Annotated in this window: 205 protein-coding genes (2 of these 205 running past the window's edge); 112 read left to right on the top strand and 93 right to left on the bottom strand. The window is 70.9% G+C overall.

Annotated features, from left to right (window positions below; translation table 11 throughout):
* The 4 genes in view from ABTW72_RS01720 to ABTW72_RS01705 are tightly spaced (at most 59 nt apart) and all read left to right on the top strand, a layout consistent with a single transcriptional unit that may run on beyond the window.
* A protein-coding gene (locus ABTW72_RS01720) for an SDR family oxidoreductase (protein WP_350852884.1) crosses the window boundary here: on the top strand, nt 1–783 show its 3' portion. 144 nt of this gene lie to the left of the window's left edge; 783 of the gene's 927 nt are visible here — the last part of the coding sequence; the start codon falls outside the window, past its left edge; it ends in the stop codon at nt 781–783.
* Nucleotides 784–835: 52 nt separating this feature from the next.
* On the top strand, nt 836–1717 hold the full coding sequence (locus ABTW72_RS01715) for an amidohydrolase family protein (protein ID WP_350852881.1): 882 nt from the start codon (nt 836–838) through the stop codon (nt 1715–1717).
* A 16-nt stretch (nt 1718–1733) separates the two neighbouring features.
* Entirely contained in the window at nt 1734–2186 is a 453-nt protein-coding gene (locus ABTW72_RS01710) for a MaoC family dehydratase (protein WP_350852879.1), read from the top strand.
* Nucleotides 2187–2245: 59 nt separating this feature from the next.
* Nucleotides 2246–3772, top strand: coding sequence for an acyl-CoA synthetase (locus ABTW72_RS01705; protein ID WP_350852876.1), 1527 nt, complete (start codon nt 2246–2248; stop codon nt 3770–3772).
* Here ABTW72_RS01705 and ABTW72_RS01700 read toward each other — a convergent pair.
* The 7 genes from ABTW72_RS01700 to ABTW72_RS01670 form a co-directional block, all read right to left on the bottom strand.
* A complete protein-coding gene (locus ABTW72_RS01700) occupies nt 3696–4583 on the bottom strand; it encodes a PaaX family transcriptional regulator (RefSeq protein ID WP_350852873.1) in 888 nt (295 codons plus the stop codon). The genes ABTW72_RS01705 and ABTW72_RS01700 overlap by 77 nt on opposite strands.
* Before the next feature lie 39 nt (nt 4584–4622).
* Nucleotides 4623–5435, bottom strand: a complete 813-nt coding sequence (locus ABTW72_RS01695) for an ABC transporter ATP-binding protein (protein ID WP_350852870.1) — start codon at nt 5433–5435, stop codon at nt 4623–4625.
* Nucleotides 5428–6252, bottom strand: coding sequence for an ABC transporter permease (locus tag ABTW72_RS01690; RefSeq protein ID WP_350852867.1), 825 nt, complete (start codon nt 6250–6252; stop codon nt 5428–5430). The genes ABTW72_RS01695 and ABTW72_RS01690 overlap by 8 nt, the downstream gene beginning before the upstream one ends.
* The gene (locus tag ABTW72_RS01685; protein WP_350852864.1) at nt 6249–7049 is read right to left on the bottom strand and encodes an ABC transporter permease; all 801 of its coding nucleotides are present in this window, start codon (nt 7047–7049) and stop codon (nt 6249–6251) included. The genes ABTW72_RS01690 and ABTW72_RS01685 overlap by 4 nt, the downstream gene beginning before the upstream one ends.
* Nucleotides 7050–7119: 70 nt before the next feature.
* A complete protein-coding gene (locus ABTW72_RS01680; protein ID WP_350852861.1) occupies nt 7120–8094 on the bottom strand; it encodes an ABC transporter substrate-binding protein in 975 nt (324 codons plus the stop codon).
* A 207-nt stretch (nt 8095–8301) separates the two neighbouring features.
* On the bottom strand, nt 8302–9483 hold the full coding sequence (pobA, locus tag ABTW72_RS01675) for a 4-hydroxybenzoate 3-monooxygenase (protein ID WP_350852858.1): 1182 nt from the start codon (nt 9481–9483) through the stop codon (nt 8302–8304).
* A gap of 18 nt (nt 9484–9501) precedes the next feature.
* The gene (locus ABTW72_RS01670; RefSeq protein ID WP_350852855.1) at nt 9502–10962 is read right to left on the bottom strand and encodes a benzaldehyde dehydrogenase; all 1461 of its coding nucleotides are present in this window, start codon (nt 10960–10962) and stop codon (nt 9502–9504) included.
* Between the two features lie 288 nt (nt 10963–11250).
* Between ABTW72_RS01670 and ABTW72_RS01665 the strand changes: the two genes are divergently transcribed.
* From ABTW72_RS01665 to ABTW72_RS01630, 8 genes are read left to right on the top strand one after another with little or no spacing between them, the layout of a single operon-like run.
* Nucleotides 11251–12069, top strand: a complete 819-nt coding sequence (locus ABTW72_RS01665) for a CoA transferase subunit A (protein ID WP_350852853.1) — start codon at nt 11251–11253, stop codon at nt 12067–12069.
* Nucleotides 12066–12854: a CoA-transferase subunit beta gene (locus tag ABTW72_RS01660; protein ID WP_502892134.1), complete on the top strand. Its 789-nt coding sequence runs from the start codon at nt 12066–12068 to the stop codon at nt 12852–12854. Before ABTW72_RS01665 ends, ABTW72_RS01660 begins: the two co-directional genes overlap by 4 nt.
* The gene (gene pcaH, locus ABTW72_RS01655) at nt 12851–13600 is read left to right on the top strand and encodes a protocatechuate 3,4-dioxygenase subunit beta (protein WP_350852850.1); all 750 of its coding nucleotides are present in this window, start codon (nt 12851–12853) and stop codon (nt 13598–13600) included. The genes ABTW72_RS01660 and pcaH overlap by 4 nt, the downstream gene beginning before the upstream one ends.
* Entirely contained in the window at nt 13593–14165 is a 573-nt protein-coding gene (gene pcaG / locus ABTW72_RS01650) for a protocatechuate 3,4-dioxygenase subunit alpha (RefSeq protein ID WP_350852847.1), read from the top strand. The genes pcaH and pcaG overlap by 8 nt, the downstream gene beginning before the upstream one ends.
* Entirely contained in the window at nt 14140–15480 is a 1341-nt protein-coding gene (pcaB, locus tag ABTW72_RS01645; RefSeq protein WP_350852845.1) for a 3-carboxy-cis,cis-muconate cycloisomerase, read from the top strand. The genes pcaG and pcaB overlap by 26 nt, the downstream gene beginning before the upstream one ends.
* Nucleotides 15477–16256, top strand: coding sequence for a 3-oxoadipate enol-lactonase (gene pcaD / locus ABTW72_RS01640; protein ID WP_350852842.1), 780 nt, complete (start codon nt 15477–15479; stop codon nt 16254–16256). Before pcaB ends, pcaD begins: the two co-directional genes overlap by 4 nt.
* Nucleotides 16253–16633, top strand: coding sequence for a 4-carboxymuconolactone decarboxylase (gene pcaC / locus ABTW72_RS01635; RefSeq protein ID WP_350852839.1), 381 nt, complete (start codon nt 16253–16255; stop codon nt 16631–16633). Before pcaD ends, pcaC begins: the two co-directional genes overlap by 4 nt.
* Entirely contained in the window at nt 16630–17457 is an 828-nt protein-coding gene (locus tag ABTW72_RS01630) for an IclR family transcriptional regulator (protein ID WP_350852836.1), read from the top strand. The genes pcaC and ABTW72_RS01630 overlap by 4 nt, the downstream gene beginning before the upstream one ends.
* Here ABTW72_RS01630 and ABTW72_RS01625 read toward each other — a convergent pair.
* From ABTW72_RS01625 to ABTW72_RS01615, 3 genes are all read right to left on the bottom strand, one after another.
* Nucleotides 17444–18088 carry a DUF2306 domain-containing protein gene (locus tag ABTW72_RS01625; protein ID WP_350852833.1) on the bottom strand — a complete coding sequence of 215 codons (645 nt, stop codon included), beginning with the start codon at nt 18086–18088 and terminating at the stop codon, nt 17444–17446. The two genes, ABTW72_RS01630 and ABTW72_RS01625, sit on opposite strands and share 14 nt — an antisense overlap.
* A gap of 98 nt (nt 18089–18186) precedes the next feature.
* Nucleotides 18187–18849 carry a response regulator gene (locus tag ABTW72_RS01620; RefSeq protein WP_350852830.1) on the bottom strand — a complete coding sequence of 221 codons (663 nt, stop codon included), beginning with the start codon at nt 18847–18849 and terminating at the stop codon, nt 18187–18189.
* A complete protein-coding gene (locus tag ABTW72_RS01615; protein WP_350852827.1) occupies nt 18846–19985 on the bottom strand; it encodes a sensor histidine kinase in 1140 nt (379 codons plus the stop codon). Before ABTW72_RS01615 ends, ABTW72_RS01620 begins: the two co-directional genes overlap by 4 nt.
* A gap of 159 nt (nt 19986–20144) precedes the next feature.
* Between ABTW72_RS01615 and ABTW72_RS01610 the strand changes: the two genes are divergently transcribed.
* On the top strand, nt 20145–21410 hold the full coding sequence (locus ABTW72_RS01610) for a prolyl oligopeptidase family serine peptidase (protein WP_350852824.1): 1266 nt from the start codon (nt 20145–20147) through the stop codon (nt 21408–21410).
* 70 nt (nt 21411–21480) lie between these two features.
* Here ABTW72_RS01610 and xynC read toward each other — a convergent pair whose 3' ends face one another.
* The 5 genes from xynC to ABTW72_RS01585 form a co-directional block, all read right to left on the bottom strand.
* Nucleotides 21481–23220, bottom strand: a complete 1740-nt coding sequence (gene xynC, locus ABTW72_RS01605) for a glucuronoarabinoxylan endo-1,4-beta-xylanase XynC (protein WP_350852821.1) — start codon at nt 23218–23220, stop codon at nt 21481–21483.
* A gap of 177 nt (nt 23221–23397) precedes the next feature.
* Nucleotides 23398–23922: a hypothetical protein gene (locus ABTW72_RS01600; RefSeq protein WP_350852818.1), complete on the bottom strand. Its 525-nt coding sequence runs from the start codon at nt 23920–23922 to the stop codon at nt 23398–23400.
* A gap of 9 nt (nt 23923–23931) precedes the next feature.
* Nucleotides 23932–24441: a hypothetical protein gene (locus tag ABTW72_RS01595; RefSeq protein ID WP_350852816.1), complete on the bottom strand. Its 510-nt coding sequence runs from the start codon at nt 24439–24441 to the stop codon at nt 23932–23934.
* 55 nt (nt 24442–24496) lie between these two features.
* Nucleotides 24497–26155: an RICIN domain-containing protein gene (locus tag ABTW72_RS01590; protein WP_502892133.1), complete on the bottom strand. Its 1659-nt coding sequence runs from the start codon at nt 26153–26155 to the stop codon at nt 24497–24499.
* A gap of 62 nt (nt 26156–26217) precedes the next feature.
* On the bottom strand, nt 26218–27732 hold the full coding sequence (locus ABTW72_RS01585; protein WP_350852813.1) for a family 43 glycosylhydrolase: 1515 nt from the start codon (nt 27730–27732) through the stop codon (nt 26218–26220).
* A gap of 259 nt (nt 27733–27991) precedes the next feature.
* On the opposite strand from ABTW72_RS01585, the gene ABTW72_RS01580 reads away from it, so the two are divergent.
* Complete coding sequence (locus tag ABTW72_RS01580; protein ID WP_350852810.1) at nt 27992–28426, top strand: glutaredoxin domain-containing protein; 435 nt, start codon at nt 27992–27994, stop codon at nt 28424–28426.
* Between the two features lie 13 nt (nt 28427–28439).
* Here ABTW72_RS01580 and ABTW72_RS01575 read toward each other — a convergent pair whose 3' ends face one another.
* Nucleotides 28440–29627 (bottom strand): metal-dependent hydrolase family protein, encoded by a 1188-nt coding sequence (locus tag ABTW72_RS01575; RefSeq protein WP_350852807.1) that lies wholly within the window; start codon nt 29625–29627, stop codon nt 28440–28442.
* A gap of 302 nt (nt 29628–29929) precedes the next feature.
* On the opposite strand from ABTW72_RS01575, the gene ABTW72_RS01570 reads away from it, so the two are divergent.
* From ABTW72_RS01570 to ABTW72_RS01560, 3 genes are all read left to right on the top strand, one after another.
* The gene (locus tag ABTW72_RS01570) at nt 29930–30349 is read left to right on the top strand and encodes a VOC family protein (protein ID WP_112583511.1); all 420 of its coding nucleotides are present in this window, start codon (nt 29930–29932) and stop codon (nt 30347–30349) included.
* 139 nt (nt 30350–30488) lie between these two features.
* Entirely contained in the window at nt 30489–31337 is an 849-nt protein-coding gene (locus ABTW72_RS01565; protein WP_350852804.1) for a DUF1963 domain-containing protein, read from the top strand.
* Nucleotides 31338–31443: 106 nt separating this feature from the next.
* Nucleotides 31444–32397, top strand: coding sequence for a cyclase family protein (locus ABTW72_RS01560; protein WP_350852801.1), 954 nt, complete (start codon nt 31444–31446; stop codon nt 32395–32397).
* Between the two features lie 56 nt (nt 32398–32453).
* Here the strand turns inward: ABTW72_RS01560 and ABTW72_RS01555 are convergent, their stop codons facing one another.
* From ABTW72_RS01555 to ABTW72_RS01545, 3 genes are read right to left on the bottom strand one after another with little or no spacing between them, the layout of a single operon-like run.
* A complete protein-coding gene (locus ABTW72_RS01555) occupies nt 32454–33401 on the bottom strand; it encodes a hypothetical protein (protein ID WP_350852798.1) in 948 nt (315 codons plus the stop codon).
* A gap of 47 nt (nt 33402–33448) precedes the next feature.
* On the bottom strand, nt 33449–33988 hold the full coding sequence (locus ABTW72_RS01550; RefSeq protein WP_350852795.1) for a hypothetical protein: 540 nt from the start codon (nt 33986–33988) through the stop codon (nt 33449–33451).
* Entirely contained in the window at nt 33985–34512 is a 528-nt protein-coding gene (locus tag ABTW72_RS01545; protein ID WP_350852792.1) for a hypothetical protein, read from the bottom strand. Before ABTW72_RS01545 ends, ABTW72_RS01550 begins: the two co-directional genes overlap by 4 nt.
* 248 nt (nt 34513–34760) lie before the next feature.
* On the opposite strand from ABTW72_RS01545, the gene ABTW72_RS01540 reads away from it, so the two are divergent.
* Entirely contained in the window at nt 34761–37241 is a 2481-nt protein-coding gene (locus ABTW72_RS01540; RefSeq protein ID WP_350852789.1) for a M14 family zinc carboxypeptidase, read from the top strand.
* An 80-nt stretch (nt 37242–37321) separates the two neighbouring features.
* Here ABTW72_RS01540 and ABTW72_RS01535 read toward each other — a convergent pair whose 3' ends face one another.
* The 4 genes from ABTW72_RS01535 to ABTW72_RS01520 form a co-directional block, all read right to left on the bottom strand.
* A complete protein-coding gene (locus tag ABTW72_RS01535; protein ID WP_350852786.1) occupies nt 37322–37480 on the bottom strand; it encodes a hypothetical protein in 159 nt (52 codons plus the stop codon).
* A gap of 44 nt (nt 37481–37524) precedes the next feature.
* Nucleotides 37525–39678: a ThuA domain-containing protein gene (locus ABTW72_RS01530; protein ID WP_350852783.1), complete on the bottom strand. Its 2154-nt coding sequence runs from the start codon at nt 39676–39678 to the stop codon at nt 37525–37527.
* 81 nt (nt 39679–39759) lie between these two features.
* Complete coding sequence (locus ABTW72_RS01525) at nt 39760–39972, bottom strand: hypothetical protein (RefSeq protein ID WP_350852780.1); 213 nt, start codon at nt 39970–39972, stop codon at nt 39760–39762.
* Nucleotides 39973–40137: 165 nt separating this feature from the next.
* Entirely contained in the window at nt 40138–40488 is a 351-nt protein-coding gene (locus ABTW72_RS01520) for a VOC family protein (protein WP_350852777.1), read from the bottom strand.
* A 78-nt stretch (nt 40489–40566) separates the two neighbouring features.
* On the opposite strand from ABTW72_RS01520, the gene ABTW72_RS01515 reads away from it, so the two are divergent.
* Nucleotides 40567–41124 carry a hypothetical protein gene (locus ABTW72_RS01515; RefSeq protein WP_350852774.1) on the top strand — a complete coding sequence of 186 codons (558 nt, stop codon included), beginning with the start codon at nt 40567–40569 and terminating at the stop codon, nt 41122–41124.
* Between the two features lie 29 nt (nt 41125–41153).
* Here the strand turns inward: ABTW72_RS01515 and ABTW72_RS01510 are convergent, their stop codons facing one another.
* The 5 genes from ABTW72_RS01510 to ABTW72_RS01490 all read right to left on the bottom strand — a co-directional run bounded on the left by ABTW72_RS01510 (nt 41154) and on the right by ABTW72_RS01490 (nt 44525).
* Nucleotides 41154–41357: a hypothetical protein gene (locus ABTW72_RS01510; RefSeq protein WP_350852772.1), complete on the bottom strand. Its 204-nt coding sequence runs from the start codon at nt 41355–41357 to the stop codon at nt 41154–41156.
* A 51-nt stretch (nt 41358–41408) separates the two neighbouring features.
* Nucleotides 41409–42398, bottom strand: a complete 990-nt coding sequence (locus tag ABTW72_RS01505) for a BtrH N-terminal domain-containing protein (protein ID WP_350852769.1) — start codon at nt 42396–42398, stop codon at nt 41409–41411.
* Between the two features lie 121 nt (nt 42399–42519).
* Nucleotides 42520–43734 carry an RNA polymerase sigma factor gene (locus tag ABTW72_RS01500; RefSeq protein ID WP_350852766.1) on the bottom strand — a complete coding sequence of 405 codons (1215 nt, stop codon included), beginning with the start codon at nt 43732–43734 and terminating at the stop codon, nt 42520–42522.
* Nucleotides 43734–44120 carry a YciI family protein gene (locus tag ABTW72_RS01495; protein WP_350852763.1) on the bottom strand — a complete coding sequence of 129 codons (387 nt, stop codon included), beginning with the start codon at nt 44118–44120 and terminating at the stop codon, nt 43734–43736. The genes ABTW72_RS01500 and ABTW72_RS01495 overlap by 1 nt, the downstream gene beginning before the upstream one ends.
* A gap of 117 nt (nt 44121–44237) precedes the next feature.
* Nucleotides 44238–44525 carry a hypothetical protein gene (locus ABTW72_RS01490; RefSeq protein WP_350852760.1) on the bottom strand — a complete coding sequence of 96 codons (288 nt, stop codon included), beginning with the start codon at nt 44523–44525 and terminating at the stop codon, nt 44238–44240.
* A gap of 464 nt (nt 44526–44989) precedes the next feature.
* On the opposite strand from ABTW72_RS01490, the gene ABTW72_RS01485 reads away from it, so the two are divergent.
* From ABTW72_RS01485 to ABTW72_RS01455, 7 genes are all read left to right on the top strand, one after another.
* Complete coding sequence (locus tag ABTW72_RS01485) at nt 44990–46204, top strand: cellulose-binding domain-containing protein (protein ID WP_350852757.1); 1215 nt, start codon at nt 44990–44992, stop codon at nt 46202–46204.
* 211 nt (nt 46205–46415) lie between these two features.
* Nucleotides 46416–47420, top strand: a complete 1005-nt coding sequence (locus tag ABTW72_RS01480) for an ABC transporter substrate-binding protein (protein ID WP_350852754.1) — start codon at nt 46416–46418, stop codon at nt 47418–47420.
* Entirely contained in the window at nt 47417–48205 is a 789-nt protein-coding gene (locus tag ABTW72_RS01475) for a class I SAM-dependent methyltransferase (protein ID WP_350852751.1), read from the top strand. Before ABTW72_RS01480 ends, ABTW72_RS01475 begins: the two co-directional genes overlap by 4 nt.
* Nucleotides 48202–49305: a FecCD family ABC transporter permease gene (locus ABTW72_RS01470; protein ID WP_350852749.1), complete on the top strand. Its 1104-nt coding sequence runs from the start codon at nt 48202–48204 to the stop codon at nt 49303–49305. The genes ABTW72_RS01475 and ABTW72_RS01470 overlap by 4 nt, the downstream gene beginning before the upstream one ends.
* Nucleotides 49302–50156: an ABC transporter ATP-binding protein gene (locus tag ABTW72_RS01465; RefSeq protein ID WP_350852746.1), complete on the top strand. Its 855-nt coding sequence runs from the start codon at nt 49302–49304 to the stop codon at nt 50154–50156. The genes ABTW72_RS01470 and ABTW72_RS01465 overlap by 4 nt, the downstream gene beginning before the upstream one ends.
* 172 nt (nt 50157–50328) lie before the next feature.
* On the top strand, nt 50329–50970 hold the full coding sequence (locus ABTW72_RS01460) for a GNAT family N-acetyltransferase (RefSeq protein WP_350852743.1): 642 nt from the start codon (nt 50329–50331) through the stop codon (nt 50968–50970).
* Nucleotides 50971–51102: 132 nt separating this feature from the next.
* Complete coding sequence (locus ABTW72_RS01455; RefSeq protein WP_167362386.1) at nt 51103–51249, top strand: hypothetical protein; 147 nt, start codon at nt 51103–51105, stop codon at nt 51247–51249.
* Nucleotides 51250–51337: 88 nt separating this feature from the next.
* Here ABTW72_RS01455 and ABTW72_RS01450 read toward each other — a convergent pair whose 3' ends face one another.
* Nucleotides 51338–51883 (bottom strand): CGNR zinc finger domain-containing protein, encoded by a 546-nt coding sequence (locus ABTW72_RS01450; protein ID WP_350852740.1) that lies wholly within the window; start codon nt 51881–51883, stop codon nt 51338–51340.
* A 45-nt stretch (nt 51884–51928) separates the two neighbouring features.
* Here ABTW72_RS01450 and ABTW72_RS01445 point away from each other — a divergent pair, with 45 nt between their 5' ends.
* Both ABTW72_RS01445 and ABTW72_RS01440 read left to right on the top strand, forming a co-directional pair.
* Nucleotides 51929–53176 (top strand): MFS transporter, encoded by a 1248-nt coding sequence (locus ABTW72_RS01445; protein WP_350852737.1) that lies wholly within the window; start codon nt 51929–51931, stop codon nt 53174–53176.
* 67 nt (nt 53177–53243) lie between these two features.
* Nucleotides 53244–55277: a hypothetical protein gene (locus ABTW72_RS01440; RefSeq protein ID WP_350852734.1), complete on the top strand. Its 2034-nt coding sequence runs from the start codon at nt 53244–53246 to the stop codon at nt 55275–55277.
* Between the two features lie 70 nt (nt 55278–55347).
* Here the strand turns inward: ABTW72_RS01440 and ABTW72_RS01435 are convergent, their stop codons facing one another.
* Nucleotides 55348–55764: a hypothetical protein gene (locus ABTW72_RS01435; protein ID WP_350852731.1), complete on the bottom strand. Its 417-nt coding sequence runs from the start codon at nt 55762–55764 to the stop codon at nt 55348–55350.
* A gap of 137 nt (nt 55765–55901) precedes the next feature.
* On the opposite strand from ABTW72_RS01435, the gene ABTW72_RS01430 reads away from it, so the two are divergent.
* From ABTW72_RS01430 to ABTW72_RS01415, 4 genes are all read left to right on the top strand, one after another.
* Nucleotides 55902–56930 carry an NBR1-Ig-like domain-containing protein gene (locus ABTW72_RS01430; protein ID WP_350852728.1) on the top strand — a complete coding sequence of 343 codons (1029 nt, stop codon included), beginning with the start codon at nt 55902–55904 and terminating at the stop codon, nt 56928–56930.
* A gap of 209 nt (nt 56931–57139) precedes the next feature.
* Entirely contained in the window at nt 57140–58003 is an 864-nt protein-coding gene (locus ABTW72_RS01425) for a peptidoglycan-binding domain-containing protein (protein ID WP_350852725.1), read from the top strand.
* A gap of 32 nt (nt 58004–58035) precedes the next feature.
* The gene (locus ABTW72_RS01420; protein WP_350852722.1) at nt 58036–58920 is read left to right on the top strand and encodes a peptidase inhibitor family I36 protein; all 885 of its coding nucleotides are present in this window, start codon (nt 58036–58038) and stop codon (nt 58918–58920) included.
* Between the two features lie 6 nt (nt 58921–58926).
* Nucleotides 58927–59850, top strand: coding sequence for a peptidase inhibitor family I36 protein (locus tag ABTW72_RS01415; protein ID WP_350852719.1), 924 nt, complete (start codon nt 58927–58929; stop codon nt 59848–59850).
* Nucleotides 59851–59918: 68 nt separating this feature from the next.
* Here the strand turns inward: ABTW72_RS01415 and ABTW72_RS01410 are convergent, their stop codons facing one another.
* From ABTW72_RS01410 to ABTW72_RS01400, 3 genes are read right to left on the bottom strand one after another with little or no spacing between them, the layout of a single operon-like run.
* Nucleotides 59919–62792 (bottom strand): FAD-binding and (Fe-S)-binding domain-containing protein, encoded by a 2874-nt coding sequence (locus tag ABTW72_RS01410; RefSeq protein ID WP_350852716.1) that lies wholly within the window; start codon nt 62790–62792, stop codon nt 59919–59921.
* Between the two features lie 25 nt (nt 62793–62817).
* The gene (locus tag ABTW72_RS01405) at nt 62818–64002 is read right to left on the bottom strand and encodes an anhydro-N-acetylmuramic acid kinase (protein ID WP_350852713.1); all 1185 of its coding nucleotides are present in this window, start codon (nt 64000–64002) and stop codon (nt 62818–62820) included.
* A gap of 11 nt (nt 64003–64013) precedes the next feature.
* The gene (locus ABTW72_RS01400; RefSeq protein ID WP_350852710.1) at nt 64014–65579 is read right to left on the bottom strand and encodes a sodium:solute symporter; all 1566 of its coding nucleotides are present in this window, start codon (nt 65577–65579) and stop codon (nt 64014–64016) included.
* Nucleotides 65580–65774: 195 nt separating this feature from the next.
* Between ABTW72_RS01400 and murQ the strand changes: the two genes are divergently transcribed.
* Complete coding sequence (gene murQ / locus ABTW72_RS01395; RefSeq protein ID WP_350852707.1) at nt 65775–66668, top strand: N-acetylmuramic acid 6-phosphate etherase; 894 nt, start codon at nt 65775–65777, stop codon at nt 66666–66668.
* 228 nt (nt 66669–66896) lie between these two features.
* Here murQ and ABTW72_RS01390 read toward each other — a convergent pair whose 3' ends face one another.
* The 4 genes from ABTW72_RS01390 to ABTW72_RS01375 form a co-directional block, all read right to left on the bottom strand.
* Nucleotides 66897–67181, bottom strand: coding sequence for a hypothetical protein (locus tag ABTW72_RS01390; protein WP_350852705.1), 285 nt, complete (start codon nt 67179–67181; stop codon nt 66897–66899).
* A 13-nt stretch (nt 67182–67194) separates the two neighbouring features.
* Complete coding sequence (locus ABTW72_RS01385; protein ID WP_350852702.1) at nt 67195–67965, bottom strand: hypothetical protein; 771 nt, start codon at nt 67963–67965, stop codon at nt 67195–67197.
* A gap of 200 nt (nt 67966–68165) precedes the next feature.
* A complete protein-coding gene (locus tag ABTW72_RS01380; protein ID WP_350852700.1) occupies nt 68166–69404 on the bottom strand; it encodes an MFS transporter in 1239 nt (412 codons plus the stop codon).
* Nucleotides 69405–69479: 75 nt separating this feature from the next.
* Nucleotides 69480–70145: a DNA alkylation repair protein gene (locus tag ABTW72_RS01375; RefSeq protein ID WP_350852697.1), complete on the bottom strand. Its 666-nt coding sequence runs from the start codon at nt 70143–70145 to the stop codon at nt 69480–69482.
* Nucleotides 70146–70255: 110 nt separating this feature from the next.
* Between ABTW72_RS01375 and ABTW72_RS01370 the strand changes: the two genes are divergently transcribed.
* Nucleotides 70256–70972, top strand: coding sequence for an alpha/beta fold hydrolase (locus ABTW72_RS01370; protein WP_350852694.1), 717 nt, complete (start codon nt 70256–70258; stop codon nt 70970–70972).
* A 61-nt stretch (nt 70973–71033) separates the two neighbouring features.
* Here the strand turns inward: ABTW72_RS01370 and ABTW72_RS01365 are convergent, their stop codons facing one another.
* Nucleotides 71034–72314, bottom strand: a complete 1281-nt coding sequence (locus tag ABTW72_RS01365; RefSeq protein ID WP_350852691.1) for an alpha/beta hydrolase-fold protein — start codon at nt 72312–72314, stop codon at nt 71034–71036.
* 346 nt (nt 72315–72660) lie between these two features.
* Here ABTW72_RS01365 and ABTW72_RS01360 point away from each other — a divergent pair, with 346 nt between their 5' ends.
* Nucleotides 72661–73053: a YybH family protein gene (locus ABTW72_RS01360; protein ID WP_350852688.1), complete on the top strand. Its 393-nt coding sequence runs from the start codon at nt 72661–72663 to the stop codon at nt 73051–73053.
* Between the two features lie 120 nt (nt 73054–73173).
* Here ABTW72_RS01360 and ABTW72_RS01355 read toward each other — a convergent pair whose 3' ends face one another.
* Together ABTW72_RS01355 and ABTW72_RS01350 are read right to left on the bottom strand one after the other, a co-directional pair.
* Nucleotides 73174–74739, bottom strand: a complete 1566-nt coding sequence (locus ABTW72_RS01355) for an alpha/beta hydrolase (protein ID WP_350852685.1) — start codon at nt 74737–74739, stop codon at nt 73174–73176.
* 69 nt (nt 74740–74808) lie between these two features.
* Nucleotides 74809–77637, bottom strand: coding sequence for an AfsR/SARP family transcriptional regulator (locus ABTW72_RS01350; protein WP_350852682.1), 2829 nt, complete (start codon nt 77635–77637; stop codon nt 74809–74811).
* Nucleotides 77638–77830: 193 nt separating this feature from the next.
* Between ABTW72_RS01350 and wrbA the strand changes: the two genes are divergently transcribed.
* A complete protein-coding gene (wrbA, locus tag ABTW72_RS01345; RefSeq protein ID WP_350852679.1) occupies nt 77831–78430 on the top strand; it encodes an NAD(P)H:quinone oxidoreductase in 600 nt (199 codons plus the stop codon).
* Between the two features lie 95 nt (nt 78431–78525).
* Here the strand turns inward: wrbA and ABTW72_RS01340 are convergent, their stop codons facing one another.
* Nucleotides 78526–79122: a class I SAM-dependent methyltransferase gene (locus ABTW72_RS01340; RefSeq protein WP_350852676.1), complete on the bottom strand. Its 597-nt coding sequence runs from the start codon at nt 79120–79122 to the stop codon at nt 78526–78528.
* Between the two features lie 53 nt (nt 79123–79175).
* Here ABTW72_RS01340 and ABTW72_RS01335 point away from each other — a divergent pair, with 53 nt between their 5' ends.
* From ABTW72_RS01335 to ABTW72_RS01320, 4 genes are all read left to right on the top strand, one after another.
* A complete protein-coding gene (locus ABTW72_RS01335) occupies nt 79176–79955 on the top strand; it encodes a hypothetical protein (protein ID WP_350852674.1) in 780 nt (259 codons plus the stop codon).
* A 76-nt stretch (nt 79956–80031) separates the two neighbouring features.
* A complete protein-coding gene (locus ABTW72_RS01330; RefSeq protein ID WP_350852671.1) occupies nt 80032–80868 on the top strand; it encodes an alpha/beta fold hydrolase in 837 nt (278 codons plus the stop codon).
* Nucleotides 80861–81451 carry a TetR/AcrR family transcriptional regulator gene (locus ABTW72_RS01325; RefSeq protein ID WP_350852670.1) on the top strand — a complete coding sequence of 197 codons (591 nt, stop codon included), beginning with the start codon at nt 80861–80863 and terminating at the stop codon, nt 81449–81451. Before ABTW72_RS01330 ends, ABTW72_RS01325 begins: the two co-directional genes overlap by 8 nt.
* Before the next feature lie 115 nt (nt 81452–81566).
* A complete protein-coding gene (locus tag ABTW72_RS01320; RefSeq protein WP_350852667.1) occupies nt 81567–81881 on the top strand; it encodes a chorismate mutase in 315 nt (104 codons plus the stop codon).
* A gap of 19 nt (nt 81882–81900) precedes the next feature.
* Here ABTW72_RS01320 and ABTW72_RS01315 read toward each other — a convergent pair whose 3' ends face one another.
* On the bottom strand, nt 81901–82743 hold the full coding sequence (locus tag ABTW72_RS01315) for an IclR family transcriptional regulator (protein ID WP_350852664.1): 843 nt from the start codon (nt 82741–82743) through the stop codon (nt 81901–81903).
* A 111-nt stretch (nt 82744–82854) separates the two neighbouring features.
* On the opposite strand from ABTW72_RS01315, the gene ABTW72_RS01310 reads away from it, so the two are divergent.
* The 7 genes from ABTW72_RS01310 (at nt 82855) to ABTW72_RS01280 (ending at nt 91765) form a co-directional block, all read left to right on the top strand.
* A complete protein-coding gene (locus ABTW72_RS01310) occupies nt 82855–84102 on the top strand; it encodes an ABC transporter substrate-binding protein (RefSeq protein WP_350852661.1) in 1248 nt (415 codons plus the stop codon).
* 76 nt (nt 84103–84178) lie between these two features.
* Complete coding sequence (locus ABTW72_RS01305) at nt 84179–85132, top strand: carbohydrate ABC transporter permease (RefSeq protein ID WP_350852658.1); 954 nt, start codon at nt 84179–84181, stop codon at nt 85130–85132.
* Nucleotides 85129–85959 carry a carbohydrate ABC transporter permease gene (locus ABTW72_RS01300; RefSeq protein WP_091399805.1) on the top strand — a complete coding sequence of 277 codons (831 nt, stop codon included), beginning with the start codon at nt 85129–85131 and terminating at the stop codon, nt 85957–85959. Before ABTW72_RS01305 ends, ABTW72_RS01300 begins: the two co-directional genes overlap by 4 nt.
* A gap of 8 nt (nt 85960–85967) precedes the next feature.
* Entirely contained in the window at nt 85968–87149 is a 1182-nt protein-coding gene (locus ABTW72_RS01295) for a mandelate racemase/muconate lactonizing enzyme family protein (protein WP_350852655.1), read from the top strand.
* Nucleotides 87146–88354, top strand: coding sequence for a fumarylacetoacetate hydrolase family protein (locus tag ABTW72_RS01290; protein WP_350852652.1), 1209 nt, complete (start codon nt 87146–87148; stop codon nt 88352–88354). The genes ABTW72_RS01295 and ABTW72_RS01290 overlap by 4 nt, the downstream gene beginning before the upstream one ends.
* Nucleotides 88351–89868, top strand: coding sequence for an aldehyde dehydrogenase family protein (locus ABTW72_RS01285; RefSeq protein WP_350852649.1), 1518 nt, complete (start codon nt 88351–88353; stop codon nt 89866–89868). The genes ABTW72_RS01290 and ABTW72_RS01285 overlap by 4 nt, the downstream gene beginning before the upstream one ends.
* 349 nt (nt 89869–90217) lie before the next feature.
* Nucleotides 90218–91765: an alpha/beta hydrolase-fold protein gene (locus tag ABTW72_RS01280; RefSeq protein WP_350852646.1), complete on the top strand. Its 1548-nt coding sequence runs from the start codon at nt 90218–90220 to the stop codon at nt 91763–91765.
* Nucleotides 91766–91873: 108 nt separating this feature from the next.
* Here ABTW72_RS01280 and arfA read toward each other — a convergent pair whose 3' ends face one another.
* Complete coding sequence (gene arfA, locus ABTW72_RS01275) at nt 91874–93397, bottom strand: arabinosylfuranosidase ArfA (protein WP_350852643.1); 1524 nt, start codon at nt 93395–93397, stop codon at nt 91874–91876.
* A 377-nt stretch (nt 93398–93774) separates the two neighbouring features.
* Here arfA and ABTW72_RS01270 point away from each other — a divergent pair, with 377 nt between their 5' ends.
* From ABTW72_RS01270 to ABTW72_RS01235, 8 genes are all read left to right on the top strand, one after another.
* Nucleotides 93775–96147, top strand: coding sequence for a glycoside hydrolase family 3 N-terminal domain-containing protein (locus ABTW72_RS01270; protein ID WP_350852640.1), 2373 nt, complete (start codon nt 93775–93777; stop codon nt 96145–96147).
* Between the two features lie 289 nt (nt 96148–96436).
* The gene (locus ABTW72_RS01265; protein ID WP_350852637.1) at nt 96437–97459 is read left to right on the top strand and encodes a LacI family DNA-binding transcriptional regulator; all 1023 of its coding nucleotides are present in this window, start codon (nt 96437–96439) and stop codon (nt 97457–97459) included.
* A gap of 169 nt (nt 97460–97628) precedes the next feature.
* On the top strand, nt 97629–99812 hold the full coding sequence (locus ABTW72_RS01260; RefSeq protein WP_350852634.1) for an alpha/beta hydrolase-fold protein: 2184 nt from the start codon (nt 97629–97631) through the stop codon (nt 99810–99812).
* Between the two features lie 104 nt (nt 99813–99916).
* Nucleotides 99917–101257, top strand: coding sequence for an ABC transporter substrate-binding protein (locus ABTW72_RS01255; protein ID WP_350852632.1), 1341 nt, complete (start codon nt 99917–99919; stop codon nt 101255–101257).
* A 72-nt stretch (nt 101258–101329) separates the two neighbouring features.
* A complete protein-coding gene (locus tag ABTW72_RS01250) occupies nt 101330–102271 on the top strand; it encodes a carbohydrate ABC transporter permease (RefSeq protein ID WP_350852629.1) in 942 nt (313 codons plus the stop codon).
* Nucleotides 102272–103156 (top strand): carbohydrate ABC transporter permease, encoded by an 885-nt coding sequence (locus ABTW72_RS01245; RefSeq protein ID WP_350852627.1) that lies wholly within the window; start codon nt 102272–102274, stop codon nt 103154–103156.
* An 87-nt stretch (nt 103157–103243) separates the two neighbouring features.
* The gene (locus ABTW72_RS01240) at nt 103244–104971 is read left to right on the top strand and encodes an IlvD/Edd family dehydratase (RefSeq protein ID WP_350852624.1); all 1728 of its coding nucleotides are present in this window, start codon (nt 103244–103246) and stop codon (nt 104969–104971) included.
* Between the two features lie 112 nt (nt 104972–105083).
* A complete protein-coding gene (locus ABTW72_RS01235) occupies nt 105084–106070 on the top strand; it encodes a LacI family DNA-binding transcriptional regulator (protein ID WP_350852621.1) in 987 nt (328 codons plus the stop codon).
* An 85-nt stretch (nt 106071–106155) separates the two neighbouring features.
* Here ABTW72_RS01235 and ABTW72_RS01230 read toward each other — a convergent pair whose 3' ends face one another.
* Together ABTW72_RS01230 and ABTW72_RS01225 are read right to left on the bottom strand one after the other, a co-directional pair.
* On the bottom strand, nt 106156–107091 hold the full coding sequence (locus ABTW72_RS01230; protein WP_350852618.1) for a hypothetical protein: 936 nt from the start codon (nt 107089–107091) through the stop codon (nt 106156–106158).
* 114 nt (nt 107092–107205) lie between these two features.
* Nucleotides 107206–107721 (bottom strand): DivIVA domain-containing protein, encoded by a 516-nt coding sequence (locus tag ABTW72_RS01225; RefSeq protein WP_350852615.1) that lies wholly within the window; start codon nt 107719–107721, stop codon nt 107206–107208.
* A gap of 208 nt (nt 107722–107929) precedes the next feature.
* Here ABTW72_RS01225 and ABTW72_RS01220 point away from each other — a divergent pair, with 208 nt between their 5' ends.
* Complete coding sequence (locus ABTW72_RS01220) at nt 107930–108757, top strand: SAM-dependent methyltransferase (RefSeq protein WP_350852612.1); 828 nt, start codon at nt 107930–107932, stop codon at nt 108755–108757.
* Between the two features lie 82 nt (nt 108758–108839).
* Here ABTW72_RS01220 and ABTW72_RS01215 read toward each other — a convergent pair whose 3' ends face one another.
* Nucleotides 108840–109355, bottom strand: coding sequence for a MarR family winged helix-turn-helix transcriptional regulator (locus tag ABTW72_RS01215; RefSeq protein ID WP_350852609.1), 516 nt, complete (start codon nt 109353–109355; stop codon nt 108840–108842).
* A gap of 144 nt (nt 109356–109499) precedes the next feature.
* On the opposite strand from ABTW72_RS01215, the gene ABTW72_RS01210 reads away from it, so the two are divergent.
* Nucleotides 109500–111779, top strand: coding sequence for an LLM class flavin-dependent oxidoreductase (locus ABTW72_RS01210; protein ID WP_350852606.1), 2280 nt, complete (start codon nt 109500–109502; stop codon nt 111777–111779).
* Here the strand turns inward: ABTW72_RS01210 and ABTW72_RS01205 are convergent.
* A complete protein-coding gene (locus tag ABTW72_RS01205) occupies nt 111776–112486 on the bottom strand; it encodes a DNA alkylation repair protein (RefSeq protein WP_350852603.1) in 711 nt (236 codons plus the stop codon). The two genes, ABTW72_RS01210 and ABTW72_RS01205, sit on opposite strands and share 4 nt — an antisense overlap.
* Before the next feature lie 373 nt (nt 112487–112859).
* On the opposite strand from ABTW72_RS01205, the gene ABTW72_RS01200 reads away from it, so the two are divergent.
* Nucleotides 112860–113573: an ANTAR domain-containing protein gene (locus ABTW72_RS01200; protein ID WP_350852600.1), complete on the top strand. Its 714-nt coding sequence runs from the start codon at nt 112860–112862 to the stop codon at nt 113571–113573.
* 83 nt (nt 113574–113656) lie between these two features.
* Here ABTW72_RS01200 and ABTW72_RS01195 read toward each other — a convergent pair whose 3' ends face one another.
* Both ABTW72_RS01195 and ABTW72_RS01190 read right to left on the bottom strand, forming a co-directional pair.
* Entirely contained in the window at nt 113657–114259 is a 603-nt protein-coding gene (locus tag ABTW72_RS01195; protein WP_350852597.1) for a hemerythrin domain-containing protein, read from the bottom strand.
* Nucleotides 114252–115466, bottom strand: a complete 1215-nt coding sequence (locus ABTW72_RS01190; RefSeq protein WP_350852594.1) for a hypothetical protein — start codon at nt 115464–115466, stop codon at nt 114252–114254. The genes ABTW72_RS01195 and ABTW72_RS01190 overlap by 8 nt, the downstream gene beginning before the upstream one ends.
* A gap of 412 nt (nt 115467–115878) precedes the next feature.
* On the opposite strand from ABTW72_RS01190, the gene ABTW72_RS01185 reads away from it, so the two are divergent.
* On the top strand, nt 115879–116412 hold the full coding sequence (locus ABTW72_RS01185) for a hypothetical protein (protein ID WP_350852591.1): 534 nt from the start codon (nt 115879–115881) through the stop codon (nt 116410–116412).
* 65 nt (nt 116413–116477) lie between these two features.
* Entirely contained in the window at nt 116478–117362 is an 885-nt protein-coding gene (locus ABTW72_RS01180; protein ID WP_350852588.1) for a pyridoxal-phosphate dependent enzyme, read from the top strand.
* Nucleotides 117363–117366: 4 nt separating this feature from the next.
* On the opposite strand, the gene ABTW72_RS01175 is transcribed toward ABTW72_RS01180, so the two are convergent.
* Nucleotides 117367–118008, bottom strand: coding sequence for an HD domain-containing protein (locus ABTW72_RS01175; protein WP_350852585.1), 642 nt, complete (start codon nt 118006–118008; stop codon nt 117367–117369).
* Nucleotides 118009–118159: 151 nt separating this feature from the next.
* Here ABTW72_RS01175 and ABTW72_RS01170 point away from each other — a divergent pair, with 151 nt between their 5' ends.
* Nucleotides 118160–119152, top strand: coding sequence for a GlxA family transcriptional regulator (locus ABTW72_RS01170; RefSeq protein WP_350852582.1), 993 nt, complete (start codon nt 118160–118162; stop codon nt 119150–119152).
* 61 nt (nt 119153–119213) lie between these two features.
* Here ABTW72_RS01170 and ABTW72_RS01165 read toward each other — a convergent pair whose 3' ends face one another.
* Nucleotides 119214–120059: an NAD(P)H-binding protein gene (locus ABTW72_RS01165; RefSeq protein ID WP_350852579.1), complete on the bottom strand. Its 846-nt coding sequence runs from the start codon at nt 120057–120059 to the stop codon at nt 119214–119216.
* An 85-nt stretch (nt 120060–120144) separates the two neighbouring features.
* Here ABTW72_RS01165 and ABTW72_RS01160 point away from each other — a divergent pair, with 85 nt between their 5' ends.
* From ABTW72_RS01160 to ABTW72_RS01115, 10 genes are all read left to right on the top strand, one after another.
* A complete protein-coding gene (locus ABTW72_RS01160) occupies nt 120145–120624 on the top strand; it encodes a MarR family winged helix-turn-helix transcriptional regulator (RefSeq protein ID WP_350852576.1) in 480 nt (159 codons plus the stop codon).
* A 99-nt stretch (nt 120625–120723) separates the two neighbouring features.
* Nucleotides 120724–121914: an MFS transporter gene (locus tag ABTW72_RS01155; RefSeq protein WP_350852573.1), complete on the top strand. Its 1191-nt coding sequence runs from the start codon at nt 120724–120726 to the stop codon at nt 121912–121914.
* 63 nt (nt 121915–121977) lie between these two features.
* A complete protein-coding gene (locus ABTW72_RS01150) occupies nt 121978–122607 on the top strand; it encodes a VOC family protein (RefSeq protein ID WP_350852570.1) in 630 nt (209 codons plus the stop codon).
* 307 nt (nt 122608–122914) lie between these two features.
* Entirely contained in the window at nt 122915–123739 is an 825-nt protein-coding gene (locus ABTW72_RS01145; RefSeq protein ID WP_350852567.1) for an AfsR/SARP family transcriptional regulator, read from the top strand.
* A gap of 33 nt (nt 123740–123772) precedes the next feature.
* Nucleotides 123773–127090: a type 2 lanthipeptide synthetase LanM family protein gene (locus tag ABTW72_RS01140; protein WP_350852565.1), complete on the top strand. Its 3318-nt coding sequence runs from the start codon at nt 123773–123775 to the stop codon at nt 127088–127090.
* Between the two features lie 72 nt (nt 127091–127162).
* Nucleotides 127163–127414, top strand: a complete 252-nt coding sequence (locus ABTW72_RS01135) for a mersacidin/lichenicidin family type 2 lantibiotic (protein ID WP_112603060.1) — start codon at nt 127163–127165, stop codon at nt 127412–127414.
* Between the two features lie 89 nt (nt 127415–127503).
* Entirely contained in the window at nt 127504–127782 is a 279-nt protein-coding gene (locus ABTW72_RS01130; RefSeq protein WP_091399738.1) for a mersacidin/lichenicidin family type 2 lantibiotic, read from the top strand.
* 93 nt (nt 127783–127875) lie between these two features.
* On the top strand, nt 127876–131208 hold the full coding sequence (locus ABTW72_RS01125; protein WP_350852561.1) for a type 2 lanthipeptide synthetase LanM family protein: 3333 nt from the start codon (nt 127876–127878) through the stop codon (nt 131206–131208).
* On the top strand, nt 131201–131695 hold the full coding sequence (locus ABTW72_RS01120) for a hypothetical protein (protein ID WP_350852558.1): 495 nt from the start codon (nt 131201–131203) through the stop codon (nt 131693–131695). Before ABTW72_RS01125 ends, ABTW72_RS01120 begins: the two co-directional genes overlap by 8 nt.
* Entirely contained in the window at nt 131692–133866 is a 2175-nt protein-coding gene (locus ABTW72_RS01115) for a peptidase domain-containing ABC transporter (protein WP_350852555.1), read from the top strand. The genes ABTW72_RS01120 and ABTW72_RS01115 overlap by 4 nt, the downstream gene beginning before the upstream one ends.
* Nucleotides 133867–133918: 52 nt before the next feature.
* On the opposite strand, the gene ABTW72_RS01110 is transcribed toward ABTW72_RS01115, so the two are convergent.
* Nucleotides 133919–136741 (bottom strand): AfsR/SARP family transcriptional regulator, encoded by a 2823-nt coding sequence (locus ABTW72_RS01110; RefSeq protein WP_350853924.1) that lies wholly within the window; start codon nt 136739–136741, stop codon nt 133919–133921.
* A gap of 162 nt (nt 136742–136903) precedes the next feature.
* Complete coding sequence (locus ABTW72_RS01105) at nt 136904–137512, bottom strand: TetR/AcrR family transcriptional regulator (RefSeq protein WP_350852552.1); 609 nt, start codon at nt 137510–137512, stop codon at nt 136904–136906.
* A 115-nt stretch (nt 137513–137627) separates the two neighbouring features.
* On the opposite strand from ABTW72_RS01105, the gene ABTW72_RS01100 reads away from it, so the two are divergent.
* On the top strand, nt 137628–138638 hold the full coding sequence (locus ABTW72_RS01100) for an aldo/keto reductase (protein WP_350852549.1): 1011 nt from the start codon (nt 137628–137630) through the stop codon (nt 138636–138638).
* 15 nt (nt 138639–138653) lie between these two features.
* Here ABTW72_RS01100 and ABTW72_RS01095 read toward each other — a convergent pair whose 3' ends face one another.
* Nucleotides 138654–139481, bottom strand: coding sequence for a GNAT family N-acetyltransferase (locus ABTW72_RS01095; protein WP_350852546.1), 828 nt, complete (start codon nt 139479–139481; stop codon nt 138654–138656).
* Between the two features lie 7 nt (nt 139482–139488).
* Nucleotides 139489–141066, bottom strand: a complete 1578-nt coding sequence (locus ABTW72_RS01090; protein WP_350852543.1) for a LuxR C-terminal-related transcriptional regulator — start codon at nt 141064–141066, stop codon at nt 139489–139491.
* Nucleotides 141067–141264: 198 nt separating this feature from the next.
* Between ABTW72_RS01090 and ABTW72_RS01085 the strand changes: the two genes are divergently transcribed.
* Nucleotides 141265–141525 (top strand): hypothetical protein, encoded by a 261-nt coding sequence (locus ABTW72_RS01085; protein WP_350852540.1) that lies wholly within the window; start codon nt 141265–141267, stop codon nt 141523–141525.
* A gap of 13 nt (nt 141526–141538) precedes the next feature.
* The gene (locus ABTW72_RS01080; protein ID WP_350852537.1) at nt 141539–142672 is read left to right on the top strand and encodes a cupin domain-containing protein; all 1134 of its coding nucleotides are present in this window, start codon (nt 141539–141541) and stop codon (nt 142670–142672) included.
* Between the two features lie 52 nt (nt 142673–142724).
* On the opposite strand, the gene ABTW72_RS01075 is transcribed toward ABTW72_RS01080, so the two are convergent.
* From ABTW72_RS01075 to ABTW72_RS01050, 6 genes are all read right to left on the bottom strand, one after another.
* Complete coding sequence (locus ABTW72_RS01075; protein ID WP_350852534.1) at nt 142725–144200, bottom strand: PepSY-associated TM helix domain-containing protein; 1476 nt, start codon at nt 144198–144200, stop codon at nt 142725–142727.
* A 139-nt stretch (nt 144201–144339) separates the two neighbouring features.
* Nucleotides 144340–146463, bottom strand: coding sequence for a bifunctional copper resistance protein CopD/cytochrome c oxidase assembly protein (locus ABTW72_RS01070; protein WP_350852531.1), 2124 nt, complete (start codon nt 146461–146463; stop codon nt 144340–144342).
* A 57-nt stretch (nt 146464–146520) separates the two neighbouring features.
* The gene (locus ABTW72_RS01065) at nt 146521–147102 is read right to left on the bottom strand and encodes a copper resistance CopC family protein (RefSeq protein WP_350852529.1); all 582 of its coding nucleotides are present in this window, start codon (nt 147100–147102) and stop codon (nt 146521–146523) included.
* Entirely contained in the window at nt 147099–148313 is a 1215-nt protein-coding gene (locus tag ABTW72_RS01060; RefSeq protein WP_350852526.1) for a Dyp-type peroxidase, read from the bottom strand. Before ABTW72_RS01060 ends, ABTW72_RS01065 begins: the two co-directional genes overlap by 4 nt.
* A gap of 23 nt (nt 148314–148336) precedes the next feature.
* Nucleotides 148337–148945: a copper chaperone PCu(A)C gene (locus ABTW72_RS01055; RefSeq protein ID WP_350852523.1), complete on the bottom strand. Its 609-nt coding sequence runs from the start codon at nt 148943–148945 to the stop codon at nt 148337–148339.
* A gap of 65 nt (nt 148946–149010) precedes the next feature.
* Nucleotides 149011–151107, bottom strand: coding sequence for a DUF8832 domain-containing protein (locus ABTW72_RS01050; RefSeq protein WP_350852520.1), 2097 nt, complete (start codon nt 151105–151107; stop codon nt 149011–149013).
* A 221-nt stretch (nt 151108–151328) separates the two neighbouring features.
* On the opposite strand from ABTW72_RS01050, the gene ABTW72_RS01045 reads away from it, so the two are divergent.
* Entirely contained in the window at nt 151329–152315 is a 987-nt protein-coding gene (locus tag ABTW72_RS01045) for a zinc-dependent alcohol dehydrogenase family protein (protein ID WP_350852517.1), read from the top strand.
* Nucleotides 152316–152542: 227 nt separating this feature from the next.
* On the opposite strand, the gene ABTW72_RS01040 is transcribed toward ABTW72_RS01045, so the two are convergent.
* The 5 genes from ABTW72_RS01040 to ABTW72_RS01020 are packed head-to-tail and all read right to left on the bottom strand — an operon-like array spanning nt 152543 to nt 157676.
* On the bottom strand, nt 152543–153223 hold the full coding sequence (locus ABTW72_RS01040) for an ABC transporter ATP-binding protein (RefSeq protein WP_350852515.1): 681 nt from the start codon (nt 153221–153223) through the stop codon (nt 152543–152545).
* Nucleotides 153220–154224 (bottom strand): ABC transporter ATP-binding protein, encoded by a 1005-nt coding sequence (locus tag ABTW72_RS01035; protein ID WP_350852512.1) that lies wholly within the window; start codon nt 154222–154224, stop codon nt 153220–153222. Before ABTW72_RS01035 ends, ABTW72_RS01040 begins: the two co-directional genes overlap by 4 nt.
* Entirely contained in the window at nt 154221–155105 is an 885-nt protein-coding gene (locus ABTW72_RS01030; protein WP_350852509.1) for an ABC transporter permease, read from the bottom strand. Before ABTW72_RS01030 ends, ABTW72_RS01035 begins: the two co-directional genes overlap by 4 nt.
* Entirely contained in the window at nt 155098–156090 is a 993-nt protein-coding gene (locus tag ABTW72_RS01025) for an ABC transporter permease (RefSeq protein WP_350852506.1), read from the bottom strand. Before ABTW72_RS01025 ends, ABTW72_RS01030 begins: the two co-directional genes overlap by 8 nt.
* Complete coding sequence (locus ABTW72_RS01020) at nt 156087–157676, bottom strand: ABC transporter substrate-binding protein (protein WP_350853921.1); 1590 nt, start codon at nt 157674–157676, stop codon at nt 156087–156089. Before ABTW72_RS01020 ends, ABTW72_RS01025 begins: the two co-directional genes overlap by 4 nt.
* 187 nt (nt 157677–157863) lie before the next feature.
* Here ABTW72_RS01020 and ABTW72_RS01015 point away from each other — a divergent pair, with 187 nt between their 5' ends.
* Nucleotides 157864–158370: a signal peptidase II gene (locus ABTW72_RS01015; RefSeq protein ID WP_350852503.1), complete on the top strand. Its 507-nt coding sequence runs from the start codon at nt 157864–157866 to the stop codon at nt 158368–158370.
* Here the strand turns inward: ABTW72_RS01015 and ABTW72_RS01010 are convergent.
* The 4 genes from ABTW72_RS01010 to ABTW72_RS00995 are packed head-to-tail and all read right to left on the bottom strand — an operon-like array spanning nt 158359 to nt 161858.
* On the bottom strand, nt 158359–158961 hold the full coding sequence (locus ABTW72_RS01010; RefSeq protein WP_350852500.1) for a LutC/YkgG family protein: 603 nt from the start codon (nt 158959–158961) through the stop codon (nt 158359–158361). The two genes, ABTW72_RS01015 and ABTW72_RS01010, sit on opposite strands and share 12 nt — an antisense overlap.
* Nucleotides 158958–160403, bottom strand: a complete 1446-nt coding sequence (locus ABTW72_RS01005; protein WP_350852497.1) for a LutB/LldF family L-lactate oxidation iron-sulfur protein — start codon at nt 160401–160403, stop codon at nt 158958–158960. Before ABTW72_RS01005 ends, ABTW72_RS01010 begins: the two co-directional genes overlap by 4 nt.
* Entirely contained in the window at nt 160400–161110 is a 711-nt protein-coding gene (locus tag ABTW72_RS01000) for a (Fe-S)-binding protein (protein WP_091399682.1), read from the bottom strand. The genes ABTW72_RS01005 and ABTW72_RS01000 overlap by 4 nt, the downstream gene beginning before the upstream one ends.
* Nucleotides 161111–161138: 28 nt before the next feature.
* Nucleotides 161139–161858: a GntR family transcriptional regulator gene (locus tag ABTW72_RS00995; protein ID WP_350852494.1), complete on the bottom strand. Its 720-nt coding sequence runs from the start codon at nt 161856–161858 to the stop codon at nt 161139–161141.
* A 124-nt stretch (nt 161859–161982) separates the two neighbouring features.
* Between ABTW72_RS00995 and ABTW72_RS00990 the strand changes: the two genes are divergently transcribed.
* From ABTW72_RS00990 to ABTW72_RS00935, 12 genes are all read left to right on the top strand, one after another.
* Nucleotides 161983–163032, top strand: a complete 1050-nt coding sequence (locus ABTW72_RS00990) for a sugar ABC transporter substrate-binding protein (protein WP_181541253.1) — start codon at nt 161983–161985, stop codon at nt 163030–163032.
* Complete coding sequence (locus tag ABTW72_RS00985; protein ID WP_112589106.1) at nt 163032–164120, top strand: mandelate racemase/muconate lactonizing enzyme family protein; 1089 nt, start codon at nt 163032–163034, stop codon at nt 164118–164120. Before ABTW72_RS00990 ends, ABTW72_RS00985 begins: the two co-directional genes overlap by 1 nt.
* Complete coding sequence (locus ABTW72_RS00980; RefSeq protein WP_350852490.1) at nt 164117–165190, top strand: ABC transporter permease; 1074 nt, start codon at nt 164117–164119, stop codon at nt 165188–165190. The genes ABTW72_RS00985 and ABTW72_RS00980 overlap by 4 nt, the downstream gene beginning before the upstream one ends.
* A 5-nt stretch (nt 165191–165195) precedes the next feature.
* Nucleotides 165196–166137 carry an ABC transporter permease gene (locus tag ABTW72_RS00975; protein ID WP_350852487.1) on the top strand — a complete coding sequence of 314 codons (942 nt, stop codon included), beginning with the start codon at nt 165196–165198 and terminating at the stop codon, nt 166135–166137.
* Complete coding sequence (locus ABTW72_RS00970) at nt 166134–167666, top strand: sugar ABC transporter ATP-binding protein (RefSeq protein ID WP_350852484.1); 1533 nt, start codon at nt 166134–166136, stop codon at nt 167664–167666. The genes ABTW72_RS00975 and ABTW72_RS00970 overlap by 4 nt, the downstream gene beginning before the upstream one ends.
* Nucleotides 167663–168640 (top strand): aldo/keto reductase, encoded by a 978-nt coding sequence (locus tag ABTW72_RS00965; RefSeq protein WP_350852481.1) that lies wholly within the window; start codon nt 167663–167665, stop codon nt 168638–168640. Before ABTW72_RS00970 ends, ABTW72_RS00965 begins: the two co-directional genes overlap by 4 nt.
* Nucleotides 168637–169479 carry an amidohydrolase family protein gene (locus ABTW72_RS00960; protein ID WP_350852478.1) on the top strand — a complete coding sequence of 281 codons (843 nt, stop codon included), beginning with the start codon at nt 168637–168639 and terminating at the stop codon, nt 169477–169479. Before ABTW72_RS00965 ends, ABTW72_RS00960 begins: the two co-directional genes overlap by 4 nt.
* A gap of 5 nt (nt 169480–169484) precedes the next feature.
* Entirely contained in the window at nt 169485–170315 is an 831-nt protein-coding gene (locus tag ABTW72_RS00955; RefSeq protein ID WP_502892148.1) for a fumarylacetoacetate hydrolase family protein, read from the top strand.
* Nucleotides 170315–171619, top strand: a complete 1305-nt coding sequence (locus ABTW72_RS00950) for an enolase C-terminal domain-like protein (RefSeq protein ID WP_350852472.1) — start codon at nt 170315–170317, stop codon at nt 171617–171619. Before ABTW72_RS00955 ends, ABTW72_RS00950 begins: the two co-directional genes overlap by 1 nt.
* A 45-nt stretch (nt 171620–171664) precedes the next feature.
* Nucleotides 171665–172453: an SDR family NAD(P)-dependent oxidoreductase gene (locus ABTW72_RS00945; RefSeq protein WP_350852469.1), complete on the top strand. Its 789-nt coding sequence runs from the start codon at nt 171665–171667 to the stop codon at nt 172451–172453.
* A 12-nt stretch (nt 172454–172465) separates the two neighbouring features.
* Nucleotides 172466–173377 carry a hypothetical protein gene (locus ABTW72_RS00940; protein WP_350852466.1) on the top strand — a complete coding sequence of 304 codons (912 nt, stop codon included), beginning with the start codon at nt 172466–172468 and terminating at the stop codon, nt 173375–173377.
* A 147-nt stretch (nt 173378–173524) separates the two neighbouring features.
* The gene (locus tag ABTW72_RS00935) at nt 173525–174886 is read left to right on the top strand and encodes a carbohydrate-binding domain-containing protein (protein WP_350852463.1); all 1362 of its coding nucleotides are present in this window, start codon (nt 173525–173527) and stop codon (nt 174884–174886) included.
* 241 nt (nt 174887–175127) lie between these two features.
* On the opposite strand, the gene ABTW72_RS00930 is transcribed toward ABTW72_RS00935, so the two are convergent.
* A complete protein-coding gene (locus ABTW72_RS00930; RefSeq protein ID WP_350852460.1) occupies nt 175128–175397 on the bottom strand; it encodes a DUF6959 family protein in 270 nt (89 codons plus the stop codon).
* A 108-nt stretch (nt 175398–175505) separates the two neighbouring features.
* On the opposite strand from ABTW72_RS00930, the gene ABTW72_RS00925 reads away from it, so the two are divergent.
* Nucleotides 175506–176507 carry an RNA polymerase subunit sigma-70 gene (locus ABTW72_RS00925; protein WP_502892147.1) on the top strand — a complete coding sequence of 334 codons (1002 nt, stop codon included), beginning with the start codon at nt 175506–175508 and terminating at the stop codon, nt 176505–176507.
* Between the two features lie 4 nt (nt 176508–176511).
* The gene (locus ABTW72_RS00920) at nt 176512–177252 is read left to right on the top strand and encodes a DUF6069 family protein (protein WP_350852454.1); all 741 of its coding nucleotides are present in this window, start codon (nt 176512–176514) and stop codon (nt 177250–177252) included.
* Between the two features lie 56 nt (nt 177253–177308).
* Here the strand turns inward: ABTW72_RS00920 and ABTW72_RS00915 are convergent, their stop codons facing one another.
* Entirely contained in the window at nt 177309–178079 is a 771-nt protein-coding gene (locus ABTW72_RS00915) for a FadR/GntR family transcriptional regulator (protein WP_350852451.1), read from the bottom strand.
* A 183-nt stretch (nt 178080–178262) separates the two neighbouring features.
* Here ABTW72_RS00915 and ABTW72_RS00910 point away from each other — a divergent pair, with 183 nt between their 5' ends.
* From ABTW72_RS00910 to ABTW72_RS00865, 10 genes are all read left to right on the top strand, one after another.
* Entirely contained in the window at nt 178263–179501 is a 1239-nt protein-coding gene (locus ABTW72_RS00910) for an ABC transporter substrate-binding protein (protein ID WP_350852448.1), read from the top strand.
* Between the two features lie 75 nt (nt 179502–179576).
* Nucleotides 179577–180530, top strand: a complete 954-nt coding sequence (locus ABTW72_RS00905) for a carbohydrate ABC transporter permease (protein ID WP_350852445.1) — start codon at nt 179577–179579, stop codon at nt 180528–180530.
* Complete coding sequence (locus tag ABTW72_RS00900; RefSeq protein WP_112588853.1) at nt 180527–181342, top strand: carbohydrate ABC transporter permease; 816 nt, start codon at nt 180527–180529, stop codon at nt 181340–181342. The genes ABTW72_RS00905 and ABTW72_RS00900 overlap by 4 nt, the downstream gene beginning before the upstream one ends.
* 7 nt (nt 181343–181349) lie before the next feature.
* Entirely contained in the window at nt 181350–182498 is a 1149-nt protein-coding gene (gene dgoD / locus ABTW72_RS00895; RefSeq protein WP_350852442.1) for a galactonate dehydratase, read from the top strand.
* Nucleotides 182499–182529: 31 nt separating this feature from the next.
* A complete protein-coding gene (gene manD, locus ABTW72_RS00890; protein WP_350852439.1) occupies nt 182530–183759 on the top strand; it encodes a D-mannonate dehydratase ManD in 1230 nt (409 codons plus the stop codon).
* A complete protein-coding gene (locus ABTW72_RS00885) occupies nt 183749–184339 on the top strand; it encodes a gluconokinase (RefSeq protein ID WP_350852436.1) in 591 nt (196 codons plus the stop codon). The genes manD and ABTW72_RS00885 overlap by 11 nt, the downstream gene beginning before the upstream one ends.
* Before the next feature lie 56 nt (nt 184340–184395).
* Nucleotides 184396–186102, top strand: coding sequence for an ABC transporter transmembrane domain-containing protein (locus tag ABTW72_RS00880; protein ID WP_350852433.1), 1707 nt, complete (start codon nt 184396–184398; stop codon nt 186100–186102).
* The gene (locus tag ABTW72_RS00875) at nt 186099–187925 is read left to right on the top strand and encodes an ABC transporter ATP-binding protein (RefSeq protein ID WP_350852430.1); all 1827 of its coding nucleotides are present in this window, start codon (nt 186099–186101) and stop codon (nt 187923–187925) included. The genes ABTW72_RS00880 and ABTW72_RS00875 overlap by 4 nt, the downstream gene beginning before the upstream one ends.
* 170 nt (nt 187926–188095) lie before the next feature.
* Entirely contained in the window at nt 188096–188674 is a 579-nt protein-coding gene (locus ABTW72_RS00870; protein ID WP_350852427.1) for a sigma-70 family RNA polymerase sigma factor, read from the top strand.
* 17 nt (nt 188675–188691) lie between these two features.
* Nucleotides 188692–189750 (top strand): threonine aldolase family protein, encoded by a 1059-nt coding sequence (locus ABTW72_RS00865; protein WP_350852424.1) that lies wholly within the window; start codon nt 188692–188694, stop codon nt 189748–189750.
* Nucleotides 189751–189803: 53 nt separating this feature from the next.
* Here ABTW72_RS00865 and ABTW72_RS00860 read toward each other — a convergent pair whose 3' ends face one another.
* A complete protein-coding gene (locus ABTW72_RS00860; protein WP_350852421.1) occupies nt 189804–190247 on the bottom strand; it encodes a hypothetical protein in 444 nt (147 codons plus the stop codon).
* On the opposite strand from ABTW72_RS00860, the gene ABTW72_RS00855 reads away from it, so the two are divergent.
* Complete coding sequence (locus tag ABTW72_RS00855; RefSeq protein ID WP_350852419.1) at nt 190219–190662, top strand: hypothetical protein; 444 nt, start codon at nt 190219–190221, stop codon at nt 190660–190662. The two genes, ABTW72_RS00860 and ABTW72_RS00855, sit on opposite strands and share 29 nt — an antisense overlap.
* Here ABTW72_RS00855 and ABTW72_RS00850 read toward each other — a convergent pair.
* Nucleotides 190652–191167, bottom strand: a complete 516-nt coding sequence (locus tag ABTW72_RS00850) for an RNA polymerase sigma factor (protein ID WP_350852417.1) — start codon at nt 191165–191167, stop codon at nt 190652–190654. The genes ABTW72_RS00855 and ABTW72_RS00850 overlap by 11 nt on opposite strands.
* Before the next feature lie 353 nt (nt 191168–191520).
* On the opposite strand from ABTW72_RS00850, the gene ABTW72_RS00845 reads away from it, so the two are divergent.
* Nucleotides 191521–191916, top strand: coding sequence for a hypothetical protein (locus ABTW72_RS00845; protein WP_350852414.1), 396 nt, complete (start codon nt 191521–191523; stop codon nt 191914–191916).
* A 33-nt stretch (nt 191917–191949) separates the two neighbouring features.
* Here the strand turns inward: ABTW72_RS00845 and ABTW72_RS00840 are convergent, their stop codons facing one another.
* A complete protein-coding gene (locus ABTW72_RS00840) occupies nt 191950–197412 on the bottom strand; it encodes an ATP-binding protein (RefSeq protein ID WP_350852411.1) in 5463 nt (1820 codons plus the stop codon).
* Nucleotides 197413–197758: 346 nt separating this feature from the next.
* Here ABTW72_RS00840 and ABTW72_RS00835 point away from each other — a divergent pair, with 346 nt between their 5' ends.
* A complete protein-coding gene (locus tag ABTW72_RS00835) occupies nt 197759–199015 on the top strand; it encodes a phosphodiester glycosidase family protein (protein WP_350852408.1) in 1257 nt (418 codons plus the stop codon).
* A gap of 124 nt (nt 199016–199139) precedes the next feature.
* On the top strand, nt 199140–200237 hold the full coding sequence (locus tag ABTW72_RS00830) for a winged helix DNA-binding domain-containing protein (protein ID WP_350852405.1): 1098 nt from the start codon (nt 199140–199142) through the stop codon (nt 200235–200237).
* Between the two features lie 37 nt (nt 200238–200274).
* Here the strand turns inward: ABTW72_RS00830 and ABTW72_RS00825 are convergent, their stop codons facing one another.
* Nucleotides 200275–201348 (bottom strand): hypothetical protein, encoded by a 1074-nt coding sequence (locus ABTW72_RS00825; protein ID WP_350852402.1) that lies wholly within the window; start codon nt 201346–201348, stop codon nt 200275–200277.
* A gap of 316 nt (nt 201349–201664) precedes the next feature.
* Here ABTW72_RS00825 and ABTW72_RS00820 point away from each other — a divergent pair, with 316 nt between their 5' ends.
* Entirely contained in the window at nt 201665–202393 is a 729-nt protein-coding gene (locus ABTW72_RS00820; protein ID WP_350852399.1) for a cellulose binding domain-containing protein, read from the top strand.
* Between the two features lie 55 nt (nt 202394–202448).
* Here ABTW72_RS00820 and ABTW72_RS00815 read toward each other — a convergent pair whose 3' ends face one another.
* Complete coding sequence (locus ABTW72_RS00815) at nt 202449–203246, bottom strand: SAM-dependent methyltransferase (protein ID WP_112620651.1); 798 nt, start codon at nt 203244–203246, stop codon at nt 202449–202451.
* A 70-nt stretch (nt 203247–203316) separates the two neighbouring features.
* On the opposite strand from ABTW72_RS00815, the gene ABTW72_RS00810 reads away from it, so the two are divergent.
* A complete protein-coding gene (locus tag ABTW72_RS00810; RefSeq protein WP_350852396.1) occupies nt 203317–203442 on the top strand; it encodes a hypothetical protein in 126 nt (41 codons plus the stop codon).
* Nucleotides 203443–203583: 141 nt separating this feature from the next.
* Here ABTW72_RS00810 and ABTW72_RS00805 read toward each other — a convergent pair whose 3' ends face one another.
* Nucleotides 203584–204198 carry a DoxX family protein gene (locus ABTW72_RS00805; protein ID WP_350852393.1) on the bottom strand — a complete coding sequence of 205 codons (615 nt, stop codon included), beginning with the start codon at nt 204196–204198 and terminating at the stop codon, nt 203584–203586.
* A gap of 367 nt (nt 204199–204565) precedes the next feature.
* Nucleotides 204566–205684, bottom strand: coding sequence for a sulfite oxidase (locus ABTW72_RS00800; protein WP_350852390.1), 1119 nt, complete (start codon nt 205682–205684; stop codon nt 204566–204568).
* A 207-nt stretch (nt 205685–205891) separates the two neighbouring features.
* Here ABTW72_RS00800 and ABTW72_RS00795 point away from each other — a divergent pair, with 207 nt between their 5' ends.
* The gene (locus tag ABTW72_RS00795; RefSeq protein ID WP_350852387.1) at nt 205892–206257 is read left to right on the top strand and encodes a hypothetical protein; all 366 of its coding nucleotides are present in this window, start codon (nt 205892–205894) and stop codon (nt 206255–206257) included.
* Between the two features lie 54 nt (nt 206258–206311).
* On the opposite strand, the gene ABTW72_RS00790 is transcribed toward ABTW72_RS00795, so the two are convergent.
* The 3 genes from ABTW72_RS00790 to ABTW72_RS00780 are packed head-to-tail and all read right to left on the bottom strand — an operon-like array spanning nt 206312 to nt 210263.
* A complete protein-coding gene (locus ABTW72_RS00790) occupies nt 206312–206968 on the bottom strand; it encodes a response regulator (RefSeq protein ID WP_350852385.1) in 657 nt (218 codons plus the stop codon).
* The gene (locus ABTW72_RS00785) at nt 206965–208260 is read right to left on the bottom strand and encodes a sensor histidine kinase (RefSeq protein ID WP_350852382.1); all 1296 of its coding nucleotides are present in this window, start codon (nt 208258–208260) and stop codon (nt 206965–206967) included. The genes ABTW72_RS00790 and ABTW72_RS00785 overlap by 4 nt, the downstream gene beginning before the upstream one ends.
* Before the next feature lie 41 nt (nt 208261–208301).
* Nucleotides 208302–210263: a serine hydrolase domain-containing protein gene (locus ABTW72_RS00780; protein ID WP_350852380.1), complete on the bottom strand. Its 1962-nt coding sequence runs from the start codon at nt 210261–210263 to the stop codon at nt 208302–208304.
* A gap of 394 nt (nt 210264–210657) precedes the next feature.
* Here ABTW72_RS00780 and ABTW72_RS00775 point away from each other — a divergent pair, with 394 nt between their 5' ends.
* Complete coding sequence (locus tag ABTW72_RS00775; protein ID WP_350852377.1) at nt 210658–212739, top strand: PQQ-dependent sugar dehydrogenase; 2082 nt, start codon at nt 210658–210660, stop codon at nt 212737–212739.
* A gap of 136 nt (nt 212740–212875) precedes the next feature.
* Here the strand turns inward: ABTW72_RS00775 and helR are convergent, their stop codons facing one another.
* The 4 genes from helR to ABTW72_RS00755 all read right to left on the bottom strand — a co-directional run bounded on the left by helR (nt 212876) and on the right by ABTW72_RS00755 (nt 216536).
* Nucleotides 212876–215011, bottom strand: a complete 2136-nt coding sequence (helR, locus tag ABTW72_RS00770) for an RNA polymerase recycling motor ATPase HelR (RefSeq protein WP_350852375.1) — start codon at nt 215009–215011, stop codon at nt 212876–212878.
* Nucleotides 215012–215165: 154 nt separating this feature from the next.
* Nucleotides 215166–215546, bottom strand: coding sequence for a YccF domain-containing protein (locus ABTW72_RS00765; protein ID WP_181541254.1), 381 nt, complete (start codon nt 215544–215546; stop codon nt 215166–215168).
* Nucleotides 215547–215595: 49 nt separating this feature from the next.
* The gene (locus ABTW72_RS00760; protein WP_350852372.1) at nt 215596–216210 is read right to left on the bottom strand and encodes an STAS domain-containing protein; all 615 of its coding nucleotides are present in this window, start codon (nt 216208–216210) and stop codon (nt 215596–215598) included.
* Nucleotides 216207–216536, bottom strand: coding sequence for an STAS domain-containing protein (locus ABTW72_RS00755; RefSeq protein ID WP_350852369.1), 330 nt, complete (start codon nt 216534–216536; stop codon nt 216207–216209). Before ABTW72_RS00755 ends, ABTW72_RS00760 begins: the two co-directional genes overlap by 4 nt.
* A 152-nt stretch (nt 216537–216688) precedes the next feature.
* On the opposite strand from ABTW72_RS00755, the gene ABTW72_RS00750 reads away from it, so the two are divergent.
* The 4 genes from ABTW72_RS00750 (at nt 216689) to ABTW72_RS00735 (ending at nt 220066) form a co-directional block, all read left to right on the top strand.
* Nucleotides 216689–217378, top strand: a complete 690-nt coding sequence (locus tag ABTW72_RS00750; RefSeq protein ID WP_350852366.1) for a response regulator transcription factor — start codon at nt 216689–216691, stop codon at nt 217376–217378.
* Nucleotides 217375–218730 (top strand): sensor histidine kinase, encoded by a 1356-nt coding sequence (locus ABTW72_RS00745; protein ID WP_350852363.1) that lies wholly within the window; start codon nt 217375–217377, stop codon nt 218728–218730. The genes ABTW72_RS00750 and ABTW72_RS00745 overlap by 4 nt, the downstream gene beginning before the upstream one ends.
* Nucleotides 218727–219290 carry a GerMN domain-containing protein gene (locus ABTW72_RS00740; protein ID WP_350852360.1) on the top strand — a complete coding sequence of 188 codons (564 nt, stop codon included), beginning with the start codon at nt 218727–218729 and terminating at the stop codon, nt 219288–219290. The genes ABTW72_RS00745 and ABTW72_RS00740 overlap by 4 nt, the downstream gene beginning before the upstream one ends.
* 179 nt (nt 219291–219469) lie before the next feature.
* A complete protein-coding gene (locus ABTW72_RS00735) occupies nt 219470–220066 on the top strand; it encodes a hypothetical protein (RefSeq protein WP_350852357.1) in 597 nt (198 codons plus the stop codon).
* A gap of 50 nt (nt 220067–220116) precedes the next feature.
* Here ABTW72_RS00735 and ABTW72_RS00730 read toward each other — a convergent pair whose 3' ends face one another.
* The 7 genes from ABTW72_RS00730 to ABTW72_RS00700 form a co-directional block, all read right to left on the bottom strand.
* Nucleotides 220117–222033, bottom strand: coding sequence for a glycerophosphodiester phosphodiesterase (locus ABTW72_RS00730; RefSeq protein WP_350852354.1), 1917 nt, complete (start codon nt 222031–222033; stop codon nt 220117–220119).
* A 101-nt stretch (nt 222034–222134) separates the two neighbouring features.
* Nucleotides 222135–222872 (bottom strand): cellulose binding domain-containing protein, encoded by a 738-nt coding sequence (locus tag ABTW72_RS00725; RefSeq protein ID WP_350852351.1) that lies wholly within the window; start codon nt 222870–222872, stop codon nt 222135–222137.
* A gap of 74 nt (nt 222873–222946) precedes the next feature.
* Nucleotides 222947–223327, bottom strand: coding sequence for a DUF742 domain-containing protein (locus tag ABTW72_RS00720; RefSeq protein WP_091399588.1), 381 nt, complete (start codon nt 223325–223327; stop codon nt 222947–222949).
* On the bottom strand, nt 223305–223754 hold the full coding sequence (locus tag ABTW72_RS00715) for a roadblock/LC7 domain-containing protein (RefSeq protein WP_350852348.1): 450 nt from the start codon (nt 223752–223754) through the stop codon (nt 223305–223307). Before ABTW72_RS00715 ends, ABTW72_RS00720 begins: the two co-directional genes overlap by 23 nt.
* Nucleotides 223751–225703: a sensor histidine kinase gene (locus tag ABTW72_RS00710; protein ID WP_350852345.1), complete on the bottom strand. Its 1953-nt coding sequence runs from the start codon at nt 225701–225703 to the stop codon at nt 223751–223753. The genes ABTW72_RS00715 and ABTW72_RS00710 overlap by 4 nt, the downstream gene beginning before the upstream one ends.
* Nucleotides 225700–228261, bottom strand: a complete 2562-nt coding sequence (locus ABTW72_RS00705; protein WP_350852342.1) for a helix-turn-helix transcriptional regulator — start codon at nt 228259–228261, stop codon at nt 225700–225702. The genes ABTW72_RS00710 and ABTW72_RS00705 overlap by 4 nt, the downstream gene beginning before the upstream one ends.
* A 5-nt stretch (nt 228262–228266) precedes the next feature.
* Nucleotides 228267–229319 carry the 3' portion of an Hsp70 family protein gene (locus ABTW72_RS00700; RefSeq protein WP_350852339.1) on the bottom strand. 207 nt of this gene lie beyond the right edge of the window, so only the last 1053 of its 1260 coding nucleotides appear in the window; its start codon lies off the right edge, out of view — the gene reads right to left on this strand; its stop codon occupies nt 228267–228269.

The raw sequence follows: 229319 nt of genomic DNA, 5'->3' as shown, positions 1-229319 counted from the left end.
ATCGAGACGTCCGGCGGTCGGGCCGTCGCGGTGGTCGCACCGGTCGGCCCGACCGAGACCGCGAAGGAGCTCGTCAGCGCGGCGGTCGAGCACTTCCGACGGCTGGACATCCTCGTCACCAACGCCGGCGTGCTGCGCGACACGGTGCTGTGGAAGATGAGCGACGACGACTTCGACACCGTCATCAACGTGCACCTGCGTGGCACGTTCACCACAGTGCGCGAGGCGGTGCAGCAGATGCGGCAGGCCGGCGAGGGCGGGCGGATCATCTGCGTCGGGTCACCCACCGGGCAGCGGGGCAACTTCGGCCAGACCAACTACGCGGCGGCCAAGGCGGGCATTGTCGGCATGGTCCGGACCTGGGCGTTGGAGCTGAAGCGGGCCGGCATCACCGCCAACACCGTCGTGCCGGTCGCCGCGACCGCGATGACCGCCACCGTTCCCTACTTCGCGGCGGCGGTGCGGGCCGAGGTGAACGGCGAGCCGATACCCGCGTTCTTCCGACACGAGCTGGGATTCGGCACGGCGGACGACGTGGCCGGGCTGGTCGCGTTCCTCGGCTCCGACGCGGCGGCCTCGGTGACCGGGCAGGTGATCGGTGTCGGCGGGGACCGCCTGCAGATCTGGACCCACCCAGAGGCGGCGTTGACCGCGCACCGCGAGGGCGGCTGGACGTACGACGCGCTGGTGGAGGCCTGGCCGACGACGTTCGCCGGTGCCGCGCAGAGTGTCGGCGAACGGTTCCCGAAACTCCCCGAGGAGTTCGAGCCCGCTCCGTCCTGACCGGCCCGAGCAGACCTGCCCGCACCGACCCCGCCGGACGAAGGTTGGCCCCATGTACCAGCCCGCGATCGACCTCGACGACGTCACGGCGATCGACGTGCACGTGCACATCGAGGTCGACGACCACGGTCACACCTCACTGCCCGAACCGCTCGTGGCAGCGGCGTCGGCGTACTTCAAGACGGACGGCCCCCGACCCGCGGTCGAGGCGGTGGCGCGGTACTACCGCGAGCGGCACATGGCGGCGGTCGTCTTCACAGTGGACGCGCGTACTCAACTGAGGCACCAGCCACTGTCGAGCGTCGAGATCGCCCGCGCGGCGGCCGAGCACGCCGACGTGCTCATTCCGTTCGGGTCGGTCGATCCGCGCACCGGGGGAGCGGCCCTCGAACTCGCCGACCAGTTGATCCGGGAGGAGGGCGTTCGCGGCTTCAAGTTCCACCCCACGGTGCAGGGCTTCGACCCCAGCCACGACGAGTACGCGCCGCTGTGGGGCCTGCTGGAGCGGGCCGGCGTCCCGGCGCTCTTCCACACCGGGCAGACCGGCATCGGTGCGGGTACGCCGGGCGGCTACGGCCTTCGCCTCGGCCGGTCCAACCCGATCCTGCTCGACCCGATCGCGGCCGACTTCCCCGACCTCCAGATCATCATGGCCCACCCGTCGGTGCCCTGGCAGGACGAGGCGTTGTCGGTGGCCACGCACAAGCACAACACCTGGATCGACCTGTCGGGCTGGAGCCCGAAGTACTTCCCGGCCGAGCTGGTGCGCTACGCGAACTCGCTGCTGAAGCGACGGGTGCTCTTCGGCACCGACTACCCGATGCTCACCCCGGACCGGTGGCTTCGCGACGTGCAGGCGACCGACCTCAAGCCGGACGTGCTCCCGGGCATCCTGAAGGACAACGCGGCCCGACTGCTGGGCCTCGCCCGGTGACGACGAGAGGAATCGCATGACGACGACCATCACCTACGACCGGCTCGGCGACCTCGCCGGCACCGATCTCGGCCACACCGGGTACCGAACTGTCACCCAGGACCAGGTGGACCTGTTCGCGGACGCCACGGACGACCACCAGTGGATCCACGTCGACCCGGAACGGGCGAAGACCGGCCCGTTCGGCGCGCCGATCGCGCACGGCTTCCTCACCCTCTCCCTGGCGGTTCCGTTCTGGACCGAACTGCTCGAAGTCAAGGGCGTGACCACGAAGGTGAACTACGGCCTCGACAAGGTGCGCTTCCCCGCGCCGGTCGTGGTCGGGGCGCGGGTGCGCATGCGGGCCACCGTCGTCGAGGTCGTCGAGGTGCACGGCGGCTACCAGATCGCTGTCGACCAGACGATCGAGATCGAGGGCGGGACCAAGCCGGCGGTCGTCGCGCGAGGGCTGTACCGCTTCTACGCCTGAGCCCGGGGGCATCCGTCGAGCCGGGCGAGCACACCACCTCCACCCCCGGGAGAATGATGATGCAGCAGCACGGAATCGGCGCCTGGGTGGCCAAGCGCCGGCTCAAGTCCCCGGACCAGGTCGCGATCATCCACGGCGACCGGCCGCCCATGACGTACCGGCAGTTCGCCGACGCCGCGGACCGGATCTCGGCGGTGCTGCGGGAGCGGGGCGTCGGCAAGGGTGACTGCGTCGCCTACCTGGGCGAGAACAGCCCCGAACTCCTCCAGGTGATGTTCGGGGCGGCGCAGGTCGGGGCCGTCTTCGTGCCGGTCAACACCCGGCTCGCCGCACCCGAGATCGCGTACGTCCTCGCCGACTGTGGTGCGCGGGTGCTGTTCCACGACCCGGACTTCGCGGTGCTGGTGGCCTCCGCCGCGTCGACCGCCCGGACCCCGCACGTCATCGTCAACGGTGCGGGCACCGCGCACCGGCCCGGGCTGGCCCAGCTGGCACGGACCGCCGTCACCCCGTTCACCGACCATGCCGACACCGCCCACGAGGACCCGGCGGCGATCGTCTACACCTCGGGCACGACCGGCCGGGCCAAGGGCGCCGTGCTGACCCACGGCAACCTCACCTGGGTGGCGCTCAACTGTGTGGTCGACTACGACGTCGTCTCCACCGACGTCGCGCTCATGATCTCGCCGCTGTTCCACGTCGCCTCGCTGGGGATGGGCGCCCTGCCCGTCATCCTCAAGGGCGCCACGATGGTCATCGAGCAGGGCTTCGAGCCGGGTCGCGCGCTCGCGCAGATCGAGCGGCACGGGGTCACCATGCTCAGCGGCGTGCCGACCACCTACCAGCTGATGGCCGACCATCCCGCCTGGGCGTCGACCGACCTGTCCACGCTGACGAAGCTCACCTGCGGAGGTTCGGCGGTGCCGGCCCGCATCCTCAACGCGTACGAGGCCCGGGGCCTGTCGTTCTCGCAGGGTTACGGCATGACCGAGGCCGCGCCCGGCGTCACCGCGTTGCCGCCGACGATGACCCGCGTCAAGCAGGGCAGTGTCGGTGTTTCGCACTTCTTCACCGATGTGCGGATCACCGATGCGGCCGGTGCCGTGGTGCCCATCGGTACCGTCGGTGAGATCGAGGTGGCCGGGCCCAACGTCTTCCCCGGCTACCACGGCCTCCCGGAGGCGACCGCCGAGGCGTTCACGGCCGACGGGTGGTTCCGCTCCGGCGACCTCGGCCACCTGGACGCCGACGGCTACCTCTACATCTCCGGCCGACTCAAGGACATGATCATATCGGGGGGCGAGAACATCTACCCGCTCGAACTCGAGCAGCTGCTCACCGAGGTCGACGGGGTGACCTCGGCGGCGGTCATCGGCGTACCGGACGAGCGTTGGGGGGAGGTGCCGTGGGCGATCGTGACCGTACGGGAGGGGGCGTCCGTGGACACCGCCACCGTCCGCGCGTGCCTGGACGGCAGGATCGCGCGCTACAAGCTCCCGAAGAACGTGGTCATCGTGGATGAGCTGCCACGGACGGCGTCGGGGAAGGTGCGGAAGGCCGATCTGAGGAGCCGATTCGGCGCCTAGCCGCGGGCCGGGCCGCGATGAGTTCGGCGAACTCCGTGGCGGACGCCTCGGCCAGCTTCTCGTGCGTCCGACGGTAGGTCTCCACCGATCTCGCGGCGGGCCACTCGGCGTCCATGAACTCGGCCGGCAGCCTCGGGTCGGCCCGCAGCAGCGCGAGCCAGTCCGCCACGAGCATCGTCCGTACGGTGAGGGCGCTCGGTGCCATCGTCGTCGCGGAAGGGTCGTCCCACACGTCGATGAAGGCCAGGTGCGCGCGCCGGATCGCCTCGACGTCCCACGCCGCGCGTACGCTCTCGCCGATCGGGAACCCGGCGAGCTCGCGGGCGTGGAAGGCGACCACCGTGTTGGGCGCGAGGTCCTGCCGCAGCGGCTCCAACGACCCGGCGAGGTCGACCTCGCCGGGCGCGAGCCAGAGCCCGTCCCGGATCGGCGCGAAGCCCTCCCAGGTGAGGGTTGAGCGCAGCCGGTGCCGCAGCATCCGCTGGCCCTCCGGGATCGAGAAGGTGACCAGGGTCCACCCGTTGCCCTGTGGGTCGAACGGCCGTGGTCCGCGAACGCGGTACGTCGCCTCGCGCAACACCGCGACGCCGTGCTCGGTCAGCGAGAACAGCGTCTCCCGGCCGCTCCTGCTGCGGGCGAGGATGCCGCTGTGCACGAGACGGTCGAGGGTCGCGCGGGTGGCCGGCGCGGCGACGTCGGCACCCTCCAGGACGTTGATCAGGACGCTCGCCCGGATGGGACCCGTGGCGCCGTCGACGACGTGCTCGCCGAAGAAGGCGAGCAACAACTGCTTCGGCTGACGACTACCCACAGCCCTTCCCTTCGGCGCACTCGTTGGCCTGGCCGCCGATCACCGCGCGGATCGCGGGGCCACAGCCTGCCCGCGCTTGGCCCGCTGGATCTGGTCGTAGACGTGCGTCCGCAATACCGTGAAACGGGGCAGAGCGCGGGTCGTGATCTGATCGCGCTCCGGCGGCAGGTCGATCGCGAGGTCCTCCTGGACCCAGGTCGGCGACGTGGACAATACTAGAACCCGCTGACCGAGATACACCGACTCGTCGATGTCGTGGGTGACGAAGACAACCGAGATGGTGCGGCTGGCATGCAGCTCGCGGACCAGGTCCTCCAGGTCGGCCCGGGTCTGCGCGTCCACGGCCGCGAACGGTTCGTCCATGATCAGGACGTCGGGCTGGTAGGCGATCGCCCGCGCGATCGCCACGCGCTGTTGCATCCCCCCGGAGAGCTGCCACGGGTGGCTTCGCTCGGCGTGCGCGAGGCCCACCGCCCCAAGAGCGTCGACGACCAGCCTGTTCCGGGCGGCGCGGGTGAGCTTCTTGTGCCGCAGTGGAAGCTCGACGTTTCCGCGCACCGTCAGCCAGGGGTAGAGGCTGCGACCGTACTCCTGGAACACGACGGCCATGGCCGGGCTGGGCCCGGTCACCGGCGAACCGTCCATCTCGACCACGCCGCTGGTGGGCCGCAGCAGGCCGGCTAGGCACTTCAGCAGGGTGGTCTTGCCGCAACCGGACGGCCCGACGATGCAGACGAGCTCACCGGCGTCCATCGTGAAGCTGATGTCCCCGATCGCTTCGACACTGCCTGTCGTGGTCTCGTAGACCTTGCGCAGGTGCTCCACCCGCAGCAGGGTGCGTCGATCAGGCACGGTGGACCTCCCTGATTCCGTGGTACCAGCGCAGGACGCGCCGTTCGACGAGACCGAAAACTACGGCGAGGAAGACGCCGACGAGACCGAGAAGGAGGATGCCGCTCCACATCTCGGCGATCAGGTAGTTGCGCTGGAAGTAGGCGATCCGGTAGCCGAGGCCGGAGGAGGAGGCGAACATCTCGGAGATGACCATCAGGATCAGCGCGACCGAGAGGGCCTGCCGAACGCCGGCCATGATCCGTGGGCTGGCGGCCGGGAGTACGAGGAACCAGAGCCGCTGCCACCAGGAGACCTGGAACGACTCCGCGGTCTCCTTCATGATGCTGTCCGTCCCCCGGACACCCTCGATCGTGTTCAACAGGATCGGCCAGACCGCGCCGGAGATGATCACGACCACCTTCGTGGTGTCCGTGATTCCGAGCAGGAGCATCACCACCGGAATCAGCACCGGTGGCGGGATGGCCCGGAGGAACTCCAGCAGTGGTTCGAGGAGTTCCCGCAACCAGTGAGTCAGGCCGATGACGGTGCCGGCGGCGATGCCGAGCACTATCGACGTGGCGACACCGAGGCCCAGGCGGGCGAGGCTCGGCAGCACGTCCTCGACGAACGCCGGACCGACCCAGGTCTCCCGGAAGGCCTCGGCGATCGTCAACGGGTCGGGAAAGAACCGGCTCGTCGCCCTCGTCGCCACCAGCCCCCAGACCACCAGCAGCAGCGTCGGCAGCGCCAGCGGGTAGAGGAGGCTCGCCGCGATCCGGGATCCGACCGTCCGGCTGCGTGCTGTGGTGGCGATCCGTCCGGTGTACGCGGTCACAGCGGCTCCTCTCCTCGTACGGACTGGTGCCAGGACAGCACCCGACGCTCGATGAATCGGAAGACGATGTTCACCGTGAGCCCGAGCAGGCCGGTGACCACGACCAGGGCGTACAGGCCGGCGGCGTCTCCGGCGGACCGGGACAGCTCGATCATGCGCCCGAGGCCGGGGTTGCCGATCACCATCTCCGCGGTGATGGCGAGGATGAGAGCGACCGCCGCAGCGAGCCGCAGGCCCGTCATGAGGTACGGCAGGGTGGTCGGCAGGACGAGGTGCGACAGCTGCTCCCGCCGGGTCAGACCGAAACTGCGGGCGGTGTCGCGGGCCACCGCGTCGACGTCGGCGACGCCGTAGATCACCTGCACGAACACCTGCCAGAACGACGCGTAGATGATGATGACGAGGGCGGCCTGCCGCTGGATGCCGAACATCAGCACGGCGAGCGGGATGAGGGCGACCGACGGGATCGGCCGTAGGAACTCGACCATCGTGTGGGTCGCGCGCCGCAGGAAGGGCACCAACCCGACGACCGTGCCGAGGACGACGGCGGCGACCGTCGCCACCGTCAGGCCGATCGCCCAGGACGTCATGGTGCTGCCCAGCCGCCGCCAGAACGCGAGGTCGACGAGTTGCTCGAACAGCCGCCCCAGCACGTCCGTCACGTACGGCAGATACAGCGGGTTGATCAGGCCCAGCGTCGGGATCAGCTGCCAGACGACGAGGAAGCCGGTCAGGCCGACGACGCCCAGCATCGCTTTGCGTAAGGCACGCAGGCGTCGGGTGGGAAACACGCGCATGTCACTCCCGTCGTCAGGCGGGCGGCGAGACCTCCCCGGTCCGGGGGCCACGGAGGGCGGGATCGCACGGCTACTGCTGCTGGATGAGGCGGTCGAAGTTGGGTTGCTTGTCGAGAACCTTGTACCTCTGCGCGAGCTCGGCGAGTGTCTGCAGGCTCGACCGGTCGACCTCCCAACCGAAGGCCGGCAGCCGCACCGACTCGGCCACCGGCGGGGGCAGCTCCAGGTTGTCCTTGATGGCCTGCCGGAGCGCCGCCTCGTTGGCGGGGTCCGTGGCCCACTCCAACGTCTTCTTCATCGCCGCCGTGAAGTCCTCGACCAGCTTCGCGTCCTTCTCCGTGCGTTCCTTCGTGGTGATGGTGGTGAGCGTGGTCAGGCCGGGCACCACCGCCTGGTAGGGCGCGACGATGAAGGTGTCGCCGCGGGTCTTCAGTTGGGTGACGAAGGGCTCGGGCACCCAGGCGGCGTCGATGTTGCCGGATTCGAGTTGGGCCGGGGCGTCCGGGAAGGCGACCTCGACGAACTTGATCGTCGACGGGTCACCGCCGTCCTTCTCGACCGCCGCCATGATCGTCACGTCGCCGGCGGCGCCCAGGCTGTTGACCGAGACCCGCTTGCCCGCGAGGTCGGCCGGCCGTCTGATGCCGGACTTCGCCGAGGCCACCACGGCGTTGATGTCGTCGCCGTCGGCGTACGAGGAGGCGTAGTTGCCGATGATGACGACACCGAGATCTCGCAGGTCGGCCCGGAACGGGCCGAAGGGCTGGCCGATGGCGAAGTCGATGTCGCCGTTGAGGAGCGCGGGAATGGCCTGCGCGCCGCCCTGGGCCGGCAGCACCTCGACCTGGAGCCCCCGTTCGGCGAAGAGGCCCGCCTTGACGCCGCCCCACAGCGCGGCGGTCTCGGTGATGGGCAGCGCCGCGACCCGGACCTTGCGCAGGTCACCCGAGGTCTGTTCGGACGGGTTGGACGCGTCGGAGTCGGTACATCCGGTGAGGGCGACCGCGATGGCGGCGATCAGCCCGAGAGCCATGACCTTCTTCATTGACGAGGCCCTTCCTGGGCGGGGGTGGTGAGTGCGTCGGAAGTCGGCGGATGCCTCGGATTTGCAGGTGAACTACCGCTGCGTGGGGGCGCACGCCGCTGTGTTGGCCATGGTCAGTCACCCCGGCATCGAAAGTCAATAATTTCTGACGCCCGTCAGGAATAAGTTGAACGACGCTCTTCTGTGGTGACGTCGGCACGCTCGCGCTCAGACCTCGGGTAGGCCCACGTAGTTCTCGGACAGGCTCGTGGCGTACGCCTCGGAGCTGGCGACGTACCTCAGCGTCGCGGTCTGCAACTTCGTCTCGTACGGGTCGTCGCGCTCCAGCCGGTGCAGCATGGAGGTCATCCACCAGGAAAAGTGCTGGGCCCGCCAGACCCGGCGCAACGCCGTGGCCGAATAGGACTCCAGCAGATCGGTGCGACCCCCGTCGTACCAGGCGGCGAAGGCGTCCCCGAGCAGCGCGACGTCGGCGAGGGCGAGGTTCATGCCCTTCGCGCCGGTTGGTGGGACGATGTGCACGGCGTCCCCGGCCAGGAACAGCCGCTCCCACTGCATCGGTTCGACCACGAAGCTGCGCATTCCGGTGATGGACTTCTCCAGGATCGGTCCCTCGTTGAGCGACCATTCCGGCACCGTCTCCAACCGTGCCCGCAGCTCCGTCCAGATCCGCTCGTCCGGCCATGCGGCGATGTCCTCGTCCGGAGCGACCTGTAGATACAGCCGAGAGATCTCGGGGGAGCGCATGCTGTAGAGAGCGAAGCCCCGTTCGTGGTTGGCGTAGATGAGTTCGTCCACCGCCGGTGGTGCGGCGGCGAGGACGCCCAACCAGGCAAAGGGGTACGCCCGCTCGTAGGTGGTCAGCACCCCCGCGGGCACCGCGCTGCGGCTCACTCCGTGGAACCCGTCGCAGCCAGCCACGAAATCGCAGCGCAGCTCCTCGTCTCGCCCGTCGCGTCGGAAGTGGACGATCGGCGAGTCGGAGTCGAGACCGTCCAGGCGTACCGCGTCGGCCTCGAAGAGGATCGAGCCACCGGCGGCGAGCCGAGCGGCGATCAGGTCCTTGACCACCTCCTGCTGCCCGTAGACGGTGATCGCCCGCCCGGTCAGGTCTGTCATCGGCACCCGGTGCGACTCCCCGGCGAAGCGCAGCTCGATGCCTTCGTGGCGCAGCCCTTCCCGTTGCAGCCGCTCACCGACGCCGCTGCGGCGCAGCAGGTCGACCGAGCCCTGTTCGAGGACCCCGGCCCGGAGCCGATGCTCGACATGGTCGCGGCTGCGGCTCTCCAGCACCACCGACTCGATTCCGCTCAGGTGCAGCAGGTGCGACAGCATGAGCCCCGCCGGCCCGGCGCCGACGATGCCGACCTGGGTACGCATTCCCGGCATGCTCCTCTCCTCCCGGTGTCAGAACGGGTACCGCGTGATTGCGCCCTGCACGGTGAGCCACTGGGTCTCGGTGAACGCCTCGACGTTCGCCGCGGGCCCACCGAACCGTGAGCCGGTGCCGGACGCTCCCACCCCGCCGAACGGCGCCACCGCCTCGTCGCTCACCGTCTGATCGTTGATGTGCACGATCCCGCTGGGGATCCGGTCGGCGAGGGCCATCGCCCGCATCGCGTCGCGGCTCAGGATCCCCAGCGACAGGCCGTACTCGGTTTGCCGGGCCAACTCCACGGCCTCGTCCTGATCGGCGAAGGTGATCACCGGCGCGACCGGGCCGAAGACCTCCTGGGCGTACGCCGGGGTCGCGGGGGTGACGTCGGTGAGCACCGTCGGCCGGTAGAACAGCCCCTCGTACGTGCCTCCGGCGGCCAGTCTGGCACCCGCGTCGACGCTCGCGGTGACCAGCGAATGGATCTTGTCGCGCTGGCGCTCGTCGATGATCGGCCCGAGCGCCACCTGCTCCTTCGCCGGGTCGCCGACCGGCAGGTGGTTCGCCTTCTCCGCGAGCTGCTCGACGTAGCTGTCGGACAGACTCTCGTGCACCAGGTGCCGGCCGGTGGTCATGCAGATCTGGCCCTGGTGCAGGAACGACCCCCAGGCGCCGGCGGACACCGCGAGGTCCAGATCGGCGTCGTCGAGCACGATCAGCGCCGAGTTGCCACCGAGTTCGAGGTGCGCGCGTTTGAGGTGGCGTGCCGCCGCCTCGCCGACCCTGCGGCCGGCGGCGGTCGACCCGGTGAAGCTGATCACCCGTACGTTCGGGTCGGCCACCAGCGCCTCGCCGACCTCGACCCCGCCGGGGAGCACGTGCAGCAACCCTTCGGGCAGGCCGGCCTCTTCGAAGACCCGGGCGATCGAGACGCCACCGCAGACCGCCGTGCGCGGGTCGGGCTTGAGCACCACGGCGTTGCCCAGCGCCAGGGCCGGGGCCACGGAACGGGTGGCCAGGATGAGCGGGAAGTTGAACGGCGCGATGACCCCGACGACGCCGACGGGCAACCGGCGAGCCAGGCTGAGCCGCGGTTGCGCGCTCGGGATGATCTCGCCGAGCGGGTGCGAGGCCAGCGCCGCCGCCTCGTAGCACTCCTGCGCCGCGGTGTCGGTCTCGACGCCGGCCTTGGGCGGGATGGACCCGGACTCCCGCACCATCCAGTCGCCAATCTCGGCGGCGTGCCGCTCGAACAGTTGCCCGGCCCGGCGCAGCACCCCGGCCCGCTCGGCGTAACCGGTGGCGGCCCAGGCGCGCTGGGCGGCGGCGGCGCGGGCGCAGGCGCGCGTCACGTCCTCGGCGTTCGCCACGCCGACCCGGCCGATCTCCTCCCCGGTGGCGGGGGATCGCACGGCCGCCGTGCCGCCGGCCGGTTCCACCCAACCGTCGCTGTGCAGGGTGCCCTGCCAGGTCGTGACGTCCAGCAGTGTCATGGCGGTCCTCCTCGGAGCGCGGGGGTGGTCCCAGGGTGACCGGGCCGACCTGTGCTCGCGGAAAGCCCGGAGGTGTTCGCTTACCGAACGGCCGTTCTCTGTATGAACGTTGGCACGTGGCCCGGCTCGCGTCAACGCATCGTCCGACGTGACTGGCAAACACTGTGGACGGCTCTCACCGGGTTGGGCCAACCCGTCGTTGACGGATGTCATGCTCCGTCGTACGTTCGAGATGAGTACGGCAGTCCGCATAGCGAACGGCTGGTTCTTGCAGGAGGCAGGGAGGCCATGGCGAAGCTCGTCTCACTTGCCGACGGCGTGGCGCACCTGGTCCGCGACGGTGACGTGGTGGCCCTGGAAGGGTTCACGCACCTCATTCCGTTCGCCGCCGGTCACGAGATCATCCGCCAGGGCCGGCAGGAGCTGACCCTCGTGCGGATGACACCCGACGTCATCTACGACCAGCTCATCGGCGCGGGATGCGCCCGACGCCTGATCTTCTCCTGGGGCGGCAACCCGGGCGTCGGGTCGCTGCACCGCTTCCGGGACGCCGTGCAGCACGCCTGGCCACGTCCACTCGAACTGGAGGAGCACAGTCACGCGGGCATGGCGAACCGGTACGTCGCCGGGGCGTCCGGGCTGCCGTTCGCCGTCCTGCGCGGCTACACCGGCACCGACCTGCCCAGGCACACCACCAACATCCGGCCCATCACCTGCCCGTTCACCGGCGAGACGCTGACCGCCGTACCCGCCCTGCGTCCGGACGTGACGGTGGTGCACGCCCAGCGCGCCGACCGCAACGGCAACGTGCAGATGTGGGGCATCACCGGGGTGCAGAAAGAAGCGGTGCTCGCCGCCCACCGCTCACTGGTCACCGTCGAGGAGATCGTGGACGAGTTGGAACCCGTACCCGGGCAGGTCGTCCTGCCCGGCTGGGCGGTCACCGCGGTGGCCGAGGTGCCCGGCGGCGCGCACCCCTCCTATGCCCACGGCTACTCGGTGCGGGACAACGACTTCTACCGGGACTGGGACGCCGTCAGCCGGCACCGCGAGACCTTCCGCGCCTGGCTTGACGAGCACGTGCACAAGGCTGGGGCGGCGGCGTGACCGACGAGACCACGATGACCGGCTGGACCGCCGACGAGATGATGACAGTTGCCGCCGCGCGGCAACTGCGTGACGGCACCGCCTGCTTCGTCGGGATCGGGTTGCCCAGCACGGCGGCGAATCTCGCCCGGGCGACCCACGCCCCGAACCTGGTGCTCATCTACGAATCCGGGTGCCTCGGTGCGAAGCCGGACCGGCTTCCGCTCTCCATCGGAGACGGGGTCCTCGCCGACACGGCTGACGCGGTGGTGTCGGTGCCCGAGGTGTTCAACTACTGGCTCCAACCCGGCCGGATCGACGCGGGCTTCCTCGGCGCCGCGCAGCTCGACCGGTACGGCAACATCAACACCACGGTTGTCGGCGGCGATTACGACGCCCCGACGGTCCGGCTGCCCGGCGCCGGTGGTGCCCCGGAGATCGCCGCCTCCTGCGGTGAGGTCGTGGTGATCGTCCGGCAGGACCTGCGGACGTTCACCGAACGGGTCGACTTCGTCACCTCGGTCGGCTACGGGAGGGGGCCGGGCGACCGGGAGCGACTCGGCCTGCGCGGCGGAGGTCCGCGAGTCGTGATCACCGATCTTGGCGTCCTCGAACCCGACCCGGTCACCTGCGAACTCACGCTGACCCGCCTACACCCCGGAGTGACGTCGGAGCGGGCGCGGGCCGCCACCGGCTGGGACCTCGCCGTCGCGGAGGGGCTGACCACGGGCGAGCCACCGACGGCAGGGGAACTCGCGGTGCTGCGGGCGCTGGAGGCGACGAAGTCCGACAGGAGACGACAATGACCACTCGGGACACCCAGGCAAACAGTCGGCTGGTGTTACCCCGCTACCGGCGCGACGACGTCGCCGCCCACCCGCCCCTGCTCAGCCCCGGCTACAAGTCGACAGTGGCGCGGGCGCCGAAACACCCGCTGATCCACCTGCCGCAGCGGCTGACCGAGGTCACCGGGCCGTTGCTGGGAGAGGGGCGGCTCGGTGCGCTCGACCACGACCTGACCCGCCAGCACGACGGTGAGCCGCAGGGGCAGCGGATCATCGTGCACGGGCGGGTCCGTGACGGTGACGGCCGACCGGTACCCCGCACGTTGGTCGAGATCTGGCAGGCCAACGCCGCCGGGCGGTACCGCGACGCACGGGACACGTGGCCGGCGCCGCTCGACCCCCACTTCGAAGGGGTGGGCCGGGCGCTCACCGACGACCAGGGGCGGTACCGGTTCATCACGGTGCAGCCCGGCGCCTACCCCTGGCGCAACCACGACAACGCCTGGCGACCGGCGCACATCCACTTCTCCCTCTTCGGCCGCGCCTTCACCCAGCGGCTGGTCACGCAGATGTACTTCCCGGGCGACCCGCTCTTCTTCCAGGACCCGATCTTCAACTCGGTCCGCGACCCGAAGGCCCGGGAAAGGATGATCGCCCGGTACGACCACGCCACGACGGCACCGGAGTGGGCACTGGCGTACGAGTTCGACATCGTGCTGCGCGGCCGGGAGAGCACCCCCTTCGAGGACGAGGACGACGATGAGTGAGCAGTTGGGCGTCATGCCCGCGCAGACCGTCGGGCCGTACCTGCACATCGGTCTGCGCTGGCCCGACGGCCCGTACGTCGTCCCCGAGGGCACGCCGGGCGGGTTCTGGATCAGGGGTCGGATCGTCGACGGCACCGGGACACCGGTGGTCGACGCGATGGTGGAGAGCTGGCAGGCCGACCCGGACGGCCGGTTCGACCATCCGGACGACCCTCGGGGCGCCCGGCCGCCCGCGCTCGCTGGCTTTCGCGGTTTCGGGCGGAGCGAGACCGACGGTCAGGGGTGGTACGGGCTGTTGACCGTCAAGCCGGGTTCGCTGCCCGAGCCGGACGGCGGCACCGAAGCCCCCCACCTGACCGTGTCGGTCTTCGGGCGCGGGCTGCTGCACCGCCTCGTCACCCGGCTCTACTTCCCCGACGAGCCGGCGGCGAACGCCGCCGACCCCGTGCTGTGCAGCGTCGACGCCGACCGCCGTGGCACCCTGCTGGCGAGTCCCGCCCCGGACGGGTTCCGGTTCGACATCCACCTGCAGGGAGACCATGAGACCGTCTTCTTCGCCGTCTGACGGCCTGCTCGGCGGCCTCTCCGGCGCGCCGGACGTCGACGCGGAACTCAGCGACCCATCCCTGCTCCAGGCGATGCTCGACGTGGAGGCCGCGCTCGCCCGGGCCGCGGCGGACGCCGGGATCCTGCCCCCACCGGCGGCCGAGGCGATCGTCGAGCAGTGCCGCGCCGAGCGGTACGACCCGGGGGCGCTCGGCCGGGCGGCCGACGCCACCGGCAACCCGGTCGTTCCGCTGGTGGCTGAGCTGACCGCCGCCGTGCCGGAGGACGCCCGAGCCTGGGTGCACTTCGGAGCGACCAGCCAGGATGTCCTGGACACCGCGTTGGTCCTGGTGGCCGTGCGGGCGCTCGGGCCGCTGCTGGGTCACGTCGACGCCGCGGTGGACGCCGCCGCCCAGCTGGCGGACGTCCACCGGGGCACCGTGATGGTCGCCCGGACCCTCGGGCAGCAGGCGGCACCCACCACGTTCGGGCTCAGGGCCGCCGGCTGGTTGACCGGTCTGGTCGGGGCCCGGGAACGACTGAGTCAGGCTCGCGCCGCACAGCCAGCGCAACTCGGTGGCGCGGTCGGCACCCTGGCCGCGTTCGGTCCGGACGGCACCGAGGTCGCCGAGCGGTTCGCCGCGCACCTGGGCCTCCCGTCGAGCCCGCTGCCCTGGCACACCCGCCGTCAGCCCTGGCTCGATCTGGCCACCGCCCTCGGTGGGTTGCTCGTGGCCGCCGGTAAGGTCGCGCTCGACGTCGGGCTGCTCGCCCAGAACGAGATAGGTGAGGTCGCCGAGGGCGGCACCGGACGAGGCGGTTCCTCGGCCATGCCGCACAAGCGCAACCCGGTGGACTCGATCCTCGTCACCGCTGCGGCGCGACGCGGCCCGGGTCTCGTCGCCACCCTGTTCGCCACGGCGGTGCAGGAGCACGAGCGGGCCGCAGGCGCCTGGCATGCCGAGTGGGAACCCCTGCTCGACCTGCTGCACGTGGCCGGTGGCGCCGCCGCCCGGTGCGCCCGGATGCTGCACGGGCTACACGTCCGTCCGGAGCGGATGCGGGAGAACCTCGATGCGGCCGGCGGCCTCCTGCTCGCCGAGGCCGTCGCCGCGCGGCTGGCGCCCGCTGTCGGTCGAGGCGTCGCACAAGACCTCGTGACCCGCGCCGCCGCCGGGCCCTCGTTCCACGCCGCGCTGCTCGCCGACCCCGAGGTACGCGCCCACCTGTCCGACGCGGATATTGCCGACGCGCTCGACCCGTACCGCTGGCTCGGCTCGGCCGGCCGGTTCGTCGACAGCGCCTTGGCCGCCGCTCGGGGGGTGGGCGAATGACGTCCCGGTTGCATCTCACCGTCGACGGCCCGCCCGCCGCGCCGGTGCTGCTGCTCGGCAGCTCCCTCGGCACCGCCGCCGCCATGTGGGAACCCCAGGTCCCGGCGCTCGCCCAACGGTTCCGGGTCATTCGGTACGACCACCTGGGCCACGGCCGCTCGGCGGTGCCGTCCGGGCCGTACACGCTGGACCTGCTGGGCCGGGAGCTGTTGCGGACGCTGGACGACCTCGACGTGCCGCGGGTCCACTACGCGGGGCTGTCCCTCGGGGGCATGGTGGGCATGTGGCTCGCCACGTACGCTCCCGACCGGGTGCGGCGGCTGGCGCTGCTCTGCACGTCGGCGTCGCTCGGCCCACCGGAGCAGTGGCGGGAACGAGCCGCGACGGTACGGGCCGACGGAATGCCGGCGATCGCCGACGCGGTGGTGGCCCGCTGGTTCACCCCGCCCTTCGCCGCGGCCCGGCCGGAGGTGCTCGCCACCCACCGCGCCATGCTGACCGCTACCTCGCCGGACGGATACGCCGCCTGCTGCGAGGCGATAGCCGCGATGGACCTCCGGCCCGACCTCGGCCGGGTCGCCGCGCCGACGCTGGTCATCGCGGGAGCTGACGACCCGGCCACCCCGGTGGAGCACGCCCGCGAGATCGTCGGGTGCATCCCGCGCGCCCGGCTGGCCGTGGTCGACGCGGCGGCGCACCTGGCGAACGTCGAGCAACCCGAGCAGGTGTGCCGACTTCTGTTGGAACACTTCGACGAGGGAAGCGGTGACGAATGAACGACGGCGAGCGGCACGAGGCGGGCATGGCGGTACGTCGACAGGTGCTGGGTGACGCGCACGTCGACCGCGCGGTCGCCGGCACCGACGAATTCACCGCCGACTTCCAGGACTTCATCACCCGCTACGCCTGGGGCGAGGTGTGGAGCAGACCGGGCCTCGACCGGCGTACCCGTAGTTGCATCACCCTCGCCGTGCTCGCCACCCTGCACCACGACGAGGAGCTGGCGATGCATGTCCGAGCCGCGCTGCGCAACGGGCTCAGCCCGGAGGAGGTGGCGGAGGTCCTGCTCCAGGTCGGCGTCTACGCTGGTGTACCGGCGGCGAACCGGGCGTTCAAGGTGGCCCGGGAGACCCTGCGGCAGGAGGCCGGGTGAGCGTAAGCGAGGAGGCGGCGAGGTCGCCGGAGTTCGTTCAGTCGCTGGAGCGCGGCCTCGCGGTGATCCGGGCGTTCGACGGCGAACATCCGCAGCTCACGCTCAGTGACGTGGCCAGACGGACCGGGCTGACCCGGGCCGCGGCGCGCCGGTTCCTGCTCACCCTGGTCGAGCTGGGCTATGTGCACACCGACGGCCGGCTCTTCTCACTGCGGGCCCGGATCCTCGAACTCGGCTACGCCTACCTGTCCAGCCTGAGCCTGCCCGAGGTCGCGCAGCGGCACATGGAGGCGCTCGTCGCGCGGGTGCACGAGTCCTGTTCGGTGTCGGTGCTCGACGGCGACGAGGTGGTCTACGTCGCCCGCGTGCCCACCAAGCGGATCATGACGGTGGGGATCAGCGTCGGCACCCGGTTCCCCGCGTACGCCACCTCCATGGGCCGGGTGCTGCTCGCCGCGCAACCAGCGGACTGGCTGGACGACTACCTGGCCACGGCGCAGCTGCGGCCGCTGACCCGGCGCACCGTCACCGACCCGGCTAAGCTGCGCGCCGTCCTGACAAAGATCGCCGCCCAGGGGTACGCCATCGTGGACCAGGAGTTGGAGGAAGGGCTGCGCTCCGTGGCCGCGCCGATCCACGGCGAGAACGGGTCGGTGATCGCTGCGGTGAACGTCTCCGCACACGCCACCCGGGGGTCCTTCGAGATGATCCGTCGGGAGCTGCTCCCGCCGCTGCTGGCCGCCGCGAAGCGGATCGAGGAGGACATCAGGGGCGGCCTGAGCCGGTCACCGACGGCCGACGGGCTCGGGCTCAGCTCAGCTTGAGGGCCGCCGCGGTGACGACCGGAGCCGGACGCCGTAGGTACCACTCGGCCACCGCAAGGTTGATCAGCCAGCCGGCGACCACCAGGCCGGCCCGGAGGTTGCCGTCGGGCTGTTCACCGGTCGCGATGAGGTACGGCGCGTGGGTGAACGCCTGGGTGCCGGCGCCGAGGCCGATCGCGTACCCGCGCGCCATCCACCTGCGGTGCAGGACGATGTCCCGGCGTAGCACGGCGGCGAGGCCGAGCAGGATCGCGCCGGCCATGGCCGAGCCGAAGACGAGTCGCATGCCGGCGAGCACGTCGTTGTCATGGGCCGGCAGGTCGTACGCGACGGCCATCCACAGGCCGGTGAAGGCGACCGTCAGCCCGCAGGGGACGAGCACGCGGCCGGCACGGCGGTGCCAGGAGTGCCGGCGCAGACGGGGCACGAACTGAAGCGCGCCGAGGATCGTGTAGACCACCGCGCCGACGATGTGCAGTACCACCGGCAGCGGATCGGCGACGAAGCGGGCGTTGGCCGGGGTGACCTCCGGTCCGCCGCCCAGCTCGGTGAGGCGTTCCGCGCCGGCGAGCATCGGTATCAGGCCCAGCAGGATCAACGCGGCCGGTAGCCGCCACTCGCGTATCGTCATGCCACCGATGGTGGTCGCCGCACCCGCCCCCGCTCATCGGCACAAGGGCCGCGATCGGGTCGGCCCATGGTCGGACGCCGTCGTCGTACTTCCGCCGGTCACCAGTGCCGTCGGCGGCGGTTGGTCTCGTACGCCCACATCGCCAACTCGACCCGGTTACGCACCCCCAGCTTGGTCATCAGGCTGGTGACGTGCGACTTGACAGTGCTCAACGTGATGTAGAGCTCGTCGGCGATCTCCTGGTTGGTGCGTCCCCGCGCGACGGCGACCAGGACCTGCTCCTCCCGGTCGGTGAGCGCCTCGACGGGCTGCGTGCGCGGTGCGGCCGGATCCGCGTCGGCGAACGCCTTCAGCAGCCGCGTGGTGACGCTCGGCGCGATCAGCGCGTCCCCGTTGGCGGCGGCGTGCACGGCCTGGCTGAGCAGGTCAGGGCCGGCCTCCTTGAGCAGGAAGCCGCGGGCGCCGGCCCGCAGCGCCGCGTACACGTACTCGTCGAGGTCGAAGGTCGTGATGACGACCACCGCGAGCGGCTCCGGGACCATCGGCCCGGCGAGCGCCCGGGTGGCCTCGATGCCGTCCATGCCCGGCATCCGGATGTCGAACAGACACACGTCGGGGCGGAGCCGCCGGGCGAGTTCGACCGCCCGGCGGCCGTCGCCGGCACCACCGACGACCTCGATGCCGGGCTGCGTGTTCAGGATGATGGTGAGGCCGGTACGGACGATCTCCTGGTCGTCCGCCACGAGCACGCGAACCGTCACGCGCCGACCCCCTCGCGCGGAAGCACGGCCGTGACGGTCCATCCGCGGTCGGGGTCGGGGCCGGCCTCGCAGGTGCCGCCGAGCAGGTCGGCGCGCTCCTTCATTCCGACCAGGCCGAAACCGGGCGGGCCGCTCGGACGGGCGGCGCCGGCCTCGCCGTCGTCGCTGACCCGCAGGCACACGGACGTGTCGTCGGCCGCGACGCTGACCTCGATGCGGGTGGCGTGGCGGGCGTGGCGACGGGCGTTGGTGACCGACTCCTGGGCCAGGCGGTAGAGCGCGGAGCCCACAGTGGGCGGAAGATCGCCGAGGTCGCCGCGGAGCTCCACGTCCACCGTGGGCCCGGTGCGGAACTGGCCGGCGAGCCGCCCGATGTCGGCGACCTGCGGGTTGGGCGCCAGGTCGGCGGGCTCGTTGCGGCGCAGGACGCGGACCATCGCGCGCATCTCGGCCAGCGCACGGGACGCCTCGGCCTCGATGGTGTGCAGCGCCTCGACGGCGGCACCCGGCTGGCCTGCCGACGCGGCGATGCCGGCCTGGGCGCGGATCGCCATCGCCGACACGTGGTGGGCCACCGTGTCGTGCAGGTCGCGGGCGAGGCGTTCACGCTCCAACAGCTTCACCCGATCGAGCTCGCGCAGCCGGGCGGCGGCGCGGAAGCGGATGGCGACACCCAGCGTGGCGGCGGCGAACATCACCGCGAAGCCGGCGACCAGTTCACCGCCGTCGACCGACCCGACAAGGCCGGCGGCTGTCACCTTGGCCACCACGAAGAACGAACCGAGCACGGCGTCCCGGCCGGAACCCCAGCGGAACAGCGCGTAGACCAGGAGGACCAGGAAGCTCGCCGTGAACAGCTGGCAGGGATCGCCGGGCAGCACGAACGGGGCGACCGTCGTGCAGCCGAACGCGATCGCCACCGTCGCGAGCGGCGCCGTACGCCGCCACAGGAGCGTGGGCAGCAGCGCGAGCGCGACGACGACGCAGCCCACTCGCCAGGGCAGATCAGGTCGGAAGGTGCCTTCCACCACGATCGCCGGCGCGAGGGCGGCGATCACCGCCCAGTCGCGCCACGTCCGCGACGGGGCGGGGGAGACACGCGGCTCGGTCAACACCGCGTGCAGGCGAGGGTGCATGGGAGTCATCGTACGAACGGTGGTGCGAATCCAGATCGTCCCAAAGTACGACCGGCGGCTACCGGGTGGCCGTGCCGGCACCGGTTGCCAGCGGATCTCCACGGCGTTACGTTGAGGTGCCATCGATGAGCTTCTACATCGCAAGGTACGGGGGCCCGCATGTCCACGTCTGTCACTCGCCGCACCGTCCTGGCCGGTGGGGCCGGTGCCGCCATCGGTCTGGCTCTGCCCGGCGTCGCCGCCCACGCCGGTGGGCACCATCCCACCAGCGTGAGCTTCACCCTCGACGCGAGAACGCTCGACGGCGGTGAGCAGGTCACCTCGGTCACCCTCGACACCCGCCGGCTCGGGTCGATCGACCCCGCCGGACTGACCCCCGGCACGTTCACCGTGCACGCCAAGGCCACCAGCCCGATCCCGATCGCTCCCGGCGATCAGATCTTCAGCGAGTACGACCTGGACCGCACGGTGACCACGGCCCGGCTCGACCGGCACGGCAACATCGTGCTGGAGTTGAGCCACGCCGAGGGCCAACCCGGCGGTGGGACCCTCGGCTACATCCTGAGCAGGGGCCGCAACGTCCGGCTGGACCTCGTCTACACCATCACCCAGAACACCCCGATCGTCCGGCGGCACGGCTCACCGGTCACCATCAGCCGCTTCGTGCAGGCAGGGCTGTCGAACCTCGAGGTGGACGCCTTCAGCTACCACGTCTCGGGCTCGGGTATGAAGTACCGGCTGTACTCGCCCGACCACTCGCCACGGCACGACCGACGGCCGCTGATCGTCTGGCTGCACGGCGGCGGCGAGGGCGCCTCGCTGCCGGACGGCTACTACGACAACGAGACCACGCTGCGTGCCAACCGGGGAGCGCTCGGCTTCGCCACTCCGCAGGCCCAGCGGATCTTCTCCGGCGCGTACGTCGTCGCTCCGCAGAGCACCTCCTACTGGATGGAGGACGGCCCCCGGTTCGCCCCGCTGATCCGCGAGATCGTCCAGGACCTCGTACGCCGAAAGCGTGTCGACCCGGACCGGATCTACGTGGTCGGTTGCAGCAACGGCGGCTACATGTCCCTGGAGATGACCTCGACCTACCCCGACCTGTTCGCCGCCTCGGTGCCGATCTGCGGTGTCGTCGAGCCGCTCAGCGGGGAGGGGCCGCCGCTGATCACCGATGCGGAGTTGGCGAGCATTCGGACTCCGACCTGGCTGGTCACCTCGCGCGACGACGACACCGTGCCACCCGAGACCAACACGATCCACGCCCACGACCTCATCCCGGGATCACTGATCAGCCTGTACGACCACGTCGTCTGGAACGGCTACCAGTTCCCCGGTCACTGGTCCTGGATATACGTGGCCCGCAACGACCCGAGCCGCAACGGCACCCACATCTGGCAGTGGATGGCCCGCCGCCGTCGGTGATCTGCCGGCCGGCGAGGCGGAAGTTCGGCTCCGGGCCGGCCCCTGCGGGTCGACCCGGAGCCGGGGACATTCAGCCGATCCGGGTCAGGCGCCAATTGTTCCTGGTGCTGCCGTTGTCGGCGTACTGGACGGCCTGGGTGCCCCAGGTGCTGGACCCGTTGAGGATGGCGAGCACCTTGCCGCTGTTGGCGTTACGGATCCGGTAGGAACCGTCGCTGTTGGCCACCAGAGTCCAGCGATGGTCCGCGGTGCCGTTGTCGCTCCACTGCATGACGCGGGCGTTGTCGGCGGTCGACATGTTCTCGACGCCGAGGACCTTGCCGCTGTTGACGTTGCGGAACCGGAACGCGTTGCCGTCGGTGATCCGTACCCAGTTGTGGTCGGCGGTGCCGCTGTCACCCCACACCACGGCCAGACCCCCGTCGGCGGTGGACATGTTCTGTACGCCGAGAACCAGGCCGGTGTCGACGTTGACCAACTTGTAGGTGTCCCCGGGGCTGGTGGCACTCACGCTGGTCACGAAGGTCATCACGCTTCGGGCGGGAAGCGTGACGGTGAGCGAGCCGTTCGACATGCTGAGCGCGCCCTGGGGCGCGACGGTCCTGCTCCCGTCGGTCAGCCAGTTCGAGACACTGCCGGACGCGGTGGCGTTGGACAGGGTGAACTGCTGGCTCACCGACGAGGTGTTCTTGTTGATGGCGACGATGACGACGGTGTCGCCACCCCGGTACGCCGAGACGTAGACGTTCGACGCGGGGTTCGCCGTCGCGTCGATCCGGACGTACCCGGGGCGGACGAACCTGGCGAAGTGCGCCATCATGGCACCGCGCTTGCTGATCTGGCCGTCCTCCCGCATGGGACCGTAACTGCGCCGGAGATACCACCAGACGTACGCCTGGAACTCGGCATCCACCATGGCGCGGTGGACGTGTTCCCCCACGTCGAGCGCCTCGGGCCAGGCGTCACCCGAATTGGTGTTGCTGTTGGGGTAGTAGACCTCGGTCATCCAGAGTTCCTTGCCCGCGCCCTTCTGCTTGAAGAGGGGGTAGGGGAAGTTCGCGTACGACGTGCCGTAGAGGTGCGCACCGATGATGTCCACGTTGGCGAGCGCCGCGGAGTCGTTGAGGATCGGGTCCGACACGGACTTCACGTACTGGAAGGACTCCGGCGCGATGACCCTGGTGCTGATCGACCCGGCGTTCTCCCGCAGGAACCGGAGCATCTCCGCGGACGTCCACCACGTCCACTCGGCCGCGTAGTCCGGCTCGTTCTGCACCGATATGCCGTACAGGTTCACCCCGTTGTTGCGCATGTGGGTGGTGAAGTCGTTCAGGTGCGTGGCGTAGGCGCCGTACGAGCTGTATCGGAGCCGCCTCGCGTTGGTCTGGTTGCCGCGAGTGAAGGTCTCGATCATGCTGGCCGGCGGGTTCCAGGGCGATGCGAAGACGGTGGCTCCGAGCGCGACAGCGCGCTGCGCCGTCGCCAGATCGCGGCTCCAGTCTGCTTGGTTCTCGTTGACGGGGATCCTCAGCAGGGAGAACCCCAGCCGACCCTCGCCGGTGCCGAACGCCGTGTCCCGCTGGGCGGCTGTCAGGTCGCCGATCCAGGCCGCGTGGGCCATGGCGCCGAAGCCGCGGATCGTCTGCCGTGTTGCCGAGGGGTTGATGCTCGCCGGTGCGGCAACAGCTTCGGTGGCCCCCACGGCCGTCGCGACCGCTGCTACCGGTACGGCCCCCATCGTCGTCAGGACGGTGCGCCGGGTCAGCAGTTTCCGGTCGCCGGTCGCCGGCTCATTCTGATCTTGCGTCATTGTCGTGTCCTCCTGGGTGGTGGCGCGCGCCTCTCTCGGTCCCGTTGGCCCGGTCGGCACCGGTCTGCTGCGCTGTCACGGGGTTGCCCGTGCTTCCGACGACCTCTCCGGCTCTGATTGATCGCCATAACTGTTAACGCTAACAGACTTGTTCCGCCTCTGGCATTGGCTGGCGAATCACCGCTTGCGGCGTAGCTCCCGCAACACGCCGTGCCGGCGCACCGCCCAGGCGAGGCGCCGGACGCTCGGGTGCCGCACGAACAGCACCGCCGCCCGGCGGATCAGACCGAACCGGTCGTCGCTCAGCTGGTTCTCGATCGCCTGCCAGATCAGTTCGCGCACCTTGGCGCTGGCCAGCACCGCCCGCACCTCGCGCCGCACCACAGGATCCTCGGCCGCCGACGCGATGGCGGCAGCCTGACCCGGCCGGTCCGCCAGCGGCTCCACCGCGGCCGCGACGAGCGGCCTGCGAACCTCGTCGCGCTCCAGCAGCAGCAACACCGCTTCCCGAATCTCGACCGTGTCCAGGGCGGACCGCAGCAGGCTCAGCAGGCTGCGCTCCACCTCGTGGTCATGGTCCGGAACGGACAGCGTCGCCAGCAGCCCCGCAATCTCCTCGAGATCGACGACGTGTCTCACCCCGGAACGGAACTCCGGCAGCTCCCACGCGACCTGCAGAGCCTTGACGAGATTGCGGTTCATGCGCCATCGCTACCCGCAAGCGCCAGCCGACGAAACCCCGACCTGGCGCCGGACGACCTGGATACCGGCGGTCGTGGTGGTCACCAGCGCCGCAGCTGCGGCGACCAGTAGAAGAACGGTCTCCGCCAGGACACTGTGCATGTATTCGCCTCCGTTCGCGGTGGCCGACAGGTACTGCACGGCTGCGATCAGGTTGAGGGGTGCGGCGATGAGCGCGCTGACCCACCACCTCGTCCTTGGCGCTGTGGGTGCGCCCGCTGGTCGCGCGCGCCGGGCCTGGATGACCCAGTTGGCGACGCTGGCCCAGGCGGTGAGCAGCGCAAGGAGCAGCAGACAGAATGTCGCTGTGGACAACTCACGGAGCGGCACGACGCCGTCGAAGATCTCCACTATGGCGGATCCGTCGTGGGTCACCACGCCGACGCGGCGCTCGTATGCCCCAAGAGCGACGAGGGTGTGGGTGACGTCAACGACCGTGAGTGCGACCAGGGCGGCCACGACGGTGCGGGAGTGCGGCATCTGGCGACGATAGCCCTCGGGCCTGGCTTTCTTGAATCGCTCTGCCGATCGCCTCTCAGCACCACGTCAGGGTCGAGTTGATCCGCGTGACGTTGCTGATCGTGTTGTTCGCTCCGCCGCAGGGGCTCTGGGTGATGTTGGTGCCGCTGACGGTCAGATTCTGGAACCGGATGCCGGAGGAGATCGGGAACTCGCTCCGGGCCGCGATCCGCACCTCGCCGCCGCCCGTCACCGTCCCGGACACCCCGGCGATGACGACGTTGTAGCAGTTCTCCACCAGAATCGAGTTGTTGCCCGTGTTCGAGATCGTCACCCGGTCGATGACCGCGCCACCGGACTCGGAGACGCAGAAGATTCCCCGACCACCGCCGGACGCGAGCACGGTTCCGACCCGGATGTTGGTCGGGTACGAGTTGCCCACCCGGCCGTTGCGGTTGGCCATCCGGAACGCGGCGTACCCGGTTCCGGCCCCGGCGCCCTGGGCGTCGACGGTGCCCACCGTGGCGTTGATCGTGTCATTGAGCAGCAGGCCGGAGTCCCGGGTGTTCCGGGCCGTGACAGTGCCGATCGTCAGACCGTCCACGCCGTACGTCTCCACCCCGTGCGAACCGGTCCCCGACACGTACACGTTGTCGATGCGGACGTTACGCACCTTGACCGCTCGATCTCCACCGTGGTTGTCGATGCGTACGCCCAGACCGGCGGAGAGCCGCATGTCGATCTGCCCGAGAGTCAGGTTGTTCACGTTGCGCATGAAGACCCCGTACAACGGCGAGCCGGTAAGCGTGAGGTTCTGCACCTCGACGTCAGTGGTTCCCCGCGAGTACACCGGCGCCTGGTCACCCGAACCCGACCCGGTCACGTTGATCGTGCCGCACACGGCCAGGGTCGTGTACGACGGCAGCGACAACCGCGAGCCCGCGCTCATCGAGCCCGAGCCACGAACCACCACCCGCTGCTTCGACGTACGACCCGCAGAGAGCGAGTTGACCGCCGCCTGCATCGCCGACAGCATGTCCGCGCCCGAGTAGACCGTCGACGAGCCGTTGCGGGCCGTCCAGGTGCTCCCGCTCAGTACGGCCTCGGCGTTGCTCGACCCGCTGCCACAGCCCGTGGTCGGTGGCGTGCTGCCGCCGCCCACCGCGACCAGCTGCCACTGCTGGTTCGGGCCGTTGAGGTCGGCGTACTGGCTGATCCGGCCGCCGTCGGCCGTGGACCGCTCCCAGACCTCAAGTGCCTTGGCCGAGTGGCGGTTGATCAGCCGGACGTAGCCGCCGTCGGAGTCGAGGACCTGGAACTGCTGGTTGGTGCCGTTGACATCGGACCACTGGCGGTACTCGGCGCCGTCAGCGGTGTTCCACTCCCACAGGTCGACGACCTTGCCGCTGTGCCGGGCCTTGAGGCGGTAGTAGCCGCTGCCGGAGGAGACGAACTGGAACTGTTGCCATGCCCCGTCGTTACGGGACCACTGCTGGATCACCGCGCCGTCTGCGGTCGAGGTGTCCCGGACGTCGAGGACCTTGCCGCTGTTGCGGTTGACCAGGACGTAGTAGGCGTTGGTGTCGATGCTCGCCGCCGCTGCCGGCGGTGCGCCGACCAGAGCGGAACCGGCCGCGCCTACCAGCGTGGTGATCATGGCGAACACCAGGCCCGTACGCCGGCCGCGACGGATCGACCCGCCGCCGGGCGGTCTTCTGGTGATGGTGAAGGGCATCGCTCCTCCTGGCTTGAATGGGCTCCGGGCGGACCTGGACGGGTATCGGCGACCGCGGGCACCTACTCGAGGTGGAAGGTGGCCGAGGCGCGCTCGGCGCTCGAACCGACCGCCTCGATGTAGAGCAGTCCGTCGCGATGGCGCACGTGGCGGCCCGGGAAGTTCTGCGACTCCAGGGAGATCCCGGCGCTGTCGGCGAGGCCGGCTTGACGACGGAAGCTCGCATCGCCGCCGAACAGCGCCGAGCCGTCGTTCTTCTCCACGTACAGGGCGTAGCCCCGGTGGCGTAGGTAGTAACCGGGGAAGTTGGTCGACTCCAGCGACACCGATCCGCCGCCGGCGAGGCCGGTGACGATGCGGAACTGGGAGTCGGCCAGGTTGGTCACGTTCGGCTCGATCCGGGCCCGGTAGTCGTAGTGCCGGATGAAGCTGTTGGCCTGGTCATGGGACCGCAGCCGCACCGGCGTGGCCCCGTCGGGCACCGGGATGCCGAAGTTCGGGGTGCCGTCGGCGTTCCAGTACACCTTCTGTAGCCGGGTGCGTCGGTTCGGGTCGTTGAGCGGATCGCCGGTGATGTCGCGGTAGTTCCGATCGTGGTAGACGAGGATGTCGCTCTGCCCGTCCTCGGAGACGGTGAACGAGTTGTGGCCGGGGCCGTACTGGCTGGTGGCCGCGTTGCTGGCGAACACCGGGCTGGGGCTCTTGCTCCAGGAGGCGGCGTCGAGCAGGTTCGCGCCGGCGGAGGCACTCAGCATCCCGAGGCAGTAGTTGGCGTCCGTGGCGCTGGCCGAGTAGGTCAGGAAGATCCGGCCGTTCCGTTGGATCACCGCCGGTCCCTCGGCAACCCGGTAACCGCGGGTCTCCCAGTCGTACGTCGGCACGACGAGTCGGGTCACGGTGCCGGTGATCTGCCACGGGTTGGCACCCATCCGGGCGAGGTAGACGTTGGAGTTGTTTCCGATCGACGGCTCCTGCTGTGCCCAGGTCAGATAGCGCACCCCGTTGGCGACGAAGGTCGAGGCGTCCAGGCTGAAGGTGTCCCAGGGTGTGGTGATCCGGCCACGTTCCGTCCACGAACCGGCCAGCGGATTCGCGTTGGCGTTCTCCAACACGTACATCCGGATCCGCCACACGTCGTCGGTCCGGCCCGCGGCGAAGTAGACGTACCACCGGTTGTTGATGAAGTGGATCTCCGGCGCCCAGATGTGGGCGCCCATCTCTCCGCTGGTGTGGCGGCTCCAGATCGTCGTCTCCGCCGCAGTTGCCAACCCTTGCAGGGTGGTCGCCCGGCGCAGCACGATCCGGTCGTACTGCGGCACCGTCGCGGTCAGGTAGTAGTAGCCGTCGGTGTGCCGGAAGATGTGCGGGTCGGCCCGCTGGTTCACCAACGGGTTGGTGTAGTTGACGGCCGGCGCGGCGTGCGCCGGCGCGGCCACGGGCAGGCCGGCCGACACGGCCAGCACCACCAGCACCGCGGCCAGTGCCGACCGCAGACGTCGAGGGACGCCGCGGCGGGCAGGCCCCCGGCGGACGGCCCGAGAGGTGTTCGGGTCGGTTCGAGGGAATGGCGGCGGCATGTGTCCTCCGTGGGATTGGGGACGGTCATTGACCAGCACCTGTAGCGCCGCGGCGATGCCGTGGCCGGTCCGGTCGACGCCAGGCGGCGACGTCGGGCAGGGCCGGGGGAGAGGCGTGAAGGGCTGGGAATGTGACGGTGGCGTTGCTACCAGGTGGCGGAGTTCATGTTGGCGTTAACATCGATACATGTCAAGGCGTGCGGGTCGCCGACCTGGCCGGAACAGCGGCCGTCGCGTACCGGGCGGTAGGGTCCTCGGCGTGCTGCGACGGTGGGCTCTGGCGATCCTGATGGCGACGTGCGGCGTGCTGGTGGCGGTGACACAACTGGCCGCCGGTCTGCCCGTCGTCGGCGGCGTCGAGTTGTTGGTCTTCCTGGCGTTGGCGCTGCTGCTGTCGCCGTGGGCCTTTCCCCGCTCGGTGGGCGTCGCCAAGGCGCAACGGGCCAGCGCGGTCGACGGCCGGCCGATCGTGTACTGGCGTCCCGGCTGTCACTACTGCCTGCGGCTCCGGTTCTCCCTCGGCAGGCTCGCCCGGCGGGCGCACTGGGTGGACATCTGGCGCGACCCGGCCGCTGCCGCCGCCGTCCGGGCGGTAGCCGACGGCAACGAGACCGTGCCCACCGTCGTGCTCGGCGATCAGGCTGTCGTGAACCCCGACCGGGCCTGGGTCCGCGAGCAGCTCCGCTCGTCCTGAATCCGCGACACCCTTATCTCACGAGGTCACCGGCGAGGTACACCGCGAGCGGGCCGCGCAGCACCGTGATGTCGCTCGTCGGGTCGCCGTCCACGATCAACAGGTCGGCCTCGAACCCGGGGCGGACCCGGCCCTTGCGTCGCCCCAGGCCACACACCTCGGCGCCGACCGAGGTGGCCGCGGCGAGGGCGACGGTGGCGGGAATGCCGCAGGCCACGTACTCGACGAGCGTCTCGGGCAGGATCCCGTGCGGCTTCGCGGGGCCGAGGCCCGCGTCCGAACCGGCCACCAGGCGGACCCCGGCCCGGTGCAGGGTGGCAACGCCGTCGCGCAGCGCGGCCTCGCTGAGCCCGGCCCGCGCCGCCATCTCCACCACCTCCGGTGGCGTGACCACGGCCGGGTCGGTGCCGAGCGTGGCACAGACCGCCACCCCGGACGCGGCCAGTCGGTCCGCGAGTTCAACGGGAACACGGGCGCCGGCCGCTGTGACGCAGGTGCAGTGCTCGATGCCGTCCACACCGACGCGCAGCGCCTGCTCGACCGCGCTGAGCGCGTGTGCGTGCGCGGTCACCGGCAGGCCCAGATCATGGGCCTGCGTCAGTGCGGCGGTCAGCTCCTCGTCGGTGAACTGCGGTCTCGTGGTGTCGGTGCCCGGGGTGAACACCCCGCCGCTGGCCATGACCTTCACCAGATCGGCGCCGGCCGCCGCCCGCAGGCGTACGGCCTCGCGGACCCCGTCGACACCGCTCGTCTCACCCCCCAACGACCAGCAGTGCCCGCCGACGCTGGTGAGCGGTGCGCCCGATCCCACCACCGTCGGAAGGTCGTCCCGCACCCGCCGATCCCGCCACCGCAGCACCGCGTCACGCCGGTCGCCCAGGTCCCGGACCGTCGTGACGCCAGCCGCCAGGTGCGTACGTAGCGACGCCTCGACGACCGCGTCGAGGTCCGACTCGGGACGATCCGCGAGCCGGCCGAGCGCGTCGGGTCCGGCGTCGGCGCACAGGTGCACGTGCGCGTCGACCAGGCCGGGCAGTAGCGTGCCGTTCGGCTCGTCGCGCACCGACCAGCCTTCCGGCGTCTCGGCGCTACCCCGGTGCACCTCGGCGATGCGCCCCTCGTCGAGCAGGACCAGCACCCCGCCGTCCACGAGCCGTTCGCCGTCGAACATCCGGGCCACCCGGACAGCATGCCTCGTCATCGTCACCCCAACCCGCCCCGCTCGGCCACACCCGCCAGCCACCGGCGCCCGCGGCCTTCGCACCGCTGTCGGCCACCGGTCCTGACCTGACCATCGCAGCACCGCACTGTGCGCAGCCTCCCTCGCCAGAGCGATATCTGTCCCCCTGCCGGGGTTGGCTGCCTGCCGACGCATCCTGCGGGTCGGTGCCTGGAGGTGAGTCGGGACAACACCCGTCGCGGTGGCGTTTTCGACAACCTTCCCGGGGGATACCGACGCCGCCCGACTTCTTGCGCGAACGGGGTGACGACAGGAGGACGGTCATGGCGCTGGCCAACCCGGCACCCGACTACTTCGAGCCCGAGGACGGCATGTTCCTCGCAACACTGCTGATCGTGCGCGATCTGGCGAGGTCCCGGGAGTACTACGAGCGGGTGTTCGGGGCGACCTGCGTCCACGAGAGCAGCCCGTTGATCATGAAGTTCTTCAACAGCTACATCATCATCAACGTCGAGGGCGGTCCGACGGACGACAAGCCGACGGTGCAGGCCAAGGCGCCGGCCGACTCCAACACCCTGAGCTGCGCGATGAACGTCCGGGTCCGGGACATTCGGAAACTCTACGAGGAGTGGAAGTCCCGGGGTGCGGACTTCCTCACCGAGCCGAAGGACCACGGAACGGAGATCCGCTGCTACCTGCGCGACCCGGACGGCTACCTGGTCGAGGTGGGTCAGGGTCTCTGACCGTCGGGACGGCCGGGCGACGGCGGTGATGCCGACAGGGCGGGCCCATCCGGTCGCCGGACGTCCCTCTCGTCGTACCTCGATGGCATCATGCTTCACCGTGGATCATCAGGGGCGGTTTCACCGTGCAGCGCTTGAGTTGGGGATTCCGGACGACGAGATCGGCAGGTTCACCACACATCTCCGGCTGTCGATCCGGTTGGGTGGGGGTTCCGGCGACTCCCCGGTCGGGCAGTTCGGTGGGTTGCCCCGACTGCCGGTGGGCATGGACTGGCCGACCGCCGGACCCAGTCCGTTGCCGTTCGTCTTCTCCGTGGACTGTGCGGCGCTGCCGAGAGTCGACGGCTTCGGCCTGCCGGCAGACGGCTCGCTGCTCTTCTTCCTGAACCACCAGGAGGACCACCTGGCCGGTGGCACCGGGGACCGGAGATACGCCCGAGTCGTGTACGTCCCGGCCGACGCCGCTACCGAGGTGGCGGAAGAACCCGGCAACCCCACGTTCGTCGGCGAGCAGTACGACCTGCACGCCAGACTCCGCCCGGAACTGCCCCCGTGGATCGCGACCGACGACGAGGACGATGACGACGACGGGGACGACGTGTCGCCCTTCCAGCAGCAGTTGGCCCGTGACCTGGAGGTTGACCTGCCACACCTGGACGAACTCCGTGCGCTGGCCGACGACCTCTGGCCGCCCGATGAAGGACTCGCCAGCGCCGAAATCGGTGGGTATGCCGACGACGAGGTGATCAGGAGTATCGCGGAGCAGACCCTCGCCGGGCGGGAGAAGGCCGGTGAGATCGTCGTCCCGGTGGCGCAGTGGTACACCCAACTGAAGAAGGAGCAGCACCGGTTGACGAGCGAGTGGGTGTCGCTCGCGCGGTTCTCTCCGGCCGACGAGTTCTACTACGGCAGTTTCGTCATCCGCCACGACGACCTGGCCGCCGGTCGGCTGGACCTGGCGCTCTCCGTGACCGAGTTCAGCGAGTAGAACACCGGCGCCGCTGCGCTGCCTGCGGTCCTCCGTCGATCAAGCGGCGGGCTACCCTGACCTGCGGTGACTCAAGACCCCCGTGACCAGAGGAGTCGATGCCGAGATGACGGCAGGACGAGCCATGCCGACTCAGGACGAGGTGCTCGGGTACTTCGACACGCTGTCCAACTGGGGGCGATGGGGCCACGACGACGAGCGCGGAACGCTGAACCACATCACCGACGACGTGCGGCTCGCGGCGGCGCGGGCCGTGCGACACGGCAGGAGCGTGTCCTGCGCGTGGGAGGTTTCCGCACCGGCAGACATGGAGCGGTCGACGACGACGTGCCCGTGCACCGCCGACATGCCGGGTGCGGAGAACATGCCACCCGCTTTCCACGCCGACCGGCGCTGGGGCTTCTCGTCCGAGCGGCTCGGCATCTCGTACCACGGCAACACTCTCACCCACCTCGACTCGCCGTGCCACATCTACTGGGACGGCACGATGTACAACGGGCGGTCGCACTCGTTGGTCGACGCCGCGACGGGCTCGGCGTGGGCGGCCGTCACGGCGGCCGCGAACGGGATCCTCACGCGTGGTGTCCTGCTGGACGTTGCGGCGGCCCGCGGCGTGCCGTGGCTGGAGCCGGGGGAGGGCGTGTATCCCGACGATCTCGAGGAGGCCGAGCGTCGCCAGGGGGTGCGGGTGCGACCCGGCGACGCGGTACTCCTGCGGACCGGCTACGGCCGTTTCCGGCACGAGAACGGTGCGGCCAGCGGCTTCACGCAGGCCGGTTGGCACGCGTCCTGCCTGCCGTGGCTGCACGAACGGGGGGTGGCGCTGATCGGCGCCGACACCCCACAGGACGTTCAGCCGTCGGGGTACGACGACGTGTTGATGCCGGTCCACGCCGTGAGCCTCGTCGCGATGGGTCTGTGGATGCTCGACAACTGCGACCTGGAGGCCTGCGCGACGACGGCTGCCGAGCTTGGCCAGTGGGACTTTCACCTGGCGGTCGCACCGGTCCGCTTCGCCGGCACGTCCGGCAGCCCGATCAACCCGATCGTCACGTTCTGACCACGGGTGCTGCGTCTGTCGGCGCATCGGCATCGCCGGACCCAGCCGCTGTGGGCTCAGCTCAGCTCCAGGACGGGCCGGGTCAGGATCTCTTCGGCGTACCCGTCGTCAGAGGCGAGCCACTGGCCGAATTCCTTGTCCCGGTAGGCGGTCGCGAGGGCGAGCCACCCCAGGAAGAAACCGCTGCCTCCGCAGGTGGTGCTGCCGCCGTCGCCGCCGCACACGATGGTGCGCTCCGTGGTCGCCTCGTGCTTGTACGGATCCTGCCCGATCGCCAACCCCCACAGGTTGGTCTCGTGGTGCATCCCGGTCTTGTAGTCGTACGGGTAACCGTCGGCGGGGCAGTCATCGCCCCAGCAGAACAGAGTCGTCGCCCCCGCGCCGCATGCCCACTCCCACTCATCCGCAGTCGTCGTCCGCAGGCCGGCGCTCGCGAGCTGGGCCATCGCCTCGTCATGGGACACGTCCGTGGCCGCTCGGGCCTTCGCCACCTGCCCGGTCTGGTCGAACTCGACGGTCAGCCCACCGGCAGACCGGAACGTGCTCACCCCGTCGAGCTGATCTCCCGCCGACGCGAGGAGTTTGAGCACCCGGGGGTCGTCCGGCGCCAGCGAGACCTGGCAGGGGTCGAACGCTTCAACAGCGACCAGCATCGCTGGCAACTCCACGGTGCGCACCGGCGAGGTCATCGCGTCGACGTACTCGGCCAACGACGGAAGGCCGTACTCCTCAGCGCTGTCGGCGTAGCTGGCCAGCTGGTCCGAGGTGGGCCGGAAACAGACCGCGTCGTGGCCGAGCGTCGGTCGGCCACCGGGCACCAGAGCGAACCGCATCCCGTTCCGCTCGAAGAGCGCCACCCGGTGCGACCGCCCCGCGTACACCGTGTCCTGGAGGCCGACCGGCACGGTCAGACCGTGCCGGTCGGCGATCTCCTCGGCGAGCCGGTGGGCGGCACCATCGGAGAGGTCGTTCCACTGCGCACAAGTGAGATCGGCGTACGTCACCGCGCAAGGATAGGACCGGACGTTCTGCTCCCGCAGGCGCGAAAACGTCACGAGCCGAACGCGTAGCCGCCGGGTCGGACCGGGTAGCGGGAAAGGTGGTACGGGGCGGTGTCGATGCAGTACCGCTTGGCGGGTCTCGTCGGATCGCCGCCGGCCTGGAGCGTCTCGATCTGGTCGGCTCGACCCGGACCACCTTCAATGATCTTGACAACGAAGACGTGATTGACCATCGGGCTTCCGCCGTCCGGGACGACAGCGGTTACCAGTGCGGTGTCGCCCACCACGCTGACGCATGTCACCTCGGCCTGACCCTCGCTCACCACGTGCCCGTCGGGTAGCGCGTGCCGGAAGCGGAACACGCCGTGGCCTGTCCCGTGGTGGTCGACCCAACCCAGGACGCCGAACCGGATCTGATGACCGAGTGTCCCGGGCTCGTCGTAGACGAAACCGCCGACGCCGGCGATCCACGCACCCGGCGTGGCGGGTACCTCCGGTGGGTCCTGGTCGTCGGCCTGCGCCGACACCGGGGCACCGACGGCCGCCACGGCCCCGACGAGCATGGCGACAAGTAACGTGCGGATTTTCATGGCTTCTCCAGTCTTCGAACGATGGCTGCGCGCCGGCGGTAGTCGGCGGCCACGGCGATGACGAGCGGGCCCCACGCGAGCATTGGGGCGTAGTAACGGAACACGTCCCAGCCAGGGGGCGGGTGCACCGGTTCGTCGCCGCCGATGCCGACCCAGCCGCTCTGCACAAGGTGGAATCTCTGGTTCAGGAGGACGTACACGCAGATGACGACGAGCGACCAGCCGCCGATCAGCGCGACGCGCACGACCGGACGGGCCGGGATCCGACGGCCGCCGATGCGGGGCACCCGGTGCGGGACCCGCTGTCCCCACCGGTGCACCAGCCCGAGTGTCGACAGCGCCAGTCCCATCGACAGGGCGGACAGGAAGACCATGTACCACTGGGTGACGGCGTCGTCGGTGAACACCAGCGACAGTCGCCAGGCCGCGGACGGCAGGACGCAGAGCGGGACGGCGTAGGCGGCCCAGACCGCCCACGGCGGCGGGTCGGCTGTCGAGACGCGGGCAGAGTCAGCGTGGTTCATGGACGCTCCGAAGTCATGGACCTACGATCGCCGGCCGCGGATCAGCTCTCCTCCCCGACGGATGGGGAAGCGCTCCCTCTGCCGGGGGACCTGCCGTCCGGGTACTGACGCGGGCGGTGCGGGGCCGGCGACGGTCGCCTCAAGGAATGCTCAAATTCGATCGACGTCAGCCACTGGGGCCGCGAACGCACATACGCTCACCGGACCGGTCCGCCGGCAATCACCCGTCGTAGGCAGAAGGAGGGGGAATGCGGCGATCACAACGGCGCATCGCGCTACTCGCGCTGTCCACCCTGGTGGGTAGCATCCTCGTGACGACCGGCCCTGCGGGCGCGGATCCCACGGGGCAGTCAGCCGCCACCAGCCGATCCCAGCCTGAGGATCGTGAGTCGGTACGCCTCGTCCACATCAGGCTGACCGGTGCCGACATGCTGGACAAGGTGGCCGCGGCCGGCTTCGACCTCGAACACGGCCTCCGGCGCGTGCCGAACGGCATCGAGGGCGAAGCGGTGGTGACCGCCGAGCAGGTCACCGAACTCACGGCGATGGGCGTCGAGCTGCTTGGCGACGACGCGGGCTTCGCGTGGAGCAACGAGGCCGACGGTGGCCTTGGTCTCGGCGCGGCCAGCGCCCGGGCGGCCCAGCCGGCGAACCACGACGCGACGGTACGCGTGGTCCGCGCCGACTGGTTCACCACAAAGGGTCAGGGTTTCCTCTACGTCGAGGCGCGGACCACCGAGGGGCAGCAGGCGGACCCCATCGTCGGGATGCAGCTGGAGAACGACTCGGGGAAGGGCACGCCGTTCGGCTTCGCCCGGACGATGAGCCGGTTCGTCGACTCCGGGCAGTACATGTTCCACCGGAACCTCTTCAAGCTCGACGTACGCCCCAACAAGATCAAGCTGACGAGTTCCACCGGTGGCGTCGCGACCGGCGTCGTCTCCAACTGGCTCGAGGACGCCCCGCCGCCGCTGACGGCGAACCCGTCCTACAAGTCGGACTTCGTGGACGGCTACCGGCACCCGCAGCAGCTCTACAGCCGGGCCAAGGAAATCGCCCGTCAGTACCCGGACATCGCCGAGATCGTCTACCTGCCGAACCAGACGAACGGGTACCAACGCAAGGCACAGGCCCAGATCGGTGGTACGGGGCAGGCGGCGGTCGTCGTCACCTCGGCGGCGTGGGGTCACCAGGGCGGCAACGACATCACAGTGGACTTCGTGGACCGCCCAGACCCGGATCTCCCGCTGGCGGTGGAGGTCACCGGCAAGGCGGTTCGTGTCCTGCTCGCCACGGACTCCTCGGGCGCGCCGACGAGCACGGCCGTCGAGGTGGCCGAGGCGCTGCGGACCCGCTCAGCGGGCCTCATCGACCGGGCGCACCCGTACCGCACCAACGAGGGCACCGGCATCGTCGCTCCGACGGCCGGCCCGGTCGCGCTGACCGACTTCCTCGACCAGAAGCGCGTCGGAGCACCGGAGGGCGAGGTGCCGCGCGGCCCCGCGACGATCCCGGTCCTGCGGATCGGCAAGCACCGTGACGGTAAGAAGCCTGGTGTCCTCATCCAGGCGCAGGACCACGCCCGCGAGTGGGTGCCGGCGACGACCAGCCTGGAGTCGGCCGAACGTCTGGTGCACAACTACCGGTCCGACCGGGAGACGAAGAAGATCGTCGAGAACACCGACGTCTTCTTCATCCTGTCCAACAACCCCGACGGGGCGAACTACAGCTTCTACAACTTCGCCTCGCAGCGTAAGAACATGACGAACCACTGCCCGGACGCGAGCGCCGATCCGGCGCAGCGGAACTCCTGGGGCGTCGACCTGAACCGGAACTACCGGATCGGGTCGGGCCACGACGGCTACGCGGGAGGGTCGACCAACTGCGTCAGTGGCACCTACCAGGGGCCGGGGGAGCTGTCCGAGCCCGAGTCGAAGAACATCATCTGGCTGGTCGAGAAGTACAAGAACATCAAGTTCATGATGTCGGTGCACTCCAACGGCGGCCAGCTCTTCTGGCAGCCCGGCGCCTACATCGCGGACGGCCGGATCACCACGCCGCGTCCGCCACTGGGTGACGAGGCGTTCTACTGGCAGTCCGCCGCCCGGATCCTGTCGCAGGTCAAGGCGCACCGGGAAACTGTCGTCACGCCGGAGAACGTCGGCGGCTCGTCCGACGTCCTCTACTCCTCGGCGGGCAACGTACGCGAGGACCTGTACCACACGTACGGCATCTACGCGTTCGGCTGGGAGGTCGGAGGCTCCGTCTACAACCCGGCCACCGGCGACTGGCAGGGCGGCTCGTTCCAGCCGGAGTGGGACGGGAACCCCGAGCTCGTCAGTGGCCACGCCGAGACGATGGAGTACGCCAACGGGATCATGGAGATGTTCCGGGTCGCGGCGGACTGGGGCAGGGACAACAAGAACCCGACGTCCCAGCTGGTTCCGGGTGCGGGACGCTACTCCGGGCCTGTCGACGTGCGCTTCGAGACCAGCGAGCCGGCCACCATCTACTACACGACCGACGGCAGCCGGCCCACGCTCGAGTCGCCCCGCTACGCGGCCACCGAGTTCCGTGAGCCGGGGCAGGTGTTCCACGTGACCGAGACGACGACTTTCAACTGGTTCTCGGTCGACAGCGCCGGCAACATCGAGAAGAACTACGACCCGACGAAGAACGACAAGCGCAACAACTACCGCACCGCGACGATCAGGATCGCCAAGAGGTAGCGCCCCACGACGATCGTTGCCCCGTCGGTGCGGACCACCCGCGCCGACGGGGCAACCTCTGCACGAACGGGTCGCGTCGGTCAGCCTCGTCGGCCGGCCCACAACGGGCTGTCCACGTAGTGGTTGTCGTAGCGGTCCTGCGCGTTCGCCCAGGCCATGCACGGCGCGGACCTGTCCTGGCGGCGGGAGTTGGCCGGCAGACCGTCGCCGACGTCCGGGCCGGCGTCGAGCGCGGTCACCTCGAAGCCCCAGCCAACACCCGCGCCAGGACCGTGGAACTGCGCTAGGGCGTCGTCCGGCCCGCTGTCAGCGGCCGTGCACCTCCAACTCCCACAGCGAGTAGCCGTAGGCGGGCAGGGCCCGCCGGGTGCCCTGGACGCGCAGGTAGCGACCGGTGGCCGAGATGGCGATGTCGTCCACACCGCCGTCGCCCGTGGTCGTGGTGTGCACCGGCGACCAGCTGACGTTGTCCGGGGAGACCTGGGATCTGGTACGCCCGCGCGTACGCCGCCTCCCAGGTCAGCCGGACCCGGTCGAGGGTGCGGGACGCGCCGAGGTCCACCGAGATCCACTGCGGGTCGGCGTACGCGCTGCCCCAGCGGGTCGTCGTGTTGCCGTCCACGGCGTTGGCCGCCGCGTGCGCGCTGCCCGGCTCGACGCTGGACGCGGTGACCGGCTTGCCCCGGGAGAGCAGGGTGCCACCGGCGGCGGTGCCGTAGACGTTGAGGTCCCACAGCGAGTAACCCCACTGGGTGGCGCGTTGGGTGCCGTAGACCCGCAGGTAACGGCCGGTGCCGGTGACCGTGAGGTCGTCGACGCCGCCGTCTCCGGCGGTCGTGGTGTGCACCGGCGACCAGGTGATGTTGTCGGGCGACACCTGGACCTGGTACGCCCGCGCGTGGGCCGTCTCCCAGGCCAGCCGCACCCGGTTGATCGCGTACGCGGCCCCCAGGTCGACGGTGATCCACTGCGGGTCGGCGTACGCGCTGCCCCAGCGGGTCGTCGTGTTGCCGTCCACGGCGTTGGCCGCCGCGTGCGCGCTGCCCGGCTCGACGCTGGACGCCGTCACCGGCCGGCCCTGGGCCAGGTCGGTGGCGGGTGGCTCACTCGGACCGTCGGTCTTGATCCGCACGTTGCGGTAGTTGATGTCCATTCCGGCGCCGTCGTTCTGCAACCCGATGTAGCCGTTGGCGATGGCCCGGCTGCTGACGTAATCGTTGATCTTGGCGCCGTTGAGCCAGATCTCGACCCGCTGGCCGTGCACGCCGATCTCGTAGGTGTTCCAGGAGCCGGGTGGGTTGAGCGCCGCCGCGCGGGTGGCCTGGTTGGGTGCCTGGAAGCTGTAGACGCTGCCGGTGGTGCGCGTCGGGTCACCGTCGGTGGCGTCGATCTGGATTTCGTGACCGGCGGCGACCGGGGCCCACGGGTCGCCCTGCGGATCGGGGAAGCCGATGAAGACCCCGCCGTTGTCGTCGCCCGGCATCATCCAGTCGACCTTGAGCGAGTAGTTGGCGAAGGTGCGCACCGGGTACCAGAGCAACCCCATGCCACCGTTCGACGTGAGGGTGCCGTCGGCCACTGTGAAGCCGCCCGGCCCCGCCTGCCGCCACTGGCCGAGGCTGGCCTGGGTGCCGTCGAACAGCGGGGTGTAGCCCGGCTCCGGCCGGCAGTCGGCCGCCACCGCCCCGCCCGCCACCTGGATGCCGCCCAGCAGCATGCGGGTGAAGTTCGGGTCGGTGTAGCTCTGCTCGGTGTGGCCGAGGCCGGTGTACCAGGCGCGTCCGCCGCCATAGCTGTGGCACCAGGTGATCGGGTGGTCACCACCCATCGACCCACCGGTGTACGACGACTCGTCGAGGCTGGCCAGCACCTTGACCGTCGAGCGGGGGTTGGTCCGGTAGTTGTACCACTCGTCGGTGCGGGTCCAGGTCGACGGCAGGTGCGCGGTCGAGGCGTTGGCCCGGTCCTCGACCCGCACGGTCGCCTGCTGGATGGCCGGGTGCGAGGCGAAGTATCCGCCGACCAGCCCGCCGTACCACTGCCAGTCGTATTCCGTGTCGGCGGCGGCATGCACTCCGACGAAGCCGCCGCCGGCGGCCAGGTACGCCTCGAAGGCGCCCTGCTGGCCGGCGTTGAGCACGTCGCCGGTGGTGCTGAGGAAGACCACCGCCTGGTACTGGGCGAGGTTGGCCGTGGTGAAGGTCGCCGCGTCCTCGGTGGCGGTGACGGTGAAGCCGTTCGCCGCGCCGAGCTGCTGGATGGCGGCGATGCCGTTCGGGATGGAGGAGTGCCGGAAGCCGGCGGTCTTGGAGAAGACCAGGACCTTGCCCAACGGTGCGGCCTCGGCCGGGGACGAGGTGATTGTCGCCGCACCGGCGGCGAGGGTGAGTCCGGTGACGACGGCGGCGGCGAGCGTGCTGATGGCGCGTCTGCGCATCGGTGCTCCTTGTGGGAGGGCGGACGGACGGGGCACGGCAGATTGCGGCCGGCGGGCCCGAACGGCCCGCCGGCTCCGGCGTCAGAGGGCGATCAGGTCGAACTGCTCCCGGCCGCCGTCGCCGACCGAGGCCGCGACCAGGTTGCCCGCGTCGGCACTGGTGGCGCTGTCGTACCGGCCGATCGCCTCCAGGAGGTTGCCCAGGTAGACGTCGACGAGCGCTTTTCGTAGCGGTGGCGTCATCTTCATCGACACGATCTCCTCTGGATCGTCGTGCGGATGCAGGTCTCGCACCCGGTGTGCCCACGTCCGCCGAAACGAGGGCGATGTCGAGACGACGCGGAGCGGTGCCCCCGTGCCGGGTTGACGGCAATCGGACGAACATCGATCAACATCGTTGATGTGCAGTTAACCTCGGGCGTCTGTGAGGGTCAATCCCTCGGGACTGGCAGGATCGCCTCAGGCGTGAGCCGCCACGTTGATGATGTTGCCGTCCGGGGCGCGGACGAAGAACCTACGTACCCCCCACGGCTCGGTGGTCAGTGGATGCACGATCTCGTAGCCGAGCCGCTGCGCTTCCGCATAGGCGCCGTCCACGTCGTCCACCTGCGCGCTGATGATCGAGTCCTCGGGTGCGGTCGCGTCGCCGGAGACGAGCTGCACGGCCACGTCGGGGTCGGCCGAGGTGTAGCGGGCCACCCAGCCCAGGTTGAACGCCTCGGTGCTCAAACCGAGGAAGTCGGTGTAGAAGCCCTTAGCGGCGCTGATGTCAGCCACCGGAAGGTTGGGCAGAATGCGGATGACGCGCATGCGCACCTCCAACTCGGACGATTCGGACCTCGTGATTATCCGCCTGACACCGCGGTCGCCATGGTGGATTGTGATGGGGTGGCGGCCTCCGACGACCTGAGCGATGCCGAGAACTGGACCGGCGGGTTCTACGAGCTGATCCTGATCCTCGACCCCGCCGATGATGCCCGGCTCGATCGGGCCGTCAGTGCATTGTGGCGGGCCGCGGACGTCCGCGAGTGCCGCACCGGGGCTGGCCTCGTCGAGGTCAGCCCCGGTGCGGACGCGTTCGCGGTGGACGGGCACCTGCGCGGGACGCTCACTCTGCCGTGCGGCGAGCGGGTGGTGTGTGGCAGCTACACCACCCGGTACGAGGGCATCGACAGCCTGGAGCTGTACCTCCCGCTCGGTGCGCTCGCCCGGGTGGACGGGAGGGTCGGCGGATTCCCCTTCGATGACCGCAGCGGCGTCGAGTCGCTGAGCTGGCGCGCCGCACTCGACCGGTGGCTGGCCGACATCGCCGTCACGATGTACGCCGACGTGCCGTTCGCACGCGCCATCATCGGCTTCGAGGTCGACGAGGACGCCGACACCAGCTACACCGCTCGGCTGATACCCGGGACCAATGGCATGGAGTACCACCCGGCGACCACCTGAGCTGTGGACGCTGCCCCTCGCCGTGACCGTCAGGCTCTGACCCGCTCGGCGACCCGTACCGCGATGGCCCTGAGCTGCTCGGCGGAGAGCGGAGGCCCCGGCTGTGCGGCGACGGCCTGCTCGTCGACCCCCACCATGTTGTTGACGCTCGCGCTGAGCACCCGGTTGCCGGGCAGTTGGATCGAGTCGATCTCTGAGCTGACCGTCGCGGCGGTACGACGCGGCCTTCCCACCGGGGGTTGCACGCCGGTCCGCTGTCATTGCCGCCGAGGATCTGGAGGTGGTCAGTCGGTGCGGATGCCGGACAGGATCTGCATCGCTCGGCGTTCCCGGTCGGCGAGGTCGCCGAGGATCGCCGAGGCGCGGGTGAGTTGGTCCGGGTCACCCGTCTGTCCGGCTGCCGCGATGTGGTGGGAGACCTGGACCCACAGCGGGGCGATCTCGGCGTACATCTGGTGACCGAGGCGGAGATCGGCGTCGTCGACGATGGTGGCGCATTCGGCGAGGAAATCGCGGTACATGGCACGGAACAGCGCGCCACCGGTCCCGCCGTGTTCCATCAGCGTCGCGGCCAGCGGGAGGTCACGCGACGGGTCGCTGGAGCGGTCGAGCCATCGGGTCACCTGCCGGGCCGCCTTGGCGATGCCGCGGTGGCCCAGGTTGGCGATGGGTGGGTTGAGGAAGGCGTCGGCGTTGCCGCGGATGCTGGCCCGGATGGCGGTGCCCAGATCCGGCGGGCCGGTCGGGCTGGCGACGGTGTAGGAGAGGTGGCGGGCGGTCATCGGCCCGCGTTCGTTGCGGGCCCGCGCCAGGCTCGTCAGCGTGGTGGTCACGGCACCACCCTGCTGGGCTGTGTCGATCAGGTAGGCATGGGTGTCGTCGTAGCCGTACATGGCGACGAAGTGACCGCCGAAGTGGACCTTCGTGGTGAAGTAGTCCAGGTGGTACGAGTCCAGTTGCAGGCCGACCGGACGTCCGGCGGCCAGGGAGCCGGCGACGTTCCGCCAGGCCTTACCGGGTGAGGCGGTCTCCTGGATCTGCAACGCCAGGCCCAGCCGGCTGGCGACGGTCCGGGTGATCGTGGTCGGCTTGGTACGGCCGCCGAGGAACGGAAAGGCCATGCTCCTGGCGTCCCAGTAGACGAAGCCCAGCCCTTCGCCGAGGCCGAACAGCAGGGGCTCGGACAGGTCGAGGCCCTCGTGGCGTAGCAGGGCACCGAGCGTGGTGGTCTCACAGTGCTGACCGGCGGGGAACGCCACCTTCTCGATGATCATCCGGCTCCCTGATCTGGTGTTCGTGGGCCAGCCGGCCAGGCGGTCTGCCGGGCTGGGCCGGCGATGCCAGCGGGGGCGGCGATGAGCACCGACGATCGGATCGTACGGGCCCGAGAGAGAGTCAGCTCAGCGCGGCCGCCTTGCCGAGCAGCACCGAGCGTTCGCGCTGATTGGCGCAGAGCCGGGCGGCCAGTTCCAGCTCGGCGCGCGCCTCCGGAAGCCGGCCGAGGCGGGTCAGCAGCTCGCCGCGTACGGTCGGGACGAGGTGTGACCCGGGGAGCCGGTCCGAGGCGACAAGCTCGTCCACGATGGTCAGGGCTGGCGCCGGACCCGAGGCCATGGCGACGGCGACGGCCCGGTTGAGTTCGACCACCGGCGAGGGCGCGACCCGGCCGAGCGTCTCGTAGAGCTGCACGATACGGGCCCAGTCGGTCTCCTCGACCGAGGCTGCCGACGCGTGCGTGGCCGCGATCGCGGCCTGTAGACCGTAGGGGCCGAGGCCGCGCTGCGATGCCCTGGCCAGCGCGGCCAGCCCACGGCGGATCGCCGGGAAGTCCCACAACCGGCGGTCCTGCTCCTCAAGGAGGATCGGGGTGCCGTCCGGGTCGGTCCGGGCCGGGAAGCGCGCGGCCGTCAGCTCGCACAGGGCGAGCAGGCCGTGCACCTCCGGCTCGTCCGGCTGTAGCGCGGCAAGTGTGCGGGCCAGCCGGATCGCCTCGTACGCCAGGTCGGGCCGCAGCAGCCGGTCGCCCGACGTGGCCGTCGACCCCTCCGTGAAGATCACATAGAGGACGCTGAGCACGCCGCCCAGCCGCTCCCGGCGTTCGCCGGCCGGCGGCAGCTCGAACGGCACCCCGGCCGCCGCGATCGCCTTCTTGCCCCGGGTGATGCGGGCCTGCACGGTCGGCACCGGCACCAGGAACGCGCGGGCGATCTCCTCAGTGGACAGGCCGCCGACCACCCGCAGGGTCAGCGCCACCCGCGCCTCGCGGGAGAGCACCGGGTGACAGCTGACGAACATCAGCGCCAGCACATCGTCGTCGATCCGGTCGGGGTCGATCTCCTGATCGAGCGCGGGATCGGCCGCCAACAGGGCGTATCGCTCGTGGAGGGCGACCCGGCGGCGGATGGCGTCGATCGCCCGCCGCCGGGCCGTCGCCATCAGCCACCCGGCCGGATTGGCCGGAGAGGCACGCGGCCAGGCCACCAGCGCCTCGGCCACCGCCTCCTGGGCGGCGTCCTCGGCCAGCCCGAAGTCACCGGTGAACCGGGTCAGCGCGGCCACGATCCGCGCCGACTCGATCCGCCAGACGGCCTCGACGTCGGCCGTACCCATCAGATCTGGCCGTTGCTCTCGCCGCCCTGCGGGACCTCGTCGGCCTCGGCCACCCGCCGGACCTCGATCTTGGACCCGCGGACCGCCGGGACCCTCGTGGCCCACTCGACCGCCTCCTGTTTCGTGGCGACATCGAGCAGGAAGTAGCCCCCGAACAACTCCCTGGTCTCGCCGTACGGACCGTCGGTGACCACCGGTGCCTCGCTGCCGAAGTCGACCACGACGCCCTGGCGCGGATCGTCCAACCCTTCGGCCGCGACGAGAACGTCCGCCTTCATCATGTCCTCGATGAACTGGCGGGTGCTGGCCATCATCTCGTCGAGGTTGGCCATCATGGCCGCGTTCGTCTCATCGGTGCCCCGCATGATCAACATGTACTTCGACATCGCGTTCTCCTCATTCGACGAGGCCGTCTCCCGGCCCCAGCATCCCCACGTCGAACGAGCGGCCGACGGATCGACACGGGTCCGAACGTTCTTTCCCAGTGACCGGGGCAGTCAGGGTCAGTCGTCCTGCGGCGGCGCGGTCAGTTCGGCGTGCCGCACCGTGAAGTTGCCGCGTGTCACAGTGGCGAACGCGGCCGGCGCGAGGCACGTACCGATTCGGGCGGGGCCCCATTGGCCCGCCTCGTCCTGGTCCATGCTGGCTGACCAGGTGAAGCCGACCCGGTCGCCGTGGCGCCCGCCGTCCTGCACGCTGAAACCGACCCGCTTGCCGACGAAGTCACTGGCCATCTCGTCGGCGCGGGTGACGATGCCGGTCAGTGTCGCATGGCCCGGGCTGGTGATCATGCAGTCCACCGACGCCTCCCACCGCACGGTGATGTCTGCCGCGGACAGCCAGTGTGAGACGCGCACCGTGCCCGTCGCGTCCGCCGGGGTGCCGTGCTCCCCTCTCGGAACCGGGAGCGATGTCTCCAGAGTCGGCGAGGTGGGAGCGGAGTGATCCCCTCTGCGAGGGGAGTGGCTCCCTCGCACCTGGGACATCGGGCCTCGACTGCCGGAGAACACGCCCGGCCGGCGACTATTGATTCGATAGGCAATCGTCAATAGATTGAGAGTGGGCGCCGCCGGGGTCCGGGACCGGGCCGTCGGCGGCTGACAGGTCCACCCCCGAGCCGGGCACTTCGGTCGTACGCGCGACCGGTCGCTGTGGCGCACCGCCGCGCCGCATCCAGGGCACGTTGTCGCGCCGCGTCCGTCCAGGACGCGCTGCCGTGCCGCCTCCGCTCAGCTCGATGGCAGAAGGACCCTTCATGACGATTTTCCGTGCCCGCCCCGCCGCGACCCTGGTGGTCGTCGCCGCGCTGGCCGCCGCCGCGACCACCACCGGAGCGGCAATGCTCAGCGGCCCGGCCGCAGCCGCCCAGGGCTGCCGGGTCGACTACACGCCCAACCAGTGGCCCGGCGGATTCACCGCCACCGTCAAGGTCTCCCCGGGGGACGCGGCCGTCTCCAGTTGGACAGTCACCTGGACGTACGCCGGGGACGAGCGGGTCACCAGCGGCTGGAACGCCACGGTCAGCCAGTCCGGCTCGACGGTGACCGCCCGCAACGCGTCCTACAACGGCAGCATCCCGGCCGGCGGCTCCACCGAGTTCGGGTTGCAGGGCACGTACGGCTCCAGCGGCGGTGCACCGACCGGGTTCAGCCTGAACGGCGTGCCGTGCAACGGCGCCACCCCGCCGCCGACGACGCCTCCGCCGACCACCCCTCCGCCGACGACCCCTCCGCCCACCACCCCGCCACCGACCACGCCCCCGCCGACCACCGAGCCCCCGGCCGGGTGCGCCGGCGCGGTGCTCTGCGACGGCTTCGAGGGCCAGACCGGTTCGACGCCGTCCGGGGACTGGACCGTGGTGAGCCCGGACTGCTCCGGTGCCGGTACCGCCACCATCGACACGGCGACCACGCACAGCGGCAGCCGGTCGGTTCGGATAAACGGCGCCGCCGGGTACTGCAACCACGTCTTCATCAGGTCCACGAAGAACCTCAGCAGCGTGGGCAACGTCCGATACGGGCGGGTCTGGGTGCGGCACACCACCGCCCAACCGACCGAGCACACCACGATGATGGCGATGGCCGACGCCGCCGACGGCAACAAGGACCTGCGGCTGGGTGGCCAGAACGGCGCGTTGCAGTGGAACCGCGCCTCCGACGACGCGACCCTGCCCGAGCAGAGCCCGGCCGGGGTGGCGCAGAGCCTGCCGTTGCCCACCAACCGGTGGACCTGCGTGGAGTTCATGGTGGACGGCGCGACCGGTCAGCTGCGCACCTGGGTGGACGGGACCGCCATCCCCGGGCTGACCGCTGACGGCGCACCGACGCACGACATCGACGGCCAGTGGTACAACCGCACCTGGCGACCGCAGCTCACCGACCTGAAGCTGGGCTGGGAGAGCTACGGCGGTGGGGCCGACACCCTCTGGTACGACGATGTCGCGCTGGGGTCCAGCCGGATCGGCTGCTGACCCGTCGGGGTCGTGAGTGGGGGCCGTCAGCGGTGCCCCGCCGTGGGGATGAATGCATCGAGGGTGTGACCCGGATTCCGGGTCACACCCTCGATCGCGTCGGCGTCGACGTGAGCGGGTGCCGGCCGGAACGCGGGCCGGCGTCCGCCGTCGGCTGACGCACCGCACCCCCACCTGCCAGGCCGCAGGGGCTGTTGATATGTTCGCGCCCATGAAAACCGTTTTCATTAAGACCGGCCTGTGCCTGGTGCTGACCGTGGCCGGCTGCTCCGACGGGGGAGCCTCCGCACCGGCCGCGCAGGACCACCTGGCCAACCCGGTCCATCTGACCAACTGCGGACTGCCGGTCAGCGTCCCCGCGCCGCCCCAGCGCGCGATCGCACTGGAACAGAACGCCACCGAGATCATGCTCAGCCTGGGTCTCGCCGATCGGATGGTCGGCACCAGCTACCAGACCGACCCGGTGCTGCCCGAGCTGCGCCCGGCGTACACGAAGGTGCCGGTGCTGGCCAAGCTCTACCCCTCACGAGAGGCGGTCCGGGCGGTGAACCCGGACTTCGTCTACTCGACCTACACCTCCGCGTACGCCTCGGACGCCGCGGGCTCGCGCGCTGACCTGGCCACGCTCGGCGTGCCGGCGTACCTCTCCGAGTTCGCCTGCGAGAAGCCGGCGGACGCGACCCAGACGGTCACCTTCGACGGGATCTTCGACGAGATCCGCGACATCGCCAGCGTCTTCGGCGTCCCGGAGCGGGCCGACAAGCTGATCCACGACCAGCAGAGTCGGTTGGACGCCGCCCGAGGTGCGGCGCCAACGGCCGCGCCGAACGCCGGCCCGTCACTCCTCTGGTACTACTCCGGAACGAGCACCCCGTACGTGGCTGGGCACGGCGGGGTTCCGGACGCGATCAGCTCGCTGCTGGGCGCCCGCAACGCGTTCACCGATGCCAGCCAGAAGTGGCCGGCCGGCAACTGGGAGGAGATCGCCAAACGCAACCCGGAGGTGATCGTGTTGGCCGATCTGACCCGGGGCGGCGACGGCGACAGCGCCCAATCAAAGATCGACTTTCTGCGCCGCAACCCGGTGACCTCGAAGCTGGACGCGGTGGTCGCCGGACGGTTCGTCACAGTGCCCGGCTCGTCGATGGACCCGTCGATCCGCAGCGTCCAGGCGGCGGAACTGGTCGGCGCCAACCTGCACGGGACCGCCCGATGACCGCGCCGGCCGGCGCCGAGGTCGCCGCGTTGGACCAGTCGGCCGCCCGCCGCCTGCTCGAACTCTGGAACGACCAGCAGTCCGCCTATGTCGCCCACCGCGATCTGCGGTTCGACGCGATGGCCGACGTGCTGCGGCTGCACTGCCCGGACGACCTCACCATCCTCGATCTGGCCTGCGGTCCCGGTGCGATCAGCGACCGGATGCTGGCCCAGTTCCCCCGCGCCACCGCCGTCGCGGTCGACTACGACCCGATCCTGCTGGAAATCGCGCGGCGTGCCCTGGACCGGTACGCCGCACGGGTCGAGGTCCACGACGTCGACCTGGTGGCTGACGGCTGGGAGGAGGCGCTGACCGGACGGCGGGTCGACGCCGTGCTCACCTCGACGGCACTGCACTGGCTCGCGCCGGAGGAACTGCTGCGGGTCTACACCACAGTGGCGCTGCTGCTGCCCGCCGGTGGTGTGCTGCTCAACGCCGACCACCTCCGCTATGACGAATCGGCGCGCACCCTGCGCGACATCGCCGGTCGGCACGACACGCAGGTGCAGCAGGAGACGTTTGCTGCCGGAGCGCTCACCTACTCCGCCTGGTACGCCGAGGCAGCCCGACACCCGGAACTGGCCGGCCTGGCTGCCCAGCGGGAACGGCGGTTCGCCGACCGGCCGCCGCAGGCCCCAGCCTCACTGGCGTTCCACCTGGCTGCCCTTCGCACGGCCGGGTTCGCCGAGGTCGGCACCGTCTGGCAGTACCTGGACGACTACGTGGTGTTCGCCCGCCGATGAACCCGCGAGCCGCACGATCCCTCGTCTCGACGAGCGGCCCGCCCGGGTCGACGCGAGGGGACTCACCACCTGTTACCGGCATCTCGAAGAACGGCCGGTACGTCCTGCCGCTGGCCCTGCTCCTGCTGCTCGTCACCATCGCGGCGGCGGTCAGCGTGGGCTCGGCCGACCTGCCGGTCGACAGCGTTCTACGCGCGGTGGCCAGCCACGTGGGCCTGCCGGTCCAGCCGCTACCGGCGTTGCCGGACAGCATCGTGTGGGATCTCCGGCTGCCCCGTGTGCTGTTGGCCGCGTTGGTCGGTGCCGGTCTGGCGGTGTGCGGGGCGGTGCTCCAGGCGCTCACGCGAAATCCCCTCGCCGACCCGTTCCTGCTCGGTGTCTCGTCCGGCGCCTCCACCGGAGCGGTGGCGGTGCTGGTACTCGGCATTCGGATCGGCGCCGGCCCGGTCGACCTGACCACCGGCGCGTTCGTCGGCAGCATGGCCGCGTTCGGCGCGGTGCTGCTGCTGGCCGGCCGGCGGGCCGGCGAGCCGACCCGGATCGTTCTCGCCGGGGTGGCGGTGTCGCAGCTCTTCAGCGCGGTGACCAGCCTGATCGTGATCTCCGACGCGCACACCCAGGACACCCGTAGCGTGACGTTCTGGCTGCTCGGCTCGCTAACGGCGGCCTCCTGGGCATCGGTGACGCTGGGCGCCGTGGTGGTCGCCGTCGGCCTGTTGGTCTGTTGGGCCAGTGCGTCGGCGCTGGACGCGTTCGCGTTCGGCACCGATACCGCCCGCTCGCTCGGTTTCTCCCCCGGGCGCACCCGGCTGCTGCTGTTCACCGTCACCGCCCTGATGGCGGCCGCGCTGGTCGCGGCGAGCGGCGCCATCGGTTTCGTCGGGTTGACCGTGCCGCACGCCGTACGGTTCCTGTTCGGCTCCGGGCATCGGACGCTGCTGCCCGCCTGCGCGGTGATCGGCGCGATCTTCCTGATTTGGGCGGACACCGTGGCGCGGACCGCCTTCTCGCCACAGGAACTGCCGGTGGGCGTGCTCACCGCGCTGCTCGGGGTGCCGGTGTTCGCGCTGGTCATGCGACGCCGCACGGGTACGCCGTGATCGGGTCGGGCGCCGCCGGCGGGGGAGCGGGCGGCAGTGGTCGAGCGACCGGCGGTGATCCGTACCCGGCGAAAGCGTTGCCGGCGCGGCTGCACACGGACGGGATCGGGTGGGGCGTGGCCGGCGTACGGATCCTGGCCGGGGTGGCGCTCACCGCCGAACCGGGCGCCACGGTCGGGCTGCTCGGGCCGAACGGCTCCGGCAAGTCGAGCCTGCTGCGACTACTGGCCGGGCTGGCGCGGCCGGAGTCCGGGCGGGTGCTGCTCGACGACGTCGCGGTGGGCGCGATACCCCGGCGTGCGCTGGCTCGACGGATCGCGGTGGTCACCCAGCAGGTGGCCACCGACGTGGAGATGTCCGCACTGGAGGTGGTCCTGCTGGGCCGGACCCCGTACCGGCCTCGCCTTGCCGGGGTCGGCGCCGCGGATCTGGACCTGGCGCGGCGCGCGCTCGCCGAAGCCGGCCTGGCCGGGTTCGAGCAGCGGCGCTGGTCCAGCCTCTCCGGTGGCGAGCGGCAGCGGGTGGATCTGGCCCGCGCTCTGGTGCAGGAACCGGATCTGCTGCTGCTCGACGAGCCGACAAACCACCTGGACATCCGGCATCAGTTGGAACTGTTGCGGTTCCTCGCCGAGTCGGCCACCACCGTCGTGGTGACCCTGCACGACCTCAACCTGGCCGCGCAGTACTGCGACCGGCTGGTGCTTCTGCACAGCGGGCGGGTGGTCGCGGCGGGTACGCCCGTCGAGGTTCTCACCACCAGCCGGATCGAGCAGGTCTACCAGGTGCGCACGGACGTTGACATCGGCGCTGACGGTCGGCCCCGGATCTGGTACCGCAGCCACGCGACATAGGCGCCGACGGAGCTGACGACGCGGGGGCCGATACACCGCGGCACACAGTGCCCCACTCCACGCGGGAGGATGTCTGAGCACTGTTTGGTCCGCGCGGTGGCAAGGGGCGGCAGGCGCACTGTCGCGTCCGCCCTCGGCAGCCGTGCGGTCGGGGACCGGGGGAGAGGCGACCATGGACCGCACGTTGACCGACATCCTGGACGCGGCGGCGCACGGGCGCTTTCCGCCACCGGACGGCGGGACCACAGTGGTGCCGCAGCCAAGCCGCCGTGACGCTGGGGTCATCGCCTTCACCGGGCACTCGGTGGTGTTCACCGACGAAGACCCCCAGTGGGTACGTCGTACGCTGGCCACCCTCGACTGCGACGCCCTGGCGGCCACGATGAATCCGCGTTTCCTGGGTGCGCTGCTCGACCGCACCCGGCGCTCCATGGACACGATCGACCTGCTGACCGTGGCGAGTTGCCTTGCCGGGCCACCTCCGTTGCACCTGACTGAGCTGGCGGACGCCGATCATCCTCGCGAGGTCAGGTCCCGTCGGCGCCGTGACGACATCCGCGTCTGGGGCGCCGAGGGTGGGGTGGTCGTGCTCGGCCGAGGGGTGGCCGGCCGTTGGGAGGCGGCGATAGAGGTCGACGACGAACGTCGCCACCGAGGTCTGGGGCGGGCGTTGGCGACGGCCGCCCGACATCTGGTGCCCGACGGCCAGCCGATCTGGGCCCAGCAGGCCGCCGGCAACGCGCGCAGCGTGCGCGCGTTCCAGGCGGCGGGTTTCCGACCGGTGGGCGCCGAAGCGCTTCTTCTCCGGACGTAGGCACTCCACCAGACGACCCGCACGTGCCACTGTGGGTCGAACCGTGATCGGCAGGAGGGTTTCCGAGATCACGCCCGGGGGCATCCCGCGGATGACGTCAGCCGCCCGCTACCCCTGATCGAGGAGAGCACCATGTCGGTCCAGGCATTTCTCTACATCGTCGCCGTCATCCTGATCGTGCTCGCTGCTCTGCCGCTGCCCACGAGGGGTGTCTCGCTCGCGCTTCTGGGTGCCGCCTGCGCCCTGCTCGCCTACGCCTGGCCGGTGATCACCGACTGACCTTTCCGTGAGTCGTCGTTGATGCGGTCGGTGGTCAGCAGCCAGAGCACGATCAGGCTGCCGGCCACCGACCGCCAGTCTGTTGCTCTCACAGGATCGTTGTCCGCCGTCGCTGGCGGTACGCGGCGGCCTTGGCGCGGTCTCCACAGCCGCGCATGCCGCACCAGCGCCGCCGTGCGCCTCGCGACCGGTCGACGAACGCTCGGGTGCAGTGTTCGTCGGCGCACCAGCGGAGGGCCAGACGGTCGTCGCTGGCGTGCAACTCCAGGCAGTCGCGGGCGAGGACCGTCAGGACGGAGTTCAGGTCGCCGTTGCGGTGCACCCCGTCGACGTCAAGGCGCAGCGTGGGTAGCGACCCCGCCGCGGCTCCATTCACCAGCTCACGGTCGGTCGGGGCCGCCTCGGTGCCGTCGATCAGAGCTTGGACCAGGCGGAACATCGCCTCTCGGAGTGCCTTCACGTGCCGCAGGCCGGCCTCGTCCACATCAGGCGCTCGCTCGACGATGCCGGCCTGGACGGCCCATTCCGCGAAGTCTGTTGGCGCCCTCAGCTGCTCGACGTCCGCGTGGCCGCGCTCGGCGAGAGTGGGAAGGAAGTCCAGTACCGGCCGATCGGCGATGAACTCGAACCTCACGTCACCATATTGACCGGTGACGCGACGCGGTGCAAGAGTGAAGCGATGTCATCACCGGTCGAACAGGTGACGGAACTGGACCCCGGTACCCGCCGCGACGGCGCTCGGCTGACTCACTACCTGGTCGCGGCGCTGCTGGCCCGTACCGCTGACGAAGGCGCACGCGTCGCGCTGGTGATCTTCGCCCTGGACCGGACGGGCAGCGCCGCCGTCGGCGGGACGTTGGTCGCGACCCTGCTCCTCCCGCACGTCGTGGCCGCGCCCCTGGTCGGCGGGCTGGTCGACCGGTCGCGACGGCCAGCAGCCGTGCTCGCTGCCGCGATCGCCGTCTTCGCTGGCGCCCTCGCGGCCCTGGTCGCCCTGCTCGGTCACGCGCCGCTGTGGCAGACCTACCTCGTCCTCGCGATAGCGGGGTGCTGCGGGCCCGCGGTGACCGGCGGGCTGACCAGCCAACTGGCCGCACTGGCCGGCCCCGGGCGCGAGGCTCGTGCCTTCGCGCTGGACTCGTTGTGCTACAACGTCGCCGGCATGGTCGGGCCGGCGACGGTGGGGCTGGTGGCGGCCTCCGCCAGCCCGAGCACCGCCACCCTCGCGCTCGCGGCCGCCGGCGGGCTCGGCGCACTCGGCGTCGCGTCCCTGCGCCTGCTCCCCTCCGCCGCCGCAGCGGAGCGGACCCGAGCGGTCGACCTGCTCCAGGGTGCCCGCGCGATCGCGCGGAACCCGGCCCTGCGAACGATCACACTCGCCACCAGCGTCGGCCAACTGGGCCTCGGCGGCATGGCCGTCGTCGCCACCACCCTCGCTGCGGCTGCGCACGAACCCAGCCGAGCCGGATTGCTCCTCAGCGTCACCGCCGGTGGCGCGTTCGTGGGATCACTGCTCTGGGCATGGCGTCCGCTGCCGGCGTCCCGCGCACCCCGCGTGACGGTCTGGGCCATGGTCGCGGTCGGCATACCCCTCGCGTTGGCCGCCGCGGTGCACTCCCTGCCGCTGGCCGCCGCACTGTTCGCGCTGTCGGGGCTCTTCACCGGACCGTTCGGGGCGGCGCTGTTCCTGGCCCGGAGTCACCTGGCCACCGAGGCGATCCGTACGCAGGTCTTCACCATCGGCGCCGGATTGAAGGTGGCCGCCTCGGCGATCGGCGTCGGCCTCCTGGGCCTCGCCACCGATCTGCCGGCGAGCGCTCAACTGCTGGTGGTGGCCGCCTTCCCGGTTGTCGCGGGCATCGCGGGCGGCGTGCAGTTGCGGCCCCGCCCAGGAGCGGGTGTGGGCGGGCACATCGACGCTTGCTGAGTTTCTTTCACAAGCGTAGGAAGAACACCACCCGTCGATCCGCCGTCCAGCGTCGAAGGAGATGCGTGTGACCACCTCCAGAGGGCTCCGTCTGGCCGTGTCCGTGCTGGTGACAGCAGCCGCCGTCCTGCTCGGCACGGCGGCCCCTGCCGCACCGCCAACGGCTCCCGCCCGGACCGGGCACCCGTCCTGCGACCCGATCGACCCGACCGCCTGCCTGCTGCCGTTCCCGAACGACTACTTCACCGTGCCGGACCGGAGCAGCCCCACCGGCAAGCGGGTGCGGTTTGCGGCCGCCGCGATGCCCGCCAACGTGCAGGGAACCCCGATCGACCCGACGGAGTGGAACCGGCAGGACGGGTTCAGTCCGGGCTCACCGATCCTGGTGCGCGTACCCGGCCTCGACGCCGCGGCGAGCGGGATCGCGCCGGTCACGGACATCGGCCGCTCGCTGGCGCCGAACGCGCCGATCGTGCTGCTCAACACCCGGACCGGTGAGCGCACGCCGTACTGGGCCGAGTTGGACGCGCACGCCGCCGGCCAGCCCGACCGGCAGCTGCTGATCATCCGGCCGGCGGTGGCGCTGACCGAGGGCGCTCGCTACGTCGTCGGGTTGCGCGGTCTGCGCGACGGCGACGGGGCGTTGATTCCGGCGCCGAAGGCGTTCACGGCGTACCTGAGCGGTGCCGACCGCAAGCAGCGGGACGCGCGGGGGCCGCAACTGAGGCGGATCGTCGCCGAGCTGAGCCGGACCGGCGTCAAGCGGCACGACCTCTACCTGGCCTGGGACTTCACAGTGGCCAGCCGGCACGGGCTGACCGGGCGGATGGTGGCGGTCCGGGACGACGCGTTCGCGGACCTCGGCCGGGCCGCGCCGCCGGTCACCGTCACCCAGGTGACCGACTATTCACCGGAGCAGGATCCGCTGATCGCCCGGCAGGTCAGCGGCACCATCGGCGTACCGTCCTATCTGACCGGTGACGGTGGGCCCGGCTCCCGCCTGCACTACGGCCCGGCCAGCGGCACCGGGACACCGCCCACGCCGAACGCCCTGCCCACGCCGTCCGGCGCGACGGTGGCGGCGGACTTCGTCTGCAACATCCCGCGCAGTGCCTCGGCCGCGCGGCCGGCCCACCTCTCGCTCTACGGCCACGGACTGCTCGGCCGACCGACCGAGATCAACGCCGGCAACGTCAGGACGATGTCGAACACCCACAACTTCACCTTCTGCGCGACCAGTTGGATCGGCATGGCCGCCGCCGACGTTCCCTTCGTGGCCAACGCCTTCACCGACCTCAGTGTGTTCCCCGCGGTGGCGGACCGGTTGCAGCAGAGCTTCCTGAACTTCCTCTTCCTGGGCCGCGCGATGATCCACCCGGCTGGGTTCGCCGCTCACCCGGCGTTCCGGGACGCCACCGCCCGGCCGCTGATCAATCGCGTCGGCGGGCTGCACTACGACGGCAACAGTCAGGGCGGCATCAACGGAGGCGCGCTCACCGCCATCGCCCAGGACTGGACCCGGTCGGTGCTCGGCGTACCGGCGATGAACTACTCCACGCTGCTGCAACGCAGCGTGGACTTCGCACCGTTCCAGACCGTGCTGGACGGCTACTACCCGGACAAGGTCGACCAACAACTGGTCCTCGCGCTGCTCCAGATGTTGTGGGACCGGTCCGAGGCCAACGGGTACGCCCAGCACATGACCGACCGGCCACTACCGCGCACCCCGACGCACCAGGTGCTGATGCACGTGGCCTTCGGCGACCAGCAGGTCTCGCCGGCGGCGGCGGAGGTGCAGGCGCGCACCATCGGCGCGCGCCTGCACACCCCCGCGCTCGCCGACGGCTGGTCACTGGACGTGCGGCCGTACTGGGGCATCGCGCCGATCCGCCACTACCCGTACACCGGCTCGGCGATCGTGATCTGGAACAGCGGCACGGCCTACGCGCCACCGCCGACCAACCTCGCCCCGGCCGGCCCGGAGTACGGCGACGATCCGCACGAGTTCCCCCGCGCCCAGGCCGGAGCCCAGAAACAGAAGGCGGTCTTCCTGCTCACCGGCAAGGTCGCCGACGTTTGCGCGCGGACGCCCTGCCCATGACGCGAAGATCGGAACGAAGCGGGGCGCTGGCCGTGCCAGCGCCCCGCCGGAAAACGTCGACCCTGCCGGGTCAGCAGCGCACCTCGGTCTCCTTCTGCGCCACGTCCGAGATGCCGCCGAGGGCCCGGGTGCACACCGACAGCGTGTTGGCGCCCAGGGACCAGACCTCCGGACCACTGGAACACTGCAGGTCGCGCAGCGTGCTTCCGGTAACGATGGAGGTGCAGACCTGGTACGAGCCGTGGCTGGCCCGGTACTGCTGCCACACGTACGTGTAGGCGTAGTTCTTGCCGCACCCCTTGTACTGCTTGACCGATGCCGCGGTCTGACCGCCGACGGTGACGTACGCGGTCGCGCCGATCTGCACCGAGCCGGCGCAGCGCGGGTTGGTCTCGGCGTGCGCGGGTCCGGCGAACGCCAGGGTCGCCGGCACAGCCAGACCGGCGGCCGCGAGGACGCGTACGCCACGGCGGGAAAGGTTCTTCATCGGTGACCTCCTTCAATGCACCGGATCCGTGGAGCCCGGTGTCGTCGATGCACCACATTGATGGCGGCCGAGGCCCGTTCGGTACCCTCTGACACGCTCTGACAACGCCTGACAACGTCGTCTGACATGGGGGAGTGATGAAGGACCAGCGTGCCGCCGCTCAGTCGATTCAGGACAGACAGGCCGCCGAGGGGTTCGCCGAACAGCTCCGGGCCCTGCGGACCGCCGCCGGTGACCCGTCGTTCCGCAAGATGGCTGGGCGGTCGGGTCGGATCTCGCACACCACGCTGCACGAGGCCGCCGCCGGGACCAGGTTCCCGTCCTGGGAGACCGTGCGGGAGTTCGTCCGAGCCTGCGAGGCGGACGAGGTCCAGTGGCGGCGTCGCTGGGAGGAGGCGCAGCGTCCCGGGACGGTCCACGACATCGCGGATGGCGATGCCGCGCCGGTCAGCACCGATTCCCCGGCCGGTGCCGACATCCCGATCACCACGGGTGGAATGGAGCCCGACACCGGGACCGACGCCCCGGAGACCCACGGGCCCGTCGTGTCCGTCGTCCCCCTGCCGTCGCCGGAGGAGCGGGACGCGCTGCGGAGCACTGACTATCCGCCGACGGACGAGGACGTCGCGGGTGCACGGCGGCCCCGGCTGCCATGGCTCGCCGCGGCCGCGGTGGTCCTGGTGGTGGCGATGGTCGCCGTCCTGGGCGTCGTCGTCCGCGGCCGGTCGTCACGGGACGACTCCGGCGCGGTGGCGGCGTCGTCCGCACCGTCGGTGTCGCCGTCGGCCTCAGCGTTCTCGGATTCGCTGATCCCCGGCGACTCCAGCAAGTTCATCTCCGACGTCACCATCCCCGACGGCACCCGGGTGCGGGTGAACTCCCAGTTCGTCAAGGTGTGGGCCCTCAAGAACGTGGGGAAGGTCGCCTGGCACAACCGCTACCTCGCCCGCACCAACCCCACCGCCGATGCCGACGGCTGCCGGGTGCCGGACCGGGTGGCGATCGGTGACACACCGCCCGACGAGCAGGTGATGATCAGTGTCGAGGTCACCGCGCCGAGCCGTCCCGGGAAGTGCTGGGTCAGCTGGAAGATGGTCGACGAGAACGGGCAGGAGTACTTTCCCACCCGCCGGCCGGTGTACTTCATGGTCACCGTCACCGCCTGAGTGCGCCCCCCCGGGTCGCCCTGGCCGGTGTAAGAGCGGCGATCGCTCGATGTCAGTCCCGGTGCGACCAAAGCTGACAACAGCACATCCATCGAGGTCGGGGACGGCCTGACGGATCTGACAGGACAGCAGGGGTACCGAACAGCAGGTCGATTCTCGCACTGTGATGTCCGTTCCGAACGACTCACCAACTGCGAGGAGGATCGACAGTGCGCCGTCCCTGGTTGTCCGTCGGGCTCGCCGCGCTCTGCGTGGCCGTCGGGGTTCCGGCCCACGCGTGGGCCGCGACATCCGGCGCCACAGCGCAGCGAACCGTCACCGCGGCCGCGCAACCGGTCGTGGACATGGAGGCCACCGTCCTGGCCGCCCAGATCGACCCCCGCCGGGCCGACAACACCCTGACCCCGGGCGCGAAGAGCTCCGTACTCGCCGTCGAACAGGCGCTCCAGGCCCAGAACCTGCTGAACGCTCAGTGGGTCGACGGGTACTTCGGCACCCAGACCGTCTCGGCGTACGCGGCGTACCAACGCTCGCTCGGTTACACCGGGCTGGCCGCGAACGGGCTGCCCGGCACGACGTCGCTGACGAAGCTCGGGCAGAACCGCTACACGGTCGGCAACACGATCGGCCCGGGCGCGAAGGTCTCGCGTGACGGGTACGTCGTCAACGCCCGTACGCAGGCCATGTTGGTCGAGGCGCAGCGTCTGCTCGGCTACGCCCTGGTGCTCGACCAGGGCTCGTACAACCCGGGCGGCGACCCCACCTCGGCCGGTACGCACGACGGCGGGGGTGTGGTGGACATCGCGGTCACCGGCATGACCGCCGCCAAGCGCACCGCCGTCGCCCGGGCCCTGCGTCAGGTCGGCTTCGCGGCCTGGGTCCGTAACCCGAATCAGGGCGACTGGCCGTGGCACATCCACGCCACGGCGATCAACGACACGGACCTGTCCAGTCAGGCGCAGCACCAGGTCGGCGACTACTACCTCGGCATGAACGGCCTGGCCAACCAGGGACCGGACGACGGCCCCCGGGTCCCGATCAAGACCTGGGAGCAGTACCAGCGCGGGCAGTGACCCGCACCCCTTCACCGTTCTGAAAGGACACCATGAACATCCGTAAAAGCCTCGCCGCCGTCGGCGTCGCGCTGGCCGCGACCACCTCGATCCTCAGCGTCGCGTCGCCCGCGTCGGCGGCTGCCCGAGACGGCGTCTGCGACAGCGGCGAATTCTGCTACTACTACAACAGCGACAACGCGGGATCGATCTCGGACTTCACCGGTTCGCTCGACGACTACGGCACCGAGCAGCCCTCGTGCTACGACTTCAAGGGCGCTGGCGCTGGCAAGGGCCTGTGCATCAAGAACGAGGCCGCCTCGGTCTGGAACCGCAGCACCAAGACGGTACGCGTCTACTACAACAGCGGCTACGCCGGTTCTTACCAGGACTTCGCGGCCGGCGCGAAGGGAAACCTCAACGCCACGCTGAAGAACAACAACGCCTCGCACCAGTTCTCGCCGTCGACCCGCACGAACCTGTCGTACGCCCTGTACCAGGCCAGCGGCGGCACTGTCACGTGCGCCTTCGACGGTTACACCACCACGCCCGGCCGGCACGAGGGCATCGACATCGCCCGCAGCGTCGGCTCGGACGTGCGCGCCCTGGTCTCCGGAACGGTCACCTACGTCGCGCGGGGCGCCACCGGCAGCGGCGGCCTGTCCACGATCTCCGTCTTCAACTCCTCACTCAACAAGACGGTGATCTACCTGCACACCGCGCCGAGGTCCGGGGTGAGCGTGGGTGACGCCATCAGCAAGGGCGAGATCATCGGCGATGAGTCGTGGCACGGGGTGTCCTCCAGCTCGGGCGCGCACACCCACGTCGAGGTCCGGGCCGGCCGGCAGACCCACGCGGCCGTCAGCGTCGGCGACCCCACCCTGGACAACGCCGACCCGACCGCGTTCTGGAACTCCCAGGGCTACAACGAGAAGTAGGACGCCATGAACATCCGCAAGGGCCTCGCCATCGTCGGCGCCGTCCTCGCCATGTCCACCTCCATCCTGAGTGTCGCCTCGCCGGCAGCGGCGGCCACCCGGGACGGAACCTGCGACAGCGGCGAGTTCTGCTACTACTACAACAGCAACCAGGCGGGCTCGGTCTCCGACTTCACCGACTCACTGGACGACTACGGTACGACCCAACCGACCTGCTACGACTTCAAGGGCGCGGGCAGCGGCAAGGGCCTGTGCGTGAAGAACAACGCCGCGTCGGTGTGGAACCGCACCGGCAAGACGGTGCGGGTCTACTTCAACAGCAACTTCGCCGGTTCTTACCAGGACTTCGCGGCCGGCGCGAAGGGCAACCTCAACGCCACGCTGAAGAACAACAACGCCTCGCACGAGTTGCTGAGCGGGCCGACGGGCTGTAGCACCGACGGCACCAACAGCAAGCTCCCGAGCACCATCCTCGTCTACCGGGTCAGTCTCGGGCGCGTCGACCGGGTCGACTTCAAGACGTACGTCAAGAACGTCCTCCCGAACGAGTGGGTGACGAGCTGGCCGGCCGCCTCACTGGACGCCGGTGCGATGGCCGTCAAGAGCTACGCCTGGTACTGGGCGCTGCACTCGACCCGGAAGACGTCCGGCGGACAGTGCTACGACGTTCGGGACGACACCGGCGACCAGGTCTACCGGCCGTCGTCGGCACAGACGTCGACGTCCGCCGCGGTGGACCGCACCTGGTCGGCCCGGATGACCCGCAGCGGCAACATCCTGCGGGCGCACTACTGCGCGACGACGACCGCATGCGGTGGTTGGGTGGACGGGGACTGGCTGTCGCAGTACGGCTCGCGTGATCTGGCCAACGAGGGCAAGAACTACCAGGCGATCCTGCGCTACTACTACCGCGACATCGCGCTCTCCTGAGGTACGCACCAACCGCGCCGCCCGCCGCAACTCTGCGGCGGGCGGCGCGCTCATGGGTACGGCACCGGCTACGCCGGCGGCTCGACCGCCTCGACGAGCACCTCGAGCACGTGCCGGTACGGCTGGCCGGTGGCCCGGCTCATGCCCATCTCGCAGGTGCGGTTGCAGGAGGCGTACGCGTCGTGGTCGCGCTGATTGATCTCGGCGGCCTGCGCCGCGGTGGCGCCGGCCGTGACCTCGGGGTGCAGCAGCCCCCGGTCACCGGCGAAGGCGCAGCACCCCCAACTGTCCGGCACGGTGACGGTGTCGGCGACCGCCCCGGCCACCGCGCGCAGGTCGTCGATGCCGCCCAGGTGCACGGTGGAGCAGGTGGGGTGCAGGGCCAGCGAGCCCAGTCGCCGGGGCTGCGGCAGCGCCGGCAGGAGGTGCTCGGCGGTGAAGGTCACGCTGTCGACGAAGCGCAGCGCGCCGTACCGTGCCCGGTCCTCCTCGGCCAGCGCGGCGGTCAGCTGGGTCAGCCCGTGCGTGCACGATGACGCGTCGCACACGACGGGCAGGCGACCCTCGTCGCTGGCCGCCCAGAGCGCGGCCAGGGTCCGCTCGGCCATCTCACGGTGACCGGCGGGGTAACCCTTGGACTGCCACGGCGTTCCGCAGCACAGGCCCGCCGTGCCGGTCGGTACGACGAGCGGCACCCCCGCCAGTTCGCAGAGGCGCAGGAACGCCGCTGCCGTTCCGCCGGACGAGCCGTCCTCGGGTGCGAAGAGGCTGCCGACGCAGGCCGCGAAGAACACCGCCCGGGCGTCCGGCGCGCTGCGCGGGGTGGGGCGGGGCGCGCCGGCGCGCGGCATGTCGTCGCTCCACAGCGGCATCAGTTCGGTGGCGCCGAGCCCACGGATCACCCCGGTGGCGGCCCGGGTCACCGGCGTCGGCACGGCGTGTGCGGCGCTCAGCCCCACCCGGACGCCCGTCACGGCGGCCTTCCAGTGCCGCGCGGCAGTGCGGGCGGTGCGCTGGGCGCGAGGGCTGTGCCGCTCGGCGCGCAGCCGTTTCATCGCCGCCCCGGTGTCGATGCCGACCGGGCAGGCGGTGACGCAGAGGCTGTCCGCGGCGCAACTGTCCACCGCGGCGTACTCGTAGTCGGCGGTCAACTCCCGGCGGCGCTCCTCGTCGCCGGCGACGGTGGCGAGGGCGATCTGCCGTTGCAGCACGATGCGCTGCCGAGGCGTGGTGGTGACGTCGGCGGTGGGGCAGACCGACTCGCAGTATCCACACTCGACGCAGGCGTCCAGCTCGGGGTCGACCGTCGGGACGGCCTTGAGCTGCCGCAGGTGCACGGTCGGGTCGTCGTTGAGCAGTACCCCGGGGTTGAGCAGGCCGCTCGGGTCGCACAACCGCTTGAGCTCGCGCATCACGTCGTACAGCTCGTCGCCGTACTGCCGGCGGACGAAGGGCGCCATGGCCCGACCGGTGCCGTGCTCGGCCTTGAGTGTCCCGCCCTCGGCGAGCACCAGGTCGACCATGTCGTCGGTGAACCGGGCGTAGCGGTCGATCTCGGCCGGAGTGTCGAAGGACTGGGTCAGCATGAAGTGCAGGTTGCCGTCCCGGGCGTGTCCGAAGATCACCGCGTCCGGGTAGCCGTGCCGGTCGAACAGACGGATCAGCCCGTCGCAGGTGCCGGTCAGGCGCGGCATCGGCACCGCGACATCCTCCAGCAGGGCCGTGGTGCCGGGCGGGCGGGCCCCGGCGACGGCGGTGTAGAGGCCCTTGCGCAAGTGCCAGAGGTTGGCCCGTTCGCGCGGGTCGCGGGTCAGCTCAGTGCCGGTGACGGCCCGCAGCCGGTCGAGTACGGGCCGGGCGTCGGCCAGCGTCGCGGCCAACTGCTCCGCGCTGTCCTCGGCGAACTCCACCAGCAGCGCGGCGTGGCCGGTGACCGTCAGCCCGCGCAGGGCCGGGCTCGCACCCGGGTCGCGTTGGCTGACCCGCAGCGCGGCCGCGTCGAGCAGTTCGGCGGTGCGGGCGCCGGCGGCGAGCAGAGCCGGCAGCGCGTCGGTGGCGTCGGTGAGACCGGGCAGGATCAGCAGACCGGTGGCGGCGTGGTCGTGGATCTCGACGGTACGGAAGACTGCCTCGGCCACGAAGCCGAGCGTGCCCTCGCTGCCGATCATCAGGTGGGCGAGCATCTCGACCGGGGTGCTGTGGTCGAGCAGCGAGTTCAGCCCGTACCCCATGGTGTTCTTCATCGCGAACAGCCGCTCGATGGTGGCGCGCGAATCCGGCGTCGATCGCACCCGGTCGCGCAGGCGCAGCAGCCCGGCGTGCAGCTCGGGCTCGTCGGCCCGAAGCCGATCGTCGGCGTCGCGGGCGCCGGAGTCGACGACGGTGCCGGACGGGAGCACGAAGCGCAGCGACTCCATGGTCCGGTACGCGTTGTCGGTGGTGCCGCAGGTCATCCCGCTGGAATTGTTGGCCACCATGCCACCCACCGTGCAGGCGGCCTCGCTGGCCGGGTCCGGGCCGAGCCGGCGTCGGTAGCGGGCCAGCCGGGCGTTGGCCTGCCGGATCGTCAGGCCCGGCTGGAGCCGGATGCGGCGGCCGTCGTCGAGGACCTCGGCGTGCCGCCAGTCGGTGCGGACGTCGACCAGCACGCCCGCGCCGCCGGCCTGCCCGGCGAGGCTGGTGCCGCCGCCGCGCAGGGTCAGCGGCACACCGGCCTCGCGGGCGCCGGCCATCAGCGCCCCCACCTCGGCGGCCGAGGCGGCGCGGACCACGGCCTGCGGCTCGAACAGGTACGGCGAGGCGTCGTGCGCCGCCGCCAGCCTTCGGGGCAGCTCGGCGCTGGCCCGGCTCGGATCATCCAGGCGCGAGCGCAGCAGTTCGGCGACCGCACGGGCGCGAGCGCCGGCCGCGGTCGGTGCGGGTACTCCTACGACGGGTCTCATGGACGGGTCCTCCCGGGAGGGGTGGTCAGTCGGCCACCGGAGACGCGACGACCAGCAACCGAGTAGGGGCGGTGCTGGCCGGGGGCGGCAGCCGCAGCGGCTGCCGGCCGGGGGTGATGCTGCCAAGCACGGAGGCGTGCCGCGCGCCGGTGCCCGAGGGCAGGGTGCCCGGCAGCCCGTGCACGGTCAGGTAGCCCAGCAGCGCGAAGGCCAGCGCCTCCTTGGCGTCCGACGCGATGCCCAGGTCGTCGCTGGAGGACAGCTGGACGTCGGGCAGCTCCTCGGCGATCATGCGCATCAGCGTCGGGTTGTGTGCGCCGCCGCCGGAGACGACGAGCCGGGTGACGCCGTGGTCGCGGCAGGCGCCGGCCACCGTGACCGCCGTCAGCCGGGTGAGCGTGGCCAACACGTCCTGCGGGCCCGGTGTGGGCGCGTCGGCGAGGGCGGCGAGCAGGTAGGGCAGATGGAACAGCTCTTTCCCGGTGCTCTTCGGGCCGGGCAGCCGGTAGTACGGCTCGTCGAGCAGCCGCCGCAGCAGCTCCGGATTCACCTGCCCGGCGGCCGCCCCGCGCCCGTCCCGGTCGTACTCCTCGGTGCCCCCGCTGAAGTGACGGGCGGCGGCGTCGAGGAGCGCGTTCGCCGGCCCGGTGTCGAAGGCGAGCGGGTCCGCGTCCGGCGCGACGACGGTGATGTTGGCGATGCCGCCCAGGTTCAGCGCGGCCGGGACGCCGGGCAGGCCACCCAGCAGCAGCGCGTCGAAGAGGGCGACCAGGGGAGCGCCCTGGCCGCCCGCGGCCACGTCGCGGCTGCGCAGGTCGGCCACGACCGGAAGGCCGGTGGCCTCCGCGATCCAGGCCGGCTGACCCAGCTGGAGGGTTCCCCGAACCGTGCCAGCCTCGACCCAGTGGTGCATGGTCTGCCCGTGCGAGACGACCAGGTCGGCATCGCCGTCGCACAGCTGGGCGAGGGCCCGCACGCCGGCCTCGGCGAAGGCCTGGCCGACGCCGGTGTCCAGCACGCAGATCGCCTCGGTGGTGGTCGCCGCGGGCGGCAGGGCCGCGGCGATCTGCGTGCGCAACTCGTCGGAGTACGGGTGGCTGAGCCGGCCCAGCGGTCGCATCCGCACTGCGTCGCCGCTCAGCTCGAACTCGGCCGCGGCGGCTTCGATGCCGTCGTAGGAGGTTCCGGACATCAGGCCGATCACACGCATCACGTCCTCCTTCACGCCCGGCCGGCGGGCGCCGCCGCCGCGTCGTCGTCGACCTCGTCGGTACGTCCATGGTCGTACGGAGTCTCCGGGGCCGGGTGGAACCGGCTGGACACCGCGCCGACGACCAGGGTGATCAGGACGCCGATCGGGACCAGCCACTGCGCGGCGATGGCGGTGGCGGTGGTGGTTCCGGCCGTCGTCACATCGATCTTGACGTAGCGGACGATGTAGGTCATCACCGCAACGGTGACGAGGAAGGCGATCACCGCGTCGACCTGATTGGCCCGCTTGACGAGACGGCCGAGCAGGAAGGCACCGAGCAGCGCGCCGTAGGTGTAGCCGGCGATGGTCAGACCGGTCAGATAGACGTTTCCGGTGCTGGAGCTGAACGCGCAGGCGAAGACCGCCATCAGCACCGCCCAGACCAGGGTCATCACCCGGGCGAGCCGAAGCATCGTGTCGTCGGACGGGACCTTGCGGAAGAAGCTGTGGATGAAGTCGGCGACGGTGGAGTTCGACATCGAGTTCAGCGCCGAGGACAAAGAGCCCATCGCGGCGCCGAGGATGCCGGCCACCAGCAGACCCGAGATGCCCACCGGCAGGGCGTGCAGGATGAAGCTCGGGTAGAGGTTGTCGCTGCTCGCCAGGCCGAGTTCCTTGAAGGTCTGACCCTTGTTGTACGACCACAGCAGCGCGCCGACCAGGGAGAACGCCGCGAACTGGATCACCACGAAGATGCCCGAGGAGATCATCGCCTTCTGCCCCTCGCGCAGGGTGCGGGTGGACAGGATGCGCTGCACGATCAGCTGGTCCGAACCGTGGCTGGCCATCGCGAAGATCGCGCCACCGATGATCGCGGTCGGCAGGGCGAACGGGCTGGTGAGCACGTGAGCGAGGGCGAAGTTGGTGTCGAAGAGCTGGAACTTGCCGGCGTCCAGCGCCTGCGAGTAGCCGTCGAAGCCGACGGCGTGGCTGAGCACCGCGATGGCCAGGATCGCCCCGCCGAGGTACAGCCCCATCTGGATGGCGTCGGTCCAGATGACCGCCTTGATGCCGCCGAGGTAGGTGTAGACCACCGTGATGAGCGTCAGGACGATGATGATGGCCTGGTAGCCGACATTCAGCCCGAACTCGTCGAGAAGGAGCTTGATGGGGATCGCCGAGGCGAACAGCCGTACACCCTCGGCGAGCAGGCGGGTGAAGACGAACGTCACCGACGCCAGACCCTGGAGTTTCAGGCCAAACCGCTCACCGAGGTACTGGTAGGCGCTGACGAACCCGCCCCGCTTGTAGAGCGGGATGAGCACCGCCGCCACGACGACCCGACCGATGACGTAACCCAGGGCCAGCTCGACGTTGCCGAAGCCCTGACCGCTGTAGGCGCCGCCGGGAACACTGATCACGGTCAGGACGCTGGTCTCGGTGGCGACCACGGAGAACGAGACGGTCCACCAGGGCAGTCGACCCTCGCCCACGAAGTAGTCCTTGGCGGACTTCTGTTTACCGGACAGGCGTAGTCCGACGTAGGCGATCACCACGAGGTACAGCACGATCACAACGAGGTCGAGTTGACGCACGGCTCGCTCCCTACCAGCGGTTGTCAATAAGTGACGTTAGCCGAGAGTAACGCGAAACTTTTTGCCACCGCCCGTCCGGGCTGGTTACGCTGTGGTTTCAGCCTGCTGATACGGGGACTGTTCGCAGCTGCGCCCTCGGCCTGGCCTCTCCCCGCTGGCCGGCGACTGCACTCCAGCGAGAGGAACGAGCACCCCGTGGACCTCAGCACCCTCGGCACCGAGACCCGCAACGACAAGACCGGCGACCTCGACCGGATGTCTCCCACCGAGTTGCTTCTCGCGATGAACGACGAGGACCAGACGGTCGCCGACGCCGTCCGCCGGGCCGTGCCGGACATCGCCGCCGCCGTCGACGTCATCGTGGCGTCGCTCCGGCAGGGCGGACGGCTGATCTACCTCGGCGCCGGCACCAGCGGGCGGATCGGCATGCTCGACGCCGTCGAGATCCCACCCACCTTCGGTACGACGCCCGAGCGGGTCATCGGTCTGCTCGCCGGCGGGGCGCGAGCCTTCGGCGTCGCCGTCGAGGGCGCGGAGGACGACCCGACGCGCGCCGTCGCCGACCTCGACGCCGTCGGCCTGACCGCCCGCGACACGGTGGTCGGGCTCGCCGCCAGCGGCCGTACCCCATACGTGGTGGGTGGGTTGGATCACGCTCGCGCCATCGGCGCGGCGACCGTCTCGGTGGCCTGCAACACCGACGCGGTGACCAGCCGGCACGCCGACGTCGCCATCGAGGTGCCCACCGGCCCCGAGGTGCTCACCGGCTCCACCCGGCTCAAGGCCGGCACCGCCGAGAAGCTGGTCTGCAACATGCTCTCCACCGCCACGATGGCCCGGCTCGGCAAGGTCTACGGCAATCTGATGGTGGACATGAACGCCACAAACGAGAAGCTCGTCGACCGGGCGCGGCGGATCGTCGCCGAGGCCGCCGACACCGACCTCGACACGGCCGCGCGGGCGCTCGTGGCGGCGCACGGGCACGCCAAGACGGCCATCGTGCTGCTGCTGGCGAACTGCACCGCCGAGGAGGCCGCGGCCCGGCTGCGCGCTGCCGACGACGACGTCCGGGCGGCCGTCGCGGCCTGACCCATGCGGTCGCGGTGGGCGCAGCCGGCGGTCGGCGGTGACCGTTGGTCACCTCGGCCGGAGCGGATGCCATGTTGAGAGATATACCTCAGAGTCATAGTTATACCGCTGAGGTATATCGCTCAACAGCACATCGACATGGCGGTCCAGCCATTGCGCACGCGGCCGGCCAGTTGCCGGCGCGTGCCCGAAGCGCCCCGTCCACTGCGGACGGGGCGCTTCGTTGTGTCAGTCGAGCTGTGTGTCTGGAACCGTTCGATCCTCGTCCGCGACGCCGCCGGAGGAGTTGGCCAGCTCGATCCGGGGGGACCGATCCGGCGGGAGGTGGGCGAAGTCGGCGATGACGACGACATCCACCTCTCCGTCGATCATCGTCTGCTCGACGGTCTCCCACGAGGCCCGCATGATTCCTGCGAATCGGTAGGAGTGTCGGTGAAGGTGGCTGAGACACCTCGCGACGGCGGGCTCCGACGGCTCGATGTGGGCGGGGATCCAGATAACGGCGATTTCCATGAACCTCTCCTGATCAACGTCGTGGACGCGAGTGGGTGATCAGGAGTTGTTGGGGCGGGGGAGGACCCCGCTCGACGGGACGGCTGGTAGCGCGCATGTCGACGGCGGTGACGGTGAGCCCTGGGCGCAGCGGCGAGGTGGACGGCGATGCTGCGGCTGTCGACGTGGGTGGATCAGCGCCGCCGGTGCCGACGCCGGTCGGTGCGGACGCCAGCGCCAGCACGAACGCCGGTGGCCCCGGTGCGGGACGGGCGGGCGGGTTGGGCCGTTGTCCGGTGACGGCGGTCATCGTCGCCCGTGCCTGCTCTGCCGCCCGGCCATCGTAGGTGCCGCGAGCGCTGCTTCGGGTCACCGTCGCCGGTGCGCGCGTCGACGGTGCCGGCGATTTCCGGGTGCCAACCCGTGCTCCCGGGGAAGCCGAGGCGGAGGGTGCCCGTGTGGCCTGCGACGACGACGGGGTGCCTGACGGCCGACTTGGCCGGGCGGTGGAGGGCTTGGCCGACCGCGTCGGCAGCGGAACGGCCGACGGCAGGTGCAGCGGCTCCGTCGACGGTAGGGGCAGGGGCAGGGGGACGGCCGTGGTCGGCAGGGGTAGAGGGACGGTCGGCGGCACAGTGACCACGTCGGCCACCGAAAGCTTGATGCCCTCCGGCGAGGTGGCGACCTCCACCAGCGGGAGCCGCGACGGCGATGGGGTGTCGGCGTGGGCGGGGTCGGCACCCAGAGCCGCGCCGAGCGCCACCGCGCCGAGCGCCACCGAGGGGAGGCTGTGCCTCAGCCGCATCAGACGGAGGCCGTCGGCAGCGGGGTCGCCGGCCCTGTCCGGACGGGCTCACCGGCCCGGTGCCGCTGGCCGAGCAGTCGCCCCTCGCACCCTGCCGCTCCCTGCATGTGCGGGTTCTTGCCCCGGCAGGCCGCGGGCTACACCTTCCGTCGATGTCTCTACTGGGCGATGTGGACAGACCGGGAGCGCACCCGGCCGGGTCACACCCGAGCCTCGGCGGGTGTCGGCGTGGGGTCGAGCGGCAGGTCACGCAGCCGGCGGATCGGCGTCGACAGGTAGATGATCGGGGACAGCACGGTGAGCGCCCCGAAGATCAGCAGGGTGGTACGGGCACCGAGTGGCCCGGCCAGGATGCCGGCGAGCAGGCCGCCGACCGGGATGGCACCCCAGGAGACGAACTTGACCGTGGCGATCACCCGGGACAGCAGTTCCGGTGGGCTGGCGAGCATCCGGTAGGTGCGGGTGGTCACGCTGAGCACCACAGTGGAACTCGCGAAGATGAGGTTTCCGACGGCGAAGGCCAGGAACGCGGCGATGCCGGTGCCCAGCGGGATGATGAGCGCGCCGGCCACACCGATGAAGGCCGCGATGATCAGGCCGCGTGCGGTGCCGAACCGGTCGGTGAAGCGGGTGGTCAACGCCGCGCCGATGAGCGCGCCGAGGCCGTCGGCGGCGATCAACAGCCCGACCATGAGCGGCGATGCGTGCAGCTCACGCACCAGGTAGAAGGGGAACAGGGCGAGCATGGCGCCGTTGACGAAGTTCGTCGCTGTGGCGTCCCACATGGCCGGTCCGATGATCGGGTGCCGGAGCACGAAGTGCCAGCCCTCGCGGATCATCGTGATCATCGGCGGCCGCTCGGCCGGTCGCTGCACCCGCCGGGCCGGCAGGGTGCGCAGCAGCACGGCGGAGAGCAGGTAGCTGACGGCGTCCACGAACAGCGTCGGCACCGCACCCAGCAGCTGCACCGCGAGACCGCCCAGGGATGGCCCGCCCAGCGAGGTGGCGGCGTGCGTGCCGGAGGTGAGGCTGTTGCGGGCCTGCAACTGCGCGGCCGGCACGATCTCCGGCAGGAAGGTCTGGTTCGCCACGTCGAACAGCACGTTGGCGAAGCTCACCACCAGGGCGACCGCGATCAACTGGGCCACCGTCAGCATGTCGAACCACCAGGCGAGCGGAACCGACGCGATGGCGAGGGCCCGGACCAGATCCAGGGCGACCTGCATGCCGCGCAGCGGCATGCGCTGCACGATCACGCCCGCCGGCAGGCTGATCAGCAGGTACGCCAGATAGCCCGCCGCCGTGATCAGACCCATCTCGAAGGCCGACGCGTGGAGCACTGTCAACGCGGTCAACGGTAGGGCCAGCGCGCCGACCGCCGAGCCGAGTTGGCTGGTCGTGCCGGCGACCCACCACCGCCAGAATGCAGTAAGTCCCATAATGGAACTCACTATAGGGGCGCGTGGGAGACGACGTCGACCCCGTCGATGCGGGATCGACAGACAATTCGCTGCCTATCGCGCCCGGCGCACCATCTCGCTGATCCAGGTGGGCGCGAACGGAGACGTGCAGCCGGGGGAGGTGGGGTAGTCCTTCAGCACCTCGAGGCGTTCGCCGATGTCGATCGCCCGCGCGCGGTGCTCGGCGTGCTCGATGCCGATCTGCGCCAGGCAGTGGTTCATCGCCCACTGCAGGCGATCCGGCGCGTCCTTCATCTCGGTCTCGATCACATCGAGCAGTCCCGGGAGGTCGAGACTCTCGGGCTTCTTCGTCACACGCTCGGTGGTCAGCGCCCAGCCGGCACTCGCGACCACGGGATCCGCGTCGGCCAACCAGGTCAGCCGCAGCTCTTCGGAATGCGGGCTCTTCTTCACCACGTAGTTCACGAGCCAGTCGTGCACCTTCGGGGCGCGCGCCTCACGCACCATGACGTCCAACTCGTCCCGCTCGAACGCCCTGGGGCGGCAGATCAGGATTGCCAGCAGCCGCGCCGAGGCCCCGCCCGTCGCCCAGAGTTGGCGCGCGAGGTCGTGCTGCGTCTTCAGTCGCTTCGCCAGCGCCCGAAGCGCGCCGAGATTCACACCATGATCGTCACCGTGCCTGGCGTTCACCTCGCGTGTCTTCGGGTCCTCCAGCTGGGCCAGCTCGGCCGTCACCTCGGCCAGCGTCGTCGTAGCCATCGCAGCCTCCTGCCCATCGGGACCGTACGTTTCACACTCGCGTGACGGGTATCCAGGCGTACCAGTGCGACCGGCGGTGAACAGCTTCACGGAGTGAGGGGGCACCAATCATGCCTGATCCACAGCCCACCATCGTGCTCGTGCACGGCGCGTTCGCCGAGTCGGCGAGCTGGAACGGTGTGCTCGAGCGGCTGGGCGCCGGGTACGACTCGGTGGCCGTCGCGAACCCGCTGCGGAGCGTGGCAGGCGACGCCGCGTACGTGCGGGATGTCGTCCGCGGGATCGGCGGTCCTGTCGTCCTCGTCGGCCACTCGTACGGCGGCATGGTGATCACGCAGGCCGCTGCCGGCGACACTTCGGTGCGGGCCCTCGTGTACGTCAACGCCTTCGCGCCGGACACCGGTGAGTCGGCGATGACGTTGTCCGCGAAGTTCCCCGGCAGCACGCTAGCCGACACGCTGGTGCAGTACCCGGTGTCGACCGGCGGCAACGAGGTGGCGATCGGCCAGGACCAGTACCACGCGCAGTTCTGCGCGGACGCGACGGACGACATGGCCGCGCTGATGGCCCGGACCCAGCGGCCGATCACTGTCGACGAGGGCCTGGGTGGCAAGCTCACCGGCGACCCCGCCTGGCGATCACTGCCCAGTTGGTTCGTGTTCGGGGACGCTGACAAGAACATCCCCGCCGAGGTGCACCGGTTCATGGCCGAGCGGGCCAACCCCCGGGGGCAGCGCGAGGTCGTCGGCGGCTCGCACGCGATGGCGGTGGCCCGGCCGGGCGAGGTCGCCGAGACGATCATCGAGGCGGTCCGGGGCGTGAGCTGACGGGCCGGACGGACAGCTGACGGTGGGCCGACGACGAGGGTCGCCGGCCCACCCCCGCTGGCTAGCGAACCCGCAGCTGCTGGTGGACCGCCGCGGTGGGGGCGTGGACCGGGTCGCCCGAGTAGGCGACGTGCACCGGCACCGACACGGAGTCGACCCCCGACCACAGGTGATCCCGCGCGAAGATCGTGAACAGCTGGCCCGCCGTCATTCCGTCGTGCGCGCCGGGGACCTGGGTCGTCGCGGCGGCGTACCCCCGGGCCCGGAAGTTGTCCGCGATGGCGTTCTGGGCGTTGAGGTTGCCCTCGAAGACGCCGTTGCCGAGGAAGACGGTGAGGTCGTCGTCCCCGACCGCGTTCGCGATGGTGTCGTAGTCCTGGGTGGTGAGCGACGGATTGCCGGAGAAGTGCCCGTAGAACGCAAAGGTGGTCGGGTAGTTCCTGATGACGACGCCGCCCGTCATCCCACCGTACGAGAACCCGGCGTAGGCCCGCCCGGAGCGCTCGGTCGAGACGTTGTAGCCGCTCTCGATGAGGGGCAGGATCGTCTGGACCAGGTTGTTGGCCGCGTTGGTCTGATTGTAGGACGCGAAGCCGAGGCTGGTGCCCGTGAAGTGGTTGCCCATGGTGACGACCACCGTCGGCTCGATCTCGCCCCGGGCCGTCATGTTGTCCAGGATGTTCGGGACGTTCGCGGGGACCATGAAGTCGGTCTCGTCGCCGAAGATGCCGTGGGCGAGGTACGCGACCTTGTACGGCTCCGCGCGGTTGGCATCGTAGTTGGGCGGCAGGTAGACGCCGAGGTAGTGGCCGCTGTCGCCCAGGATCGTGGTGTACGGGACGTACTGGACGGTTCCTCGCTTCGCGCGGTCGGCCACCGGCAACTCGTAGTCCGCACGCGCCTTCAGCACCGGGTCGTTCTGCTTCTTGGCGTACGGCACGTGCACGGCATCGAGCACGTCGTTGTTCCTGACCCGGAACGAGGACTCGCCCGGCGGGCGAGGGTTCGTCGAGGCGGGGTCCCAGATGCGCTTGTTCTCCCAGCCCTGGGTCGGGTCCCAGACCCGGTACCAGTAGCTGAGACCTCCGGCGTGCAGCGGGACCGAGACCGACCAGTTCCCCTTCGGGTCCCGGGTCATGTCCCGGAGGAACTCGGTGCCGCCCGCGTGGTAGCGCCCCGGCTGCCACTCTTCCGGCTGGTAGCGCGTGGTGCCGGTGTCGACGTCGAGCAGGGTCAGATCCCCGGCGAGGCGGACCTGGGTGGCGTGCGGATTGCGGTAGACGAACGTGACCGTGTATCCGGTCGGTGACTTGCGGTCCGCCTTGACCGTCACACCCGGCACGGGCGCGGGCCTGCCGGCGGCGGCAGCCGGCGCGGGGACGACGGCCCCCGCACCGAGTGCCGTGAACACGAGAATCGAGATCGCAAGCCGGAACCTGCGTCTTCCGGTCGTTTCCCTCATGCGCGAAGACTCCTTTGTGGTGGTCGCTCGTCGCGGTCTGGTCCGGTGCTGGGAGGTGAGGGCCTGGGTGGTCGCTAAATCGAATTAGCATCGGGAGTGTGGCTGGGTATCCCTTTCGATGTCAAGGGTGCCCAGGGCCGAGGCCGGCCCGCGCCTCGAGGCGTGCGACACCCGCGGCCTGCGGGTTTTCCCAGCTGACCGCCGCTCGGATGGCAGGGTGAGGGCCATGGACAGGAAGCACGTCGAGGATTGGCTTGCCACCTACGAGCGGCTCTGGCGGACCCCGGGCACGGAAGCGCTGGTCACGCTCTTCACCGAGGACGCGAGCTATCAGCAGGGGCCGTACTGGACGCCCGTCGTCGGTCTGCCGGCCATCGCTCGGATGTGGGAGAAGCAGCGCAAGGGTCCCGACGAGGTGTTCCAGCTGACCACGGAGATCGTCGCGGTCGAGGGTGACACCGCCGTGTCGCGTCAGGAGGTCCGCTACGGCGACCCGGTCGAGCAGGAGTACCGCGATCTGTGGGTCATGCGGTTCGCCGACGACGGACGGTGCCGCTCATTCGAGGAGTGGCCGTTCTGGCCGGGGCAGCAGCCGGCCGAGCCGTCCGACGGCTCCTGACCTGAGTCGGTTGCGGTGGCGACGCCCCAGCCACCGGGGTAGGGGACCTGACCGACACGCCGTCGGATGGGTCGCACTACCTGCCGTGCGCTGGGGCGTCACCGTGACGATGTCGACCCGTCAGACCGGGGCGGCCGGGCAGCTCGCTCCGGTCGGCGGTGTGGTTCTGGTGATGAGGTACCGCTCCACCTGACGACGGGTGCACTCGGTCCGTGGGTAGCTGGCGTGGCCCGACCCCTCGTAGGTGACGAGGTGGCCCCGGCTGCCGAGCTGGCGCACCACCCGCTGCGCACCGTCGTAGGGGGTTGCCGGGTCGTACCGCCCGTTGAGCACCAGCAACGGCGCGGTCGTCCGTACGCGCAGCTGATGTTGTGGGTTGGTTGCCGTCCAGCCCAGGCAGATCGCGCCGAAGCGGACGGCCAACGGGGAGGCCCGCAGGTGCGGTGCGGCGGCACGGGACAGTTCGAGGTACCGGTTCCAGTCGGCGAACCCGTCGACCGGCAGCGACCAGTCCTGGCAGAACGCCGGTAACGCGTACTCGGTCAGGTCCTTGTCGCCGTCGACCGGCACCATCGGGGATGCGAGCGCAGCGGGCTCGCCCCGTTCCAGCGCGAGCAGCATGGTCGCGAGATCGGCCCAGGTCGCGTCGAAGAAGTTGACGAAGGTCGCGAACCCCAGCTCGAACCAGCTCAGCGGGGTGCCGGTGGCCGCGTCGACCAGCGTGCCGGCATCGGCGCGGCGCATCAGCCGGTCGTAGAGCGCCGGCACGTCACGTCCGTGCAGCGCGCAACCAGAGTTCCGCTCGCACCAGGTCGCGAACTCGTGGAACAGCGCCTCGTTACTGGCCGCCCCGCTGCGGAAGTACTCCCGGACCCCCTGGCTGTGGTCCATCACGCTGTCCATGACCAGTGCGCGGACGCGGTCGGGGAACAGCTCGGCGTAGGACTGCCCGATCAGCGTGCCGTAGGACCACTGGTAGAAGCTCAGCTGTCGCTCACCGAGTGCGGCCCGGATGGCGTCCGTGTCGCGCGCGACGCTCGCACTGTCCAGGTGGTCGAACAGTGGGCCACTGTGGGCGCGGCAGTCGTCGCGCAACTGGCGGTTGTAGGTACGGAGTCGCTCGAACTCCGCCGCGTTGGCGGGCGTCAGTGAGGGATGCTGGCCCAGCAGCTCCGATGAGCAGCGCACCGGTGCGCTACGGACCGTGCCCCGGGGGTCGAAGCCGACGACGTCGAAGCGGCGCAGCACGTCCGGTCCGAGCTGGCTGGCGGCCGTCAATGCCACGTCCACCCCGGACAGGCCGGGACCGCCGGGGTTGAAGACCAGGACACCGAGGCGGGCGGCCGGATCGGTGGCGGGTCGCCGGGCCAGGGCCAGCGGGAAGGTCTCCCCGCCCGGGCGGGCCCAGTCGACCGGCAGGCGCAGGGTGCCGCACCGCGTACCCGGATCGTCGGGCTGTTCCGGGCACGCCTCCCAGTCGATCCGACCGTTCCAACCGCCGGTCGCGTCCGCGGCGACGGGCCCGGTGCCGCCGGCCGTCGGCGTGGTGCCCGCGAGCGACGGTGGGGCGTTGAGCGAGAGGGCGACGAGGACCGCGACGACGGCCGAGAGGCTACCGAGGAGCCGCCGGCGTCGACGGGCGACCCCGCGGGGATGCCGGAAGGTGGTTCTCTTCGTGGTCAACATTCGTCCAGCCTGCCGACGCCCGGTCCACGTCGGATCCATGCCGGTCCGCAGACGCTCGGCGCAGGGCATTCACCGGTACGCCTCAAGCCGCTCGGACAGCACCGTGGCCTGCGGATGACCGACCCGGTCGAGGATCGCCAACGCCTGTCGCCACAGGTCGACCGAGGTGTCGTGGTCGCCCACCGCCTGATGGGTGTCGCCGAGGCGGACGAGTGTGTCCGCCCGTCCGCAGGGGTCCTGGACGTGGGAGTAGAGCGCCAGAGCGCGCCGGTAGCAGTCCGCAGCGGTCGGATGCTTCCCGAGGCCCTGATAGGCGAATCCGAGACTGTCCCAGGTGTGGGCCGCGCCGAGCCGGTCCTCGGCCTCCTCGTAGCGCGCCAGCGCCTGCTCGCAGAAGGTGATGGCGCGGGTGTGCTCGTTCAGCCGCGCGTGGCTCCAGCCGAGAGCGTTGAGCGCTGCCGCCTCGCCGAGCCGGTCGTCGGTGCTGCTGGCCAGCGCCAGCGCCTGGCTGGCGTGCGGCAGTGCCGCCCCGGCGTCGTCCTCGATGTCGGACAGCCAGGCGAGGTGCAGGTGTGTGCTGGCCTGCCCGGGGAGGTCGCCGGCCTGGTCGTACCGTGCCATCGCGCGCCGGAGGTGATGGTGGGCCGCACCGAACCGGCGGTGCTGGATGTGGGCCAGCGCGAGGTCCCGGTGGGCCAGCGCCTCGGCCCGTGGATCACCGCGACGGTGCGCGACCGTGACCGCGATGGCCTGCACGGCGGCCAGGTCGTGCCACTGCGAGAGCCGGCTGAGCAGGGGAGTGAGGGCCTGGGCGAGGTGCCCGGCCCGGGCGTCGAAGCTGTGCGCGACAGCGTCGTCGACGGCGGCCAGCAGCACTCGCTGTTCGATGATGAACCAGGCCAGCGCGGCCCGGTGGTCGGCGAACGCCGACGGTGACGCGTCGGTGGGCGGGGGCGGCGGATCGAGCGGCTGCCAGCCGGGGTCGACCAGCCTCGCCGCGTCCCGGGCGACACACAGGTAGTGGTCGAGCACGCGCGCGCGGACGGCGCTACGGTCGGCCGGACGGTCGAGCGCGTGCGTCAACTCCTCCCCGTAGGCGCGGAGCAGATCGTGACAGTGGAAGCGGTTGGGGGACGGCTCGGCCAGCAGGTTCGACCGGGTCAACTCGTCGAGCGCCGGCCGGATCAGGTGCGGTGGTGCCCCGGCGAGGCTGGCCGCCGCCGCAGCGCTGACGTCGGCGGCGGGGTGCAGGCTGATCTGCCGGAACAGTCGCGCCGCGTCCGCGCTGAGCAGTCGGTACGACCAGGAGAGCACGGTGCGCACGTCGGTGGCGGCATCGTCGGTGGCCAGGGCGGCGAGCCCGCCCCGGCTCGCCGCCAGGTCGTCGGCGATGGCCTGGAGCGGAAACGTGGGCCGGGCGGCGGCTCGCGCGGCCACGATGGAGAGGGCCAGGGGCAACCGCGCGGTACGTCTGATCAGCTCGTCCACCGCTGCCGGCTGGGCGGTGGCCCGCTGCGCACCCAGTCGGCGGACGAGCAGTTGGCGCGCTTCGTCGTCGTTGGGCAGATCCAGCGCGAGGGGATGGGCGCCGTCGGCGGCGACCAGGCCGGGCAGGGTGTGGCGACTCGTCACGAGCACACCGCAGCCTGTCGCCCCCGGCAGCAGCGGCCGCACCTGTTCCGCGTCGCGGGCGTTGTCGAGCAGCACGAGCAGCCGTCGGTCCGCGGTCAGGCTGCGGTACAGGGCGAACTGGGCCGCCGGCTCGGCGGGGATTTCCAGGGGTTTCACACCCAGGGCGGGCAGGAGTGAGCGTACGACGACGGCCGAGGGCGACGCCTCCTGCGTGGCGGTGCCGAATCCACCCAGGTCGACGTGGAGCTGCCCGTCGGGGAAGTGCCGCAGGTTGTCATGCGCCCAGCGCAACGCCAGCCAACTCTTTCCGACGCCGCCCGTACCGGTGATGACGACGGTGCTGGCCGAGCGGGAGTCACCGAGCAGCAGCGTGGTGAGCCGGGCCAGCTCCGCGGCCCGGCCGGTGAACACCGTCGGTGGGGCCGGCAGCTGCCGGGGGACGATTCGCGGCGCGCTTCTTTCCGGCGGCCGGGGATCGGATGTCAACAGCTCCCGCTCCGCCCGCAGGATGCGGGTGTGCAGGTGTTGGAGGTCAGGGCCGGGCTCGACTCCCACCTCCTCGGCGAGGAGGTGGCGGAGCTGCCGGTACGTCGCCAGCGCGTCGGCACGCCGGCCGGTCCGCGCCAGGGCCACCATCAGTTGCCCCCATGGGCGCTCGCGCAGCGGATCGTCGTCGACCTGGCTCCGCAGCGGTTCGATCAGCTCGTGATGCCGTCCGGCGCGCAGATGGAGGTCCGCGACCTCTTCCGCCAGGCTCGACCGCTGCTCCTGGAGCCGCGCTCGGACGGAGAGCAACACCCCCCAGCCGGGGAGGCCCGCGAACGGCTCCCCACGCCAGAGCGCCAACGCGGCCTCGAACGACTCCTGGGCGGCTGACCAGTGACCCTGCCGCAGCGCGGAGTACCCGCGCTGGGCCAGGTCGTCGAAGGCCACGCTGTCCACCGTCAGCCCGTCCAGGGCGAGGCGGTAGCCGGTGGGCCCGGCGAGGATGGCGGGGTCGGGGAAGCCGGGGGAGCGCAGCGCCCGGCGCAACGCCCAGACATAGGTCTTCACGTTGCCGGCTGCCGTCTTCGGTGGGCGCCCCTGCCACAGCTCGTCGACGAGTTGGTCGATGGACCACCCGGTGCCCGGCTGTGACATCAGCACGGCCAGGAGGCGTACCTGCATCGGCGTGCCGAGGGCAAGTCGTTCCCCGCGGGCCGAGCGCACCTCGACCGGCCCGAGCAGTTGGTACCGCGCCGCCGGTGGCGTCCCAGCGGGGTCCATCGCCTCATCGTAGGGGCCCGAAGCGTTCCGCCTCATCGGCTGGACGGCCGTGGCCCGCGCCCGTCTTCTGGTGTGCTCCGTCACGCAGGTGGGCATGGTCAGGACGTTGGGTGCCGCGGGGGTGCCTGCTACAGTCGAGATTGTTGCGGCCGCAAATTTATCAGCGGCAACTACTTTGGGAAGGATACCTCCGATGACCAAGCTCGCCGTCATCTACTACTCGTCCACCGGAACCCTCCACGCCATGGCCAAGCGCCTCGCCGAGGCCGGCGAGAAGGCGGGCGCCGAGGTGCGGCTGCGTCAGGTTCCGGAGCTCGCCCCGGCCGAGGCCATCGCCTCCAACGCCGCCTGGAGCCAGCACTTCGACGCCACGAAGAACGAGCCGAAGGCGACCGCCGACGACGTCGTCTGGGCGGACGCTGTGCTGTTCGGCACGCCCACCCGTTACGGCAACGTGGCCAGCCAGCTCAAGCAGTTCATCGACACCCTCGGCCCGCAGTGGGCGCAGGGCCTGCTCGCCGACAAGGTGTACGCCGGCTTCACCGCATCCATGACCGCGCACGGCGGCCAGGAGTCGACCCTTCTGGCGCTCTACAACACCGTCCACCACTTCGGCGGTCTGGTGGTCGCCCCGGGCTACACCGACCCGCTGAAGTTCGCCGACGGCAACCCGTACGGCGTCTCGCATGTCACCGGCGGAGGCAACGACGCCCCGCTGGGCGATGCCCAGTTCGCTGCCCTCGACCACATGGCCGAGCGGGTCGTCAAGATCGCCGGGAAGCTCAGCGCCTGAGCGCGCTGGCGCCGCAACGCACGCCCGCGTCGACGCGGGTGCCCAGCTGGGCGAGGGCCGGTCTCCCGATGGGGGGGCCGGCCCTCGGCGCGCCCTCACACCGCAACCGCGGCCATGGCGGCATGCGGCCGGTGTTGGTCGGCTCGCGACAGGCGTTCGACCTCCCGGAAACCGGCGTGGGCGAGTCGTTCGGCGAACTCGTCGAGCGGCCACCGGTAGGCGGTCACGACCTTGTGGTCGAAGGCGCCGACCTCGTCGGCGGTGAAGGTGCCCAGCACCAGACGTCCGGCCGGGGTCAGCACCCGCCGGAACTCCTTGAGTACGGCGTCGAGCTCCTGCGGCGGCAGGTGGATCAACGAGTACCAGGCCAGGATGCCGTCGATGGACTCGTCGGCGACGTCGAGGCGTTCCAGTGACCCGAGTTGGAACTCGACGTCCGGGTGGGCCGCCCGCGCGTGCGCGATGAACTCGGGGACGAGGTCGATCCCCGTCGCCTCGACGCCCAGCGCCCGAAGGTAGCCGGTGATGTGGCCAGGCCCGCACCCCAGATCGAGTACCGGGCCAGGTCGACCCGTCAGGTGTCGCTCGATGAGGGCGAGGTCGTCCGGGTGCACCCGCTCACTGGCGCCGAACATGCTGATGTAGAGCTGCGCGACGGACGTGTAGGCCTGTCGTACCGTGTCCGTTTCCATCGCGGCACTATACGGGTCACCAGACCTTGTCCAGGCGGCCTACCGTGATGGCCATGACACGTCGAGCCACACTGGCCGGCATTTCTGCGGGCCTTCTCCTGCTGGGTTGCTCGGTCGGCGCGCCGACGAAGAGCGAACCCAGACCTGAATCCGCCCCGGTGTCGGCCGCCAGCGCCGACGCCACCACGACGGCCGAGGCGATCGGCCTGCTGCGTGGCGGCACGGCGTTCGTCAATCAGACAAGTTATCGCAGCGACGTCGACATCGCCAGCCAGATCACGTCGCTGTCACACACCGACAACGTCCACAAGCGCTTGACCGCCAAGGTTGCGGCGCCGGGTGGGGCCATCGAGATCCGGATGATCGACGACGAGGTCTACATGAAGACCAGTCTGTTCCGCGGTGTCGGCGACGGATGGATGGTCCTCGACCCAGCCCGGGTGCCGTCGGACTTCGCCCTGAGCTTCGCACCGGGCAAGAACGACTCCGGCGGCTCCGGCCGCCTCATCGACGCGATCGTCACCGCGCGAGCGGACGGCCCGGAGATCTCCGGGACGATCGACGCGACCCGGATTGCCGCCGGTAACGGCATCAGCTTCCGCCCCGGTCCCGATGGTGTCTTTCCGGACGGCGCGCGCAGGCACGCGTTCCGGGCATCGCTGGACACCGAGGGTCGGCTGGTCAGCTTCCTGATGCCCGAGGCCAGCGGGCTGCCGAACGCATCCCTGCGCTACAGCGATTTCGGCACGACCGTCACTGTCGCACGGCCGCCCGGAGCGATCACCGCCCCCGACGCCCTCTATCCCCAGCTCGGCCTGGGCGGAGGAGAGTAACAACGAGCGGCGTTTGCCCTCGGCGGCTAATGCGGTTAGCCTTTAGCTAATCACGTTAGCTTCAGTGGAGGGCGTCATGACCGAATACCTGGACATTGCCGGCAACACGATCGCCTACGAGGTCACGGGGCAGGGCCCACTGGTCGTCCTGGCACACGGCATGGGCGACAGCCGGCACTCGTACCGGTTCGTCGCTCCGGCCCTGGCCGCGGCCGGATACCGGGTCGCCAACGTCGACATCCGTGGCTGCGGCGACTCCAGCCTCGGCTGGGGCGGCTACAGCCGCACCGACATCGCGGGTGATCTCGTCGCCGTCGTGCGCCACCTGGGCGGACCGGCCGTGCTCATCGGCCATTCGATCAGCGGCGGTGCCGCGACCATCGCGGCCGCCACCGCGCCCGACCTGATCACCGGCGTCATCGAGCTGGCGCCGTTCACCCGCGCGCAGTCCGTCGACCTCGGCGGGTTGGTGCGGGTCAAGCGCTTCCGGGCCGGCTACCTCCAACTGGCGCAGGTACTCATCCGGGGCAGCCTGGCGAACTGGAAGAAGTACCTGGACGTGGCCACCCCCACCAAGCCCGCCGACTGGCACAGCGAGCTGGCGCGCATTGAAGCCAAGATGAGTGAGCCCGGCCGGATGAAGGTCCTCCAGGCCATGGCCAAGACCAGTCCGGGCGACGCCGGTCGGCAACTGTCCAACGTCACCTGCCCGGTCCTGGTTATCCAGGGCAGCGCCGACCCCGACTGGGCCGACCCGCGGGCCGAGGGCGAACGCATCATCGCCGACCTGCCGCGAGGGCTCGGCGAGCTGGCTGTCATCGAGGGCGCCGGCCACTACCCGCACGCCCAGACGCCCGACGAGGTCCTCGCCCTGGCCCTGCCCTTCCTCGCCCGGACGCTGACCAGTGCCTAAGGCCCGGCTCACCCCGGCATCGGTCACCGAAGCGGCGGCCGCGCTGGTCGACGAGGTCGGCTTCGACAACCTCAGCATGGGTCTGCTCGCCGAACGGCTCGGGGTCAAGACCCCCTCGCTCTACAAGCACGTCACCAGCCAGGCCGAGCTGGCGCACCGGATCGCCGTCCTGGCCAGGACCGAGGCCGGCGATGTCATCCGTGACGCCATTCAGGGCCGGTCCGGCAGCGACGCGCTCGCCGCGGGCGCGCAGGCGATGCGGACGTACGTGCGGGAACACCCCGGCCGGTACGCGGCCGCCAACGCCACCCGCCCGACCGGCCCCGACGACCCCTTCATCCCGGCCAGCGAGCGGGTGCTCGCCTCCTGGGCGGCAATGCTGAGCGGGTACGACCTGGACCCCGGCCAGGAGATCCACGCCATGCGGACGCTGCGCAGCGTCCTGCACGGCTTCGCCACCCTGGAGGCGGCCGGTGGGTTCCAGATCGACGCGTCCGTCGACGAGAGCTTCACCTGGCTGATCAACTTCATCGATCAGGGCCTTCGCGCCGGCGCCGCCAGAGGCAGCGACGTCGCCCGCTGACACCGGGTCGCCTCGACCCGCACCGGCTGCCTCCCCGTGCGGTGCCCACCCCTGGCAGGAGTGGTTGGGCCCGGCAGGGCTCGCGATACTTCGAGTACGTGGGACGATTTCCGGCGTGGCAGAGACTGCGGCGACGTTGACCGAGATCCGCGCTCGGATCGACGAACTGGATCGGGAACTGGTCGGCCTGCTCGCCCGGCGGGAGGCGCTGGTCCGGCAGGCCGCCCCACTCAAGAGCGACGGCCAGGCGGTCCGTGCGCCGGACCGCGTGGCGCAGGTGGTGGCCCGGGTCCGCACGTTGGCCAGCGAGGCCGGCGCCGACCCGGATCTGATCGAGCGGATCTACCGGGGCATGATCCAGGCCTTCATCGACATGGAGACCGACGAGCATCACCGCATCACTGGCGGGTCGGCGCCGAGAACACGGTGATCGCCCGGGACGTGCGCGCTCAGGTGGCGGAGCGGCTCTCACCGTCCGGGTTCGCCAAGGCGGGCGGCGCGTAGCCGAGCTCGTACGAGATCTTGTTGGCGGTCTCCAGGAGCAGCGGAAGGTTGCTCTTGAGCTGGTCGAGGCTTGCGATGACCTCGATCGCCGTGATCGAGGCGGCGGCGATGACCTGCCCCCGCGAATCCCTGATCGGCGCGGCCACGCACATCACGTACGCGTCGTGCTCGCCGTTGTCCATGGCCCAGCCGCAGTCGTGGATGCGGGCAAGTTCGGCTTCCAGGGCGTCGTGGTCGGTGAAGGTGGTGTCGGTGAACTTCTCGAAGACGACGTGGGAGAGAAGACGGTCGCGCTCCTGCCGGGGAAGGTAGGCCAGGATCGTCTTGCCCACAGCGCTCGCGTAGATGGACACCGCGCGTCCCACCCGCGAGGGCAGCTTGACGGCGTCGAACGCCGGGCTGTCCACCTTGTCGATATAGATGATCTCGTCGCCGGTCAGTTGCGCCAGGTGTACGGTGTGGCCGGTCGCGCGTTGCAACGCACGCAGGTGTGCGGCCGCGGGCTGGCGGAGGTCCATCGAGCCGAGCGCGAGCTCGGACAACTCGATCAGGCCGCTGCCGAGCACGTAGGTGCCCGCGCCGGTGCGGCGGACGAAGCGCGCGGACTCCAGTGTCTGGAGGATGCGCAGGGCTGTGGACTTGTGGACGCCGAGCACGTCCGCAGCCTCCGTAAGGGACAGCGGGTGCTCCGCGGATCGACGGATGAGATCGATCGCGCGGCGGATTGATTGCGCCAAGGCTGTGTCTCCCCTCGCGCGACGGGCAGCGCCGCCGCTGTCATTGCACATTATGCAATATAGATGACGTGATGCGCAATCGCCACTTGACACCGTTGCACATGGCGCTACGATCGTTGCAATTTAATCGGTTCGATGCCAACACGTAACAGTGGAGTAACGATGGGTAATAAGCGCGCTCATTTCGGCATCGCCAGGGCGACATGTGCCCTCGGCCTGGTCGCCACCCTCCTGACCGGTTGCGGCTCGGACGGCGACTCCGGCGACGGCGTCACCAAACTGACCTTCGCCGCCTCGACCTTCGGCGACCCGGGTCGCGGGCCGCTGTTGACGAAGTGGCTCGACGAGTTCAACCAGAGCCAGACCAAGGTCCAGGTGTCCGCCGCCGCGGTGCCGTACCCGACCTTCGGCCAGACCGTGCTCACCCAGATGGGCAGCGGCAAGGGCCCCGACCTGGTCCGCTTCGACATGCCCGAGTTCGAGGCGGCCTCGGACGCCGGCCTCATCGCGCCGCTGGACAAGGTGATCGACGCCAGCAAGTACGACCTGCTCAAGCAGCCGGACCAGTTCATGGTCCACGACGGTGTCCGGCACGGCGTCATCTTCGAGGCGTCGAACTACGCGATGTTCTACAACGCGGACCTGATCCCGACGCCGCCGACCACCTACGAGCAGTTCACCTCCACCGCGAAGTCGCTGACCAAGGGTGACGTCTTCGGCCTGGCGTTCCGTCAGACGGAGGCCGAGGAGGCCGGTGTCTGGCAGGACATCTTCAACTACGTCTACGGCTTCGGCGGGGCGTGGTCCGACGGCAAGAACCTGACGATCAACTCGCCGGAGAACCTCAAGGGCCTGCAGGCGTTCAAGGACCTGTACGACGCGAACGTGATCCCGCGCGGAGCGGACGCGGCCACCTTCCGGCGGATGTTCGCCGAGGGCAAGGTCGGGATGGAACTCAACAACGGCGGCTACGTGACCGCCACCCGCGGCCAGAACGCCAAGCTGAACTTCAACGTCGCGCCCATCCCGTTCCCGGTCCGCAAGCAGGGCGCGATCCTCGCCCCGATCGTGATCAACGAGGCGAGCGAGGGCAAGGACGAGGCCGGCACCTTCATCAAGTGGGCGCTGGAGCCGCAGAACCAGGTCAAGCTGCAGGAGATCCTCGGCGCGAGCAGCGTGGCCACCGCCACGCAGCGCAGCGCGGAGGCGCTCAAGGCGACCCCGTTCCTCCCCGTCTTCGACGGTCTCACCGAGACCAGCCTGCCGCAGATCGTGCTGGGGTTCGAGGCCAAGACGCCGGACATCCGCAAGGTGGTCGTGCAGAACGTGGTCGCGGCGCTGCAGGGCAAGGCCGACCTCAAGTCGGCACTGGATCGCGCCCAGCAGCAGGCGAGCGAACTGGTCCGCTGACCGCTCGACACGGCGACGCTGCCGGCGCAACGATCCGTGCGCCGGCAGCGTCCTTCCCCCAGAAGGATCGAATCCGATGACTGTGGTCGAGCAGACCGGAGCACCGAAGACAACATCCCCAGGCCGGCCCCGGCGTCGGCCCAGCCCGCTGGGTAGCAAGTGGACGCCGTACCTCTTTCTGGCGCCCGCCGCCCTGTTCATCCTCGTCTTCCAGGCGGTACCCCTCGTCCAGGAGGTGTACCTCAGCTTCACCAGGACGAGGCTGCTCAACCCCACCCGCAGCGAGTGGGTCGGGCTCGACAACTTCAACCGGATCTTCGGCGACCCCGAATTCCACCGCACCCTGCTGATCACCTTCGTCTACGTGATCACCTGTGTGGTCGTCGCCATCGGCGCCGGACTCGCCGTCGCGCTCCTGCTCAACAAGAAGTTTCGCGGCCGGGGCGTGGCACGGGCACTGGTGACCGTCCCCTGGGCCGCTCCGGGCATCGCGGTCGCGCTCATCGCCACCTGGATGCTCAACGCGCAGTACGGCATCGTGAACCGGTTCCTCGACGCGGTCGGGCTCGGCGTCCCGGGTGGCGCCATCCTGGACAGCTCGCGCTACGCGCTCCCGGCGGTGCTCGCCACGACCATCTGGCAGCTGTTCCCGTTCACGTCGGTGGTGCTGCTCTCCGCCCTGCAGTCCGTTCCGCAGGACCTCAACGAGGCCGCGACAGTTGACGGCGCCGGACGATGGGCCACCTTCCGCGCGGTCACCTGGCAGGTCATCAAGCCGACCGTGGGCCTGCTGGCCCTGCTGATGACGATCTGGTCGCTGCGGCGGTTCGAGCTGATCTGGCTGATGACCAAGGGCGGACCGGTCGGTGCCACCGAGACGCTCGTCATCGACCTCTACTCACAGGCGTTCGACTCGAAGGAACTCGGATCGGCGGCGGCCATCGGAATGGTCGGCGTCGTCATCTCGCTCATCGTCATCATCGGCAGCCGCCTGGTCGCCCGTGCCGTGGAGAAGGGGGACGTCCGATGAGGCGCTTCCGATTCGGTGTCACCGCACGGATCGTCGCCGTGCTCGTCGTGCTGGGCGTCGCGGTGTTCCCGCTGTACTGGATGTTCGTCACGGCACTGTCCAGCAACAGCGACCTCTTCGCCGACCAGCCCCGGCTCACGCCAGACCTCGGCCAGTTCGGGGTCTTCGTGGACGCGCTGGCCGAGGGCAAGGCGGCCGGCTGGCTGCTCAACAGCCTGATCATCGCCGTCGGCACGATGGTGCTCTCCGTCGGCCTGGGCATCCCGCTCGGCTACGCGCTGTCCCGGTTCTCGTTCTGGGGCAAGGCCGTGCTGACCGTCGTGCTGCTGTTCACGCAGATGCTTCCCGAGGCGCTCATGGTCGTCCCGCTGTTCGCGCTGTTCCGCCGCTTCGAACTGCTCGACTCACTGACCGGCCTCGTCCTGGTGAACTCCGCCTTCGTCCTGCCGATCGTCGCGCTGATCCTCAAGGGCGCCATCGACGGCATCCCGAAGGAGTTGGAGGAGGCCGCCCGCGCCGACGGCGCCCGGCCCTTCACCACCCTGACCCGCATCAACGTGCCGCTCATCGCGCCGTCGATCGCGGCCACCGCGGTCATCGCCTTCTTCCACGCCTGGAACGAGTACGTGTTCGCGGTGACGTTCATCTTCAACCCCGATCTGCAGCCCGCCTCCGTCGGCATCGCGAACTTCATCGGCGAACTGGGTACACCGATCCAGACGGTGATGGCTGTCGCCTTCCTGTTCACGCTGCCCGCCGTCGCCTTCTACCTGTTGGTGCAGAAGTACGTGGTGTCCGGCATGACCGCCGGTGCGGTGAAGGGTTGAGCCGAAAAATGAAGATCGTCTCTGTCGACACACTGGTCGTCGACTTCTACCGTACGAACCTCGTCATCGTGCGGGTCCACACCGACGAGGGGATCGTCGGGCTCGGTGAGGCCACCCTGGAGGGCAAGGAACGCGCCGTCCAGGGCGCCATCGCCGAGCTGGCCGAGGCGGTGGTGGGTCTGGATCCCACCAGCATCTCCAAGATCCTCTACGAGACCGCGCGGGACTGGTACTGGCGCGGCGGGCCGGTGATCATGACGGCGTTGAGCTCGCTGGAGATGGCCCTCTGGGACATCTCGGCGCGCGAGCTCGGCGTACCGGTCTCCCGGCTTCTCGGTGGTGCGACCCGCGACCGGGTCCGCGCGTACGCGAACGGTTGGTTCTCCGGCGCCGTCACGCCGGAGGACTACGCGGCCGCCGCGCGCCGGACGGTGGAGTCGGGCTTCCGGGGCCTCAAGTGGGACCCGTTCGAGAACTACGACCTGACCATCACCACCGTGCAGTTGGACCGGGTGCTGGCTCAGATCGACGCCGTCCGTCAGGCGGTGGGCCGCGAGGTGGAGCTGTTCATCGAGGGGCACGGCCGCTTCGACGTCCGCCACGCCATCAAGGTCGCCAACGAGATCGCCCAGTTCGACCCTGTGTGGTTCGAGGAGCCCTGCCCACCGGACAACCTCGATGCGCTCGTCGACATCCGTCGCGCATCGCCGGTGCCGATCGCCGCGGGGGAGCGGTGGTACGGGCGACAGGGCTTCGCGCCGGCGCTGGCCCGCCAGGCGGTCGACTTCGTCCAGCCCGACGTGACGCACGCCGGCGGGATCGCCGAGCTGGCCTTCATCTCCACGCTCGCCGCGACCAGCTACGTGGGCTTCGCGCCGCACAACCCGAGTGGTCCACTCAGCACCGCCGCGACGCTGCAACTCGGGGCGACGTTGCCCAACTTCCGGTACCTGGAGATCATGGCGACCGACGTGCCCTGGCGTCCCGAGATCACCAACGAGCGGCTGGTGCTGACCGACGACGGCGACATCCTCATCCCGACCGGGATCGGCCTGGGCATCGAGGTGGATCTCACCGCGATCGAGCAGCATCCGTTCACACCGCACCCGCTGCGGATGTTCCAGGACGCCGTCTTCGACATCCGTCCCCGCGACGAGCGGTCCTTCTTCAACCTGGAGAGCGCCTCATGACGCTGCCACGGCCCCGGGGCTCGTCCGCGGCCGCGGACTGGGTCGGTACCGCCGCCGAAGCGTTGCCCGACGATGCCGACAGCGTCCTCATCGGCCGGATCTGGGACCCGTCCGGGGACGGCCCCTCACCGGTGACCGTCCGCGACGGCGAGGTCATCGACATCAGCCACCGGTTCCCGACCGTCCGCGACATCTGCGAGCTGCCCGATCCCGCCCTGACGGTGGCCGGTCTCGACGGGCCGAGGGTGGGCGACTTCGGGGAGATACTGGCCAACACGGGGGCCGCGACCCGGGACCGAGGCCGGCCCTGGTTGCTCGCCCCGGTCGACCTCCAGGCGCTCAAGGCCGCGGGCGTGACCTTCCCGATCTCCATGATCGAGCGGGTGATCGAGGAACGGGCGCGGGGAGACCTGGCACTGGCGGCGGACATCCGGCACCGCATGCTCGCCGACGTCGGAGTCGACCTGCACAGCCTGGAGGCGGGCTCGCCGGAGGCGGATCGGCTCAAGAGCCTGCTGGTCGCCGAGGGCATGTGGAGCCAGTACCTGGAGGTGGGCATCGGCCCGGACGCCGAGATCTTCACCAAGGGACAGATCCTCTCCGCCGTCGGCACCGCCGTTCCGGTCGGCGTGCTCGCCGCGTCGACCTGGAACAACCCGGAACCCGAGGTCACCCTCATCGTCGCGTCCAGTGGCCGGATCGTCGGCGCCACCCTCGGCAACGACGTGAACCTGCGCGACATCGAGGGCCGCTCGGCGCTCCTGCTTCCCCTGGCGAAGGACAACAACGCCTCCTGCGCCCTCGGCCCCCTGATCCGGCTCTTCGACGACCGGTTCGGCATGGATCGGGTACGCGAACTCGAGGTGCGCTTGGAGGTTCGCGGCGAGGACGGCTTCCACCTGGAGGCGGTCTCGGAGATGACCCAGATGTCGCGTGATCCCGAGGAGCTGGTCCGGCAGCTGATCGGGCCGCACCACCACTATCCCGACGGCGCCGCCCTGATGCTCGGCACCATGTTCGCGCCCATCCAGGACCGGGACCGCCCCGGTGAGGGCTTCACCCACAAGGTCGACGACGTGGTACGGATCAGCTGCCCGGCGCTCGGCACCCTGGTCAACCGGGTGCGGCACGCGGAGGAGTGCGAGCCCTGGCACTTCGGCGTCCGCGATCTCATGGGCAATCTGGTAAGGAGAGGACTGCTGTGAACGTGGTCATCACTGTCGATCCGCGCGACGGTCAGCGTCGCGCGACGGAACTCACCGAGACCGACGAGTCCCGGCTGGAGGTGATCGCCGGTCAGACGTCCCCGGCGGCGCAGTGGCTGGCCGCGCGGGGGAGGCTCGGCCGCGCGGAGTTGCTGGACGCGATCGCCGCGTCGCTGGAGTCCCGTCGGGTGGATCTCGTCGCTGCCGCCGAGGCGGAGACCGGGCTGAGCCACGCGCGACTCGACCAGGAACTCACCCGGGCGGCGCTCCAGTTCCGGATGTTCGGCGAGGTGCTGCGCGACGGAGCGTACGTCGAGGCGACCATCGACCACGCCGCCGACACACCGCTCGGCCGCGGTCCGGACCTGCGACGGATGCTGGTACCCCTCGGACCGGTCGCGGTCTTCGGGGCCAGCAACTTCCCGTTCGCCTTCTCGGTCGCCGGCGGTGACACGGCCGCCGCGCTCGCCGCCGGGTGTCCGACGATCCTGAAGGCCCACCCGTCCCACCCGCTGACCTCACACGCCTCCGCCGCCGCGATCGAGTCGGCCGTCCGCGACCTCGGTGGGCCCGAGGGTGTCGTCGCGACCGTGTACGGGGAGCAGGCCGGTCGCGCGCTGGTGCGTCACCCGGCGATCCGCGCAGCCGCCCTGACCGGCTCGGTCAACGCCGCCCGTGCCATCCAGGCGGCCATCGACGAACGACCCGACCCCATTCCCCTGTACGCCGAGCTGAGCAGCGTGAACCCGATCGTCGTCCTGCCCGACGCGGCCGCCGCCCGAGCAGACCAGATCGCCGAGGGGCTGTTCGGCTCCTTCACGAACTCGGGCGGTCAGTTGTGCACCAAGCCCGGCCTGGCGTTCGTTCCGTCGGATTCGGGTGGTGACGGCCTGGTCGACGCGCTGCGAGCGAGAGTCGACGCGTCGGGCGGCACGGTCCTGCTCAACGAGCGCATCCGGGACGCGTACGAGAACCGGTCCGCCGAGTTCGAGCGGGCCGGCGCCCGGGTGTCGGCGCGGCCCACTGTCGAACCCGGCGCGGGCTTCACAGTGGCACCGACCCTCCTGGAGGTCGGCCTCGCCGGCCTGACCGCCGAGATCGCCGACGAGTGCTTCGGCCCGCTCCTGATCGTGGTCCGCTACGACGACGCGGCCGACCTCGACGCCGCGCTGGCCACCGTCCCGCCGTCGCTGACCGGCTCGCTTCACCGCGGACCGGGCGACGACGCCGACGTCGTACGCCGACTCGTCGACGTGCTCGCCGCCCGCGCGGGTCGCATCGTCTTCGACGGCTACCCCACCGGTGTCCGGGTGTCGTGGGCCCAGCACCACGGTGGACCGTGGCCGTCGACAAACGCCGTGCACACGTCGGTGGGCGCCACGTCGATCCGACGGTTCCTCCGTCCGCTGGCGTGGCAGGACGCCCCGGCCTGGGTCCTCCCCGAGGAGTTGCGCGACGAGTACACCGCCATCTCCCGGCGAGTCGACGGGAGGTTGCAGCCGGCGGTCGAATAACCGCGTCTGCCGGTCGCTCCCGGGCGCGTTTCGGGGCACCTGCGACTGGCGCGCGAATTCCCTGACGAAATTGGTCCGACAGAGAATTCGCGCGCCAGTTGTCCTGGTGCCGCTGAAGCGCGCCCGAATTGTTTGGACGCGATTCTCCGCTCCGATTTCCGCCTTGACCGTCAATGCAATTCGTGGTTCTGTTTTCGACAGGGAACGATGTTAGCGCTCGCATGGCTGCATCGCTCGTTACTGGTATCCCTTCACCTCACCATCGAATGGTCGGTCGGCCGCTCGGTGCGGTCTGACCACACGCCGAAGAGGGAGCAGGAACATGCCCGTCGCACCTCCCCGTCCCCCGATGCCGGCACCGACACGCCGGCTGATGCTCGCGCTGCTCGCCGCCGTCACCGTGACCGCCGGAACGCTCGCCGCCCCGGCGGCCTCGGCGGCACCGCCCGCGCCGCTGGGTCCGACCGTCTCCCGCACCGACAAGCCCCCGACCGGGTACACCGTCACCTTCCGGTACCGGGCGCCCGAGGACGTCCAGCAGGTACACGTCTACGGCGACTGGTTCTACTCCCGACCGGAGAGCATCGCCTGCCAGGACTGCGGCGACGCGCGGCCGCCCGCCGAGTGGCAACCCGGCGACGTCGCGGCCACCCCGTGGCACATCCAGGCCATGCGGAAGGGCCCCGACGGGGTCTGGACCTTCACCACCCCGCTGCCGGCGGGCACCTTCCGCTACGCGTTCGCCCACGACTGCGCCAACGAACTCGCGACCGGCTGTGCCCTGCACGACGACCCGGCCAACCGGTGGCAGATCCAGCCGCAGTACCCGGGAGCGCCCGGCGCGGTACGCAGCACGATCTACGTCCCGGCCAGTAGGAAGTTCCCCACGTACGACACCGGTTACCAGGCGCCGGTCGCCAGGGTCGGCCGGCTGGAGTCCCGGCGGTACACCTCGCCGCTGTCGACCAACCCGGCGGGAGTCCACGACATCGTCGTCTACCTGCCGCACGGCTACGACCCCAACCGGGCCACGCCGTACCCGACCCTCTACCTGAGCCACGGCAGCGGCGACCACTCGACCGCCTGGACGATGCAGGGCGTGGCCCACCTCATTCTGGAGAACGCGATCAAGGACCGGGCGGCGCAGCCCATGGTGATCGTGTCCACCGACTTCAACGGCCTCCCGGGTGGCAACGAGGGCTACGTCAACGAACTGCGGAACAACATCTTCCCGTTCGTCGAGCAGAACTACCGTGTCTCGACCAGGGCGCAGGACCGCGCGTTCGCCGGCTTCTCCGCAGGTGGCAGCCGGGCCTACACGATCATGTACAACCACACCGACCTGTTCGGTTACCACGCGGCCTGGAGCGCGGGCGGCCCGGCAGCCACCCAGGCCCAGGTCGACAGCATGAAGTCGGTGGCCGGCGGCATCATGATCGGCACCGGGCTGCAGGACCGGCTGGGCAACATCGCCGAGAATTCGCAGCGCAACGCCGCCGCCCTGCGGGCCGCCGGCGTCGAGCTGGACGAGTACAACGTGCCGGGCGTGCACACCTGGCACGTGTGGCGTCCGCTGCTGAACCACTACCTGCGCACCCTGACGTTCCGGGCCACCACCACCGATCTCGACGTCACCACGTCACCGGCGGGCCTGTCGCACCACACGAAGGTCACCGCCACCGCGACGGTCGGCACGGTCAGCACCAGCACGTCGGCACCCTCCGGCACCGTCGACTTCTACGCGGGTGACACGCACCTCGGGTCGGCCCCGGTGCACCACGGTGTCGCCCGGCTGAAGAAGACCGTCCATGGTGAGCTGAACGCGCCGGTGGTCGCCCGCTACCGGGGCGACAAGCTCTTCAACGACTCCCGGAGCGATCCGGTCGACGCCCGGTAGTCCCAGGCTGGACCCCGTACTCCCAGTGGTGGGAAGCCCCGGCCGCGCGCCCCTGTCGAAGCCAGGGTATGCGCGGCCGGGGCACGTCCGGGACCGTTCGTCAGCCGATCACGGGGTCGTGTCGGTGGCGCGCAGGCGCAGCATGGTCCAGGACGCGGGCGGGAGAGTGAGTTGGACGCTGGCGTCGGCGCCGCGTGCCGTGCCGTTGGGGCGCGGCGCGGCGTGGTCCGGGCCGTCGGCCGTGTTCTTGGCGTGCAGGTCGGTGCCGCCGACGGTGACGCACTCGATGATGTCGCTGACCTGGGCACCGGCGACGTCGATGGTCACCTCGGCCGGGGTCTCGAGGGCGCGGTTGACGAGGAAGACGGTCATCTCCCCGGTGTTGTCGTCCCAGGTGGAGACCGCGTCGACCGCGTCGATCTCACCGTAGCGGTCGGTGGTCGTCGTGCTCCCCTCGCGCAGCACGTCCAACACGGTGCCCTGAGCGTGCCGGGCGGTGCGGGCGAAGGGGTGGAAGATGGTCTGCCGCCAGGCCGAGCCGCCCACCTCGGTCATGATCGGTGCGATGACGTTGACCAGTTGGGCCTGGCAGGCCGCGCTCACCCGGTCGCTGTGCCGCAGCAGGCTGATGAGCAGGCCGCCGACGACGACCGCGTCGGCCACGCTGTAGTGGTCCTCCAGCAGCGGCGGCGCGACCGGCCAGTCCTCGCCGCTCGGCGGCGTGGACGGGGCGGCGGACTGGTACCAGACGTTCCACTCGTCGAACGCGATCATGATCTTCTTGGTCGACCGGCGGATCGCTCCGACCGAGTCGGCGATGGCGGTGACGGCGTCGATGTACCTGTCCATGTCCTCGGCCGAGGCGAGGAAGCTGGCCAGGTCGTCGTCGACCGGCTGGTAGTACGCGTGCAGCGAGATCAGGTCCACGTCGTCGTACGCCTCGGTCAGCACGTCGCGCTCCCAGCTGCCGAAGGTCGGCATGCCGAGGTGGGAGGAGCCGCAGGCGACGAGTTCGAGATCGGGATCGAAGCGGCGCATGGCCTTCGCGGTCTGCGCAGCGAGCCGCCCGTACTCGGTCGCGCTGCGCTGGCCCACCTGCCACGGGCCGTCCATCTCGTTGCCCAGGCACCACAGCTTGATCCCGTACGGATCGACCGCGCCGTTGTCGCGGCGCTGGTCGGCGAGGTGGCTGCCACCGCGGTGATTGGCGTACTCGAGCAGGTCTACGGCTTCGGCGGTGCCACGGGTGCCGAGGTTGACCGCCATGATCGGATCCACGCCGGCCTTGCCGACCCACCGCATGAACTCGTCGAGCCCGAACTCGTTGGTCTCCAGGCTGTGCCAGGCGAGGTCGAGCCTGGCCGGTCGTTTGTCGACCGGGCCGACGCCGTCCTCCCAGCGGTAGGAGGAGACGAAGTTGCCGCCGGGATAGCGGACCGTGGTGACACCCAACTCGCGCACCAGGGCGAGGACGTCGCCCCGGAAGCCGTCGGCGTCGGCCGTCGGGTGCCCCGGCTCGTAGATCCCGGTGTAGACGCAGCGACCCAGGTGCTCGACGAACGAGCCGAAGAGTCGACGTGGCACCGGAGCGACGCGTCGGCGGGGGTCCAGGGTCAGGCGGGCCGTGTTCACGCCGTTCGCCGGCGTGCTGTCGAGGTGGGTGTTCAGGGCTGGCTCCCTTCGTGCGGGTCCGACGCCGGCAGCACGGCCCGGGCGCCGGGACCGAGGGGTGGTGGAGGCACTGTGAGCTCTGGACAACGTGATCGTCTTCGATTACGTTCTCGATCTATGTAAACGTTACCGATTACGTTTACGTAAGGGAACACGGCGCCTGGATCAATGTCCGGCTGGCATGGCCTCAGGGTCGTGCCGTCCCCAGCTGACCGGGCGCCCCGCTCCCGCCCGCCTCGCCGTCACCGCTTCCCGGCCGTCGTCCGCAGCGCACGTGGCCAGGCGCCGGCGGTGTGGTGACCGACGAGGCCGAAAGACCAGCTTGTCGCGGTGATTGGGTGACCACTGTCGAGCCGGAGATCGAGGCGACCTACACGGATGCGACCGCGCCCGTCGACGAACGGGTGTCGGATCTGCTGGCCCGGATGACCCGCGAGGAGAAGCTCGCGCAACTGGGCAGCACGTGGGCGTTCACAGTGCTGGAGGGCGGACGGTTCGCGGCGGAGCGGGCCCGGCCGATCCTTCGACACGGTCTGGGGCACGTGACCCGCGTCGCGGGCGCGACCAGCCTGAAGGCAGCGCAGGTGGCGCGAGCCGCCAACGCGATCCAGCGTTTCCTGGTCAACGAGACCCGGCTGGGGATCCCGGCGATCGTGCACGAGGAGGTCTGCTCGGGGGTGATGGCCCGCGAGGCGACCATCTTCCCGCAGGCGATCGGCGTCGCGAGCACCTGGGCACCGGAGCTGAACCGGCTGCTGGCGGACGCCGTTCGCGCACAGATGCGCGCCATGGGAAGCCACCAGGGGCTCTCGCCGGTGCTGGACGTGGTCCGCGACCCACGGTGGGGCCGGACCGAGGAGACCTACGGCGAGGACCCGTACCTGGTGTCCCGGATGGGGGTGGCGTTCGTCCAGGGTCTCCAGGGCGCCGACCTGACCGATGGCGTCCTCGCCACCGCCAAGCACTTCGTCGGCTACGGGGCGTCCGAGGGTGGGTTGAACTGGGCGCCGGCACACCTGCCGCCGCGTCTGCTGCGCGAGGTGTACCTGTATCCGTTCGAGGCGGCGGTCCGCGACGGCGGGCTCCAGTCGGTGATGGCCGGCTACCACGAACTCGACGGCGTCCCGTGCCATGCCAACCGCGAGCTCCTCGCCGACGTCCTGCGTGGGCAGTGGGGCTTCACGGGCAGCGTGGTCTCCGACTACTTCGCCGTCAACGACCTCCACTCGTACCACCACTTCGCGCAGGACAAGCAGCAGGCCGCGACGGTGGGCCTCGGTGCGGGCGTGGACGTCGAGCTTCCGGCGACGGACGCGTACGCGGACGCCCTCGCCCACGCCCTGGACGCCGGCGAGGTCAGCGAGGCCCGGCTCGACGAGGCCGTCGCACGGGTCCTTCGGCACAAGGTCGAACTCGGGCTCTTCGAGAACCCGTACGTCGACGAGGACGCGGCCTCGACGTCGGCGAACGTCGAGCGGCACCGGGACGTGGCGCTGGAGATCGCCCGCCGCAGCCTCGTCCTGCTCAAGAACGACGGCGTCCTGCCGCTGCTCGCGGGAGACGGAACTGTCGCTCTCATCGGCCCGAACGCCGACGACGCCCGACACCTGCTCGGTGACTACTCGTTCGCGGCCCACATCGAGGCGTTGGTCGAGGCGCGCAAGCGGCGCGGCCTGCTCGGCGAGATGATGACGATCCCGGACGATCTGGAGATCGACGAGAGCACCGGCGGTGTGCCGACGGTGCGCGACGAACTCGCGGCGCGGCTGGGTGACCGGCTGCGCTTCGCCCCGGGCTGCGACGTGCTCGACTTGTCGACCGAGAGGTTCGCCGAGGCGGTCGCGGCCGCCGCGTCGGCCGACGTCGCGGTGCTGGTCCTGGGGGACCGCTCGGGGCTGACGCCCGGGGCCACCACGGGCGAGTCGCGGGACCGGTCCAGTCTGGATCTGCCGGGCGTGCAGGAAGAGCTGGTCCGTGCCGTCGTCGCCACCGGCACACCCGTCGTGGCAGTGCTCGTCGCCGGCCGACCGGTGGGCAGCGACTTCCTGCACGAGGAGTGCGCCGCGGTGCTGATGGCCTGGTTGCCGGGGGAGGCCGGGGCGCAGGCGATCGCCGAGGTGCTCCTCGGTGAGGTCAACCCGAGCGGAAAGCTGCCGATCTCGTACCCGCGCGGTGTGGGTCAGATCCCCGTCTTCTACGGCCACAAGGTGTCCGGCGGGCGGTCACACTGGCACGGCGACTACGTGGATTCGCCGGTAGCGCCGCGATACGTCTTCGGTCACGGCCTCGGGTACACCTCGTTCGTGATCGAGGACGCCACTGTGGGAAGCGCCGAGGTCCGCGCCGGGGACAGCGTCGATGTCGAGGTCACGCTCACCAACACCGGACACCGGGCGGGGGAGCAGGTCGTGCAGCTCTACGTCCGCGACCCACAGGCCACGATCACCCGGCCCGTGCTGGAGCTCAAGGCCTTCGCCCGCGTCGAGGCCGCCGCCGGCCAGCGGGTGTCGGTGCGGTTCGCGCTCCCCACCGGCCAGCTCGGTTTCTACGACCGGAGCATGGCCTACGCGGTGGAGGCCGGGCAGATCGAGGTGTACGTCGGCTTCTCGGCTGCCGACCACACCCATGCCGGCAGCTTTGTCATCAGCGCCGACCCGGACCGGCCGGCGTCGAAGGTCTTTACCGGGACTGTCGAAGTTCGGCAGCTGTGAGCGTTCACTCCGGGTCGGGGAATGGTTCTTGACGGAGCGTGCCGTCCTGTTGTCGACGGGTGGCGCCGGCGCAGAAATCAGGCCCCACTTCGACGCCCGGCGGAGGATGCCGATTGCGTTATTCGCAACGGCGTTCGGAGGTCAACCGCGCCTTGTCGGCGTCCAGTTAGGACGTTCTGCCCAGTGGTCGGGTAAGGACGAAGAGGTCTTGTGTTCGTAATCGTTCTCAGTTACGTTGGCAACATCCTGGAAACGTAACCGATAACGATTGCAGTCCAGAGAGAGCGGCATGATTGAAGTCAATGCGCCGGTCACAATGAGTGATGTCGCCCGAGCTGCTGGCGTTTCCACCGCCACCGTCTCGCGCGTCGTCAACGGGCATTACGGCGTCAGCGCTCGCACAGTCGCTCAGGTGCGCTCCGCCATCGAGCAGCTCGGCTACGAGTCGAGCCTGGTGGCCACCAGCCTTCGGCGCAGCCGCACCAACGTTCTGGGCCTCGTGGCGCACAGCTTCCAGTCGTACACGGCGGAAGTGCTCAAGGGCGTGATGAAGGCGCTGAGCCGCTCGGGCTTCGATCTGATCATCTACGCCAACAGCGACCTCTACGGGTCGTATTCGGAGGGTTGGGAGCAGCGGCACCTGACCCGACTGTCGGGCACCCTCACCGACGGGTGCATCGTCGTCACGCCCTGGGGTGATTTCCGGACCCGGACGCCGGTCGTGGCCATCGACCCGGTGCGGGGCTCGACGGCACCCTCGGTGATTTCCGACAACCTCGCTGGCGCCACCGCCGCGGTCGAGCACCTGCTCGGCCTGGGCCATCGGCGTATCGGGTTCATCGCCGGTCGCGACAGCCTGGCCTCGGCCTGGTCGCGGGAGGAGGGCTACCGGGCCGCGCTGACCACCGCCGGGGTTCCGGTCGACCCGACGCTGATCGGCCGGGGAGATTTCAATCCCGAATCGGCGACTCCGCTGGCGCGCGTGCTGCTGCAACGACCGGACCCGCCGTCGGCGATCTTCGCGGCGAGCGACGGGATGGCCCTCAAGGTTCTGGAGGTCGCCAGGGAGCTGGGGCTCTCGGTGCCGGGGGACCTGTCCGTCGTGGGGTTCGACAACATCCCCGAGTCGGCGTTGACCCAGCCGGGTCTGACCACTGTGGACCAGTCGATGTATCAGCTCGGGTACGAAGCCGCGCGGATGCTGAAGTCACTGGTGACCGGCGAGTGGGACGAGCCGAGCCAGATCGTGCTCCCGACCAGCCTCGTCGTGCGCGACTCGACCGCACCGCCAAAGAGCGCGGCACGACCATGACCTCAGCCCGTAGGTGCACGAACCTGATTGCTCCCGACAGAGCGATCAGGTCAGGTGTGCCAGTGGCAGCAGCCTGAAGGAGGTGCACGCAGCACACGGCCAGATCCACCGTTGAGTTGAGCCGGTCAGTCGGGTCGCATCCGCTGCCGGCACATGAAAGGAGTGGAGTGTGACTACCGAACAGTATCACGGGCGCTTACGCCGTCTGGGCGTACGCCGGCGGCTCTCGGCGGCGTTCACCGCCGGGGTCATCGCCACCGCGGCGGTGCTCATCGCGCCGCAACCAGCCGCGGCGGACACGCCGTGGCTGAACGTCTCCGCGGACCGCTACGCCACGTTCGCCGTCCCGGCCGCGTACGTCCAGGAGAACCTGGGCACCGTCTCGCAGGTCGTCGTCGAGGGAAACTTCGGTCCATCGGCCAGCTGGGCGGAGTTCGGTCTGACCCGTCGGGGTGACGTGTGGTCGGGTGTTCTCGGCGCGTTGGAGCCCGGGCTGTACAACTACCAGCTCACCGCCGATGACACCAAGACCATCAAGGACCCGACGAACAGCACCACTGTCGCGTCCAACCCGCTCCTGAGCACCTTCCTCGTCGCGGGTGACTCGGCGCGGTGGCTGGTCGACGCGCCGGCCGGCACCGGCGGAAAGATCGAGACGCTGACCTACCGCAGCAGGAACGCGCAGCGCTCCGCCCTGGTCTGGACGCCACCGGGTTACGCGGCCAAGGGCCCGAAGGGATACCCGGCGCTCTTCCTGCAGTCGGGTGACGGTGTGGCCGCCACCGACTGGCTCGACCTCGGTCGGTCCAAGCAGATCCTCGACAACCTCTCGGCCGCGCGGGCCATGAGCCCGATGGTGGTGGTGATCAACAACGCCGACGCCTCGGACGACAAGCAGTTGAGGGACCTCCGCAAGGCGGTCACCGACAACTACCGGGTCCTCCGCGATCCGGCGCAGCAGGCGATCGCGGGTGTGTCCGACGGCGGCGCGCAGGCGTTGCAGGCAGCGCTCACCAAGCCGGGTCAGTTCGGCTACGTTGGTTGGTTCTCGGGCACGTCGGCTCCGGAGATCGACCGGAAGGACGCCAAGGCGATCAACCGCGGCGTCAAGCTGCTCCGCCTGTACACGGGCAACGTCACCGATCCCGCGTACAACCCCACCTACCGGCTGACGAAGGCGTTGGCCCGCGCCGACGTCCGGTTCGAGTTCGACGGGGTCAACCCGGACGGCGGCGCTACCTGGACCACCTGGCAGGAGAACCTCGTCGACTTCGTGCCGCGGTTGTTCCGGCACGTGGCCGACCACGGGCCGAGCCCCGGTCACCAGCCGCTCAAGCGGGAATTCACCCCGCCGCCGGCCGGCACCACCCCGACGCCCTTCGTCACCGAGGACGGGTTCGTCACCTTCGAGACCACCACGGACTTCACCGACGCTCAGCACGTCACGGTCTGGGCGAACGTCGCGCCGGGCGGCAGCTGGTTGCGACTGCCACTGACCCGCGACGGCGACCGCTGGCGGGCAACAGTGGGCCCGCTGAAGCCCTGGTTCTACTACTACCGGCTGATCGTGGACCGGGTCGCGGTCAAGGACACCTCCAACCCGACGAAGGTCACCACCGAACCGACGTGGAGCACCTTCTTCATCCCCGGGCCGGGTGCCCGACTGCTGTCGGACGTACCCGCCGGTCGTGGCGGGAAGGTCGAGAGCATGACCTACACCAGCACGGTGGCCGGCCAGGACCGGACCGCGCTGGTCTGGACCCCGCCGGGGTACGACCCTGGCCGCGCACAGCCGTACCCCGTCCTCTACCTCCAGCACGGCGGCGGCCAGAACTACACGGACTGGGTCGAGATGGGCCGCGCCAAGCAGATCCTCGACCATCAGTTCCTCGACGGCGACCTCACGCCGATGGTCGTCGTGATGGGCAACGGCAACTCGTCGAACTTCAACAGCGAGTTGCGGGAGAACATCGTTCCGACGGCCCGGGCCCGCTACAACATCTCCAGCGATCCGTCGCAGCAGGCCCTCGCCGGCCTGTCGATGGGCGGCGGGCAGGCGTTCGGGGTGCTGAAGGCCTACCCGGGCGAGTTCGCCTACGTCGCCGCGTTCTCGGCCGGTTTCGGCAGCGGCACCGGCGTCGACGTGGCGGCGATCAACAACGGCACCAAGATGCTGCGCCTCTACGTCGGTGACCAGACCGACTTCGTGTACCCGAGCTTCATGGCGTCGCTGACCACGTTGGACAATCTCGGTATCCGCTACGAGTTCGACGGGGTCACCCCCGGGCCGCACGGCTGGGACGTGTGGCAGAAGAACCTCATCGACCTGGCGCCCCGTCTGTTCAAGCGCTAGGAGCCTTCGCCGGCGACGCCACCGGGAGCAGGACTTCCTGCCCTCGGTGGCGCCCGCCAGCGCATGGATGCAGTGCACCGCCATCGCCGAAGGGAACCATCTCAATGAAGAGAAGACGAATACTCGCCACGGTAGCCATGCTCGCGGCGGGGACCGGCCTCGTCGCCTGTTCCTCCGACGAGGGCGGCAGCGACGCGAGCAATTGCACGAACACCATCACCAAGCAGAACGTGCCGGTGGTGACGATGTGGGGCTGGTACCCCAACACCCAGCTCGTCGTCGACAACTTCAACAAGCAGCACGACGACGTGCAGGTCTGCTGGACCAACGTCGGCCAGGGCAGCGACGAGTACGACAAGTTCCAGACCGCCATCTCGGCGGGCACCGGCGCACCTGACGTGATCATGGTCGAGGCGGACCGGATCCCGACGTTCCAGATCCAGGGCGCGCTCGTCGACATCAAGCAGTACGGCTTCGACGCGGTCAAGGCCAACTACGGCGAGGGCGCCTGGAAGGACGTGTCGGTCGGCGACAAGGTCTACGGCGTCCCGGTCGACGGCGGCCCGGTGGCGATGATCTACCGGAAGGACATCTTCGACAAGTACAAGATCACGCCACCGAAGACCTGGGCCGAGTACGAGCAGGCCGCCCAGAAGGTCAAGGACGCCGGTGGCCCGCTCTTCGGTGACCTCGGCGCGAACGTCTCGGCGCTCACCATGGCGCTACAGATCCAGAAGGGCGCCTCGCCCTTCACCTACGACCCGGCGCAGCCGAAGGCGATCGGGGTGAAGCTCAACGACCAGGCGTCCAAGGACGTGCTGGACTACTGGGGCGGCCTCGCCAAGAAGGGCCTGGTCGGTACGCAGGACCAGTTCACCCCGGAGTACATCTCCGGCGTGATCAACGGCAACTACGCGACGTACATCTCGGCGGCCTGGGCGCCCGGCTACCTCACCGGCGCCGGGGTCGGTAAGGGCCAGGACACCGGCAAGTTCGCGGTGGCGCCGCTGCCGCAGTGGGACCCGGCCAACCCGGTGCAGGTCAACTGGGGTGGGTCGGCCTTCTCGGTGACCAAGCAGGCGAAGAAGCCGGAGTTGGCCGCCAAGGTCGCCTACGGGCTCTACGCCGACAAGGAGTCGCTCACCGACGGCTGGACCAACCAGATCATCTTCCCGCTGAACCTCACGGCGCTCAAGGACCCCGCGTTCGTCGACCTGAAGGTGGCGTTCTTCAACGGCCAGCAGGCGAACAAGGAGGTCTACCTTCCGGCGGCCGAGGCCTACAAGGGCGTCGCGTACGCCCCCTTCGGTCAGTACTACCTCGACGCCATGGAGAAACAGGTCAGCGAGATCATCAAGGGCTCCGTCACCGGTTCGCAGGCTGCCGACCGGCTCCAGGAGGACGTGGCGAAGTACGCCAAGGAACAAGGCTTCACCGTTCAGTGACCGGATGGGTGGGCCGCGTCGACACCGGCCGGCCCACCCGCCCCCCTCAGCGTCCACGTCCCGGAGACCAAGATGACACTCCTGACCGAGAAGCGCGCGCCGCGTCCTCAGCCTGAGACGCGCAAGATCCGTGGCAAGGTGCACCTCCGCGAACACCTGATGGGGTGGCTCTTCGTCGGGCCGTTCGGGATCGTGTTCCTGGCGTTCCTCATCGCACCGCTGGCGTACGCGCTGTACCTCAGTCTCTTCCAGAAGAAGCTGATCGGCGGCACCAGCTTCGTTCTCTTCGACAACTACGTGAAGGCGTTCACCGACCCGAGCTTCCTGTCCGGGGCGTGGTTCGTCATCCGCTTCTCGCTCGTCTCGATCCCGCTCCAGATCGTCCTCGCGCTCGCGCTGGCCCTCATCCTGGACTCGGTGACCACCCTGTTCGCTCGCTTCTCCCGCCTCATGATCTTTCTGCCGTACGCGATCCCCACCGTGATCGGGGCCGTGATGTGGGGGTTCCTCTACAGCAGGGGCTTCGGCCCGCTCACCGACATCTTTGGGCTGTTCGGCGCCACCGCACCCGACTTCCTGAGCAGCGACCTGATCTTCTACGGGCTGCTCAACGTCGTGACCTGGCAGTGGGCCGGCTACTACATGATCATCCTGTACGCGGCGTTGCAGGGAGTCGACCCGACGCTCTACGAGGCGGCCCGGATGGACGGCGCCGGGCGGTGGCAGATCGCGACGCGGATCAAGATCCCGCTGATCGCGCCCGCCCTCATCCTCATCCTGGTCTTCTCGCTCATCGGCACCCTGCAGTTCTTCAACGAACCGCAGATCCTGCGATACCTCGCCGCGGGCACGATCGGCTCGGACTTCACCCCGAACATGTACGCGTACCAACAGGCGTTCTCGCTCGCCAACTTCAACTACGGGTCCGCGATCTCCTTCGCCCTCGGCGGGCTCGTGTTCATCTGCGTGTACGCCTTCCTGTTCTTCACCCGCAAGCGGAGGAGCTTCCTGTAGATGACCGACCACACCAGCGTCCGCGCCGGCGCCCGCCGACCGCAGCGCTTTCTCCCCCTTCAGATCCTCCTCGGCTTCCTGGTGATCTACTTCCTCGTACCGTTCTGGTGGGTCATCGTCAACAGCTCCAAGGACGCACCCGGCCTGTTCGGCGGCGGCAACACCCTCTGGTTCACCGACCAGATCGACTACCTCGGGAACCTCCGGCAGCTCTTCACCTACGACGGCGGCATCTACCTCCGGTGGATCCTCAACTCCACGCTGTACGCCATCGCCGGCGGAGTCGGCGCCACGATCCTGGCGGTCATGGCCGGCTACGGGTTCGCCAAGTACCGGTTCGCCGCCCGGCGGTTCAGCTTCGCCGTCGTCCTCGGCGCGCTGATGGTGCCCGCCACCGCTCTGGTCATCCCGACCTTCATCATGTTCTCCCGGCTCGGCCTGACGAACACGGTCTGGGCGGTGATCCTCCCGTCGCTGCTCAACCCGTTCGGCGTCTACCTGATGCACGTGTACGCGCGCGACGCGGTGCCCGACGAACTCCTGGACGCGGCGCGGGTCGACGGCGCGGGGGAGATACGGACGTTCATTCAGATCGCCCTTCCGCTGATGCGTCCCGCGGTGGTCACCGTGCTGCTCCTGTCGGCCGTGGCGTCCTGGAACAACTACTTCCTGCCGCTGGCCATGCTCTCCGACAACCGGCTCTTCCCGGTCACCGTCGGCCTCGGCCTCTGGCAGGGAATCGCGTCCGCGAACAACGCGGGAACCACCTCGCTGTGGAGCCTCATCATCCTGGGCTCCCTGGTATCCGTGATCCCACTGATCATCGCGTTCTTCAGCCTGCAACGACACTGGCGCGGCGGACTCTCCGTCGGAGGTCTGCGGTAGGCCGCGCCGACGCCACCAGCCAATTCACCACACGCGCATTGATCGCCGCGCAGGACGCGGCCGGACGGATGACAGAGAGGTGTGCTGATGTCGACGACGAATCGACCGTTGCGCAGCGGGGAGTGGTTCGGTGCGGAAGGCCGTAACGGGTTCATCCATCGGTCCTGGATGCGCAACCAGGGGTTCGCGGACGACGTCTTCGACGGCCGCCCGGTGATCGGCATCGCCACCACCTGGTCGGAGCTGACACCCTGCAACGCCCACCTGCGCGACCTCGCCGAGTCGGTGAAACGGGGCGTGTGGGAGAGCGGGGGCCTGCCGCTGGAGTTCCCGGCGATGAGCCTGGGCGAGCCGCTGATGCGACCCACGACGATGCTCTACCGCAACCTGCTGGCGATGGAGTTGGAGGAGTCGGTCCGCGCCAACCCGCTCGACGGGGTGGTCCTGCTCTCCGGCTGTGACAAGACCACCCCCGGGCTGCTGATGGGAGCGGCGAGCGTCGACCTGCCGACCCTGATGCTGACCGGCGGCCCGATGCTCAACGGCAAGTTCCGCGGCCAGGACATCGGCTCGGGCACCGTCGTCTGGCGCTTCACCGAGGAGATGCGGGCCGGTCGGATGACCGCGGCCGACTGCTCCGAGGCTGAGGTCGGCATGTCCCGCAGCCGAGGCCACTGCATGACCATGGGTACCGCCTCCACGATGGCCTGTGTGACCGAGGCGCTGGGCGTGCAGCTGCCGGGGGCGGCCGCCGTGCCGGCGGTCGACTCTCGGCGGTACGCGCTCGCGCACGCCGCCGGACGCCGGATCGTCGCCATGGTCGAACAGGACCAACGGCTGTCCTCGGTGCTCACCAGGCAGGCGTTCGAGAACGCCGTTCGGGTCAACGCCGCGATCGGTGGCTCCACCAACGCCGTCGTACACCTTCTCGCGATCGCCGGACGCCTCGGCGTCCCCCTGTCGCTGGAGGACTTCGACATCCTCACCGCCGACGTGCCCATGCTCGTCAACCTCATGCCGTCCGGGAAGTATCTGATGGAGGACTTCGCCTACGCGGGCGGCCTGCCGGTGGTGATGAAGGAACTCGCCCCGCTGCTGCACATGGATCACATCACCGTCAGCGGCCGGAGCGTGGCGGAGAACGTCGACGGCGCCCAGTGCTGGAACCGGGACGTCATCGGCACCATGGAGGAGCCGTTCCAGCCCGCCGGCTCGGGCACCGTCGTGCTGCGCGGGTCACTCGCGCCGTCCGGGGCGGTGTTGAAGGTCTCCGCCGCCTCCGCCCACCTGCTCACGCACACCGGCCCGGCGCTCGTCTTCGACCGGATCGAGGAGTACGTGGTCGCGGCCGACGACCCGGACCTCGACGTCACGCCGGACACGGTGATCGTCGTCCGCAACGCCGGACCACGGGGCTACCCCGGCTTCCCGGAGGTGGGCAACGTGCCCATGCCACGACGGTTGCTCGCCGACGGCATCACGGACATGGTGCGGATCTCCGACGCGCGCATGAGCGGCACCGGCTACGGCACCTGCATCCTGCACGTGGCGCCGGAGGCGTCCGTGGGCGGCCCTCTCGCACTGGTACGCACCGGCGATCTGGTCTCCGTCGACGTTCCGACGCGTCGCCTGGATCTCCTGGTCGACGACGCGGAACTCGCCCAGCGCCGTGCCGCCTGGCAGCCTCCGGGTCCGGTGGCCGACCGGGGATGGGTACGGCTCTACAGCGAGCACGTCCTACAGGCGGACAGCGGTGCGGACCTCGACTTTCTCGTCGGTGGCAGCGGCAGCGCGGTGCCCCGTCACTCACACTGACGGCCACGATCGGACGAGGCCCACGAGGAACTGATTTCATGGAAGAACGGACGGCCCGCCAGTGCGAGTTCACGCAAAGGCCGCTGTGACAGCGGCCGACCGGCCCCCGGTCATGGCCGACGTCGCTCGCCTGGCGGGCGTGTCACACCAGACGGTGTCCCGGGTCATCAACGGGGCTCCCAGCATCAGGCGCGAGACGCGGGAGCGGGTCCTCGAGGCCATCCGACGACTCGACTACCGTCCCAACACGGCCGCCCGGGCGCTGGTGCGCGGACGGTCCGGGATGATCGGCATCATCGGCACGGCCAGGACGCTGTTCGGTCCGACGAGCATCCATCGCAGCGTCGAGGACGCCGCCCGCGCGGCCGGCTACTTCGCCACGTCGGTGAGCCTCTCCGAGGTGACGGTACGGGCGCTCAGCGACGCCACCGAACACCTCATGCGCGTCGGCGTGGAGGGCGTCGTGATGATCGCCGGCAACGACGAGGCGCTCGAGGTGGTGCGGATGACCCGCTCGGGTGTCCCCTTCGTCGTCGTGGAGGGGGATCTGTCCAGGGCCAGCGTGACCGTCGGCGTCGACCAGGTGCTCGGCGCCCGGATGGCCACCGAGCACCTCCTCGACCTCGGGCATCGGGAGATCGTGCATGTGAGCGGCCCGCTCAACTGGGCGGAGGCCCGCGCTCGCCTCGAAGGTTGGCGTCAGGCCATGAGTGCCGCCGGCCTACGCCCGCCGGAGCCGGTCGAGGGGGACTGGCGAGCGCACAGCGGCTACGCCGCCGGCCTGCGGATCGGTGCGATGCGCGGGACCACGGCGGTGTTCGCCGCCAATGACCAGATGGCCATCGGTGTACTGCGCGCGTTGCACGAGCGTGGGCGGCGGGTGCCACACGACGTCTCCGTCGTCGGATTCGACGACGTGCCCGAGGCGCCCTACCTCATCCCGCCGTTGACGACGATCCAGCAGGATTTCGACGCGGTCGGCCGGCGGGCCATCACCGCGGTCACCCAGGCCATCGACGACACCGTGCCGCAACGTCTGCCGCTGGTCGTCCCCAAGCTCGTGGTGCGGCAGAGCACGGCGCCGCCGACCGCTACCTGAACAGCCGACGATCTGGACCGGCTGCCCGCCGACGGGCCGGGGAACGCCGGTGCGCCGGCCAGCGGACCTGGGCCCCATGGTGCCGTCACCGGCCGCAGGTGCCGCACCGCGCGCGCGTGCGCAGGTGGTAGTCGGTGGACGCGACGAGCAGACCCAGCCCGATGGCGAGGTACGCCGACATCGCCACCCACAGGAACGCGTCGGAGAACTCGCTGTGCGAGCCCGACGTCACCTGCACCATGCCCATGCCGAAGTAGGCCACGATGCCCGCGCCGAGCCCGAAGCCGGGCACCAGCAGCAGCGGACGAGGAATGGTGCGCCCGGCGAGCAGCGGAACCCACCCCGGCCACACCTCACCCCAGTGGTACACCAGCGCCAGCGGCAACAGCACTCCGGCCAGCACCAGGCCGATCTCCAACCCGAGCAGGGAGGCGCTCTGGTCGACGCTGTCGAACCCCACCACGAACTGGGCCGCGAAGCGGGTCACGAGACCGCCCACAGCGGCCCACGCGGCCCAGCGTGCCCACCGCGCGGGTGCCGAGCGCCGCGTCCCCGGCCGAACCGTCCGGCAGCAGGCTGGGCAGTCGCCCCGGGTACGCCGCTGGTAGTGCGCGGTGGCCAGGCTGAGCAGTACCGCCCCGGTGACACAACCGAGCCGGCTGACGAACGCCAGCGGGTCGAAGAACGGGCCGACGGTGAACAGCAGGAAGCCCACCAGCTCCGGCAGCAGGATCGCGGCTGCGGCGACCAGCGCTCCGGCGACCGTCCAGGCGAGCCCCGCGAGCGCCGGCCGCCACGTCGCCACCCGGTCCAGGGCAACCGCCAGCCCGCCCGCAGAGGCGCACAACGCCACCGACCACCAGCCGGTGAAGCCGAGCAGGTCCAGCCCGAGCCGCCCGAACTCCGGAGCCTCGCCGACCGTCCAGGCCAGACGCACGCCCCCGTATGCCACGGCCCAGCCGAGCACTGCGTACGTCAGACCGTGGAGGTTCCGCCCGACGATCCGTGTCGATGTCGTCATGCACCGATCCTGCCGGCGTCCCGCGGTGGGCAGGCCCCGCTGACAGGGGAAGGCGCTCCCTCGCAGGAGGGACGTACCGACGGTGCGGGTGGCGATCAGCGTGGGCGGCGCCCGCTAGCCGGACTGGGTCGGGTCGTCGGACCCGAACAGCGCCGAGGTGGACGGTGCCGAACGCGGATCACGGGCGGTGTGAGTGATGCCGGCTGCCTGTTCGTGCGCCCGGTTCACAATCGCCTCCGCCTCCCGGCGGGCGGCGCTCACCGTCTTCTCGGCGTCGAGCTTCGCGGCGCTGAGGTGGTCGTCGGCCTGCTCCTCGGCGAGTTTGAGGATCTTCTCCACCTGGGGTCCCAGGTGGGCGAACGTGGGTCTGTCCGCTTTCCGCCGCTGTCGCTCGGCGACGCCCGCCGGGCCCGTCGCCGTTCCGTCGCCGGTCATGCCGGTCGGCTTGTCGCGGTTGGCCAGGCCGTCCCCTACCAGGTCGGACTCTGCCGTACCGATCAGGGAGAGCCCGATTCCGAGCGCGGCGACCGCGACTCCGGGCCAGACCGCGTCCGCCCCGAGGGATGGGCCGAGCGCCACGCCGACGCCCAGCCCGATGAGGGCTGTCGCGGTCTTGATCGGCTTGCGCATGGGCTCCTCCTCAGGTGGTACGGGAACCGGGCCTCCCGTTCCAGCATGGCGAGCGAGTCAACCAGGCCCGGTCTTGTATGGAGTGACCGGTGTGGTGGGAATCCTCGGCCTTCTATACCGTGGCACGGTCACGGGTGGCCACTTCCTCGACCGGGCCGTCCCGCGACGACGTCGCTTACGCGTTCGACATGGGGGTTTCGTCGTGACCATGGAATCGCCGACGACCGGCCGGCCCGAGGCTGGTGAGGCTGACGTGCAGCAGAAGATCGACACGTCGGTGCCGCATTCGGCGCGGATCTGGAACTACTGGCTCGGTGGCAAGGACAACTTCGCTGTCGACCGCGAGGCCGGGGACCAGTATCGCCAGGTCTTCCCCGGCGTCGTCGACGTGGCCCGGGCATCCCGGCAGTTCCTGGTCCGCTCGATCATGTTCCTCGCCGCCGACGCGGGCATCCGCCAGTTCCTCGACGTCGGCACCGGGCTGCCGACCGCCAACAACACGCACGAGGTGGCCCAGCGGATCGCGCCGGACGCGCGGATCGTCTACGTCGACAGCGACCCACTGGTGCTGGTGCACGCTCGCGCGTTGCTGGTGGGCACGGCCGAGGGGAGGACCGCCTACATCGACGGAGACCTGCACGACCCGGCCGCGGTCATCGCCGAGGCCGGCAAGACGCTGGACTTCGCGCGGCCGATCGGTCTCATCCTCAGCGGCGTCATGGGTCACGTGCCCGACTACGAGGTGGCCCGTTCGATCACCCGGCAGCTGGTGGCGGCACTGCCGAGCGGCAGTTACCTCTCGCTGAACGACGGCACGAGCCTGATCAGCGCCGAGATGCAGCAGGCGCAGGACGACTACAACGACAGCGGCGCGACCCCGTACACCCTGCGCTCACCCGACGAGATCGCCGGTTTCTTCGACGGCCTGGAGCTGGTCGAGCCCGGCGTCGTGCCGTGCCCGCAGTGGCGGCCGGACGACGCGGTCGACACGCCGGTCGACATCGACGCCTTCGGCGGGGTGGGCCGTAAGCGCTGACGCTGTCCTGCGGCGGCGGTCGGCACCAGGGCGGGTCGTCCCTGGTGGCTACGCCGCCGCGCGGTACGGACGGTCAGCCGGATTAATCGGCTGGCGGAAGGACGCTCTGCACCGCCACGCAGGGGTCCGTGGCGGGTGCGGCGGCGTGGATCGCTTCGGCGGCTCGGGCGGCGAGGTCGCGAAAGACCTCGCGCTGCTCCTCGGGTAACCCGCCCAGCACGTGGTCCTCGGCGTGGGCGACCCGCCGCTCGGCCTCGGCGAGCGTCTGGCGTCCGCGTTCGGTGGCCACGACCCGTCGGGCCCGCCGGTCCTGGGGGTCAGGTCTGCGCTCGATGAGACCGGCGTTCGCCAGGTCGTCGATGACGTAGGTCAGCACGCTGCGGTCGATGGCCAGGCGAGCGGCCAGGGCACCCTGGGTGGGCACCTCTTCGTGCACGACGACGGCCAGGATGTGGTATCCCCGGCTGCCGTGCGGCAGGTCCTTCAGCAACTCCTCGACGCGCTCGTGCCAGCGGCGCAGCACCATGCCCAGCGACCAACCGAAGTTCGAGCCGCGCCTGCGGTCGGCTGGCAGCTCGCACGGATCGGTCACGGACATGTCCCGATGCTAGTGGCCGGTGCGTTGATCATGATCGGACATCGCGGCAGCCCAGGAATGATTGGCGGCGAAGATAGGTTGTCTGACAAACGATAGGCGTAGAACATGATAGGTTGATCAAACGATCGCGTGGATGGTGAAGTAATGTCGGACTACGGGCACGAACTCCGGTTTGGGTCGTTCCTGACGCCCAGCGTGCACGACCCGGATCAGGTGGTGGCGCTGGCCGAGCTGACCGAGGCGGCGGGGCTGGACCTGGTCACCTTCCAGGACCACCCGTACAACGCGCAGTTCCTCGACACCTGGACCCTGCTGAGTTGGGTCGCGGCCCGCACGGAACGGCTCCGGATCTCCGGAAACGTCCTCAGCCTGCCGCTGCGCCCGCCGGCCGTGCTGGCCCGGGCCGCGGCGAGCCTGGACCGGTTGTCGCACGGCCGCTTCGAACTGGGCCTCGGCGCCGGCGCGTTCTGGGACGGGATCGAGGGCATGGGGGCACGTCGGCTGACCGCGGGGCAGGGAGTCGCGGCGCTGCGGGAGGCTGTCGACGTCCTGCGCGGCGTCTGGGACGACACCGCCACCGGACCGCTGCAGCTGAACGGGGAGTACTACCCCGTACCCGGCATGCAGCGCGGCCCGAAGCCGGCACACGACATCGACATCTGGCTCGGTGCGTACCAGCCGAAGATGCTGGCCCTGACCGGCCAGAAGGCCAACGGCTGGCTGCCGACGCTGGAATACCTGCGATCTCCGGACCGGGTGACCGCCAACCGGCTCATCGACGAGGCGGCCATCGCGGCGGGCCGCGAGCCCCGGGAGATCCGACGGCTGCTCAACCTGTTCACTGTCGACGTCTCGTCGCGCAGCCGCGGCTTCCTCCAGGGGCCTGTCGAGCAGTGGGTCGACCAACTCCTTCCGTTGGTCATCGAGGAGGGGTTCAGCACCTTCCTGATCGGGCGCGACGACCCACGGCTCATTCAGACCCTCGGGCAGGAGATCGCCCCTGCGCTGCGGGAGGCCGTCGCCAAGGAGCGCGCCGGGGGTGAGGTCGGCACCGGGCCGGTCCGCACGACCGTCGCGCTGGCCGAGCGGCACCCCGGCCTCGACTACGACGCGCTGCCGCCGTCGCTGGCCGCCAGGTCCGTCGAGCCCGGTGACCAGGAGTACGAGCGGGTACGCCACACCTACAGCTGGCACGGCTCCCCGGCCCTGGTGATCCGTCCGCAGAACGCCGCCGAGGTGGTCGACGCCGTGTCGTACGCCCGGACGCAGGATGTCCCGCTGTCGGTGCGCAGCGGCGGGCACGGCATCAGCGGCCGGTCGACGAACGACGGGGGAGTCGTCATCGACCTGTCGAGGATGAACAAGGTCGAGGTGCTCGACCGGTCGACCCGTCGGGTGCGGCTGGAGCCGGGTGCCCGGTGGGGCGACGTGGCCCAGACGCTGGCCCCGTACGGCCTGGCGATGAGCTCGGGCGACTACGGCGACGTGGGCGTCGGTGGTCTCGCCACCACCGCCGGTGTCGGATACCTGGCCCGCAGGCACGGCCTGACCATCGACCACGTCGTCGCCGCCGAGATCGTCACCGCGGACGGCCGTCTGCTCCGCGTCGACGACACCCATCACCCCGACCTGTTCTGGGCCGTCCGCGGCGCCGGTGGAAACTTCGGTGTGGTCACCGCGTTGGAGCTGGAAGCGTACGAGGTCGACAAGGTCGTCTACGCCCAGCTCGTCGCGGACGCGACCGACACCGCCGGACTGCTGCGCCGGTGGGGCCACCTGGTCGAGGACGCGCCACGGGAGTTGACGAGCTTCCTCTCCCTCTTTCCCGGCCGCCGTGGCAACCCCCCGGCCGCCCAGGTCACCCTCGTCTACGCCGGTGACGACGTCGAGGCGGCGCAGTCCGCCCTGAACCCGTTCCTGGAGATCGGGCCGATCCTCGACCAGCAGGCGCAGCTCGTGCCGTACCCGGCGATCGTCGTGCCGCCGGGCAACCAGCATCGGGGGCAGGGGCTGAGGGACACCCGCAGCGGTCTGTTGCACCACGTCACGCCGCAGGCGGCCGACCTGATGGACAACATGATCCATTCCGGCGACGTGATGATCATGCAGTTGCGATCCGTCGGCGGGGCGGTCAACGACGTCGCCCGCGACTCCACCGCCTACCCGCACCGGGAGCAGAACTTCTCGGTGCTCGCCGCCACGGTCCCGGACCGCCGGCCCCAGCTCGACAAGCTGTGGGCCGAGCTGTACCCGCACCTCGACGGCCTGTATCTCAGCTTCGAGAGCGACACCGATCCGGCTCGACTGCTGGACGCCTGGCCCGAGCCCACCCTCGGTCGGCTGCGCGCCATCAAGGCCAGCTACGACCCGGACAACGTCTTCAACCGGAACTTCCCCATCCCACCGGCCGACCAGGTCGACTAGAGAGCACCGGACAGGTAGTCGCGGCGACGCTGCGGTTCGAACTTCTCGATCGCGTACCGCAGCATGACCCGTGGCATGACCCGGTAGCGGCGGGCGAGGAACTCCTCCTCCGCCGCTCTGTCCCGGTTGCCCACCTCGCGCAGCATCCAGCCCACCGCCTTCCGGACGAGGTCGTGCGGGTCGTGCAGGAGCCGGTCCCCGAGTCGGAAGGTCCACTCGAAGTCACCGGCCCTGATGAAGGCGAAGGTCGCCATGACGGCGATGCGCCGCTCCCACACGAGGCTCGACTCGGCCAACCGGTCCAGGACGCTCCGGTCCCTGTCGAGCAGCCAGGGGCCGACGATGTACGGAGCGGACGAGTCCACCAGATCCCAGTTGTTGATGCGGTCGGTGTTGGCCAGGATGGTGTCGAAGATCGGACCCCGCTCCTGCTCGTCGCCCTTGGCGAACTGCCGCACCAGGATGAACAGCGCGGTCAACCGCTCCTCGTGCGCGCCTTCGACGAGCAGCTTCGTCGTCTCGGCCAGCGAGAGGTCGCGCCAGAACCGGGCGGCCACCGTGCGCTGGTCGGGCACGGAGACACCGAGGGCGCGGTCGCCCTCGCCGTACCCACCGGGGACCATCTGGAGGAACCGGATTGACGCCTCGGCTCGACGTGGATCGGCGAGGCTGGCGAGTTCCCGACGCACGTCGACGCTGGTGGCCATGACCGTCCACGTTACCGGGGTCCGACAACGGCGACGGCTCCAGCCGTGCGACCCTGCACGACCATCCTCACCGGCCGCGTCGGCGAACCGTCGGTGCGTCGATGGCACCTCGGTGATGTCCTACCTCAGTTCAGGTGACCGGGCCGCTGACCGACGGTCGTCGTGGCCCGACACTCGCACCCACGACCCGCTGGAGCTGTTCTGCGGGGACGCGGGCCGCCAAACCCTGAGCAGGGTGTGAGCGGATGATTCAGTGGGTACGACCAAGATTGCCGACGACCGCCCCGGGGCGGAGCTGCCGGACATCTGGAGAGGTGCCGGCCGTGCCGGAATCTTCCTTCCGGCGGACGCCGATCGAGGAGGGCGTACTGCGATGACGCAGCCGACGATGGATCCCACCGACGCGTTGGCCGAGCTGGGCCGGGTCAGGCTCGACGAGGTCAGCCTCGACGACATGCTGCGCCGGATCGCCGAACTCGCCAAGGGGAGCATTCCCGGGACGAGAGAGGTGACGGTCACTCTGGTGCGGGGTCGGGTCGGCTGGACCGGGGCATTCACCGGCGAGCTGGCCCGTGAGCTGGACGAGTGGCAGTACGAGCAGCACCGGGGTCCCTGCCTGGACGCCTCCGCCAGCGGTGACACCATCTCCGTGCCGGACATGGCCAGCGAAGAACGCTGGCCGGCATGGGCGGAGAGGGCTCGCGACGCCGGGGTGAAGAGTTCCCTCTCCATCGGGCTTCCCATCCAGGGGTCGGTGGTCGGTGCGCTCAACGTCTACAGCGATTCGCCGAACGCGTTCGATCCCTCCTCGATCGCCAGCGCGGAGGGCTTCGCCGCCTACGCGGCGGTGGCACTGGCCAACGCGCACCTGTACGAGAACGCCGCCACGCTGGCCGCGCAGATGCAGGAGGCGATGCGGAATCGGGCGGTGATCGAGCAGGCCAAAGGGATCATCATGGGGAGCCGACGGTGCTCGTCGGAGGAGGCGTTCGCGCTGCTGTCGAAGATCTCCCAGGACACCAACCGGAAGGTGCGCGAGGTCGCGGAGGCCCTGGTCTCCCAGGCAGTCGGAAGATCTCAAGGGTGAGTGCGCCCTGACTGCGCTGCCGCACCCGACAAGGGCCGCCCGCACGAGGCGGGCGACCCTGTCGACAGATCGCGCGGAACGCGTCACCGCCCGGCTGATTCCGGTCCGCTCTCCGAAGGCTTGCGCACCGCGTCGCGTACCCGGTCGATGACCGCCAGCACCGGCCCGGCGGCCAGGTTGCCCTTCGCGGACTGGGCACTGGGATGTGGCCGCGTCGGCGCGGACGCCTCCGCCGCCCGGACGGCCGTGGCGAGGCTGCGAAGCCGGTCGACCGGAACGTGCTGGCGGAGCTGGGGGAACTCGTAGCGCTCCTCGTGCCGGGCATGCAGGAGTACGGCGCCGCGTAACAGGACGATGCCGGTGTCGAAACCGTCGGCGTCCACGCCACCCTTGATCAAGGTTTGCAGGGTCTCCTTCGCCTGACGCTCCTCGTCGAGCCGGTCGTCGACCATCGCGTCACCACCCCCACCGGGCAGCGTCCGGGCGAGCGGGTGGACGACCTCCTCCTCGGCGGTCTCGTGCGCGGCGAGGAGCTTGACGAGATCGTCGAAGGCGTCGCGCCGGGTGTCGCCGGTGCCGCCGATGACCAGCAGGAAGAGCTGCTCGATCTGGGCGTGCTGGGCGAGCAGGAGGTCGACCACATCCTCCTCGGGACCTGGGGTGGCCGGGGTGTCGGCGTCAGGCATGGCTGCCTCCTTCGGCGCGTAGCGTCTCGATCGGGTGCGGGCCCTCGGTCTCGATGCGGTACTCGTCGCCGAAGCGGTCCCGGTGCATGTCGATGACCTGTTCGCTCGGCGGCTGCTGGCCGTCGTGCAGTTGCTGCTGCATCCACTCGAAGCGCTCGTGGGCCTCGCGGACGTAGCCTTCGCCGAGCTTCGTCACGTCGATCTGGGTGGCCAGCAGGTGGCGCAGGTAGTCCTTGTTGGGCTCGAAGGTCAGCGGCTCGGGAAGGCCGACACTGCCGACGACCTCCTCCGGCTCCCGGCCGTCGTGCCGACGCAGCAGGTCGGCGGCCTGCTGGAGGTGGGCCAGTTCCATCTGCAGGTGCAGCTCCCAGATCGCCTTGATCCGGGGGTCGCTCTCCTGCTGGAGGAAGGAGTAGTAGAGCCAGCACTCGTTGTACTCGTGGGTGAGCAGCCGCTCCCACCAGTTCTCACCCGGGTCCAGCAGCGACTCGTAGTGGGTGACGTGCTCCTGCTCGATCATGCTGATTTCCTGGTAGAGCTGGCGCGCGATCGGTTCCATGTACTGCGGGCCGACGTTCATGTAGTAGAACATCACCTGCTGCTCGGCTGACAGGATCGTCAACGCGTGCAGCTTCGAGCGCGGGTCCACCGAGTTGCGGTCGTACGAGGTGCGGACCTCGTCGAAGGGGTGCCGGTGCTCCTGGACCGTCGGCCGGCCGGGCATGACCTCGGTGAGCCCGTCGACGATCTTCTCCGCCTTGCGTCGCTCGACCATTTCGTAGAGGTTGGCGTAGCGGTACAGGTGGTCGAAGTCCTCCAGCACACCGAACTCGTACGCCTGCTTGAGGTAGGGGTCGGGTTCGTGCCGGGCGACCCAGGCGGTGAGGTCGACGGCCACCTGCTCGTAACCGAGCGTCGTCTCCAGCACGCTGGCGACGCCGGGGAGCAGCCAGTTCACCGCGCGCTGTTGCTGGTTCTCCAGGTACCGGACGTAGGCGAGCTGCCGGCGGACCTCCTGGTCAGGGCAGTTCCGGGCGAACTGGTGCGAGAAGTTGATCGCCTCGACCTCGATGCCGTTCATCGTGATGATCCGACACCGGGTGTACGGGTCCACCGCCTCCGGGTCGATCGGATCGACGTTCAGTTCACGCCAGTTGCGGATCTGGTTCTCGAGTGGGATTCCCTTGTGGTCGAGTGGGTTGAACATGCCTCTCCTTCACGGGGGAATGGCGGCCGTGCCGCCTGGGGTAAGGCGGCGACGGAGGAGCCGAAGGGTTGACGTGTCTGCGCCACGCGGCGGGGGCGTCGCGGAGCCACGTCGCTGGAGGTGAGCAGAGCGCTGATGCCGTGCGCGCCGAGGTCGCCGTGTTGATCCGCCGGGGCGCCGTGCGACGGCTGCCGGAGTGGCGGGATCTGGTCGGTCACATGCTGCCTCCGTCCTCGACGAGGGTGGCCGATCCGCCGTGTGTGCACGGCGGGACTGACCACTGGAGGGCGCATGTCTTGACCCGATGGCCACCCTACCCACCCCGAACGGTGGCAAACCCGGCAGTCGTCCGGAAGGAGGTCCGGTGACAGTTCACGGGTGTGGGTGCCTGATCGCTGGGTAGGGCTGAATCATGCTGAAGCGAGCGGTGTGGCAGGGACTGGTGGCGGGCCTGGCCGGGGCGGCGGTGATGACGGCCGCCGAGAAGATCGAACAGCGGGTGACCGGTCGGCCCGACTCCTATGTGCCAGCCCGGGTTCTGGCCCGGCTGACCGGCCTGCCGGAGTCCTCCGGGCAGCAGCCCCGGTGGCAGAACCTGGCGATGCACTACGGCCAGGGCGCGCTGGTCGGCGTGCTGCGCAGCGTCATGGCGCAGACCGGGCTGCGCGGTGCCTGGGCTTCAACGATGTTCACGGCGGTGCGCCTGACCAACGACCAGATCCTGGAGAACGCCACCGGCGTGGGGGCGCCTCCGCCGACCTGGCCCCGCCCCGAACTCGCCATCGACGTGTTGCACAAGTCCATCTACGCGTTCGCCACCGGAGCGGTGGCCGACGCGCTCGCCGCCCGCGACGGGGCGGGTCCCGGGCAGCGGCACGCGGCGCTCCGTCCCGGTCGCCACTCGGACGTCGGTCCGCTGCCCCGGGCAGCGGTCCGTCGGGCATAGCCGCCGCGGAGCCGCCGACGGCCCGGAAAGCTGCGTACGGGGCCGCGAAGTGTTTAGCTGCACGAATGATCACACCCGTTGCCCTCGGCACGTGGCCGACGCCGTTGGAGGCCGCGCCCCGGCTCGCCGCCCGGCTGGGGCTGGCCGAGTTCTGGTTCAAGCGTGACGATCTCACCGGCCTCGGCGGGGGTGGCAACAAGATCCGCAAGCTGCGGTACGCCTGCGCCCAGGCGATCGCCGCCGGTGCCACCACGGTCATCACCTCGGGGGCGCCGCAGAGCAACCACGCCCGGCTCACCGCGACCGCGACCGCGCGACTCGGTCTCTCCTGCGTGCTGGTGCTCGCCGGCCCGCCCCCGGAGCGACGGCGAGGCAACCTGCTGCTCGACGAGCTCGCCGGCGCGGAGATCGTCTGGGCCGGAGACCGTCCGCTCACCGAGGTGGTGGCGATCGAGGCGGAGCAACGGTCGGCGTACGTCATCCCGTTCGGCGGCACCTCACCAGCGTCGGTCCAGGGTTATGTGGACTGTGCTCGGGAGCTGCGAGCCCAGTTGCCGACCGTCGACGGGGTCGAGGTCGTGACGGCGCTCGGCTCGGGCGGGACGATGGCCGGTCTGGTGCGGGAGTTGGGCCCGCAGCGGGTGATCGGCGTGGATGTCGGCGCCGTGCCGGACCCGCGGGCGACCGTCGCCGGGTTGCTCGTCGGCGAGGTCGAGCCGGACGCGCTGCGGATCGACGGCACCCAGGTGGGTGCGGGGTACCGCACGCTGACCGACGCCGCCCGGGCGGCGCTGGAGGTGACCGCGCGCACGGAGGGGGTCTTCCTGGACCCGACGTACACGGCTCGGGCGATGGCGGCGCTGCTGGCCGGCAGCTTCCCGCGCGGCGACCGGGTCGTCTTCCTGCACAGCGGCGGGCTGCCGGGACTCTTCGGCCACCCCGAGTTCTAGCAAATCACTCGGGCCAGGCGGAGTCCTCGATGACCCGGACGAAGTCGATGTGGCGATAGCCGGGCACCCGGTGCTCCAGCACGTCGCCGTTGACGGTCCCGAAGGTGGTGTCCGGCCGGTGCCGGAAACCAGCTGCGAAGGCGTCGACGATGGCCCGCTTGAAGTTCGGCCGTGGGTGTGCCGCGGTGACCGCCGCGATGTCGGCCGGCGACAACTCGTGGTAGCCGATACCGAGGACGTCCGTCTCGACACCCGCGGTGACGAGGGCGACCTCGGGCTCCAGGCGGTACGGAACCTCGGGCGTGGTGTGCAGCGCGATCCCTTCCCACACGATTCGGGCCTCGTGTTCGCCGATGCCGTTCGATCGAAGGAAGCGGCGGGCCTCGTCGGCACCGTCGAGTTCGAAGCGCTGATCGTCGCGGCGGTAGCGTTCGGTCAGTCCCAGGTCGTGGAACATGGCTCCCACGTAGAGCAGCTCGGGATCGGCCTTCAGGCCGAGCCGGCGGCCCTGTAGCGCGCCGAAGAGGAAGACCCGCCGCGAGTGATGGAACAGCAGGTCGTCGGTGGCCTGGCGGACCAGTTCGGTGGCGTCGGTGGCGAGCTGCGAGTCGGGGATCTCGATGCCGGCGATCGTTGTCCTGCTCATCACGGTCCTGTCGGTCCGGGAGCCCGGCCGGGCTCCGATGCGTCCAGCGTCACCCGTCCGAACCGCCGACCGCCCCGTCCTGTCTGCCATGCTTCCCTCAGATCAGGACATCATCGGAGGGGGCGACGCGGTGGGTAGCCGGGCGGCAGGGGTGCACCGAGTCACGGCCCTCGTCTTCGACGGGATGACGTTGCTGGACCTCGCCGGACCGTTCGAGGTGTTCGCCGAGGCCGCCAAGTTCGGCGCACGGTACGAGCTGGAGGTGCGCTCCAGCGATGGTGCCGCCGTCCGTGCCTCGACGGGTCTGCGCGTCCAGGTGGACGGCCCGGTCGGGGAGGCGACCAACGTCGGGACGGCCCTCGTGGTCGGCGGCGACGTGCTGGCAGGGCGCCCGATCAGTGCCGAGCTCACCGCCGCTGCGGCATCATTGTCGCGCCGGGCCGATCGTACCGCCGCGGTCTGTACCGGCGCGTTCGTCCTGGCCGCCGCCGGCCTGCTGGAGGGTCGGCGCGCAACGACGCACTGGCAGCACGCGCGGTTACTGTCCGCCGCCTTTCCGCAGGTAAGCGTCGAGACCGACGCGATCTTCGTGCGGGACGGAACGATCTTCACCTCCGCCGGCGTGTCCGCGGGCATCGATCTCGCGCTGGCCCTCGTGGAGCGCGACCACGGGCCGGAGATCGCCCGGTCGGTGGCCCAGTCGCTCGTCGTCTTCCTGCAAAGGCCCGGCGGCCAGTCGCAGTTCTCGCCGTCGCTTGCCCTGCCCCGGCCCCGCACTCCCGTGCTGCGGCAGGTGACCGACGCGGTGGCTGCCGACCCGGCCGACGACCACTCGGTGACCGCCCTCGCCGCCCGGGCGCATGTCAGCCCTCGTCACCTCTCCCGGATGTTCCGGCAGGAGCTCGGCAGCAGCCCCAGCAAGTACGTGGAGGGCGTGCGGGTCGACGCGGCCATCCGGTTGTTGCACACGGGGAAGTCGGTCACGGCCTGCGCTCAACAGGTCGGCATTGGCAGCCCGGAGACGTTGCGCCGGGTGTTTCTCGCCCGGGTCGGGGTGTCGCCGCGCGCCTACCAGCAGCGATTTCGGACGACGGAACGTGACGCGACGGTGATGCCGGACGACGAGGGCACGCCCGACCGGTGAAGCGCACGGCGGTGCCCTCCGGTGGGATCGCGCCGGAGGGCACCGCCGAGCTGTCGACGGTTCAGACGCTGGCGAAGTGCTCGCGGTGATCGCGAACGAACTCGGCGAAGGTCCGCGGCTGCCGGCCGACGATCCGCTCGACATGGTCGTTGGTGAAGTCACCCCACCCGGAGCCGTAGGCGACCCGGTACTCGGCGAGGACCTCGGCCGACCACTGGTCGAGGCCGGCCTGGAGCAGGCCGTCGCGTGCCTGCTCCGGGCTCTGCGGCACGTAGCGCACCGGCTCGCCGAGGGTGCGGGCGATCTCGTCGGCAGCCTGGTCCAGCGTGATGCTCTCGGGGCCGGTAGGGGTGTAGATCTTGCCCTGGTGCTGCTGTGGCGCGGCGAGGATCGCTGCCCCTGCGGCGGCGATGTCCCGGGCGTCGATCAGGCCGACCCGCGCGTCACCGAAGAGACCGTAGAGATGCTCGCCGGCCTTGGCGCCGAGCAGGTTCTGCATGAAGTGACTCGGTCGCAGGATGGTCCAGGGGACACCGGACTCCTGTAGCTCCGCGTCGGAGAGCGCGTGCAGGCGGCCGTTGCGGGTGGGCGCGTCGTGCGCGGCGCCGATCGCGGAGAGCCGGACGATGTGCCGTACGCCGGCCTGCCGGGCCGCCCACACCGCGTTCATGCTCTGGCTCGGGGCCAGTGGACCCATCGGCATCAGCAGCCAGAGCGTCGTCACGCCCTCGAACGCCGGGGTCAGTGTGGTGGGGCGGTCCAGGTCGCCGACGACGTACTCGACCCCGTCGAGCCCTGGCGTGCGCGACGCGTCCCGGACGAGGGCGCGCAGCGGCTGCTTGCCGGCCAGCTCCCGCAGCACCTCCCGCGACACGGTGCCGTTTGCCCCGGTTATCAGAATGGTCATGGTCATCCTCTCGGTCGGGCGGACCGAGGTCGGACCACGGTCGCCGCCAGCGACGATATAGTCCATAAGTTGTACCGTCCAATGATTGGACCAAATTATGAAGCGCAGCACACTGAAGGAACAGGACCCCGACCTCGGGATCCTGGCCGTGCAGCTCTCCGCGCGAATCCAGCGGGAGATCTTCCGACGCTCGGCCGAACAGGGGTTCGACGACGTCCGGCCGCGCCACGGCGCGGTCCTCGCCTACCTGGACGCCGAGGGCACCCGCCCCGGCGAGCTGGCCCGGCTGGCCGGCCGCAACAAGCAGACGCTGGGCGCGATCCTCGACGAGTTGGAACGGCTGGGCTACGTCCGGCGTACGCCCGACCCGGCCGACCGCCGGGCGAAGCTGATCGTGCCGACGGATCGGGGCCTCAGCCTCATGGCGGCCTCCGACGGCTTCGTGCACCTGATCGAGCAGAAGCTCGCCGACACACTCGGCCCCGACCGGTACCGCGACTTCAGGGACGCGCTGGCCCGTGGCGTGGCGAGCCTCCCGGCGACCGGCCAGGACACCGAGGGCTGAGCGGGCATGTGCCGGCGCCAACCGGGTACGCCGCCGTGGCCCCGGGGGCCGGCGGAACGCCCAGGCTGACCGCTTTTCACGCAGCCGAGGAGCACCGACATGCCTATCGCCGGGCGGGCCCGACTCACACCGACGGTCTCCCTGGTGCTGCTGGCGTCGATCCTGGTGTCGTTCCTGGCCGCGTCGGCGGCCCCGACCCCGCTCTACGGTCTGTACCAGGAACGCTGGCACTTCTCGCCGGTCACCACGACGGTGGTGTTCGCCGTCTACGCGCTCGCGGTGCTGGCGTCGCTGCTCACGTTCGGCAGGTTGTCCGACCACGTCGGTCGGCGGCCGGTGCTGGCCGTCGCGATCGCGGTGCAGATGCTCGCGCTGATCGTCTTCATCTTCGCCAACGGCGTCGCGGCCCTGCTGGTCGCCCGCCTCGTGCAGGGGCTGGCAGCCGGCGCCGCCACCGGCGCCGTCGGCGCCGCCATGCTCGACATCGACCGTGCTCGGGGCACGCTCGCGAACTCGATCGCCCCCGGCATCGGAACCGGAAGCGGCGCCCTGCTCTCGGCGCTGCTCATCCAGTTCCTGCCCGCGCCGACGCGACTGGTGTACGTCGTCCTGCTCGTGATCCTGCTGATCCAGGCCGTCGGGGTCGCGTTGATGCCGGAGACGGTCACCCCGATGGCCGGGGCCCGAGGCAGCCTGCGGCCGGACATCACGCTGCCCCGCTCGGTGCGCCAACCGGTCCTGGTCGTCGTCCCGGTGCTCTTCGCGGTCTGGGCGCTGGCCGGGTTCTTCGGCGCGCTCGGCCCGGCGCTGATCCGCAGCCTCATGAACACGTCGATCGTGGTCGGCGGTCTGGTCCTCTTCGTCTTCGCCGTCTTCGGGTCGATCGCCGTGCTGGTACAGCGCAACACCGCGGCGCGGACCGTGATCCTGACCGGGATCATCGCGCTCATCCTGGGCATGATCGTCACGTTGGTGGCGGTCATGGCGGAGTCCATCCCGGTCTTCTTCGTCGGCCTCGCGCTCGGGGGCGTCGGCTTCGGCAGTGGCTTCCAGGGCAGCCTCAAGACGGTCATGCCGCTGGTCGAGGCGCACCAACGCGCCAGCGTGCTGTCCGTGCTCTACGTCGTCTGCTACGTCGGCTTCGGTCTGCCCACCGTGATCGCCGGCTTCCTCGTGGTCTACGCCGGCGGTCTGCCGCGGACCGCCGACGAGTACTCCGTCGCGGTCATCCTCCTCGCTTTGGTCGCCCTGTTGGGGGTACGCAGGGCCACCAGGATGGCGCCGGGTTGATGCCGGAAAGCCGGCCCGAGCACTGACGCAAGCAGCAGCGTGATGATCAGGAAGGGAGGGGCGATGAGCCCGAAGGTGGCCCAGGGCGAGGTGAGCGCGACGTCGCGGATAGAGAACCTCGACGCCAAACTCGAGGTGATCGTCATCCCGGTGTCGGATGTCGACCGGGCGAAGGCGTTCTACGAACGGCTCGGGTGGCGGCTCGACCAGACCCCGCCCGGCATCGTCCAGTTGACGCCCCACGGCTCCGCGTGTTCCGTACAGTTCGGCCCCGGGCTGACGCCGGCGGCCCCCGGCTCGGCCATGGCGTACCTGGTCGTGTCCGACATCGAGGCGGCCCACGACGCGCTCGTCGCCGCCGGTGTCGAGGTCGGCGACGTCTTCCACGTCAGCCCGGACGGCCCGGTCGACGGGCCGGACCCGCAGCGGCGCAGCTACTTCTCGCGCGCCACGCTGCGCGACCCGGACGGCAACACCTGGCTGATGCAGGAGATCACAACCAGGCTTCCCGGACGCATCGAGGGTGGCCTCACGTCGTTCGGCTCCACGAGCGACCTGGCGAGCGCGCTTCGACGCGCCGCCGCCGCACACGGCGAGCACGAGAAGCGTACGGGCGAGCATGACGACAACTGGCCCGACTGGTACGCGGCGTACATGGTCAGCGAGCAGTCGGGGGCCAAGCCGCCCGAGTGAGCCACGCCCACGCGTAAGACCTGCTGATCGACGTGCTGCCGGTGAGTCACCTGATGACTCACCGGCAGCATTTTCGTTTCGAAGTGCGCGCCGCTACTGGCTGCGCGCTGTTCGTACGGGCGATGTACGCGAGTTGTACGCCGACCGTCCTACCATCCCCTGGACACGATGATCTTCGATCCAATCGGCACCGCCGGATTCAAAGCTGACCCGGGTGCGTGCCGTGCCTCGTCGCCTGTGTGCGGTCCCCGGCCGCCGGTAGGGAGGAGACCTCGATGACGAGTCCTGGTGCGGGCGGTGCGATGCCGTGACGCGGGTACGGTTTCTCGCCCTCGGCCCGCTGCACGCCGAGGTCGGCAGAGAGTGGCTCGACCTCGGGCCCGTCCGGCAACAGGCGGTCTTCGCGATCCTGCTGTTCAACGCGAACCGCGTGGTCACACCGGCGTCGATCCTGCAGGGAGTCTGGGGCGGCCAGGCCCCGGCGACCGGCACGAAGCTGATCCCGCCGTACATCTATCGGCTGCGACGTACGCTCCAAGCGGCGTGCGTCGGCCACGACAGCCCTGCGATCGACAGCTCCCGGATCGGCTACCGGCTGCGTCTCGGTTCGGCCCGCACCGACGTCGCGGACTTCGACGAGGCGGTTGAGAGGGCGGCTGCCGCCGAGACGGCGGGTGACCTCGCCGGGGCCGCGGCGCTACTGGCCGAGGCCGAGCAGAGCTGGGCGGGCGAGCCGTTGGCGGGCCTGACCGGTCCGTACGCGGAGAGCCGTCGGCAACACCTGCTCGAACGCCGCATCGTCTGCCTGGAACACCGGCTGGAACTGCACCTGCGGCTGGGCGACTGCCACCGGGCGATCCCCGCGCTCATCGCCCTGCAGGCGGAGTATCCCCTGCGGGAACGGCTGGCGATCATGCTGATGACCGCCCTGTACCAGACCGGCAGGCAGAGCGAGGCGATGGACGTGTTCGGCGCCTTCCGTACCCGTTTGGCGACCGAGTTGGGCGTCGAGCCGACCCCGGCGCTGCTCGCGGCGTACACCTCGATGTTGCGCGGCGACCTGGGCCCGCCATGGGTGTCGGGCCCGTTCCCCGAAGGACCCGCCCGGGCACGGGCGGCCACCACCACGTGATGCGCGGCGATGCCGCGCGGTGAGGCGGAGCAGATGGACGACGGCCTTGCCCCGGTGCAGCCGGGGGACGCCGGATGGTTTCTGAGTCACTCCCTGCGGGAGCGGCTGACCGACGCGGTGCCGACAGGCCCCGTGGACGAAGATCTCGGCCGGATCCGGCTGAAGATGTGGCTGGACGAGCCGGTCCACGCGAGGCGGCCCGACCTGATCCCGCAGAGGCTGGCCCAGCACGGGCTCGACGAGGCCGGTCTGATCCGGGTCCTCGGCGAGCAGCCCGAGACCGTTCGGGCTCGGTTCGACACGGCACCGGACTACGCCCGTCGGCTGGTCGAGGCCGCGCGGCGACGTGCGGCCGCCACTGTGGCGCCCGCCCACGGCGCGGCTGGACACGATGACAGCATTGGATTCGCGGTGCTCGTCGCGCCACTAATCGCCGCCGCACTCGAACGGTTGGGCGCGCGGGTGGCGGCGTTGGTCGACGGCCACCCGCACCTCTCCGCCGAGGCGCTGGCCACGCGGTTGGGCCCGGGGCCGGTCGACACCGTCAACATGCTGGTGGCCCGGACGATGGCGCTGGAACTCAACGTGCTGCGGATCCGGGGCGAGCTGTCCGGGAGCAGCCCGCACGAGCGCTTCCACGACTTCCTCCACCGGTTGGAGCAGCCGCAGCACGCGTTGCGCCTGCTGCGCGAATATCCGGTGCTGGCCCGGGATCTGGTGCGCGTCGTCGACAACTGGGAGGCCAGCCGGCTGGAGTTCGCCGAGCGCGTCGTCGCCGACCACGCGGAGCTGTCCGACCGGTGCGGCGGGCCGGACTCGCTCGGCGACCTCGCCGAGGTGAGCTTCGGGGCGGGAGACAACCATCGGGGCGGTCGCTCGGTGGCGGTCGTCCGCTTCGCGACCGGCGCGCGGGTGATGTACAAGCCCCGGCGCCTACAGGTCGACGGCCACTTCCAACACCTGCTGGCCTGGCTCAACGAGCGCGGCGCGCACCCCGCGCTGCGGACGTTCTGGGTCGTCGACCGCGAGGTGTACGGGTGGACCGAGTTCGTCGAGAGTGGACCCTGCGTCGACCGCGACGCCCTCGGCCGGTTCCATCGACGGCAGGGCGCGCTCCTGGCCCTGTTGCAGGCCCTCGGCGCGACGGATTTCCATCAGGAGAATGTGATCGCCTCCGGTGAGCACCCGATGCTCATCGATCTGGAGGCGATGCTGCACAACTGGCAGTGGGAGCGGCCGATCGGCGACCAGGCGGGCTACCTGCAGAGCGCCGGCGTCGGGTTGATGAGTAGGTCCGTCGTCACGGTGGGGCTGCTGCCGGCACCCGTGGTCTGGACCGAGGGCAACCAGGTCAACCAGTTCGACATGAGCGGGATGTCCGGGGCTGGTGGGCAGTTGACCGCCAGGCCGGTCACGGTCTGGGACGGGTTCGGCACCGACGAGATGCGCCTGGATCGGCGGCGGGTCCCGCTGCCCGGTTCGGGGAACCTGCCCACTCTGGGCGAGCAGCGTCTGGACGTGACGGAGTTCGCGCCCGAGATCGGCGACGGATACCGCACGCTCTACCGGATCCTGCTGCGACACCGGGACGAGTTGCTGGGGCCGTCCGGCCTGTTGGCCGCGTTCGCGCACGACGAGGTGCGGGTGGTCCTGCGCGCCACCGAGTCGTACGTCCGGCTGCTCGCCGAGGCGCAGCACCCGGACCTGCTGCGTGACGCGTTGGACCGGGACCGGTACTTCGAGAACCTGTGGGCCGGGCACGAGCACCGCGAGGACCGCGACCTCCTCATCGCCGCGGAACTGGCCCAGATGTACGCCGGCGACGTGCCGATCTTCGTGACTACACCGTCGTCGACGGACCTCACCGGTGGCGACGGCACCGTGGTGCCGGGCGCACTGCGCCAGACCGGTCTGGACGCGGTCCGCGACCGACTGGTGGGCATGTCCGAAGACCACCTGGCCCAACAGAGCTGGATCATCGAAGCCTCGCTGACCGCGCTGATCATGGGAGACCCGTCGCGGTGGCGTCCACCGAGCCGTCCGGGCGCGGTGGTCCTGCCGCCGCCGGTCGTCCCCGAGAAGGTCGTGCACTCGCCTGTCGCCCCCGCGACGGTCGCACCTGAGCGCCTCGTCGACGCGGCGCGCATCATCGGGGATCGGTTGTTGGCGACCGCGCTCACCGAGGACGACCGGATCTGCTGGCTGGGCCTGAGCCTGATCGCCGACAAGGTGTGGATGCTCGGCCCGAGCGCCATGGACCTCTACAACGGCATCAGTGGCATCGCCCTGTTCCTCGCCCGGCTGGCGGACGTCACTGGCGACACGGTCTACCGGCAGGCCGCCGACCGGGCCGCCACAATGATGCTCCGCGAGGCGCGGAGCTGGCTCGCCGGCCCGACCGCGACCGCGGGCGTCGGCGGCTTCGACCACCTGGGCGGTTCGGTGTACGCCCTGAGCCACCTCACCGCTGTCCTGGACCGCGCCGACCTGGTCGACACCGCCGTGGGCCTGGCCGCGTCGATGGTCACGCACGCCACCGAAAGCCGCGAGTACGACATCATCAACGGCAGCGCCGGCGGGCTACTGGCCCTGCTGTCGCTGCACCGGGTCACCGCCGACCCCAGCCTGCTCGACGGCGCCCGGACGCTGGCCCGGCACACGCTCAGCGGCGCACGGCCGGTCGGCGACGGGGTCGGCTGGTCCGGCACCCTCTACGCGGACACGCCGCTGGCCGGCTTCTCCCACGGCGCGTCCGGTATCGCGACCGCCCTGGCCCGATGGGACCGGTACACCGGGACGCACGAGCATCGCGACGCGGTGGACGCGGCGCTGCGCTACGAACGCACGGTGTACGACGAGGCGACCGGTAACTGGCGCGACCTACGCCCGGACACGCCGGAGGGCGACTCCATGGTCGCCTGGTGCCACGGTGCGGCCGGGGTCGCGATGGCACGCGTCGAACTCCTGGGCTACGCCACCGACGACGCGCTGCTGCGCGACGACCTGCGGCGTGCGCTGACGGCGACCCTCAAGCCGAGCAACCTGCTGCACAACCACTCGATCTGCCACGGGGACCTCGGCAACGCCGAGGCCGCATTGGCCGCCGCCCGGGCCCTCGGGGACGACGAGGCGGTCCAGCGCGTCGCCGCGATCGCGGCGACCGCCGTCGTGGACATCGAGAACCGCAACTGGCGGTGCGGCGTGCCACGGGGCGTGGAGACACCGGGGCTGATGAGCGGCCTGGCCGGCATCGGCTACGCGCTCCTGCGGTGGGCCGACCCGGCGGGTGTGCCGTCTGTGCTGCTGCTGGAGCCGCCGACCGACCATCGCGGTGCCATCGATCTGCCATAACGCGGTCCTACGGTTCCGCCGTGGAGGTCCATCCACGTATCGCGCTTCACCACCTAAAGATCGGAGTTTCACATGGACTACATCAGGGCGTGGAAGGACCCGGTCTACCGGGCGTCCCTCAGCGCCGAGGACCGGGCCAGCCTGCCGGCGAACCCGGCCGGCTTCGTCGAGCTGAACGACCAGGAGCTCGACGGCGCCGACGGCGGCACCTGGACCCCGACCCCCACGATCACCGTGGTCACCGGGGCCGCCGGCTGCTTCTCCTTCAACGGCACCTTCTGCAACGGCACCTGCGCGGCGTTCACCGCCGGCTGCTGCGGCTGACCCGATCCACCTCGGCGGGGAACCCGGACCGTCCCGCACGGATGCGTTTCCTCGCCGGCACACCCCAGATTCCCTGAGGAGAGCCCTTAATGAACATCGTGCAAGCCTGGAAGGACCCCGAGTACCGGGCGAGCCTTTCCGCCGAGCAGTTGGCCGCGCTGCCGGAACACCCGTGCGGCGTGGTCGAGCTCGGTGACGACGTCCTCGCGCACATCGCCGGCGCGCGTACCGAGGGACTGTGGACCCTCGGCTGCTGTGGCGGCTTCACCGCCCGGGAGACCCCGTGCGGTTCCTGTGGCGCGACGTGCGGCGGAACCACCTGTGGTACCTGCCAGACGCAGTCGACCTGCGGACTGTGCACCGCCTGATCCACCCGCTCCACCGGCGGTGCCCGGACACCTCAGGTGTCCGGGCACCGTCCCCCCGCGAGACCCGACCGCTGCGCGAGAGAGAGCACCCCGATGACGCAGTCGCACCTGCCCGGCCACGACCCGGTGGACGTTTCGAACCCCTGCTGGTACCTGGCGTACTCCCTGCCGGAGAGGCTCGGCGGCGCGGCGCCGACCGGCTCGGTGGACGAGGACCGGGGGCGGCTCCGGCTCGATCGGTGGAAGAACGAACCGGTCTTCGCCGGTGACACGGACCTGTTCGAGAGCTGGCTCGACGCCCTCGACCTCGACGAGCCCACCCTGACCAGAGTGCTCGGCGAGACGCCGGAGACGGTCCGCAGCAGGTTCGCCGACGTCCCGGACTACGTGCGCACGATCGAGCGCGCATGGCGCAACCACCGGCCGGGCGAGACCGTTGCCGCTGAGCACCACGGGCACGACCACGACCACGACCACCACCACGAGCCGCACCCGCACGCCGCGTTCGTCGAGCTGGTGCGTCCGCTGGTGGACGACGGCGTCCGCCGGGTACGCGACGCGGTGCACGCGGCCTGCGCCGAAACGCCGGGACCACACCTCGATGCCGACCTGCTCGCCGACCAACTCTGCGAGCCGCCCTACGGGGCGATCAACCTGCTCGTCGGCCGGGTGCTCGTGCTGGAACTCAACGTCCTGCGGTTGCAGGGGCAGTTGGAGGGGGAGACCTCGCAGCAGCGCTTCCAGGACTTCGCCCGGCGGCTGCGCGACCCGAAGTACACGCTCGACGTCCTGATGGAGTACCCGGTGCTGGCCCGGGACGCGACCATCCTCATCGACAACTGGGTGGACGCCCGGATCGAGTTCGCCCAGCGCCTCACCGCGGACGCAACCGCCCTGACCGCCCGGCTGGGCGACCCGGCGGAGCTGGGCAGCGTGACGGAGGTGTCGTTCGGCGCCGGTGACTCACACCGCGGTGGCCGCTCGGTCGGGTTCGTCCGCTTCGCCAACGGCGCCCGCGCCGTCTACAAGCCGCGCGGACTGCAGGTCGAGCTGCACTTCCAGCAGTTGCTGGACTGGCTCAACACGCGCGGCGCGCAACCGTCGCTGCGCACCATGTGGGTGCTCGACCGCGGTGACTACGGCTGGTCGGAGTTCGTCACCGCCGGGCCCTGCGCCGATCACGACGCGCTGCGCCGCTTCTACACCCGGCAGGGCAGCTACCTGGCGTTGCTGCACAGCCTCGCGGCCGTCGACTTCCACCTGGAGAACATCATCGCCGCCGGCGAGCACCCGATGCTGGTCGACCTGGAAGCCCTCTTCCACCCGCAGGGCGAGCAGACGGACCAGCAGATCGGCGTCTCGGCGGAGTCGTTCCGGACGATGCGGGAGTCGGTCCTGGAGGTCGGGCTCCTGCCCCGGCCCATCATCTACCAGGACGACGACGGCGTCGGTGGCGTCGACTTCAGCGGCCTGGCCGGCACCGCCGGGCAGCTCACGCCCACCCCGGTCGCCACCTGGGAGGAATCCGGCACCGACGAGATGCGCCTGGTCCGCAAAAGGATCGAGATGGGCGGCGGGCAGAACCTCCCCAGCCTGAGCGACGCGGCGCACCACACCCTCGACTTCAGCGCCGACATCCTGGCCGGGTTCGAGCAGACCTACCGGCTGCTGCACCGCCACCGCGACGAGCTGCTGGCACCGGACGGACCGGTGGCCGCGTTCGCGGGTGACGAGGTACGCGTGATCCTGCGCGCCACCCGCACCTACGGCAAGCTGCTGCAGGAGAGCCGCCACCCCGACCTGCTGCGCAACGCGCTGGACCGGGAGCGGTTCTTCAGCTTCCTCTGGTTGCAGGAGGAGTGGCCCGGCGCCGAGGCCCGGATCGCCACCGCCGAGCAGGCGCAGCTGAGCCGCGGCGACATCCCCTTCTTCAGCACGACGCCCGCCTCGCACGACTTCGTCGCGGGAGACGGCTCGGTGGTCGCCGGGGTGCTGCCCACCAGCGGTCTGGAGCGCTCGCGGCAGCGCATCGGCGCCCTCTCCGAAACGCACCTGGCCCAGCAGACCTGGATCCTGCGCAGCTCGCTCGCGGCGCTGACGATGGGAGTGGAGAGTCAGGGACAATGGTCGGAGTACCAGGTCACCGCCGCCACCGTTCCCGCCGACGTGGGTCGCTTCATCGCCGCCGCGTGCGCCGCAGGCGACCGGCTGCTGCTGTCGGCCGACACCGGCGAGGACTCGATCGCCTGGCTCGGGCACACCCTGGTGGCCGACAAGATCTGGCAGCTGGGCCCGGTCGGGATCGACCTCTACAGCGGGCTGTCCGGGATCGCGATGTTCCTCGGCTACCTCGGCGAGGTCAGCGGCGAGCAGCGCTTCCGCGGCGCGGCCGAGGTCGCCGTCGGCATGCTGGTACGTCAGATCGACCTGCTCGACGAGACGCCGCCGGAGAGCCTGGAGAACTTCACCGTCGGCGCCTTCAACGAGCTGGGCGGACCGCTGTACGCGTTGAGTCACCTGGGCGCCCTGTGGCAACGCGACGACCTGTTGGACGCCGCCGGACGAATCGTGCCCGTCCTGCTGCACCTCGCGCCGCAGGACGAGGCGTACGACGTGATCAGCGGCGCGGCCGGAGCGATCCTCGCGCTGCTGGCGCTGCACGCGGCGCGGCCGTCGGAGCCGGTCCTCGACGCGGCCCGCACGTTCGCCCGGATCCTGGCGGACAAGGCCGAGCCGGCCGGCGACGGGATCGGCTGGGCGGGCGCCGTGAATCCGAGTCGGCCGCTGGCGGGTTTCTCACACGGGGGGTCCGGCATCGCTGTCGCACTGGCCCGGCTGGACCGGGCCCTCGGCAACCGCGACCATCTGCCGCTGGTCGAGGGAGCGATGCGCTACGAGCGCTCGGCCTTCGACCCGGAGCACATGTGCTGGCTCGACCTGCGCGACACCACGCCGGAGCGGTATTCCATGGTCGCCTGGTGCCACGGCGGGCCCGGCATCGCGCTCGCCCGCGCCGACCTGGCCGGCTACGTCGACGACAACGAACTGCTCGATCGTGATCTCTCCGACGCCAGCACCGGCATGCTGCGGTTCGGCCTGACCGGCGAGGTCATCACGGGCACCGGCAACCACAGCATCTGCCACGGCGATCTCGGTAACGTCGAGGCCCTGCTGGCCGCTGCCCGGGTCCGCAGCGACGAGGACGCCGCCCGGCAGGCCGAGCTGGTGGCCGCCAGCATCCTGGACTACATCGACCGGGACGGCTGGCTGTGTGGGGTTCCGCTCGGTGCGGAGACTCCCGGCCTGATGAGCGGCATCGCCGGCATCGGCTACAACCTGCTGCGCCTGGCCTTGCCGGAGCGGGTTCCGTCGATCCTGCTGGTTGAGCCTCCGGTCCCGGCGGTGGGCGGTGACTCGCGTGGCTGAGCAGCAGCTCTGGCCGTACCGGCCGCAGGCGTTGGCGACCTACCGCGGTGGCGTGCACGACGGTCCCGGGCGGAGCCCGATCCGGTCCTCACGACGGCCGCTGGTCGCGCTCGCCGTGCTGCTGCTGATCGGCGTGGGCTTCGCAGCGGTCATGCGGGTGCCGCGAACGGTCGACGGCGCCGTGATCGGTGCCGACGGGCCGAACCTGGTCGCCATGTTCGCCGGGCGCCTCAATCCGGAGCCGGCGCCGGGCACGGAGGTCACCCTCGTGCAGGAGGGCGGCCGGGCGATCCTGCGGGTCGTCCGGGCCGAGGTCGTCGACGACACCGCCGATCGTCGCTGGAACATCCCGGCGGAGGTGCCCCGGCCGATCACCATCGTCTGGCTCGCCGGAGACGCGAAGGAGAGCTTCGGCCGGCTCAGTCTCGTGGTCGCCAACCCCACCCTGCTGGAGCTGGTGCCGGGCGTTGAGGGGGTCCTCCGATGACGATGAGCTGGCTGCGACCGCGCCGCCGGGTACCGATCATGCTCCAGATGAGCGCCACCGAATGCGGTGCCGCGTGCCTGGCCATGGTCTTCAGCTCCTACCGGCGGTGGACCTCTGTCGCCGAGTGTCGGGAGCAGTTGGGCATCGGCCGCGACGGGGCCACGGCGTTGCAGATGACCCAACTCGCCCGCCGGACGGGGATGCGGGCCCGAGGTGTCAGCGTCGACCTCGACGGACTGCCGCAGCTGCGGTTGCCGGCGATCGTGCACTGGAACTTCCGGCACTATCTGGTGCTGGAGCGGTGGGACCGACGCGGCGCCGTCGTCGTCGACCCGGGGATGGGCCGGCGGCGGATGAGCCGCGAGGAATTCGGCGAGGGATTCACCGGCATCGCCATCGAACTCACCCCGGGCGAGGAGTTCGAGCGACGCCCAAGCCCGGGACGGCTGGCCTCGCTGCGGTTCGCCCGCAGCATGCTGACCTTCTCCCGTCCGCTGCTCGGCCTGGTCCTGGTCGTCTCGCTGCTGCTCCAGTTGGCGGTGCTGCTGCCGGCACTGATCACCAAGTTCGCGGTCGACACGGTGATCGGGAAGGGGCAGGTCGACGCCCTGACCGTCCTCGGCCTCGGCATGCTCCTGCTGTTGGCCACCCAGGGGGTGGGCACCTACGCCCGAGGTGCCGCTCTCAACGTGTTGCACGCGCGCATGGACGACACCATGATGCGGCGCTTCTTCGACCACCTCCTCGCCCTGCCGTACTCCTACTTCCAACTGCGCAGCAGCGGCGACCTGCTGATGCGGATGTCCAGCAACACCGTCATCCGCGACCTGGTCACCAGCCAGACGATGTCGCTCGTCCTCGACGGCCTGTTCGTCGTCGTCTACATCGGCATGCTCCTGGCATTCACACCGCTCTACGCCTGGCTGGTGCTGGGCCTGGGTCTGCTGCAACTCGGCGCGATCGTGGCGACGTACCGGGCCATGCGGGAACGCACGCATCGCGACATCGCCGCGCAGGCCGAGGAGCAGAACTACGCGGTCGAGGTGCTGGCCGGCGCCGAGACGGTGAAGGCGATGGGCGCCGAGCAGCAGGTCCTCGGCCGCTGGTCCGGGCTCTTCCAGACCCGTCAGTTCGCCTCGCTGCACCGCCGTCAGCTGGAGACCGGGTTGGAGGCGACGCTCGGGGTGTTCCGGATGGGCTCGCCGCTGCTCCTGCTGTGGGTCGGAGCCCACCAGGTCGTTGCCGGCGCGATGTCGCTGGGCACCATGCTGGCGCTCAACGCCCTCGCCGCGGCCGTGCTCACCCCGTTGATGGGCCTGGTCAACACGGCCCGCCAACTACAGACGGTCGGCACCCACCTGGAGCGGATCCGGGACGTGATGGACGAGGCCGCCGAGCAGGACCGGGCCACGTCCCAGCCGCCGGGCCGTATCTCCGGGCAGGTGACGCTGACCGGGGTCGGCATGCGCTACAGCGCCAACGCCGCCTGGGCCGTACGCGGGGTCGACCTGACCATCCCGGCCGGCGCGAAGGTGGCGCTCGTCGGGCGGACCGGATCGGGCAAGACGACGCTCGCCAAGACCATCATCGGGCTGTACGTGCCCAGCGAGGGCGAGGTCCGATTCGACGGGCGCCTGCTCCAGGACCTCGACTTCCGCGAGCTGCGCCGCTGGTGTGGCATGGTCACCCAGGAGCCTGCCCTGTTCGCCGGATCCGTCCGCGACAACATCTCCCTCGGGCACCCGTCGGCGACCTACGACGAGGTCGTCCTCGCCGCCCAGCGCGCGCAGATCCACGACGAGATCATGGCGATGCCGATGGCGTACGAGACCCGACTCACCGAGGGCGGCGGAGGGCTCTCCGGCGGTCAACGACAACGGCTGGCCCTCGCCCGCGCCCTCGTGCACAATCCGCCGCTGCTGCTGCTCGACGAGGCGACCAGCCACCTGGACGTGGTCACCGAGCGTCGCGTGGACGAGGTCCTCTCGGCGCTGTCGTGCACCAGGATCGTCATCGCACACCGGTTGAGCACAGTGCTCAACGCGGACCTGATCGGTGTGATGGAGGAGGGTTCCCTGGTGGAGCAGGGCACGCACGACGAGTTGATCGCGCACGGGCGCCACTACGAGGCGCTGATCCGCGACCAGCTCCAGACGGCCCGGCCGCTGTAGCCGGGGCACCCACTGCGCCGGGTCAGCGACCCGGAGTGCCGGGCGCTCCGGGTCAGCGCGCCGGAGCGCCGGGCGCGACGCGTGCCAGCAGCTGTCGCACCACGTCGGCGGCGGGGTCGCCCAGGTCGTCGTAGATCCGGATGGCCCGCTGCCATGCCTCGGCAGCGGCCGGAGGGTCCGCCATCGCCTCGCGCGCCTCGCCGAGCCGGACGAGGGTCAGCCCTTCGTGATACCGGTTGGCCGATTCCCGGAAGCGTTGGACGGACTGCTCGTAACAGGACGCCGCCCTGGCCGGGTCACCGAGCCGGTGGTACGCGAAGCCCAGACTGTCCAACGTCGCGGCCTGCCCGACCCGATCGTCGATCGCCTCCTGCTGGGCCAGCGCCTCGGCGCAGTCGACGACGGCCTGGTGGTAGTCGCCGGTCAGGGCGTGCAGGTAACCCTTGACGTTCAGCGCGCGCGCCTCGGCGTACCGGTTGCCGATGAGCTGCGAGATTCGCAGCGCCTCGGCACTGTGCTTGAGCGCCTCGTCCAGCCGGCCGTACTGGGTGCAGTGCTCGGTGTACTGGCGCAGGATCAGCGCCAGGCTGTCCAGGTCCTCAAGCTGTTCGTACAGGTCGAGCGCCCGCTGTACGTGGTGCTCGGCCGCGTGCTGGTCGCCGAGCCGCATGAGCGCGCGGGCGAGCATCCGGTTGGCCTGCGCCTGCGCCCGGACGTCGCCGATCCGCTGCGCCGCCGCGAGTGCCGCCTGCTGGGCCGCGAGTTGCTCCTGGAACATGCCCCGAGGCGCGAGGTACGCGGCCAGGGCCCAGGCGAGCTGGCAGGCGTACCGCTCGAAGCCGGTCTCCGCGGCCTGACGCAGCACCCGCAGCAGGACGGGGTGCTCGGCGTGGAACCAGGCCGCCGCGACGACCCGGTCGGACATCGGCACGTGGAGGTTCGCCGGCATCGGTGGTTCCAGCGCGATGGGTGCCCAGGTCGGCTGGAGCAACACGGCGCCGGGGTGCGCGCTGTGCAGGTAGTGGTCGTACATCCGGCGCGCGGCGGCCTGTCGCTCCTCGGCCAGGTCGGATGCCTGGGCCAGTTCGGCCGCGTACGACCGGAGCAGGTCGTGCAGGGCGTACCGCTCGGGCAGGTGCTCGGTCAGCAGGTGCAGCCGGGTCAGCTCCTTCAGCAGCGGGGTGACGGCCGCCCGGGGGCGGCCGAGCAGCGCGGCGGCGGCGTCTCCAGTCAGGTCGGGGCCCGGGTGCAGGCCCAGCAGGCGCAGCAGGCGGGCCGCCTCGGTGCTCAGCGCCCGGTACGACCAGGAGAAGATCCGGCGGACGTCCCCGTCGGCCAGTTGCTCCAGCCGGGACTCGGAGGGGCGTAGTTGGGCCGCGACGGCGTCGATCGGGAAGGTGGGCCGGGCGGTCAGCCGGGCCGCCACGATGGACAGGGCGAGCGGGAGGCGACCGGTCGCCTCGATCACCTCGTTGGTCGCCGCCGCTTCCGCGACCACCCGGTCGTCACCCAGCCGGCTGCGGAGCAGCCTCGTCGACTCGGCGGCCGTCAGCACCTCCAGCGTCAACGGTCGGGCGCCCTCGGCCACGATGAGGCTGCTGAGCTGGTCGCGGCTGGTCACCAGGACCGCGCACTGGCCCACGCCGGGCAGCAGCGGTCGTACCTGGTCGGCGTCGCGCGAGTTGTCGAGGACGACGAGCATCCGACGCGAGGCCAGCAGGCTGCGGTACAGCCCGGCCCGGGCGTCGACGCTGCTGGGGATGCGGCCGACCGGTACGCCGAGCGCCTCGAGGAAGTCGACCAGGGCATCGGCGGGGGAGACCGCGTCCGCGTCGTCGTAACCTCGGAGGTTGACGTACAACTGGCCGTCGGGAAAGCGGTCGGCGGCCCGATGGGCCCAGTGCAGCGCGAGCGTCGTCTTGCCCACGCCGGCCATGCCGCTGATGGTGACGATGTCCACGGTGGCGGGTCGTTCGGGCCGGGCGCTGAGGGTCGCGTCGAGGAGATCGAGTTCGGCGCTGCGCCCGACGAAGTCGGGCAGGGCCAGTGGCAGTTGTTGAGGGTGGCCCGGTGCCGCGCCGGCCGACGCGTTGTCCGCGGGCCTGCTCGTCGCGGCCTGCTGGCCGAGGCGGTGGTGCAGGATGTCGTCGTGCAACCGGGTCAGCTCGGGGCCGGGGTCCATACCGGTCTCCTCGGCCAGCGCGCGCCTGGCCTGCTGAAACGCTGCCAGAGCCCCGGCGATGTCGCCGATCTGGTAAAGGCCGGTCATGAGTTGGGACCAGGCCCGTTGCCGCAGTGGGTGACGGTCGAGCAGCGCCCGTAACCGGGGGATCACCTGGGCCGCCTCGCCGAGCGCGAGCCGCGCCGAGGCGTGGTCCTCCTCGGTCAGCAGCCGCCGCTCCGTGATCCGCGCGACCCGGCCGGTGAGGAGCCGGGGCAGCGGCAGCCCGGCGAAGGCGGGCCCCCGCCACATGCCGAGCGCGAGGGCCAGCTCCGGCTGCGCCGCCGCCGGGTCGCCGGCGGCCAGAGCTGCCCGTCCGCGCGCCGCCGCCGCGTCGAACCGGTCCACGTCCCGCTCGTCCGGCTCGACGCGAAGCAGGTAGCCGCCTGGTGTGGTGAGGATCCGGCGGCGCTCGCCCGCGGCGCAGTCGAGTGCCTGGCGCAGCCCTCGCAGGTAGGTGCGCAGGTTCGCGGCGGCCGAGGCGGGGGGCTGGTCGCCCCACACCATCGTCATCAGCTCGTTGGCGGAGATCGCCTCACCCGGGCGTAGCAGCAGAGCGGCCAGCACCAGCTGCTGTTTCGTCGACCCGAGGGCGACCGGTCGGCCGTCCCGTGACACTGTCAGCGGCCCGAGCAGGTCGAAGTGGAGGGGCATCGTCACCTCAGTTTGCGGTGCCGGCCGGGCGAGAGTGACGATCGTATGAGCATCGATCAATGACGTTAGCACCGATTGAACATGATCTTCATGTTTGGTCGGGCGGTCGCCGGCGGGGCCCGGTGGCTTTGTGGCATGCACGGTGGCCTGACCGTTCGCCGGTCAGCGCAGTCCGCGGATGAGGTTGTCGACCAGGGTGCGGGCGAAGTCCTCGGTGAGCGGCAGGTCGGCGATGAGAAGCCGGTGGTAGCAGGCGCCCCAGAGCTGGTCGACGACGGATTCCGGGTCGATGTCGGCGCGCAGCTGCCCCCGGGCCATGGCCCTGGTGAGGGTCTCGACGGCGAGGGCCCGCCGGGGTCCGGAGTAGCGCTCGCGGTAGGCGGCAGCCAGTTCCGGATCGGTCTGCGCCTGCCCGATGAGCTGGCTGATGACCCGCCCGGCGGTGGTGTCCCGTACCAGGTGGACGAACGCGACGAGCTGGTTGGTCAGGTCGGCGACGATGTCGGCGGTGTCGGTGAAGGCCAGGGTGGGCGCGACGACGGTGAAGTAGCCGTCCAGGGCGAGCGCTCCCTTGGAGGGCCACCACTTGTAGATGGTCATCCGGCTGGCTCCGGCGTGGGCCGCGACCTTCTCGATGGTGAAGCCGGCCATGCCCTCGGCCAGCAGGAGTTCACCGGCGGCCGTGAGGATCTCCGCGCGTACCTGATCGGCGGGGCGGCGGCCGCGACCACGGCGCGCTGGCGTCTGGGCGTCCGGCGTGAGCTCGGCCACTGGTCCTCCCGGTATATGGACACGCTGTCTACTTGCTGGTTATATGGACACAGCGTACACAGCGGTGCCCGGACACCACGACGCACCGCGACGACGACCGAAGGAGACGAGGGACATGACGGGTCTACGACGGCGACGGTTGGGTGCCTCCGGGCCGGAGGTGTCGATCATCGGGCTCGGCGCGATGGGCATGTCGGACCTGTACGGGCCGGCCGACGAGGCGGAGAGCGTCGCGACGCTGCACGCGGCGATCGACGCCGGTGTGAACCTGATCGACACCGCGGACTTCTACGGATCGGGTCACAACGAGATGCTGATCGGCCGGGTGCTGCGGGAGCGTCGCCGGGACGAGGTGGTGCTCAGCGTGAAGTTCGGCGCACGCCGGACGCCCGAGGGTGGCTTCCAGGCGGCACCGTACGACGTGTCGGCGGCGGCGGTGAAGGACCGGCTGGCGTACTCACTGCGACGGTTGGGCACCGATTACATCGACATCTACCGGCCGTCGCGGCTGAACCCGCAGGTGCCGGTCGAGGAGACCGTGGGCGCGCTGCTGGAGATGCAGCAGGCCGGCTACATCCGGCACATCGGGCTCTCCGAAGTGGGCGCGGACAGCATCCGCAGGGCCGCGGCGGTGGCGCCGATCAGCGACGTCCAGATCGAGTACTCGCTGCTCTCCCGGGGCCCGGAGGCCACCATCCTGCCGGCGCTGCGGGAGCTGGGCATCGGGTTGACCGCCTACGGGGTGCTGTCCCGAGGTCTGCTCAGCGGCCACTGGTCCGCCGACCGTGCGCTGACCGGTACGGACTTCCGGGCCAACAGCCCACGGTTCCAGGGCGAGCACCTGGCCGCCAACCTGCGTCTGGTGGACGCGCTCGGCCGGGTCGCACAGCGGCTGGGGGCGACCACCAGTCAGGCGGCGATCGCCTGGGTGGCAGCACAGGGCGAACAGATCGTGCCGCTGGTCGGGGCGCGGCGGCGGGACCGGCTGACCGAGTCGCTGGCCGCGGTAGACCTGGTGCTCGACCAGGACGCGCTGGACGAGATCGAGCGTGCCGTGCCGGCCGGCGCCGCCTCCGGCCAGCGGTACGCGACCGCCATGATGGCGCTGCTCGACAGTGAGAAGTGACAGCGGCGGGCGGTCTCAGGAAGCTGCTCGCCAGACCCAGTTGCGGCGTTCGTAGAGCGGCACCAGCCCGGCCCGGCGCATGTTGTTCAGCGACGGGTTCTGCTGGCCGGGCGCGGGCTTGCCGGTCTCGGCGAACAGCCACCGGCATCCCGCCTCGGCCGCGGCTCGGGCGCGGGCGGCGATCAGCGCCGACTGCGCCCCGAGGCCGCGGTGACCGGTGGCCGTCGCGGCGGCGTTGAGCGACGCGGCCTCGCCGTGCAGGAACAGGTTGCCGCCCGCGACCAGTTCGCCGTCGTCCCAGGCCGCGTACGGTCGCCACGCCGGCTGGCCGACCGTCGCGGCCAGCATGTCGGTGAGCCCACCGGTCGGCATGCCGAACCCGGTGAGCAGCACGTCGGCCCAGCGCCGCGCCTCGGCGGTCGACACCGGGGCCACGCGCAGACGGGTCCGCGCCGCGGCGACGTCGCCGGGTCGGGCGGCGAGCTTGACCCAGGTGCTTCCCGGCTCAAGCCCCCGCGCGGCGGCGACCTCGTCGAAGCCCGCCGGCAGCACCGACGGAATCAGCTGGAGGACAGCCTGGTCGACGCCCTGCTCCCGGTAGAAGTCGAGGACGCGATCCAGGGTCTGCACGGTGAACGCCTCGGTGGTGCCGAAGCCGAGGGCCTTGCTCCAGTACCCGCCGGAGGGATCGTTGCGCATGGCGAGGACGACACCGCCGCCGATGCGGGTGGTCGCGATCCCGAGCTCGGTGTACGTGGGCCCGGGCGCCTGCGACTCGTAGGAGTGCATGAATTCGCACTCCACGGCTTCGGCGAGCGGGGTCAGGTCGGCTGGCGCGGTCATCGGCCGATTATCGTCTGGTCCGTTCCCAGGCCCGCACCAACTGCATCCGATTGTGAATGCCCAGCTTGTGATATATGGAGCGGAGTTGGGTGTCCACGGTGTGGAAGGAGACGAAGAGGCTCCGGGCCGCCTCCTTCTTTGTGGCGCCGCCGGCGAGCATCTCGGCCACCCGCTCCTCGGCGGGGGTGAGCGCGCCGATACCCCGGCGTGGCGGCTCGTCGATCGACTGCCGGTGGCGCGGGGCCGCGAGGTCGGCGCAGCGCCGGTCCGCTATCGCCTGGTCGCCAGGAGCGCCGATCCGGGCGTAGAGGGCAGCCGCCTCGTGTGCGGCATCGCGCGCCTCCCCGGGTCGCGCACGGGGACTGTTCGCGAGGTCGAGCAACGCGTCGGCCAGCGCCGGTCGCGCGGCGGTGGTGCGCAGCCGGTCCACCGCCGAACGGAGGGCGTCCGGGTCGCCGTCGCGCAACCCTCGGCTCTGGTCGGCCAGCGCGTGCCACAGCGGCACCGGGGTACGGGTGGAGACCAGCTCGACCAGTTCGGTGACCCGGCGGGCGGCCCGGGTGTCGTCGGCGGCCACCGCCGCGCGTACCAGTCGGGGGCCGAAGTGCGGCACGGGCAGGAGTGACCGAACCGACCGGTGCAGGTCGGCGACGACAGTGGTGAGCAGGCCGGCCGGCGCGCTGAAAGCGGGGTCGCGAACCGCCACACAGAACGCGAACGTCCACATCGTCCGGTCGGGCCACCGGTCCTCGGCGAGGCAGGTGCGGAGGATGGCGCGGGCGTCGTCGTGTTCGCCCCGGCGGTAGCGGACCTCGCCGATCACCGCGACCAACAGGGCACGCACCTCCCTACTGAGGTCCGCAGAGCCCGAGCTGAGTGTCGTGACGGCCAGTGCGGCCGCCTCGGGCAGCTCTCCCACGGCCACCATGCGCAGGCAGTCCAGCGCGGTCAGTCCGGTGGATGAAACGTCGGTCGCGTCGGGCACCTGGCGGGTCGCGGCCCACGCGTCCTGGTGCCGGCCCAGACCGAGCTGCACGAGGATCCGTTCCGCCCGGATGGACGGGGCGTCGGCGCGTGCCGCCCAGGAGTCCGGGTCGAGGGCCGCCAGCACGGCCTGGGCGCCCGGCAGATCACCGTGCGCGAGCGAACGGGCGGCCCGGCCGAGGGCGAGGTGACGAGCGGACGTCGGGTCACCCGACGCGGCGTGCGCAGTGCCCGCGTCGCGCAGCAGGGCATCGGTGTCCGGATGTCCCGTGCGGGCCGCGATCGTGGCGACCAGGGCGAGCAGGGTGCCGCGGCTGCCGGTGTCCAGTCGGAGGTTCAGCGCCTCCCGCAGACCGGCGAGGGCGACCGTCGGCTGCTCCAGTGCCACGATCTGCGCCAGGCGGCCGAGCAGGAGGGCGCGGTGGCGCTCGCCGCTGCGACTCGTGGCGATCTCCGCCGCCAGGACGTGCAGCGCCTCCATCCCGCGTCCGGCGAGTCGGAGCTGGTCCGCCGTGGCGAACAGCCGGTGCCGTCGTTGCTCGGCGTCGGTGGCGATGTCGTCGGCCGGAAGCGTTCCGGCGTTGAAGGGTGATTCGGACAATGGCGTTCTCCCCGGTTGTTACCCGGCGCGTCGAAATGCCGTCCTGCGACCGAGCCTAGCCATGGCGGCAGGTAAGGGCGACCAGATCGACGAACCGGCGGGATTGCGTCGAATGACCCCCGCCGTCCGGGATTCGACCTGCGGTAATGGCGCGATCACGTGATGCGACCGGCGACGTTCGGCGCCGATCATCGAATCATGGCCCAGTTCACCGAACTTCCCGGTCTGCCTCGGCTCCGGGTCGTACTGCTGATGTTCGTCCTCTACGCCGGCACCGGGGCGGGTGGTCACGCTCCGGCGTGGACCCGCCTGGTGCTGCTGGCGACCGCCGCGGCGATTCCGGTCGCGATCGCTGTCCAGTACGGCTGGCCCGGACTGCGTGCCCTGCTGGGGGTCTCGTCCCGGCTACGGCTGCGCGGCGGATCCGTTCCCGCGCCCAATCCGATCCAACCCGAGTGAGGAGACAGCGATCATGGCGAACAGCGATCCCGAACCGCGACGCGGTGACCAGGGCGCGCCGCCCTTCGCGGGCCGCAACGTCGAGCTCGAACGGCAGAACCCGGACCTCCTGGTTCCACCGACGACCGACAGCCGGCTGGTGCCCAACCTCAAGTTCTCGTTCTCGCAGGCGCACACCCGGGTGGAGAAGGGCGGCTGGACCCGCGAGGTCACCAGCCGAGACCTGCCGATCGCCAGTCAGTTGTCCGGTGTCCAGTTCGGTCTCGAGCCCGGCGCGTACCGGGAGATCCACTGGCACCAGCAGTCGGAGTGGGCGTACATGCTCAGCGGCAGCTGCCGGATCAGCGCCGTCGACCACGAGGGCCGCAACTTCATCGAGGACGTGAGGGCAGGCGATCTATGGTTCTTTCCGCAGGGCGTGCCGCACAACATCCAGGCGTTGGAGGACGGCGCGCAGTTCCTGCTGGTCTTCGACGACGGCGCGTTCTCGGAGAACAACACGTTCCTGCTCAGCGACTTCTTCGCACACACCCCTCGACACGTGCTGGCCAAGAACTTCGGCTGGACGCTGGAACAGATGGAGAACCTGCCCGAGCGGGAGAAGTACATCTTCCAGGGCGACGTCCCACCGCCCCTGCAACAGGACCGGGTGGTGAGCCCGACCGGTGACATCCCACGAAGCTTCAAGCACCGGATGCTCGCGCAGACCCCGCAGCGTTTCCGTGGCGGAACGGTCCGGATCACCGACTCGACCAACTTCGCCGCCTCCGTGACCACCGCCGCGGCCCTGGTGGAGGTCGAGCCGGGAGGGATGCGCGAGTTGCACTGGCATCCCACCACCGACGAGTGGCAGTACTACATCTCCGGCACCGGGCGGATGGGCGTCTTCGCCTCCCAGGCCGCGGCCCGGACGTTCGACTTCCAGGCCGGCGACGTGGGCTACGTTCCGTTCGCGTACGGCCACTACATCGAGAACACCGGCGACGAGCCACTGGTGTTCCTGGAGATGTTCCGTCATCCCCGCTTCGAGGACATCTCGGTGATGCAGTGGATGGCCAACACGCCCCACGAGGTCATCGCCGACACGATCAACGTGCAGAAGTCGATCGTCGACAGCCTGCCGAACACCAAACAGGTCGTGATCTGAGCCAGGCGACCGACCGGCCGTCGGTCGGAGGACGGCCGGCCGGTCCGGTGGATCAGCTCCTCGCGGGTGCCGGGGAGGTGGGAGCCGCAGCAGGTCGTCGGCGTCGAGACACCGCACCCACCACCACGTCGATGACGAGAAAGGCGAGCACTGGGAGCCCGAACAGGGGCAGCGCCCAGCCGATCGCCACGGTCACCGGTACGCCGATCAGCAGCGCCCAGAGCGGCAGGCCGCGTACGCCGCCGCGGGCTGGCGGGGAGCCGGCGATCGCGCGGCGGTCGACGCGGGTGGGTCGGCGTTGCCACCACATGCGGTAGCCCCAGAAGATGACGCAGAGCAGGCCGAGGGCGAGCGCGGCGAGCAGGATCTGGTTGACCAGGCCGAAGAGGATCCCCATGTGAGCCTGGATGCCGAGGCCGCTCAGTTTCGCCAGCAGGGGCCAGTCGGCGAAGTCGCTGCGGGCGGTGACCGTGTCCGAAGCCGGGTCGACGGCGATGCGGTCCTTCTTGACCGGCCAGGTGTTGTCGACCTGCGTGACGGTCCAGGCGGAGCCCGCCTCCGGCGCGGGAGTGATCTCGACCGGTCCGGAGAGGCCCGCATCGCGAGCGACAGCCAGGACCCGATCGAAGGCCGCCGACTCGACGACCCCGCCCGCTCCGGCGGCGCCGTGCTCGTGGCCCCCGCCGGTCTCGGCAGGGGCGGTGGGACCGGCGGTGAGGCTGGTGGAGATCTCCGGAGTGCGGGCGCTCAGCGCGTCGAGACCGGCGGCGAAGTTCGCGCCGGCGTAGCGGGACCAGGTCAGGCCGGTGACGGAGAGGAAGAGAAGTCCGACGGTGAGCCAGATGCCGGTGGTGGCGTGCCATCCCCGGGTACGGCGGACACCCTTACCGGTGGACAGGTCCGGCACGAGCAGGTGCCGCGCGGCGGCTCGGGCGGCGCCGCGTCGACGCCACCAGAGGATGACCCCGCCCAGCGCCATCACCCACAGCCAGCTCGCGGCCAGTTCGGAGTAGTGCTCGCCCACCGTTCCCAGGTGCAGGTGGCGGTGCAGGTCGTCCAGCCAGGTGGTGGCCGGTGTGGACCCGAACCAGGTGGTGAGCTGCCCCTGCGACTCGCCGGTGTACGGGTTGATGTAGACGGTGTGCTGGTTCTCGCCGAGCTCGGGCAGGGAGAACACCACTTTGGTGGTCCGGTCGCCGTCGCCGGGTTGCACTGTGGTGATGCTGCCGTCGGGGTGGGCGTTGCGCGCGGCCCCGATCTGCACGGCCAGCGGGAGTTGACGGTCACCCACCTGGGCGACGGTCAGCTGGTCGCCGTAGAGGATCGAGTCGAGTTGCGGGGTTGTGGTGTAGGCCAGGCCGGTCAGTGCGGCGACCACCAGGAACGGGGCGACGAGGATGCCGGCGTAGAAGTGCAGCCGCAGCAGCAGCGCGCCGAACGGCGACGTGCGCCGGGCGGGCCGGGCCGGTTGCTCAGTGGTCGTGGCGGGCTCCGGCGTCGGTGTGCCGGACAGTTCGGTGAGAGACATGGTGATCCGATCGGAAGAGTCGGGAAGCACCCGAGGCTGTTTCCCGTACTGGTCTGGTCGCCCGGTGAGGTGTCGCGTCGGCCCTGACTGGTAGTCGGGGGAGAGACGCCGGCGGTTCCCGAAGATCAGGTTTCCGCTGTCAGGGCTGGTCCGGCCGGACCGCGCGGCGCGGATCGCTGTCGGTCCGTCCGGCTGCGGCGAGGAACGCGTTGTAACGGGCGAGTTCGTCCTCCGCGCCGGTGGCGTCGGCCCGGTCTGCGGCCCGATCGAGGCGGCCCTGTTCACGCTGGTCGGCGCGGATCCACTGGCGAATCAGGACGATCATGACGACGACCGCGGGCAGCTCCCCGAACGCCCAGGCGATGCCGGCGCCGAGCTTCTGGTCGGCCAGCAGCGACGACGCCCAGCTGGGGTGCACGGCGAGGTACCAGTCGGGGGCGATGACGGTGGTCGTCTGCATGAGGACCAGGCCGAAGAAGCCGTGCGCCATCATCGACGCCAGGTGAATGATCACCAGCAGGGGATGGGGGAGGCGTCGACGGCCCGGGTCGACCCCGATGAGCACCCAGAACAGCAGATAGCCCGCGACCACGAAGTGGGTGAGCATCGCGAGGTGACCGAGGTGGGAGCGCATCAGCGCACCGAGCAGGTCGCTGAAGTACAGGCCGAACAGGCTGGCGGTGTAGATGCCCAGCGCGACGAGCGGATGGGTGAGCAGTTTCGTGAGCCGGCTGCGCACCGCGATCAGCAGCCACTCCCGGGCACCGCGTACACCCGGGTCGGTCGGTCGACGCAGGGTGCGGAGGGCGAGGGTGACCGGTGCGCCGCCGACCAGCAGGATCGGCACCAGCATCGACAGCACCATGTGCTGGGCCATGTGCGCGCTGAACAGCACGTACGCGTAGCGGGCGACACCGAGGTTGGTGCTCGCGGTGAGCAGCAGCAGCCCGCCCACCCAACTTGCCGTCCGGGCGACCGGCCAGCGGTGCCCGCCGACGCGCATCCGTCGCACCCCGGCCAGGTAACCGCCGATGCCGAGAGCGCAGAGGGTCAGGAAGAACATGTCCGGTAGCGGCTGCCCGAGCAGGTTGCCCGCAGTGGGTGCGATGGGCATCGGGAAGCCGAGCAGCTCGGTGATCGGGTCGGCGTCGGTGCCGGCCTCGGCGACCGGAGTGGGGCTGCGGGACAGCGCCACCGCCAGCCCCACGGTGGCGGCGAACACGATCAGTTCACCGGCGGCCAGTCGGCCGAACGCCCATCGCCTTCCGGCGCGCAACGCCGGCAGGGTGCGGGAGCGGTGTATCGCGCCGAGCGCGCCGAGGATAAGCAGGGCGGCGACCTTGCCGAGCACCAACCAGCCGTAGCGGGAGTGCCAGAGCTGGTCGACCGACCCGAGGCGGACGGCGGCGTTGGCCGCACCGCTGACCGTCACGGCGACGAAGCAGCCCAGGGCGAGGCGGCTGTACCGAGCGGCGGCGTCGGCCAGCAGCCGACTGCGTCGTACCACCAGCAGGGCGATGAGGGCGCCGATCCACACCGCGGCGGCGAGGATGTGCAGGGCCAGGCTGGTGACGGCGATCTGGTGGTTGCCGGCCCCGGCGGAGTGCCCGGTGAAGGCCGGGGGAAGAACCGCCACCAGGGCCAGGACCGCGGCGGTCGCGGCGAGCCCGCGGGACACCCCGAATCTGGCCAGCAGTGCCACGGCCAGGGCCAGTCCGGCCTGCACTGTGAGCGACTGGCCCTGCGAGATGGTGGTGGCGAAACTGACGACGGTCGCGGGCCCGAGCGTCGTCAGTGGTTGGCCGAGCAGGTCCGAGGCGGTCAGCGCCATCAGGGACAGCGCCGTCACCGACCAACCGAGCGCGGCGACACCGGCCCGCCGCAGCAGCAGGTAGCCGTGCGGCGAGACGCTGCGCCCGTCGCCGGGCAGCAGGAACGCGGCGGTCACCAGCATGCCGACGGTGACGGTGGCCAGACCGTCGGACAGCAGCCGGAACACGGGTAGGGCCCGGGTCGTGATCGGTCCCGCGTCGGGGAGGCCCGGAATCGCGGCCGTGAGCGCACCCCCGACCCGCAGGCCGAGCACCAACAGGGCGACCCCCGACGCGACGGCGACGACAGTGACCAACCAGCCGGATCCCGTGGAGCCCTTGTCCCGGGCGGCGGACGGGGTTGGACCGGTCGGGGTTACCGAGGCGGTGGTGACGGTGCGGGCACCGCTCGGGTCGTCGGTGGCGAACTGCTGTGGATCTGTGTCGGACACGTGTTGACCTTGCTTGGTGAGGTGATGGGGCGAGCCGACCGCACGGGGCGGGTCGGATCAGCGCCGGGCCGCCCGCCGCCACAGCAGCCCAGCCGTCGCCAGGACGAGGAGGGCCAGCACGGCAGCCGCGACGAGGACACCGGCGCTCGGCCCGCCGCTGGACTTCGCGGCAGCGGCGGACGTTGCGGGCGCTGACGCGCTGACGTTGGCAACCGGCGCGGCGCTGGACGTCGGATCGGCCACAGTGAACGGATAGGACCCCTGCACCGGGTGCCCGTCGACGGAGACGACCCGGTAGGCGACCGTGTACGTCCCGTTCGGCAGGGTGTCGGTCACCTGGATCGTGCTCTTCGCTCCGGTGACCACCGGTTCGCCGGTGGGAAGCTTCCGCTTGGCGGCGTCGGTGAGCACGATGGTGGTGAACGCCGGGTCGAGTCGTTGCATGAATTCGAGCGTGACCTCGGTCGGTGCGCTCGGCACTGTCGCGTCCCGAGCGGGCGTGGCCGTCTTGAGCGAGTTGTGCGCCCAGGCCGGGCTGCCCGGGATCAGCACCGCCACGAGGACGGCGAGCACCGCCGCGCCGAGCCGGACGGTGGTGGGGCGGGGCGACGGTACGGCCGTGACGGCTGGCGTGGTCATCCGAGCACCTGCTCGCCGATCCACCCGCCTGGTTGACATCCGGGCGGGATGGCGAAGACAGCGGACCCGATCGGCGTGGTCCACTCGTTGAGCAGGTCCCGGTCGGCCAGCCGGCGCTGGATGGGCAGGAACTGTCGGGCGATGTCGGCCTGGTACGAGGTGAAGATCAAGCCGCTGTCCGCCTGGCCCTCCGCCGTCGGCACCCCGTCGTAGTTGTAGGGCCGGCGCAGGATCTTCAACCGGTCGTCGGTGACGTGGGCGCGGGTCAGGTGAGAGAAGTCGGGGATGACGGTGAGGCCGTCGGCGTCGGTGGCGGCGAAGTCGGGTTCGTCGTGTTCGTCGGTGCCGGTGAGCGGGGCGCCGGTGTCGAGCCGTCGCCCGACGGCGAGTTCGCGGTCGGTCCGGCCGAGCAGGTCCCAGGTTTCCATGTTCATGCTGATCCGCCGGAGCACCACCGTGGTGCTGTCGCGCAGCCACGCCGGCCCGTCCGGGACCCAGAGGGCGGTGTCCATGGGCGCGCCGGGTCGGGGGTTGGCGGTGCCGTCGAGCTGACCGAACAGGTTGCGTTGGGTGTGGCCGCCCGGCTCGACACCGGGGCTGCGCCGGAAGCCCTGCTGAACCCACCGCACCGTGGCGAACGGTCGACTGTCCTTGATCAGGACCCGCTGGGCGTGGGCGACGGAGACGGCGTCGTCGGCGCAGATCTGCAGCAGCAGGTCACCACCGGACCAGGCCGGCTGAAGCCGGTCGATGCGGAACGACGGCAGGTCGCTGACCGATGCCGGCCGGCGGTCGTCGACGCCGGCCGCCCGGTAGAGGCCGGGCCCGAAGCCGAAGGTCACTGTCAACCGTGCGGGCAGCAGCCCGAGTTCGGCCTCGGTGTCGGCCAACGCAGGTCGGCCCTGGGTGAGCCGGGCGGCGTCGTCGGTGAGCAACCGCAACATCCGACCGAGCGCGGCCCGGTCGACGCCGGCCCGCAGGGTGAGCGCCACGAACGACGCGTGCGCCTGCGGTTCGGTGGCCACCCCGGCCTGTCGGGCGCCGTGGAACGGCTCGACCAGGCCGCCGACGGTCGCCACGGGCGTCGTGTCGGCGGCGGTCGCCGACGGCGGACCGGTCCTCCCCGCGCGGGTGGCGGTGATCGCGGCACCGCCGGCCAGGGCTCCGCCGGCGGCCAGTGCTCCGCCGGTGAGCAGGCCACGCCTGCTCACCGGCCGGACCTGTGGTGTCTGCGTCACGATGCCGGGCTCATGCTCATCTCCGGCGTGGCGCTCATACCGGTCGTCGGCTCGCCGTGCCCGGGGGCGTAGCTCTCCTGCGCGCCGGTGAACGGCTTGGCCATGGCGCGGAACTGCTGGGTCTTGCCGTCGGCGAAGGTCAGGGTGAAGGTCAACTCGTCGCCGGCCTGGACAGGTTTGGTCAGGTTCATCAGCATGAGGTGGTCGCCGCCGGGCTCCAGGGCGTGCGTGCTCTTGGCCTTGATCACGATGCCGCCCTGCTTCTGCCGCATGACCATCTTGCCGTCCTTCATGGCCATCTCGTGCAGCTCCATCGGCGACAGGGAGGTCGTGGCACTCGTCACCGTGACATCGGTGTCGCCGTCGTTGACCAGGGTCCCGAAGGCCGCCGTCATGCCCTTGTCGGCCGCCTTCACCCACGGGTCGCGAATGCCGAGCACACCAGCGTCCGGGTTGGCCGAGGCCGAGGCCGACGCGGGCGGGCCCGCCTGCGCTGTCGACGGAGAGTCGGACGAGCCGCAACCGGCGACGCCCACCGTCAGGATCGCGGCGGCGAGGATGGCTGCCGAGTGGCGGCGTGAAGCGTTCGGGCTGGTGGTGCGCATGTGTTCTTCCTCCGATGGTTGCTGCTGGGAGGTTGGTCGGCCGCAGCTCGGAGAAAGTTCCGGACTCACTGAACGTTGATCGTGAACTCCCCGGTGTGCACCTTGCCGGCGACCTGGAAGTCGAAGAAGGCCCGGTACCGCCCTGAACTCGGCGCGGTCAGCCAGAACTTGACGGTCCCGTCGACCAGCTCCTGCTCGGGGTGCACGTGCACGTAGCCGAGGTCACCCTCACGCACCACGACCAGGTGCCCGTACGCACCCAGGTACCGTTCCAGCTGCGCCGGTACGGTCGGGTCAGCGCTGATCTGGAAGTGCATCGGCGCCGTCACCCCCACCGTCGGGGTGCCGGTCATCGACACCGTGTACGGACCGGCCGTCGTCTGCGCCTGCGCTGGCGGCAGCGCGGTCGGGGTGTGCGCGCCGGGCACTGTGTGGTCGACGCCCAGCACGAGCGGGAGCGGCGTGCCGTTGGCAGCGGTGACGGAGAAGTCGGCGTAGACGCGGTAGCCGCCGGGTCGGGCCAGCGTCATCGGTACGCTCCAGGTGCCGTCGGGTGCCATCGTCGGGTGCAGGTGCTGGTAGCCGGTCAGGTCACGGCCCACGACGATCAGGTGCAACGGCTTGTCGTGGACGACCGCGAAGCGGGTCGCCGGCTGCCGGTCGGTGCCGACGATGCGGAATCGGTAGTCCGCGCGTACCCCGGCGGGTTGGGTTCGTTCCAACGGTTGCAGCGTGTACCCGCCGGCGCTGACGGTCGTCCCGGTGGCGAGCGTCTCGCCCGTTCCGCCGTCACCCCGGTGCGTGTGCGGTCCGGTGCCCGCCGGGTGTTGGTGTCCGTCGGCCGCGGACAGCGCCGCGCCGGAGTCGGTCGCACCGCCCGCCGGCTGCCGGGCGGTGTCGGTGGCCGGGCCCTCGTTGCCGCTGATGCGCGCCAACCCGAAACCGCCGAGCAGGGCCAGCACCAGTGCACCGACGAACAGTGCCAGGCTGGTGTTGCTCAGCCGGGACCCGGGCGTCGCCGTGGCGAGGTCCGGATCGGGCGACGCCCCGGAGTCGGCGGGTGGTTGGCTGTCCGACGTGGCGGGGGCTTTCGCGTCCTGATCGGTCGGACGTGGATCGACAGCGACGCCGGTCCGAGCGACGACGACCCCGGTGTCCTTACGCGCGGCCGGCACGGCGCTGGGTCGCCGCTTGCCGTCCGAGGTCTGCGTACCGCTGCCGGTCGCCGCGACGGTCCTGTCTGCGTCCGTCCTGCCACCGACCACTCTGCCGCCGCCAGTCTTGGCAACGGCGGGCTTGCTACCGGTGGCCTTGGCGCTGGCGATCTTGGTGCCGGCGGTCCTGGTCCCGGGACGGGTGCCGGCGCCGCGTCGACCGGATGTCGCCGGCGAGGTGCGGCCCCGGCCGGCGGTTCTGCCAGTGGGGGCCGTCCGCCGACGCCAGACGACGAACCCGGCCGCCGCGACCGCCACTGAGACCATGGCCAGGCCGACCCACGCGACCGCTCCGGGGCCGCTCTCGTCAGTCGATTCGGTCGGCGCAGCCGCTGCCGCGGACGGCGGAACCGCCGTCTCGGCCCCGACCGTCGGCACTGCTGACGCCTGCCCGGACGACCCGTGTTGCTCGGCGCTGGCCAACAGCGCCGGATCTGGCTGGGTCGACGGCGGGCTCCACCCCTTGGGCGCCGCCGTCACCGGTCCGTCGTAGCGGAACGTCAGGGTGCCGCGTACGGGGTCGCCGTCCGAGGCGACCGACAGGTAGCTCACCGAGTACTGGCCCTTGGCCGGCAGGTGCGCCACCGCCACCGTCGATGGGAACCCGGTCGTGTACTCACGTGGCTCGAACTTGCCGTTGACCAGGAAGTACTCGCGTACCGGCTTGTCGAGTGGCTTGGGCTCCCCATACGACCAGCCATTGTCGACACGGGTGCCGCCGGGGGCGGTGATGGTGAAGTACGCGTTCGCGGCGGCCTTCTCCGTGAAGAACAGCTGCACCGACGTCACCGGCTCGCGCACCGTGGCGCCTCCCGCTGGCGTGGACATGGCCAGGGTCCCGTGGGCTGCGGCGGGCTGAGCGGCCGCGAGGAGAGCGACCGCCGAGGCGAGGAGGAGCGCGAGGAGGCCCGAGACCGCCCGCCCAGGAATCTGAGGGTGACGACGCATCTGAATATCCTCACTGCGCTGAGACTTTTTACAAGAGGTGACGATCTTTTTCCTCGGATGGCAAAAGCTGGCCGGCGATGACGGCTGGTATCCGGGTGGTCGGCCGGGTCGGCCGAAAGTTCCGGCGGACACCGGTGCGGGTCAGCGAGGAAGCCGCCCGGTTGCCGATCCGGTCCGATAGCGTCCACGTGACGCCTCGATCACGGAGAGTGTGGATTGCCATGCGTGCTGCGGTGCTGCGGGAGTTCGACGTTCCGCTGACGGTCGAGGAGATCGGCGATCCCACCCCCGGGCCCGGCCAGGTGCTGGTACGGGTGGTCGCCAGCGGGGTCAACCCGCTCGACACGAAGATCCAGGCAGGTAGGGCCGCGCACGCGCGCGTCGAGCTACCCGCGGTGCTCGGCCTGGACCTTGCCGGTGTCGTCGCGGCGCTCGGCGCGGACGTGACCGGCTTCGAGCCGGGGGACGAGGTGTACGGGCTGTGCGGGGGCGTCGGCGACCTGCAGGGCTCGCTGGCCGAGTACGCCGCCGTGGACGCCCGGTTGCTGGCCCACAAGCCGAGGAGTCTCTCGATGCGGGAGGCCGCCGCGTTGCCACTGGCGGCGGTCACCTCCTGGGAGGGGCTGGTCGACCGGGCTGGGGTCCACGCCGGGCAGAAGGTGCTGGTGCACGGCGGTGCCGGCGGCGTCGGTCACGTGGGCGTGCAACTTGCCCAGGCGCGAGGCGCCGAGGCGTACGCCACCGGCGGGCCGGCGAGCATGCGGGTGATCGAGAGTCTGGGCGCCGTGCCGATCGACTACACCGCGAGCACTGTCGAGGAGTACGTCGAGAGGTACACCGGCGGTGAGGGGTTCGACATCGTCATGGACAACGTCGGCGGCGCGACGCTCGACGCGTCGTTCGCTGCGGTACGCGCCTACCACGGGCATGTCGTCAGCGCGCTGGGCTGGGGCTCACACTCGCTCGCTCCGCTGTCGTTCCGTGGCGCGACCTACTCCGGCGTGTTCACTCTGCTGCCGATGCTCACCGGGCGGGGCCGCGAACACCATGGCGTCATCCTGCGTGAGATCGCGACGCTGGCCGATGCCGGCGCGCTGCGCCCCCGACTGGACGGGCGTCGGTTCACGCTCGACACGGTCATGGACGCCCACCACCTGGTTGCCGGCGGCACCGCCGAGGGCAAGGTCGTGGTGGACGTCGCCGACTGAGCGGTGGCCTGCCCAGGTTCGGGTCACCGCGGGCCGGCGTCGCTACCGAAAGGCGGGCGGCGGTTGCGGCGAACCTCCCCGGCCGCCGGTCACGTACCGCGTTGAGCGGTATACCTCTGAGGCATAAATATTCCTCAGAGGCATACCGCTCGAAAGAGAGTGAGCCGCCCGACGGAGGCTCCCCATCCGGGTGCCGAACCCAGTGCCGAGTCTCCGACGGTATTCGGTCAGGACCGTGCCCCCGCTGTGGCGGCCAGGTCGACGATCCGGTCGCTCCAGCGGTCGAGCAGGGTCTGGTCGTGGGTGATGACCAGGACCCCGGCCTGCTGGGTCCGCTGGTAGTCGCGGATGACGGCGGCGACGTGCGCCTGGGTCGATGCGTCGAGCATCGCGGTGGCCTCGTCGCAGAGCAGGTAGTCGGGGCGGTGTACGAGGGCGCGGGCGAGGCAGGCGCGTTGCAGTTGCCCGTCGGACACCGCGTGGGGACGCCGGCTGCGCAGATCCGCTGTGAGGCCGACGAGGTCGGCAAGTTCGGCCACCCGTTCCCGGACTGCCGACTCGGGCGTGCGGGTGGCGCGCAGCGGTTCGGCGATCAGATCGGTGAGGCTCAGTCGAGGATCGGCGGCGGCGCGCGGGCTCTGGAAGAGGGCGGCGACGCGGGTCCGTAGGGCGACCGGCACGGCGTACCGGACGGCGCCGACAGCGGTGCCGTCGATGCTGACCCGACCTCGATCGGGGCGGTGCAGCAGTGCCAGGACCCGGACCAGTGTCGACTTTCCGCAGCCGGACGGCCCGCGCAGTCCGACCGTCTCTCCGCGGCCGATCCGCACTGTGACGCCGTCGAGGACGACCTGGCGGCCGTAGGAGACGCTCATCTCGTCGGCGAGCAGGTGGCGCGCGCTGGTCACGTGGTGGCTCCGGTGGGGATCGGGTGGTGGCAGGCCACGGTGCCGCCACCGGTGACCGGTGTCGGCTGTGGTCGGTCCGCGCAGGTGTCGGCGCGGCGTGGGCAGCGGGGCGCGAAGGCGCACCCGGGGGGCAGCGCGGTGAGCATCGGCGGGTTGCCCGGCACCGGCCGGAAGGCCCGGTCCGGCAGGGCGTCGAGCAGCGCCGAGGCGTACGGGTGGGCCGGCGCGGTGAAGATCTGGTGGGTGTCGCGGTGTTCCACGATACGACTGGCGTACATCACGGCGACGGTGTCGGCGACCCGGCGTGCGGCGGCCAGGTCATGCGTGATGAGCACGACGGCGGCGCCGTTGTCGCACCGGCGGCGCAGCAGGTCGAGGGTGTGGTCCACCAGCGGCCGGTCCAGCCCGGTGGTGGGCTCGTCGGCGATGAGCAGCGACGGGTCGGGCGCCAGTGCGAGCGCGGTGGCCAGACGCTGTGCCATGCCACCGGACAGCTCGTGAGGGTAGCGGTCCAGGTCCGTCGGGTCGAGCCCGACATCGACAGCGAGTTGGTCGGCGTCGGCGCGGTCGCGACCGTGCGCCCGCAGCGTCTCGGCGAGCAGTCGCCGTCCGGTGCGGACCGGGTTCAGGGCGGTGGCCGGGCTCTGCGGAACCAACCCGACCCGGCGCCCGCGCACCCGGCGGGCCAACTGGCGCTGGCCGCAGGTGACCAGGTCGACCGGGTCGGCGCCGGGGTGGTGCAGCACGGCGTGACCGGTGGTCGTGGCGTTGCCCGGCAGGAGGCCGAGCAGGGCGTGGGCCAGGACGGACTTGCCGCAGCCGGACTCGCCCACGACGGCCAGCAGTTCGCCGGGCCGCACGCTGAGGCTGAGATCGCTGACGGCGCGTACGCGCGCGTCGCGGAGCCGGAACTCGACGCCGAGGCCGTCGACGGCGAGCAGCGGCCGACTCGCGGCGGCGCGGGGCGACGCCCCGGTCGGAACGGATTCGGTGGTGGTCACAGGTGCAGCTCCGCTCTGACCCGGGGATCGAGACGGTCACGCCAGCGGGCGGCGAGGACCGCGATGGCGAGGGTGACGACGACGATGACCCCGCCCGGTGCCAGGCTGGCCCACCAGGCGCCGGTCAACAGCGACCCCTGGCCGTCGTTGATCATGTTGCCCAGCGAGGCGAGGTGCGGCGGCAGGCCGAGGCCGAGGAACGACAGGGCGGTCTCGTGCCACACCGCGTGCGGGATCATCAGGGTGGTCGCCAGGGCCAGCCGGGGCAGCACGTGCGGCAGCAGGTGCCGGGTGAGGACTCGGAGCCGGCCGGCTCCGCCGCTGATGGCGGCGTCGATGAACGGTCGGGTCCGGAGGCTCAACAACTCGGATCGGACGATGCGCGCGGTGGAGAGCCAGTGGGTGAGCCCGACGGAGGCGATCACGGCACCGAGGCTGGGACGCAGCATGGCGACGATGAAGATGCCCAGCAGCAGGTGCGGCATCGCGGCGATGGTGTCCACCATCCGCATCAGGATGCGGTCCACCCGGCCGCCGAGCGTGCCGGCGATCCCGCCCACCACGCCCCCGAGGACGGTGGCGACGACCGCGGCGACCGCGCCGACGAGCAGCGAGACCCGCAGCCCGTAGACGGCGCGGTGCGCCACGTCGCGGCCCAGGTCGTCGGTGCCGGCGAGGTGGGTCCAGGACGGCGCCAACCGGGTCTGGTCCAGCGCGACCGCGCTCTGGTCCAGCGGCCAGACCAGCGGAGCGAGCAGCGAGCCGGCAACGGCCACCAGCAGGACCAGGCCGGCCGCGACGGCACCGGTCCGGCCGGGCCGCAGCCGCAGCCGCGACCGGGCCACCCGGAGCAGCGGCGGTCGGGCAGCGACGTCAGCCATCGAGTCGTACCCTCGGGTCGGCGGCGGCGTAGGCGAGGTCGGTCGCGAGGTTCGCGGCCAGCACCACCGCGGTGGTGACCAGCGTGATCGCCGCCAGCAGCGGGAAGTCGCTGCCCAGCGCCGCGGCGACAGTGACCGCGCCGAGGCCCGGCAGCGAGAAGACCGTCTCGACCAGCACCGCCCCGCCGACCAGCTCGGGCAGGTGGGTGCCGACCAGGGTGAGGAACGGCAGCAGCGCGGTCCGCAGCGCGTGCCCGAACAGCACCGTCCGACCGGGCAACCCGCGCGCCCGCGCCGCGAGCACGTGGTCGTCGCGCATGCTCTCCGCTACCGCGTCCCGGACGAACAGCACGAACCACGGCGCCTGCGACACGGCCAGCACCCCGACCGGCAGGATCAGGTGGTGCGCCACATCGGACCAGGAGGTGCTGGTCGCGGTGACGTCGGTGAGCCCGCCCGCCGGCAACCAGCCCAGGGCCAGCGCGAACACGGCGATCGCGGCCAGGCCCAGCCAGAAGACCGGCATCGACTGCACCGCGTACGCGGCCGCCCGCAACGCGCTGTCGAACAAACCACCCCGCCGGTACGCCGCCAGCGCGCCCAGCAGCAGGCTCGCGACCAGGACCAGGACGAGGGCCGCACCGATCAGGAGCAGCGTCCAGCCGGCCCGCGCGGCGAGCACCGAGGCGACCGGCTCGTGGCGGCTGGTCGACCAACCCAGGTCGCCCTGGACCAGGTTGCCGATCCAACGCAGGTACTGCACCGGCAGGGGGTCGTCGACGCCCCAGTTCGCGCGTAGCTGGGCCAGGTTCTCCTCGCTGGCGGTGAAGGCCGCCGCGCCCGCGTACTGCTTCGCGGGGTCGACCGGCGAGGCGGCACCGAGGGCGAACATCCCGACGCTGGTCGCGGCGAGCACCGGCACGGCGACGAGGAGCCGACGCCGGACCACCGCACCGGCCCCGGCCAGTCGACCGGAGCGGGTCACGACCGCGTCCAGGTGTCAATGTTCCACCAGAGGCTGTTCGCCACCCCGTGCTCGTGCGCCTCGACCCGCGGCGCCACGCCCTGAACCGAGGACTTCAGCACGTAGGTGTGCCGCAGGTAGGTGAGGAACAGCCACGGCACGTCGGCGGCCAACTGCTTCTGGAACTGCGCGTACGCGGCCTTGCGAAGGGTGGGGTCGATCTGGTCGCGGCCCTCCTGCAGGGCCCGGTCGGTCACCTCGGAGCGGTACGAGCCGGGGTTGAAGTAGCCCTGCCCCGCGAACGTCGAGCCGAACAGCTTGTACGAGACGAAGTCCGGGTCGTACGGCGTGCCGTAGCCCATCAGCAGGGCGTCGGACTTCATCCGCGGGTCGATGGCGTCCCAGGTGAGCCCGGCCGGAGTGACAGCGATGCCGACCTTCTTCGCGTCGGCGGTGACGGCGAGGGCCAGGTCCTTGCGCAGCGTGTCGCTCGCCGGGTACATCAGCGTGAACCTGGCCGGTCGGCCGTCCTTGACACGTACCCCGTCGGGGCCGGTGGTCCAGCCGGCCGCGTCGAGCAGCGCTCCGGCCGCCGTCGGGTCGGCGGTCGGCTTGCCGATGATCGACGGGTCGGCGAACTCGGAGGTCGGCGGGATCGGCCCGAACGCCGGTTCGCCCGCGCCACCGAGGAGTCCGGTCACCATCGCGGCCCGGTCGACGGCCAGGTTGAGCGCCCGACGGACCGCCGGGTCGGCGAGGACCGCGTTGCCCGTCGGCAGCATCACGCCGCGGTAGTCGGCGGTCGGCACCCGCTGCACCCGGTACGTGGCGTCGGCGTCGAAACCGGAGGCCAGCTTCGGCGGCAGCTCGGCGGCGTCGAACTCGCCGGCGCGCATCCGCTGGGCGCGGACGTTGTCGTCGGCGACGAACGCGACCACCACCCGGTCGTTCTTCGGCCGGCCACCGAAGTAGCGCTCGTTGGCGGTGAGCACCAGGCGGTCGCCCGGCGTCCAGGAGTCGACCCGGTACGGCCCGGTCCCGATCGGCTTGCGGTTGAACCCGGCGGTGTTGATGTCCTGCCCGCTGAGCAGTTTCGCCGGCACGATGCCGAGGGTGAGCCGCTGCAGGAACGGCGCGTACGGGTGGCGCAGCCGGAACACGACAGTGGCCGCGTCGGGCGCTGTCACCGACTCCACCATGTCCAGATCGGAGCGGAGCGTCGAGTCGACAGTCGGATCCAGCACTGCCTGGTACGTGAAGACGACGTCCTGGGCGCTCAGTGCCGTGCCGTCGTGGAACTGCACGCCGTCGCGGAGCTTCGCGGTCACGGTGCGTCCATCGGGGGACAGCTCCGGCAGCGCCGTGGCCAGACCGGCGACGAGGCGGTTGTCGTCGTCCCGGCTGACGAGGCCGTCGAAGATCAGCGATGCGCCGTCGACGCCGTAGTTGAGCACCGGGTTCAACGCGTCCGGCTCGTCGGAGGTGGCGACGACCAGCGTCGCGCCGCCGGATGAGCCGTCGGGCGTTACCGGGGCCGAGCATCCGGCGAGGACGAGCATCCCCGCCGCCGCGGTCGACGCCACGAGGCGTCGGAAGGTCGGACGCATCCGGGTCACAGAGGGCTCCTGTGGTGTGGGGAGGATCGTTGGTCGGGTGGGCGCGGCGCCGCAACCGTTGATCATCACGGTCGCACAGTTGCCACTCTTTGGCAATTACCAAAGGAGTGCAGCACGTCGTTGATCAGGACGCATTCGTCGGTGGTGACGGTCACCGGTGACCGGTTAGGGTTCCGGGATGTTCCGCGCCGTCGTGTTGATCGCTGCTGTGGTGCTCGCCGCGGATCAGCTCACCAAGTACTGGGCCGAGTCCGCGCTTTCCGGCGGCCAGACCATCACCGTTCTCGGTGACCTGCTGCAACTGCGACTCGTGTACAACCCGGGAGCCGCCTTCTCGATCGGCTCCGCGTACACCTGGATCTTCGCGGTGTTCGCGGCGGCGGCCGTGGTCGCGGTGACGGTCGTGGCGTGGCGGGTCACGTCGCGCGCCTGGGCGGTGGCGTTGGGCCTGGTGCTCGGCGGCGCGACGACGCACCTGCTGGACCGCCTCTTCCGGGAGCCGGGGTTCGCTCGCGGGCACGTGGTGGACTTCATCGACTACGCCGGGTTCTTCGTCGGCAACGTCGCCGACATCGCACTGGTGGTCGGGGTGGGCATCGTCATGCTGCTCAACGTGCGCGGCATTCCGCTGCGCGCGACGGCCACCCCTGGCGAGGCCCGCGAGCAGGTGTCGTCAGACTCCTGAGCCGACCAGGACGACCTCCAGCCGGCGCGGGCCGTGCACTCCCTCGACGCGGTTGAGTTCGATGTCGCTGGTCGCGGACGGGCCGGAGATCCAGGTCAGCGGGGCGCGCGGGTCCAGTCGGGTGAGTGCCTCCGGCAGCAGACCGACGACCTGGTCGGTGCGGACGACGCAGATGTGCCGGTCGGGCACCAGGGTGAGCGCGCGTCGACCCTGCGCCGGGCCGGCGTCCAGGATGATGGTGCCGGTGTCGGCGACCACGACGGCGCAGCCGGTCAGGACCGCGTCCAGGTCGTCGAGTGCGGCCGCTGACAGCGGGGGCGCGTCGCGGTGCAGCTCTCCGGCGTAGCCGGCCAGCCAGTCGGCGGGAACGTCGATGGGGACGGCGAGCCGGTCGACCTCGCTGAGCAGCCGGGGTAGGGCGTCGATGCCACGGTGGACGACGGCCCGGTAGTCCTCCAGGCGATCGACCAGGGTTTCGATCACGTCGGAGCGCTCGTCGACCCGGCGGTACCCGCGGGGCACCTGCACCGGCGGCGGGCTGTCGGCCAGCGCCGTCCGGAGCCGCGCCAGGATTTCGTCACGTGCGCTCACTGCTTCCCCCACCATTCCCGGAAGGTCTGCGACGCGGGCAGCGGCAGGTCGCGCGACCGGGTCCACGCCGAGGCCGGCCAGGGCAGCCGCCGCAACGTGCGAGCGCCGGTGCGCCGCTCACGGTACGCCCCGAGCGGCCCCGCGCCGGCCCGGGCCAGGCGCAGGGCGGCGGCCCACCGTCGGGGGCTGCGCATCACCCAGGACAGGACGCGCATCGTGGCCCGTTCGACGGGCGGATGCGGTGCCTGCTGGCGGAGGTGGACCAGGATCTCCGGAATGTTGATCTTCACGGGACACACGTCGTAGCAGGCGCCGCAGAGGGTCGACGCATACGGCAGCGAGGCGTTGTCGGCCACGCCGGTCAGCTGCGGCGACAGGATCGCCCCGATCGGCCCCGGATACACCGAGCCGTACGCGTGCCCGCCGGCCCGTTCGTACACCGGGCAGACGTTGAGGCACGCGGAGCAGCGGATGCAGGACAGCGCCGGCCTCCCGACCGGGTCGGCGAGCACCGCGGACCGGCCATTGTCGACGAGCACGATGTGTACGTCCTGTGGGCCGTCGCCGGGGGTGACGCCGGTCCACATCGAGGTGTACGGGTTCATCCGCTCGCCGGTCGAGGATCGCGGCAGCAGTTGCAGGAAGACCTCCAGGTCGGTGAAGGTCGGCAGCAGCTTCTCGACGCCGACGACGCTGATCAGCGTCTCGGGGAGGGTGAGGCACATCCGGCCGTTGCCCTCGGACTCCACCACCACGAGCGTGCCGGTGTCGGCGACGGCGAAGTTGGCGCCGGAGACGGCGACCCGGGCCGAGAGGAAACGCCGTCGCAGGTGGGCGCGGGCCGCCTCGGCCAGCGCGGCCGGTTCGTCGCTCAGGTCGGCCGGCGCGTCGGCCATGCGACGCTGGAAGATCTCCCGGATCTGGGCCCGGTTGTAGTGGATCGCCGGCACCAGGATGTGCGAGGGGGTGTCGTCGCCGAGCTGCACGATCAGTTCCGCGAGATCGGTCTCGTACGCCGCGATCCCGGCGGCCTCCAACGCCTCGTTGAGCTCGATCTCCTGGGTCGCCATCGACTTGACCTTCACGACCTCGTCGGCCCCGGTGGCCCGGGTCAACGCGACCACGATCCGGCACGCCTCGGCCGCGTCGCGGGCCCAGTGCACTGTGGCGCCGGCAGCGGTGGCGGACGCCTCGAACTGCTCCAGCAGCTCCGGTAACCGACGTTGGACGTCCGCCTTGATCGCCGAGCCGGCGTCGCGCAGGGCCTCCCAGTCGGGTACCTCGTCGACCACCCGGGCTCGCTTGGCCCGGATGGTGCGGGTGGCCCGGTGCAGGTTGGCCCGGAGTTGCGTGTCGGCGACCGCCGGCTTGGCGGCGGTGGGAAACGGCAGCGGCGTGCGGATCCGCCCGCCCCCGGTGGCGGGTGCGACCGGTGGGTTCATGAGGTGGCTCCCGTCTCGGCGAGAATCTCGGCGTAGTGCACGGCCCGTACGCCCGACCGGTGGCGGTCGAGGCCGCCGCCGATGTGCGCCAGGCAGGAGTTGTCGGCCGCGGCGAGCACCCGTGCGCCGGTGTCGCGGACCCGGGCGCACTTGTCGGTGAGCATCGCGGTGGAGACGTCCGGGTTCTTCAGGGCGAAGGTGCCTCCGAAACCACAGCACTCCTCGGCGTCGCCCAGCTCGACCAGCTTGATCCCGCGCACCTGTCGCAGCAGGGTCAGCGGCCGGTCGCCGAGGCGCAGCATGCGCAGGCCGTGGCAGGTCGGGTGGTAGGTGACCGTCTCCGGGAACTCGGCGCCGACGTCGGTGACGCCGAGAACGTCGACGAGCAACTCGGACAGCTCGTACGTGCGGGCGGCCACCGAGGTGGCGGGCGGGTGCAGGCTCGGGTACTGGTCGCGGATCATCGCGGTGCACGACCCGGACGGCGCGACGATGGCGTCGTAGGAGTCGAAAACGTCGACGTAGTTGCGCACCATCGGCATGGCCTCGGCCCGGTAACCCGTGTTGGCGTGCATCTGCCCGCAACAGGTCTGGTCGGCGGGGAAGTCGACGGTGTGGCCGAGTCGCCGCAGGATGCGGGTGACCGCGATGCCGGTGGCCGGGAACGCGAGGTCGTTGACGCAGGTGATGAAGAGGGCGATCCGCATGGCGGCTCCTCGGAGGTGTGGGGGTGGGTCACGCCGAGTCGCGCGGTGTTCCGGGGGTGGAGAGCTGGTCGAAGGCGGGCAGGTGACGCTCCCGGGCGGCGCTGAGGTGGGCTCGCATCGCCTCGGTGGCGGCTGCCGCGTCGCCGGCGACGATGGCGGCGGCGATGCGCTGGTGCTCGGTGTTGGTGTCCGGCGCGCCGGCCACCGGGAAGTACAGCCGATGCAGGTGCAGGTGTGAGTGCAGCCGCGTGATGGTGTCCCGCAGCAGAGGGCTGCCGGAGACCTCCGCGATCAGGTCGTGGAACTTCGCGTCCAGCGCGGTGAACGCGGCGTGTCGGCGATAGCCGTCGCCGGCCTCCACGTCGATGCTCGCCGCCGCCTCGGCGCTGATCCGTTGACGGGCTTCGGCGGAGGCGTGCGTGGCGGCTCGCCCGGCGGTGGCGCCCTCCAGCAGTTGGCGGACGTCGAACAGGTCGTCGAACTCGGCACGGCTCAGCAGCGGCGTGGTGGTGTAGCCGGACAGCGGGCGTTTGCGGACCAGGCCGTCGGCCTCCAGCCGGGCGAGGGCCTCGCGGACCGGGGTGGGGGAGACGTCCAGCTCCCGGGCGAGCGCGTCGATGTTGACCCGTTCGCCGGGGGGAAGGATGTGGTCCATGACGAGGGTCTTTATCGACTCGTAGACATCCTCGGTGAGGGTGAGTCGACGGGCGGGACGGAGTCGACCCTCGCGAGGTTCCTGCTGGGCCATCTCGTCTCCTCAGCAACCCCTTGACTGTGCCGGTGTGAGCGAGTACACACTAGCAAAGCAACATCCTATAGGAAATAGGTTCCTCCGCCACCGTCTCGCCACCACCACCCCCGAGGAGACGAACATGTCGCGCAGAATGCTGTCCCGAATCGGCTCCGGCCTGACCGTCGTGGCCCTCGCCACGACCACTGTGGCCTGCACGAAGAAGAGCGATACCACCGACGCCGAGGCCGGTGGCCGGGAACCGGCGCAGGTCAAGGTCGCGCTCGTGCCCGGCGGCTCGCACCCGTACTTCCAGCCCTGGAAGGACGCCGGGGCCAAGGCCAAGACGGAGCTGGCGCTCGGCGACGTCACCTTCAACGAGACCGCGGGCTGGGACCAGACCAAGCAGAACGACGTGCTCAAGTCCCTGGCAGCGCAGGGCTACAACGCCTTCGGAGTCTTCGGCGTCTCGCCGGACAACATCAACTCCACCTTCGAGGACCTCAAGCGGCAGGGCTTCCCCGTCGGCTCGCTGGCCTCCTGCCCGGCCGGGGCCAACAAGGCCGACTTCTGCCTCTCCACGGACGTGGAGGTCGCCGCCTACAAGGGCGCCAAGGCCGCCATCGACGCGATGGGCGGTCAGGGAAACCTGGTGCACCTGACCGGGAACAAGGTCGACTCCAACACCCAGCGCCGGATCGCGGGCGTGGAGAAGGCGGTCGCCGAAACCGGTGGCAAGGTGACACTGCTCCAGAGCGTCACCGACATCGACAAGGATCTGCAGAGCGCGCAGAGGGCCGTGGCCGACCTCCTCGCCGCGAAGGGCCGCCAGATCCAGGCGATCGTGAACACCGCCTACAACCCGGCGGTCGCCTCGGCCGAGGGCGTCCGCCAGTCGAAGCTGCCCATCAAGGTCATCGCCATCGACGACGACCCGACGGTCCTCGACGGGCTGCGTGGCGGCTCGGTGGCCGCCACCGTCCTGCAGAACCCGGTCGGTCAGGCCCAGGTCGGTTCGTACGCCCTGATGAAGCTCAGCGGCGGCTGCACCATGGCCGAACCCGGAGTGACCATCGACTCGGGCTCGTTCGTGGTGACCACTGACAACCTGGACGGCTACGAGGCCGACCGCACCTCCACCACCGAGGCACTGCGGAAGAAGTTCGACGGCGACCTGCTCAAGTGCAGCTGATGTCGACCATCACCAGGGCTGAGGCGTACCTCGTCGACATTCCCGTCGAGACCGTCCGCACCGACGCGGTACAGGCGTTCCTGAAACAGGAGACGCTGTTCGTCGAAGTGCGCACGGCCGACGGCGGGCACGGCACGGGGTACGCGTACACGATCGGGACCGGCGGTACGGCGGTGCTCGCGCTGCTGCGCGACTACCTGCTGCCGCACCTGGTCGGCCGCGATGCCGCCCGGGTGGAGGCGGTCTGGCGGGACCTGCACGCCGCCACCCGCGCCACAGCGGTCGGGGCCATCACCTCGTTGGCCCTCGCCGCGATCGACACCGCGCTGTGGGACCTGCGCGCCCGCGCCGCCGGCCTGCCGCTGTGGGTGCTCGCCGGTGGCGCGAAGGACCGCATCCCGTTGTACGACACCGAGGGTGGCTGGCTGCACCTCACCGAGGACGAGCTGGTCGCCGGCGCGAAGGCGTCCCAGGCGGCCGGCTGGCCCGGCGTCAAGCTGAAGGTCGGCAAGCCCAACCCGGCCGAGGACGCCGCTCGCATCGGCGCGGTCCGGGCGGCCCTCGGCGACCACTTCGACGTGATGGTCGACGCCAACCAGTCGCTGACCGCCGCCGAGGCGATCCGCCGGGCCCGGCTGCTCGAACCGCACCAGCTCGCCTGGTTCGAGGAACCGCTGCCCGCCGACGACGTCGCCGGGCACGAGCTGTTGGCCCGCGCGACGAGCATCCCGGTCGCCGTCGGGGAGTCGATGTACTCGATCGGCCAGTTCGCCGAGTACCTCCGCCGCCAGGCCGCCGGGGTCGTCCAGGTCGACGTCGCGCGCATCGGTGGCATCACCCCGTGGCTCAAGGTGGCGCACCTGGCCGAGGCCTGCAACGTGGTGGTCTGCCCGCACTTCCTGATGGAACTGCACGTCAGCCTCTGCGCTGCCGTGCCGAACAGCCGCTACGTCGAGCACATCCCGCAACTGCGCGCGATCACCCGGACCGAGATCGCGATCGTCGACGGCCACGCGCTCGCCCCCGGCGAGCCGGGCCTCGGCATCGACTGGGACCGCGACGCGATCGAGGACAGGAGGGTGGCGTGAAGACGGAAACAGCGCCGGAGGCGCCGGCGGTGCCTCCGGCCGCGGAGTCCAGGCCGCGGACCAGGGCCCTGCCGGTCTGGGCGAACCCCCGGCTCGGCCTGCTCATCGTCATCGCCGTGCTGGTCGTCCTCTTCTCGTCGCTCACCCCCGCGTTCCTCGACCCCCGCCTCACCCTGGCACCGCTACAGGCCGACATCAGCGTGTACGTCGTGGTCGGTCTCGCCCAGCTCGCCGTGCTCTCGCTCGGGCACATGAACATGGCCGTGGGCCGGATGGCCGCGCTGTCCACCTTCGCGATGGGCCTGGCCTACGACCGGCTCGGCGTCCCACTGCTGGTCGGGCTGCTCGTGGGTCTCGCCGTCGGGGCGGGCATCGGCGCGCTCGCCGGCCTGCTCATCGCCAAGACCGGCGTGAACTCCTTCGTGGTCACCCTCGCGCTCGACTTCGGGCTGCTGGGCCTGGTCACGATCCTCTACACCTGGGCGACCGGCGGGGTGTCGTTCGCGGTGCAGCCGAATGGCCTCTCCGCGCTGCGCTTCGACACCTTCGCCGACTACTGCATGGGCGAGGTCTGCGGACCCCGGATCCCGCTGGTAGTGCCGATCGCGGTCGCCGCGGCGCTCGGTGTCGGGTTGCTGTTCCGGCACGCCCGGCTGGGCCGGGAGATCCTGATGACCGGCTCCAACACGGTCGCCGCCGAGCTGTCCGGCATCCCCACGCACCGCCGGGTCGTCGCCGCGCACGCGTTGAGCGGGCTGCTCGCCGCACTGGCCGGGTTCCTGCTCGCCGCCAACAACGGCGCCTTCTCCGCCAACATCGGTGAGTCGTTCCTGCTGCCGTCGTTCCTGGCCCCGGTGCTCGGTGGGACGCTGCTCGCCGGTGGTGCGGTCAGCGTCCTCGGCACCGCGCTCGGTGCGACCCTCACCCAGGTCATCTACAAGGGCCTCAACCTGCTCCAGTTCTCCCTGGAGGAGCTCAAGCTCTACATCGGACTCGTGCTGCTCGCGGCGCTGTCGCTGGACCGGCTACGGGCCGTGCTCGCCGAGCGAAGGGCGGTGTCACCATCATGAGGAGCGTGATCCGGACCAACGAGTTCACCCTCGCGGTGATCGCGGCGCTCGGGTTCGCGGCACTCGCTGTCGCCACCGACTTCAACCTGCTCACCGCCGGCACCCTGGACGCCTTCCTGCGCTTCCTCGCCCTGCCGATCGTCATCGGCCTGGCCCAGATGGTGGTGCTCGCCGTCGGTCAGATGAACCTCTCGGTAGGCGTGCTCACCGGCTTCTGCGCGGTGGCCTCGGGCTGGCTGATGGTCGACGCCGGGCTGCCCGCCCCGGTCGCGGTGCTCGCCGCGCTGGCCCTCGGCGCCGTCGTCGGGCTGGTCAACGGCCTGTTGGTGATCTTCACCCGGATCAACGGGTTCATCGTCACCCTCGCCACCATGACGATCCTCGAAGGGCTGCGGTACGGGGTGAACGGCACCGGCACCTACCAGGGCTACTCGCCCGGCCTGCGCGAGTTCGGGCAGGCGTCAGTGGCCGGCGTACCAGTGGTCTTCCTGCTGGCGGTCGCGATCGCCGTCGCGGTCGCCCTCTTCTTCCGGCGTACCGTGCCCGGACGGCACCTGCTCGCCTCCGGCGGCAACCCGTTCGCCGCCCGGCTGTCGGGCATCTCCAACGACCGGGCGCTGGTGCTGGCCCACACCCTGTCGGGGCTGCTGGCCGGCTTCGCCGCGGTGATCGTGGTGGCCGCCTTCGGCTCGGTGAACGCCTCGATCGGCGACGACCTGCTGCTGCCCAGCTTCGCCGCGCCGATCATCGGCGGGGTGGCCCTGGCCGGCGGCATGATCAGCGTGACCGGCACGGTGCTCGCCGCCTTCCTGGTACGGCTGGTCGACGTGAGCCAGTCGCAGTTCGACATCAACCGACGGTGGGTGGACCTCATCATCGGCGCGGTCGTCCTCGGCGCGGTGCTGCTCGGTCAGTTCCGCGACAAGCTCTCCGGAGGTCCACGATGACCGTCGTGCTGTCCGCCGAGAACCTGGTCAAGACGTTCCCCGGGGTACGCGCCCTGGACGAGGCGACGCTGACCCTGAGCGCCGGCAGGGTGCACGCGCTGCTCGGCGAGAACGGCGCTGGCAAGAGCACCCTGATCAAGATCCTGACCGGGGTGTACCGGCCGGACGGCGGGCAGTTGCGGCTGCCCGGGCCCGACGGCGAGCTGCGCGCGGTGCAGCTGGGCAACCCGCAGGACGCCCAGCGGGCCGGCATCGGTGTCGTGCACCAGGAGCGGAACCTGATCCCGGCGTTCAGCGTCGCCGAGAACATCTGCCTGCAACACCTGCCCCGCCGCGCCGGCCTGCTCGACCGCGCGGCGCTGCGTACCGAGGCCCGCCGTTGCCTCGACCTGCTCGACCTCGACCTGGACCCCGACCTGCCGGTGTCGCGGCTGTCGGTGGCCCAGCTGCAACTGGTGGAGATCGCCAAGGCGTTGTCGGCGGACTCGACAGTGCTGCTGCTCGACGAACCGACCGCGTCGCTGACCAACGACGAGGCCGACCGGCTCTACGGCATCGTGCGTCGGCTGTCCGAGCGGGGCCACGCCACAGTGCTGGTCAGCCACAAACTGGAGGAGGTCTTCGCGGTCGCCGACACGGTGACCGTGCTGCGCGACGGGCGCAGCGTCGCCAAGGCGGAACCCCTCGCCGACCACAGCCGCGAGGAGATCGTCGACCTGATGGTCGGCCGGGCGTACCAGCAGGTGCACCTCGCCGCCCGGACCGTCGCGGCGGACGTCGAACCGGCGCTGGCCCTCGACGCCGTCGCCACCACCGCCGGCCACCACGACGTCAGCCTCGCCGTCCGCCCCGGTGAGATCGTCGGCCTGTACGGGCTGGTCGGCGCGGGCCGCAGCGAGCTGGCCAAGGCGCTGCTCGGCCTCGACCGGATCACCTCCGGGGAGGTGCGGGTGCACGGACGTCCGGCCCGGATCCGGGACGTGGGCGACGCCCTGCACCGGTACCGCATCGGCTACGTCACCGAGAACCGCAAGGAGGAGGGCCTCTTCCTCGACCAGACCGTGGCCCGCAACACGGCGGTGACGGTCTGGCGTCGGCTGGCCCGGCTGGGACTGGTCCGCGACCGCTCCGAGCGGCTGCTGGTCGACGAGTACGCCGAGCGGCTGGGCATCCGACTCGCCTCGCCCGACCAGCACGCCGGTCAGCTCTCCGGTGGCAACCAGCAGAAGGTCAGCCTGGCCAAGTGGCTGGCGGCCGACTGCGACGTACTCATCATCGACGAGCCCACCGTCGGCATCGACGTGCGCACCAAGGCGGCCTTCCACGAGTTGATCGCCGGCCTGGCCGCGCGCGGAATGGCCATTCTGCTGATCTCGTCGGACCTGCCGGAGATGGTCACCCTCGCCGACCGGATCGCGGTGATGCGGGAGTTCGCCGTTGTTGGTGAACTGGACAACGACCACGACTACGACCGGATGAGTCAGTCGGTGATCCGGCTCATCCATGACGGGCAGGGGGTCGTCGCGTGAAGGCCACCGAACCAGTGACCCTGGGGCGTACCGACGTGGCGGTGACCCGGCTCGGGCTGGGGCTCGCCCCGATCGGTGGAATGTTCGACGCCGTCGGTGACGAGGTGGCCCACGCCACCGTCGAGGCGGCCTGGGATCTCGGGCTCCGATATTTCGACACCGCCCCGCTCTACGGCTGCGGTCTCTCCGAGCGGCGCGCCGGGGCGGTCCTCGCCGGCAAGCCGCGCGACGCGTTCACCCTGTCCACCAAGGTGGGTCGGCTGCTCGTCCCCGACGGTGGTGACCGGCAGGAGTTCTGGGCCGAGCCGACCGACCTCACGCCGCAGTTCGACTTCTCCGCCGCCGGGGTACGCCGCTCCCACGCGGAGAGCCTGGCCCGGTTGGGGCTGGACCGGATCGACATCGCGCACATCCACGACCCGGACGACCACCTCGCCGAGGCGGTCGCCGGGGCGTACCCGGCGTTGGCGCAGTTGCGGGAGGCCGGCGAGATCGGCGCGGTCAGCGCCGGGATGAACCAGGCCCCGGCGCTGGTCGAGCTGGCCCACGCCGGCGACTTCGACTGCTTCATGCTCGCCGGCCGGTACACGCTGCTCGACCAGTCCGGCCTCGACGAGCTGCTGCCGCTGGCTCATGCGAAGGGGATCGCGATCATCGCCGCCGGGGTCTACAACTCGGGCCTGCTGGCCGACCCGACACCGGGCGCCCCCTACGACTACGCCCCGGCCGGGAAGGCGCTGCTCGACCGGGCCACCGCGATCCGGTCCGTGTGCGAGCGGCACGGCGTACCGCTGCGGGCCGCGGCGATCCAGTTTCCGCTCGGGCACCCGGCCGTCGCCAGCGTGGTGGTCGGCGCCCGGGACCCGGAGCAGATCGCCGACAACGTGGCGATGTTCGAGTGGGACGTGCCCGGCGCCCTCTGGGCCGATCTCAAGGCCGAAGGTCTGCTGCCGAGCGAGGTGCCGACGCCGTGATCATCGACGCGCACCACCACCTGTGGACCGCCGACTACCAGTGGCTGGCCGCGCCCGGCCTGGAGTCGATCCGGCGCGACTACACCATCGCCGACCTCGTACCCCAGCTGGACGAGGCCGGAGTGACGGCGACCGTGCTGGTCGAGGCGGGCCGCTGCGACGCCGAGGAGACCGCCGAGTTTCTGGCCCACGCCGCCACCACGCCCCGGATCGCCGGCGTGGTCGGCTGGGCGTCGCTCACCGACCCGGCCCTCGCCGCCACCCTCGCCGGCTACCGCGAGCTGCCCGGCGCGACGAAGCTGGTCGGGCTCCGCGACCAGGTGCAGGGCGTCGCCGATCCCGGGCACCTGGCCCGCTCCGACGTCCGCGCCGCCCTCGCGGCGATCGGGGCCGCCGGCCTCACCTTCGACCTGGTCGTCCACGTCGGACAGCTGACCAGCTGCGCCGAGGCGGCGCGGGCCACGCCGGGCACCACCTTCGTCCTCGACCACCTGGGCAAGCCGAGGATCGCCGCCGCCGGCCTCGCCGAGTGGCGCACGGCGGTACGCGACCTGGCCAGCTGCGACAACGTCGTCGCGAAGCTCTCCGGCCTGCTCACCGAGGCCGGCCCCGGGTGGCGGGTGGCCGACATCCGGCCGTACGTCGACACCGCGCTGGAGCTCTTCGGCCCGCACCGGCTGATGGCCGGCTCGGACTGGCCCGTCTGCGACCTCGTCGCCTCGTACGCCGAGGCGTGGACGGCGATCGACGCCAGCCTGGGGGAGCTGTCGACCACCGAGCGGGCAGACGTCCTGGCCGGCACCGCAATTCGTACCTATGCACTGGAGGTTGGTTCGTGAGACTCATGCGCGTCGGGCCCGTGGGGCGGGAACGTCCCGTGCTGTACGTCGATGGGCGGCACTTCGACCTCTCGGCGCTCACCGCCGACATCGACGGCGAGTTCCTCGCCAGCGACGGCGTCCGGCGGGTCCGTGAGGCCACCGACCTGCCCGAGATCGACGTCACCGGTCAGCGGATCGGCGCACCGATCGCCCGACCGGGCGTGGTGCTCTGCGTGGGGCAGAACTACGCCGCGCACGCCGCCGAGTCGGGCGCCGCGCCACCGACCGACCCGATCATCTTCTACAAGGCGCCCAACACCGTCGTCGGCCCGTACGACGAGGTCCTGATCCCGCGCGGATCGACGAAGACCGACTGGGAGGTGGAGCTGGCGGTGGTGATCGGCCGAACGGCCCACTACCTCGCCTCACCGGCCGACGCCCTCGGGCACATCGCCGGGTACGTGCTGTCCAACGACGTCTCCGAGCGGGACTTCCAACTCGCGGTATCCGGCGGCCAGTGGTCGAAGGGCAAGTCCTGCGAGACGTTCCAACCGCTCGGCCCGTGGCTGGTCACCGCCGACGAGGTCGGCGACCCGCAGGCCCTGCGGCTGCGCTCCTGGGTCAACGGCGAGCCCCGCCAGGACTCCAGCACCAAAGACATGATCTTCGACGTGGCGTTCCTGATCTGGCACCTGTCGCAGTACACCGTCCTGGACCCGGGCGACGTCATCAACACCGGCACCCCGCAGGGGGTGGCGCTCTCCGGCCGGTTCCCGTATTTGGCCGTCGGCGACGTGATGGAGGTCGAGATCGACGGCCTCGGCCGGCAGCGCAACACGCTCCGGGACGCCTGATGGCGGTGATCACCTCGGTCGACACGTACGACGTCCGGTTCCCGACCTCGCGGGACCTCGACGGCTCCGACGCGATGAACCCCGACCCCGACTACTCGGCCGCGTACCTGGTGCTGAGCACCGACGACGGCCCGGACGGGCACGGATTCACCTTCACCATCGGGAGGGGCAACGACGTGTGCCGGGCGGCCATCGTCGCGCTGGTGCCGTACGTGGTCGGCCTCGACCCGGACACCGTGGACCTCGGTGCGTTCGCCCGCTCGCTCACCCAGGACTCGCAGCTGCGCTGGCTCGGCCCGGAGAAGGGCGTGATGCACCTGGCCACCGCAGCGGTGATCAACGCGATGTGGGACCTGGTCGCCAAGAGAGCGGGCAAGCCGGTCTGGCGTTACCTGGCCGACCTCAGCCCCGAGCAGATCGTCGACCTGGTCGACTGGCGCTACCTCACCGACGCCCTCACCCCCGACGAGGCGCTGGAGATCCTGCGCGCCGCGGAGCCGGGCCGGGCCGACCGGATCGCCCGGCTGACCGAGCGGGGCTACCCCGCGTACACCACGTCACCTGGCTGGCTCGGCTACTGCGACGACAAGGTGGTCCGGCTGGCCCGGCAGGCCGTGGCCGACGGGTTCACCCAGATCAAGCTGAAGGTGGGTGCGGACGCCGCCGACGACGTGCGCCGCCTGAAGATCGCCCGCGAGGCGGTCGGCCCACAGATCCGGATCGCGCTCGACGCCAACCAGCGCTGGGACGTCGCCGAGGCGGTCGAGCGGATGCGGGAGCTGGCGCCGTACGACCCGTGGTGGATCGAGGAGCCGACCAGCCCCGACGACGTGCTCGCCCACGCGGCGATCCGTTCCGCCCTGGCCACCAGCGCACCCGACGGCGGGCCAATCCGGGTCGCCACCGGCGAACACGTCGCGAACCGGGTCGTGTTCAAACAGCTGCTCCAGGCCGACGCCGTCGACGTCGTGCAGATCGACGCGTGCCGGGTGGGGGGCGTGAACGAGAACGTCGCCATTCTGCTGCTGGCCGTGAAGTACGGGGTGCCGGTGTGCCCGCACGCCGGCGGAGTGGGCCTGTGCGAGCTGGTGCAGCACCTGTCGATGTTCGACTTCGTGGCGGTGTCCGGTTCGATGCGCGACCGGGTCGTCGAGTACGTCGACCACTTGCACGAACACTTCCTCGACCCGGTGGTGATCAAGGACGGGCACTACGTGGCGCCCAGCGCCCCCGGGTTCTCCGCCGCGATGCGTCCGGAGAGCCTCGCCACGTACGCGTACCCCGACGGGCCGGCATGGGTCTGACGGCGGTGCGTCACCTCAGCGGACCACTCGGAAGGGGAGAGCAGTATGCGGTGTGACGGTCTCGTGGCGGTGGTGACCGGAGGTGGATCGGGGATCGGCCTTGCCTGCGTGCGGGCGTTCGCCGCCGCCGGCGCCCGGGTGGGTGTCCTGGACCTGGAACTGGCCGGGTTGCCGGAGGATCCCGGCGTACTCGGTGTCCGGGCGGACGTGGCCGACCGGTCCTCCCTCAGCGCGGCCGTCGCCTCGGTCGCGGAGGCGTTCGGCGGCATCGACATCCTGGTGAACAACGCCGGCATCTCGGCCGTGGGCACCGTCGAGGAGGACGACGACGAGCGGTGGAGCCGGGTACTCGACGTCAACGTCTCCGGCGTGGCCCGAACCAGCGCCGTCGCCCTGCCGTACCTGCGCCGGTCGTCGTCCGCGGCGATCGTCAACATCTCCTCGATCGCGGCGACCGTCGGCCTGCCCCGACGCGCCCTGTACTCGGCGTCGAAGGGTGCCGTGCACGCCCTCACCCTCGCCATGGCCGCCGACCTGGTGACGGAGGGCGTACGGGTCAACTGTGTCGCCCCCGGCACCGTCGACACGCCCTGGGTGGCCCGCCTGCTCGCCGGTGCGGCCGACCCGACGGCCGAGAAGCGGCAGCTGGCGTCCCGGCAGCCGACCGGTCGCCTGGTGACCGCGGACGAGGTGGCCGCCGCCGTCGTCTACCTCGCCTCGCCCGCGACCGGGTCGGTGACCGGTTCGTCGCTGCCGGTGGACGGCGGCATGTCCGGCCTGCGCCTGCCCGCCCCGGTCCCGCCCGCGGCCGGTACTGCCGAACCGGGCGCGTGACATGATTGCGGCATGGGGAAACAGCAGGAGGTCGGCGAGGCCGACCGTCACAGCGGGTCCGGCACCACCGACCACCGTCCGATCGGTGGCAGCGCTGACGCTCGGCTCGCCCTCGCTCAGGACCCCACAACGCCACAGATGACCCTTATCGACCTGGCGTCCGATCCGTCGGTCCTGGTCCGCAAGGCGGTCGCCGCTCGGGCCGACGCACCCGCGCAGGCCCTGCGACCGCTCACCCGCGACCATGACCGCCAGGTCCGGGAGGCCGTGGCGAGGAACCCCTCCACCTCGATCGCCAACCTCATGCGCCTGGTCAAGGACGCCGACCGGTGGGTCCGCTGGGCGGTCGCCGGCAACCCGGCTTGTGACGAGTCGATCCGCCAGGTCATGTCGCAGACCTCGGACAAGGAGCTTCGCGGCCTCCTCGCGGAGAGTCGTGAGCTGGAGCCGGAGCTGGCCGCCAAGCTGATCGACGACGTGTCACCCGAGGTACGGGAACGACTCGCCACGCACACCCACGACCCCGACGTGATCAACGCCCTGCTGGCCGATCGCACCGCACGCGTACGCAAGGGGGTTGCCCGCAACCCGCGGACCACCGCCGAGCAGCGCAGCGCGCTCGCCGCGGACCCGGTGGTCGACGTCCGTGCCGCGCTGGTGCGGGCCGTCGAGCTGGACGAGGCGGACCTGGCCCGCCTGGTCGACGACCGCGCGGTGCAGGTACGACTGGCGATGGCGACGTCCGAGTTCGTTCCGCCGCACATCCGGCAGGCGCTCGCTCGCGACGCCGACGAGATGGTCGCCAGCGCGGCACGGGACTACCGCCCCGGCGCCGGCAACGCCTCCGCCGTGCGGGCACCCCGCATCGCGCACCGGCCCTCCGCCGCCGGCGCGAATCGATCGGGTGGCGGCACCAGCCGGTAGGACGCGCCACGTTCCGGGCCGTGCGGAAACGGAACGTACAGCTCGGGTACTCAGGATGGCCTCGAAGCATTCACATGCGTCGTCCCGATCCTCTCTACGCTGCGAATGCCCAGCTCATGGGCAGATGTCGGCGAGGGAGGATCAGCAGTGCGTATCAGGAGATCCAGGTCCAGGTTCGTAGCGACGGCCGCGGCGCTGATGGTCGCCGTGGCTGGCGGAACGATCACCGGCGGTACGGCGAGCGCCGCCGAGCCCTCCCAGTTCACCGTCGTGGACGGGGCGATCCGTACGGCGACCGGCACCCCCGTGCCCGCCTCCGGCACGCACGCCTCGCTCTGGGGTAACTCCAGCTACGCCACCACCAGCATCAGCGGCTCCGGGCGGGTGCTGATCGGGGCCATCGGGGACAACTGCCAGGGCTGGCCGACCGTCCGGGTGACGGTCGACGGTGTCGCCGTCGGCCAGACCACCATCGTCAGCGCGACCAGCTACGGCACCTACCCGGTCGGCACGGCGGTCGGCGGCGGGCAGCACACCGTACGGATCCAGCTCATCAACGACTTCCGGGCCGCCCCCTGCGACCGCAACGTCCACATCGCGTACGCGCGGATGGAAACCGCGAGCGCCACCGACACGAAGTTCAGCTTCGCCGTCCTGCCGGACACCCAGCAGGAGGTGCTCAACAGCTCGGACACCCGGTTCCGCAACCGAACCAACTGGCTGGTGCAGAACCGCTCCGCGCTGGACCTGCGCTACGTGACCCACTCCGGTGACGTGGTCAACTGGGACACCCCCGACCACTCCCAGTACGCCGTCGCCCGCGACGCGATGCGTCCGATCGAGACCGCGGGCCTCCCGTACTCGCTGGCGATCGGCAACCACGACACCCAGGCGACCGGTGAGGGTGGTTCCGCCCGGGACCCCGCCCGCACCCGGGAACTCGTCCGCGACACCACCGTCTTCAACCGGTACTTCACCGCCAGCCAGTACGGCACGGTGAAGGGACAGTTCGAGTCCGGCAAGGTGGACAACTCGTACTCCACCTTCGAGGCCGGCGGCGTCCAGTGGATGGTGCTCACCCTGGAACTCTGGCCCCGGGTTGAGGCCGTGAACTGGGCCAGAAGCGTCGTCGCCGCTCACCCCCGGCACAACGTCATCGTCGTCACCCACGACTACATCGACGGCGGCGGCAACATCGAGCAGAGCGCCTCGTACGGCGCGACCAGCCCGCAGTACCTCTTCGACAACCTGATCAAGCAGTACGCCAACATCCGGTTCGTCTTCTCCGGTCACGTCGGCATCGCCGCCAACCGGATCGACACCGGAGTCAACGGCAACAAGATCTACACGTTTCTCCAGACATTCCACTCCAACACCACCAACCCGGTACGTCTGGTCGAGGTCGACACCGCCGCCAACTCGCTGCGGACGTGGATCTACGCCCCGTACAACAACCAGTCGTTCACCGAGTACGACAGGTCCTTCACCGGGCTCGGCGTGGTCCGCTGACGCTGAGGTGGTGCGCCCGTGGCACCTGCTGGTCGTATGTCACCGCCGCAGGTCGATCGGGTGGCGACATCGTCCAGTAGGACCACGCTCGCGCGTCACCGCTCCACCGAGCGGCGGATGCGCCCGCGAGCGTTATGACTCACAGGTATAAATATGCGTGTGAGTCATAACGCTGGTCGGGGTGTCCCCCTCCCCGACGACGACCGGGCGGGGTTCACGAGGTCAGTCGGTGGCCGTCGGATCAGTACGGCCGCCGGATTCCTCGCTCCGACAGCGTCACTTCGTAGAAGCTGAGCAAGCCCTCCACCTCTCGGACGGCGTGGTCCAGCTCGTCGAGCGCTTCGCGGTGGTCGGGGTCCTGGCGCAGTAGGCGGGCCGCGTCCGCCAGCTGCGTCAACAGGGCGGCGAACGTGTCGCCCTGCACGTGGATACCGGGAAATGCCCTGCCCGACAACTGCACGACGGAACAGTTCGTACCACGGGACAGCACCTGCGCCTGCTCCTCGCTCATCTGAGCATGATCCCAGCAGACTCACCACCTTGATCAGACCGAGTGATGAGTTGTCGCGTCCGCGCCCGTCATACCTAACGACAGGACATGACGAGGCGGAAGGATGACGTGATGAGTGCGGACACGCGGCTGGAGGAGCTGGGCGTGAGCGGTCTGGGCGAGGTCGACGAGCCGGCGTTCTCGGGGCTGGCGCAGCGGCACCGGCGGGAACTGCACGTGCACTGCTACCGGATGCTCGGGTCGTTCGAGGACGCCGAGGACACCGTGCAGGAGACGTTCCTGCGTGCCTGGCGGCGGCGGGAGACGTTCGAGGGGCGGTCGACGTTCCGGGCCTGGCTGTACCGGATCGCCACCAACGCCTGCCTGGACCTGCTCGCCAAGCGCCGCCCGGAGCCGGCGACCGGCGGCGAGGTGCTGTGGTTGCAGCCCTACCCGGACCGGCTGCTCGACGAGCTGCCCGCGGGCGACGCGGACGAGCCGGAGACCGTCGCCGTCGCGCGGGAGACGATCGAGCTGGCGTACCTGGTCGCGGTCCAGCATCTCGCGCCTCGTCCGCGGGCCGTGCTGATCCTGCGGGACGTGCTCGGCTGGCCGGCGAAGGACGTCGCGGAGCTGCTCGGGGACTCGGTCAACTCGGTCAACAGTGCCCTGCAGCGGGCTCGCGCCGGCATGCGGGAGCACCTGCCCGCCGAGCGCCAGGACTGGACCGGCGGCGAGGAGGACGCCGGCACGCGCGAGCTGGTGCGTCGCTTCACCGACGCCAGCGTGGCCACGAACGTCGACGTGCTCGCTGGCATGCTGCGGGACGACGTCCGCTACTCGATGCCGCCCACGCCGGGCCTGTACGTCGGTCGCGACGCTGTGGTGAACAGCTGGGTCGAGGATGGCTTCGATGGCATGACGGGCCTGCGCGCGGTCCCCACCTCGGTGAACCGCCAGCCCGCCGTCGCCTTCTACCACTGGCGCAAGCAGGAGGGCGCGTACCTGCCGTTGACGATCGACGTCCTGCGCATCACCGGCGGCAAAATCACCGAGGTCTTCATCTTCCACGACGACCAGTTCCCGCGCCTCGGGCTGCCGGAGCGCCTGCCGGCGGACGGCACGGAGTAGTCCGATGTGGACGCTCACGCTGCGCGGTGGCGCGCGTGCCGCGGTGGTCGCTGCGGAGTGGTACGACGCGTTCGGTGTCGTCACCAGTGGGCGGGTGCAACTGGAACTGCGCGACGGAGAGCCCGGGCCGGTCCTCGGACGCGATGCCGGGTTCTGGCTGCGCGGCACTGGCGTCCGCGCGCTGCGCAACCCCGGCCGTCGCACGGCGAGAGTGCGTGTCTTCACGCCCGGTGCCGCCACACGCCAGCCACCACATCCGGTACGACGACCTCCAGATGAGGGAGACGACATGAACAGCATGAAGGACACCGAGACCGTCGCCGGCCCGGCATCGAGCCCACCCAGCTACACCCACCGATTCCGCGGGCTCGCCGGCACCGGCCTGATTGCCACGCTCGTGGCGACGGTGATCACCACCCTCGCCGCCGCGTTGGCCCGGGCCGCTGGCGTCGACTTCGAGATCCCCGATGGTGGCGAGACGATTCCGTTGTCCGGGTTCGCCGTGGTGACCGGCTTCTTCTCGGTCGTGGGCGTCGTCATCGCCGTGGCTCTGCTCCGGTGGAGCGCTCGGCCCGCCGAGCGGTTCACCTGGACGGCAGTGGCGCTGACCGCGCTCTCGCTGGTCCCGGCCCTCACCTCGGGGGCGAACGCGGCCACCATCACCGCTCTTTTCGGGCTGCACCTCGTCGCCGCGGCGGTGATGATCCCCGTCCTGGCACGGAGCCTCCGTACCAGGACCGACTGACGGGTGACGACAGGAGGGCCGGCCCGACGGGCCGGCCCTCCTGGGGACTGCGGGAGCTACTCGGCTCTGCTCCGATCGGGTGGAGCGGTCTGCTCCCACAGCGACTTCATCTCGTCGAAGGCCTGCTCCATCAGCTGCACCATGGCCCGCCGGGCACGCTCCCCGTCGTGCCGCTGGATCGCCTGGGCGACGTCGGCGTGCATCTGGAGGGCCTGCTCGTGCGGGTGGTGCGGCATGAGGTGGTGCTTGTGCCGGCCGGTGAGCACCTCCGCGACCAGCTCCTGGAGCCGGACGAACATCTCGTTGCCGGAGGCGAGCAGGACGCGCCGGTGAAACTCGATGTCGAGGTGCAGGAAGCGCTCCTCGTCGCCGGCCTCGCCGGCGGCCCACATCTTCGCTGCCAGGCCGACGAGGTCACTCGCCTCGTCGTGGCCGATCCGGCCGGCGGCCAGGTAGGCCGCGTGCGGCTCGACCGCGGTGCGCAGCTCGGTGATCGAGCGGAGCTGGGCCATCCGGCCGGCCGAGGCGAGACGCCAGCGGATCACCTGCGGGTCGAAGACGTTCCACGCGCTCGCCGGTCGGATCATCACACCTACCCGTCGGCGCGCCTCGATGAATCCGATCGAGGCCAGCACCCGTAGCACCTCGCGGACGACAGAGCGGGACACGGCGTACCGGTCGACGAGCTCGTCGATGTTGAGGACCGATCCGGGTGCCAACTCGCCGCCGCAGATGGCGGTGCCGAGGTGTTCGAGGACGCGCGCGTGCAGCCCGGACTCGGCGGGGAGGACCGGAGCGGCTGCAACCTCTGGTGAGGACGGTTCCACCCAAAGATCATATCATTTACATCAACCTCTTGAGGTAATCAGCTTTTTCGGCCTAGCATCCCGATGTTAAGCGGATGTAACACCGAGGTAGCGGCTCTCTCGAGGGCGGCGACCACGACAGAAGGAGAGACAAGCGTGCGACGTCGATCGATAATCGGCACTTCTCTGGCTGTGGTCACCGCCATGAGCCTGGCCGCGTGCGGCGGCGATGACGGCGGCGAGGGCTCGAAGACCGTTCGCGTGACACTTGTCAACCACGTGTGGACGGAGAACATCAAAAAGGCCCTGCCGGAGTTCGAGAAGCAGTCCGGCCTCACTGTGGAAGTCACCCAGCTCGGCGAGGACCAGCTCTCCGACCAGTACAACGTCAAGCTGAACGCCGGGTCCACCGACCTCGACGTGATGATGTACCGGCCCCTGCAGGAGGGGAAGCTGTTCGGCAAGAACAAGTACCTCGCCGACCTGAGCGAGAGGGTCAAGTCGGACGGCGCCTTCGAGTTCGGCGACTTCCAGGCCGGGCCGGTGCAGGCGACGACCTATGAGGACAAGGTCGTCGGTCTGCCGATCATCACCGAGCAGGAGGTCCTCTACTACCGCAAGGACCTGCTGACGAAGTCCGGCTTCACCGCGCCGCCCAAGACCCTCGACGAGCTGAAGGCGCAGGCCGCGAAGATCGAGGCCGACAACCCGGGCGTCGCCGGCTTCGTCGCACGTACCGGCAAGGCCGCCGCGGTCACGCAGTTCTCCAGCTTCCTCTTCAGCTTCGGCGGCGACTTCGTGGACGCCAGTGGGAAGGCCACTGTCAACACCGAGCAGGCCAAGCAGGCGTACGCCTACTACGGCGGGCTGCTCAAGGACCACGGCCCGGAGAACATCAGCACCGACATGAGCTGGTCGGAGGCGATGGCGATCTTCACGCAGGGCAAGGCCGCCTTCTACACCGAGGCCAACTCGCTCTACAAGAACGCCACCGACCCGACCAAGTCCAAGGTCGTCGACTCGGTCGGCTTCGCCGCCTTCCCGGCCGGCCCGGCCGGATCGAAGCCGTACAACATCCCCTCCTGGGCGCTCGGCATGAACGACAGCTCGGAGAACAAGGACAACGCCTGGAAGTTCATCCAGTGGGCGGCCGGCAAGGAGCAGGCGCTGGCGCAGCAGACGGCCGGCGTACCCGGTGCCCGTACCTCGGTCTGGGCGAACCCGGCGAGCACCGCGACCCTGCCGAAGGACCTTGCCGAGGCCAACACGGTCAGCACCGCCAACGGCGTCGGGCACGACCGCCCGCTGGTGGTCAAGGTGGCTGAGGCGCGGGAGATCGTCGGCCAGCCGATCGTCGACGCGATCACCGGCAAGGACGCCGCCAGCTCGGCGGACGCGGCCAACGCGGCGTTCCAGAAGTTCCTCGACGACGAGGCGAAGTAACAGACGCGCCGGGCGGCGGGGCCGACCGGCTCCGCCGCCTCGCCGGGACCTGACCCCTCCAACCCGGAGATCTCAATGTCAGCCGTTCTCACCCCCCGTACCGGTTCGCCCGAGGCTCCCGCGGCGTCAGTGGATACGACGTCGGCCTGGTCGCGTTGGGCCAACGAACACCGCAAGTGGCTCTTCGCGGCACCCGCCATGGCGTTCGTCGCCGTGCTGATCATCTTTCCGGTGGCGTGGACCGGGTACCTGAGCCTGACCGACGCCGAGGGTTCGGTACGCGCCGAGTCCGAGTTCATCGGCTTCCAGAACTACCTCGACGTGCTCACCGACACCGACCGGTTCTGGCCGGCGGTCTGGCGTACTGTCCTCTTCACCGGCGTCGTGTTGTTCTTCGAGGTCATCCTCGGCATGGCGATCGCCCTGCTGCTGTGGCGGCCCTTCCGCGGTGAGAAGTGGGTCCGCGTCGCGATCCTCCTGCCGCTGGTGGCCACTCCGGTGGCGGTCGGCATGATGTGGCGCCTGATCTTCGACCCCAACATCGGGATGGCGAACCAACTGCTCGGCTGGATCGGCATCGGCCCCCAGCCCTGGCTGGCCGGGCAGCACTCGGCCCTGCCGACGACGATGTTCATCGACATCTGGCAGTGGACCCCGATGGTCGTGCTGATCCTGCTCGCCGGGCTCACCTCGCTGTCCGACGAGCCCCAGGAGGCGGCCCGGATCGACGGCGCCAGCAGTTGGCAGCGGTTCCGGCACGTGACCCTTCCGCTGCTGATGCCCACGGTGATCGTCGCCATCCTGCTGCGTGGCATCGACGCGTTGAAGACGTTCGACATTCTCTACGCCACCAAGGGACGCGGCGGCGGATCGTTCCACGAGGTCGAAACCCTCAACGTGTACGCGTACGGTCTCAGCTTCGACTACAACGACTACGGCGTCTCGTCGACCGTCCTCATCATCTTCTTCCTGATCATCATCGGGGTGATGTGGGCCCTCACCTATCGCAAGAAGGGGCTGGGCCGATGAAGCCGAGCAAGCCGTACCGGGTGTTCCGCAACTCGGCTCTCGTCGTCGTGGTGTTCGCGCTGATGGCGCCGCTGCTCTGGATGATCGCCGCGTCGTTCAAGACCAACGTGGACATCTACGACACCGCCAAGGCGTTCGTCTTCTCGCCCAGCCTGAAGAACTACGAGACCGTCCTCCAGCAGGCCAACTATCTCGAGTTCATCGGCAACAGCCTCTGGGTGGCGTTCGCGGCCACCACGCTCTCGCTCCTGTTGGGGGTGCCCGCCGCCTACTCGATGAGCCGCTTCAACATGAAGAAGTCGGCGCTCGTCGTGCTCATGGCCCGGGTGATCCCGGGCGTCTCGCTCCTGGTGCCCTGGTACTACGTCTTCTCGAACCTGAAGCTGGTCGGCGGGTTCAGCGTGCTGATCCTGAGCCACATGTTCGTGTCGCTCCCGCTGATCGTCTACATCATGATGGGCTACTTCGACGGCCTGCCGACCGAGTTGGAAGAGGCGGCGCTGGTCGACGGGCTGACCCACATCGGCGCGTTCCGGCGGATCACCCTGCCGCTGTCGGTGCCGGGCGTCGCGACCGCCGGCATCCTCTCGTTCATCTTCTCCTGGAACAACTTCATGTTCGCCCTGGTGCTCTCCGGCTCCGACACGAAGACGCTGCCCGTGGCGATCTTCGACTTCGTCGGCTACGCCAGCATCGACTGGGGCGGCCTGATGGCCGCCGCGACAGTGGTCACCCTGCCGATCATGCTGATCGCCCTGTTCGTGCAGAAGTACGTCGTCTCCGGCCTCACCGCCGGTGCCACGAAGGGCTGACCGGCACATGACGACGATCGCAACTGTGGAGACCTTCCTGGTCGCGCCCCGCTGGCTGTTCGTCCGGATCGAGACGGAGTCCGGCATCGTCGGCTGGGGCGAGGCGACCTGCGAGGGCCGGTCCGAGACCGTGCGCACAGCCATCGACCAGCTCAGCGAAATGCTCATCGGTCGGGACGCGCTGCGCATCGAGGACCACTGGCAGGTGCTGACCAAGGGGTCCTTCTACCGGGGCGGCCCGATCCTGGCCAGCGCGGTGTCCGGTCTGGACCAGGCGCTCTGGGACATCGCCGGTAAGCACTACGGCGCCCCCGTGCACCAGCTCCTCGGTGGGCCGGTCCGGGACCGGATCCGGGTCTACGGCTGGATCGGTGGTGACGAGCCCGCCGAGATCCGCGACCAGATCAGCGCCCGGATCGAGGCGGGCCTGACCGCGGTGAAGATGAACGCGTCCGGGCGGATGGGCGCGCTCGCCTCGGTCGCCGACCTCGACGCGGTGGTGCAGCGGGTGGCCGTCGCCCGCGAGGTCCTCGGCGACGACCGCGACGTGGCTGTCGACTTCCACGGTCGGTTCACACTCGCCAACGTCCGGCGGGTCGCGCCGCTGCTGGAGCCGTACCGGCCGTTCTTCCTGGAAGAACCGGTGGTTCCGGAGAACTCGCACCTGATCGGTGAGGTCGTCCGCTGCACCACCACCCCCATCTCGACGGGGGAGCGGCTCTACAGCCGGCAGGAGTTCCTGCCCGTGTTGCAGGCCGGCATCGCCGTGGCCCAACCGGACCTCGCGCACGCCGGCGGCATCACCGAGGTTCGCAAGATCGCCACGTTGGCCGAGCTGTACGACGTGCAGCTGGCCCCGCACTGCCCGCTCGGGCCGATCGCCCTCGCCGCCTGCCTCCAGGTCGGCTTCGCCACGCCCAACTTCCTGATCCAGGAACAGAGCATCGGCATCCACTACAACCAGGGCGCCGAGGTGCTCGACTACTGCCTCGACCAGACCCCGCTGACCTTCGTCGACGGGTACGTGCAGCGGTTGACAGCGCCCGGTCTCGGCATCGAGATCGACGAACACGCCGTGCGGACCGCTGACAAGCGCGGGCACGCCTGGCGCAGCCCGACCTGGCGGCACCCCGACGGCTCCTACGCGGAGTGGTGAGACCCCGACCGGCAAGAACGAAAGGCACCCCGTGAAGATCGTCGCAGCAGACATCATCGTGACCAGCCCCGACCGGAACTTCGTCACCCTCAAGATCACCACTGATGAGGGCATCACCGGTCTGGGCGACGCCACGCTCAACGGCCGCGAGCTCTCCGTCGCCTCGTACCTGCGCGACCACGTCGCCCCGCTGCTGATGGGACGGGACCCGCACCGGATCGAGGACACCTGGCAGTTCCTGTACCGGTCGGCGTACTGGCGGCGCGGCCCGGTCACCATGGCGGCCATCGCCGCGGTGGATGTCGCGCTGTGGGACATCAAGGCCAAGGCCGCCGGCATGCCGCTGTACCAACTGCTGGGCGGCGCGTCGCGCACCGGCATCATGGCGTACGGGCACGCGTCGGGGCGGGACATCCCCGAGCTGTTCGACTCGATCCGTCGCCACCTCGACGAGGGCTTCCGGTCGATCCGGGTGCAGACCTCGGTGCCGGGGATCAACGCGGTCTACGGCGTGGCCGCCCAACCCAGTTCCACCGGCCAGCGCTACGACTACGAGCCTGCCCAACGCACCCCGCTGCCCGCCGAGGAGGACTGGGACACCCGCGCGTACCTGCGCCACCTGCCGACGGTCTTCGAGGCGGTGCGCGGCGAGTTCGGCCCGGAGTTGCCGCTGCTGCACGACGGTCACCACCGGATGACCCCGATCCAGGCCGCCAAGCTCGGCAAGGCCCTCGAACCGTACGACCTGTTCTGGCTGGAGGACTGCACCCCGGCCGAGAACCAGGAGGCGCTGCGGCTGGTCCGCCAGCACACCACCACCCCGCTGGCCATCGGTGAGGTCTTCAACACGGTCTGGGACTACCAGACCCTGATCCGGGAGCAGTTGATCGACTACGTCCGGTCCGCTGTCACCCACACCGGCGGCATCACCGCCATGCGCAAGCTGCTCGACTTCGCCGCCCAGTACCAGATCAAGTCGGGCATCCACGGCCCCACCGACATCTCCCCGGTGGGCATGGCCGCGGCGCTGCACCTGGACCTGGCCATCCACAACTTCGGGATCCAGGAGTACATGAAGCACACCCCGCTGGCCAACGAGGTGTTCCGGCAGTCGTTCACCTTCACCGACGGCTACCTGCACCCGGGCGACCAGCCCGGGCTCGGGGTGGAGCTCGACGAGGAGGCGGCGGCGCGGTTCCCGTACGAGCCGGCGTACCTGCCGTTCAACCGGCTCAAGGACGGCACGGTTCATGACTGGTGAGCGGCGCGGCGCCCGGCCCACCCGGCATGTCGTGGTGATGGGCGTCTCCGGGGCCGGCAAGACCACTGTGGCGCGGGGGATCGGCGCGGCGACGGGGCTGACGTTCGCCGAGGCGGACGAGTTCCACTCCCCGCAGAACGTGGCGCGGATGCGCTCGGGCGTACCGCTGGACGACACCACCCGGTGGCCGTGGCTGCGGGACATCGCCGGGTGGATCGCCGATCGCGGCGCGGAGGGCCGCTCGACGGTGCTGGCCTGCTCGGCGTTGAAGCGGTCGTACCGGGACGTGCTCCGCCAGGGCCCGCTCCGGGTGGACTTCGTGCACCTGGACGGGCCGGTGGAGGTCATCCGCGCCCGATTGGCCCGGCGCGAGGGGCACTACATGCCGGCCAGTCTGCTGGAGTCGCAGCTCGCCACGCTGGAGCCGGCCGAGCCGGACGAGTCGGTGCTCGTACTCGATGTCTCGCTGCCCCCGGAAGCCCTGGTCACGGCGGCCGTCAAGGGTCTTGGTCTGCCCGCTTCTGTGCCGGTGGGGGAGCACCGGGACCGCGCATCCAACCCCACTTCGGGGGCATGTTAGGTTAGCCTGCCCTAATCATAAGTGGAGTCTGTCGCCGTGCCCTCATCGATCCGAGCATGACAGCCGCCGAGACCACCGGTGGCGTGGTGCTCCGTCGCGCGCTGCGTCGACAGCGGGCCCGGGTGGCCGCCGGCATCGCGTTGCTCTGCACCCACCAGGCCACCGAAGCCCTGGTCCCGGTGGCCATCGGCGTGGTCATCGACCGTGCGGTGGCCACCGGGGACGTCCGTGCCCTGCTGCTCTCGCTGGCCGGCCTGGCCGCCCTGTTCACAGTGCTCGCCTTCGCCTACCGGGCCGGCGCGCGACTGGCGTTCGCCGCCGTCGAACACGAGGCGCACGCCACCCGGGTCGAGATCGTCCGCAGCGCCCTCGACCCGCGCGGACGCCGATCGGGCATGCGCGACGGCGAACTGCTGTCCGTGACGGCCTCCGACGCCGAACTGTCCGCACTCGTCGTGCGGGTCGCGGGACTCACCGCCGCGGCGCTCACCGCCATCGTGGTCGCGGCCGTCGCGCTGCTCGTCGTCGACATTCCTCTCGGCCTCGGGGTGCTCATCGGCGTACCCCTGCTGGTCGTCGCCCTCCAGCGGATGGCACCGCTGCTCACCCGGCGCAGCACGTCGCAGCAGGAGGCGCTCGCCGCCACGACCGCCCTCGCCGTCGACCTCGTCAGCGGCCTGCGCGTGCTGCGCGGCATCGGCGCACAGGACCACGCCGCCCGCCGGTACGCGGGAGCCAGCCGACACGCGCTCGACGTCACCCTGCGCGCCGCCACCACCAAGGGTCTGCACCTCGGGCTCACCACCACCGTCAACGGCCTCTTCCTCGCCACGGTCGCCGGATTCGCCGGTTGGCTCGCGCTACAGGGCCGGCTCACCATCGGCGAGCTCGTCGCCGTGGTCGGGCTGGCCCAGTTCATCGCCGAGCCGGTGCAGACGCTCGGGTACTGCGTCCAGTTGTTCGCCATGGCCCGAGCCTCCGCGGGCCGGGTCGCCCGGGTCCTCGGCGCCGCGCCGGTCGTCCAGCCGGGCGACGCCGGGCCGCCCGCCCCGAGCCCGTCCCGGCTCGCCCTCGACGGGGTCTCGTACGCGGGCCTCGACGACGTCAACCTGCGCGTCCGCGCCGGTGAGATCCTGGGCGTGCTCGCCTACGACCCGAGCGAGGCCGAGGCGCTGGTCGCGCTGCTGGCCGGTCGGGTGCCCCGCGCGGACCACCGGGGGACGGTCCGCGTCGACGGCGTGCCCGCCGACGAGTTGCACATCGACGCCGCGCGCGCCGTGGTCCTGGTCGAGCAGCATGACGTGGCGCTGTTCGAGGGGACGCTGCGCGCCAACCTCAGCGCCGGCGCCTCCGTCGACGACGAGGTGCTGCGTGCCGCCGTGCGGGCTGCCGCAGCCGAGGACGTGCTCGCCGCGCACCCACACGGGTTCGACCGGCTGCTCACCGAACGCGGGGCGAACCTCTCCGGTGGGCAGCGGCAGCGGATCGGGCTGGCAAGGGCTCTCGTAGCGGACCCGCCGGTGCTGGTGCTGCACAACCCCACCACGGCGATCGACGCGGTGACCGAGGGGTCGCTCGCCACCAGGCTGGCCGAAGCGCGCGCGGCGGGCACCCGCGGCACGGTGCTGATCACCACCAGCCCGGTGCTGCTGCGGATCACCGACCGGGTCGCGGTGATCGCCCGGGGACGGGTCGTCGCCGAGGGTCCGCACGAGCGGTTGCTCGCCAGCGACGCCCGCTACCGGGAGGAAACCCTGCGATGACGTCCGAGCCGATCACCCGGCACCTGCTGCCGACGGCCACCGGCCGGCAGACCTGGGCCGCCCTCCGTACCGAGCTGGCGCTCCTGCCGGGGCTCAGCGCCGTCGCCGGCACGTTGCTGATCGCCGCCGCCGCGACCGGGCTGGTCGCCCCCTGGGTCCTCGGCCGCCTCGTCGACGACGTCATCGCCGGGACCGACACGTCTCGGGTGGTGGCCTGGGCCGGCGTGATCGCGGGCGCCGCCGTGCTCGCAGGGCTCCTCACCGCGGTCGGGGCGGCGGTCGCCGCGCGCCTCGGCGAGACCGTGCTGGCCCGGCTCCGGGAGCGGGTCCTCGACCGCGCCCTGCACCTGCCCTCGGCCACCCTGGAGCGAGCCGGGACCGGGGACCTGGTGGCCCGTGCCGGCGACGACGTGGCAGTGGTGACGAATGTGATCGCCACCAGCGGCCCCGCCTTCCTCGGCGCGCTGCTGTCCGTCGTGCTGACCGCGGCGGGGCTCTTCGCCCTCGACTGGCGGCTCGGCATCGCCGGCTTGGCCGCGGCCCCGGCGTACGCGGTGGCGCTGCGCTGGTACCTCAAGCGGTCGGTGCCGTACTACGCCCGCGAGCGGGTGGCGACGGGCGAGCGCGCGCAGGCGACGGCCGAGGCGCTGCGGGGCGCCGCCACCGTACGCGCCTACCGGATGGAGGACGCCCACGTCGCGCGGATCGCGGAGCGCTCCGGCGTCGCCCGCGACCTGTCACTGGAGATCTTCGGTCTCTACACCCGCTTCGGGCTGCGCATCAACCGCTCGGAGTTCGTGGGGCTCGCCGCCGTGCTGCTCGCCGGCTTCCTGCTGGTACGCGGTGACCTGGCCACCGTCGGCGCCGCCACCACTGCCGCCCTCTACTTCCACCGCCTCTTCAACCCCATCGGCCTGCTGCTGTTCGAGTCGGACTCGGTGTTGCAGGCCGGGGCCAGCCTGGCCCGACTCGTCGGGGTCACCACCCTGCCGGACACCGCGACCCGCGCCGGCACCGAGCCCGACCGCCGCGATCGGGGCGTACCGGCGGCGCTGGAGGTGACCGTCGGGCAGCACCGCTACGACGACGGGCCGGTGGTGCTGCGGGACATCGGCCTGCGTCTCGCCCCCGGGGAGCGCGTCGCCCTGGTCGGCGCGAGCGGCGCGGGCAAGAGCACCCTCGCCGGCATCATCGCCGGCATCATCGCGCCCACCGACGGCGCGGTGACCCTGCGCGGCGTGCCGCTGACACAGCTCGACGAGCACCGCCTCCGTCGCGAGATCGCCCTGATCAGCCAGGAGGTGCACGTCTTCGCCGGGCCACTCGCCGACGATCTGCGTCTCGCCGACCCGGACGCCACCGACGCCGAGATCGCCGACGCCCTCGACCTCGTCGGCGCCAGCGAGTGGGTGCGGACCCTGCCGGAGGGCCTCGCCACCGCGGTGGGGGAGGGTGGGCGGCAGCTCACCTCGGCTCAGGCGCAGCAGCTCGCGCTGGCCCGCCTCATCCTCGCCGATCCGGCCGTCGCGGTCCTCGACGAGGCCACCGCCGAGGCGGGCAGCGCGGGCGCGCGCGACCTCGACCGTGCCGCCGTGGCGGCCACCGAGGGCCGTACCACGCTGATCGTCGCCCACCGACTCAGCCAGGCGGCCGCCGCGGACCGCATCGTCGTCCTCGACCAGGGGCGCGTCGCCGAGCACGGCACGCACGCCGAACTGCTCAGGGCCGGGGGCGGGTACAGCCAGCTGTGGCGCTCGTGGAGCATGCCCGACCCCGCGGTCCCCAGAGAACGCCAGAGCGCGGACCAGCCCGTCCGGAGCTGAGCGGCCCCGGTTCCCGTCAGCTCGGACATCCGCGAGATCAGTCGAACGTGGGACCTCCGGGAACTTTTCCACCCTGGCCGGCGACCACCAGAGTGCGCGGCCGACCGGCGGCGTTCCGACGACGGCATCTCGGCATGAGGGAGCGCCCGTGGCACACAGGACGGTGGTCCGTGCGGAACGGCGTCGCTGACGACGACCAGGTGACCAGGTGGGCGCGGGAGGCGGGCCAGGGAGACCGGCAGGCCGCCACGGCGTTCATCAGGGCACTTCAGGACCAGGTCTGGCGGTTCCTGTCGCACCTGGCCGGCCCGGGAGAGGCCGACGACCTGACCCAGGAGACGTTCCTACGGGCAATTCGCAACCTGCCCGGCTTCGCCGGCCGCTCGTCGGCCCGTACCTGGGTGTTCACCATCGCTCGGCGCGTTGCCGTGGATCACGTCCGGACGGCGGTGGCCCGGCCGAGGATGGCGTCGGTGCCGGACTGGCAGGCGGCGGCCGAGGCCGCCGGTGCGATCATCGCCGGTGCCGACGAGGGTGTGACCCTGCACCAGTTGATCGCCGGACTGACCCCGGAGCGCCGCGAGGCGTTCGTCGCCACCCAGGTGCTCGGTCTGTCCTACGCCGAGGCGGCAGACGTCTGCCAGTGCCCCGTCGGCACGATCCGTTCCCGGGTCGCCCGGGCGCGCGAGGATCTCGTCGCCGCCTGGCAGGCCGACACCGACCCGAGCCACGGGCGACGAACCGGCTGAGGGTGGATACTGCCGCAATGACTGTGCGGCGTTCCCTGTTTCTGCACTCGGAGTTGCGCCGTCGGCCGTACGACCTGCTGCGGTCGATGCTGGCCCAGGTCGACCCGGCCACGCCGCCGAACGGACCGGACGGGCCGGTGGCCGTCCTCGAACGGCGCGTGGCATCCCTGCTCGGCGCGGACGAAGCGCTGTTCTTCCCAACCGGGACGATGGCGCAGCAGGTGGCCCTGCGCATCCACGCCGACCGGCGCGGCCGGCGGGCCTTCGCCGCCCATCCGCAGTGTCACCTGGAGGTCTGGGAGCAGCAGGGGTACGCCGTGGTGCACGGGCTGCGCTTCCAACCCGTCGGCGACCGCCACCGGTTGATGACCCTGGCCGATCTGGCCGCCGTCGCCGAACCGCTCGCTGCCGTGCTGTGGGAGCTGCCGCAACGGGACATCGGGGGGCTGCTGCCGGAGTGGGACGACCTCGTCGCGCAGACCGCGGCGATGCGCGACCGTGGTGCCGCCGTCCACCTCGACGGCGCGCGCCTGTGGGAGGCGCAGACGTACTACCAGCGGCCGTTCGCCGAGATCGCCGCGCTGTTCGACAGCGGGTACGTCTCGTTCTACAAGGGACTTCAGGGTGTCGGCGGTGCCGCACTCGCCGGAGACGCCGACCTGGTTGCCGAGGCACGGGTGTGGCGCCGGCGGCTCGGCGGCGACGTCTACGACGCGTGGCCGCTGGCGCTCACCGCGCTGCACGGCCTGGACACCGTGCTGCCCCGACTGCCGGCACACCGGGAGCACGCGCTGGCGATCGCGGCGGCCATCAACGCCGACGGGGCGGCCCGTGCCTTCCCGGACCCACCGCAGACGCCCCTCTTCCACGTCCACCTTCCCGTCGGCCCGGAGGCCGCGACGCGGGCCGCCGACGCCCTGCTCGCCGCCGACGGGGTGCAGCTGTTCGGCCGCGTACGCTCCGCGCCAGCCCCGGACCGGTGCTCGTTCGAGGTCAGCGTCGGTGAGAACGCCATGGAACTCGCCCCCGACGAGGTCGTCTCGCTCATCCACGAGCTGCTACGACACGCCACCTGACATTGATCTGGCACGGTCGGGTGGCGCCGTGGGCGCCCCCGGCCCCATGCTCCTCAACTCTGTACGTAGCGGATTCCCGTCCAGCGGTAGGTGCGCTCCACCGGCACCTCGGGATCGGCGTACTTCTTGGTCGAGGAGATGACCAGTCGTCCGCCGGCGACCTTCACATCGTTGACCACCTCGGCCACGGGCCCGACCCAACTGCCCACCAGCTGGCCGCTGCGCCCGGTGACGACCAGGACCTGACCAGAGCCGTCCTCGTCGCCGGGGCCGGCCAAACAGGACCCGTACACGACCGCCTCGTCGCGACCGTCGCCGTTCAGGTCACCGAACGTCGCGGCGCGGTCGTCATGGTACGAGGGGGCGATCCTGATGTGCGGAGCGTCGCCCGACTTGCCGCCCCTGCCATCGACGAACCGGATTCTACCCGTCAGACATTCGTCGCCCGTCGACGCCGTCATGGTGATCGTGGCGTTCGCCCAGTCGACGCCGCGCACGCTCACCGGCGTCGGAGCGCTGCCGGTCCCGCTCGGTGTGCCGTTCGGTGACGCCGACCGCGAGCGGGTCGACGGGCCGGGTGGTGTCGAGGGTGACGTCGTCGCCGGTGTGGGCGGTGTCGTCGGCATGGGGGAGACGCTCACCGACGGTGTCGGTGTGGGCCCGATGACCGGTGGGTCCCGGTCCGGATCGGGACCAGGCCCGGTGATCACTCCGATGCCCCCGGCGATGACCGACACCACCGCGGCGAAGGACAGCATCACCTTCGTCGTGGTGCGACGCCGGGCCCGGCCCACGATCACGTTGGCCGAGGGCGCGGTGAACGAAAGGTGGCCGGTCTCGGCGTACGACCGCAGCATGAAACCGGTGACGTCGTCTCGACCGGGATCCGGCTCGGCGGGTGTCACGACGTGACCGCCTCTCCGCTCGACGTTTCGCTGAAATGTTCCGCCAGTTTCGCGCGGCCGCGGCGCAGCCACGACAACACCGTGCCCTGGGGTACGCCGAGGGTGGCGGCTATCTCGGCGGTCGGCAGGTCGGCGATGTAGTGCAGCACGATCACCCGGCGCTGCCGCTCCGGCAGCGTACGCAGGGCGGCGACCAGCGCCACGTGGTCCGGCTGGACCCCTGGCACGGGTGGCACGAGGGGCTGGCGGCGTAACGCGCGGGCCGCGACGGTGAGACGGCGAAGCCGGTTGGTGGCGAGGTTCCAGGCCACCCGGCGCACCCATGCCACCGGATCGTCGTACGAGGAGATGTCGCGCCATTTCTGCCAGGCCCGCAGGAACGCCTCCTGGCTCACGTCCTCCGCCTCGGTCCGGTCACCCAGATATGCGTGGATCTGCGCGCTGACCCGGCCGTACCAGGTCTGGAAGAACCGGTCGAAGGCGGCACGCTCGTCCGGCTGGTCGCCTCGCACGGCACCTCCTACGCTCGCGGATCACCCACCACAGACACACGCCGGGCCGGCCGCCGATTGCACCTGGCCCGCGTGCAATCGGCAGGACCGCTGCGGTGTGTCCCAGGTAGAGCTTTCCCACCCACCATCCTGGAGGACTCGTGATCCGTACCGGCCTCGTCACGACCGTCACCGCACTCACGCTCAGCACACAGGCATGCGCGGCCCCCGCGGAGGACGTCCCCGCCACACCTGCCGCGAACGCGACGGCGTCACCGTCGGCGCCGTCGAGCCCGCCGGCGTCACCGTCCGGGGAGGGTGTGTCGCCGTCGGGCGGCGGCGTCTTCTCGGGTAAGCGCAAGGTAGCCATCTCGATGGAGTCGGGGCCGCCGGCATACCTTGTCGTCGGGGCCGACGGCAAGGTCGTCGGCAACGTGCGGTTGACCGAGCGCAGCGTCTTCGTCCCCGTCCCGGCCGGTGCCCGTCACCAGATCAGGACCGCCTTCGCCGACAACTCGTGCGTGGGGGTACGCCGCAACGCCGGCGGGCCGCCGACCCTCGTGGTCGCCGTCTGCGCCCCCGAGGCGGAGGGGCAGCTCTTCCGCTTCGTCCAGACCGACGAGCGGGACAGCGAGGGCCGGCGGACCTACCGGATCGAGAGCACGTCCGGACCCGTCACCTTCGACTCGCTCAACGGGCTGCACGTCCAGGATCCCGACAACACAGCTCGCGCCACCGGATTCGCGGTGATCGACCGGGGACCAGCCTGATCAGGCCGATCGCCGGTCGGCGCCACCGTGGCGTCATCCCAGGCGGGCCTCGATGGTCTCGATGATGCGCGGCCGCAGCTCGGCGGCGCGGATGACGGCGTCCACCGAGCCGACCTCGACGGCCCGGTGGATGTTGTGCACCCGGTCGAACTCGGCGGCCACCTCGCTGAGTTTCTCCGCGCGCACCGACGAGCGCAGCTCGTCGAGTTCCGCAGTCAGCGCGGCGCGTTCGGTGCCGGCCGAGGCGGCGGTGCGGGCCTCCAGGTCCCGCACCCGTGGGTCGGCCGCCGTACGGGCGTTGACGTCGGCGGAGAACACCACAGCGGCGGCGGGTGCGCCACCGAGCACGGAGGCGAACGAGCCCTCCAGCGCCAGCACCGTCATGTTCGGGTTCAGCGCCTTCGAGAACACCACGAACGCACCGCCGTGGTAGCGCGAGATCACGCAGAAGACGATGGGCCCCCGGAAGTTCACGATCGCCCGGCCGATCTCGGCGCCGTACTCCAGTTGCAGCTTGCGCATCGACTCCGGTGAGCCGTCGAAGCCGGACAGGTTCGCCAGCACGACGAGCGGCCGGTTGCCGCTGGCCGCGTTGATCGCCCGCGCGGCCTTCTTCGACGAGCGGGGGAACAGCGTGCCCGCCGTGTAGGTGTCCGGGCCGTCGGTGGGCGGGAAGCCGTGGCGGGGCACCGACCGGGACTCGATGCCGAGCAGGCAGACCGGGATGCCACCGAGGTGGACGTCCTGCACGACAGCGGTGTCCGCGTCCGCCATGCCGGCCCAGCGCTCCAGCACCGGGTGGTCCTGGTCGGAGAGGGCCCGCATCACCGTACGGATGTCGAACGGCTTCTTGCGGTCCGGGTTGGACTCGACGGAGAAGATCTCCCCGACGGTGGCGAAGGCGCTGCCCGCCACGTCGTGCGGGAAGTCGGAGATGTCGCGGTCGGCCGGGTCGGTGGTGACCGCCCGCCGGGGCGCGTCCTCGCCGGGCGCGACGTACGTGTGGTCGTAGTGCGCCATCACCACGTCCCGTGCGGCCGTCAGGTTCGGCGCCCAGTACTGCGCCTGCCCGTTCGGCCCCATCACCCGGTCGTAGCCGCCGATGCCGAAGTTGTCCTCGGCGGACACACCACCGGAGAAGTCGAGCGACTGCTTGCCGGTGAGCACCATCGCCGAGTCGGGCGTCATCACCAGGATGCCCTTGGTGTGCATGAGCATCGTCGCCTCGGCGTTCCAGTACGGCTGCGCGCCGACGTTGATGCCCGCGACCACGATGTTGATCTCACCGCCGGCCTGGGTGAACTCGACGATCCGCTTGAGCGCGGCGGCCACCCAGTCCATGTTCTCCGTACCGGAGGTCGTCGAGATCCGGGCTCCGGCGGACAGTGCCCACCACTCCAGCGGCACCTGCATCCGCTCGGCCAGGTCCAGTGCGGCGATCACGCGCCGGCACTCCGGCTCCGACAGGGCGCCCAGCGACTTCGTCGGGTCGCCGAGCAGCACCACCCGGGTGACACCCTGCGGGTGGCGCTCGGTTGGCGTGGTGACCACCCCGGCGACGATGGCGGCGCTGTTGCGCCCCTTCGGCCGGTCCACCGGCACCAACACGTGGTCGTCGTCGAGGTCGTGCTCGACGAAGTCGCCGAGCCGGCCGGTCAGCTCGTACGGGTACACGGTGTTGCGGCTGCTGGCCCGCAGCACCTTGAGTCGGTACTCGTCGAGCGGCTCGATCGGCTCGACCGGCGGCTCCCCGACGGCCAGCTCGGCGCCGCCCGCGGCGTCGAACGAGATCCGTACGGCGATCTTGGTCAGCTCGCCGGTCCGGCGGTCGCGCTGGCGCGCGATGAACAGGATCTCCTCCAGGCCGGCGCCCGCGGTCGTCGGGCGGACCCGCCCGGCGATCATCTCCATCTCCTCGCGGGTCAGCTCGCTCGGCGGCCACACGTAGACCACGATGCGGTTGGTGTTGAAGCGCGTCTTCGACGGCCGCCGCGACTGGGCGCGGCGGATCGAGTCGAGGCAGGCGGCGATGGCGTCCTCGGTCGTCGGCAGCGCGACCAGGCGGCCGTCCTGCTCGCGAAGCTCGGTCAGGTCACGCACCTGCGCGAACGCGACGAGGCGCTCGTCGGCGCGGTTCTCCCGGGCCACGCACTGGAAGAGGTAGACCTCCTCGTCCGACGACGGCAGCCGGGTCAGGTCGAACTTGTGCAGCCGCTCCAGCTGCATCCGCTGCGCGATGTACGGGTGCAGCCCACGGATCAGCCGGTCCTCGGCCAACTGCGCGCCGGACGGGCGGAAGGTGAAGTGGTGGTGCATCACCGCCCCGCCACGACCCGCGACGGTGGTGGTGACCCGACGGACCTGGGGCGGCAGCGGGTGCGCGGCGATGACCTCGGCCAGCGCGGCCGCCATCGCGTCGAAGTCCTCCGGCTGGTTCTCCCAGCCGAGGTAGATGTCGGCGTCCACGGCGTCCTCGCCGGTGGCCAGCTCGGCCAGCCCACGCAGGGCGCTGCCCAGCGCGTCGAAGCTGACCGCGGCGGAGACCACGCTGGAGTCGGCGCGCTCGGCGACCACGAACGTGCAGCCCGCGACCTCGCGGGTGAGCACGCTGGTGAGCGACCGGTTTCCGTAGTACCGCCGGGTCAGCACCTCCAGCATGACCGCGTTGTCGAGGTGGTCGCGGACGAGCCGCTGGCCGAGCAGCCGGACCAGCGGTTCGGTGCTGCGCACCATCTCGGCGATGCGCTCGGCGCGGTCCGGCGCGTCCGGGTGCGCGTCGAGGTGCCGCAGGTGCCCACGGACCTCGGCGTAGACGCGGGCGCGGTTGCGGCGCAGCAGCGGCTGGGCGAACCAGGCGAACACCACGCCGCGGGCGAGGTCCGCGACCACGGGGAATCGGACCTGCGTCGCGGCGATCAACCGCTCCAGCGCGAGGCCGGCCGGCTCGCGCAGCGTCTCGTCCGGCGGGGTCTCCCGCAGCCACGCGCGCAGCAGCGTCGCGATGACCTGCGCGTCCGCGGAGGCGCGCTGCTGGGCGAGGAAGATCCGGAAGACGGCGGCTTCGAGGGCGGGGGTGCGGTCCAGGTCGGTGACGCCGTACCGGCCGAGGGCCTTGCCGAGCCTGGTCTGGAAGGCGTCCGGCAGCCCGGCCCGCTCGACGTCGAGGCTTTGCAGGTACGTGTGAAAGTACTCCCGGGCGCTGTGCACGTGCGCCGCGCCGCCGTCCTCGCCCGTCGGCCGGTTGCGGCTCAGTTCGGCGAGATCGGCGAACACCTCGATGAGGTCGAGTTCGGCGGCCAGGGGCCGCTGACCGGCTTCGGTGGCCGCCCGCCGCGCGGTGAGGTAGTCGTCGAGCACCCGGCGGTCGTCGTGCGGGTCGACGTCGAAACCGAGGAGCAGACCCCGCAGGTCCTCCTGGCCGCGCCTGCTGCGCTCCTCCGCCGGGATGTCCGCGGCGGCGGTGGGCAGGTCCAGTTCGACGGTCTCGGTGCTCGAGTCGTCAGCGGTCTCCTCGGCGTCGTCCGCGAGCGGCTCCAGGCGCAGCAGCGGCGCACCGGCCTCCACCTGGCTGCCCACCGACACGGCGCACTCCTTGAGCCGCGCCTTGAACGGCGCCCGCAGCACCGTCTCCATCTTCATCGCTTCCAGCACCAGCACCGGCGCGCCTGCCTCGACCTCCGCGCCGACCTCCAGCGGCGTGGCGACGACCAGCGCGGGCATCGGGGAACGCAGGACGCCACCCTCGTCCCGGCTGACCCGGTGCGTCACGCCGTCCACCTCGACCAGGTGGGTCGGCCCGTACGTGCCGGTGAGCAGGCGGTAGCGGATGCCGTTGACGACGATCTGACCGGTGTGCCGGTCGAAGCGGTCGAGCTCGACGTCGGCGGTGCGTACGACGGGGCCGGTCTCGATGCCGACCCGGAACCGGTGCGCGCCGACCCGCGCCACCCGGGTGCGGTAGCCGACGCCGCGCAGCTTGAGATCCAACGGTCGGCCGCTGGCGTGCTGCACCTGCGGGCGCCCGCCGGCCGCCGTCGACAGCAGCCGCTGCCGCTCGACGCGCTCCTCCTCCTCGTACGCCTCGATGGCGGCGGCGGCCAGGGCGACAGCGGAGTGGCGGTGCGTGACGAGGCGGCCCTCGCCGCGGACGCGGTCGATCCAGCCGGTGTCCGCGCTGGCGTCGATCACCTCGGGCTGGTCGAGCAGGTCGAGCACGAAGCTCTTGTTCGTCGCCCCACCTTCGATGATCACCGTGGTGTTCGCCATCGCCCGGCGCAGCTTGCCGAGCGCCTCGTCGCGGTCCCGGCCGTACGCGATGATCTTCGCGATCATCGAGTCGAAGTCGGCCGGGATGGTGTCACCCTCGCTGACGCCGGTGTCCACCCGGATGCCGGGGCCGCTGGGCAGGTCCAGCCGGGCGATGCGGCCGGGGGACGGGGCGAAGTCGCGGTCGGGGTCCTCGGCGTTGAGCCGCGCCTCGATGGCGTGCCCGCGCTCGGCCGGCGGCGCACCTTCGAGGCGCCCGCCGGAGGCGACGTGCAGCTGCGCCTTGACCAGGTCGAACCCGGTGGTCAGCTCGGTGATCGGGTGCTCGACCTGGAGGCGGGTGTTGACCTCGAGGAACGCGAACAACCGGTCCCCGGGGTGGTAGAGGAACTCGACGGTCGCCGCGCCTCGGTAACCGACGGCCACGGCCAGCCGCTCGGCCGACGTCTTCAGCTCGGCGGCCTGCGCCGGGTCGAGCACCGGCGACGCCGACTCCTCGATGACCTTCTGGTTGCGTCGTTGCACCGAGCAGTCGCGGACGCCGAGCGCCCACGCGGTGCCCTGCCCGTCGGCGATCACCTGGACCTCGACGTGCCGCGCCCCGGTGACGAGGCGCTCCAGGAACACGATGCCGCTGCCGAACGCCCGTGCCGCCTCCTGGCTGGTGCGCTCGTACGCGTCGACCAGCTCGGCCTCGTTCCTGATCACACGGATGCCGCGCCCGCCGCCGCCGGCGGTCGCCTTCAGCATCAGCGGGTAGCCGACCTCGGCCGCCGAGGCACGTGCGGCGTCCAGGGTCTCGACGGCGCCACGGCTCCACGGCGCGACCGGCACGCCGACCTTCTCGGCGATCAGCTTCGAGCCGATCTTGTCGCCGAGTTGGCGCATGGCGTCCGCGCTCGGCCCGACGAAGGTGACGCCGATCTTCTCGCACAGCTCGGCGAACGCCGGATCCTCGGCGACGAAGCCCCAGCCGACCCACGCGGCGTCGGCTCCGGTCTCGGTCAGCGCGCGCTCCAGCACCGTCAGGTTGAGGTACGGGCGAGCGGAGGCCGGGCCGAGATCGTAGGCGATGTCCGCTTCGCGGACGAACGTGGCGTTGCGGTCGACATCGGTGTAGAGAGCCACGGTTTCGAGCTGGATGCCGGTCTCCGCGGCCAGCTCGCGGACCGCGTGGATGAGCCGCATGGCGGCTTCACCACGGTTGACGATGGCGACACGGTTGAACACCCGAAGAACCCCTTAGCTAGACCTCGACCTGCGTGCCGGGAGACGACGGCTCCCAGCAGTGATCACCTTTCCGCGTGGCGGCGGCCAGCGCTATGGCGCAACCACCGAACCCACCGTCCCTCAGTTGTAGGAAGTGCACAAAACTTTTTGGCACCCCCGGGGACGCCAACCCGATCCGGCCGCTCCGGCAGTTGATCAAGACGGTGCGGGCGGTTCACGTCCGCCGCCTCCCGCGTTCACCCCCGGGTGATCGGCTGACCAGGAAGATCATCGCCGGTCCGGTCAACCGCCGGCCCGGCTCGACCATCCCGGCCCAGGCCAGGAACGCACCAGGAAAGGAGCGGCAATGAGGGCACCGCACCTCGTACGCCCACGTCTGGCGCTGCTGCTCGCGGCGGGACTCACCGCGCTCGTCACGCCGGCCGGCGTCGCCCATGCCGCGACCGCCACGGTACCCGCGACGGGCGCCCCGACCACCATCACCTCTACCGTGCAGCTCGCCCCCGGCGTCACGTACGGCTCGTTCCAGGTGAGCACGCCCCGGGGCGTCACCGTCGGTTACCTGCTCACCGCCGACCTGAAGAAGAACAAGGTCTCCCTCGACCTGCTGCACCCCGACGCGGTGGCGCAGCGCACTGTGGTCTCGGCGATGACGAACGAGCAGGGTGCCGTCGCTGGCGTCAACGGCGACTTCTTCAACAACAGTGAGACGCACGCCGGCGTCACCCCGACCTACTCGTCGTCCGGTCCGGAGATCGCCGACGGCGAGGAGTTGAAGTTCGCGGTGCCGACCGCGCAGCGTTTCGGCCCCGGCCTGGCCCCGGGTACCTCGACCCGGGACGTGTTCGGCGTCGGCGTGAACGGCCAGGCGCGCGTCGACACCCTGAGCCTGGATGGCGAGGTGCGCAGCGCGAAGGGCACGATCGCGCTGGGCGGCCTCAACCAGTACGCGCTCCCGGTCGACGGCGTCGGCCTGTTCACCGCCGACTGGGGGACCGCCTCCCGGGTCCGGTCCACCTGCGGCACCGACACGAGCCGCAGCGACCCGTGCAGCACCCACACCTACGAGGTGACCGTACGCGACGGTGTGGTGACCGCGGTCGGTCCGACGCCCGGTGCGGGCGCGATCCCGGCCGACACCCAGGTGCTGGTCGGCCGGGAGGGCGGCGCGGACAGGCTCGACGACCTCGCCGTCGGTGACCGGGTACAGGTGCGCGAGAAGCTCGTCTCCGCCGGCAAGCCGAAGCTGACCTTCGCGGTCGGTGGCGCGCCGATCCTGCGCGGCGGCGCGCCGCTGGCCGGCCTGGACACCAAGACCGCAGCGGTACGCAGCGCGGCCGGTGTCAGCCCCGACGGTCGGACCGTGTACCTGGTCGCCCTGGCCGGCCGCGCCCCGGCCAGCGCCGGGTTCACGATCGCCGAACTGGCCGACCTGATGCGCTCGCTGGGCGCGGACGCCGCCGTGAACCTCGACGGCGGCGGGTCGAGCACCGTCGCCGTCCGCGAGCCGGGCCAGGCCGTGGCCACCGCCCGCAACAGCCCATCCGACGGTACGGAGCGTCTGGTCGCCAACGGCATCGGGATCTTCGTCGGCAGACACTGATCGGTGCACAGTTCGAATTCGCCCCGCCCGGTGCCACCGGACGGGGCGAATTCGCGTACCCGGGACGCCGGGCACCCGGATTGTCGGCCCCCGGTCGGACAATGAGGTCGACCGAAGGGACCCGATGACCGTTCTCGACACCCGAGCGCTCAACCGCGCGACGCTCGCCCGACAGTTGCTGCTCGACCGCGCCGACCTGTCGGCAATGGACGCCGTCGCCCACCTCGGTGGCCTCCAGGCCCAGGAGCCGCAGGAGCCGTTCATCGGGCTCTGGTCGCGGCTGCGCGCCTTCGACCCGGCAGCGCTCTCGACCCTGCTGACCGAGCGACACGTGGTGCGAATGCACCTCATGCGCCGCACCGTCCATCTGCTCACCGCCGACGACGCCGTGGCCTGGCGCCCCCGCCACGACGCCATGCTGCGACAGCGGGTGCTCGGGGTCTACCGCGGCGAGCTCGACGGGGTGGACCTCGACGACCTCGCCGCTGCCGCCCTCGCCCTGCTGGCCGACGGTGTGCCCCGCGCGATGTCCGAGATCGGTCGGGCACTTGGCGGACGATGGCCGGCGTCAGACCCGCGGGCCCTGGGCGAGATGGCCGTCGCGCTGCTCCCGATGACGCAACTGCCGCCCCGCGGGCTGTGGCGTGCGAAGGGCGGCGCGCGCTACGTCCTGCTCTCCACGTGGCTCGGCCGGGAGATCCCCCCGCCGACCGCGGCGGGCACCGATTCCGTCGGCCACCTGCTCGTACGCCGCTATCTGGCCGCGTTCGGCCCGGCGGCCACGGCCGATCTGCGTGCCTGGTGTGGCCTCGCCGGGCTGCCGGCGGCGGTGACCGCCCTGCGCGACGAGCTGGTCACCTTCCGGGACGAGCGCGGCCGGAAGCTGATCGACCTCGCCGACGCGCCGCGTCCGGACCCGGAGACACCCGCCCCGGTGCGGTTCCTGCCGGCCTTCGACAACGCGATCCTCGGCTACGACGACCGCAGCCGGATCATCGACGACGCGCACCGTCTCCTCTCGGTGGCCGGCGAGCGTGTGGTGCTCGTCGACGGCCGGGTCGCGGCGACCTGGAGCGTCGAGTCGGGCACGGTGACCGTCAGCCCACTGCGCGCCTTCTCCCGATCGGAGCGGGCCGCCGTGACCGAGCAGGGGCAGGCACTGGCGTCCTTCCTCTCCGACAACGAGAGCGACCGGGCACGGGTCGGTTCGTCTCCCCGGTGACGGACCGGGACGGCCCGACCCCGGGGAGACGAAGAGATCAGTCGACGGTCGGCGGAGCCGTCCTCGCCGCCTCGGCGAGCGCCGCCGCCGCACCGGCGTACGGGTTGTAGCTGTAGGTGCGGGCCAGGCTGGTCGGCACCGTGAAGTAGGCGGCCGACAGTTTCGCCGGGTCGCTGGCGATCTCGCCACGCGCGGGGGCGTCGTTGCCGTCGTCCCAGCCCCAGGGTGCGTTGGCCGAGTTGGTCGAACAGCTCCAGGTGCCGACGCCGCAGTCGCCGGACGTGTCACCGGCGAACGTGCCCAGGCTGGCGAACAGGCTCGCGTTGGATCGCTGCGCCCACAGGCCGCCGGCGGCGAAGATGTCGATCAGTTGATACCGCACGTCGCGGTCGTTGCTGCTGCTCGGCGTCTCGGCGACGGTGGACGGGTAGTAGACCAGGCCGTCGCCGTTGATGTCGTACTGCGGATGTGCCTTGAGGCCGTGGCCCTGCGCCTCCTGCGCCGTCACCGGGTGTTGGAACGTGTCGTGCGGCGACGCCTGGAACCGCAGGGTGCCGTCGATGCTCTCCCCGCCGTTGGTCCAGGTGCTGCCGGTGGGCGTGTACGAGAAGAAGTCACTGTGCGCGACCGTGACGGCCGAGCGGAGGACGCCGTAGGTGGAGCCGTCTCGCTCGATCGCGAACAGCGCGCCCTCACCGTCGTTCTCGTGTTCGGTCTCGAAGAACGGGTGGTCGGTCCAGTCGCGAGGGTGGAAGAAGAAGTACGTGATGTACCAGTGGGTGCTCGTCTCCACGACGGAGTAGTACACGTGCGCGGCGAGGGCGGTGCCTGCCTGGCCAGCCTTGTCCCAGTTGTTGCGTCCGTCCAGGTCGCCGTCGAGGTCGACCCGGGTGAGGTAGTCCGACTGGCCGCTCAGGGCGTGGCTACCGGTGGCATCGACGTCCTGGTAGTGGATGGGCGCCCAGCGGAGGGCCAGCTCGGCCCGGCTGACGGCGGCGTTGGCGGGGGTCGGCGCGGCCAGTGCGGCAGCCGCCAGCGCTGCCGCAGCGCCTGCCGCGATCAGTGCCCTCACCACCCGGGGTCGCCGGGTCGTGCTGCTTGCGTCGAGCATGGTGTGCTCCCGTGTCCGAATGAATAGACCGTGATAGATCATTCGGGCCTCGGGCGCCCTGCGGGTGTCCCTGTGGCGACGAGAAGGCGGACGGTGTTCGACGGGACTGGGATCCGGTTGTATCGATGTTCCTCGACTGCCATGCTGTGGTTCGGTCGTGCTCGGGGAGCCAGCGCGCACCAGATCTCCTCCGGTCCACGGGGCGCGCGAGGTGACCATGTCACCCGTGCCGGGCAGCCCTCGTCGGCGACCGGCACCCGAGCGCGGCACCGGCTACCACATCGGTCATCGGTGCCGGTAACCCACGGAGGTACCGATGCTTCGCATGTTCCTCGCCGTCACCACCATGGCGCTGGCCGCCTGGACCGGGACGACCAACGCTGCCGAAGCGACACCAGCGCCGACGCCGTCGGCCACGCCGACACCGACACCGACCTGTCCACCAGCGTTGCCGATCAGCGCGAGCGTGGCCGGGGCCACCACCACGAGCCTGACCATCTCGTACGTCATCTTCTTCCGCCCACCCTGCGGCTACAACCCGCCGATGACCGTCAGCCTCTTCACCAGCCGCGAGGACGCCCAACAGTGGCGGGCCGCGGTCGCCGAGGGTGTCTCCGGGCCGGAGCTCAACGGTTCGGTGACCATCGACCGGCTGACACCCGACACGGAGTACTGGTACCGGTTCACCGACGCCGAGGGCCGACGGGACCCGTACGTCATCGCCTCGGCCCGCACCGCGTCGCTGACCTCGTGCCGCGCCACGGCCACGATCGATGCCCGCTGGGGGAGCGGCTTCGTCGCGACGGTCACGGTCCGCAACACCGGGACGCTTCCGCTGGACCAGTGGCGCGTCTCCTGGCGGTGGTCCGGTGACGAGCAGGTCCACACGGCCTGGGGTGGGGTGGCCGAGACGGCCGGCTCCGACGTCACCGTTCGCAACGCCTCCTACAACGGGACGCTGGCGCTGGACGGGGCCACCACGTTCGGTCTGCTCGTGACGACCAGCGCGGTGCCCGACGGCCTGACCCTGACGTGCGCGCGGTGAACGACGTCCGCCCCGCTCCGGCGCGATGGCGGGAGCGGGGCGGACGTCGTGTCGGTCAGGGTTTGCGGGCCACCGCGCCGTAGGCGTCGATCCCGACGGCGTCGGGATCCTCCGGTCGCCACAGTGGGATCGGCACCAGGCCCGGCTCCACCATCGTCAGCCCGTCGAAGCAGCTCGCGAGGTCCTCCGGGCTGCGCAGGATGTACGGAACTCCGCCGCTCTGCGCCAGCCGCTCGGCACCCGAGACCACCGCCGGGCTGGTGTTGGTGCCGTCCCAGAGCACCAGGTGGGAGCCGGACGGCACCGCGTCCATCGTGCGCCCGACGATCGAGCGCACCACGTCCAGGTCGGGCTCGTAGCCCATCACGCCCATGTACATCACGGCGATGGGCTGGTCGAAGTCGAGCGTCTGCGCCGCCTCGGCGAGGATCTTCTCCGGGTCGTGGTAGTCGGCCGGGACGTAGGTGGTGACACCCTCCGACGTGGTGCTGGCCAGCAGTGCCCGCGCGTGCACCAGCACCATCGGGTCGTTGTCGACGTAGACGATCCGCGAGTCGGGCGCCACGCCCTGGGCGACCGCGTGCGTGTTCTGCATGGTGGGCAGGCCGGTGCCGATGTCCAGGAACTGCCGGATGCCCGCCTCGGCCGCGAGGTGACGCACGGCCCGCACCAGGAAGACGCGCGACTGCTGCGCCATCAGGACGATCTCCGGGTAGACCTCGGCGACAGCGTCGCCGGCCGCCCGGTCGGACTGGAAGTTGTCCTTGCCGCCCATCCAGTAGTTCCAGATCCGCGCCGCGTGCGGCACGTCGGGCTGAAGCTTCGCGGCGAGTTCGGGGTCCGGGCCGGCCATGCCTGGCTCCTATCGAGGGGTCGTCAGCTGGAGGTCACCACAGCGGTACGCCCGCGATCGTACTCCGGCAATGTCCACTCTCGACGCAGGGTCGGGCGACCTCGCGCCGGCTCGGCGACCATCGCCGACCCACAGCGTGGTGCTGGCCGAGCCCGAGGTGCTCCGGTTCGTCGATGTCGGCTCGCCCCTGCTGTAGCACCGAGCCCGCCACTCCGCTCTGGCCGGTGACCAGAACGAGGTGGGGCGGCGGCCCGCCGTCTGACCGCCGGGTCAGCTGCCACACGGCACCGAACGGCGTGCGCGGGTCCGTATCCCGAAGCGCGCACGCCGAACGTGTTTACCTGAGCCAGGTGTTCCGTCTTACGAGCGGGCTCGCCGCCCACCGAAGACCGAATCCCAGCGTGGTTCCGGCGCCGAGTAGGGCCAGGACGGCCAGGACCGCGGCGTAGATGAGGTGGTCGTCCATGAACGGGTTGCTGTCCGGCGGCAGGACGGCGGTCCACATCATGACGGTCAGCAGCCCGCCCGCGGCCGCGGCGATGCGCAGGGCGACGCCAAGGAGCAGGGCTACGCCGATGCCGAGCAGGGCCGCCATGAACAGCACGTCGACAGCGACGTTGCCGGCGATCGAGTGGTAGAAACCGGAGAACGGGCCGGCCGCGGCCTTACCGAGGAACCCGGCGGTAGGGCTGCCACCGTCCAGCCACGAATCGGCGGCGGCAGTGCCGCGACCGAGGCCGAACAGTTTGTCGAGGAACGCCCAGAGGAAGACCCAACCCAGGGCTAGGCGAATGCCGGCGAGCAGATACCGCGTCGCGGTGGCCGTGCGTCCGGTCACCGTGAAGGCGTTGTCCGGTACGACGGGAGGCCTCGGTTGGTGCCGTGCGGCGTGTTCCGGCCGTTCGGTCGTGATCGAGGGAGGGGAGTCGTGGCTCTGGGCGATGTTGACCATCGCACTCACATACCTTCGGGTGTTAATGACGCATGTTCCGCGGCGCGTCCAGCGCGACAACGGATGGTTCGGAGAACGGCTGCTGCCTACTCAGGGCGGTAGCCCTGTTCCTGAACGGTCTTCGAAGCCCTCTGCGGACACATCTGCCACAGCAGGATCTGTGTCTGGTGGGGAGGTCGACGGCGGCGGGCTCAACGGCCACCGGGGCCCGGGCGACGCCTCTCACCGTACGCGCATTTCGTGGGGCCCGCACGGCTGCTGAACGGCAGCCCATCGGTGGACGCCCTCGCCCGGGTTCCGCGGTCAGCTCCTACGAGCTGCTGGCGGAGGAGCGGAACGACTGATCCGGGTGGGACGGTGCTGGTGGTCAGTAGACCGTCACCGGGTGCCGGACGACACCGTCGAACAGGTAGCCGAGAGCATTGGAGCGCGCATGGTCCGGCTGGCTCACCCCGGTGACGTCGGTGGCCCGAGCCCGCAGGGTCCACCGGCCGGGCCGCGGCGGGCGCCAGCACGCCGTCCAGCGCTGCCAGACGCCGCCCTCGTCGGCGGGGTGGAGATCGGCGGGTTGCCAGGTCGCTGCGTCGTCGGTGCTGATGTCGACCGCGCGGACTGGGCCGTTGCCGGACCAGGACCGGCCGGCGATCAGCAGTTGCTCGCAGCTCGGAACGCGGACGTCCCACGGCAGCTCGAAGGCGCTCTTGACCACCGGGGTCGTCACGATCCGTCCGCCGACCGGATGGCCGGGCCCGAACATCCGGTAGAACCGGGTGTTCCACGGCGAGGAGAGGGGTGTGGCGGAGACCTCGATCGGGCCGACCCACTTGATTGAGGAGATGCCGATCCAGCCCGGCACCACCACCCGCACCGGGAAGCCGTGGTCGACCGGCAGCGTCTCCCCGTTCATCTCGTACGCCAGCAGCACGTCGTCGAGGGCCTTGGCGATCGGGATCGGGCGGCGGACCCGGCCGAGATTCTCCCCGCCGGTCACGAAGTCCGGGTCCAGGCCCTCGGGCTGCACGTCGATCGCGTCGTCGGTCAGCCCGGCGTGGCGCAGGACGGTCGACAGGCCCACGCCGCGCCAGCGCGCCACCCCCACCGCGCCGAGACCCCACGGCACCCCCGGTGTGCGGTGGGCCTGCTGGGAGGTGAAGAGGCGGCGGCCGTTGCCCGCGCACTCCAGCAGGGCCGGGGTCTCCTCGGCGGGCATCGCCCGCAGGTCGCCGTAGTCGAACTCGACCGGGTCGTCGCGGGTCGGTGAGCCCCGCAGGCCGGTGCCGAACAGGCGCAGACGCCACGTGTCCACGTCCAGCAGCGGACTGCGGGTGTGGTTGCGGACGAAGAACCGGTCGGTGGGGACCACGAAGCCCTGCCCCGCCATGGCCTCCCACCGCATCTCGGCGTTGCCTTCGCGGACGGTGAGCAGCCGTGGGGGCAGCGGCTTGGCGATCGTCGCGTCCGTGCGGGACGGGAGGGGGAGAGTCACCCGGTCCTCCCTGCGACTCGTTGTTGGCAAGTCCTATTGAATCAATAGGACTTGCGGTCTGGCCAGCCAGGCTCCGACCTCGGAGGGTCGCGAGGCCCGTTCGGGCCTGTTCGGGCCTGTTCGAGGTGGTTCCGGCAGGTGGCGCGGTCGTCCAGGCTGAGGCCGGAGCCGGGTGCTCCAGTGACAGTCAACGGCAGGGAGAGATCGATGAAGTTGCTCAGAACGCTGGCCATCTCGGGAGCCATGGTCGCGGCGCTCGTGACGGGTGCGGCGGCACCGGCGAGTGCCGACGCCGTCTCCAGCAACGCCTACGGGTCGGCCTATTTCCAGAGCTCCGGGGACTACATCACGCTCACCCACTACACCTACGACCCCTACCCGGGCTACTACGCCTCCTACGCCGAGTGGTACACCGACTACGGCCGCACCGGATTCTGCGGCGACAACACCGGTGGCCGGATCGGGTGCAACGAGGACGTGGCGGAGAAGCGGTGGATCAGCATCCGCGTCTGCACCCGCTACGGCGTCTTCAACAGCGTCACGTGCGGAAACTGGGAGACCTCCCGCACCTGACCTGCTCGGGATCCGGACGGTGACAGCCGCGCCCGCCTCACCGGAGCGTGGCTGTCACCGGTGGACCACGCCGTTCTGGTACGCCCAGACGACGGTCTGCAGCCGATCCCGTGCACCGATCTTCGCCATGGCGCGACCGAGGTGCGACTTGACAGTGCTGGTCTCGATGAAGAGCTGCTCGGCGATCTCGACGTTCGACAGGCCCTGCGCGAGCAGCTCCACGATCTCGGTCTCCCGCGCGGTCAGCTGGTGCGCCGCCGCCGCGTCCGAGCGGGGAGCGGGCGTACGCCTGGCGAACTCCGAGATCACCCGACGGGTGACGGCCTGGTCGACGAGCCCGTACCCGCTCGCCAGGCGACGGATGGCCTCGATCAGGTCCTCGGGCTCACAGTCCTTGAGGATGAACCCGCTGGCGCCGGACTCCAACGCGCCGAAGACGTACTCGTCGAGGTCGAACGTCGTCACGACCAGCACCGCCGGTGGCGTCCCGGTCGCCTCGGCGACGATCTGCCGGGTCGCGGTGAGCCCGTCGCCGTGCGGCATCCGGACGTCCATGCAGATGACGTCCGGTTGCAGCCGGCGGGCCAGCTCGACGGCGGCGGACCCGTTCGACGCCTCCGCCACGACCTCGATCTCGCCGGCCTGCTTCAGGATGACGCGGAAGCCGGCGCGAACGACCGCCTGGTCGTCGACGAGCATCACTCTGATCATGCTGGTGCCTCTTCCTTCCGCCGGGATGCGGCGGGGCCGTTCGTCGGGAGTGTCGCGGCGACCGACCAGCCACCGGCCGGCGTCGGGCCGGCGGTGAACGTCGCCCCGATCAACTGTGCGCGCTCACGCATGCCCACCAGGCCGACGCCACCGGTCCGTGCCGCCGGTACGCGTCGCGTCGCGGCGGGTCCGTTCACCACCTCCAGCGACACCGAGCGGGGCTCGAAGCGGAGCACCACCCGCGCCGCAGCGCCCGGGGCGTGCTGGCGGGCGTTGCTGAGCGACTCCTGCGCGATCCGGTAGAGCGCCACGTCGGCGATCGGCGACACCTCGCGCTGCTCGCCCTCCCGGACGAACTCCACCGGGCCGGCAAGGTTGCCCGCGGTGCGGACGAGATCGTCGAGCATTCCCAGCCCCGGCACCGGGGCGGCACCGTCGCCGCCCTCGTGCCCGGGCCTGCCGCGCAGCACACCGACGACCAGCCGCAGGTTGTCCAGGGTCTCCTTGCCCTGGCTGCGAATCCAGGCCACACCGGCCTTCGCGGCCGCCGGGTCCCGGTCGATCAGCCGCTCGACCGCCGCTGCCTGCACGACCATGCCGGAAAGGTGGTGCGCGGCCACGTCGTGCAACTCTCTGGCCATCCGGGAGCGCTCCGCGCCGATCGCCGCCTGGACCTTCGTCCGCTGCTCCCGGATCGCCTCGTCCGCCCGCACCCGGACCAACTCGACGTAGCGCCGGTAGGTGGCCACGTAGCCGCCGACGAAGGTCGCGCCGGCGTAGGTCAGGGCGCTCGCCGAGACGTACGCGATGGCCGTCAGCAGATCCGGGGTCACCACGACGGCCGCCCCGATCGACTCCACCACCACGACCGCGCTGACGGCCAGCAGCGCAGGCCGAACCGGCAGCAACGACCCGACGGTGTACGCCACGACGAACGGTGCGAGGCCCCGGATGGTCGCCTCGGGCAGGGAGAAGCCGATGATGGGCAGTTGGAGGCCGACGACGAGCGCGAGGCAGAGCAGCGGCCGGACCCGACGCAGGCACAGCAGCATCGCCTGCGCGCAGCAGATGGGGACGAGCAGCCAGGCCCGCGCCGGGTCGAACGACACCCCGTCCTCCGGTGCCACGAACCAGAACAGCCCGGCGAACAGGACGAACGTCAGGACGGTCAGCACCGCGGCCAGCAGGCAGTCCCGTGGGAACACTCCGGTCACCCCGAGCCGGGTGAGCCGTCCGTCGAGCCACTTCGTCAGTCGTGGTGTGCCGGGTGCGGTGTCGGCGTGGTCCCTCATGGGGTGCGCATCCTTGCTCCGGATCGTCCCGGGTCGGCGGGTCAGTAGGAGATGCTAGGCGCGAGCAGGTGGAACTCCACGGCGAACCAGCCCGCGCCGGCGAGAGCGACCAGGATCAGGCCGCTGGCGGTGATCCGTCGCCAGCCCAGGTGGCGTCGCACGTCGTCGATCAGCCGGACCGCGGCGGGCAGTACTCCGAGCAGACCGACCAGTTGCAGCACCTGGATGGTGCGCAGGACGGGCCCGGGAACGTCCTGGAGGCTCATGATGCTGCCGATGCTCAGCACCCAGCCGGCGAACGCGAGCAGCGTGCCGGCGACGGCGAGGCGGCTCAGGATCCGCGCGGTGCGCCCCGCCCGCTCCCGAGGAGCGCGGCCCAGCCGACGGCGGACGATCGCGCCGACCGGCCAGGACAGGACGGCGAGCAGCAGCACGACGGTGGACAGGGCCAGCACCGGAACGGCCACCGCCCAGGCGCGGGCGGGCTCGACGGGCAGCAACGCGAACGCGGAGTCGAAACTGATCGCCTCGACCCGGTCGTCGGTCGCCCGCATGGCGATCGTGCGCTGCCCGCCGACCTCGCGCCAGACCCAGGGCGCCACCTCCTCGTAGAGGGCGGGGGAGTCCGACAGCGGGCCCGGCTCCACCAGCAAGCGGTCACCGTCGGCGACGCTGACAGTGGTCCGACCGACCAGACCGATCGCCGTCAGGAAGTTGCTCTGAATCGCTCGCGAGGACTCGTACGTGCCGGCGGCCAGCGCGGCGTGCTTGGCGGTGGTCGCCGGGTCCACGCCGGCCGTCGGCTGGTCGTCGCGGGCGGGGAAGTAGCGGTCGGCGAAGCCGTTCACGATCGACTCGCGCAGTTCGTTGCTGTCCAGGGCGCCGGAGCCGTTGCTGTTGAGGGACAGGAAGATGCCGGCCCGGTCGTCGGGGTAGATCTGCAGGTGGGAGTGGAAGTACTTGGTGTCGCCGCCGTGGCCGAGGATCCGGTGACCGTTGCGGTCCTCGGCGAAGAATCCGAGGGTCATCCGCGGCCCGTCGGCCAGCGTGCCCAACGACGTCGCGTCGAGTGCCGGCCGCTGCATCAGCTCACGGGTCGGTTGGTCCAGCAGGGGCGCGAAGCCCACCGGCTCGCCGAGCTGGGCGAGCATGAATCGCGCCATGTCCGTCGCCGGGGCGCTCAGCGCACCGGGCGGGGGCGTGCCGACGATCTCGAACGGCGCGGCGGGCCCGGCGGAGGTGTCGTACCCGTTGGACATCCGGTCGCGCAGCGCCGCCGGGAGGGGCTGCGCGAAGGTCGACGACGGCATGCCCGCGCGGTCCAGAATGTTGCGTTGGACGTACTCCTCGAAGCGCGTCCCGCTGACGCGTTCGACGATGTAGCCGGCGAGCGCGTTGCTGTAGTTGGAGTACGCGGGGACGGTGCCGGGCTGGTAGATCTGCTCCGGTGGATCGGTCATCAGGGCCCTACGCAGGTTCAGGTTTCCGCCGTCGGTGCCGATGAGGCCCGCGATCCGCTCCTCGAAGCCGGCGGTGTGCGTCAGAAGGTGCCGCAGGGTGACGGCCCGCTCGTAGCGCAGCGGCAGTTCGAAGTCGAGGTACGTCGTGACGTCGGTGTCAAGGTCGAGCTTCCCGCTCTGTACGAGTTGCAGCACCGCGGTGGCGGTGACGAGCTTCGACACCGATCCCATCCGGAACAGATGCCGGTCCGGGTCGACCGGTACGGCCGCGTTCCCGCCGGCGCCGGTGTCGGCGTAGCCGTACCCCCGCGTTGTGAGGATCTTGCCGTTGTTCACGACGGCGACCGTGGCTCCCGCGATGTCGGTACGGTCGAGCGCGGCCGGGAGCAGGCCGTCGAGCCAGGCGTTGACGTCGGCGCCCGTCAGGGCGGAACCCGCCCCGCTCGCGGGTGCCGCCGGAGCGTCGATGGGTGGTGTGGGGTTGTGCTGCGGCGCGCCACAGCCGGCGGCGCTCACGGCGAGGACGACAGCGGTCGCCAGCACCGCGCCGAGTCGGACGAGAGGCCGGGCGCTTCGGGGTGAACCGGGTGCGTGAAGCGGAAGAGAGCGCATCGTCTGCCAGTGCCTTTCCTGGCGAACGGGTGTCCGGAGCAGGTCCGTGCGGCGTCACCCGATGCCTTGGAGACAAGCCTGTTCGAGCGATCGCCCTCCGCCATCTGGCGCAGGACGGCACTACGTCTACGACCTGAGGAGGAAGCGGGTACGCCGAGAAGTGCCGCCGTCGCCCCGTACGCGATCTGCGGGTTTGCCCACCGATCGGGGGACATCGTTTGACATGTGTGGCGAGCACATCTTTGATGGTCGATGTGTCTGTTCGGCGTGGTCGGGCGCTTCGTCGTCCGGGTGGGCCGGTCGATGCCCTGAGCCTGGAGGACGGATGCGAGTCATCGCGCGGAGAAACCCACCCCGCCCACGACGGCGGCTGTTGCCGGTGGCGATGGCGGCGGTGACGCTGCTGAGCCTGGCCGTCGGTGTGCCGGCGGCCGCCGCGGCGCCGTCGACCGTCGTCGGCGTGGCCAGCGGTCGTTGCCTGGACGTGGTCGGCAACGTCAGGACCGCCGGTGCCGGCATCAACATCTACGACTGCAACGGCCAGGCCAACCAGGCGTGGACCTTCACCTCAAGTGGTGAGCTGCGGGTCTACGACGACACGATGTGCCTGGACGTGGTCGGCCAGGACACCACCGCCCCGGCCGCGCTGCAGATCAACGGTTGCACCGGCGGCGCCAACCAACGCTGGCGGATCACCAGCTCCGGGACGATCGTCGGGGTCCAGTCCGGCCTGTGCCTGGACGTGACCGGCGCGGGCACCGCCAACAGCACCACCGTCGGCCTATGGACCTGCAACGGGCAGTCCAACCAGCGGTGGACGACGTCCCTCGGCAGCGCCGACAGTCAGCCGCCGACCGCGCCGGGCAGCCCACGGGTCAGTGGCCTGACCTGCAACTCGGTGACGTTCGCGTGGAACGCCTCGACGGACAACGTCGCGGTGGCCTTCTACGACATCTACCACGACGGCCAACTGATGACGTCGGTGAGCGGCACGACGCTCTCCACCAACCTCACAGTGGTGCCCGGGGCGACCTGGGGCCTGTACGTCAACGCCCGCGACGCCGCCGGCAACGTGTCGCAGGCGAGCGCCACCGTGTCGATCACTCCGCCGCCCTGTCAGGCCGACGGTCAGCCACCGACGGCGCCGCAACAGCTCACCGGCACCGCGTCGGGCACCACCGTGACGCTGCGCTGGACCGCGTCGACCGACAACATCGGGGTGCGGGCGTACGACGTCTACCGGGCCGGCGCGAAGGTGGGAACGGTCACCGGCGCGCCGCCGGCGACCACGTTCACCGACAGCGGTCTGGCGGCGAACACCTCCTACCAGTACTACGTGGTGGCTCGGGACGCGCAGGACAACGCCTCGTCGCGCAGCGGCACCGCGACGGTGACCACCGGCGCGGCGTGCGCCAACCCGGTGTGCGGGGTGCGGCAGGTCACCACCGACACCGACATCCCGTGGGGTCTGGTGACGTTGCCGGACGGCAGCGTGCTCTACAACCGCCGCGACGCGCACGACATCATCCAGCTCAACCCGACCACCGGGGCCAAGACCAACCTGGGCACGGTGCCGAACGTGCAGAGCACCGACGGTGAGGGTGGCCTGTTGGGGCTCGCCATCTCGGCCAGCTACTCCAGCGACCGCTGGCTGTACATCATGCACACCTCGCCGAGCGACAACCGCGTCGTCCGGATCAGGCTGGAGAACGGGCGACTCAACACCGCCAGCGAGCAGGTCCTCCTCAGCGGCATCCGGCGTAACAAGTACCACGACGGTGGTCGCCTGCGGTTCGGCCCGGACGGCAAGCTGTACGCCAGCACCGGCGACGCCCAGAACGGCAACTACGCCCAGGACCGGTCCAGCCTCGAAGGCAAGATCCTGCGGCTCAACCCGGACGGCACCGTCCCCTCGGACAACCCGTTCGGCAACTACGTGTGGAGCTACGGCCACCGCAACCCGCAGGGGCTGGCGTTCGACTCGCAGGGCCGGCTGTGGGAGCAGGAGTTCGGCAACTCGGTCATGGACGAGACCAACCTGATCACCAAGGGTGGCAACTACGGCTGGCCGGCATGCGAGGGCACCAGTGGCGCCTGCGGTACGGCCGGGTTCATCGCGCCGGCGCGCACCTATCCCACCGCCGAAGGGTCCTGCTCCGGCATCACGATCGTGCGCGACGCGCTCTACGTGGCCTGCGCCCGGGGCGCTCGGATGTACCGCGCGGTGATCAGCGGCAGCAGCCTGACGAACGTGCAGACGTACTTCAGTGGCACCTACGGTCGGTTGCGGACGGTGGAGCCGGCTCCCGACGGGGGGCTGTGGCTGACCACCACAAACGTCGGTGACAAGGACAGCACCCCGAACAACAGCAACGAGAGGATCCTGCACGTCACGCTCGGCAACTAGGCCCTGATCGCTGTGCAGTACGGGTGATGGGGCTGGAGAGCGGGATACCGCTGAGGGATGGATATTCCTCAGCGGTATCCCGCCGATGAGTGCGACACGGTCCGGGGACTCCCGGACCCGGTCGGGCGGCACGCCCTCAGTCGCTGGTCAGGAGCACGAGTTGCTGGGTGGCCCGGGTCATCGCGACGTAACGGTCGACCGCCCCCGAGATGCCGGTGCCGAACGTTTCCGGGTCGACGAGGACGACCAGGTCGAACTCCAGCCCCTTGGCCTGCTCCGGGCTCAGTGACCGGACCCGGGCGGTGGGCGGGAGCGTCGGGTCGCCGATGACGCAGGCGATCCCGTCGGCGTGCGCGGCGAGCCAGGTGTCGAGGATCGACGGCAGGTCGGCGACCGATCCGTGGACGACGGGAAGTCCGTTGCCACGAATGGAGGTCGGCACGTTGGCGTCGGGGAGCACGGCCCGGATGACCGGTTCGGCCTCCGCCATGACCTCCGCTGGCGTCCGGTAGTTGATGCTCAACGAGGCCACTGTGACCCGGTCGAGCCCGACCCGCTTGAGGCGTTCCGGCCACGACTCGGTGAACCCGTGCCGGGCCTGGGCGCGGTCTCCCACAATGGTGAAGCTGCGTGACGGGCAGCGCGCCAGCAGCATCTGCCACTGGGCGTCGGTCAGCTCCTGGGCCTCGTCCACGACGATGTGCGCGAACGGGCCGGCCAGCAGGTCCGGGTCGGCGTCCGGCAGCGCGGACTCGTCGACCAGGACGTCGCGCAGGTCGGGTTGGCGCAGCATCGCCAGCAGACCCTCGCCGTCGTCGTAGGTGTCGGCGGCGAGCAGCTCGTCGACGACCCGGGCCATGTGCTCGCGTTCGACAGCGGCGGCCGGGTCACGCCGACGGGTGCGTCCCGACCGCTCCGCGTCGCCGAGTCGCTGCCGCGCCGCGTCGAGCAGCGGCAGATCTGACACGGTCCAGGCCCGGGGCTCGTCGCGTTGCAGCTTGCGGACCTCCTCGGCACTGAGCCACGGCGCGCACCTGCGCAGGTACGCGGGCACCGACCACAGGTCACCCACGAGATCGGCCGCGTCGAGCAACGGCCAGGCGCGGTTGACCGTCGCCCGCAGCTCCCGGTTACGCAGGAGCGAGTCGCGGAGCACGTCGTCCGGCTCCTCGCCGTCGTACCGGTCGATGAGGATGGTGAGCAGCTCCTCCCAGATCTCCTCGCGCGCCTCGTTGTGCGGGGTGCCCGGACCCGGCGCCTGGAACGCGTCGGCCCAGTCGTCGGCGCTCAGGCGGACGTCGGAGTCGCCGACCGTGATCGTCGCCGGGGCGGTCGGTGGGTCCTCGTAGAACCGGACGGCCGCGTCGATCGCCCGGACCAGTTCGGCCGAGGACTTCAGCCGGGCCACGTCCGGGTCGGTGTCGGCGGCTGCGGTGGAACCCTCGGGGACGAGGTCGCGCAGGGTGCAGGTCTGCACGTCCTCCTCTCCGAGGCTGGGCAGGACGTCGGCGACGTAGGCCAGGTAGGGCTGGTGCGGTCCCACGAAGAGCACCCCACCCCGGCGCTGACCGAGGCGTGGGTCGGAGTAGAGCAGGTACGCGGTGCGGTGCAGGGCGACGACGGTCTTGCCGGTGCCCGGACCGCCGTCGACCACGAGGGCACCGGCCGATCCCGCCCGGATGATGGCGTCCTGGTCCGCCTGGATCGTGCTGAGCACGTCGCGCATCCGGGCCGACCGGGCGCTGCCCAGACTGGCGATGAAGGCGGACTGGTCGTCGAGCGCGACGGCGTGCCCCACGAACCCGTCCGGGGTGAACACCTCGTCCCAGTAGTCGCTGATCCGGCCGCGGGTCCAGCGGTACCGGCGGCGGCTCGCCAGGCCCATCGGCTTGGCGTGGGTCGCGCCGAAGAACGGCTCGGCGGCGGGTGAGCGCCAGTCGAGCAGCAGCCGCCGGCCGGTGCTGTCGGTGAGACCGCGACGTCCGACGTACACCGGCTCCGGGTTGTCCGCCTCGACCACGTGGCCGAGGCACAGGTCCAGTCCGTAGCGGCTCAGCGAGCGCAGGCGGGCGGTCAGCCGGCGGACCTCCTCGTCCCGGTCGACGGCCTGCCGGCCCTTGCCTCCGGGCGCCCGGCGGGCGGCGTCCAGACGGTCGGACAGCTCGGCGCTCAGCTGCGCGAGGCCCTGCGTCATGGCCTCGAAGTGCCGCTCGTCGTGGGCGATGAGCGCCGGGTCGGCCTTGGCGGCGAGGTGATCGGGAAGTTCGAACACGGAGGTAGGCAAGGAATCCAATTCATGACTTCCATTTCGGCAGAATTTGGCCTCGGCCGACGATTCTGCGTCATAAACGGGGTCTTGCCGCAAGCCCCCCAGTGCGGTATAAGTTAGAAGTGGCGGGAGACCAGGTGTCTCCCGTTTTCCGCGTTCAGGGCACGTCGAGGACCTCGCGGCCGAGGGGCCAGAACGCGGCCGGGACGAGCTTGAAGTTGGCGATGCCGAACGGGATCCCGATGATCGTGACGCAGAGGGCGATGCCCGCGAGGATGTGGGAGAGCGCCAGCCACCATCCGGCCAGCACCACCCAGAGGATGTTCGCCAGGCCGGAGCCGACGCCCGCGCCCGGCTTGGGCACCAGGGTGCGGCCGAAGGGCCACAGCGAGTAGACCGCGAGGCGCAGCGACGCGACGCCGAACGGGATGGTGATGACCAGGACGAAGCAGATCAGTGCGGCGATGCCGTAGCCGACCGCCAGCACGAGGCCACCGCCGAAGACGAGCCACAGCACATTCAGTACGAAACGAATCATTACTCCAGCATGAAACATGCTCGCCACCCGGTCGGTTCGCCCCGTTCCCTCAGCGGGGAACGGCCACCGCGTGGCCCTCGGGGAGGGTCCTTTCGCCACCGTCGGACAACTGGGCGAGGGCGTCGTCGCGGCTGTCGAAGATCGGGAAAGCCCCGTCCAGACGCATGGTGTGCAGGACGGTGCGGATGAATCGCGACGGCGCGGCGAGGCAGAGCGTGACACCGCGTTCGCGAGCATCACGATGGGCGCGGACGAGCAGACCGAGGCCGGTCGAGTCGATGATGTGCACCCGGCTCAGGTCCACCACGACGTGCCCGCCCACCTCGGCCACGTGCCGCAGCGCCGTACGCAGGTTGTCGCCGGTGTCGAGGTCGATGTCACCCGTGGCGGCGATTACTGTCGTGCCGTCGAGGTGGTCGATGCCGAGGATGCCGCCGGGGCCGTGGTCGTCGCGCGACGCGTGGCCACCGGTCGAGGCGGGCAGGAGGCTGCAGTGCGGGCAGCGGTGCGGCCCGGTGGCGAAGGGGGAACCGCTCCAACCGTGCTCGGCCACCAGGGTCCACACGACCTCGGCGTCGGGGAGCACGCAGGCGGTGCCGCGGATGGTCTCGCCGCAGGTGTCGCAGATGAGGGTCATCAGATACTCGTCCGGGACGACGGTCATGCTGCTGGTCCTTCCTCGCTCACGATCGGGAGCACCTGATCCAGGCGGGTGATGTGCAGGATGCGCCGAACCCGGGGGCTCGCACCGCGGACGGTGAGGGCCGCGTCGACGCGAGTCAGCCGCCGGTGCACGTCGAGCAGCAGGCCGATGGCGGCGGCGTCGAGGTGCTGGCAGTCGGACAGGTCGAGCACGACCTGTGCGGGACGCAGCGCCAGCAGTCGGTCGAACACCGCGCCGACCTCCGGCAGACAGGCCAGATCGAGTTCGGTGACGCGAACCTCGACCAGCGGCAGCGTGTACCTCGCGGGCAGCACCGGCGTCGCCATTGCCGTACCCCCTCTCCGTCGCCCCTCGCTCCCTCTCCACCGTGCTGGGCGGGGTTGGCGGTCACTGCAAGGCTCTGTGACAGTTGTGTGACAAAACCGCCGGCTGGCGGGCACGGTTGGCCGCCCGGCGGTCGGCCGAGGATGATTCCGGGATGACGGCCGTACTGGTGATCGAGGACGACGACCGCATCCGGCTCGCGCTGCTGCTCGCACTCGAGGACGAGGGCTACGACGCCCTCGGCGCGGCCACGGCCGAGGAGGGCCTGCGCGCCCAACGTCACCACCCGGCCGACTACGTGCTCGTCGACCTGATGCTGCCCGGCCTCGACGGCTTCGAGTGCATCCGGCAGCTGCGCCGTGACGACGACGTCCCGATCGTGGTGGTCAGCGCCCGCGACGGCACCGACGACATCGTCGCCGCTCTCGAAGCCGGCGCCGACGACTACGTGGTCAAACCCGTGGCCATCCGGGAGCTGACCGCCCGCCTGCGGGCTCTGCGCCGCCGCGCCCGGCCGGTGGTCACGACCTCGACGCCGGAGCCCGTGCCGGCGGTCGCCTTCGGGGAGTTGGAGATCAGTCCGGAGGCGGGGGAGGTGCGTTGCGCCGGCCGACAGGTCACTGTCACCCGCACCGAGTTCCGGCTGCTCTGCGAGCTGGCCGAGCACGCCGGTCGGGTGCTGTCCCGCCAGCAGTTGCTGCAACGGGTCTGGGGCTACGACAGCGGCGACGAACGGCTCGTCGACGTGCACGTCGGTCGCCTGCGGCAGAAGATCGAGCCGGATCCGGCGAACCCCCGGCACCTGGTCACCCTGCGGGGCCTGGGCTACAAGCTGCAACGATGAGACGCCTCGGACTGCGCACCCGGGTGACTGCCGCGTTCGCCGTCGGCGCGCTTCTGCTCTCGGCGTCGATGGCCCTGATCTCCTACGAGTTGACCCGCCGCTCCCTGCTCGACGACCGCGAACGCATCGCCCTGAGGGCCGCCTACTTCGACGCGGCCGTGGTGCATGCCGGCCTCGACACCGACACCCCGGACGTGGTGGAGGTGCTCCGGTCGTTGGACACCGGCGGAAGCCGTCGACCGGTGCTGCACCTCAACGGCGAGTGGTACGCGCGAGCCGCCGATCCCGGCACCACTGCCGCCATCCCCACCGAACTGCTGCGGGTCGTCTCCGCCGGGGAGCCGGCCGTGCAGCGTGTCCGCGTCGACGGGCAACCCGCCCTGGTGGTCGGGGTGCCGCTGTCCGCGTCCGCGACCTACTTCGAGGTCAACTCGCTGCGCGAGCTGGAGCAGACCTTCCGGGTGCTGGCCCTCGCGCTGACCAGCGTCGCGGTGCTGGTCGCCGGGTCCGGCGCCACCCTCGCCTGGTACGCCACCCGGCACGGGTTACGGCCGCTGACAGCGGTCGCCGACGCGGCCGAGAAGATCGCCGCCGGTGACTTCACAGCCCGGCTCGACCCGGCCACCGACAGTGACCTCACCCGCCTCTCCTCGTCGTTCAACCAGATGGTCGACCGCCTCGCCCTGCGCATCGAACGGGACCGCCGGTTCGCCGCCGACGTCAGCCACGAACTGCGTTCCCCGTTGCAGACCCTCGCGGCGGCGGCCAGCGTCCTGGCCCGCCGCCGGGAACACCAGGACGAACGGACGGCCACCGCCGCCGGGCTCGTCGCCGACGAGATCGACCGTTTTCAACGGCTCGTCAACGACCTGATCGACCTGGCCCGCAGTGACCAGCCGGCCCACCGTGCCCCGGTGGACGTGGTGGAGCTGGCCCGGGAGGCCTGCGACGCGTACGACCTGCCGGGCACCCTCGTCCGCCTGGCACCGGACGTGCCCCCGACGTGGCAGGTCGAGCGGCGGCGGATCGCCCAGGTCCTGGCGAACCTGCTCGACAACGCCGTCACCTACGGTGGTGGCCCGGTGGCGGTTCGCCTGGACCGGGACGGGGACAGCGGCGTCATCGAGGTCGACGATGACGGTCCGGGCGTTCCCGTCGAGGACCGCGAGGCGATCTTCGACCGGTTCGTCCGGGGGCGAGCAGCCCACACCCGTGGCGCCGGTGACGGCACCGGCCTGGGACTGGCGTTGGTAGCCCAGCACGCCGCCGCGCACGCGGGCCAGGTGACGGTCGCCGACCGTCCGGGCGGGGGCGCCTGTTTCCGGGTCACCCTGCCGGGGAGCCTGTCGTGAGGCACCGTCGTCTCGTCCCGTTGGTCCTCGCTGTGCTGCTGACCGGATGTGGCATCCCCACCGACGACACCCCACGCACGGTGCCGCCCCCACGAGGGCCGCTGAGCAGCGCCGCTCCCGCCGACACCACCGCGCCGGCCGGTAGTGCCGCCGAGACCCTCTGCCTGGTCCGGGACAACCGCATCGTCCCCGTGGTCCGGCGGGTCGACAGCGCACCCACCATTGCGGACCAGTTGCGGCATCTGCTCGCCGGGCCCAGCGGGGCCGAACGGGGCAGCGATCTGACCAGCGCGTTGCCCGGGGCGGTCAACGCCGCCCGCGCGACAGTGACCGGCACGCAGGCCCTCGTCACCGTGGACGAGCCCGCAGAGGTGGGCGGTCGCAGCGACGAGGTCCTCGCCTTCGGGCAGATCGTCTGCACTCTCACCAGCCGCGAGGACGTCTCCACAGTGGCCTTCCTGCGCGACGGCAAGGCTCTCGGCGTGCCCCGGGCCGACGGCTCCCTGTCCAGCAGGCCACTCACCCGCGGCGACTACGCCCCCCTCATCAGCGACCGCTGAGCGCGCGCACCGGGCGGACGTACACCCCGACGTCGACGGGGCGGTCGTGCGGCAAGCGACGACCGTTGCGCGGTGGCGCGTCTCGGGGTCGCTCCGTGGAAGACCTGAGACGAAAGCCAGGGCGACCCGAGGGAACCTCCCGGAGGTCGGCCGGGGTCGGCGGCCACATGCTGGCTGGCATGAAACGCGCTGCGCTCTACGTCATCGCCGGACCGGTCGGCATCGTGGCCTACGGCCTGGTCCGGCTGTGGGCAAGATCCGACGGGGTGTACGGCCCCGGGCTCGACTGGCAGGCCGCCCACCTGGTCGCTCTCGCCGGCATGGTGTGCTTCGTCCCGGGTGTGCTCGTGCTGTCCCGCCTGCTGCCCCGCAGTCCGTGGCGCACCGGGGTGGTGGCCGCCACGTTGGTCGGCCTCGCCGCGACGATGGTGCAGTTCGGTGCGGACATCGTCGAGGGCCTGCTGGCCGAGGACCGGGCGGAGATGTCCCGGCTCGGTGCGGAATTCAAGGACATCCCCGGCGTGGAGGTGGCCTTCTACGATGTCGTACCCCAGTTCTTCTTCCTCGGGTTGCTCCTCCTCACGGGCATGCTCGCCGCCCGACGACGGCTGCCGTGGTGGAGTGTGCCGCTGCTCCTCGCCGGCATCGTCCTGCCGGCGGTCACCCTCGACCTGCTTCCCATCGGCGGCCTGTGCATGGCGCTGGCGTTGGCCCCGGTGCTGCCGCTGGTGCGACAGCAGGGCGAGTCTGCCGGATCGCCCGTCGCCATCCACTGAGGATTCGGGGTGGCGCCGACGCCGTCGGACCGGCGCCACCCTTCGAACCGCTACTTCAGAGCGAGGGTGCGGGCGTCGGCGGCGATGACGCTGGCGACCTCGGCCGGCACCAGCTTGCCGGCCTGCCGGTCGGCGTAGGTGGCCAGCTCGGCGTACTGGGCGTGCGCCAGCTTGATGGTCATCGCGGTGGCGGCGGCCGGGTCCGCGCCCGAGGTGAGGATCAGGTAGCCGAGGCCGGCCTGGCTCACCGTCACGGTGAAGGTGCCGGTCGCGGTGGCGGTGCCCTCGGGCCCGGTCGCCTCGGTGGTGATGGTGTGCCGGCCGGCGGTCAGCTTGGCGAGGTCGAGCTTGCGCCCGGCGGCCGACTTCTTACCGTCCAGCGTCACGGTGACGGTGTCCGCGTTGGTCGCGGCGACCGCGATCACCGGGGACTGCGCCCGGTCCAGTCGAGCCCCGTTGGCCGGCGAGGTGATCTGCACGGTCGGGTCGGCGGAGGCCCGCTGGACGAACGCCGAGTTCCAGCCGACCAGCTCCGCCGCGCGGTTGGTGATGATCGCGTCGGTGCCGATCCGCTCCAGCCGCTGCCACAGGCCGGCGGAGTCCATCGTCCAGGCCATCACGGCGACCCCGGCGGTGTGCAGCGGGGCGACGACCTCCGGCTTGGCCAACAGAGCGTTGCCGTCCGGGTTGTACGCGGTCAGGTGCAGCTCCTTCGCGATCGCCACCGGGTCGGCGTCCAGGGTGCTGCGGAGCAGGCCGAGCGGCAGCTCGGGGGCGATCTCGTAGGTGTACTTCAGGGCGTCGACCTCGAAGCTCTGGATGAAGACCCGGCCCATCATCTGCTCGTCCCGGATCACCTGGATGATCGTGGCGACCTCGTCCCGGCTGTGCCTGCCCTTGATCTCCACCAGCAGGTTGCCGCCCCGCGTCCGCAGGTCGGCGAGCTGCTCCGCGAGGGTGGGGACCCGCTCGCCGACGTACTGCGGGCCGAACCAGGAGCCGGCGTCGAGGGCCTTGATCTGCGCGGCGGTCAGGTCCCGGATGTTGCCGGTGCCGTCGGTGGTCCGGTCGACGGTGCCGTCGTGCAGGATGAACGGGATGCCGTCCTTGCTCGGCTGGACGTCGTTCTCGATCCAGTCGGCCCCGCCCTTGCGGGCGATCTCCTGGGCGACGAGGGTGTTCTCCGGTGCGGCGGCGGACGCGCCCCGGTGGGCGATAACGGTGAACGGGCTGCCCTCGGGGCGCAGGTAGCCGTTCGGCGCCAGCTCGGTGACGGTGACGTCGTCGTACGACACGGTCGCACCGTTGACGAAGAGCCCCTGGACGCCGTCGGCGGAACGCTGGAGGCTGCTGGTCCGCATCGCCTCCCGCCCGTCGAAGATCCAGCGGGCCTGGTTGCCGTGCACCTCGACGGCGACGCGCACGTCCCGGCCGGTGCCGGCGGCGGACGGGGCGGAGGCGGTGTTCGTCACGACCCAGGCGTTGGCCGTGGTCCGCTGGGCGAATTCGAGCCCGTTGGCGGCGGTGGTGCCGCTGCGCATGGTGGCGATCCACCAGGGGGTCGCGCCGTTGGCGGGCACGTCGATGCCGAGCGAGGCCCAGCGGGTGGCGGCCGAGACCGACTCGAAGCGCATGGTGGCCTCGAGGCGGAAGTCGTTCAGGTGCCGACCGAAAGTGATCTTGTTGTTCTCGCTGGAGCTGGCGGAGGTTCCGTACAGTCGGCCGTTCTCGACCTTCCAGGTGCCGTCGACCGCGTGCCAACCGGCGGGCAGCGACCCGGCCGAGAAGTTCTCCGAGACGACGACGCTGCCCGGCTCGGCGGTGGCGGGTGACGAGGTCCCGACGGCGACCGCGACGGCAGCGCCGGTGACGGCGAGAGCGGCGACGGAGGCGGCGGCCCGGGTACCCAGGGCGCCGAGGCGTGACCCGGCGCGGCGAGGCGACGGTGATGCGGGTAGGACAGTCATGGTCGCGACGGTACGAAGCGCGCCCGAACTGATGATCAATCAAGCATGGCTGCCGCCGGAACGCCGGATGTACCGCGCTCGATCGGGGCGTCCCGGGTTGGTCAGTTCGGCAGGCCGGAGCAGGCGACCCCGTCGATCGTGCACGCCTTGGGGGCGGAACCGGTCAACGAGCCGTTGACCCGGAACGCCACCCGGACGGAGGCGCTGCCAGGCACCTGACCGGTGTTCGGGTCCGGCACGAACGTCCACACCGCACCGTCCCGGCTGGCCTGCGCCCCCTCGACCCCGCTGATCCCCAGCGACTCTCGCGGCAGGGTGACGACCAGCGTCCACCCCGGGGCCGGGACCGAGCCGGGATTGCTGATCGTCACGGTCGCGCCGTAGCTGAGCAGGGCATTGTCCGTGATGGCGAAGTCCGCGCCCAGGGCCGCCGGGGTGGGTTCGGCGGTAGCGCCGGTCGGCGTGGGCCTGGTCGACGACGTGACGGCCGGTGGGGCCGAGGTGGCCGAGGCGGGCGGGGAAGCGGGCACCGCGGGGCTGGTGACCGCCGGTCGCGCCTGCCCGCGGGGGCTACCGGACGGCGACGCGCCCACCTGCTCGACCGACGGCGGCGGGTCGAGGGTCACCGGCGTCAGCTTCTCCGGCGTACGCAGCACCCCGACGACGGACACGGCCGTCGCGATCAGCACCCCGAGCGCCGCGACGACGGCCACCCAGGTGGCCCGCGAGACGTCCTCCCGACCGGTGAGCACCCGCCGTGCGGCCGTGACGAGGGCCACGACCCGATCCAGCAGGATGATCGCCACGGTACGGCGTGGCTGGGGTGGTGTTGCCGGCACTGCCAGTCTCTCCTTCAGTTCGTCGCCGGGTGCGCGCCCACGACCCGTCCCGGTCGCGGGTGGCACCTGCCCGGTCACAACCCGCGAAGCCCGACGAGTATCGCCTCGAGCAGATCCTCGGTCGGCAGCTCCGACAGCATCGGCGGTTCGTGCGTCTCGATCAGCCCGGCCGCGAGCAGGTCACCGAGCAGGACCCGGACCGTCCCCAGCGGAAGATCCAACTCGGCACCCACCTCGGCCACCGACACTGGATGGTGACACAACTCGACGATCCGCGCCTGTTCGGGGAAGAGCGGTGTGGGGGGCGTGACCCCCCTCCGGGCGACGACCAGCGAGATCAGGTCGAACTGGCCGCGTGCGGGCGCGGTGCGCCCCCCGGTCATCGTGTAGGGCCGGGCGACCGGGCCCGCGTCGTCGTCGTACCACGCCTCGTCAGTGGTGCCGCTGGTGTGCACCAGTGTCCCCGATCGTCACCGAGGAGGCCGGGCCCAGCGTGATCGGCAGGTGCTGCTCGGCCTGCCCCACGAAGAGCGCCACCTCGTACGCCATGTCACCGACCTCGACGTCGTCACCGGCGATCCGCACGGTGAGGATGGTCCCGTTCGGGATGGTGGCGATGAACAGGAACGCTCGCGACATCTGCACCACGACCTGACGCAGCCGACCCGCGTCACAGGTCCGGGTGGCGGCCAGCCCCAACGCGATCAGTCCGGCGACCACGCCGGAGATCTGCTCGGCCAGCTTCGCCCCCACCCGCCGCGAGCCGCCGAGCGGCAGCCCGTCCGGTGAGAGCACCACGGCGAACTCCGCACCGTGCACCCGATCGACCAGGTTGTTCAGGGCGTCGGTCAGGCCGTCCTCGGTGACCACTGCAGGCGTCATTGTTGTCTCCTTGCTGTTCTGGCGACTGGCAACTCAACCGTGTCGAGGCTGGTCCTGCCGTGTTGCGGGCCGGTCGGTCCGGGGTGGCGGACCCGTGTCGGCAGCGTGCCGTTGCCGTTGGGGTCGGTCAGGTCGGTGCCGGTGCGGGCCGGTGGGTACGGGCTGTCGGGTGGTGCGTCTGTCGGTGCGCGCCCGGTGTCGGCGACCGTGATCAGCCGGGAGGGCAGAAGCACGATGGCGGCCGTCCCGCCGCGCCGGCTGGGGCGTAGCGAGACGTGGGCGCCGCAGCGGCCGGCCAGTACGGCGGCGGCGTACCAGCCGGCGAGGCCCGCGGGCGGGCCGTCCAATGGGGGATTGCCGAGCAGGTGGTTCGCCTCGGCCAGCGCGGCGGCGTCCAGGCCGGGCCCGTCGTCGACGACGAGGACGGCACACCCCTGCGGTCGCTGTTCGCCGCTGACCCGGACGGTGGTCTCCGCCCCGGAGAAGGCCAGGGCGTTCTCGATCAACTCCGCCAGCAGGTGGATGACGTCCGTGACGGCCGGCCCCGCGAGTGACCACGGCCAGTGCGGCGCGATCAGGACCCGGTGGTAGTCCGGCACCTCGGCGACCGCGCCGCGCGCCACGTCGAGCAGTGGCACCGGGCGTCGCCAGCGGCGGGCAGGTGTCGCGCCGGCCAGCGTGATCAGTTTCTCCACGTTGCGGCGGACCCGGGTGGTGAGGTGGTCGAGTTGGAACAGCTCGCCGGTCTCCTCGGTGGGCCGTTCCCGACGTTGCATCCCGTCCAGCAGGCTGAGCTGGTCGCGCAGCAGGACCTGGTTGCGTCGGGTCAGCCCCAGGAACAACTCCCGCTCGGCGTCACCCCCCGGCGTCGCCGGTTCCTGGACTGGGGCCGGCGTCTCTGGCTCCGGAGCCGGAGGGTCGGCGCCGGTCCTGGTCAGCTCGTCGGTCAGGCGTCGGACGGTGCCCGCCCAGCTCAGCAGGAGCACGATCACGACGATGAGGCCGAGACCCACGACGGCCCCGGTACGGGCGATGAGCACGGCGGCACCGGGGGTGGCCCGCTCGACGCTGCTGCGGGCGGTGTCCGTCACCAGTGTCTGCAGCGCGCCGAGGGCGGCGTCCGCCGCGGCCCGCCAGCCCTGGATGGTGAGACCGGCCAGGGCGTCGGCGGTGCCGGGCTGGAGCAGCAGCCGGTCCTCCAGGGCGAGCAGAGCCGCGAACTCGGGGCCGGCCGCGAGGCGCTGATGCTCGGCCTGGCCGTCGGCCGGAAGCCCGGCCGCGGCCTCGGCGCGCGCGTACCGCTGGATGCTGACCAGTGCGGTCAGCCGACGCCGCTCGTCGGCGCCGAGCCGTGCGCCGGTCAGGGCCGCGCTGACCACTGTGTCCTCCCGGGCGAGCAACTCCCGGGCGCGGGCCAGCGCGATCACCGCGCGGGTGTCGGCGGCCAACCCGCTCTCGTACGCGCCCCACTCCGGGCCGTACACCCGGAAGGCGACGTCGATGACCTCGTCGTACCCGTCGACTGCCGCGCCCTGGTCGAGCCCCCCGGCGTCCACCTGGGATCGGGTCGTGCCCAGGCCGTCGAGCCGTCGGACCAGCTCGCCGGCCCGGTCGCGGACGGCGCCGGCGCTGAGCAACCGGAGGTCGCCGCCCTTGGTGAACTCGCGGATCTCGGCGGCGGCCCGGTCGGTGCCTTCGCGGGCCCCGACCAGCGCGGGGGGCGTCTGCCCCGTCCCGGCGATCGTCTCGGCGGTGATCCGGCGTTCCGTCTGCAGGCTCAGAATCAGGCGGTCGATGGGCTGGCCCAGCGTGTCCGCCAGCGCCCGGACGCGCAGCAGGTCGACGGCATCCTGGCTGGACACGTAGGCCGCGTACGACCAGAGCGTGATCAGCACGGCGGCCAGCACGGCCAGCCTGGTCCGGATCAGCCGAACGTCGTTACGGGTCATCGGGTCGCCCGCTGCGGCCACGGTTGCCCGGCCGTGTCGCTGGCCCGGTCGGCGACGAGGGTGCGCAGCAGCGCCAGCAGTTCGGTGCGGTTGGCACAGTTGAGCCGGCTGCGCATCCGCGCCACGTGGTGTTCGACGGTCTTGGCCGAGATGAAGAGCCGATCGCCGATCTCCCGATAGGTCAATCCGGCCAGCACCAGCTCGGCGACCTCGTACTCGCGGTCGCTGAGACCGTGCTGCGTCGGGCCGGCGACCCGTGCCGTGCTCGCACCGGTCGTCGGTGTCTGCCCGCTCTGCCCACCGGAGGGCCGCCCCTGCAACGCTCGGGCGCACTCCAGCAGTGTCGTCATCGCCCGCCGGTCCGCGGTGCGGATGGCGGCCTGCCCGGCGAGGCGGGCGCCGTCCCAGCACAACCCGGTGTCGTGCAGCCCTCGGGCGGCGGCCTCCACCCGGGTCGGGTCGACGACCCCCCGGAGCACCTCCACCCAGCTCTCCGCGGCGGCGGCGACAACGGCCGCGTACCGGCTGTGGCCAGCGGCGGCGAGCAACGCCGCGACGTGTTCGTCGGCGATCGCCGGTTCGCCGGTCAGGATGGCGGCGTGCAGCCCGCTCCAGTGCAGCGGCACACTCCACAGTGGTGGGTTGTCGAGGCGGTCGAGCAGCGCACGCCCCTGGTGCAGGTACGGCTCCAGGCGGGCCAGGTCACCCAGCCGCGCGCCCGCGATGGCCAGCTCACCCAACGGCAACAGGGTGAACAGGTCGACGGGGTGCCGCACCACGGCCTCCAGCGCCTGCCCCCAACCCCGTTTGAGCGCCCCGAGGTCGCTGTTGCGCCGGCCGATGCCCATCCGGATCGCTGCGGCGAAGAGCTGGTCGCGTGACTCCAGTGGCCGCCCGTCGAGCGTCACCGTGGCGAGCCGCTCGCCGGCCGCGTGGATGTCGCCACGGACCATCAGGATCCAGGCCTGCAACAGCCGGTGGCGGCGGGCCATCAGCGGGCCGCCGACACCGGCGCCCAGGGCGCGGTGCAGCACCCGCTCGGCGATCTCCAGCTCACCGCAGTGCACCGCCGTCAGCGCGGCGAGGGCCGCCGGGCTGTCCGGCAGCAGCGCCGCCCGGCCGTCCGGCTCCAGCAGCGCGGCGGCCTGCACGAGCGCGGAGAGCGCGGCGGTCGGCGGGCCGGTCACGCTCTCCCGTACACCGTTGGCCATCAGTCGGGCGGCACTGGCGTGCAGGGTCGGGGGCTCGCCCGCCGGGTCACCCGCCGGTGACTCGGTGCTGGCGGCCGGGTCACCGGTGGCCAGCCCGCCGACGATGGCGAACGCCGCCGCCGAGGCGGTGCCCGACCACCGGAACAGCTCGACGCTGCGACCGACGTGACCACGGTGGGCCAGGGCGGTGGCGGCGACCACGGCCGCCTCGGAACGTTCCGGGGGAGCGGCCGTGGCCAGCAGTCGGTCCGCCAGCCGAAGCGCGTCGTCGAGGTCACCGGCGAGCGCGGCGGCGAGCGCCTGCCGCGCGTTGGGTGGCCGCCCGGCCGCCGTGGCCGCCGCGAACAGCTCGGCGGCGAACGCCGGCTCGTCGGCCAGAGCCTCGTCCGCCGCGGCGGCCAGGGTCGCGGCCGGGCAGTCGCCGAGCGCGCCGACCGCGAGCAGGGAGCGGACCAGCGGCAGCACCGCGCCACCCCGGGCGAGCTGCAACTCGGTGAGCCGCCGCCAGACCGCTGTCCGTTCGGTGGTGGGGCTGAGTGTCGCGACGGCCCGCCGGACGATCGGCGCGAGCCGGCCGTCCGCGCCGAGCAGCCCGGCCGCCCTGGTCGTGGCGATCAGTTCGTCCACTCCGGCCGGGTCCCGACCCAGCAGCGCGCCGAGCATGCTCACCGGCAACGCCCCGCCGGCCGCGACAGCGAGCAGCAGTCGTCGTACCGCGGCGGGCTGGACGTCCAGGTCCGGCCCGAATTCGAGGATGACGGACCGGGGTGGGTCCACCGTGCCGGGCCGGGTCTCCGCGCCGACCAGACCGCGGGCCAGCCGTTCCACGTCCCGGGGTACGCCGGCGGTCTGCGTGTGGACGAAGTCGACCAGGTCGGCGGGGCGGCCCAGCTCGGGTGTGGCCGCGAGGTATGCGGCGGTCTGCTCCCGGGTGAACGGCGTGAGCAGCACGGCCTGCCCGTCGCGTCGCAGGGCGTCGACCAGCTCACTGAACGCCGCTGAGCGAGGCCATGGGCGGTGGGCCACCACCAACCGGTGTCGCCGGCCGGCGACCAGACGCAGCAGCGCTTCGGTCCGCGCGTCGTCGAGCAGGTGTGCGTCGTCGACCAGCACCACCGTGTCGGGGTCGACCGGCTCATCCGGCTCGGGGGCGGCCGTGCGGACGGCGATGCCGGCGCGCTGGTGAATGCGCTCCAGCGCGGCGAGGAGCGCTGTCTTTCCGTGACCGGCCGGGCCGGCGACGCCGACGGCGAGCGGGCCGGTCGGGTCCTGCGCGACCGTGTCCAGTAGCGCCTGCAACCCCTTGTCCAGGGTCAACCCTGGTGCGGCGAGGTCATTCATGATCATCGGGGTCATCCTTCGCGTCCACGACCGCGGGCCAGCGCCAGGCGGGACGGCTTCGGCAGTTCCAGTGGGAGGACCCGGACCGGGGGCCGCGGTGGCGGATCGCCCGGAACGGTGTGATGGGCTCGGCGTGGTGCCGGGAGGGTGGCCCGCCCGGCACCGCTGACCGGGGCCGGAACACGGGCCGGCGGCGGCTGGCGAGGGCGTGGTGACACCACCTGACAGGCGGCCATCGCCGCCCCGGTGGCGGCGGTCAACTGTGCGTCCGGCTCCACCTCGACGGGCACCGGGAGGGCCGCGCCGATCAGCTCGGTCACGAGCGGGACCCGGGTGGAGCCACCGGCCAGCAGGACGCCGTCGAGCTGCGCCGGAGTCAGGTCGGCACTGCGCACGGCCCGGAGCAGGAGGTCGACGGTGGCCTGCACCGTCGGGCGGATCATGGCCTCGAACTGTGCCCGGGTCACCGGCACCCGCGCCGGGCCGCTCGGCAGGGTCAGCACCACGTCGGCCGTGAGGTCGACGGTCAGCACCCGCTTGACCCGGTCACACTCCGCGCGCAGCCCGCGCAGCGCGGCCTGGGCCCCGCGACGCCCGGTCGCGGCCAACTCCCGGGCCAGCACGGTACGAGCGTGCTCGGCGAGCGCCTCGTCGAAGTCGGCGCCGCCGATCGAGTCGAGGCCCTGCGGGGTGCCGAACGTCTCGTACGTACCTCGCGGGGTCCGGCGCACCAGAGCCGCCTCGAAACTGTTGCCCCCCAGGGCGTAGACCACGGCCGTGCTGCCCCCGAACCCGCGAGCGGCGTGGCTCTCGGCGACGGTGACCGTGCGGGGCAGCAACGTCACGTGCCGTAGGCCGAGGTCCGACAGGGCGCGGTGCAGCACCTCCCGCCGGTAGGGGCGCCACCCCGCCGGGTGGCTGAGCACGATCGCCTCGGCCGCCCCACCCTCGATGGCGTGGACCCGCTCCACCACCCACGCCGCCAGCTCGGCGGTCAGCGTCTGCGGCGCGCACGGCTCGCCCCCGAGCAGCACCGGCACGTCGTCGCCGATCCGGTGGACGAA

The organism is Micromonospora sp. NPDC127501, from assembly GCF_040302185.1.
Classification (GTDB): Bacteria; Actinomycetota; Actinomycetes; order Mycobacteriales; family Micromonosporaceae; genus Micromonospora.
The sequence above is the reverse complement of the archived record's forward strand: the minus strand, read 5'-3'. Positions and strand labels throughout refer to the sequence as shown.

Coding starts and splice junctions, on each gene's coding strand:
- ABTW72_RS01245 (WP_350852627.1), top strand. CDS start 102,272: ATGACCGACCACACCAGCGTCCGCGCCGGCGCCCGCCGACCGCAGCGC.
- ABTW72_RS01360 (WP_350852688.1), top strand. CDS start 72,661: ATGGACAGGAAGCACGTCGAGGATTGGCTTGCCACCTACGAGCGGCTC.
- ABTW72_RS00810 (WP_350852396.1), top strand. CDS start 203,317: ATGTCCACTCTCGACGCAGGGTCGGGCGACCTCGCGCCGGCTCGGCGA.
- ABTW72_RS01335 (WP_350852674.1), top strand. CDS start 79,176: ATGACACGTCGAGCCACACTGGCCGGCATTTCTGCGGGCCTTCTCCTG.
- ABTW72_RS01430 (WP_350852728.1), top strand. CDS start 55,902: ATGAAGGACCAGCGTGCCGCCGCTCAGTCGATTCAGGACAGACAGGCC.
- ABTW72_RS01050 (WP_350852520.1), bottom strand. CDS start 151,107: ATGCGTCGTCACCCTCAGATTCCTGGGCGGGCGGTCTCGGGCCTCCTC.
- ABTW72_RS00905 (WP_350852445.1), top strand. CDS start 179,577: ATGTCAGCCGTTCTCACCCCCCGTACCGGTTCGCCCGAGGCTCCCGCG.
- ABTW72_RS01175 (WP_350852585.1), bottom strand. CDS start 118,008: ATGAGCAGGACAACGATCGCCGGCATCGAGATCCCCGACTCGCAGCTC.
- ABTW72_RS01615 (WP_350852827.1), bottom strand. CDS start 19,985: ATGCACCCTCGCCTGCACGCGGTGTTGACCGAGCCGCGTGTCTCCCCC.
- ABTW72_RS01380 (WP_350852700.1), bottom strand. CDS start 69,404: ATGGGACTTACTGCATTCTGGCGGTGGTGGGTCGCCGGCACGACCAGC.
- ABTW72_RS00865 (WP_350852424.1), top strand. CDS start 188,692: ATGACTGTGCGGCGTTCCCTGTTTCTGCACTCGGAGTTGCGCCGTCGG.
- ABTW72_RS00880 (WP_350852433.1), top strand. CDS start 184,396: ATGACAGCCGCCGAGACCACCGGTGGCGTGGTGCTCCGTCGCGCGCTG.
- ABTW72_RS01410 (WP_350852716.1), bottom strand. CDS start 62,792: ATGAGACCCGTCGTAGGAGTACCCGCACCGACCGCGGCCGGCGCTCGC.
- ABTW72_RS00830 (WP_350852405.1), top strand. CDS start 199,140: ATGACCGTTCTCGACACCCGAGCGCTCAACCGCGCGACGCTCGCCCGA.
- ABTW72_RS01370 (WP_350852694.1), top strand. CDS start 70,256: ATGCCTGATCCACAGCCCACCATCGTGCTCGTGCACGGCGCGTTCGCC.
- ABTW72_RS01305 (WP_350852658.1), top strand. CDS start 84,179: ATGACTGTGGTCGAGCAGACCGGAGCACCGAAGACAACATCCCCAGGC.
- ABTW72_RS00735 (WP_350852357.1), top strand. CDS start 219,470: ATGAAACGCGCTGCGCTCTACGTCATCGCCGGACCGGTCGGCATCGTG.
- ABTW72_RS00805 (WP_350852393.1), bottom strand. CDS start 204,198: ATGGTCAACATCGCCCAGAGCCACGACTCCCCTCCCTCGATCACGACC.
- ABTW72_RS00775 (WP_350852377.1), top strand. CDS start 210,658: ATGCGAGTCATCGCGCGGAGAAACCCACCCCGCCCACGACGGCGGCTG.
- ABTW72_RS01415 (WP_350852719.1), top strand. CDS start 58,927: ATGAACATCCGCAAGGGCCTCGCCATCGTCGGCGCCGTCCTCGCCATG.
- ABTW72_RS01255 (WP_350852632.1), top strand. CDS start 99,917: ATGAAGAGAAGACGAATACTCGCCACGGTAGCCATGCTCGCGGCGGGG.
- ABTW72_RS01420 (WP_350852722.1), top strand. CDS start 58,036: ATGAACATCCGTAAAAGCCTCGCCGCCGTCGGCGTCGCGCTGGCCGCG.
- ABTW72_RS01590 (WP_502892133.1), bottom strand. CDS start 26,155: ATGCCCTTCACCATCACCAGAAGACCGCCCGGCGGCGGGTCGATCCGT.
- ABTW72_RS01205 (WP_350852603.1), bottom strand. CDS start 112,486: ATGGCCACCAGCGTCGACGTGCGTCGGGAACTCGCCAGCCTCGCCGAT.
- ABTW72_RS00795 (WP_350852387.1), top strand. CDS start 205,892: ATGAAGTTGCTCAGAACGCTGGCCATCTCGGGAGCCATGGTCGCGGCG.
- ABTW72_RS00920 (WP_350852454.1), top strand. CDS start 176,512: ATGTGGACGCTCACGCTGCGCGGTGGCGCGCGTGCCGCGGTGGTCGCT.
- ABTW72_RS00755 (WP_350852369.1), bottom strand. CDS start 216,536: ATGGCGACGCCGGTGCTGCCCGCGAGGTACACGCTGCCGCTGGTCGAG.
- ABTW72_RS01095 (WP_350852546.1), bottom strand. CDS start 139,481: ATGACCGCGCCAGCCGACCTGACCCCGCTCGCCGAAGCCGTGGAGTGC.
- ABTW72_RS01250 (WP_350852629.1), top strand. CDS start 101,330: ATGACACTCCTGACCGAGAAGCGCGCGCCGCGTCCTCAGCCTGAGACG.
- ABTW72_RS01075 (WP_350852534.1), bottom strand. CDS start 144,200: ATGTCTCTCACCGAACTGTCCGGCACACCGACGCCGGAGCCCGCCACG.
- ABTW72_RS01680 (WP_350852861.1), bottom strand. CDS start 8,094: ATGAAGAAGGTCATGGCTCTCGGGCTGATCGCCGCCATCGCGGTCGCC.
- ABTW72_RS01570 (WP_112583511.1), top strand. CDS start 29,930: ATGGCGCTGGCCAACCCGGCACCCGACTACTTCGAGCCCGAGGACGGC.
- ABTW72_RS01530 (WP_350852783.1), bottom strand. CDS start 39,678: ATGCGCAGACGCGCCATCAGCACGCTCGCCGCCGCCGTCGTCACCGGA.
- ABTW72_RS01115 (WP_350852555.1), top strand. CDS start 131,692: ATGACGATGAGCTGGCTGCGACCGCGCCGCCGGGTACCGATCATGCTC.
- ABTW72_RS01330 (WP_350852671.1), top strand. CDS start 80,032: ATGACCGAATACCTGGACATTGCCGGCAACACGATCGCCTACGAGGTC.
- ABTW72_RS00845 (WP_350852414.1), top strand. CDS start 191,521: ATGGAGTCGGGGCCGCCGGCATACCTTGTCGTCGGGGCCGACGGCAAG.
- wrbA (WP_350852679.1), top strand. CDS start 77,831: ATGACCAAGCTCGCCGTCATCTACTACTCGTCCACCGGAACCCTCCAC.
- ABTW72_RS01480 (WP_350852754.1), top strand. CDS start 46,416: ATGAAAACCGTTTTCATTAAGACCGGCCTGTGCCTGGTGCTGACCGTG.
- ABTW72_RS01135 (WP_112603060.1), top strand. CDS start 127,163: ATGGACTACATCAGGGCGTGGAAGGACCCGGTCTACCGGGCGTCCCTC.
- ABTW72_RS01055 (WP_350852523.1), bottom strand. CDS start 148,945: ATGCGCACCACCAGCCCGAACGCTTCACGCCGCCACTCGGCAGCCATC.
- ABTW72_RS00715 (WP_350852348.1), bottom strand. CDS start 223,754: ATGACGCCTGCAGTGGTCACCGAGGACGGCCTGACCGACGCCCTGAAC.
- ABTW72_RS01200 (WP_350852600.1), top strand. CDS start 112,860: ATGACGCAGCCGACGATGGATCCCACCGACGCGTTGGCCGAGCTGGGC.
- ABTW72_RS01600 (WP_350852818.1), bottom strand. CDS start 23,922: ATGAACCGCAATCTCGTCAAGGCTCTGCAGGTCGCGTGGGAGCTGCCG.
- pcaG (WP_350852847.1), top strand. CDS start 13,593: ATGAGTGAGCAGTTGGGCGTCATGCCCGCGCAGACCGTCGGGCCGTAC.
- ABTW72_RS01130 (WP_091399738.1), top strand. CDS start 127,504: ATGAACATCGTGCAAGCCTGGAAGGACCCCGAGTACCGGGCGAGCCTT.
- ABTW72_RS01195 (WP_350852597.1), bottom strand. CDS start 114,259: ATGCCTGACGCCGACACCCCGGCCACCCCAGGTCCCGAGGAGGATGTG.
- ABTW72_RS00790 (WP_350852385.1), bottom strand. CDS start 206,968: ATGATCAGAGTGATGCTCGTCGACGACCAGGCGGTCGTTCGCGCCGGC.
- ABTW72_RS01220 (WP_350852612.1), top strand. CDS start 107,930: ATGGAATCGCCGACGACCGGCCGGCCCGAGGCTGGTGAGGCTGACGTG.
- pcaH (WP_350852850.1), top strand. CDS start 12,851: ATGACCACTCGGGACACCCAGGCAAACAGTCGGCTGGTGTTACCCCGC.
- ABTW72_RS01445 (WP_350852737.1), top strand. CDS start 51,929: ATGTCATCACCGGTCGAACAGGTGACGGAACTGGACCCCGGTACCCGC.
- ABTW72_RS01190 (WP_350852594.1), bottom strand. CDS start 115,466: ATGTTCAACCCACTCGACCACAAGGGAATCCCACTCGAGAACCAGATC.
- ABTW72_RS01405 (WP_350852713.1), bottom strand. CDS start 64,002: ATGCGTGTGATCGGCCTGATGTCCGGAACCTCCTACGACGGCATCGAA.
- ABTW72_RS01390 (WP_350852705.1), bottom strand. CDS start 67,181: ATGGAAATCGCCGTTATCTGGATCCCCGCCCACATCGAGCCGTCGGAG.
- ABTW72_RS00950 (WP_350852472.1), top strand. CDS start 170,315: ATGGCGGTGATCACCTCGGTCGACACGTACGACGTCCGGTTCCCGACC.
- ABTW72_RS01500 (WP_350852766.1), bottom strand. CDS start 43,734: ATGGGTACGGCCGACGTCGAGGCCGTCTGGCGGATCGAGTCGGCGCGG.
- ABTW72_RS00995 (WP_350852494.1), bottom strand. CDS start 161,858: ATGGCCCAGCAGGAACCTCGCGAGGGTCGACTCCGTCCCGCCCGTCGA.
- ABTW72_RS00900 (WP_112588853.1), top strand. CDS start 180,527: ATGAAGCCGAGCAAGCCGTACCGGGTGTTCCGCAACTCGGCTCTCGTC.
- ABTW72_RS00745 (WP_350852363.1), top strand. CDS start 217,375: ATGAGACGCCTCGGACTGCGCACCCGGGTGACTGCCGCGTTCGCCGTC.
- ABTW72_RS01460 (WP_350852743.1), top strand. CDS start 50,329: ATGGACCGCACGTTGACCGACATCCTGGACGCGGCGGCGCACGGGCGC.
- ABTW72_RS01125 (WP_350852561.1), top strand. CDS start 127,876: ATGACGCAGTCGCACCTGCCCGGCCACGACCCGGTGGACGTTTCGAAC.
- ABTW72_RS00985 (WP_112589106.1), top strand. CDS start 163,032: ATGTCGACCATCACCAGGGCTGAGGCGTACCTCGTCGACATTCCCGTC.
- ABTW72_RS01215 (WP_350852609.1), bottom strand. CDS start 109,355: ATGTCCGTGACCGATCCGTGCGAGCTGCCAGCCGACCGCAGGCGCGGC.
- ABTW72_RS01210 (WP_350852606.1), top strand. CDS start 109,500: ATGTCGGACTACGGGCACGAACTCCGGTTTGGGTCGTTCCTGACGCCC.
- ABTW72_RS00750 (WP_350852366.1), top strand. CDS start 216,689: ATGACGGCCGTACTGGTGATCGAGGACGACGACCGCATCCGGCTCGCG.
- pcaD (WP_350852842.1), top strand. CDS start 15,477: ATGACGTCCCGGTTGCATCTCACCGTCGACGGCCCGCCCGCCGCGCCG.
- ABTW72_RS00910 (WP_350852448.1), top strand. CDS start 178,263: ATGAGCCTGGCCGCGTGCGGCGGCGATGACGGCGGCGAGGGCTCGAAG.
- ABTW72_RS01315 (WP_350852664.1), bottom strand. CDS start 82,743: ATGTGCAATGACAGCGGCGGCGCTGCCCGTCGCGCGAGGGGAGACACA.
- ABTW72_RS01705 (WP_350852876.1), top strand. CDS start 2,246: ATGCAGCAGCACGGAATCGGCGCCTGGGTGGCCAAGCGCCGGCTCAAG.
- ABTW72_RS01490 (WP_350852760.1), bottom strand. CDS start 44,525: ATGATCACCAGCCCGGGCCATGCGACACTGACCGGCATCGTCACCCGC.
- ABTW72_RS01155 (WP_350852573.1), top strand. CDS start 120,724: ATGCCTATCGCCGGGCGGGCCCGACTCACACCGACGGTCTCCCTGGTG.
- ABTW72_RS01625 (WP_350852833.1), bottom strand. CDS start 18,088: ATGACGATACGCGAGTGGCGGCTACCGGCCGCGTTGATCCTGCTGGGC.
- ABTW72_RS01685 (WP_350852864.1), bottom strand. CDS start 7,049: ATGCGCGTGTTTCCCACCCGACGCCTGCGTGCCTTACGCAAAGCGATG.
- ABTW72_RS01280 (WP_350852646.1), top strand. CDS start 90,218: ATGCCGGCACCGACACGCCGGCTGATGCTCGCGCTGCTCGCCGCCGTC.
- ABTW72_RS01385 (WP_350852702.1), bottom strand. CDS start 67,965: ATGCGGCTGAGGCACAGCCTCCCCTCGGTGGCGCTCGGCGCGGTGGCG.
- ABTW72_RS01470 (WP_350852749.1), top strand. CDS start 48,202: ATGAACCCGCGAGCCGCACGATCCCTCGTCTCGACGAGCGGCCCGCCC.
- ABTW72_RS01015 (WP_350852503.1), top strand. CDS start 157,864: ATGTTCCGCGCCGTCGTGTTGATCGCTGCTGTGGTGCTCGCCGCGGAT.
- ABTW72_RS00730 (WP_350852354.1), bottom strand. CDS start 222,033: ATGACTGTCCTACCCGCATCACCGTCGCCTCGCCGCGCCGGGTCACGC.
- ABTW72_RS01665 (WP_350852853.1), top strand. CDS start 11,251: ATGGCGAAGCTCGTCTCACTTGCCGACGGCGTGGCGCACCTGGTCCGC.
- ABTW72_RS01495 (WP_350852763.1), bottom strand. CDS start 44,120: ATGTCGAAGTACATGTTGATCATGCGGGGCACCGATGAGACGAACGCG.
- ABTW72_RS01355 (WP_350852685.1), bottom strand. CDS start 74,739: ATGTTGACCACGAAGAGAACCACCTTCCGGCATCCCCGCGGGGTCGCC.
- ABTW72_RS01045 (WP_350852517.1), top strand. CDS start 151,329: ATGCGTGCTGCGGTGCTGCGGGAGTTCGACGTTCCGCTGACGGTCGAG.
- ABTW72_RS01110 (WP_350853924.1), bottom strand. CDS start 136,741: ATGCCCCTCCACTTCGACCTGCTCGGGCCGCTGACAGTGTCACGGGAC.
- ABTW72_RS00820 (WP_350852399.1), top strand. CDS start 201,665: ATGCTTCGCATGTTCCTCGCCGTCACCACCATGGCGCTGGCCGCCTGG.
- ABTW72_RS01595 (WP_350852816.1), bottom strand. CDS start 24,441: ATGCCGCACTCCCGCACCGTCGTGGCCGCCCTGGTCGCACTCACGGTC.
- ABTW72_RS01290 (WP_350852652.1), top strand. CDS start 87,146: ATGACGCTGCCACGGCCCCGGGGCTCGTCCGCGGCCGCGGACTGGGTC.
- ABTW72_RS01585 (WP_350852813.1), bottom strand. CDS start 27,732: ATGCCGCCGCCATTCCCTCGAACCGACCCGAACACCTCTCGGGCCGTC.
- ABTW72_RS00760 (WP_350852372.1), bottom strand. CDS start 216,210: ATGACCGTCGTCCCGGACGAGTATCTGATGACCCTCATCTGCGACACC.
- ABTW72_RS01235 (WP_350852621.1), top strand. CDS start 105,084: ATGGCCGACGTCGCTCGCCTGGCGGGCGTGTCACACCAGACGGTGTCC.
- ABTW72_RS00955 (WP_502892148.1), top strand. CDS start 169,485: ATGCGCGTCGGGCCCGTGGGGCGGGAACGTCCCGTGCTGTACGTCGAT.
- ABTW72_RS01710 (WP_350852879.1), top strand. CDS start 1,734: ATGACGACGACCATCACCTACGACCGGCTCGGCGACCTCGCCGGCACC.
- ABTW72_RS00835 (WP_350852408.1), top strand. CDS start 197,759: ATGAGGGCACCGCACCTCGTACGCCCACGTCTGGCGCTGCTGCTCGCG.
- ABTW72_RS00765 (WP_181541254.1), bottom strand. CDS start 215,546: ATGATTCGTTTCGTACTGAATGTGCTGTGGCTCGTCTTCGGCGGTGGC.
- ABTW72_RS01165 (WP_350852579.1), bottom strand. CDS start 120,059: ATGACCATTCTGATAACCGGGGCAAACGGCACCGTGTCGCGGGAGGTG.
- ABTW72_RS00785 (WP_350852382.1), bottom strand. CDS start 208,260: ATGAGGGACCACGCCGACACCGCACCCGGCACACCACGACTGACGAAG.
- ABTW72_RS01715 (WP_350852881.1), top strand. CDS start 836: ATGTACCAGCCCGCGATCGACCTCGACGACGTCACGGCGATCGACGTG.
- pcaC (WP_350852839.1), top strand. CDS start 16,253: ATGAACGACGGCGAGCGGCACGAGGCGGGCATGGCGGTACGTCGACAG.
- ABTW72_RS00930 (WP_350852460.1), bottom strand. CDS start 175,397: ATGAGCGAGGAGCAGGCGCAGGTGCTGTCCCGTGGTACGAACTGTTCC.
- ABTW72_RS01085 (WP_350852540.1), top strand. CDS start 141,265: ATGGCCCAGTTCACCGAACTTCCCGGTCTGCCTCGGCTCCGGGTCGTA.
- ABTW72_RS01485 (WP_350852757.1), top strand. CDS start 44,990: ATGACGATTTTCCGTGCCCGCCCCGCCGCGACCCTGGTGGTCGTCGCC.
- ABTW72_RS00970 (WP_350852484.1), top strand. CDS start 166,134: ATGACCGTCGTGCTGTCCGCCGAGAACCTGGTCAAGACGTTCCCCGGG.
- ABTW72_RS00815 (WP_112620651.1), bottom strand. CDS start 203,246: ATGGCCGGCCCGGACCCCGAACTCGCCGCGAAGCTTCAGCCCGACGTG.
- ABTW72_RS01150 (WP_350852570.1), top strand. CDS start 121,978: ATGAGCCCGAAGGTGGCCCAGGGCGAGGTGAGCGCGACGTCGCGGATA.
- ABTW72_RS00940 (WP_350852466.1), top strand. CDS start 172,466: ATGGGGAAACAGCAGGAGGTCGGCGAGGCCGACCGTCACAGCGGGTCC.
- ABTW72_RS00990 (WP_181541253.1), top strand. CDS start 161,983: ATGTCGCGCAGAATGCTGTCCCGAATCGGCTCCGGCCTGACCGTCGTG.
- ABTW72_RS00945 (WP_350852469.1), top strand. CDS start 171,665: ATGCGGTGTGACGGTCTCGTGGCGGTGGTGACCGGAGGTGGATCGGGG.
- ABTW72_RS01545 (WP_350852792.1), bottom strand. CDS start 34,512: ATGAACCACGCTGACTCTGCCCGCGTCTCGACAGCCGACCCGCCGCCG.
- pcaB (WP_350852845.1), top strand. CDS start 14,140: ATGAGACCGTCTTCTTCGCCGTCTGACGGCCTGCTCGGCGGCCTCTCC.
- ABTW72_RS00885 (WP_350852436.1), top strand. CDS start 183,749: ATGACTGGTGAGCGGCGCGGCGCCCGGCCCACCCGGCATGTCGTGGTG.
- ABTW72_RS01295 (WP_350852655.1), top strand. CDS start 85,968: ATGAAGATCGTCTCTGTCGACACACTGGTCGTCGACTTCTACCGTACG.
- ABTW72_RS01300 (WP_091399805.1), top strand. CDS start 85,129: ATGAGGCGCTTCCGATTCGGTGTCACCGCACGGATCGTCGCCGTGCTC.
- ABTW72_RS00705 (WP_350852342.1), bottom strand. CDS start 228,261: ATGATCATGAATGACCTCGCCGCACCAGGGTTGACCCTGGACAAGGGG.
- ABTW72_RS01080 (WP_350852537.1), top strand. CDS start 141,539: ATGGCGAACAGCGATCCCGAACCGCGACGCGGTGACCAGGGCGCGCCG.
- ABTW72_RS00710 (WP_350852345.1), bottom strand. CDS start 225,703: ATGACCCGTAACGACGTTCGGCTGATCCGGACCAGGCTGGCCGTGCTG.
- ABTW72_RS01520 (WP_350852777.1), bottom strand. CDS start 40,488: ATGCGCGTCATCCGCATTCTGCCCAACCTTCCGGTGGCTGACATCAGC.
- ABTW72_RS01540 (WP_350852789.1), top strand. CDS start 34,761: ATGCGGCGATCACAACGGCGCATCGCGCTACTCGCGCTGTCCACCCTG.
- ABTW72_RS01140 (WP_350852565.1), top strand. CDS start 123,773: ATGGACGACGGCCTTGCCCCGGTGCAGCCGGGGGACGCCGGATGGTTT.
- ABTW72_RS01100 (WP_350852549.1), top strand. CDS start 137,628: ATGACGGGTCTACGACGGCGACGGTTGGGTGCCTCCGGGCCGGAGGTG.
- ABTW72_RS01005 (WP_350852497.1), bottom strand. CDS start 160,403: ATGAACCCACCGGTCGCACCCGCCACCGGGGGCGGGCGGATCCGCACG.
- xynC (WP_350852821.1), bottom strand. CDS start 23,220: ATGACGCAAGATCAGAATGAGCCGGCGACCGGCGACCGGAAACTGCTG.
- dgoD (WP_350852442.1), top strand. CDS start 181,350: ATGACGACGATCGCAACTGTGGAGACCTTCCTGGTCGCGCCCCGCTGG.
- ABTW72_RS01225 (WP_350852615.1), bottom strand. CDS start 107,721: ATGCGCAAGCCGATCAAGACCGCGACAGCCCTCATCGGGCTGGGCGTC.
- ABTW72_RS01065 (WP_350852529.1), bottom strand. CDS start 147,102: ATGACCACGCCAGCCGTCACGGCCGTACCGTCGCCCCGCCCCACCACC.
- ABTW72_RS01310 (WP_350852661.1), top strand. CDS start 82,855: ATGGGTAATAAGCGCGCTCATTTCGGCATCGCCAGGGCGACATGTGCC.
- ABTW72_RS01230 (WP_350852618.1), bottom strand. CDS start 107,091: ATGACGACATCGACACGGATCGTCGGGCGGAACCTCCACGGTCTGACG.
- ABTW72_RS01240 (WP_350852624.1), top strand. CDS start 103,244: ATGTCGACGACGAATCGACCGTTGCGCAGCGGGGAGTGGTTCGGTGCG.
- ABTW72_RS01265 (WP_350852637.1), top strand. CDS start 96,437: ATGATTGAAGTCAATGCGCCGGTCACAATGAGTGATGTCGCCCGAGCT.
- ABTW72_RS01670 (WP_350852855.1), bottom strand. CDS start 10,962: ATGACACTGCTGGACGTCACGACCTGGCAGGGCACCCTGCACAGCGAC.
- ABTW72_RS01550 (WP_350852795.1), bottom strand. CDS start 33,988: ATGAAAATCCGCACGTTACTTGTCGCCATGCTCGTCGGGGCCGTGGCG.
- ABTW72_RS01375 (WP_350852697.1), bottom strand. CDS start 70,145: ATGGCTACGACGACGCTGGCCGAGGTGACGGCCGAGCTGGCCCAGCTG.
- ABTW72_RS01000 (WP_091399682.1), bottom strand. CDS start 161,110: ATGCGGATCGCCCTCTTCATCACCTGCGTCAACGACCTCGCGTTCCCG.
- ABTW72_RS01505 (WP_350852769.1), bottom strand. CDS start 42,398: ATGATCATCGAGAAGGTGGCGTTCCCCGCCGGTCAGCACTGTGAGACC.
- ABTW72_RS01020 (WP_350853921.1), bottom strand. CDS start 157,676: ATGCGTCCGACCTTCCGACGCCTCGTGGCGTCGACCGCGGCGGCGGGG.
- pobA (WP_350852858.1), bottom strand. CDS start 9,483: ATGCCGGGAATGCGTACCCAGGTCGGCATCGTCGGCGCCGGGCCGGCG.
- ABTW72_RS01340 (WP_350852676.1), bottom strand. CDS start 79,122: ATGGAAACGGACACGGTACGACAGGCCTACACGTCCGTCGCGCAGCTC.
- ABTW72_RS00875 (WP_350852430.1), top strand. CDS start 186,099: ATGACGTCCGAGCCGATCACCCGGCACCTGCTGCCGACGGCCACCGGC.
- ABTW72_RS01475 (WP_350852751.1), top strand. CDS start 47,417: ATGACCGCGCCGGCCGGCGCCGAGGTCGCCGCGTTGGACCAGTCGGCC.
- ABTW72_RS01560 (WP_350852801.1), top strand. CDS start 31,444: ATGACGGCAGGACGAGCCATGCCGACTCAGGACGAGGTGCTCGGGTAC.
- ABTW72_RS01575 (WP_350852807.1), bottom strand. CDS start 29,627: ATGACGAGGCATGCTGTCCGGGTGGCCCGGATGTTCGACGGCGAACGG.
- ABTW72_RS01455 (WP_167362386.1), top strand. CDS start 51,103: ATGTCGGTCCAGGCATTTCTCTACATCGTCGCCGTCATCCTGATCGTG.
- ABTW72_RS01180 (WP_350852588.1), top strand. CDS start 116,478: ATGATCACACCCGTTGCCCTCGGCACGTGGCCGACGCCGTTGGAGGCC.
- ABTW72_RS01185 (WP_350852591.1), top strand. CDS start 115,879: ATGCTGAAGCGAGCGGTGTGGCAGGGACTGGTGGCGGGCCTGGCCGGG.
- ABTW72_RS01030 (WP_350852509.1), bottom strand. CDS start 155,105: ATGGCTGACGTCGCTGCCCGACCGCCGCTGCTCCGGGTGGCCCGGTCG.
- ABTW72_RS01350 (WP_350852682.1), bottom strand. CDS start 77,637: ATGGACCCCGCTGGGACGCCACCGGCGGCGCGGTACCAACTGCTCGGG.
- ABTW72_RS01610 (WP_350852824.1), top strand. CDS start 20,145: ATGTCCACGTCTGTCACTCGCCGCACCGTCCTGGCCGGTGGGGCCGGT.
- ABTW72_RS01435 (WP_350852731.1), bottom strand. CDS start 55,764: ATGAAGAACCTTTCCCGCCGTGGCGTACGCGTCCTCGCGGCCGCCGGT.
- ABTW72_RS00825 (WP_350852402.1), bottom strand. CDS start 201,348: ATGCTCGACGCAAGCAGCACGACCCGGCGACCCCGGGTGGTGAGGGCA.